The sequence below is a fragment of the Paraburkholderia sp. A3BS-1L genome, from assembly GCF_051125215.1.
Lineage (GTDB): Bacteria > Pseudomonadota > Gammaproteobacteria > Burkholderiales > Burkholderiaceae > Paraburkholderia.
On the sequence record NZ_CP120443.1, the window covers coordinates 1,598,559 to 1,829,244 of the forward strand.

Sequence of the window (230,686 nt, forward strand, 5' to 3'; positions counted from 1 at the left end):
TACGAAGACGCCGTGGCGGAAGCGAACCGCCTGCCCTACGGCCTCGCCGCGTATGCCTATACGCGCTCGAGCGCGACCTCGGCGGCGCTTTCGGAAGACATCGAGACGGGCATGCTGTCCATCAACCACCATGGGCTCGCCCTGCCCGAGGTGCCGTTCGGCGGCGTGAAGGACTCGGGCTATGGCTCGGAAGGCGGCACTGAAGCCATGGAAGCGTATCTCGTGACCAAGTTCGTCACCGAGCATCGGTGATAGACGAACGCGCCGCGCACGAGGATTTCGCGCGCGGCGCGCGGCAGTACATGAATGCGTTAGCGTGCTAGCGCATTAGTTCGCGCACCTAAACATGTGCATCGTGCCCCGCGATCGGCGGCACCGCCGGCCCCATGAATTCCTCGCGCAAGGCGTCTCGCGCACTCCTCCTGCGCACCCAGAGGGCCGTGAGAATGGGCACGAGTATTGCCGTGACCAGACACGCGGTAGCGACCATTGCCGTGGCCGCGGGCACGAGCGGCTTGAAGCGGGGAATCATTTCGCCGATGATCGCGGGATTCGCCACTGCGGCGCCTGCCGTGGACGACGCCGCGAGTCCCGCCGCCCCGTTGCCGCCCGCGATCCAGCGGTCGGCGAAAATCAGCGGAATGCCCGTCACGACGATCACGCCAAGCCCGAGCACCACGCCCGCAAAGCCACTCTTCACGATCACGTTGAGATCGATGCCGTTGCCGAGCGCGAAACCGAAAAACGGAATCAGCGGATGCACGCAACGGCCGAACAGGTCGCGCAACTCGTGATCGAGGTTGCCAAGCACGAAGCCCACGACGAATGGCAGCACCGCGCCCACGAAGAGCCTCGGTTCGAAGAACGCCACGCCCGTTGCGCCGAGAATGATCATGCTGACGAGCGGCCCCGATTCGATCGACATGAGCACGAACGCGCCCGCCTCTTCCTTGGTGCCGTACTGCTGCATGACGGCGGCATAAAGACCGCCGTTGGTCATATCCATCGAAGTCGTGATCGCGAGCACCGATAGCCCCGCGAAAAGACCGGCCTTGACGCCATCCACCGGAATGAAGCGCGCTGCAATCAGCGTGGCGACCCACGCCACTGCCATCTTCGTCACGAGCAGCGTGCCCGATTTGCGCAGCACTGTGCCGGTTGCGCGCAGGTCGATGGTCGCGCCCATGCAGAAGAACCAGACCGCGAGAATCGGCACGGTTCCCGCGATCAATCCATTGGTGAATGAACCAAAGTACTTGCCGGCGCCGGGCGCGAACGTGTGAACACAGGCGCCGAGCAGCAACGGCACCAGCATCAGGCCGCCCGGTATGCGATCGATGGCCTTCTTCAGCTTCATGCCTCCTCCTTGAACTTCACATCGCTTCGCCGGATCGGCACTCAAGTGCATGGCGTCCGGCTTGTGGTCGAGATGCTCCCTTCGAGAAAAGAATAGCAGCGTAAAAGGAACACCGTTCCGGTTTCTCATGCAGCTTTCGTCAACGTATACCCGCGTATTTATTGGATTTTCCCATTATCTGGGCTGCTTGCTTGCTCGCTATGGCAGCGAACAGTTTCGGACCGATGTTCCGAAAATTTAGATCTGCACTATAGTCAATCCAATCGGGCGCGAGCGCGCCTTTCCATTCAACGGAGAGCCTGCATGGAAGTGCGACAAAGCATCAACAGCGAATATGCAAGGACGCTGGACACCGAAGGACTGCGCAAGGCATTTCTCATCGAGCGGGTTTTCGAGCGCGACGCGTTGCGCCTCACCTACAGCCATGTCGATCGCATCATCGTTGGCGGAGCGTTTCCCGTCACACGCGCCGTGGAAGTGCCAGCGTCGCTCGGCCAGTCGATCGGTGTGGGCCATCTGCTGGAGCGGCGCGAACTGGGCGCGATCAATATCGGCGGGAATGGCTGGGTGGACGTGGACGGCGCGCGCCACGCCGTGCGCAACGAGGAAGCGATCTATATCGGCAAAGGCGCGCGGAATCTCGCCTTCGGCAGCGACGAAGCCGCGCGCCCGGCGAAGTTTTATCTGAACTGCGTGCCTGCGCACGAAACGCACCCCACCCGCACGATCACGCTTGCACAAGCGTCGCCGCAGATGCTGGGCGACCGCGCCACGAGCAACCGGCGCACGATCTACAAATTCCTCGTGCCGGAAGTTCTGTCCACATGCCAGCTCTCAATGGGCGTGACGAAGCTAGAACCCGGCAACCTCTGGAACACCATGCCGTGCCACACGCACGAGCGGCGCATGGAAGTGTATTTCTATTTCAACCTCGCCGACGACGCAGCTGTGTTTCACATGATGGGCGAGCCGCGTGAAACGCGGCACCTGATCGTGCACGACGAACAGGCCGTGATTTCGCCGAGCTGGTCGATTCACTCGGGTGTCGGCACGCGCGCCTATACGTTCATCTGGGGGATGGCCGGCGAAAACCAGGTATTCAGCGACATGGACCATATCGGCGTGCGCGATCTGCGCTGATCGCACGCACGCTTTCTCATCGGAAATCAGGAAAACTTTCGTCCGCCGCATCGTCTTTCGCAAGGCACCGAGCCCATGGTATTCAGCACCGTCAATCCATTCGACCTCAGCGGCAAGGTCGCGATCGTCACCGGCTGCAACGCCGGCCTCGGCGCCGGCATGGCCACCGCACTCGCACAGGCGGGTTGCGATATCGTCGGCGTGAGCCGGCGCGGGCCGGGAAACACGCCGGCGAGCGTGGCAGCAACCGGACGCCGCTTCATCGACGTGCGTGCCGACCTCGCCTCCATCGCGCCTGTCGAGGACATCGTGCGGGCCGCGCTCGAAGCCTGCGGGCGCATCGATGTGCTCGTGAACAACGCCGGCATCATCCGCCGCTGCGACGCACTGGAGTTCGCGCCAGACGACTGGGATGCCGTCATGGACGTCAACCTCAAGAGCGTGTTCTTCCTCGCCCAGGCCGCTGCACGTCAGTTCGTCAAGCAGCAAAGCGGCGGCAAGATCATCAACATCGCTTCCATGCTGTCGTTTCAGGGAGGCGTCCGCGTGGCTTCTTACACGGCCGCCAAGAGCGGCGTGCTCGGCCTCACGCGCCTGCTCGCGAACGAATGGGCGCCTCGCGGCATCAACGTGAACGCGATCGCGCCAGGCTACATGGCCACCGCCAACACCACGGCACTGCGCGAAGATGCTGAGCGCAACGAGGCAATCATCGGACGAATTCCGGCTGGCCGCTGGGGCACGAGCGCAGACCTCGCGGGGCCAGTGGTATTTCTCGCTTCGAACGCGTCGGACTACGTGCACGGACATACGCTCGCGGTGGACGGCGGTTGGCTGACCCGCTAGCGGGCGCGGGACGCGGTATGCTTGACGCACCACCCATCGACACGGACCAGGAACAATGGCAGCAACGGGCAAAGGCCGACGCAGCGAGCAAGGCGAGCGCGCCACGGCGCGTGCGCACAGCAATACGACGGGCGCAATGAACGAACTCGACGCCGGCGGCGAGAAAGGCGAATCGGCCTCGTCGATCGGTCGCGTCTTTGCCATTCTCGGCGCGCTCGGCGAACGCGGGCCGATCGGCATCAGCGAGCTTTCGCAACGGCTCGCGCTCTCGAAGACCACGGTGCACCGGGTGCTGCAAACCTTGAAGGCACTCGGCTATGTCGCCCAAGAGGTGGAAACGGACCGCTACCGCCTGACGATCCGCCTCTTCGAACTCGGCGCGCAGGCGCTGGAGAGCGTGGATCTCGTGCGCGAAGCGGACATCGAGATGCGCCGCATCGCGGCCATGACGCGCGAAGCCGTGCATTTGGGCGCGTTCGACGAGGACGCGATCATCTACATCCACAAGATCGATGCCGACTACGGGCTGCGCATGCAATCGCGCATCGGCCGGCGCAATCCGCTGCACAGCACCGCGATCGGCAAGGTGCTGCTCGCCTGGATGGACCCCAAGGAGGCAGCGGAAACCCTCTCGCACGTGGAATTCCGGAAGTCGACGCAGAAAACGCTTTCTTGTGCCGATGCGGTGCTGAGCATTCTTCCGCACGTGCGCGAGCAAGGCTTTGGTGAGGATAACGAAGAACAGGAGGAAGGCTTGCAGTGTCTCGCCGTGCCAGTGTTCGACCGGTTCGGGCGTGCCGCCGCAGGGCTGTCGATTTCGTTTCCGACCATGCGCTGCGGTGCCGATACGAAACCGCATTACGTCGCGCTGCTCAAACGCGCGGGCGCGGCGATCTCGGCGCGACTGGGCTATCACGAGCCGGCGGCGCGCGAACACACCGCCGCCGAGCCCGGCTGATTTCCGATGAGCGCCACCGCGCTCAGCTTGCGTTGCTGCGCCAGCCGAGCCCCAAGCTTTTCTGAAGCGAAACAAAATCCTTGAGCAACTGCGCCTGCCCCGCAATCACATCTTGCTGCGCGAGGAATTCGGCGCGCTGCGTGTCGAGCAGATCGACGAGCGTCGACGCCCCGGCACGATAGCGCGCGCGCATCAGCGTGGCCGAACGCTGCGCCGAGTTCTGCACCTTTTGCAGCGTCAGCAGATGCTCGCGCTGGTAGCCATAGCGCGAAAGCGCGCCGTTCGCGTCCTGCAGCGCGGCGAGCACGGCCTTTTCGTAGCGCGCCTCTGCTTCGTCGCGCGCGGCCTCGGCGCCATGCACTGCGCCCAGCGTGCGGCCGAAGTCGAACACATTCCACTGCAGATACGGCACCCCCGCCCAACTGAAGTTGTTCTTGCGCATCAGATGGCCCGGGTCGGCCGCCGTGAAGCCCAGACTGCCGAATAGCGTGAGTTTGGGCAAAAAGTCGGCCACGTGCTCGCCGATTTGCGCATTGCTCGATGCCAGCCGGCGCTCGGCCGCGCGGATATCGGGGCGCTGTGCGAGCATCGTCGTGGGGTCGCTCACGAGCACCGAAGCAGGCAGCGACGGCAGCGCACGCGGCGCGGCCAGTTCGGCATCGAGCGCGCCGGGCGCCTTGCCGGTGAGCACCGCCAACTGGTCGAGCGACATTTCCACCTGTGCCGCAAGCGGTGCGAGCGTCGAGCGCGTGGTCTCGACCTGGGTGGTCAATCGCTCGACATCCACCTCCGCCGCGGTTCCGCCCGCGCGCCGCTGCTCGGTCAACGTCAGCATCTGCTGCTGCAAATCCGCATTGCGCTGCGCAATCGCGAGGCGCTGCTGTTCGTCGCGCAGATCGACGTAAGCCTGAACCACTTCGGCCGCGAGCGAGACTTGCACATCGGCGAGATCGGCCTGCACCGCATCGGCTTCGTCGCTTGCCGCCTCGACGGCACGACGCGTGCCGCCGAACAGATCGATCTCCCACGATGCGTCGAAGCCGGCCGTGTAAAACTGCAGCGGGCCGCGCCCCGCCCCGGAGCTCCCGGGCTGCGGCGAGAATGCGTTGAGATTGGGTTCGCGCAAGCGCGGCGCGGCGGCGTTGGCCGAGATCTTGGGCAGCTCCGCAGCGCGCTGCTGCTGCAACTGCGCGCGCGATTGGCGCAGCCGCGCCTGGGCGGCGCGCAGATCGGGATTGTGCTCGAAGGCAGCGGCAACCAGCGCATTCAACTGAGGGTCGTCGAACGAGAGCCACCATTCACTAGGCGCGCGTTCGGGCGTCACGCCCCGCGCAGGCATGCGAACGAAGGTGGCGGCGCTGACCGCCTCCGGCTCGACCGCCGGAGCACCGCGATAGTCGGGGCCCACGGTGCAAGCTGCGAGCGCACACGCGGCAGCCAGCACCGTCAGTACCGTAAGCGGCGCGATTGCGGATCGGGAAGAGCGAATTGCCGTCATGAGTCAGAAGTTGAAGCGTCAGTGGCCGGCCGACGACGTATCCACGCCGGGCTGCGGTTTCTTGAGCAGAAGCGCCAGCGGGACGCATGCCGCCAGTGCGATGCCGAGCACCCAGAATGTTTCGGAAAACGTGATAACCAGCGCTTGCTGCTGGATCTGCAGGGCGATCTGACCGAGCGAGCGCATCTGCGAATAAGCCATGTCGCCCGTTTGCGTGAACCAGTTCGCCGCGCCCGCCGCCAGGCGCTCCTGTCCGATCAGCGAGTTGGCGCTGATCGACTCGCGCAGCACGGCGGTGTGATACGTCTCGCGGCGGTCGATGAGCGTGCCGATGATCGCAAGCCCCACCGACCCACCCAGATTGCGCGCCATGTTATAGAGCCCTGCCGCATCGCCCGAGTCTTCGCGCGAAACGGCGGCCATCGAGGCCTGATTGAGCGGCATCATCGCGAGCATCTGCGCCGTGCCGCGCACCAGTTGCGACCACACGAAATCGTGACCCACGCTCTGTGCGGTAAGCGAAATATCGAGCATGCAACTGAGCGTGAACAGCAACAGCCCGCTCACCACCAGCACGCGAAAATCCACCTTGCCCAGCAGGCGCGGCAACACGGGCATCATCGCGAACGCGGGCAAGCCGGAAAGCAGCATGATCGCGCCCGATTGCTCCGCGTTATAGCCCGCGACCAGCGAGAGAAACTGCGGCAGCAAATACGAAATGCCGTAGAGCCCCGCACCCACTGCAAACACGATCACGATCACACTCGCATAGCGCGGATTGCGCATGAGCGAAAGGCGCAGGATCGGCTTTTTGGCCATGAACTGCGAAAGCGCGATAAGCACCATGCCTGCAATCGTCACCCACGAGAGCGTGACGATCATGTTCGATTCGAACCAGCGCTCGCGCTGCCCCTCTTCGAGCACGACGGTGAGCGAACTCAGTCCCACCGCCAGCCCGGCGATGCCGAGCCAGTCAGCCTTGAAAAATGCTTCCCAATGCGGGCGATCGGGCTCGAGACCGACGATCAGCAGCGTGATGAGCGCGAGACACACGGGCAGGTTGATGAAGAAGCACCAGCTCCAGCTGATGTTTTCCGCAAGCCAGCCGCCCACGACCGGACCAAGCAGCGGCCCGAGCAGCACAATGAGGCCGAACACCGTCATGCCGATCGGCAACTGCGAGAGTGGCAGACGCGTGCGGATGATGGTCTGGCCGGTGGGAATCATCGCGCCGCCCGTGAAGCCCTGGCCGATGCGCCCTGCAATCATCAGACCGAGCGAGTTCGACCAGCCGCACATCATCGAAAAGCCGATAAAAAGCGCGGAATTGACGAGCAGAAAATTTCGCAGTCCGAAGACCCGCGTGAGCCACGCAGCAAGCGGAATCATCACGATCTCGGACATCAGGTAGCCCGTGGAGATCCACGTGCCCTCGGTGCCGGTCGCGCCAATCTCGCCTTGAATCTGCGGCAGCGCCGAGTTCGTAATGGAAATGTCGAGCGTCGCCATCAGCGCGCCAAGCGCGCCGGCCGCCACCGCGATCCAGTCGGCCACGCTCGCGCGCTCGCCGGGCGGATGCGCGGCGCCCGCCTGTCCAGTGGCGTGCTCAGCCACGATGGTTCTCGGCGTCGATGCGGCGGTCGTCCTCGCGAGCGGAACGGGTGTCGACGTCCACGGTCACGGACATGCCGGGCAGCAGCACGCCGCGCGTTTCGGGACCGGTCTCGACACGGATGCGCACCGGCACGCGCTGCACGATCTTGGTGAAATTGCCAGTGGCATTTTCTGGCGGCAGCAGCGCGAATTGCGCGCCGGTGCCCGGCGAAAAGCTGTCCACCACCCCATGCAGCGTATGGCCCGGCAGTGCGTCGACATGCATCTCCACAGGTTGGCCCACGCGCATGCGGCCAATCTGCGTTTCCTTGAAATTCGCGGTGAGGTAAGTCTGCTGCACAGGCACCACGGTGAGCATGCGCGTGCCGGGCTGCACATACTGGCCCACGCGAACCGTGCGGTCGCCCACGCGCCCCGCGAGCGCGCTCCTCACCACGGTGTTGTCCAGATCGAGTTGCGCCTGTGCAGCATTGGCGCGCGCCGCCTCGAGTTGCGCGCGGGCCTGTGCGATCTGTGCGGTGAGCGCGGCAATCTGTGAGCGCGCGGCTTCCACGGCGGCGGTGTCGGCGGCCAGCTTGGCCTGAGCCTGTTCGCGCTGGCTCTTGAGTTCCGCGAGACGATCGGCGGTTTCCGCGCCTATTGCGGTAAGGGGCGCATAGCGCGCGACTTCGTCTTGAGCGTGGTGCAGGCCCACGCGCGCCACTTCCTGCTGCGCTTGGGTCTGGGCAATGTTGGCATGCTGTTGCGCGAGTTGCGCCTCGGCATGCTGGATGTCCGCGTTGCGTGCGTCCACAGTCGCGTTCGCCTGATCGAGCGCGACCTGGTACTGGCGTGCGTCGAGTTTCACGAGCGGGTCGCCGGCCTTCACTCCCTGGTTGTCGGCCACATAAACATCCGTGACATAGCCGTTCACCTTCGGCGCGATTGTCACGCTATCGGCCTTCAGATAAGCGTCGTCGGTGCTCTCGATGAAGCGCCCGACGAGCCACCAGTGGCCGCCCCATGCCACCGAAGCAACGAGCGCCACGAGCCCGAGCCCCGCCAGCACGATGCGCCGGGTGCCACGCTTTTCAGCCGAAACGGCATCGCTCGACGCTTCGCGCCCCGATGCCCCCGCAGTCGTAGACATGTTTGCCTGAACCTTAAATGATCGGAATTATTCCAGTTGGCAAAATTATTCCATTCGGAAAAATTGTGTCAAGTGATATATTTCTGAAAACCTGGGTGCTAACCGGATGCTTATGAACGAACCGAAACGACTGCGCCGCCCGGCGGCGGGCGGCTATGCGCGCGGAGACGAAACGCGCCGCAAGATCATCGAAGCCGCCATCAGCCTGTTCGGGCAGCACGGCTTCGAGGGCGCCTCGACGCGGGACATCGCAGCGCGCGCCGGCGTCAACGCACCGGCGCTGCAGTACTACTTCGAGAACAAGGAAGGGCTTTACCGCGCGTGTGCCGAGTCACTCGCCGACGCTTCGTGGGAGGCCTTCGAGCCCGCCGTGCTGCGCGCCCGCACGGCGCTCGAGCGCTACGCCGACACCGCCGTGCTCATCGAAGCGTTTCTCGACATTCAGCGCAGCGTGGCCGACCGCACCTTCGTAAAGCACTGCGAGCCGGACCAGCGGCTTTTTTTCGCGCGCGAGCAAGGCGGCGGCGAGCCCGAAATCGGCACCGAGGTGCTGCGCGAGCGTGTGCGCATGCCGCTGAACGTAGTGAACTCGGCACTGCTGGCCCGCATCACGGGCCTCGCCGCCGATGATCCGCTCACCATCGTGCGCATGTTCAGTCTTTACGGGCAATTTCTGCTCTTCTACGTCGCGCGTCGCTCGACGCTCACGATGCTCGAATGGAAAGACATCGATGCCGCAAAAGCCGAGTTCCTCAAGGCGAACATCGGCGAACAAACGCGCGTGCTGCTCGAACACTGGAGCCGGGAGCGTGACGCGCACGGGGCTTGAAGCCTGCTTGACGCCGGCTTGAGGCTCGAAAGGCAGCGGACGCCCGCGTGAGTTTCCAATCCGGAACCAAACCAGCATTTGGATTCGCTTCGGAAACCCCGATCGGCATGGACACTTTGGCATTCGAACATCGCCAATTGGCTCGTGCGAAGCGTCTATGCGCGTGCTAGTGTTAAAAACTTATTCCGTGCTTTCGGCCCCGCCATGTCTCCCACTACTGCTGTCGTCAGCATTCTCGCCGCCGTCCTGCTCGGCGCAATGAGCCCCGGCCCCAGCTTCGTGATGGTCGCGCGCAACGCGATCGGCCTGTCGCGCCGGGACGGTGTCGCGACTGCTTTCGGCATGGGCATCGGCGCGATCTGCTTTGCCGGCGTTGCGCTGGCGGGTCTCTATACACTCCTCTCCAGCGTCAAGTGGCTCTACGCCGGACTCAAGATCGCTGGCGGCCTCTACCTCCTCTACATTGCCTCGCGCATCTGGCGCGGCGCGGGCCAGCCTGTGATCATGAGCAAGGGCGAAGCGCAGGGAGCCTGTCCGGGCAAATCGTTCTGGACCGGCCTGACGACCCAATTGAGCAACCCGAAAACGGCCGTGGCTTACGGCAGCATCTTCGTGGCGCTGCTCCCGCAGCATCCGCCGCTCTGGTGCTATTTCGCGCTGCCGCCGCTCGTGTTCGCGATCGAAACCGGCTGGTACACCGTAGTCGCGCTTTGCTTTTCGAGCCAGCGCCCGCGCGATATTTATCTGCGCGCGAAGCATTGGATCGACCGCATCGCGGCGGGCGCGATCGCCGCACTCGGCTTGCGGCTGATCCTCAGCGCGGGCCGGCGAGGGCTCTGAAGCACGGTTGATCCGCGGAGCAACAAGGAGCGAAGATGAGCGAAGGAAACAAAATTTCGTTTCCGCACTTGACAACCTATCTTCCAGTAGATAAATTCCAACCCATGGAAACGAAGTTGACAGTACGCGAGCAGGTGTTGGACCACGCCATCACGTTGATGATGCTGCGCGGCTACAACGGCTTCAGCTATCGCGACCTTTCGGAACTCGTGGGCGTGAAAACGTCCAGCATCCACTATTACTTTCCGTCGAAAGACGACCTGGTGCTCGAAGCGGTGAATCAGTACAGCGGCGAAGTCATGCGCGCCCTGCAGGCAGTAGACCCGGCGCTACCCGCGAACGAGAAGCTCACAAGGTACACGCGGATGTTCGGCAAGACGCTTGGCGACGGTGACCAGATCTGTCTGTGCGGCATGCTGGCCGCCGACATCGGCACACTGCCAGAGACGGTGCGCGAGGCCGTGCAAGCATTCTTCCGCGCCAACGAAGCGTGGCTGGCAAAAGTACTGGCGCAAGGCGTAAAGGAAGGCACGCTAGTTGCGCGCGGCAAGCCGGAAAGCGCGGCACGCACGTTGTTCGCGGCGCTGCAGGGCAGCGTGCTGGCGAGCCGCCTGTTTCATACGAAGGCGCGGCTCGAAGACGTGGAAGCAATGTGGAAAGCCGTTCCCTGATGGGACGATCGGAAATGTTTGAACGAAGGCGGCGTGCCGCCTTTTTATGGCAGTATTTATCTATCTATCAATAGATAGCGAGTAGGCGACTATGATCATGCGAACGCCACGAATGGTCGATATTGTCGCTGTAACGTTGTAGCGCAGTTCGTCGCGAAGACCGCCCTCGGTCTGGACGACTAATGATTCAGCCGATTCACACCCGCAGCGCCATTTGCTGCAAAGCTCACCAAGGAGAGTCAGCCATGTCGATCGAAAAAGTTCTCTACACTGCAGAAGCAACCGCCACCGGGGGCCGCGATGGCAGCGCAGTGGTGCCCGCAAGCCATCTCGAGTTCAAGCTCACCACGCCGCGCGAACTGGGCGGCGCGGGCGGCGATGGCGCCAACCCCGAACAACTGTTTGCCGCTGGCTATAGCGCCTGCTTCATCGGTGCGATGAAGTTCGTCGCTGCACGCGACAAGATCGCCATTCCGGCCGACGCCTCCATTACTGGCCGTGTGGGCATCGGCGCGATTCCCAACGGCTTCGGCATCGAAGTCGAACTGCGCATCTCCCTGCCCGGCATGGACCGTGCCGCTGCCCAGGCACTCGTCGACAAGGCCCATATCGTGTGCCCGTACTCGAACGCCACGCGCAACAACATCGACGTCACGCTGACGATCGTCTAACGACGCGCCGGTTATTTTCTCGATTTCCGATCGGACCGGTCGCGCCGCGCAGGCCTGCGCGGCTCGACCTTTTATTTTCCCGTTATCGGATGAGAAACTCCGGCCCGGCGATCCGGCGCTTCAGCTTCAGGCGGCCGCTACATTGTGGGCAAGACCCGCCATCAAGCCGCTCGCACGCTGAACCTTGGCCTGCACTGCGCGGTCGAGCACTGAACGCCCTTCGGGAAGCGCCAGTGTGAGAAACGCGCGCGCCCGGGTGATGCCGGTGTAGACGAGTTCGCGCGTGAGAATCGGACTGTAGGTATCGGGCAGCACGAGGGCTGCATGCGTAAACTCGGAGCCCTGCGACTTGTGGACGGTCAGCGCGAACACGGTTTCGACCCCCTGCAAGCGGCTCGGCGACACCCATTTCACGCCGCCCGTGCCGTCGCCGGCCGGAAATGCCACCCGCAACACTGGGGGCGTGCCGGCCGCCACCGGCAAATCCAGCGCGATGCCAATATCGCCATTCATCAAGCCCAGTTCGTAGTCGTTATGCGTGACGAGCACTGGCCGGCCTGCATACCAGTCGCCGAGCGGCTCGATCAGCCCCTCCTCCTGCAGAATCCGCGCGATGCGCCGGTTGAGCCCTTCCACGCCCCACGCCCCGCGCCGCAGCGCGCACAGCAGTTGGAACTCGGTGTGCGCCTTCAGCACCTCGGCCGCCCAGACGGACAAAGCCTCGGGCGATGCACCCGGCGCGGGACGCAAGACGCCCATGGTGAGCAGGTAATGCCGGTAGCCGCGCCGCTGTGCAGCGTTCTCGTGCCGCTCACGTGCACCTTCATCCAGTGTCTCGCTCACGATGCCATCGACGATCAGCGCGCGCAGCGGCGCATCGTCGTGCGCGGGGCAGATGAGCCGTGCAAGATCCGCGTACCCGTGTCGCCAGATCTTCGCCACGCCTGTGGCGTCGCCCACGTTGACGAGTTCGGCAAGCGCGCCGATCCCGCTTTGCGATGCGAAACGGTGGCTCTCGCGCAACATGGCCACCGCCTGATCGAGCGGCGTGCCGTGCGCGTCGAGCATCCCGGCATCGATTCGTTCGCCCGTCGCGGCTTCGAGCCACGCACGCGACGCTTGCGTGTAGTGGCCTTCACGCGCGCGGTTGCAAAGTTCGCCCAGCACCGCGCCGGCCTCCACCGAGGCCAGTTGGTCCTTGTCGCCGAGCAGCACGAGACGCGCCGTGGGCGGCAAGGCGTCGAGCACGGCCGCCATCATCTCGAGGTCGACCATGGAGGCCTCGTCGATCACGAGCACGTCCACGGGCAGCGGATTACCCGCATCGTGACGAAAGCGCCGGCTGCCCGGCCGCGTGCCGAGCACGCGATGCAAGGTGGTCACCGTGGTGGGGATTGTGCCGCGCAGCATGGCGGCGTCCATCTGATGCGAGCCAAGCTGCTGCGCGAGCGCCTCGAATGGCAACCGCGCGACGGCGCTGGCAATCGATTCGTTCAGCCGCGCCGCCGCCTTGCCGGTGGGGGCGGCGAGACGAATCCGCAGCGGCCGCCCGCCCTCTGCGGCCTGACCGAGCGCAAGCGTCTGCAATAGCGCGAGCAATTTCACAACTGTGGTGGTCTTGCCCGTGCCGGGACCACCGGTGATGATGCCGAAGGCGCTGCGCGCCGCGAGCGCACAGGCGAGTTTCTGCCAGTCCGCGCCTTTCGCATTGGCGCGGCGCGGCTCGAACAGGATGTCGAGCGCGTGGCGCGCGCGCGACGCCGGCAACCCGGCCTCGAGCCGTGTGCCCAGTGCAAGCCGCGCCTCGATGCCCGCGCGCACGTCCTGCTCGTACTGCCAGTAGCGCCGCAAATAGAGGCGCGTGCCGGCAAGCACGAGCGGCGTGGTGCCCTGCTCGCGTCCGGCCAGGTCGGGTACGTCGAGTGCGGCCAGCCACTGCGTGAGCGTCACGCCAGCCAGCACTTCGGCAGGCGGCAGCGGCGGCTCGTCGGCGGGCAACTGCGGACCGTCGGGTGGCAAGGACAGCGCGAACGCCGGATCGTCGAGCGTCGCCTGCAAGTCGAGACAAACATGTCCGCGTCCCAATTGATGACTCGCAAGCGCTGCCGCCAGCAACAAGAGCGGCGGCGCGCCGGGCGCTTCGTCGAGCAGAAAACGGGAAAAGGCGCCATCGAGCGTGCGCAGCCAGCCGCGCTCAACCCAACGGCCGAGCGTGCCGAGCATCCGCGCGGACGACTCATATGACGTTGCATGCGCAACCATATCGACCTGACCAGCGATTGGTGCCGGCTCATTCGCCCTCCCGTCCTGGCCGGCATCGAGTGGCTCGTCGAACTGCGCGAACAGATCCCCAGTCACGCCGATGCCGTCCTTCGGCCCGCGCGCCGCCGTGGTACGCCGCTTCGTCATGCTGCGCCCTCCAACATGCCGCGATGCGCGAACAACGCATCGAGTCGCTCGATCAGTTCGCGCGGCGGGCGTTCGCAATGCAGGCCCTGACTCGGCGAGTGGCCGCCGCGCAGGAACAGGTAGACCGCGCCGCCCACGTGGCGATCGTAATCGTACTCGGGCAGGCGCGATTTGAGCAGGCGGTGGAGCGCGAACAGGTACAGCACGTATTGCAATTCATAGCGCGAGTGGAGAATTTGCGAGCGCATTCTTGCAGGCGTATAGGAAGCGTCGTCGGGGCCGAGCCAGTTCGACTTGTAATCGGCCACGTAATAGCGGCCCTCGTGGATGAACACGAGGTCGATGAAACCCTTGAGCATGCCATTGAGCCGCGCCGCATCGAGTGGCGGACGGGCCGCGCCATCCAATGTCATTGCCGTGACGAGCGCATCGAGTTCCTGCGTGTCCACCTTGTGCACGGCGACCCAAAACTCCATTTCGGCCATATACGACGGCTTGTCGAGCGACGAAAGCTCGACGGGCGACACGGCCTCGCCGCCGATCGGCGGCAAATGCAAAGGCATGCTGATGAATTCCAGCATCCACAGCGTGAGCGTGTCGATCCAGCGATCCCAGCCGCGCACGCTGCAACGGCGCGCGATCATGTCGCGCAAACGCGCCGTGTCGCGGTCTTGCGCGATTTCCGCGAAGCCCTCGTTTGCGACCCACTCCATCAGTTCATGCAGGAAGCTGCCTGCATCCGCGCCGCGCTCGAAACCGTGCATCGGCGCGATTGCGGCGGCCTCGGGCACGACAAGCTCGGCATCTTCGTCAACGGGCGCGCTTGCGCCCAGCAGTTCGAGGAACACGTCTTCGCCACGCGTATCGGGGGCCGTGCGCGCATCCTCTTCCGCGCGCGCGGCGTAGGCATCCTGCGCGCCCTCCACCGTCTTCAGGCTCGAATAGCTCGCGATCCACCACGGCATGCGCGCGCGCCGCGGGAACACGCGAGCTTGTCCGCGCGCCTCGTCCGGCGCTTGCAAGGCGAATATTTCGTTGCCTGGCTTCGGTGCCTGCGTCACGGCAATGTCGGCGCACGATCCACGCAATGTCTCGAGCAGCGTCTCGCTCTGGTCCACCGGCAACGTCGCCCCGCCCCCGACGAGGTAGCCGAACGCGCTCGCCTCCACGCTTTGCACAGGTGCATAGCCGATCCACGTCGCGTAACGCGCGCGCGTGAGCGCGACGTACAGCTTGCGCAGGTCCTCGCCAAGCCGCTCACGGTCGGCCTGCACGAGCACGTGCGGGTCCGCTTCGAGCGTGACATGCAGATCGCCGTTCTCGTCGTGCCATTTGAGCGGCACGTCGTCGTCCTTCACGGCGCGATGGGCGCATGCGAAGGGCAGAAACACGAGCGGGTATTCAAGCCCCTTCGACTTGTGTATCGTCACCACCTGCACGAGCCCCGCATCGCTTTCGAGGCGCAGTTGGCGAGCGTCGCCTCCGCCGCCCGCGCTTTCGTCCTCGCGCTGCTCGTCGAGATAGCGAATCAGCGCATGCTCGCCATCGAGTTGCGTGCTGGCCTGCTGGAGCAGTTCGGCCAGATGCAGCAGATTTGTGAGCGCGCGTTCGCCGTTGAGACCCGAGGCCGCACTCTGCCTGAGCAAACGCTGCGGCACATGAAAGTCGTTGAGCAAACGCCTCAGCATCGGCAGGACGCCCTTCTTGCGCCACACCTCGCGATAGCCGCGGAACTGCAGCACGCGCGCCTCCCAGGCGATTTCGTCGCGACCGAGCGCATCGAGCTCGCCCCACGCGAGGCCCAGCGTTGCCGTTGCAAGCGCGCTGCGCACGAGGCGGCCGTCGTCGGGTTCCGCGCAAGCGCCCAGCCAGTAGCGCAACTCCTCCGCCTGCGGCGTCTGGTAAACGGAATCGCGATCGGACAGATAAACGCTGCGCACGCCACGCTGCGCAAGCGCCTCACGAATGGCCCGCGCCTCGTCGCGATTGTTCACGAGCACGGCCATATCAGCCGGCCGCAAGGGCTTCATGCCATGTTCACCATCGAAGCCCGCTGCCTGCGTCTGCCCCAGATTCAGCAGCCGCACCATTTCGCTCGCGCAACTCGCAGCCATGCTGGCGAAATATGCAGTCTTGCTCAACGGTTTGCCGTCTTCCGTGGCGGGCAGCCACCATATATTGAGCGCCGCGAGTGCGCGGTCGTCCGCAACCAGTTCGTCGGCGCGGCCATGCGCGTCCGCCGCGACAAACGGCAACGCGTTCGTCTTGCCTTGCCCGCCGCGAAACAAAAACGCACCACTGCCTTCCGGTCGCGACTCCGCGGCTTCGAAGCAACGATTAACCGCATCGACCATCGCTCGCGTGGAGCGGAAATTTTTCTTCAGCGTATAAAGACGCCCCGTGCACGCGCGCCGCGCACGCAGATAGGTATAAATGTCGGCGCCGCGAAACGCATAGATCGCTTGCTTGGGATCGCCGATCAAGACGATTGCCGTCTCGCTGCGATTCGCTTCGATGTCGTAGATGGAATCGAAGATCCGATACTGCACTGGATCGGTGTCCTGAAACTCGTCGATCAGCGCAACCGGATATTGCTTGCGAATGATCTCGGCAAGACGCGGTCCGTTGGGTTTCTTCAACGCAGCAAGCAAACGCGTGAGCAAGTCGTCGAAACCCATTTGCGAGCGGCGGGCTTCCTCCTGCTCGAAGCGCTGCGCGATCCAGCGCGCGGCGTGGCACAGAATGGGCAGCTTCGCCTCGGGGCGCGCGGCGAGCGCTTCGCGCAACGTCTCCATCGCGGAGAAACACGCGTGAGCGGGCGGCTCGCCGTCCTTCCAGATTTCGGCAAGCCCGGCTGGCGTGAGACGAGTCCACACTGCCGCGTCGTCCTTGAAGCCGGGATGCGTGCCCAACGGATCGTTTGCCCATTCGCGCAGCTTGTCGAACCACATTTCGCTGTGCCGCGTATTCAGCTTCTTCGCGTCGAACTGCTTCTTTGCGCGCGCGGCGGCGATCAGCGCCTGCGCTCCGTCGACGCCGGCCCGCCATGGTTCCTTGAGTGCTTCGAGCGCCTGCTGGGCCCGCTCGCGGGCATCGCGCAATGCCACCTCGGGCGCCGGCGCGTCGGGCAGCAGCTCCGTGTGCGCAAGCAAGCCGCGAATCGCGCCATGCAAGTCATCGGGGCTCGCGAACCATGCGCGCACTTCTCCAGCGCTCTGTGCATCGAGCGCAGCCATAAAGGTGCGCCAATAGTCTCGCACCACCTCGGCACGCAATTCGGTCTGGTCGGTTTCCAACGTCTGCGAGAAGAGGCTGTCGCTGTCGAACGCATGCTCACTGAGCATGCGATTGCACCAGCCGTGGATCGTCGAAACGGCGGCCTCGTCCATCCATTCGGCGGCAAGCTGCAAGCGTCGGGCGCATGCGGGCCACTGCTCTGGCGCGTACTCTTCCCGCAGATCATGCAACAGATCAGCACCGGGCGAACACCGCGCAATGTCTTCGGGCAGCGCGCGAAAATACTCGGCCGCTTCGATCAACCGCGCGCGAATGCGCTCGCGCAGTTCCTTCGTGGCGGCATCCGTGAAGGTCACCACGAGAATCTCGGGTGGCGTCAAAGGGCGCATCCCCTCGGGCGCGCTCATCGCTTCGTTCTGCTCGGCGTCCGCGTCTTGCCCGCCATGGCCGAGCACCAGCCGCACGTACAGCATCGCAATCGTGAACGTCTTGCCGGTGCCCGCGCTCGCCTCGATCAGGCGGCTGCCATGAAGCGGGAAGCGCAACGGCTCCAGCACGTCGGCGACCATGTCGTCCGGCGGGGTCGTGTGCGGGGTCATTCGGCTTCTCCAGCGGTATCGGCAACATCCGGCGCGACGCGCCCCGGCTTCGATGAAGCAAGCGGAGCGCGCTGTACCGGCAGCAACAATGACGTTGCCAGCGCAACGAATTCTCCGCCATCCACTAGCCGGTCGAAATCGGCAAACGCCCTGCGCAAATAGGGATTGGTATCGCGCTCGCCCGCCAGGCGCGCCGCGCCCTCATACGCCGTGCGCGCAGCGTCCCACGCTTGCGGCGGCACCATCGAGGACGCCGGATCGAAATCCACCGGCAGCTTGCGCAGCCAGGCAAACGCGGTCTTCACGGCAAGCGGCAATGGCCTGCGCCCACCTTCGTCCCACGCTGCAAGCAACGCGAGCAGCCACGGGCGCGCGATTTCCGGCGCGACGGGCGCGAACTCCACCACGCCCACCTTGCTCACGATCACCGTGGTCACGGCACCCGCCGCAAGTTGCGCGGCGATATGCGCGACCCAATAGGCGACGAGACGATCACCGCGATACTTGTTGTCCTTCACCAGCGTGCCGGCATCGAGAATGACGCGCCCCAGTGCGCCGCCTTCGCCTTCGCGCACGTCGTCGATCCAGTCCTGAAGCACTAACGCGCGGCCATCGATCTGCGCATCGAGACGAATTTCGTATTGGCGCGCGAGCGGCGTGCTCCAGCGCGCAAGCGCCTTGCGCCACGCGTCGAACAGGTCCTGCATCGGCGCGAGCAGTTCCTCGCCGATGACTTCGCCAAAGCCGCCAGCCGCCAAATCACCGCTGCGATGCATGCGATCGAGCCGCGCGCGCGCCACGGCATCGAGATTCTCCTCGCCGCGCTCCATGGCCGTCATCTGCGCGCGAATCAGTTCGCCCTGCAATTGCCACGCCTGCAAGGCATCCACTTCGAAGGGCTCGTGGTTCTCGCTCGCCTCGTCCTGCATTTCGAGTCCTACGCGCAGGCGTTGACGAAAGAAGCTGCGCACCGGATCGCGCAGGAATTCGCCGAGTTCGCGCACGGAAAGCGGCTCGTCGCGCTCGGACGGGGGCAATGGCGCATCCGCTTGCGCCGCACCGGCCAGCGGCGCGGGGCGGCTCCATTCATGCGCGTAGGTGTAGAGCGTTGCGCCGTTCTGGTCGGCGGGAAAATAGTCCGCGCTGAATGGCTGCAAACGATGCTCGATCGTCAGCGCATCGAGCAACGCCTGCGGTGCGCGATGCACATCGTTCTCGTCGTGTTCGAGGCGCCAGCCGGTCTTCAGATGGTCGCGCAACTGGCCGACGAGCACCGAGGGCGGACGCGGCGTGTTATCGGTCACGCTGCGGCCCACCCACGAAATATGCAGATGATCGCGCGCGGAAAGCAGCGCTTCGAGAAACAGATAACGGTCGTCTTCGCGGCGCGAGCGGTCTCCAGGCCGATAGTCGCGCCGCATCAGATCGAAATCGAGCGGCGTGCGGCTGCGCGGATAGTCGCCGTCGTTCATGCCGAGCAGACAGACGTGACGAAACGGAATCGCACGCATCGGCATAAGCGTCGCGAACGTCACCGCGCCCGCGAAAAAGCGCTGCGCAAGGCCGCCGCCGTCGAGTTGCCCGAGCCAGTTCTCCGCGACGATCGCGAGCGGCAGCGCATTCGCAAGCGCCGCCTCGCTGCACGCTTCGCGCCACGTTTCCAGGGCGTTGTCGAGGCGTTCGAGCGTATAGGCGTCCTCGCCTTCGCCCGCCGCAAAGAACGTCGTCTTCAATTCGCGCAGGCGCTCGCACCAGACGTCCACGGTGGCCGACTCGCGCAGCGAACGCCACGCGTGATCGAGTGCATCGACAAGACGCGTGAGTGGCCCGAGCAGCGCGGCGTCGAGCCCGCCGATTTCCGCATACGGCTCGATGCCGCGCCACGTGCCCGAGCGATCGCCCGCTGCATAGCCGAGCAGCATGCGCCGCAGCCCGAAGGCCCAGCTATTGGGCGCGCTCGCGTCTTCACCCTGCGGCAAGCCGAGGCTCGCGCGCTGCTCGCCATGCAGGCCCCAACGGATGTTCGCGCCATCGATCCAGTTGCGCAGCGTGGGCACGTCCTCGGCGTCGATGTCGAAGCGCGCACGCACGGCCGGCACTTCGAGCAGGTCGAGCACGTCGCTGACCGTCACGCGCGCGTGCGGCAGCGAAAGCAGCATCTCCAGTGCGCCGATCAGCGGGTCGAACGTACGCTGCGCGCGGTCCGCGATGCTGAAGGGGATATAGCGCGGGTCGTCGCTATCGACGAGCCCGAACACGGCCTGAATATGCGGCGTGTAGACCTCGATATCGGGCACCATGACGATCACGTCGCGCGGCCGCAAAGCGGGGTCCTCCGCAAACGCTGCAAGCAGCCGGTCGTGCAGGATTTCTACTTCGCGCTGGGCGCTGTGCGCGACATGGAAACGAATCGATTCGTCCATTTGCGGATCGACGGCGGGCCAGTGCTCGCGTGTCTCCGCCAGCGGCCGCAGATCGCGTATGTCGTCCTGCAATTGCTGAAGCAACGTGTGCGCGTCGCCGCCGTCGAACAAGTCGATGCGCTGGCCGATGCGCGTGAAATGCGGCGCGTAGGTCTCGCGCGCTTCGTCGCTGTCGTATTCGTCGAGCAGGCCGATGAAGTCGCGCCCCTGCTTGCCCCACGCCGCCAGCAAGGGCTGTGCGTGCAGATGCAGTTGCGACTCGTCGAGCACCACGGGCGTGCCCGCACGACGGCGCTGGCGCGCGTGCCGCGCGCGCAGCAGATCCTGGTCGGCGACGATATCGGCCCAGTAATGCATACACGGGTTGTGCACGCACAGCAGCACCTGACTCCAGCGCGCGAGCGCCGCGAGCACTTCGAGCGACTGGCGCGGCAGGCTCGAAATGCCGAACACGACGAGGCGGCGCGGCAGCCCGCGCGGGCGCCCATCGCCCTCCTGCCACGCCTGCGCGCGCTGCATGAAAAGCTCGTGCACGGCGGCGCGGCCCGTGAGCGCCGCCGCGCTGCCTTGCGGCGCATTCGCGCTCACGTCGTCGAGCAGCGCGCGCCAGAGCGCAGCCTGCCAGCGCGCGTCGTCAGTCAGCGGAATGCGGTTGTTGCGCGCGTCGATCACCACATCGTCGTGCGCGGCCCATGCGGCGAGCCAGTCGGCGCGATAAACCTGGTACTGGTCGAACAGATCGGCCACGCGCTGCGCGAGCTGGAAGCACTTGCGCTGCTCTTCGTCGCTCGCCATGAAACGTTTGAGCGGTTCATAGCCGGGCGTATCGAGCAACGCGGGCAACATACGCATGAGGCGCCAGACGAGGCGCGACTTGTCGAACGGCGAAACCGGCGGTACCGCGTCCTCGCCCAGCACGGCGCGGTAGACCGCCCAGAGAAAGCGCGACGGCAGCGACATTTCGAGCGCGGCCGCAATGCCGCAGCCACCGTCCTCGGGATCGGCCGCAAAGGCGAGCTTGAGCCATTGCGCAATGCCGTTGCTCTGCACCAGCAGCATTTCCTTTTCGAGCGGTGCGATCGGGTGCTGGCTGATCCATTGCACGATCAGGTCGCGAAGCCGCTCCGGCTCGTTGCCGTGGACGAGCATCAGCCCCGCGGGCAATTCGCGCGCGCTCAAACGCGGCCTCCGCGAGCCGTGGAGGAAATTGCAGCAGGAGACGAGCAGGGTCCGGGGCGGAGTCGAAGCGTGAGAAGCGTGAAAAATGCGGCCATGTCGCCTGATGGTGTTTGTTGCCGATAAGAAACACTGTGCAGGCCGGCTCTGTGAGCCGGCCCGAGGCAACATGTTACGACATTGGCATTTCAGTCGAAGCGCGCAATGCCAGCGGCTATGCCAGCGCCGCCGCCGCGAACTTGCCGAGGTCCGTGGCCGGATCCCGCAGCGCGCCCACGTCGAGCCGCTTGCCCGAACCCACGAGCTTCTTGCCGAACAGGAAATCCGGCATCGAGCTCACCGCGTCGACCGCCAGCAGCGCGCCGTTTTTCAGGTAGTAGACCGCGAAGCGGCGCGCAGCCGGGTCGCCGCGCACGACCGTCTCGTCATAGCCTTCGTTCAGGCCCACGGTCTGGAGCTTGAGGTCGTACTGATCGGACCAGAACCACGGCGCATCGCACGCGGGACGCGCCTTGCCGACGATGGCCGATGCGGCGAGCTTCGCCTGCTCGACCGCGTTGTGCACGCTCTCGAGACGCCCCGTGCGGCGGTAGTGTGCGAGCGGCCGGCTCGCGCAGTCGCCAACGGCGAACACGTCGGCGTCGGAGCTGCGCGCATCTTCATCGACCTGAATGCCGTTCACGCACGCAATGCCCGCCGCCTGCGCCAGCCCGACATTCGGCGTAATGCCGATGCCGATCAACGCGAGCGTGGCCGGCACGATTTCGCCACCTGCGAGCTTCACGCCCGTAAGCTTGCCCTGTTCGCCCACGAACGCCTCGATCTTCGCGTTCAGGCGCAGATCGACGCCTTGCGCACGATGCTCGTTCTCGTAGAAGGTGGAAACGGTCTCGCCGGTCACGCGCCCGAGTACGCGCGGCGCGGCCTCCAGCACGGTCACCTCGTGTCCGAGCTGGCGCGCCGCGGCGGCGGCCTCGAGACCAATATAGCCCGCGCCAATCACCACGAGCCGCTCGCCGGGCCTCACGCGCTCGCGCAGCACGTCGGCGTCGGCGAGCGAGCGCAGCGCCATGACACCCGCGAGCTCGTGCCCAGGCAGCGTCAACGCACGCGGCGTCGAGCCGGTTGCCAGAATGAGCTTGCTGTATTGCAGCGTCGTGCCGTCGCTGAGCGCGAGTGTGTGGTTCGCGCAGTCGAGCGACTGTGCGCTCGCGCCGAGCTTCAGCTCGATGCGCTGGTCGTCGTAAAACTGGCGCGGCTTGAGCCAAAGCCGCTCGAGCTCCGTTTCGCCCTTCAGGTAGGCCTTGCTCAGGGGTGGGCGATGATACGGCGGCACCGGCTCTTCGCCCACCAGCACGACGCGTCCCTCGAAACCATACTGCCGCAGCAGCGCTGCCGCGTTGCCGCCCGCATGCCCTGCCCCGACGATCACTACCGTGTTGCCTGCTTCCTGCATGTCCGCTCCCGTTCGTTGATTCGCCGCGCGCATGGGCCATGCTCATTGAGCACGGCGCCTTGCCAACCCGGGCTTGCGCCGCACACGGCCTGCGCGCCGGGACCGGAATCATCTCACGTCCGCGCGTCGAACGGCAAAGCCCCGTTCGCGCCTGCCCAACCACCAGCCGGCCCGCGCGGCTGCCACCCGTCAGTCGAACGCACGATCGTTAGGTGCCGCGTAGAGCGCGCGCAGCATGTCGCTCATCGGAAACCCGAAGTTCACGCCCTTGGGCGGCACCGGCTGGTTGAACCACTTGGTGTAGAGCGCATCGATCTCGCCGCTTTTCATGAGTGCGCTCATCGTGTCGTTCACGAGCCGCTGGAAAGCCGGATCGCCGTTGCGCAGCATGAATGCATAGGCTTCCCAGGATTGCGGCGTGCCGACGATTACCCAGTCAGATGGATGCGCGGTCAACGATCTCGTGCCCGCGAGCAGCACGTCGTCCATCATGTATGCGACCGCGCGGCCCGATTCGAGTATCGCGCGCCCTTCCCCGTAATCCTTCGCGCTGATCACCCGCATGTTCATATGCTTCTCGAGATTCGTGCGGCGCAGGATGCGCTCGGATGTCGTGCCCTGATTGGTGAGCACGGTCTTGCCGGCGAGGTCCGGGAAATCGCGAATGCCAGAATTCTTGTGCGTCAGGAGTCGCGTGCTGGCGACAAAGAACGTATCGGAAAACGTCACCTGACTGTGGCGCGCCCGGAGATTGGTGGTGACGCCGCATTCGAGATCGACGGTGCCGTTTTGCACGAGCGGAATGCGGTTCTGCGAAGTGACGGGAATGAAGCGCACCGCCAGATTCGGGCGATGTGTCCTCGCCTTCACGGCGTCGATGACACGGTTGCAGATGTCCTGCGAAAAACCAGTCACGTTGCCGTTCTCATCCACATACGAGAACGGCACGGAAGTCTCGCGATAGCCGATCGCCATCGCATTCGCCGCCTGGATTTTTTCGAGCGTGGGCTGCGCCACCTGGGCGCGAGCGGCTTGCGCCAGCAACAGCGGCAAAACGAGCGTTGCTGCACCGGCCAGACCGACGCACCACGCCGCCCCCCGCCATTGCGCCACACGCTTGAGCCGGTTCATGACTCGCTCCCCCATTGCCGATGTCCGTTCCAATGCGGTTTCGATGATAAACGAAGTGAAGCGCGGGGCACGGCGTGCGCGAGCCACATGTCCCGCCCCGGGTTCAGCCGTTGACGATCTCTTTCGGCTGCAGCAGCGAAAGCGCTGCGCCGAGGACCATCGCCGCCACCACGCAGTACATGCCCGCGTTGGTGCTATGCGTGACGTCCTTCATCCAGCCGATGATCGTCGGGCTCACGAAGCCCGCGAGATTGCCAATCGAATTGATCATGCCGATGGCCGCCGCAGCCGAGCCGCCCGCGAGTATCGCGCTCGGCCAGGTCCAGAACACCGGCATGGTCGCGAGCATGCCGGCAGCGCCAACCGACAGCGCGAGCATCGCAAGCGGCACGTTATGGCCGAATACGGTGCTGAAGTAAAGCCCGAGAGCGGACGCAAGCGAGGCGACCGCGAAATGCCAGCGGCGTTCGCCGTGACGGTCCGCGCTTTTGGCCACCCACAGCATGCTGACGACGGCGCACGCGTAGGGAATGGCGGTCAGCAAGCCCACGTCGAGCGCGTCCTTCACGCCGCTCGCTTTGATGAGCGTGGGCAAATAGAAGCTGATGCCGTAGAGGCCCATCATGCAGCAGAAATAAATCACCGACATGAGCCACACGCGGCCATTGCCGAACACCGAGGCAATCGACGCATGGCCCTTGCCCGCCTGGTCGCGCTCGATGTTTTCCTCCAGCACGGCGCGCTCTTCATTCGACAGCCACTTCGCCGCACGAATGCTGTTGGGCAAATAGAACAGCGTGATCACGCCCAGCACGAGCGAAGGCAGCGCTTCGATGAAAAACAGCCATTGCCAGTTCGCCCAGCCGCCCTTGCCGTCGAAGGCCGCGAGAATCCACCCGGAAAGCGGGCCGCCGAACACGCCGGCAACCGGAATGCCGATCATGAAGAGCGCGTTCATACGGCTGCGCCGCGCGGCGGGAAACCAGTAGGTGAGATAGAGCACGATGCCGGGGAAGAAGCCGGCTTCGGCCACGCCCAGCAGGAAGCGCACGATATAGAACTGGGTGGGCGTCTTCACGAGCAGCGAAGCCGCCGAGATGACCGCCCACGTGAGCATGATGCGCGCGATCCACCTGCGCGCTCCCACGCGGTGCATGAGGATATTGCTTGGGACTTCGAAGAAGAAATAGCCGATGAAAAAGATGCCCGCACCGAGACCGTAAACAGTCTCGCTGAATTGCAGGTCGCTCAGCATCTGCAGTTTGGCAAAGCCGACGTTGACGCGATCCAGATAAGCCGCAACGTAGCAAAGAAACAGAAAAGGCAACAGGCGCAGGGTGGCTTTTGCATAGGCCCGTGCTTCGATATTTTGTCGTTCGGCGCTCGCAAGGCCGCTGGTCGTCGCGCTGGTCGTTGTATTCATGGTCTCCACGTCATGGGTCTGGCGTGCTGGGGCGGTTCACACTCGTTCAAGCGGCACAGGCCAAAACGCTGCCCAAGGCGGGCCGACAAAAATCGGGCCTTATGCCGGTGGCCTTATGCCGGGCGTTTCCGGCTCGAACGTTATCGGTCACGCCTCCGCCATGCAACACCCGCAGGGCGCATAATCGTAGCGGCGCGCAATCGGCACTGTCAACTTTATGTAAGCATGACGAATCTGCGGTCGGGCCAGGCACCTGGCTAGAATCGTCAGTGAGTTTCGTATCGGACACATTGCATGGAGGAGCCATGACTCATGCCGCCTCGCCTCGTCGCCCGCGCGTCTATCTCGCCGGCTTCGACGTGTTTCGCACGGATGCGCTCGCGTATGGCGCCCATCTGGTCGCCACCTGCGGCGAATTCGGCTTCGAAGGCCTGTACCCGCTCGACGTTCACGTGCCCGAAAACCTCGACGGCCCGCGACAGGCCGCGTGGATTTATCGCGCCAATATCGACGCGATCCGCAGCGCGGACATCGTGATGGCGAATGTCAACGACTTTCGCGGCCCGGGCGAACCCGACTCTGGCACCGCATTCGAGATTGGCTTTGCCGCCGCTCTTGGCAAGGAAATCTGGGCCTACACAGCCGACACCGGCACGCTGATCGAGCGCGTGCCTTCGCAACCGGGCGCACAGGGCCGGCTATGCGAGCGCGGCTTTCTCGTCGAGGATTTCGGCCTGTCGAAGAACCTCATGATCGCGTGCGCGGCGCGCATCGTGCAGGGCGATGCGCGCGCATGCCTCTCGGCAATGGCGCGGGGGCGCGTGGACTAACCGCACGCCCCCGGCATCGCCGGTCAGTGGTGCATGGCGCTCATCGTGCTCATGCGCTGCAGCGCACGAATGCGCGCGATCGCCGGCTGGTCTGCCACCGCGCTCTGATAGAGCTTCGCAAGGTCGGCCTTGAGCGCCGTGCGTGAAGCGCCGTCGAGATACACCATGTGTCCCGAGGGATAAAACCGCGCGCTCAGGTTGTCGCGCACCTTCTGGTCCACTAGCGGCATCTTCTGCAGATCGATCACGGTCTGGTAGAACGGCGTGACAAAATCGTAATAACCATTCGCGGACAGCACGCGCAAATCCGGATTCAGCGCCATTACCGCAGCCAGATCGCCCGCCGTGTAGAGCACGATGTTGCCCTGTGCATCGACGCCCTTTTGCGCGCCCGTCGGGTCGATATGGCCGAAGTTCCAGTTCTTGAACGCCTGGTCGTTGAGGTCCGTGAACGACGAGTTGGTGCGGAACTTGAGTGTCTCGTTCAGATAGCTGTTCCACATGGCCGTGTACACGCCGCTCACCGCCGTCATGGTGGGGTCGTTGCCGCCCGCATTCGGGTCGATGTTGCCCGCAATGCCCGTGTCGATCGCGGTCACGCGGCCGTCGTACGCGCCGAGCGCCACGCCCTTGTCCTTGAGCAGCGTGGTGAGAAACAGCGAGTTGCCACGGCTGTCATAGGCGGCGATATCGAGATTCCATGCTTCGAGCGTCTGCGTATCGATGCCCGTGAATTGCGAAAGTTTCTTGAGCGCGGCAGGAATCGCCCGATTTTTCGGATCGGGGAAATGTTCCAGCGCCACGCGATAGTCCGTGCGTGCGAACTGCGCGACCTGGGCCACGAACGTCTGCAAGTCCCTGGGTGCGGGCTTCACGTCCAGCCGCTTGTGGTACCACGCGTCGGCCGCCGCCGTGGGCAGCGCGCCTACCGGATTGCCGCTTTGCGTGTAGTCCAGAATCGAGGACTGCAAGGTGATGCCGTTCAGATCCACGCCGTCCTCGTGAAGCCGATACGCGAGCACGCAACTGCGCGCCGTGCCATACGATTCTCCGAAAAGAAACTTCGGGGAATTCCAGCGGTCGTTCGCGCTCAGGTAGCGCTTGATGAACTGCTTGAGCGAGTCGGCGTCCTGGTCCACGCCCCAGAAGTCTCGGTTGTGATGCGGCGCGATGGCCGCCGAGTAGCCCGTCCCCACCGGATTGATGAACACCAGATCGCTCTTGTCGAGCAGGCTGTCGGGGTTGTCTTCGAGCGTGTACGGCGCGGGCGGCGTGAAGCCTGGCATGGAAGTCTTGATGCGCTTGGGCGCGAACGAGCCGAGCAGCACGAATACCGAGGAAGAACCCGGGCCGCCGTTATAAAAGAACGTTACGGCGCGGTCCTGCGCCTGCACGCCGTCCTTCGTGAACGCCACGTAGAAAATCTTCGCGTTGGGCTGCGAGCTGCTCGGGTCGACCGTGACGAGATGGCCCGCGGTTGCGGTATAGGCAATCGCCTCGCCGCCGATCTGAATTGCATGATGCGTGACCGCGGCGCTCTCGGTCATGTCGGTCACGAAGTCGTCTGGACCGTTGCCGTAGGCAGTGGGATCGAAACACGGCTGGTCGTTCGGGCTGCGGTGCTTGCCGTTGCCACCGTTGTTTTTTTTACCGCTTGCCGTCTTGCTTTTACCGCCGTTGGACTGAGCTTCGTCGTTCATATCGTCTCCTTGCCCGTGGTACGCCGATGCTACGCCGAGCCGAGCGCGGCCGCCACCCGGGTGCCCACGGGCGTGCCCAGCCCCGTGCATGCGTCCCAGCCAGGCCGCGCCGAGTAGTCGCCGTTGCTGCCGCTCGTGATGTCGTTGAATGCGCCAGGCTGCGCGTAGAGCTTCGCGTTGATGAAGCCAGCCGCCTTGGCGCCGCCTGCGCTGTTACCCGCGCTGTTACCCGCATTGATGCGCGCGATGAGCGCGGCCCAGAGCGGCGCGACGGCGCTCGTGCCGCCCACCACGGTATTCGTGCCGCCGATGCGCACCTCGTAGCCGGTGGAAGGATCGGCGTCGGCGGCCACGTCGGGCACGCCGCGCTGCGCGAGCGCGCGAGCCGCGCCGCCACCGCGCGATACTGTCAAGCCCTTCTGCCACGCCGGCAGCGCGAAGGCCGCGCTCACGCCGCCGCCGGTCGCGCCGTTCGTACCGGTGCCCCACACCGTCTCGCGCGTGATCTGGCCATTCGCGGCAGTGAGTTGCGTGCCGCCGCAGCCGAGCGCATACGGACTGGACGCGGGAAAGTCGACATGGTCGGCGCCATCTGCCACGCCGTCCGATGAGCCGCTGTCGCCCGACGCGCAGCATACCGTCACGCCCAGCGCCACGGCCGTTTGCAGCGCATCGTTGAGCGCGCCCAGGGTCTGCTGCGACCATACCGATTCGGGCGCGCCCCAGCTGATCGAAATGACCGATGCCTTGCGCTGGCTGTCGTGCAGGGCCGCGCTTACGGCATCGACGAAACCGGCTTCACTGTTCGGCGCGAAGTAGACGGCAATCAGCGCCCCTGGCGCGAGCGCGCCGGCGATCTCCACGTCGAGCGTGACCTCGGCATCGGGTCCATTGGGGTCGCCGCTCGGCGCATTGGTGGCCTGATCCACCGACACGGCCTCCACGCGCGGCGGCGTCACACCCAGCGCGCCGAAATAGGCGTCGAGATCGGATTGCGCATAGCCGCCGCCCATCTCGATCAGCGCGATGCATTGGCCCTTGCCGTTGCCGGGCGGAAAATCGTAGAGCTCAGCGAGTTGCAGCGGCGTGAACGAACGACTCACCGCGCGCGCGGCGCGGATCGGCGCATGCACGGCGCCATCGTCCGGTTGCAAGGCCTTCTCGGGGTTCGTCGCGGGCGGTTGGGAATCGATGCGAAAATGCGGCTGCACCTTGGCACGGCTGTCGAGACCGACCACGGCCGTGACCACCCCATGCAGGTCTTCGGGAAGATGCACGGGGCCGGTGGGCTGGCGAAAGTGCTGCTTGAGCGTGCCGACCTGATGCTCGAAGCGCTGCAAGTCCACGCCGAACGCCGCGTTGTACTGCTGCACAGTCCCGGAGAGCACGACGCGACGCGTATCGCGATCGGCCTTCACGACCGCGAGGCCATGCGTCTTTGCGAATGCCTCCACGCGCGCGACGTCGGCGGCATCGGCGCTGAAGCGCTGCTCGTATTGCTCGCGGGAAATCGGCTGCGCGCCGGGCGCACCCGTCGCGATCCGTTCGACCAGCTCGCGAAATGCACGCTCGGACTGGCGACGCACGATCACAACGACGTTGAAATGCTCCGTGGGATCACACGCACCCATGCATTGCGCGCCGGCGGGCACCGGATGTTCACTGCCTGCGCCGGAATCTGATACGGGATGCCTGGTCATGGACGGATCTCCTCGATGAACACGTAACCGTTCGCGTTCGGACACGCAATCGATTATGCGAGTTCCACGCGCGGCGTGCATCGCCGACCTCCATCCCATGGTTACCGATGCATCGAGCATCCTTTGCAGCGCGTCGAGCGCACATGCGGCACGCATGGGAAAGCACGCCGTCAAGCATGCCGCGTGCCCATGCCCGTCACTCGCGATTGGCTAGCCTTGACCAGACCATGCTCTTCAAATCGAATTTTATTAGCCTTCCTTACCGTCCAGGCGAGGACTCCAAAGCCAGCCAGCGTAGCGCCCGCAATACACGGCAAATGCGGCGATCCAGCAAGCACCCGAAACTTCGATCGCCAGCAGCATCTGCTGCGGCCACAGCGCCGGAACCAGCACGCGCAGGATCGCAGCAAGCACGAGCAAGCCGTAACACACGTGCTCGGCGTGTCCCGCTTTCAGCGGCCGGCCCGTATGGCCGCGCGCGGTGCGCGTGATCATCGCCACGATGGCGCAACCGACCGCGCCCACCGTGAACGCATGAATCGCTAGCGAATGACCGACCAGGTCCAGCGCCGCGAGCGCGAGCATCGCAAAGCCAAGCGGTATCCACGCGTAGGCGATATGCAGGATGGCAAGAATGGGACGATTGCCGACGCGCCACGAACGCCAGCCCAAAATGCGCGCGCCTTGCGCACACGCGGCGAGCGCGGCGGCGATAGCAATGGCAGGACCCGGCGCGCCGAACCCATCGAGCACGAACGCGAGCGCGGTCAACGGCAGCACGGCCGCTTCAACAAAACGCCAGCGGCGGAACGCATAACCGGGAACGGCGTTTACGGTAAAGGACGGAATGATGCGCCCGCCGATGATCGTGACGAACATCACGAGCAAGCCGACCGCGATATACGCGCCATGCAGGGCCCAGTCGGGGCGCTCCAGGATTGCGGCCAGATGAAAGACCAGGTTGGTCAGCGCAAGCAGCCCCAACGCAACGGGCAGAAAGATGTTGTGGCGGTTTTTCGCATGCACGAGCACGCGCAGCAACACGAGTGCGCAAATCGGCAAGAACGCCACGTCGACGGCCATGGCGACCGCCAGCGGCGCATACCCCACGGCCAGGCGCCCGGCGAGCCACAACAGCCACAACGCCGCGAGCGACTTGCCCTGCGCGGGCGTAATGGCGGTCCATGCGCGCACCGCGGTCAGCAGAAAACCCGCGACGATCGCGGCGGCGAAGCCGAAGATCATTTCATGGACATGCCAAAGCATGCCCGGTAAATACGGATGCAAACCCGGCAGCGGATGCCCGCCGAGTTCGGCCAGCCAGACCAGCATGGCCGCCGTGCCGAACAGCGCGCCGCCCAGATAGAACGGACGAAAACCGAGCGCCCACAATGCAAAGCCACGCGGCGCACGCGCGGGCGGCCCACCAATCCGGTACAGATCCATGTTCGCTCTCCGGCATAAAAGATGCATTTTATTTACATCTTATATGCGCCGAAGCGTTCGTGCTGATGCGACATTTCCTCGCAGCGGACCGGAAAGCGTGATAACTCGTACAAATATGCGCAAAAAAGCACGCTGCACTCCAACGTGCGCAGCGTGCCTTTTAAGGATAGCTAACGTTCAGCTACAGGTGACTCAGGCCGCTGCAGCCAATGCCTGCGGCAGATGGTTCTGCAAATAGGCTTCGAACTCGTCCTTCACCTCGGGGTGGCGCAGCGCGAATTCAACCGTGGCCTTTAGGTAGCCGATCTTGCTGCCGCAGTCGAAACGCGTGCCCATGTAGCGATACGCGAGAACCTGCTCTTCCGTGAGGAGCGATTGCAGCGCATCGGTGAGCTGGAGCTCACCGCCCGCGCCCGGCTTGAGCGAACGCAGGTGATTGAAGATCGTCGGCATCAGCACATAGCGGCCGACCACGCCCAGATTCGACGGCGCGACTTCCGGCGCGGGCTTTTCCACGATGCCCGAAAGCTTGAACACGTCTTCTTCCCACTCGCGGCCATCGACGATGCCGTACGAAGCGCTGTTTTCACGCGCGATCGCTTCCACGCCCACGATCGAGCTGTGATAGTGATTGAAGGTGTCGACGAGCTGCTTCATGACCGGCTTGGGGCTGTAAAGCAGGTCGTCGGCGAGAATCACGGCGAACGGCGCGCCGCCCACGAGCTTTTCGGCGCACATGACGGCGTGGCCGAGGCCCAGTGCTTCAGCCTGGCGCACGTAAAAGCAGTCCACGTTGGCCGGCTTGATGCTGCGCACCAGATCTAGCAGCTTCTGCTTGTTGCGCGCTTCGAGTTCGGCTTCGATCTCGTACGACTTGTCGAAATGATCCTCGATCGCGCGCTTGCTGCGGCCGGTCACGAAAATCATTTCGGTGATTCCCGCGGCAATCGCCTCTTCCACCGCGTATTGAATGAGCGGCTTGTCGACGATCGGCAGCATCTCCTTGGGGCTGGCCTTGGTGGCAGGCAAGAAGCGCGTACCGAGGCCCGCAACAGGAAATACCGCTTTGGTAACTTTGAGCATGATGTTCATTCCCACTTCGATCGTTTGAGTAACGGTCTCGCAGCAAGGCAAGCCGGCGTCCCCGAGGGTCTATGGGGCAGTTTTTATTTTCAAAAGGGTCGGGTCCGTCCAGCATGAAAAAAATCGGACGAAATTCCGCTTGCGAAAGTCAAACAGACTTGCGGAAATTATTGCCTGATTGATTACCATGCAGTCCGGATAATCGGCATGAATTTCCTGACCCGGTTGCCATTATTTCCATCTGCCAGGCAAGCAGATTCAAGCGATTTGCAATCATGGCGCTATATGAGCGACGCAATTCAGATATTGCATGGCCGCGCAGTCTACTCGACTTCGTCCGCGGGCGGCAAGCCGCCCGTTTGCGTGCGCGAACGTCTGATAGGCTCGTTGCGCAGCGCCTCGCGATACGCCGACACCGCGACGAGAATCAACAGCACGGCAATGCCGGCCAGCAAATGCAGGTTCATCGAAATCTCCATCGACCTAAGGCGATCCCCATCAAACTAGCATTTCAAATCACACAAATAAATCGCTTTCGCGTTACAAGATTTTATTTTTCGATTTCGGCGGGATTGCAGATTTTTTACGCCATTTCAGATAATTGCCCCGAATACTTTTTGAAAAAATTTCGCATAATTTCCCCCTTCGAAGCCCCTATGATCGCCAGGTAGCCTCCCACTATCACGCACGCCACGCCCCAATGAGCGATCCCGCACTCGAAACCGTCGTACCCCGAGCAACCGCCATGCCCGCCGCCGCGCGGCCAGCAGTGGCCAGCGCCGCCGCGAGCGACCACTTGATCGACGCGCTGCGCGGCTTTGCTGCCCTGCTGGTGGCGTATTTCCATTGCCGCCAGGTCACCTGGATTGGCATGGGCGCGTTCCACCAGACCCACGCGAGCCTGGCGAACCCCGGCACGATCGCCGCGTGGCTCACGCTTCCGGTCGCGTGGGGTTCGGCCGGCGTGCCGATTTTCTTCGTCATCAGCGGCTATTGCATTCACCGCAGCGGCGCGGCGCGCCTGCTGAAGAACCCCGACTTCCGGCTCGACGCCGGGCAATTCTGGCTGCGCCGTTTCGTGCGGATCTATCCCGTGTTGCTCGCCGCGCTCGTGCTCACCTCCGTGGCCGATTCGTTCAGTCTCACGATGACGCCCGTGAGCCACAAGATTCTCGACATCGGGCCGCGCGCGTTCCTCGTCAACCTGTTCTCGCTGCAAGGCGTAGCGGGCCCGACCTACGGCTCGAACGGCGCGCTCTGGACGCTTTCGCTCGAAGTGCAGTTCTACCTGCTCTATCCGCTGCTTTTCGCCGTGCGCCGGCGCGTCGGGCTCAATGCGGTGCTCATCGGCATTGCGGCGATCAACGTGGTTTCGGCACTCACGCTCGCGCCGCGTGAGATCGTTTTCTTCACGTCGTACTGGTTCTCGTGGATGCTCGGCGCGTGGATTGCCGAAGCGCGTTTGCGCGGTTCGGAGGGCTTTCGCTTTGCCTATGCGGCCTCGGCGCTGTTCGCGGTGGCGGGCTGCGTGGCGTTCCACTTCGGGCAATACGGCGCATTCCAGCTTTGGGCCTGCTCTTTCGCGTGCTACCTCGTGAAAGCGCTTGCGCGGCCGGGCGCGCCGGGCGGCGTGATCATGCAAGTGTTTTCGAAGCTCGGCGCATTCAGCTATTCGCTCTACCTGATTCACCTGCCGCTTTTCGTGCTGCTCGGCTCGCTGCTGTTCCGTTCGGCCCTGCAAACCTCAATCTGGGCTTCGTTCGGCTTCACGCTCGCCGTGCTGCCGGTTGCGTGGGTGTTTTATCGGCTCTTTGAGCTGCCGGCGCTGAATGTTGCTGCGCGCCTGCGCAAACGGGCTGCATGAGGAACGCAGAAAGCACGCTTTAGATCGCGCATAGCCATCTCGTGAATATTGGGCCGCTATACAAGCGGCCCGTTTTCTTTCACCCACGCCCGGAGCCACACTCAAAAAAATAGCGGGGCCACTTCCATGGCCCCGCTCTTGTCGTCGTTCTTCAACGGCGCTGCAGCGCTTTCGCGAAACCTATCGCGCGCGCGTCACAACCCCATCCAGCACGCGGCCGACCGCCTCCACATACTGCTCCTTACCGAAGCGCTCCCGCGCCACGGCAAGGCCATTTTGCGCAAGCCGCTCGCGCAGCGTCTCGTCATCGCGCAGCGCGGAAAGCGTGCGCGCAAGCTCTTGCGCGTCGCCCGGCGTGCAGAGCAAGCCGCTCTTGCCATGCTCGACGATCTCTTTCACGCCGCCATCGCGCGAGGCCACCACGGGCCGCTGCGCGAGCATGCCTTCCACCACGACGCGGCCAAACGGCTCCGGTGTGATCGAGGTATGCGCGATCACGTCCATCGCGCGCATGCAGGCCGCAATGTCGTGCCGGAAGCCCAGGAAGTGAACCCGGCCGGTGAGCCCGCGCGCGGCCACGAATTCGCGCAGTTCCTGCGCATAGGCGTCTTCGCCGAACAGCGGCGCGCCGACCAACACAGCATGTGCGCGCGGCTCGAGCAGCAGCGCTTCGAGCAGCACGTGCTGCCCCTTCCAGCGGGCAAGCCGGCTGAACGCCCCTACCAGAAACGCGTCTTCCGGCAAACCGATCTGCGCGCGCAACTGCGCCTGCGGCACCCGCGCGAGCGCGCGGAACGGCGACTCGTCCACGCCGTTGTGCACGACGTCGATGCGCCGCGAGTCGAAATGCGTGAGCTCCGAAAACACCTGAGCCGAAGCGTGGGAGTTCGCGATCACATGCGCGAGGCCCAGCTTCGCGCAGCCCTTGATGACCGCGCGCTGCACGCGCCCGAAGTGCTCGTCGCTCACGATATCGCGCAGATGCCAGACCACAGGCTTGCGCGCGAGCTTGCCCGCCAGCACGCCGATCACCATCGCGCGCTGTGTGTTGGCGTAGAGCACGTCGACGCCGCGTGCACGCCTGCGCGTCTCGCGCACGAGCGCGGCAATGCCCGCGAGCACGCCGAATTTCGGCACCGCGCCGCCGTCCCGGCGCACGTTGCGCAGCGCGCCGGAGTCGAGCACATCCACGCGCGCGCCAGCGGCGTCGAGCGCCTCGCGAAACGGCCCATCGTTGAACAGCAGCACTTCGATGCGCGCACGCAGCCCCTTCACCACTTCCAGCAGCGAAAGCTCCGCGCCGCCCAGCACGCCGCTCTGGTCGATCGCCAGGACGCGGGGCGCATTCTGAGCCGCGGGGTGTCCGCCTTCGTCATCGTCACCGCCCGAGCTGGACGTATCGGATGGATGTTGCGCATCGGAAACTTTCGGCGCGCCAGCGCGCGGCAGCCCAGCCTCGGCGATAGCCGGCACGGCCCGCGCCACGCGCGCGAAGAATTGCTCGCGGAAATGCGTCGCTGAAAAACGCTCGGCATTCCCGCGGCAATCCTCGGCGCGAAACTGCTTCGGATCGCGCTCGAACGACTCGACGGCCGCAATGATCGACTCGGCGCGCTGCTCCTCGAAGAACAGCCCCGTGGGGCGCGAACCCGAATCGCGCACGGTCTCGAGCGCGCCGCCCTTGCCGTAGGCGATCACGGGGGTGCCGCAGGCCTGCGCTTCCACGACCGAGATGCCGAAATCCTCCTCGGCCGCGAACACGAATGCCTTCGCGCGGCGCATGCGATCGTGCAGCACCGAGAACGGCTGATAGCCCATCACCTCGACGTTCGGGCCGGCTTTCGCACGCACCTTCTGCATGTCGGGACCATCGCCGATCACCACGAGGCGCTTGCCCGGCATACGCGAGAACGCCTCCACGATGAGGTCGATTTTCTTGTATGGCACGAGCCGCGACGCGGTCAGATAAAAATCTTCCTTGTGCGTCTCGAGTTCGAACGAATCGACGTCGACGGGCGGATACACCACCTCGGCCTCGCGCTGATACACCTTGTGAATGCGCCGCGCGATGAACGACGAGTTCGCCACGAACTGATCGACCGAATTGGCTGTGCGCACGTCCCAGTTGCGGATGTAGTGAAGAATCAGGCGCGCGAGCATCGACTTCGGCCCGCGCGTGAGATGCGATTCCTGCAAATACTGGTGCTGGAGATCCCACGCGTAGCGGATCGGCGAATGCACGTAGCTGATGTGAAACTGGTCGGGGCCGGTCAGCACGCCCTTGGCCACCGCATGCGAGCTCGAAATCACCACGTCGTAGTCCGACACGTCGAGCTGCTCGATGGCGAGCGGCATGAACGGCAGATATGCGCGGTACTTCGTGCGCGCCTTCGGCAGGCGCTGGATGAACGACGTGGTGGCGCGCTTGCCGCGCAGGAACTTGCGGTCCTTCTCCTCGACGAAATCGACGACCGAGAACAGGTCCGCGTCGGGGAAACAGTCGATGATCTGCTCGAGCACGCGCTCGGCGCCCGCGTAGGTGACCAGCCAGTCGTGCACGATGGCCACGCGCGGCTTGCGGGTCGCGGCCCGCACGGGACTTGCCTCGTGCCGCGGACGCCGCGCGCTCGCAGTAGATTCGCCACGGACATCAGCGTGGATATCGGTGTGGGCATTGCGCCGTTGAGCGGGCGCGGGGGCGCTTTCGGACGGCGCCACTTCGTCGATCAATTCGTGACTCATGCGCTTTTCCGTAGGTTCAGACGAAACAGGAGGGAACGGGCGTAGCCGCGCAGCAGCGGCGTGGTGGCCACCGACCACACGCAGTTGGCCAGCGCCAGCACGACGCCCGCGCCGATCGCATAGATCGCGTCGGGCAGCCACCATGCAATCGCGAGTGCGGCGGCCAGGAAGCTCAGGTGTGCGAACATGTCGACCACGATGGTGCGGCTGTGAATGCGCGAGAGCCACAGCAGCACGACGTAGTCGAACAAGGCGCGGAACAGCACCGCCGCCGCCGCGCCGGGCAGGCCGAAGCGCGAGATGCCCAGCCACAGCAGGCCGGCGTAAAGCGGCAGTTCGATGAGGCCCACGCGCGCGGCGGCGGCAGGATTGTTCTGCGACTGGATCAGGATGCGCGTGACGCCCGCCTGCCCGATCAGCCAGACGGCGACGATCAGGAAACGGCCGACCGGCGCGCCGTGCCCCGCGATCACGGGGCCGACCCACACGCGCAGGAAGGGCTCGAGCACCACGATTGCGCCGATCGCCACAGGCGTGAAGACCGCATTGAGAAACTGCAGCGACTGCGCCGCGATTTCATCGGCATGCTCGCGGTGCAGCGCCGAAAGACGCGGGAACAGCGTGCGCACGAGCGCGTTGGGCACCATGTTCAGGCGCGTCACGAGGTTCTGCGGCACCGTGTAATAGGTGACGAAGCGCGCGCCCATGCCCGCGCCCAGCATCATGCGGTCGAGCGAATCGGCAACCATCGTCGTGACGCTGGAGACCAGCATCCAGCCGCCGAAATTGAACAGTGCCTTCGAGGTGTCGAAGCGCGGCCCGCGCACATGCCTGATGCCGAGCACGCGCAGCGCCGAGCGGCCGAGCAGCAGGCCCGCGAACAGGCGCGCGAGCACGGCGGCGGCCAGCACGGTCTGCAGGTTCGGCCCGAGCGCCCACGCGGCCGCGAGCGGCAGCAGCTGGAACAGGAAGGTGCCCAGCGTCTGGTTGGTGTTGTAGATGCCGAAGCGCTCTGCACCGTTGATGGCGCCCGCGAACACCCATGAGACATTCGCAATGGGAATCGCCACTGCGAGCCACGGCAGCGCGAGATAGACCTCGTGGCGCAGTTCCGGCGTCACGTGCGTGAAGTAAGCGGTATAGAGCGCACCACCCGAGTAGATCAGCAGGCCGCCCACTGCGCCGGTAATGAAGTTGAGCCAGAACGCACTCCAGAACACGCGCTCGCAGGCGTCGGTGTCTTTCGATGCATAGGCCTTCGAAATATGGTTCTGCGCGGCCATGCTCATGCCCAGATCGAGCACGCTGAAATAGCCGATCAGCGTCCACACGAGCGCAATCACGCCGTAGCGATCGACGCCCAGCAGCTTGATGTATGTCGGCACCGTGACCAGCGACACGAAGGTCGGCAGCACGAGGCCAAACAGATTGATCGCGACGTTGCGCAGTATTCCTTTGTCCATATGTGTTCCGTAGCGTGCGGCGCGGCGTGCAATGGCCTGCCCGCGTGCGGCCTGTCGAGGCCTCTCCAGACCAATCAGGCCGGCTTCCAGCGGTACATCATCACTTTGCCGCGCGCATCTTCTTCAACGAAGATCAGGTATTCGCCATTGGGCTGACGGCTCGCGGTAATGCCGAAAGGCACGTCCACCCAGCCCGAGGTATTGCCGACTTCCGCGCCTGGACCGAACGTGCCGATCTCTTTCGCGCTGTCCTTGTCGAAAACGTGGACCTTGCCCGCGGGCTCGACCATGAATACGTACTGTCCTTCCACGGTGACGCCTGCCGGCGTGACCGGCGGCCTGGCCTTGGGATCCCAGGGCAGATGCAGCAGCCAGGCCTGCTGCGGGTTGCCGCTCGACCACTTGTCGTAGCGCACCAGCACGCGGCCCGCCTCCTTCACGAAGCCCGGGTCGTGCGGCGCGTCGGCGGTGTAGCCCGCCACATAAAGCGAATCGGTTTTCGGCTCGTAAATCGCGCGATGCACCTCGGTAAACGGCGCGGGCATCGGGTACTGATCGCTCTTGTCATACGAGTAGATCGGGTTGCCCTTCGCGTCGATGCCGCCGAAGCGAAAGCGCGTGATGCCCTTGTTGTCGCGCGCGCGCCAGATGTCGCCGCGCGTGTCGATCCACCAGCCCCAACCACCGGCGAGGTGGCCCGGGCCCGGATACCGCGTGAACTCGCCGGAGTCGAACGCCCCGTTGGCGTTGGCGTCGCGCCAGATCCAGTCGCCGCCTGGCGGGGCGTTCGGAACCTTCTGCACGGGCCGCGCGCGCCCTGCGATGAATCCCGAGGGAATCGCGGTCTCACCGTCGCGCTGCGGATCGAAGCGGTAGATCTTCAGGTGATCCGCATACATGTCGGTGAGATAGAGGAACGTGCGGCCGTTCAGCTGGCGCGCGGTCGGCAGGCCCGGCCACATGTCGCCGTTGAACACCGGGTCCTGCGGGTACTTGAAGCGATTGGAGAGGAACCCTACGTATTTCCAGTCCTGCCCTGGCGGCTTGGAAAGATCGAGCTCGAAGCGCTTGTTGCCGGTATAGACGCTATTGGGCCGCGACGGGTCCACCCACGCGCCGTCCACGAACAGCAAACCCTCCACGTTCCAGAGGCGCTTGCCGGCGGGCGTATAGCTTTCGAGCGTCGCGCCCAGTCCCGCGCCGATGGAGCCGTGGCGCGGGCCGATGCCGTTGGTCGACACGTAGATGTTGCCCTTCGCGTCGGTGCCCACGCCGGTCAGGCCATTGAAGCGGCTCGGCCCCGGCCGGCCCACATCGTTCGACGAGCCCGAGAAAATGCCGCCGCGCTCGCCGAGCGTACCGCTCGGCTTGTAGCCGCCACCCTCGCGCGAGTATATGAGGATCTGCTGGCGCGGGCCGTTGTCCGCCACCAGAATGCGCTGCGCAGGATCCACGGCCACATCCACGGGCACCGAATCGGCAGGCAGCTCGATCGTGTTCGGGAGCGGCTTGCCGTCGCCCGAATAGTGCGCGATGCGCGGCTTCGAACCGGTCACGCTGTCCGTGATCACCCACAGCGAGCCGTCGCCCGCGATCGCGATCTTGCCGGGCTCGTGCACCTCGAATTCCGACTTGCGCTGCATGGCGTTCGCGTCGTACATCTCAACGCGATTGGCCGTGGTGTGGCTCACGTAAAGCAGCGAGTCGGTGGCCGCGAGGCCGCCCACCTCGGCAGGCGCGCCGAGGTCGGGATGCGAGACGGCCGGCAGATCGGCAATCTTGAGGAAGGCGCCCGCGAGCTGCGCGTGCGGATTGACCGGATCGGGCGAGGGCTGGAAGGCCGCCGCGCGCTTCGGCTCGTCGATCGGACGGCGCGTGACGCCGTACCATTGGCGCCCCTTTTCCGGCCAGATACCGGGCCCGATCAGATGCCCGCGTTCGTTGCCCACGGCCACGGCTGCGTACAAAAAGCGGCTGTTCACTGCCACCGCGTTGCCGCCGTATCCGCCCCAGCCATGGGTGCCGCCAGCAAAGCCCAGCATCTTGCCGTCCTGATACGCGCTGATTTCAGCGCCACTCTCATCCCAGGGCGCGTCGGTGTAGACCTTGCCCTCGGGCGTCACGGCGATGGCGGTGATATTGATTTGCGTCCACGTACCCTGGCCGTTGCCAAACGTGTTGCCGATCCACGATGTCGTTACATTGAGTTGCGGCGCGGCGAGGGTCTGTACCGAAGAGGTGCAAACGAACGCACTGAGTGCTGCGAGCGCCAGCGTCCTGCGCATACGGCGGTCGGGAATCGGAAACGGCAAGGCAATTCCTCCGGTCGGGTGAATCCGACTGGATCATGCCGTACATTCATGAAGAAAAATCGCTCCACAAAAAGCGAAAATAATTCAAAAAAATTCAGTATTCGCCGGGCCTGCCTGTTCGGATGCGAAATAAATCGCCGCGCCGCGCGCCAAGGCCCGTGCGGCGGGCCTGGCGCGATCTCGTCCCGTTTCCCGAAAGGAAACCGCAATGTCGCCGCAACGAAATTGTCGCCACATCGTCGCTGCATTGTCGCAATAGCCCAGAACATATTCAACCAATCCAATTGCTTTCATTTTAAAAATCACCAGCCAATATATTTCGGCTTTTTGACCATTTAATTCTTTTTAAAATGAATCGGCCTGTGCATGCATGAAACAACCGGATAGCCGATGACCGTAAACAGCCTCGCCAGCCCGCCGCAACACTCCCACCGTATCGTCCAGCTCGATGGCCTGCGCGCCTTCGCCGTGCTCGCCGTGTTCGCGCAGCATGCATTGCGCGCGCCGCTCTGGATGGGTGTCGACCTGTTCTTCGTGCTGAGCGGCTTTCTCATCACCGGCATCCTGCTGGAGCGCAAGGCGCGCGGCCAGTCGTACTTCAGCTACTTCTACGCACGCCGCGTGCGCCGCATCCTGCCGCCGTACATCCTGCTGATGATTGTCTCGTCGCTGCTATTCGGTTTCGGCTGGGCGCACTATTGGCCGTGGTACGCGTTCTTCGCAACCAATATCGGTGACGCGCTGGGCCAAAGCGGCCACGACAGCCTCAACATTCTCTGGTCGCTCGCGGTCGAAGAGCAGTTCTACATCTTCTGGCCCTTCGTAGTGCTGCTGCTGCCGCAGCGCATGCTCGCCGTGGTGGCCGCCGCGCTCGTGCTGGCCGTGCCGGTGCTGCGCGCCATCGCGACGCCATGGTTCGACTCGTTCTGGCCCATTTATTACCTCACGCCGTTCCGCATGGACCTGCTCGCAATGGGCGCGCTGCTCGCCGTGCTCGTGCGGCGCGAGCGCAATGCGCTCGATCCCTTCAAAGTGCCGGCGGCCATTCTGTTCTTTGCCGCGCTCGCCGTGCTCGCGTGGCTGCATCTGCATTACCCGCGTTTTCGCGCCGCCAACACGCCGCTCTCGAACGCCCTGCTCTACAGCGTGTCGCTCGTGCTGTGCACGTCCACAGTCGTGTTCGCGCTGCAGTCCAAGGGCTTCGTCAAGCGCCTGCTCTGCAATCCGGTGCTGGTCTACATCGGGACCATCAGCTATACGATCTACCTGATTCACCTCACGATTCTCTATGCGGTGTGGCCGCTCCATTACAGCCGCCCCGTGAGCGCCGCCATCGCACTCGCCCTCACGCTCGCCTACGCGAGCGCCAGCTGGTTTCTCTTCGAAAAGCGTCTCACGCGCGGCCCGCGCCGCCGGCAATCGCACCAGGCCACCGTGGCCAGCGTGAGCGCTCCGACCTCGCAGTCCTGATTCCCGATCCGATAAACGATAAACGTGCTCCGAATCCACGTTCGCTATTTCAAAGGTACCGACACATGAACGAACGACGCAAAGCGATCATCACCGGCGTATCCGGCCAGGACGGCGCGTATCTGACCAAACTGCTGCTCGACAAGGGCTATCAGGTGGTCGGCACCTACCGGCGCACCAGTTCGGTCAACTTCTGGCGCATGAACGAACTCGGCGTCACGGATCATCCTTCGCTCGAACTCGTCGAGCACGATCTCACCGACGCGGGCTCGACGCTGCGCCTGCTCGAACGTGCCCAGGCGGGCGAAGTCTACAACCTCGCCGCGCAAAGCTTCGTGGGCGTGTCGTTCGACCAGCCGGTGACCACGGCCGAAGTGACCGGCGTCGGCGCATTGAACCTGCTCGAAGGCATTCGCGTGATCAACCCGAAAATGCGCTTCTACCAGGCTTCGACCTCCGAAATGTTCGGCAAGGTGCAGGCCGTGCCGCAGCGCGAAGACACCCCGTTCTACCCGCGCAGCCCGTATGGCATCGCCAAGCTGTTCGCGCACTGGTCCACGGTCAACTACCGCGAGTCCTATGACATCTTCGCGACCAGCGGCATTCTCTTCAATCACGAGTCGCCGCTGCGCGGCCGCGAGTTCGTGACGCGCAAGATCACCGACGCCGTCGCGAAGATCAAGCTCGGCAAACAAAACGTGCTCGAACTGGGCAACATGGACGCCAAGCGCGACTGGGGCTACGCCTCCGAATACGTGGAAGGCATGTGGCGCATGCTGCAAGCCGACGATCCGGACACCTACGTGCTCGCCACGGGCCGCACCGAAACCGTGCGCGACTTCGTGACGATGGCGTTCGCGGCAGCGGGCTTCCAGCTCGAATGGTCGGGCCGCGCCGAGCGCGAAATCGGCGTGGACATCGCCACGGGCCGCACGCTGGTGCGCGTGAGCCCGCGCTTCTACCGCCCCGCCGAAGTCGATCTGCTGATCGGCGACGCGAGCAAGGCGCGCAGCAAGCTCGGCTGGGAACCGCAAACCTCGCTCGAGCAACTGTGCCAGATGATGGTCACCGCCGATCTCACGCGCAACGAGCGACATGACACGTTCTAACGATCAACCTCGCGCGCGCCGTGCACTCATCACGGGCGTGGGCGGCTTCTCGGGCCGCTACATGGCCGCACGCCTGGCCGCGGACGGCTACCGCATCTGGGGCACCGTGCGGGCCGGGGAACCCGTCGACGCCACGGGCGTGACGGGCGGCATCACGCCGCTCGCCGCCGACCTGCTCGACCCCGAAGCGCTCGCGCACGCAGTGGAAACGGTGCAGCCCGACGCGGTCGTGCATCTCGCAGCCGTGGCGAACGTCGCCAATGGCGACGTTGCGCGCACCTATGTCGTCAATGTGGTGGGTACCCGCAATCTGCTCGACGCGCTCGCGCGCCAGCGTCATGTGCCGCGCGCCGTGCTGCTCGCGAGCAGTGCGAACGTCTATGGCAACGCCACGCCCGGCGTGATCGACGAAGCGGTGCCCCCGCAGCCAGCGAACGATTACGCCGTGAGCAAGCTCGCGATGGAATACGTCGCGAAGCGCTGGAACGCACAGTTGCCGCTGGTGATCGCGCGGCCGTTCAATTACACGGGCGTGGGCCAAAGCACCGACTTTCTGCTGCCCAAGATCGTCGAGCACTACGCACGCGGCGACCGGTCGATCTCGCTCGGCAACACCGAGGTCAGCCGCGACTTCTCCGACGTGCGCGACGTGGTGGATGCTTACGCGAAGCTCATTGCGGCGGCGCCTCGCGGCGAGACGGTCAATGTCTGCTCGGGCACCGGCTGGACGCTCGGCGAAGTGCTTGCGATGCTTTCACGTATCGCGGGTTATGCGATCGAGGTCAAGGTCGATCCGCGATTCGTGCGTGCGAATGAAGTTCGGCACCTGGTCGGGTCGAACGCGAAGCTGCGATCGATTGTGGGGGACGCGGCGCGTACGCCTATCGAGGGGACGTTGCGATGGATGTATGAGGAGGCGCGCAAGCGGTTGAATACGGCCTGATTCCGCCGATTCGCTTTACTCTTCTTCCCCCTGCACTGCTAATAACCGCCGCCCTTCCGGGCGGCGGTTTCATTTCTGCGCTTCAATGCACGCCATTGGCAGCTGCAATCGCCTCCGCATAAACATCAGCCACACGCCTGGCAATCACGGCGTTATCGAAATTCTCCCGCGCATAGGTCTTGCAAGCCTCTTCATCGGGCAGCTTGATGCGCCCAGAGAACGCAGCATCGATCCCTTCGGCAATCGCGGCGGCGCCAGTTTCCGGCAACACGAGATCCTGCGAGAGCCCGGCCACGGCTTCGGGCAAACCGCCCACCGGCGTAACCAGCACGGGGGTGCCAGCCGAAAGCGACTCCACTGTGATCAAGCCAAAACCTTCCAGTGCCACCGTAGGCACGACGCTCAAAGTCGCAGCGCGATAAAGCGAAGGCAACTGCGCATCGGGCACGAACCCCAGCAACCTGACGTTATCGGTCAACCCTGCCTCATCGATACGCTGTTGCAACTCCGCTTCCAGACGCCCGCGCCCGGCAATCAGCAACAGCACATCAGGATGACGCTGCTTCACCACCTTGATCGCGTCGATCAAATCCTCCAGCCCCATGCGTCGCACGAGACGGCGCACAGCCAGCACGATCGGGCGATTCTGCGGCAATTGCAGACGTAGACGCGCCTCGGCGCGCGTGCAGGCGGGATCGAACTGAGCAGTATCCACGCAACCCGGCACGATGCGCACGCGCTCGGGCGAAATCGCATAGCGCTTCGTGAGAATGTCGCCGAACGCCTTCGACAGCACAATAAGCCGCGACGATCGTTCGTACACCGATTGTTCCAGCGAATGCTTGATGCGCTGGCTCAGCGTGGCCGCGCCCTCGACAAAACTCTCATCGGCCCACGGCCCCTGAAAATGCGAGACTTGCGGAATACCGCGCGTCACATCGAGCCCCGGAAACGTATAAAGCGCGAAGTGCGAGGAAATCACATCGGGCCGATGGCTTTGAATCTCGCGACGCAGCGCGCGCCGCGCATCCATCAAGCGAAACGGCAGCGAACGCGCCGCCGAGCCGAATCCATTGATCGCTCCGTTGCTGTCCTCGGCCACCTTGGGGGAGCCGGCCACCACGCCGCGCACCCTCACGCCCGCGCCGGGCAGCGCCCCCACGAGCGAGTAATACATGCGGTCGAGCCCGCCCGCACGTTCCGGAAACCAGTGCATGCCGATCTGTAGCGATTGGATGGAATGTTTCGTCATCTTTTATCCTTGTTTCAGGGAGTCTCGGCACGTTGCAGCGTCTGGCCGCCATGCAGCGGCGCCCCCGCGAAGCCACGCTCGGTGCCCCGTGATTCGTTGCGCACAGTGGCGCCCGCGTCGCCCGCCAACTGGCGATAGAGCGCGATGTATTGCGCAGCCATGCGTGCCCAGCCGAATTCGCCCGCGAGCGTCGCGGCGGCCTCGCCCATGGCGAGGCGGCGCGGCGTGTCGGCGGCGAGTTGCAGGATGGCGCTCGCCAGCGCCGGCGCGTCATCCGGATCGTCCAGCACGATGCCGCAATCGGGCGTGATGATTTCCGCCCCGCCCGCCGTCTGCGCGGTGACCACGGGCAGGCCCGCCGCCATCGCTTCCAGCAGCGAGAGGCTCATTGCTTCGTAGCGCGAAGGAAATACATAGGCGTCGACACTGCGCATCAGCACCGGCATCTCGCGCACCAGCCCGAGAAAATGTACGCGAGAGGCAATGCCCAGCTCGCGCGCCATCTCCGGGTACGGGCTGCCTGGCAGGTAGCCCGCCACCGCCAGATGCACGCGCTCGGGCAGTTGCTTGAGCGCCTGCAGCACGGTGCCGAGATTCTTGCGCGGCGTGCGCAGATCGCCCACGAACAGCAGGAAGAATTTGTCTTCCGGCAGTTTGAACTTCTCGCGGTCGGCGCTGGCCGAGGCGAAGCCGCGCGTGTCCACGCCGTTGTAGATCACGTCGAGCCGCTCGACGGGGTTGCCGCCCGAGGCGACGATCTCGTCGGCGACCTTGCGCGACACGGCTGCAATCACGCGCGAGCGCCGGTAGGCCCAGCGCTCGAGCACCGCATTCGCACGCGTGTAGATGAACTGGTACGCCGACCATACCCCGCGCGTGAGCCCGAACGGGTAATACTTGCTGCGTCCCCAGCCGCCATGCACGAAGTGCGCGGTGTTGACGTCGGCATGGGCCCAGGTGATGAAGCCATTCACATGCAACACGTCGTATTCGCGGCGATGGCGGCGCAGCCACAGCGCGCTCTTGAGCGCGAACACCTGCTGGCGCAGCAGATTCGTGGGCCACAGGCGCGAAGGCTGCACCGGCACCCACTTCACTTTCGGATGCGCCGCCAGTTCCGGCGCGACATGCGAAGCCACTAGCGTGACCTCGAATCCTTCGTCGAGGGCCGCGCGCGCGATTTCATGATTGACGCGCCCCTGGCCGTCGTTGTGGCGCACCACATGCGTGACGATTGCGACTCTCAATCGGAGACCTCCATGTTGCGGGTCTGGAGGCGAGTCAGCTTGCTCCAGTGTCCCGCGCTGAGAATGGAAAACACACTCGAAAACAGCAGCAGACCGCCCGTGCCGACCAGCGAGTTAGTGAACACGAGCATCGCAAAGATCGACACCGTAAGGCTCAGGCACGCGCACACATAGCGGTCCTCGGGCATGCGCAGCGAGATGCGCACGGCGCGCACGATGAGCCACAGCACGCCGGACAGATACATCAGCGTGCCGGGCCAGCCGAGCACGAACGGTATGTTCATCACGCCGCTGTCGAAACTGCCGTACTGGCCGAGCTGGCCGTTGCTGCTGGAAAGCTTGGTCGATGCGCCGGTGGCGCCCAGGCCCTCGCCGGTCACGTCAGTGAAGGCCTTTTTCGCGAAGTCGGCGTAAAACTGGTTACGCGCTGCGTAGCTCTGGTCGTCCTTCAGGTTCACGAGCGTGTCGAGACGCTGCTGCATGCGCTCGGCCACCGGGCCGAAGGTGAGCAGCGGCACGCACACGCCCGCGAGCACGAGCGCGCTCACGATGATGCGGATGCGCACCTTGTTGTTCGACTTCGCCAACTGGATCACCATCGCGAGCGCCCAGCCGCCCCAGGTCGAGCGCACCAGCGACAGCGCGAACGAGAAGAAGCCGAACGCGGCAGCCACCCAGCGCACCCGATGCTTCGCGGCCATCACGAGCACCATTGCGCCCATCATCGCGAAGGCGAACGGGCCCGACGAATTCATCGTGCTGAACACGCGCACGCCGAGCGGCACCGGATCGCCCTGCGAGTTCATGTCCGAGCCGATCATCCACATGGCGTCCCACGGCGGCATGATGAAGAACTGCACGAGACCATAGGCGCCCATCACGAGCATGCCGTAAATGAAGGTGTTCACGATGGTCTCGCGGCACTCGGGATACTGGCGCGTGAGGACCATGATGTGAAAGCCGATCAGGATCGGATAGATCCAGTTCGCGAGGTCATAGACAGCGGCAGCCGGGCCGCTCGCGACCACGCCCACCACGAATGCATAGCCGATGCCGAGCAGCGTGAGCACGATCGGCAGTCCACGGCGCTGCGCGAGCACCGGGTAGTAGCGCAACAGCGACAGCCCGCTGATCATCGTGACCGCGAGCGGCGCGACCTGAATCAGGCTCGTGGGCGTGAAGCCGCCCTTGCCGAAGTCGGCGAGGCGGCGCACTTCGGGGCTCAGGAACCACAGCCACCACATGAAGCCGATATAACGGACCGGATTCACGAAGTAGAGCCAGAAGCCCACGGCAATGGCGAGCACCGGAAACGCGAGCGTGAGCACCGTGCCCTGGTGCGCGAGAATCAGCAATACGGTGAAGCCCCACAGCGCGACCACGGGCAGCGTGTCGCGGTCCATCGCGCGGCGCAGCGCCGAACGCTGGCGCGGCGCAGGCGCTGCAGGCGCCGCCTGCCTGAGCGGTGCGTTGACGCGCGGGACAGGCTGGCGTGGAGCCGGAGCGGGTGCGGGAGCAGCGGACGGAATACGCATGATTACACCCGGCCTGCGGTCTGCTTCACAGCCTGCCGTGCCGCCTGCCCCGCAGGCTGTCCCATCGGATGCTCGCCCGCATGCGCGTGCGCATGATGCGGCACGCGCGGATCGCGCTCGCGCATCATCTCGCGCGTGAGCTGCGCGTGCTGACGCGCGAAATTCTCGGTGGTGAGATCGCGCGTAGTGAGTTGCTCGCAAGCCTCGCGTGCCTGAGCGAGCGCACGCGCGGGATCGTCGACGAGTGCATTCACGGCATCGCGCAGCTGCTCCGTGTTGAACGGCTCGACGTAGAACGCGGCCTTTTCGTCGAAGTAATCTTCGAGCGCGCCCACCTTCGTCACGATCATCGGCTTGCCGAGCGCCGCCGCTTCGAGCATCACGGTGATGCCCGATGCGTGCGTATTGGGCCGCAGCGGCACGACGATGATGTCCGCCCACTCATACAGCGCGTGCTGCTGCTGGATGCCGGACACGCGCACGATCTCCACGTTCGACGCGCGCGCCGAAGCCGGCATGCGTCTGCGCGTGGCGATGCGCACCTGATAGCGCGCGTCGTTGCCGAGCGCGCCCACGAGCGTGGTCCAGTCGCGGTCGCGGTCGTTGCCGATGCCAGCCACGCGCACGGGCGTATTCGGCTTCCAGTGCGAAAGCGGACGCAGCGGGAAATCCCTGGTGTTCAGGCCATACAGCACGTGACGCGCTTGACGGCCGAAAAAGTCGCCGCACAGCGCAGCGTTCTCGCTCGCGAGCGTGGTCAGCAAGTCGGCACGCTTGAGCAGGCGCTGATACAGCGCGCGGCGCAGTGCGCCGTAACCGGGCCAGCGGTCGAGCAGCCACACGCTCTGCGCGAGCAGCAGCGGCCGCGCGCCGCCCTTCTTCGCGTGCATCAGCAGCACCAGCGCCACGGCCAGATGCTCCTGCTCCGTGTGCGTCCAGATCACGTCCGAATCGAGAATCGCACGGCGATTGCGCCATGCGTGAATAAAGTCGAAGCCGAGCGCCGCCTTCAGCGCGCGGCGCACGAGACGCACTGGCGCGCTTTCGCTCACGTCCCGTGCGTAGTTGAGTGCGAATTCCGCCGACTCGGCGTGGTGATAGCCGTAAAGGGAGCCAATGTTCTCACCCTTGCGGTAACGGCGCGGATCGGCGCCATAAAAGAGGTGAACGTGGACTTGCGTACCGCTCATTCGAGGTCCTCCGTTGAATCGATTACAAAGTGCGCCAGAAGCACCTCAGTTGCTTCAGGCGATTGCGCGGCGTGCCTCGCGTGCGCCGCCGCGCACGGCGCGCCAGCGCGCGAACGCGGCCGCGGGCGAGCCGGCGCGCAATGCGCCTAGGCCCGTATGCAGCAGGCCCGGATACACCCGGGTGCCGATGAGCGCCCACCACCACCATGCGGCCTCGCGATGCAGCGGCGAAAGATTGCCGCGCAGGATGAGGTGGAAGTTGTAGGCGGCGTTGCGGATCGAGGCGAGCGTCTGCGCATTGCGCGGATCTTCGCCGGGCCTCGGCGCCGGAAAATGGTCGACGGCCACGCGCGGGTCGTACACGAGCTTCCAGCCCGCGCGCTTCACGCCCATGCTGAACGCCATGTCGTTATGCGTCTGCGCGCCGGTGCCGCGCAGGCGGCGGTCGAAGCGCAGATCGCCAATCGCGGCGCGCCGGTAGCTCATGTTCGCGCCCTTGAGCAGGTCGACTTCGCGCGCTTCGCCCACGCCCAGATGATGATTGCCGACGATGCGGCCCGAGGGCTGCACGCGCCCCACGAGTTCGCGTTCGCCGTCGAGCACGCGGCCATCCTCATGCACCCAGTCGCGGCCGCCGAGCGCGCCCAGCGTCTCGTCGGCTTCGAAATGCGCGGCGATGCGCGCAACCCAGTCGGCGTGCGGCGCGGCATCGTCGTCGGTGATGGCGATCACATCGCCCGTCGCCGCTTCGATGCCGCGGTTGAGCGCGGCCACCTGCCCCGGCTCGTCCACGATCGCGACCTCCACGTTGAGCACGCGAGGCGTCACGTGCTCCGCGAGGCAGGCGTGCGTGGCTTCGTCTTCCGCGCGCGCCACCACCACGATCTGCTCGGGCGTGCGCTCCTGACGCAGCAGCGCGGAGAGGCAGCGCGCCAGATCTTCAGGACGCCGATACGTCGGCACGAGCACGGTCACTTTCATCGCGCTTTTCTCCGTTATTATCAGGCGCTCAGGATCAGGCGCTCAGGTATTCCTGCACGGCTGCGTAGCCGTAGGCGTACTTGCCGTGCGCGCGCGCCGACACCCCGTTGAAGACCCCGCCGGTCACGTGCACGCCCGCGTTGCGCAGACGCTTGAGCGTATCGGCGATCTCGGCTTCCGTGTGGATGCCCGAGCGCAGCACGAGGAACGTCGATCCCGCATGGCCGCTCAGGATCGCGGCATCGGTCACGGCCAGCACCGGCGGCGTGTCCACGAGCAGGATGTCGTAGCGCTTCGCGAGCCCTTCCAGATACTGGTTCAGGCGCGGCGACATCAGCAGCTCGGACGGATTCGGCGGACGGCGGCCGCACGAGATGAAGTGCAGGTTGTCCACTTCGGTCGCGCGAATTGCCTCGTCCAGCGAAATCTGGCCCGAGAGCAGCTCCGAGAAGCCATTGGCCTGCGAACCGCCCAAGTAACGCTCGAGCGCGCCGCGGCGCATGTCGCCGTCGATCATCAGCACACGCTTGCCCGAGTGGGCGAGCAGCACGGCCAGGTTCGCGGTGAGGAAGCTCTTGCCCACGCCCGGCACCGAACCGGTCAGGACAACGACGCGATTGCGCGCATCCGCCACGCTGAACTGCAGCGAGGTGCGCAGCGAACGCAGGCTCTCGACCGTGAGGTCCTTGGGCGCTGCATTCGCGAGCACTTCACGCAGACGCGTGCCGCCGCGCGTCGGGGCGCGCTTTTCGAGCGCGGCCTGCTCGGCCGAGAGCGGCACGAGGCCGTAGACGGGCAGATCGAAGGTACGCTCGATCTGGTCCGGATCGACGATGCCCTTGAACATGTTCCGGCGCATCAGCACGAAGCCGGTGCCGAGAATCAGGCCGAGCATCGTGGCCGCCGAGACGATGAGCAGCTTCTTCGGCTTCGAAGGCGCGCCCGGGCGCATCGCGGCGTCGACGATATGAACGTTGCCGCCCGTGCCCACGCGCTGCACCGAAAGCTCCTGAATGCGGTTGAGCAGCAGCACGTAGATGTCTTCCGCCACCTTCGCATCGCGCTGCAACTGCACGGCCTTCACTTCGGTGCCTGGCAGGTTGCGGAACTTGGCGTCGTACTTCGCGCGCTCGCCCTGCAATTGCGCGAGCTGCTGGCGCGCCGCGACGAGCACCGGGTGCTGGTCGCCGAAGCGCTGCTGGAGCGAGGCGATCTGCAATTGCAGCGCGGAGATCTGCTGCTCGTACTGCACGCTGCCGTCGAGGTAGATCTTGGCTTCGTCGCTCGCGTTGATCGAACCCGACTTGCTCTGATACGCGGTGAGCGCCGCTTCGGCGCGCTCGAGATCGGCCTTCAGGCGCGGCTGCTCGCTGCGCAGGAAGTCGAGCATCTTGCTTGCGTCGGCCTGCTTGCTCGCCACGTGCTCACGCATATACGACTGCGCAATCGCGTTGGCGATATCGGCGGCCGCCTGCGGATCTTTGCCTTCAAGCGAGATGTCGATCACGCCCGTCTGCTTGCCCTGCTCCTGCACCTTGACGGCGCTCTGGAACGCCGAGACCGCGTCCAGATCGTTCAGGCGCATGACCTTGAAGCGCTCGCCCGGACGCGCCTTCAGTTCGTTCACGAGCAGCGTGACACCGCCGCCCTGCACGCGCTGGCCCACCGTGCCTTCGAGCAGGCGGCCGCCGTCGGGACCGGAAATCACGTAGCGGTTGTCGTCAAGCGCGGTCAGCGTGAGCTTCTTGCTCTCGAGCTCGGGCGCCACCTGGATCGAGTCGATGTTGAGCACCTCGCCGCCCCACGCGTAGTCCTTGAGGCCGAACCACGGACGCGCGGGCGAACCCGGCGTCGCGAGACGCGCGGCGAAGCTGCCGATGACCGGCAGCGAAACCGGCGCGGCCGTGAAGTTCAGCTTGAACTGCTTGACGACCGGCTCGAGCACGCTGCGGCTCTGGATCATCTGGATTTCGGCGTCGGTCGGCAGGCTGCCCTGCTGGCCGCTCGTGACGTTCGCGCCGGACTGCGTCTGCGTGAGCGCCTGGGACGTGTAGTCCTGCTGCTCGACGCGGACCTGCGTGTCGGCCGTATAAACTGGCTTGGCCACGAAGCAGTAGAACACCGCAGCGCCGATCACCACTGCCGCGATCATGATGAGCCAGCCGATGTCGTCGAAAATGACGCGCAGCAACTGGCCGAGGACGACGTCCTCTTCCTCTGTGCGGGCCGCCGGGGCCGGCTGACTGATAGCTTGTTGCGTACTCACGTTTCGATCCCGTTTTGATTCATGTTGCAAGAAAAGACGGCTCTCGCGCGCTTAGCGCGTGAGCTGCTTCAGGTAGAAGAGCGTCTGGACGGTCGGCAGTACCTGCTGCAACACACGGTTGAAGGTGGTCGAGGCGGCAGTGCCGACGTACACGACATCCAGCGGCTTCAACTGGAATTGCGACGACAGCATGATCGCATCGGGCTTGGTCATATCGAGTCGGTAAATCTCCGGCTGGGTGGGGTTGTCCTTCATGCCGCGCATCACGAAGATCTGGCGCGGGTTCGCATCGGTGTCCAGAATGCCGCCGGCCGTCGTGAGCGCATCGGCAATGGTGAGCTTGCCGCGGATCAGCGTGGTCTGGGTCGGCGTCTTCACTTCGCCCATCACGAACACGCGGCTCTCGTTGCGGTCCGGCACATTGATGATGTCGCCGTCTTGCAGCACCACGTTCTGGCTCGTGTCGCCGCCGTCGAGCAAGGCGTTCGCGTCGAGCACGTAGAGCTTGCCGTTGCGCGTGAGGCGCACGCGGTTGATGTCGGCGCCATCGGTGGTGCCGCCCGAGCGCGTGATCGCGTCGACGAGCGTGAGCGGCACGTCGCTCATCGCGAGCGGGCCCGGCGTCTTCACGTCGCCGGTGACCTGCACCTTCTGGCTGCGGTACGAAAGCACGCGCACGTCAACCTGCGGGTTCTTGATGTACGGCCCGAGACCCGAGGCCAGCCGATCGCGCAGCTGGCCAGGCGTCTTGCCCGCCGCCACCACGCGGCCCACGAACGGGAAGTAGATCGTGCCGTCCTTCGCCACGGTCTGCCCGTACGGGTCGGCCTCGCCCGGCAGCGCGTTGGTGTACGGCTGCGTGAGCGCCTGACCCACCGTCTGTGTGGTATTGCCGCCCGACGAGAAGGTCGAGCCTTGCGGCGTCGAAATCTCGGGGTGATCGTAGACCGTCACGCCAAGAATGTCCTGCGGCGCGATGTGATACGTGTAGTCGGCCGTGCTCGCGTACTTGCTCGGCGGCAGCGCGGCGTTACGCGACGATACGGCGGCCTGCGCCTGCTGCATGACGAGCTGCGACGTGATCAGATGCACGTCGTACTGCTTCTGCGGCTCAGTGCTCTTCTCTTCCTTCAGGTTCGAGGTGTCGAGGTAGTTGCCGGGCGCCGTGGAGCACGCAGCAACGAAGGCGCTCAACGCAAGAGCAGTCATTAGATTGAGTTTTCTCATTGGCATATTCGGCTCAGCCATCCCTTAACCAGTCGATCCATCAACTCCAGACTCTCGCGATACGCGACCTCATCGAGGCCATGCGGATCAGCGACATCCGAGTTTTCCCAATTTCCGAGCGCGTACACCTTGCCGCGCGCGGACGGCTCAATTCGCTCGACGGCGCTCACCTGGTGGCGCTCCGTCACGAGCACGAGGTCGGCGCGGCGCACGAGGCGCGGCGTGAGGCGGCGCGAGCGATGCTCGCCCACCTGCACGCCGCGCTCGGCGAGCAGACGCTGCATCACCGGGTCCATGTCGTCGCCGTTGCGGGCGCGCAGGCCCGCCGAATGAAACGCGCCCGCGTGCTTCCCCGACTGTCCCGCGTGCTCGCGCATTTGTTCACGAAAGCGTGCGCGGAACAGTTGCTCCGCCGCAGGCGAGCGGCAGACATTGGCATGGCAGACGATCAATACGTCCTTGATCATGACCCGATGGCTCCTCGGTTTTGCTTATTGCTTCATCGAACGCGGGGCTCGATGCGGCTTATGCCGGAACGCGCGTCTGCGCAGCCGCTTCGGCGCGCGCGCGGCCTGATTGCGTGGCGCTCGCGCGGCCCACCGCGTGATATTCGATGCCGAGCTCCTGCATCGCGGGCGGATCGTAGAGATTGCGACCGTCGAACACGATCGGCGTCTTCAATTGCTGCTTGAGCGTCTCGAAGTCCGGCGCCTTGAACACCTTCCATTCGGTGGCGACCACCAGCGCGTCGGCGCCGCTCGCGACGTCCATCGCATCCTCCACGTAGACGAGGCGTTCGAGCTGCTCGGGCGTTTTCGCCAGATCGAGCGCGAGCACACGCTGGGCCTCTTCCATCGCGACCGGGTCGTAGGCCACCACACGCGCGCCGCGCGCGAGCAGTTCGGCGATCAGCGTTCGGCTCGGCGCTTCGCGCATGTCATCGGTATTCGGCTTGAATGCGAGGCCCCAGAGGCCGAATGTGCGGCCCGTGAGGTCGGAGCCAAAGCGCGTGACGACCTTCTGCGCGAGCACTTCCTTCTGGGCGTCATTCACGGCTTCCACGGCGCGCAGAATTTGCAGCGGCTCGCCGAAATCCTCTGCAGTGCGCATCAATGCCTTCACGTCCTTCGGAAAGCACGAGCCGCCATAGCCGCAGCCCGCATAGAGGAAGTCGTAGCCGATGCGCGGATCGGAGCCGATGCCGCGGCGCACCGCTTCGATATCCGCGCCCACGCGGTCAGCCAGATTCGCGAGTTCGTTCATGAACGAAATGCGCGTGGCGAGCATGGCGTTGGCCGCGTACTTCGTGAATTCGGCCGAATGCACGTCCATGTAGAGCGTGCGTTCGCGATTGCGGTTGAACGGCGCGTACAGGCGCTTCATCAGTTCGCGCGCACGCTCGCCGGGCACGTCTTCATCGCAGCCCAGCACGATGCGGTCGGGGCGCGCGAAGTCTTCCACGGCCGCGCCTTCCTTCAGGAACTCGGGGTTCGAGACCACCGAGAACATGTGATCCTCGCCGCGCTGGCGCAATTCGGAAGCAATCGCGTCGCGCACGAGCGCGGCGGTGCCCACGGGCACCGTCGACTTGTCGACGATCACCTTGAAGCCCTTCATGTGGCGCCCGATGTTGCGCGCGGCGGCCAGCACATATTGCAGATCGGCGGAGCCATCCTCGTCGGGGGGCGTTCCCACCGCAATGAACTGCACGTCGCCGTGCGCGACCGCGGCTTCCACGTCGGTCGAGAACGTGAGCCGGCGCGCGCGCCGGTTGCGCTCGATAATCTCCTGCAGGCCCGGCTCGTGAATCGGCACGACGCCTTGATTGAGCAAGTCGATCTTGCGCTGGTCGACGTCGAGACAGAACACGTCGTTGCCGATGTCGGCCAGACACGCGCCCGTTACGAGACCCACATAACCGCTGCCAATGATCGTCAGATTCATGCCCACCTCAAAAGTAATTGCCTGTTGGTGCCCATCCGGTCCGCACTACTCATGCGAAACGCATGAGCGCGGCATGCGCAGATTGCGCGCCCGGTCCACTTCAATATGCGTTCTGGCCGGCGAAGCCTTTCCACATGGTCATCGCCACGATCCGCAGATCGAGACCGAAGCTCCAGTGCTGCATGTAGTGCAGGTCGAAACGCACACGGTCGCGCATTTTCTCCACGCGGTCGGTTTCGCCGCGATAACCGTTGACCTGCGCCCAGCCGGTAATGCCGGGCTTGATGCGATAGCGCGCCATGTAGCCGCGCACGAGGTCCTTGTAGATGTCGTCGTGCGCAAGCGCGTGCGGGCGCGGACCCACCACTGACATCTCGCCCTTGAGCACGTTGATGAATTGCGGCAGTTCGTCGAGACTCGTGCGGCGCAGGAAAGCGCCCACGCGCGTGACACGCGGATCGTTGCGGCGCGCCTGGGTGACTTGCCCCGCCACCTCCGCATGGACCTTCATCGAGCGGAACTTGTAGATCTCGAACTCGTTGCCGTCGAGCCCCTTGCGGCGCTGCTTGAAAAACACCGGCCCGTGCGAGGTCAGCTTCACTGCAATCGAAATGGCCGCCAGCAACGGAGCGAGCGCCACCAGCACGGCGCCGGCAAAGGCAATGTCGAACACGCGCTTGGGCAGCACGCGCAGATCCGTGACCGGCGAAGCGGCCAGATTGATGGCCGGCACGCCAAGCAGATCGACCACGGGCTGACTGAAAAACGACAGGCTGCGCACGTCCGGAATGAAACGGATGTTCACGAAATCGTTGCGCAGCGCCGTGACGATGCGATGAATCGTGCGCTCCTTCGTGATCGGCAGCGCGAGCCACAGTTCGCGCACGCCGTGCTCACGCACGTATTCGAGCGTGGCTTGCAGGTCGCGCTCGACTTTCACGCCGTCGAGCTGCGCATCGCCATCGGCGTCGCTGTCCTCGTCGAACACGAGCGCGGGATGAAAGCCTGCCTCGGGATGGCTCTTCATCTGCTCGATCAGGAAACGCGAGCAGCGATGATCGCCAACCACGGCCACCGCCTTCTGGTTGTAGCCTTCGCGGCGCAGGCCGCGCAGCACCATGTGCACCATCGTCTTCGAAACGATCAGGAACGCCACCGATGCCACGACCCAGTACGCGAGCCAGATGCGGGAAAGCGAATCGGCGCGGTGCACGCTGAACGAAAGCAGAATGCCGGTGCACTCCACCGCGATCCACGCGGCGCACACGCGGGCCGCAAGCACGTAGAGCGACTTGCCGCGCCACGACTGGTAAATGCCGAATGCCGGAAACATCCAGATCGCGAGCACGCAGTTGAACGCGAGCGCCACGCTCTCCATATCGGAAAGCGCGGTGAATTTACCGTGGTGCAAGGCAGCGGCCACCAGGGCGCCAGCGGCGATGGCGGCAACATCGATGATTCTGGCTAGAACGCTCAGCATGTCCGGCACCTCGGTTTAGAAAAAATGAATCGCAGCCACGCGCGATGCATCATGGCCGCCGCTAACAGGAAATACAGAAGTCAGGGAAAGTTGCACCAGGCTCTCCCGGCGCAGACGAAGCGTATCCGAATAAACCCTAATAAAGCACGATAAAAATTGATAGCGCAACGCCCAAAAGTATCTCCAAATGTTTCGTTGCTAACTGTCTATTTTTTGTGTGATTTTTTCGGCAACGTTTGCCGGAAATCCCACCTGCCGGGCCGGCGGCATCGCGGCCTGAGCAGCAAAAATTGCCGCATTCATCGCACCGGACCCTGATTAATTTTTTAGCTTCCAGATCCGGCGCGAAGCCGCCGCGCCATTTTTATTCGATTTTTTATTGGCGCCGCATTGTGACGGATTGATTATTTTCCATTTGATTAGAATATTTTCCGTTTTCTTCTTTACGATTCTATTTATATCGATTTTAAGCGTGCTACAAATCTCGTAACCGAAACCCCTTTGGAGAATGAGATGACGGATACGGGTTCCGCAACGACATCGGCACGCGCAACCGACGCGCGCGCCGCATCGCGCAACGCGCTGCAAGTCTGCCCCGTGGTGCTTGCGGGCGGCGCGGGTTCGCGGCTGTGGCCACTGTCGCGCGAACAGTACCCGAAGCAGATGATCAACCTCGTGGGCGAGCATTCGCTGCTCGCGGATACGGCAGGCCGTCTCGACGCGCTCGCAGAACGCGTCACCCTCGCCGACAAGCTGATGATCGTCTGCAACGAGGAACACCGCTTCACCACCGCCGACCAGGTTCGCGCGGCAGGCAAGGAAGCGCGTCTCATTCTCGAACCGCTCGCGCGCGACACCGCGCCCGCGCTCACCCTCGCCGCGCTGTCCGTGGTCGCCGAACGTCAGGACGGCATTATGGTCGTGATGCCCGCGGACCACGCGCTCGCCGACCTCGAAGCCTTCCAGGCCGCCGTGGCCGATGGCGTGCGTCATGCGGCCAGCGGCCAGATCGTGACGATGGGCATCGTGCCCACGCGCCCCGAAACGGGCTATGGCTACATTCACGTGGGCGAGCCGCTTGCCGCTGGCGACGAGGCCGGCGCACGACGCCTGAACGGATTTGTCGAGAAGCCCTACTTCGAGCTCGCGCAGCAGTACGTCGCTTCGCAGCGCTACTGGTGGAACAGCGGCATCTTCATCATGCGCGCGAGCACGTGGCTCAAGGCGATTCGCCATTTCGAGCCGGCTATTTACGAAGCCTGCTCGGCCGCCGTCCAGAACGGCAAGGAAGACGGCGACTTCTTCCGTGTGGACAGCGAAGCATTCGCGCGCTCGCCGTCCAACTCGATCGACTACGCCGTGATGGAGCCGCTCTCCGGCGACACGACCGTGGCCGGCGGCGTGGTGGTGCCGCTCGCGGCGGGCTGGACCGATCTCGGTTCGTGGGACACCGTGTGGCAAGTCGCTTCGAAGGACGAAGCCGGCAACGTGGCCCAGGGCGAAGTCATGTTCGAAGGCGCGAACGATACCTTCGCGCACTCGGATGGACGCCTGATCGCCTGCCTCGGCACCGAGAATCTGGTGGTCGTCGAAACCGCCGACGCCGTGCTCGTGGCCGACCGCTCGCGCGCCCAGGACGTGAAGAAGATCGTGCAGCGCCTGAAGTCGCAACACCGCAGCGAAGCGGTCGCGCATCGTCTCGTGCATCGCCCGTGGGGCCACTACGACAGCGTCGACAGCGGCGAGCGCTTCCAGGTGAAACGCATCGTGGTGGAACCGGGCGCACGCCTGTCGCTGCAAATGCATCATCACCGCGCCGAGCACTGGGTCGTCGTGCGCGGCACGGCACTCGTCACGCGCGGCGACGAACGCTTCATCGTTTCGGAAAACGAATCGGCCTACATTCCGCTGGGCGTTTCGCACCGCCTCGAGAATCCCGGCAAGATGCCGCTCGAAATCATCGAGGTGCAATCGGGTTCGTATCTCGGCGAAGACGATATCGTGCGTCTGGACGATCAGTACGGCCGGCAGTAACGCAGGTCATGCGGTAAAGGCAAGTCAATGCAGGTCAAGGGGCGCCGCAGAGCGCCCCGCTGCACAAGCAGAAAATCGATGAGCAATGTGGACGGAGACAGCACGGACGGCCGTGGCGGCGATTGAAGACGCAGCCGCTACGGCCGTGAGTGCAAGCACGAGCAAGAGATGGTCATGCTAAACGTGGTCAATGCGCTGGCAACTGCGGCGAATAATGCGGCAATTAGTGCGGCAATTAATGCGCGCACGACGAACACGAAAACCGCTGCAAAAGCAGCGGCGAAATCGGCAATGAAGCGGGCAATGATGCGGGTGATGCGAGCGGACGCAGGCGCCGGCGAGCGCCGGCCCCTGCCCCTAGCCCAGATGCGTTCTGTAACGCGAGATGTAGTGGCGGCGTTCAGCGCCCGCACCGTTTGCCGCGGCCGGGTCGCGTGCCTCGCCACCGTTGCGCAGCACGGGGTTCGAGGCGTAGCGCTGCAGCGCTGCCAGGCGCACGTTGTTCGCCGCATTGGACGACACCGTGCTCACCACGTTGGCCGCGACCGCGGGCATGGCGCGCGTCACCACGCTGCTGGTTGCGTGATGCGTTGCGTGGTCAGGCGGCACGGCGAGAGCCGGACCATTCGCGCACGCGCTGGCGCTGCCAGCGGACGAAGCACCTGCGGACGCAGGCACTTCGCGCTCGATCCATTGGCACGCCCAGTCGAACGCGTAATGGCGTGCCGCTTCGCAATTCTCGAACGGCGGGCCGATCAGACCGGAGCGCTCGAGACGCTTGCCGTCCTTGAGAATTTCCACGGCCGCGCGATACATGTCGTTGCGCGCGAGCTCCACGCTCAGGTGGATCTCGCAGCCGCCCCATTCCACGACCTGCACGGCCGGCGGCGTGGCGCTCGTCCATGGCGCGGTGGCGTGCTCCGAGGGCTCGGCGGCGATCGGCGCGACCGTGCGGCTGACAACAGGCGCGCTCACGCTCGCATCGGCCGGGCGCGGCACAGCGCCCGAATGCGTCGGCTGCGAACGATGCGGCACTTGCTTGTGCGTTTGATGCATCGTGGGGAACGGCGCGCGGCCCTCATCGTCCTGGCTCACGAGTTGCCTGGTCATGCTCTCGATGGGGTCGGCCAGCGGCACATCGGCCACCGAAGCGGGCGCCTGCCATGCCTCGGGACTCTTCCAGTAGACCGCGGGCAAGCCGTCGTCCTCGACGACTTCTTCGGCCACCGACACTCCGGACGCCACGGCTGCAGCCACGGACTGCGAAGCCTGCGCGTGGTTCGCCGGCGCCTGGGCCTGCACGGGCTCCGGCACGTAGACGAAGCTGCGGCCACGCTCGACGAGCAGCTTGACCAGTTCGTTGAGCGTGCCGCTCATGTGCCATTCCTCGAAACGGCGCCGGCAGGTGGGACCGGACGGATAGCGCGCAGGCAGACGCGACCAGGACTCACCGGTCGTCAAGATCCACAGCACGGCGTTGGCCACGACACGTGGCTCCGCGCGCGGGCGACCGCGGCGGTTCAGGCGTATGGGCGGTTCATCGGATACGAGCGAGGACACTAGCACCCACTCGTCGTCGCTCAGTTCTTCGAAATTCATGCTGTTCTCCACGCAGCCGGACCGGGGCTGCTGTGACGGAGCCTTCGCTCGCGGGTCTTGCTGCCCGCGTTGGCGTGCTCGGTTGCACCATATGTTTATATGACAGGTTCATTGGCATCCCCGGCTGCACATTGACAGTGCGTATGTTCACGGAAATGACGCAAGGAACGTGGTCTCACTCGTGCAAGGGAGAATTTGTGCAGGAAGCATACCACCTGAGACCAGCCGATGAGGAGGGCCGTAATAAGTGTTACGGTTAGAAACAAAGTAACGCTTTTTGTGGCCCGATTTATGCCCATTGGCACTTGCAAAACGCGCCTTCGAGCCCCCTTCCCGACTGCGAAAACCCCTTGCAGCAAGGGCTTTTTCGCCCTCGCAAAGTCTTCGTGAGGTCTTTCTCCAAGTCCTTCATCTTCCTGCCCCATCCTTCGATGCCATGCAAATGCATCTCGAAGTGCCCGACCCCGTGACGACACCTTCGACTGACTGCATCATTAAGCATATTGCCCAGTGCAGCATCGACCCGTTCGATTTCCGAGGCCCCTATCCTCTTTCATCGACTCGTCGCGTTTCGTCTGCTACAGGAAACTCAGTTGTGCACGCAACAAATGACATGGGAATGAAATCCCGCTTCGTTGGCGCCTTCACCCTGCACTTCATGCCTCGCGCATGCGTATCTGTGGCGATGGACACACACATGAACACGACCGCGAACGCACCGCGGAAACCGACTTTTATGCCGCAGCCACGCAGCAAAGTCCGCGCGGCAATTGCGTTTATAGTACGAAAGCTTTAATCATCAAATCGCCAGTTATCCAGGAGATTCGTGTATGCATACTTCCGCATTGCGCAGCGCGCGCGCTCTGATCGCCGTGGCGGGTGTCGCCGCGGCTCTGCTCGCGCCGTGGAATGCCGCGCAAGCCCAGCTCGGCAACTTGCTCAACCAGGTGGGCAGCAGCGGCTCGACCTCGGCCGCCGGCGCAGCCGGCAGTCTGGGCAACCTCGGCAGCGCGCTCTCCGGTTCCTCGCTCACCTCGGGCGGCCTCGGCAACGTCACGGGCCTGATCCAGTACTGCGTCCAGAACAATTTCCTCAATGCCGATACCGCCAGCAGCGTGCAGAACTCGCTGCTCGGCAAGCTGCCCGGCGGCGCGTCGAGCACGGACCCCGGCTACAAGCAGGGCGCCAACGGCATCCTCCAGACCGGCAACGGCCAGCAGCTCGACCTTTCGAGCGCCGGCCTCCAGGAAGCCGCCAAGAAAAAGGTGTGCGACACGCTCCTGACTCAGGCGAGATCGATGCTTTAACGGAAGTTGCAAGACGGCCATGCGCGCGAGGTGGCCGTCTTGCTCACATCCATATTCGGCTTGAATGTGCGGCGCGGCGCAGAACTGCGCAATTTCCATGCCGCGCCCCTTGAACACCGACGGCATTTGGGTGTCGAATGTAATCAAGCGAAACGCAAGTGATTGTCCCGTCACTCATGAACCCGCGCCAAGTCACCGTAATGCCCTTGTTCATCGTGCTTTGCGCGCTGTGCGCGGGGCTCGCCGCTCTTGCCGTGCCGCGCGTCGCCAAGGCGCAATCGCAGGGCTCGGCACACGACCGGACGCACGACCAGCAGTTCGACTGCAAGTCGAACCCGCATGAGTTCATTTCGGCGCTGATCGAAGAAAAATCCATCGACCCGAAGCCGAGCCGGGTGGAAGCGAATTCGGTCAACGCCTTTCGCCCCGTGCACGGCAACCGCCTGAGCGCGTTCGGCTTTCCCATTTACGTCGTGCTCGGCTACGCGCACGACGACGCCCTCTTTCATCGCGGCGCGGGCAAGGAAATCGATGCCCCGCTTTATGGCGTGGTGGTTTCCGCGCCGGCGGAATCGGTCCGCACGCGCGTGCACGAGGCCAACAGCGACGCGACCGTGCAGTCGGTCGTGCCGCTGCTGCTCACGGCCATCGTCTGCGGCGGCTAAGCAGCGGGTAAGGGCCGGTAAACGGCACACCAGAACGGCCGCGCCACGCCCACGGCCCGCGCTACGCAAAGAACGCCAGAGCGCCCAGCACCACGCCCGTCACGCCCACACCCAGCGAAGCCCACATCAGCCACTTGCTCCGCGTGAGCAGCGTGATCGCCGTGAGCGCGATCGAAATCTGGATCAGCGTGGTCGCCTGCGCCCAGCGATGGTGGCCATGCAGCAGTTCCTCCGCGTGAGCATCGTCCTGTGCCACCTGCTTTTCCAGCGACTCCGCCTGGGTGCGAATCGGCTCCTTCTCCTTGCGATAGCGATCGGCTTCGGCAGTGAAGCGGCGCCGGGCTTCGGTCGAGCCAGGCGTGAGCGCCGCCAGCTCAGCGCCCAGTTCGGCGAGGTGCTGCTTCTCGCCCTTGGCCTGATACCAGGCCCATTGATTCGCCGCCTCGGTTTTGCGAATGGCCGCCTCGTTCTTATAGTAGAGCGCGAGATTTTCGCTGTTGCCGCTCTGGTAAGCGAGGATCGCGCCAATCGAGGCGAGAATCGCGGTCACGACCGCCATGCGCCCCGGAAACGGATCGCGCGCGTCATGGCCCGCGGCCGCATGCTCGACCGCATGATCGTGTGGGCCGTGCACTTCATAATCTTCAGACATCCAACCACTCCCCGGTGTGACTCGAATACCCCGCGCACTGCGCATGGCTCGTGCCGCCGCACGCAGGGGACGCTCAATTATCGTGAGCGCAGCCCGCTTGTCCAGCCTTCGTAACGCATGTTGCAATCAGAAAGAAATTCGCGGCCAATCGAAAATGAATTGAAAGTTTTTGGCAGGCACTGGAATGAAAACGGCCCGCGTAACCGCCGCACGATTGCGGTGGATTGCGCGGGCCGGAATGCCCGATGAGCTGAGAAGCCAAGTGACAGCCCGCGCGTTCAGTACGAACGCGCGGGCGCTTAGCCGCCCAAATAGGCGCGCTTGATATTGTCGTTCGCGAGCAGGTTCTCTGCGCTGTCGGCGAGCACCACGCGCCCCGTTTCGAGCACATAGCCGCGATCGGCCACGTGCAGCGCCTTGTTGGCGTTCTGCTCGACGAGGAACACCGTCACGCCTTCCTCGCGGATCGCACGGATGATGTCGAAAATCTGCGCAATCACGAGCGGCGCGAGGCCGAGTGTGGGCTCGTCGAGCAGCAGCAGGCGCGGCTTGCTCATCAGCGCGCGGCCGATCGCGAGCATCTGCTGCTCGCCGCCAGACATCGTGCCGGCACGCTGCTTCGCACGCTGATTCAGACGCGGAAACAGTTTGAAGACGTGCTCGATGCCCGCCTCGATCTCCTGCGGCGAGGCGAAGAAGCCGCCCATCTGCAGGTTTTCGAGCACGGTGAGGCTCGGAAACACGCGGCGTCCTTCGGGCGAAATCGCCATGCCCATGCGCATGATTTCGTGCGTGGACTTGCGCGTGATGTCCTGCCCTTCGAACGTCACGCGCCCCGACGAGGCGCGCGGCGTGCCGCACACCGTCATCATGAGCGTGGTCTTGCCGGCGCCGTTGCTGCCGATCAGCGTGACGATCTCGCCTTTGTTCACTTCGATCGACACGCCCGCCAGCGCTTCCACCGCGCCATAGTGGGTATGGACCTTTTCCAGCTTCAGCATCAGTCCTCTCCGAGATAGGCCTTGATCACGCGCGGGTCGTTGCGCACTTCGTCGGGCAGGCCGATCATGATCGGCTTGCCATGCTCCATCACGAGGATGCGGTCCGATACACCCATCACGAGACTCATGTCGTGCTCGATCAGGAGTACCGAGATTCCGAACTCGTTGCGCAAGCCGTCCACCATCTGCTGGAGCTCGATCTTCTCCTGCGGATTCAGGCCCGCGGCCGGTTCGTCGAGCATCAGCAGACGCGGATCGGTAATCATGCAGCGCGCGATTTCGAGGCGGCGCTGGTGACCATACGAAAGCGTGCCCGCCTCGCGGTTGGCCACCTGCTTCAAACCCACGCGATCGAGCCAGTACGCGGCGCGCTCGAGCGCGGCGCGTTCGGCGCGGCGGTATGCGGGCGTCGCGAACAGGCCGCTCAGCATGTTGCGGTTCACCTTCAGGTGCTGCGCAACCATGAGGTTTTCCAGCACCGTGAGCTGCTTGAACAGACGAATGTTCTGGAACGTGCGCACGAGGCCGCGGCGCGCGACCTGATGGCTCGGCTGCCCCGTGATGGCGTGGCCGTCGAGCACGATGTCGCCCGCGGTCGGCTTGTAGAAGCCGCCCACGCAATTGAACACCGTGGTCTTGCCTGCGCCGTTCGGCCCGATGATCGCGAACACCTCATTCGGACGCACATCGAAGTCGATGCCGTCTACGGCCAGCAGACCGCCGAAGCGCATCTGCAGGCCTGCTACTTTCAACAACGCTTGTGCGCTCATTGCGGCAACTCCACGTGCGGACGGCTTGCGGGCAACAGGCCCTGCGGACGCCACATCATCATCAGCACCATCACCAGACCGAAAATCAGCATGCGATATTCGGCAAAGCCGCGCGCGACTTCGGGCAGCACCGTGAGCAGCACCGCCGCGAGCACCACGCCCAGCTGCGAGCCCATGCCCCCCAGCACCACCACGGCCAGAATCAGCGCCGATTCGATGAAAGTGAACGACTCGGGCGTGACGAGCCCCTGGCGCGCCGCGAAGAACGCACCGGCAAGGCCCGCAAACGAAGCGCCCAGCGTGAACGCCGAAAGCTTGATGCGGGTGGGATTGAGGCCGAGCGAACGGCACGCGATTTCGTCTTCGCGCAGCGCTTCCCACGCGCGCCCCATCGGCATGCGCAGCAGACGGCTCGTGACGAACAGCGTGAACGCCACCAGCACCAGCGCGAGCAGGTACAGGAAGATCACCATGTGCACGCCGTTGTACTCGATGCCGATCAGCTCGTTGAACGTCTTCGCGCCTTCCACGCTCGCGTGGCGCGCGAGTTCGTAGCCGAACACAGTGGGCTTGGCGATGCCGGAGATGCCATCCGGGCCGCCCGTGATGCTCGTGAGGTTATTGAGCAGCAGGCGGATGATCTCGCCGAAACCGAGCGTCACGATCGCCAGGTAGTCGCCGCGCAGGCGCAGTACCGGAAAGCCGAGCAGGAAGCCGAACGTGGCCGAGGCAAGCGCCGCGAGCGGCAGGCATTCCCAGAACGTGAAGCCGAAATACTGGTTGAGCAGCGCATAGGTATAGCCGCCCACCGCGTAGAAGCCCACATAGCCGAGATCGAGCAGGCCCGCGAAGCCCACCACGATATTCAGGCCCAAGCCCAGAATCACGTAAATGAGCGCGAGCGTGGCCACGTCCACCGCGCCGCGCGAGCCCATGAACGGGAACACGGCGCCGAACGCGAGCAGCACCCAGATCGCCGCGCGCTGCTGGCGCGCGCCGAGCGCCGGCGCCTTGGGCAGACGCACCGAACTGGTTGCGCGCACAAACATCGGCTTCACGAGCTGGAACACGAACACCACGGCAGCGGCGATCCACACGGGACGCCAGTGCTGCTGCAGCACGACCTGGTAGCCGTCGAGCGTAAGCTGCAAACCCAGGATGGGCGCGGTGAGGATGATCGTCGCGACGGCCGCGGCGAGCGCGCCCTTCACGGTCTGCGACGACGACGGGCCTTCAGCGGCCATGCGAACCGAAACAGTCTGACTCATGGCGACCTCACACCTTTTCGACGTCCGGCTTGCCGAGCAGGCCGGTGGGACGGAACAGCAGCACGAGCACGAGCAGGCCGAACGCCACGACGTCCTTGTACTCGGACGGCATGTAGGCCGAAGCGAACGTTTCGGCGAGACCGAGCAGCACACCGCCGAGCATCGCGCCCGGAATGCTGCCGATGCCGCCGAGCACGGCGGCGGTGAACGCCTTGATGCCCGCGATGAAGCCGATATACGGATTGAGCTTGCCGATCGTGAGTCCGATCAGCACGCCGCCCACGGCGGCCAGCATCGCGCCGAGCACGAACGTGAACGAGATCACGCGGTTCGTGTCGATGCCGAGCAGATTGGCCATCTTCATGTCCTCGGCGCAGGCGCGGCAGGCGCGGCCCATGCGCGAGCGCGAGATGAAGAGCGTGAGCGCGATCATCAGCACGACCGTCACGCCGACGATCAGCATGCGCGCGTACGGAATCGTCACTTCGAAGTTGCCGCCCATGTTGAAGTCGAGCGCGCCGGAGATCAGCTGCGGCACGGACACGTCGCGCGCGCCCTGCCCGATCTGCACGTAGTTCTGCAGAAAGATCGACATGCCGATGGCGGAAATCAGCGGCACGAGACGCGGCCCGCCACGCAGCGGCCGATACGCCACGCGCTCGACCGCGAAACCGTAGAGCCCGGTGACGAGCACCGAGACGATGAGCGCCGCGCCCAGCACGAGCGGCAGCGGATAGCCCGCCGAAGTGCCGATCGCCGTGAGCGTGACGAGGCCCACATAGGCGCCGATCATGTAGATCTCGCCGTGAGCGAAGTTGATCATGCCGATGATGCCGTAGACCATCGTGTAGCCGATGGCGATCAGCGCATAGATTGCGCCCAGCGTGAGCCCGTTGACGAGCTGCTGGGTGAACTGCGGAAGAAAATCATTCATGCGTAAGCCCCGCGGCCGTGAAGCCGATGAGAGACCTTAAAGCGGTGTCGACCCGAGTTTTTGTATTTCGCCGCGCATGCGGGCGTTGCAAGAACGCCCCGCCCGCCATAGCGGAAAGCGGGAAGTTCGCGCCGCGCCCGCAGCGCAGCGCCAGGATCAGTTCGCGGCGGTCTTGGTGGCGTCCTTGTGCCACGTGTAGACGACGAAGCGGAACGACTTCAGGTCGCCCTGGGCGTCGTACTCCACCTTGCCGATCGGCGTGCTCATCGCGTTCTTGTGCATCCAGGCCGCGACCTTGGTCGGATCGGTGCTCTTGGCGCCCGCGATGCCGTCGGCGATCACTTCGACCGCAGCGTAGGACGGCATCTGGAACGGACCGTTCGCGTCGCGCTTGGCGTCGGCGAACGCCTTCACGAGCTTGCCGTTGGCCGGGTCCGAAGCGAAGTCGGCCGGCAGCGTGACGAGCATGCCTTCCGAAGCGGGGCCAGCAATGGCCGTCACGTCCTTGTTGCCCACGCCTTCCGGTCCCATGAACGTGGCCTTCACGCCCTGCTCACGCGACTGGCGCATCAGGAGGCCCATTTCCGGGTGATAGCCGCCGAAGTAGACGAAGTCCACACCCTGCGACTTGAGCTTGGTGACGACTGCCGAGTAGTCCGAATCGCCTGCGTTGATGCCTTCGAACACCACCACCGGGATGTGTGCCTTGTCGAGCGCGGCCTTGACCGAAGTGGCGATGCCCTGCCCGTACGACTGCTTGTCGTGCAGGATCGCGACCTTCTTCGGCTTGACTTTGTTGATGATGTACGCGGCAGCGGCGGGACCTTGCTGGTCGTCGCGGCCGATCGTGCGGAAGATGTACTGGCGCTTCTTGCCTTCGGTGAGCTGCGGCGCGGTTGCCGACGGCGTGACCATCACCACGCCTTCGTTCTCGTAAATGTCCGAAGCGGGAATCGTCGAGCCCGAGCACACGTGGCCGATCACATAGTGGATGTGCTGCGAAACGATCTTGTTCGCGACGGCGACGGCCTGCTTCGGCTCGCATGCGTCGTCCATCATGACGGCTTCGAGCTTGTTGCCGTTCGCGCCACCGGCGGCGTTGATCTGTTCGATCGCGGTCAGGGCGCCTGCCTTGACCATGTCGCCGTACTGGGCGACCGGGCCGCTGAACGGGCCGGCAATGGCGATCTTCACGGTTTCGGCGTTCGCGGCGGCGCCAAAGGCGAGCAGCGCGGCGGCCACGGAAAGGGAAGCAAGGCGGTTACGGTTAAAACAGGACAGCGGCGTCATCAGGAGCTCCTCGATTGTTTTCGGGTCAACCGGGCAAGCGGCATGACCTGCGCAAACGAACAGCACCCCGAGAATGTGGCCAGGGAGGACAACAAGGACGGGCCAGAAAGACAACAGACGCAACGGGGCCCGGCATGTATCGGCCGCCTGGTAGCGGCTTCAGTTCGGAGAGACCGTGAGTACGGCCCCTATTGCGCAAGCGATCCGCCTGCCCCGTTCGCTGCATTTCAAACCTGGAAGGTGATCCGGCCAAAATCAGCGACCCGCGGATGCTATCAATAAACCTACCCATTCCGCAACCGAGGGTTTTTTCGGATATCGATGGCTATATTGACGTAAGTCAATTGACGAAAACCACCCAGGATGTGCGGAAAACCCTTGAAATATCGGCGGCCCGGGGAGTTAGGCAGGGCTGAAGGCCGCCACAGGCCCGTCTGGCGGCGGTGTGGAGAAACGGATTTCCAATCAGAAAATCTGATTTTTTCTAAAAAATCGCTGCAGCACCTTATCTATTATATTTATTTGCGCCGATGATCATTTTAGATACTTACCTAACCACCCGATCAGCCACCTCGCGCAATAAGTAAAAACCCTAAATGTAAATACTCGCAACCTCTTGATTTTATTGCGAAAAATTACATTTTCATTTCAATGAAATGCCGTATCAAAAAAATATCAAACACATAACTCGCCAGTACACATCGAACCATTATTTCCAATTGGAATCCGGGAAAACTTCCGGCAACCCACCGATTTTTCCTGAAAATCGCCGGCATGGTTTACTACGCGCCGCCACGGCACCGTCGCATCCGGGCACCATCGGCCTTGCGCACGTTCCGGACACGCGCGGCGCAGTGGTATGCTCGCTGCCTCGCCGCACACACCCGTGCTGAATTGAAAGAACCGAGCATTCGGGGGAGATCAGAGACAATGAAAAGCTTCACGCAAGCCGCCAAGAACGCCACCCTTACCCTGATCGCCGGCGCTGCCGCGATCACGTTCGCCACCGGCGCGGCCCACGCGGCCGAAACCACCACCGTGGAAGTGCTGTCGATCGTCGAACACCCCGCCCTCGACGCAATCCGCGACGGCGTGCGCGACGAGCTCAAGGCCGCCGGCTACGACGCCGGCAAGAACCTCAAGTGGGAATACCAGAGCGCACAGGGCAACACCGGCACGGCCGCGCAGATCGCCCGCAAGTTCGTGGGCGACAACCCGAGCGCGATCGTCGCGATCGCCACGCCTTCGGCGCAGGCCGTTGTGGCCGCAACCAAGACGGTGCCGGTGGTCTACTCGGGCGTGACCGATCCGGTCGCCGCACAGCTCGTGAAGACCTGGGCGCCCAGCGGCACCAACGTGACCGGCGTGTCCGACAAGCTCCCGCTCGACAAGCAAATCGCGCTCATCAAGCGCGTGGTGCCGAATGCGAAGAACGTGGGCATGGTCTATAACCCCGGCGAAGCCAACTCGGTCGTGGTCGTGAAGCAGCTCAAGACCCTGCTTGCGCAGCAAGGCATGACGCTCAAGGAAGCGGCTGCGCCGCGCACCGTGGACATTGGCCCGGCGGCGAAGAGCCTGATCGGCAAGGTCGACGTGATCTACACGAACACCGACAACAACGTGGTCTCGGCCTACGAGGCGCTCGTGAAAGTGGCCAACGACGCGAAGATTCCGCTCGTTGCCGCCGACACGGACAGCGTGAAGCGCGGCGCCGTCGCGGCGCTCGGCATCGACTACAGCGACCTCGGCCATCAGACCGGCAAGGTGGTCGTGCGCATCCTGAAGGGCGAAAAACCCGGCGCGATCGCATCGGAAACCAGCAACAAGCTGCAGCTGTACGTGAACCCGGCCGCCGCGCAGAAGCAAGGCGTGAAGCTCTCCGACGATCTGCTCAAGGACGCCACCACGGTCGTGAAGTAACGCCCGCCACCGCGTCAAGCATCGCGCCCGCCCCGCGCGCGGGGCATTGCTGATCGGAAACAGCGCGCAAACCGGGCCGTTTCCGAACGGAAAGGCCGCGCGAAACCAGCGCGAACATGCCGCTGGGAAACGCCCAAAAGCAGCACGCAAAAGCCACACGCAACACCGCAGCCGAGCCGTAAAAAACTACTGGCCCAGAACGGGCCCCCGCGCCCGCAAGCGCGCCGCCTCACCCGGGCCGCGCGCTTGCGGCGAACGATCCGGCGCAGCAACCACCATCCGCGCGCCGCAGACCGCAACAGGATTTCCCCATGTCCCTCTATTCGCTACTGGGCGCGCTCGAGATCGGCCTGATCTTCAGCCTCGTCGCCCTCGGGGTGCTGATCTCGTTTCGCATCCTCAACTTCCCCGATCTCACCGTCGACGGCAGCTTTCCGCTAGGCGGCGCCGTCGCCGCGACGCTGATCGCGAGCGGCCACGATCCGTTTCTCGCCACCGTCTGCGCGATGATCGCCGGCGCGCTCGCGGGCTTCATCACCGGCTGGCTCAACGTGCGCCTGAAGATCATGGATTTGCTCGCGAGCATTCTCATGATGATCGCGCTCTATTCGATCAACCTGCGCGTGATGGGCGCGCCGAATGTGCCGCTCATCTCCGAGGCCACGGTCTTCACGAAGATTCAGCCCGCATGGCTGCCCGACTATGTGTTGCGCCCGCTCGCGCTGTTCGTCGTGGTGCTCGCAGCCAAGTTCGGCGTCGACTGGTTCTTCTCCTCGCAATACGGCCTCGCGCTGCGCGCGACCGGCGCGAACCCGCGCATGGCGCGCGCCCAGGGCATCGCCACGGGCCGCGCGACGCTCGCGGGCATGGCGCTCTCGAATGCGTTGGTGGCGCTCGCGGGCTCGCTGTTCGCGCAGACTCAGGGCGGCTCGGACATCTCGATGGGCATCGGCACCATCGTGATCGGGCTCGCGGCGGTCATCATCGGCGAAAGCATCCTGCCCGCTCGGCGCCTTGTGCTCACGACGCTCGCGGCCGTGCTCGGCGCGATTCTCTATCGCTTCTTCATTGCGCTCGCGCTCAATAGCGACTTCATCGGCCTGAAGGCGCAGGACCTGAATCTGGTCACCGCCGTGCTCGTGACGATCGCGCTCGTGCTGCCGGCCACGCGCAAGAAACTTTTCGCCCGCAAGAACGGGAGGGCCTAAGCGATGCTCAGCGCACAAGACCTCAGACTCACTTTCAATCCCGGCACGCCGATCGAAACGCGCGCGTTGCGCGGGCTCACGCTGGAAATCCCCACGGGCGAATTCGTGGCCGTGATCGGCTCGAACGGCGCGGGCAAGTCCACCTTCCTGAACGCCATCAGCGGCGACCAGATGGTCGATGGCGGCAAGATCACCATCGACGGCCAGGATGTCACGAAAAAGCAGGCGTGGGACCGCGCGCACCTCGTCGCGCGCGTGTTTCAGGACCCGATGGCAGGCACCTGCGAGGCACTCACGATCGAAGAGAACATGGCGCTCGCGATGGCGCGCGGCAAGCGCCGCGGCTTCGGCCCCGCGCTCAGGAAGCAGGACCGCGAACTGTTCCGCGACAAGCTGCGCCTCCTGAACCTCGGCCTCGAAAACCGCTTGACCGACCGCATTGGTTTGCTCTCGGGCGGCCAGCGCCAGGCAGTGAGCCTCCTGATGGCCTCGCTCCAGCCCTCGCGCATCTTGCTGCTCGACGAGCACACGGCCGCGCTCGATCCGAAGACAGCCGCGTTCGTGCTGGAACTGACCGCGCGCATCGTCGAAGAAGCGAAGCTCACGACCATGATGGTCACGCACAGCATGCGCCAGGCGCTCGACTACGGCCAGCGCACCGTGATGCTGCACCAGGGGCAAGTGGTGCTGGACGTGTCCGGCGACGAGCGCCGTGGGCTCGATGTGCCGGACCTGCTGCGCATGTTCGAGCAGACGCGCCACGAGAAGCTCGACGACGACGCGCTGCTGCTGGGTTGAAAGCGAGGCCAAACGAGCCAAACGCAGCGCACGCCTCGAACGCAAAAACCCGCCAGCCTTACGGTTGGCGGGTTTTTGCGCCTACGGCAATGAGAAAAGGAATCCGAACCAAATCCGGCGCCATGCCGAAACACAACGTCAAGCCGTCTTCGAATACTTGAACGTGCCCTGTGCGCTCGCGATCAGCAAGCGTTCATCCACCCACGCCTCGGCGCGTGCGAAAAACACCGACCGGCCGCCGCGCTCGAGAAAGCCCTTGGCCCGCACGAGCTGCCCGAGCCCCTTGTCCAGGTAATTGGTGGTGAGCGAGAGCGTAAAGCCATGTCTCGGCGGCTGCCCCTGCTCCGCGAACAGGCCCGCGTATCCTGCCGCCGCGTCGAGCAGCGTGGCGATCGCGCCGCCTTGCAACACGCCCTGACGGTTGAGCTTCGAAGCGTCGATCGGCATGAGCAGTTCCACATAGCCCTCGCGCCACTGCGCGATGCTTACGCCGAGCGTTTCGAGAAACGGGTTGTCGACGGCGAATTGCGGCATGCCGTGGTCTCCTTGATGATGTCGATGTGCGGTGCCGGTTTGGCCCGCGCCATTATAGGCCGCAGCCCCAGGGCTTTCCCCCGGACCCGGGCAGCGCCCGTGCACTGTTCAGAAAAAATCCGTGCAACTGTATATGGTTTTATAGGCAGCCACGGAAAACACTGTACTCTTTCCCACCGCGCGCACGCGCGCGTTTTCTCCCAGCACCGCAAAGGACCTCGACATGACCGACACCACGCGCCCCACCGACACCCTGACCCAGCAACAGGCAGCGGCGGCGGCCGCCGCGGCGCCGGTCCCCTGCCCGGGCGTCGATCCGCTCACCAGCATCCTGCCAGAAGAGCCGCTCCTCATGATGGGTGCGGGCCCCGTGCCCATTCCCGATGCGGTCGCGAAGGCCAACTCGGTCGTCATCAATCACCTCGGCGACACCATGGCGCGCGTAATCGACCAGGTGAAGTCGATGGCGCGCTACGTGTTCCAGACGCGCTCGAACTGGGTGCTCGGCGTGGCCGGCCCCGGCTCCGCGGCCATGGAAATGGCCGTGTCGAATCTCGCGTGGCCCGGCACGCGCGTACTCTCCATCGTGAATGGCTTTTTCAGCGGACGGATGGCGGAAATGGCGCGGCGCGTGGGCGCCGAAGTCACGACGCTCGAGGTGGCCGACCGCGAGATCGTCTCGCTCGACACGCTCGCGCAGGTCATCGAGCGCACGCGCCCCGAGGTCGTCACCGTGGTGCACGGCGAGACCTCCAACACGGTCTGGAACCGCCAGTTGCAGGACATCGTGCGCATCGCGAAGGCCTCGGGCGCGCTGGTCGTCGTCGACGCGGTCTGCACGCTGAGCACGATGCCGCTGGAGATGGACGCATGGGGCATCGACGTGGTCATCACCGGCGGACAGAAAGGGCTGTCGTCGATTCCCGGCGTTTCGCTGATCGCGTTCTCCGATGCGGCCTGGGAGCGCGTGCGCACGCGCACCGTGCCTAACACGCATTGGTGCCTCGATGCCATGCTCGCCGAAAACTTCTGGCACAACGCGGGCTATCACTACACCGCGCCGGTTTCGGGCGTGCTCGCGCTGCACGAAGCACTGCGGCTCGTCTGCACCGAGACGCTGGAAAAGCGCTTCGCGCGGCATCAGCGCTGCTCGCTCGCGCTGCAGAGCGGTGTGACGGCGCTCGGTCTCGAACTCTATACGCCCGAGGCGTGCCGCCTGAACTCCGTGGTCGGCATCGCGCTGCCCGCGAGCGTCACGCCGCGCGACGTGTGCAGCCATATCTCGCAGCAGTACCAGGTGGAGATCGCCGGATCGTTCGGACTCCCCATCGTGCGCATCGGGCAGATGGGCGAGCAATGTCGCGAGCACCATCTGTTTCGCACCGTCCATGCGCTCGGCCGCACGATGTGCGACCTGGGCGCGGCTGTCGATTTGCCTGCCGGCGTGGCCGCACTGGAAGAGTCGCTTTCGGCGGCTGGCCGCCGCTGAGCTGAACGCGGCCAGGCGCGCCGCTACGCGCGCCGCGCCCGCACACAGAGAAACGCGGGCGCGAGCGCCAGCTCCGCATGGAGCCGGGGCGCCACGGCCTTCATCTCCGGCTGCGGCTGTGGCTCGACCAGTTGCTCGATCGTCCAGCCGCTCGCGGTCAGCGCATTGACGATATCGGCAAGCGGTCTCCGATACGCCTCGACATAAGGCTTCGGTTCGCCGAAGCCGGCCCAGTGCAGACCAAAACGCGTGGTCTCGAAGTACGAGCGGCCACCGCGCGTGCGCGTGTCGATCCAGTCGCGCATCGGATGCGCCATCGAGAACACCAGCAGCGCGCCGGGCCGCGCTACACGCCGGAATTCTGCGAAGGCGGGCGCGAGGTCCTCCACATAGTCGAGTGCGAGCGAGCAGACGATGCGGTCGAACTGCTCGTCGTCGAGCCACGCGAGCGGCTGGCCCAGATCGCCTTGCGCGACCTCCACGGGCAGGCTCGCGCAATGCGACTGCGCGAGTTCGACCATCGCGGGCGTCACATCGAATGCGTGCACCCGCGCGCCCGCGCGCGCCAGTTCGGCGCTGACAATGCCGGGGCCGCAGCCTGCGTCGAGCACGCGAAGTCCCGCCACGTCACCGAGCAGCGCAGCCGTGGCCGGGCGCTCGTAGAGTGCGTTGTGCGGTTTCTCAGGGGCCATTTGCGCGTAGCGCTGCGCGAACTGCGTATAGCTCGCGCGGCCCGGGAGCTCCGGTGCTGCGTTCGCGTGGCGAGACGAATCGGCGTGAGCGCTGGGTATCGAAGGGTCGTTGGCGTGGGAATCGTTCTGCATGCTGGCGTGACGGCCGGGGTGCCGAGGTAGTGACGAAACAGGCAAAGGCGCTATTGTCGCGCGTTTTGCCCAGCACTGCGCACGCTCAGTTCGAGCCCGCGCTTCACGCGTGCGATGTCCACGCCGCCCGCGCCCGGTTGATCGGCGAGCGGCATGTAGCGCGCGGGCGTGTGCAGCAAATAGGCCTGCATTTCGTCGATCACGATGCGGTCCGACGGGTCGTAACCCATGCCCGCCAGTTCCCCGGTCAGCGCCTCGCGCTCGGTGTACGTCAACTGATGCCACCAGAAGGCGCGGCACGCATGGGCATAGGCGGCGTCGGAGAAAAAGCGCCAATGCCCGAGTTCGTGGCTCATGATCGCCGCACGCACTTCGGCGTCGATCACCTCGCCCGCCGGCCCCTTGCCCATACCGGGAATCGTCACGAGAAAATCGCGCGAGGACGCGGCGCGCCACGCCGTGCCGCCCTCACCGGCCTCTCGATGGATGAGCCCCCACTGCGTGAGCAGCGCCTGCAACGCACGCTCGCCTTCAGTCAGGCTCGCGCGCTGCCGCTGCGCCACCTCGAAGAACTGCGCAATCTGCGCCGCGCTGAAATTGTTGCCCGCCGTGAGCCCCGCGGGATCTTCGCCGAAGCGCCGCGCGTTCGCGGCGACGGCGCTCATCGACACCACACGGTCGTGCGGCATGTCGCGCCGCTCGATCAGTGCGACCACGCGCGAGAACATCGCGCCCTGCGCCGCGAGGCTCGGCGCATGCATCACATAGAGGCCGGGCTGGTCTGTGATGGCATAGAGCCGCAGCGTCGGGCCCGGCGGCAATGCGCCGGCAAGCTGCGCGAGCGGCAGGCGCACGACCTCGGGGTTCGGCGCGAACGCGCTGGCGAGCTCGGCGCTCAGCGTGGGCACTGCCGCCGGCGCGCTGGACACGCCCGAGGCAAACACGCCTGGCGAGGCGAAACCGGCGCACATACCCAATAACGTTGCGTACGCAACGTTAGCGATGCCGGCACGCGCCTGCGAACCCGCTCCCGGCAGGCAGCCGGAGATGCGCAAGAACGCCACGCCGTTCAATCGGTAACGGTCACGATCGTCACGCGGCGGTTTTCCGGCGCGGCTGGATTGCGCGTATTGAGCGGCTCGCCGGACCCCTTGCCTATCGCGGTCAAGCGCTCCGCTGCAATGCCATCCTGCTGCGTGAGGTAGTCCACCACGGCCTGGGCGCGGCCCTGCGACAGCGTCATGTTCGCGTCCGGATTGCCGCGCGGGTCGGCGTGGCCTTCCACGCGAAATTTGTACGCGGCGAGCTTGTCGGATTGCAGCGCGTGGGCGACCTTGTCGAGCGCCGCGCGCGCGGTGCTCGTCAGATCGGTCGAATTGGTGGCGAAGGTAATGAGCATTTGCGCCGATGGCGCTTTCGCGGGCCGCTTCGCCTTCGCCGACATCGCACCGGGCTGCTGGTTCGACAGCACGAAGCCGCGCGTGAGCACGTCGCCGGCGGTCTCGTTCGGCGTGAGCGCCCTGGTGACGGACTGCTCGGTGATGTCCTTCTCCTTCATCACCTGGGCATGGGCCGGGATTTGCATCGCGCCCGCGAGCACGACCGCGCAACAGGCCAGCGCGGCGGGCCACGCATGCCGCAGCCGCGCTTGCGAAACGTTCTTCACGTTAGCCAACATGTCATCTCTCCATTGAATGCAATCTTGTCCACGCGCGAGCGTCTGATGGCGCGCTTCAAACGCGCTGCAACGCGAGCGCCGCCTTCCACGGCGCTCGCGCCGCATCGAGCAAATCCGCGAAACGCGGCCCGTCGAGCAGCCCTGTGGCGACGCGCAGCGTGGGCTCCACCTCAGCTGATCCTTCGCTCCACCACAGGCTGTCGCCCGCGACCGCGTGCGCGGCCAGGAACTCGCCCAGCGCGAGGCCGTTTTCCTCGCCCTCGCACGCACAAGCATGATGCCAGGGCGTGCGCCCTTCTTCATCGAGTCCATCGAGCATGCGCACCTGATCGCCGAAACGCTCCAGATCGAAAGACGGTGCAAGCGTCGAGAGCGCGAGCGCCACCGCCATCTCGAACCATGGCTGCGCGCCGTGCAGCCAGTTCGCGAGCAGCCCGGGCGCCACCGGCCGCGCGAGCGTGAACGGGAAATAGCGGCCCACGCGGTCCACGCCCGGCATCAGCACGCCGGCCCAGGCCGACGCGCCGCACAGGGTCTCGCCGAGCGCGAAACACCATACCGGCGCGTTCAGATAGAGCGACAGCCACTGCGCGCCATAACGCGCCCGCGCCTCCAGCATGCCAGCTTGGACGCTGCGGTCCCACGGCTCGATAAACGCCGCCGGCAGCCGCCGCGCGACAAAGTCGCCATGCGTGCGCACCTTGCCGAAGAAACCCGTCTCGTTCATAGATGATCAGGGCACCGAAACTGATCGATCATGCCCCGCCGGAACGGATTCGTCACGCTGCTCGCGTCCAGTTCCAGCTGCACGTGGCGGCCGTCCGAAACGAAATCGATCTTGAAGCGGTCGGGCTGGCCCATCTGCTGCATCTGCGCCTTGTCCATCAGACGCAGCAGCGCCCACGGTCCGTCGGCACGCGGGGCGTCGCCGCCGCCGGGCGGCGCGAATTCCACGTGCGCCTGCCCCGTGCCTTTGCCGCTCGGCCACTGGAAGCCCATGCCCTCGTTCGCGCCCGGCTTGACGACCCACTGCTGACCGTCCACGTCGAGCGTGAACTGCGTGATGGACGGATCGATCGCGATCGGCTTGACCGTGAAGCGCACCGAGACATCGCGTCCGCCCGCGCGGAACAGCGCATCGCGAATCTGCGCGGCGCGCTGGAACTGCACGAGCACATCATCGGGAATGCCGGGCGATTCGGTTCCGGCCCGCCAGCGCCACGCCGGCCCCGACATGTCGACGAAATTCTGCAGATTCTTCTGGAAGAAGTCGTCGATCAGGCCGCCCGGCGCGAGCAGGCGGCCGAAGTCGTCGGGCGCGGCGTCGCGCGTGGAGGCGCGCACGAGCGGATAGCGCCCGTCGAGCGCCTGTTTGCACAACTGCCCGACGTTCGCCATCCAGAGGGCATTCAGGCGCGCACGCTCGCCGCCCGCCATCAGCGCGGTGGCGCCGTTCGAGACGTCGTTCACGACCGCCGCGAGCGGCGCGGGCGCGCCCTGCGAGGCGAGCTTGAGCTTGCCGATGGCGTCGCCGGGCGGCGGCGCGAGGCCCTGCCGGCGTGCGGTATCGGCCGCCTGGAGGTAAGTGGCCGCGTCCTTGAGCGCCGCGAGCTGGGTATCGAGCGGCGACGGCCCGGGTGCGCCGGGCTTGCCCACGAGGTCATGCAGCGGCTGAAAATGCGCATCGACGGGATTGACCTGCGCGGGCACGCTGTTGGCCGCGTCGTCGGGCGCGTTGCCGAGCGCGCTCTCCAGCTTCTTCTTCATCGCCTCGATCTTGCCGTTGATGAGCGCCCCAGCCTGCGCGCCAATCGATCCGCCCAGGCCGAGATTGCCAAGCGTGGTTTCGCGCGCCGCCGCCACCATCACCGCGCGCAGCGGCGAATCGGCATTGCCGAGCGCGTAGGCCACGCGCGCGCCCTTGTCCACGCCGTCGAACGGCACCACGGCGATATCGCCGAGCAGCGCATCCCACTGGCGAATATATTCGTCGTAGTAAAGCTGCGTCATCGCAGCCCTGAGGTCGCTGGCCGCCGGGGGCGTGAGCACTTGTTCGTCGCGGCCCAGCACCCAGTTATCGCGCGCCACGTCGAGCACCGCCGCATCGCGCGCCGCGAGGAACTTCGCATAGCCCGCGAGCGTGAACGCGCCCGGCACGCCGCGCGTGAGCGGCGCGCCGCTCTTGCGCACCAGCACGAGCGCGGCGTTCTGGCCGCCCGCGCCCGCCACGCTGAAATCGGGCAGATGCTGGGCGTCGAGATCGCGCCGCACGCTCTCGAACATGCGCTGCGCGAGCGGCATTTTCGCGAGGTTCATGCGCGCCTGCTGGATCAGGTTCTTGTCGAGCGGCAGCGAGGGATCGAAGAACGCCGGGTCGAACAGCGCCGCGAGATGGCCGTCGAGGTCGCTGCGTTGCGCATCGCTCGCATCGCGCAACGGGCCGCGCTGCCAGTCGACGTCGGCCCACAGGCGCACCGCATCGGCGTCGTAGTGCGAGGGGTCGCCGAGCATCAGGTACGCGCGCAGCACCGCGTACTGGAACTCGCCGTTGTTCGCATCGCCGCGCCGCAGCTCTTCCTCCATGCGCCGCACCACGAGCGGCAGCAGCGTTTGCGCGAGCAGCCGGCGGTAGCTCGCCTGCGCTTCGAGCCCGAGCTTGTCGCCTTGATAGAGGCCGAGACGCGAGAGCCACGGAACACTCGCGTTGCGCTGCGCATAGCCGCCGGGCAAGTCGCGCGCGGCGTTCAGCAGCGGCAGCAGGGCGAGCGGATTGTCGGTGGCCGGGGTGGCCTGCGCAAGCTGCTTGAGCGCGTCGACCTGCTGCGCCGCTTGGGCCACCCAGGCTTCATTGCGTTGATAGCTGATGAAGAACGCGCCGAGCGCCAGCACCGTGAGCAGCGCGATGGCACCGAGCGCGATGCGCTGAATCCACGCGCGCCGCCGCTCGAGCCCGCGATTGGTGCCCGCGAGCCCCGCCTCGTGAAAGATCACGTCGCGCATGAGCCGCGTGATGAAGTACGCGCGGCCCGCCGAGGCGTCCGGCAGCAGGACCTGCTGCTGCAGGCCGAGCGTGGCCGCCACCGCGCTCATGACACGGTCGATCGGCCGCCCTTCCTGGGTGCCGCTCGTGAAATAGACGCCGCGCAGCAGCACCGGCTTTTCATAGCGCGACGCGCTGAATGCGTCGTTGAGGAACGCCTGCAATACGCCTTCGAGCCCCGCGAACTGCTGCGGGAAACCGTAGACGAGCGCGCGCCGCCGCGTATCCGTCTCCTGCTGCATGCGATGCAGCACGCGCGCCTGCAAGCGCTGCGAGAGCGCGGCGAACTCGGCCGGGAATTGAGTCGAGATCTGCGCTGCGACATCGTTCGGATTGCCTGGTTTGTCCGGACTTCCTCCCTCGTCGAATGCGAACGTCATGCCCCAGACCTGCTCGCGTTCGTCGCGGCCCAGATCATCGAAGAACTCGGCGAAGCCGGCCAGCAGATCGCACTTCGTCACCAGCACATAGACCGGGAAATGCGTGCCGAGCCGCTCATAAAGCTCCTTCAGGCGCTCGTGCACGGCCTGAGCCTGCAACGCGCGCTGCGTGTCCGAGAGCTGCAGCAGGTCCTGCGCCGACACCGCGACGATCACGCCATTGAGCGGACGGCGCGGCCGGTATTTGCGCAGCAGTTGCAGGAAGCCGCCCCACGCGGCCTGATCGGCGGCAGCGAAGCTGTCCTGGGTCGTGAAGCGGCCCGCGGTATCCAGCAGCACCGCGTCGTCGGTGAACCACCAGTCGCAGTTGCGCGTGCCGCCCACGCCGCCCACGGCCCGACCGCCCAGTTGCGTCGAGAGCGGAAATTTCAGGCCCGAGTGCGTGAGCGCCGTGGTTTTGCCGGTGCCGGGCGCGCCCACGAACATGTACCACGGCAGCTGATACACGTACTGGTTGCTGAAGCGCCCTTTCACGCGCGACCTGCGCAGAATGGCCATGGCCTCTTCGAAGCGCTTGCGCAGCGCGTTCACGTCCGCGTCCGATTGCTCCTTACCGGGCGGCATTTCGCCCGCGCCTTCGGCCACCACGCGCGTGAACTTCACGTTCGCGAGGCGCGCGCGCAGCCAGCGCGCGAACCAGTAAAGCGCCCACAGCAGGAACAGCACCGCGATCACGATCCAGCGGCTCGCGCTCGTTTCGAGCGGCGCGCTGCCGGCCCACGCGAACAGCGGCCCTTCGATCCAGACGATCAGCGCGAGCGCAAGCACGCCGAGAAACGACAGCACGATCTTGCGCCGCAGCCAGTCCACCAGTTTCTTGATCATGGCGTGGCTCCCGGTGCGAGCACGGCAATGTCCACGCGGCGATTGCGCGCGCGGTTGGCCGCGCTGTCGTTCGGCGCGATGGGTTCGGTGTCGCCGCGCCCTTCGGAGGTGAAGCGCGCGGGCGCGCCGGTGCGCGCGATCAGCAGGTCCTTCACGGTTTCCGCACGCGCCTGCGAGAGGTGCCAGTTCGACGGAAAGCGCGCGGAAATGAGCCGTTGATTGTCGGTATGCCCGATGACCACGACGTTGCCGCGCACGTCCTTCAATGCGTCGCCGATGCGCTGGACGATCGGCAGATATGTCGATGTGAGCTCCGCGCTGCCCGAGGCGAACAGGCCGTCGCCGTTCACCTCGACAATCGTGCGGTCGGGCTGCTCGGTCACGCGCACGAGGCCCTGGGCGATCTCGGGCGCGAGGAACTTCGACAGCTTCGGCGCGGGCTTGGGCGCGGCTTCCATCTTCGCCGCCAGCACCGGCGGTGGCGCGACGCGCACGGCGTGCAGCGCCTGGAACACCGCATCCGATGCGTCGTTGAGCCGGAAGCTCAGCACCAGATGCGCGCCCACCAGCACGACGCACGCCACCGCCGCCGCCACCCACAGCGGCACGAGTTGCAGCAGCGGCTTGCGCTCCGCGTTCACGGGCTGCCAGTGCGCAGAGAGCTCGCGCTCGAGCGCGCCGCGCTGCGCGCGGATCATCTGTTCGAGCCGTTCGCGCACCTGATCGAGTTGCGTGCGCCCGCCGTCGATCAGGCGGTAGCGCCCTTCAAAGCCAAGGCCGAGTATCACGTACATGAGTTCGAGAATGTCCACGTTCGCGCCGGGATTTTGCGCGAGCCGCTGGAGAATCAGGAAGAAGCGCTCGCCGCCCGAGGCCTCGTTATGGAAGGTCACGAGCAGGCTGCGGCTCGCCCATGCGCCCGCGCCCCACGGCGTGCTGGAGATCGCCTCGTCGAGGAACGTGCACAGGCAGTAGCGCGAGGCGCCGAGCTTTTCGTCGTCGTAGCCGCTCGCGCGCCCTTGCGTCTCGAACCCGCGCATCATCTGAATCAGTTGCGTGCGCAACTGTTCGATGTCGGGGTGCGTGGGCAATTGGCGCAACGGCAGCGCGAGATCGATCAGCGGATTGGCCGCGCGCAGCAGCGGATTCAGGCCGCCCGCGCCGGCCGGAATCGGCGCGACCGAGGTGGCCGCCGCCACGAACGGCGCGCGCGCGCCGCCCGGCGTCGGAATCAGGATGGTGGCGCCGGGATCGGCGCTCATGGGTGAGTCGTCGGGTGACACGGTGCACGTCCTCCTCAATCGATGGCGCGGCGCCAGGCGCGGTTAGCGGCGGATCGCCCAGAATTCCATCGCGAGGCCGGGAAATTCACCCGCGACGTGCAATGCCATGCCCGCCGAGGCGGCGAACTGCTTCCACAGTTCGTTGCCGCGGTCGAGCTCGAAATACGTGAATCCCGCATGGAACGGCAACTGGCGCGGCGCCACCGGCAGCGCGCGCAAGCCGATGCCCGGCAATTGCAGATTCACGAGGTCGCGGATGCGCTCGATCGGCCCGATCTTCACTTGCGGCGCGAAGCCGGTGAGGATGGCTTCGGCCGGCATCTGCGCGCGCACGGCCAGCACGAAGGTGGCCGAGGCGAACAGGTTCTTGTCGGGCACCAGCGCAACGCGCAGGCCGAACTTGCGCTCTTCGAGCGGGATCGGCACCGCGTGCGGGTCCATCACCATGCTGAGCGCCGCGCGCAGATCGTCGATCACGGGCGCGAAGGTTTCGCGCAAGCGGTCATGCCGATAGACCGGATATGCGCTGGGGCGCTTGTTCTTCTGGCTGAACGTGGCCAATTCGCCCGCTAGCTGAACCACCATGCAATAGAGCGATTCGGGATGCAGGCCCGTCATCGTCGAGAAGTGCGCCGCGAGCGGCTCCGCGCGGTTGATGAGTTCGAGCAGCAGGAAGTCGGAGACCTCGGCCACGCCCGTCACGCCCGGTTGCACGAGGCGCGCGGCCAGTGCCTCGCCGCGTTGGTGCAGCAGGCCCACGAGGTCGTCGGCGAACGCACGCAGACGCGGCGCCACGCGATAGTCCATGCAGGGCGGGCTGTAGTCCGCTTCGAGCACGACGCGGTTGTCGGGCTGCCGCTCGATCACGCGCGCCACGCCTACCGTGGCGTAGGCATTCGCCACGTCGGGCTCCAGCGCGAGGCGCACGCGCAGCTTGCCGATTTCCACCAGCGCCGCGCTCGCGTTCGGGTCGTTGCTGTCGGCCACTTCGACTTCCGCGCGGCGATGGCGCGCGAAATTTTCTTCGCTATCCTCATTGCCGGTTTCCGGCACGCCGGGCCTGCGCACCGGCAACGCGAGCGTCACGAGCACGCCGCGCGTGCCTTCGGGAATGTCGAGCGGCTCGGGCAAATCGTCGTCGGCAGGCAGGTTGAACGGCGTGCCGTCGGGAAAGACGCCCGAGCACGACAGCAACGCGAACTTGCCGAGCTTGAGCAGCTGCTCGTCGATTTCCAGCGACGCGAAGCCCCATGCATAAGGGCGCAGGCCGCCCGCGCGCGTCTCGAGCTGGGCCTGCAAATAGCGGTCATGCTGCTGCAGATGATGCGGCTGCAGAAACATGCCTTCCGACCAGATGACTTTGCTGTTCCAGGACACGTTGTTCTCGTTGTCGTGTGTATCGTCTAGGTTTAAAGGGGCCGCCGCTTCAGGCGGATCGCGTTTCCGGTTTATCCGATTTGTCCGATTTGGCCGCGGCGTCCTCGCGCGCGCGTTGCAGCGCGTCCACCTGCGCCTCGTATGCGTCGTTGAACGCCTTGCCGAAAAGCTTCTGGAAGTCGTCCTCCGCTTCGCGCGCGATGCCCGCGCGCAATTCCACGAAGCGGTCCCAGAGCTTCGCCTTGCGGTTCGAGAGCACGCGGTCGAGCATGCCCTGCTCGCTCAACTGCGCCTCGAGCGTGGCCGGATCGAAGCGCGCGAGCACATGCGCAAGCGCCGCGCGCATGCCCACGAGCACGGCCAGTTCATGCGATTCGATGTCGACGAACGCCCGCGCGACCGCCTCGGCCGGCGGCAAGTAGCCTTGCGCGCGGCCCGTGAGCATTTGCGCGAGCGCGCTGTCCACGTCGGGGAAAAATTTGAGCGGGTTGTTGTCGCGCGCCACGATGAGCGTGGTGTCGAGCCGCGCTTCGCGCTTGGTCATCGAGCGCGCGCGCAGCACCGCCATGGTCCCGCGCAGCGAGTCGCGCAACATCGTGCCGACGAGCCGCGCGAGATCGGCGGCGGGCAGGTTCGGCGCCCGGCCCGGTTCGATGCCCAGGCCTTCGAGCAACGCGGCGAGCACGGCCTGGTCTTGCGGTGACGCGGGCGTGGCTGGCGCGGTGGGGGCTGGAGCCGGCGTGAGAGTTGGCGCAACGGCGGGCGCAACGGCGGGCGCGCCTTGTCGCTGCGGCTCCTGTTGCGGCGGCGAAGGCGGAGACAATGACGGCTCTTCGGCCCTGGCGGGCATGGGCAGCGGCAAATCGGGCTGCGCCGCCACGGCAGTTGCGGCTGGTGCGTCCGGCACAAAGATCTGCGTGACCGATGGCAGCATCTGATGCGCTTGCGGCTGCGCTTGCTCTTGTGGCGCGACGCTAGCCGGTACAGCGGCGTTAGCTGACGCAGCGGGGTTAGCTGACGCTGCGGGAACAGCCGGTGAAAAAAGATCGTCGAACGGCGTCGCACCGAGCGGCGCGGCGTCGCCAAGCAGGCTCACGGGCAGGCCGGTAGGCCCCTGCGCGCCAAGACCGAGCGGATCGGCTACGCCAGGCATGGCCGCGAACGCCTGCGCGGGCGCGGCGGGCATCGGCGGCGACACCGGCGTCATCGCAGGCGCGGCATGCTGGGAAAAAGCGCCGGGCGTCGCTACGCCGGGCGTCGCTACGCCGGGCGTCGACGCGCCATGCACATCGGCCAGCGGATCGTAGTCGTCGGGGATGCCGCCTGCCGCACCGAACGAAGCGGGCGCAAGCGCAGGCGGCGCGAGCGCCTGCGACTCGGGCGATACATGGTCGCTCTCCGATCCTGTGTAGCCGGGCCGCGCGGCCATGCGTCCGCCCGCCCCCAGTGCCTCGCCGAGCGCATCGAGACCGCCTGCCCCGATGCCACCCATGCCACCCATGCCACCCATGCCACCCATGCCACCCATCCCGCCGATGCTCCCCGCGTTGCCTGTAAAGCTGCGTGCCCCAGGCGCGAACGGATTTTCGGGCAACGCCGCCCCCTCAGCCAGCGGCGCGCCGCGCAACACCTGCACGCCCGCGAGCGGATCGCGCCCGAACGGCCTCGCCTCCTCCTGCGCCGTGGCCTCGGCCAGCGCCACCTCCAGCAAATACGCGCCGATCATCAGCTGATCGCCGTGCGCAAGCCGCGCCTCGCGCGTGCCGCCCAGCGCGCGCTGGTTCAGCACGCTCGGATTCGCACCGAGATCGCACAGCAGATACTCGCCGCCCCGGCACTCCACGCGCGCATGCACGCGCGAAATCGCGCGCTGCTGGTCGGGCAGCACGAGCGTGCAGGTGGTGGCGCGGCCGATCGTGCCGCCGTCCGGGCCGAAGCGCACCGCGATCGGCTCGGCAAGCGGCTCGTCGTTGTACTTCGCCACGCGCAGCGTGAGAATCGGATTGGTCAGTTGCATCGCATTACCCTGCGCATTACCCTTCCCCCCGTCATTTCATCAGGATTGCATATCTATCAACAACGCCACGAGACACCTCACGATTCCACTTTCTTCGTGCCATCGTCGGCGTCCTTGGGGTCGGTGGGCGCGGTGGGTGAGGAGCCGTCGCCCGAGCCCGCCGAGCCCCCCGAATTGAGCTGGATCGGCATGCCCGACACCGCGACCGAACTCGGCCCGATCACCACGAACGCGCCGCCCGCCTTCAAGGTGATGCTCATGCCCGCCTCGATCACCACGTTCATGCCCGCCTTGATATGAATGTTCTTGCCCGCGTCGATGGCGTAGTCGGTGCCGACCTTCTCCTGAAGCTTGCCGCCCACGTCGAGCGAAGCCGTGCCGTCAACCTTGGCGTTCTGCGCGCCGCTCACGTGGTCGTGGCGCTCGCCGCTCACCTGCACGTACTCGTTGCCGGTGACCTTCAGGTGGTGGTCGTTGCCCACGTTCATCAGCGCGTCGTTGACCACCCAGGTTTCGTGGTCCTTCTGCGCATGAAAGAACAATTGCTCGCCGCCAGCCTTGTCGAGAAAGCGCACCTCGTTGTTGCCCGAGGCATTGGGCGTGGAATTGCTCTTGATGGTGGCAAAGGCCGAATTGGCGGGCAGCTTGTACGGCGGCATCAGGCTCGCGTTGTAGACGCTGCCCGTGACGAGCGGATGATCGGGGTCGCCCTCGATAAACTCGACGATCACCTCCTGCCCCACGCGCGGCAGAAAGAACATGCCCCAGGTCTTGCCCGCCCAGCCCTGCGAGACGCGCGCCCAGCAGCGGTCGGTGACCTCGCTGCTTTCGTTCTCGTACAGTTGCTCCCAGTGGAACTGCACCTTGATGCGGCCGTATTCGTCGGTGCAGATCTCCGAGCCGGCGTCGCCCACCACCACTGCCGTTTGCAGGCCACCCACCACCGCGCGCGGCGTGAGCCGCTCCGCGCGGAACTGGTTGTCCTTGCGCAACGCGCTGAACGCGCAGTCGAAGAACGGCATCTTGCTCTGCCCTTGCGCCACGCGACTAGACACATAGGTATCCGAATTGATTTCGTATGTCGCACGAACGACCAGATACCCGTCGTTGCAGTCGTCGAGCGGATGCTCGCTCAGTTGCAGCAATCCGCCCGGCCAGATGCCGCGCATGGAAGCCCGGCCTTCGATGCTGTCGTTGCGCGTCTGGCGGATCTCCACGCCCACGCGCGCGTAGCGGTCGCCGTCGGCAGGCGCGGTATGGCCCGTGAGGTGCTCCTGCATCGTGTAGCTTGGCGCGTCGTAAGGCTGGGTGCGCGTGGCGCGCGAGCGCAAGCCGCCTTGCAGGCTCGACGAAGGCTTTTCGAAGTCGTAGTCGTTGGTTTCGTAGTAGCCGGTCTGAAGCTCGCCGCCCGAGAACCACTCGTAGACGCACTCCATGTCCTCGCGCGCGGCCGCGTCGCGGTCGCGATACGGCACGCCGCGGTAGTTCGGGATCGGCGCGTGCACGTCGCCCGCGTCGGCGAGCACCAGGGTCTGGCGGCCATTTGCGTGCTCGAAATAGTAGTAGATGCCCTCGTGCTCCATGAGTCGGCTCACGAAGTCGAAATCGGTCTCACGGTACTGCGCGCAGTGCTCGCGCGCTGGATACGTTGCCGTGCAGCGGTTGGTCACGTCCACGTTGTAGTCGTTGAGCACGCTCATCACGATCTCGGGCACGGTCTTCTGGTAGAAGAACCGGCAATGCGAGCCGCGCGTGAGCAGCCACAGGCGCGGGCGCACGATGGCCTGATAGCCGGCCATGCTGCCGTACTGCTGGTTGCCCGGCGAAGTCATGCGGAACACCGTCACGATGCCGTTGAACTGGCGCTCTCCGCCCGCGGGCAGCGCGAGCGCGATCGACAGGTCCTGGCCGAGCACCTGCGCGGGCGTGACGCTGTTCTGCTCGCACAGCAGGTCCACGCGGTATTCGCTCAGGCGGCCCAGTTCGTCGCTGCCGGTCATGCGCAGAAACAGCAGGTTCGCCCCGGTTCCCTTGCAACTCATTGTTACGTTGCGGTTCGTATCTTGCGAAGTCATCTCAAGCAATCAGTCAGGGAATCATCGTGTTGACGGTGGCCGGATTCACGATCGACACCACGCCGCCCCAGTTGCACATGCACTTCGAGACGTTATCGAGCGAGGGCTGGTTGCCGAGCAGCACGGTCGGCGCGCCGGGGGCCCACGGCGAGAAGGTCGCGGGAATGCACGGCATGGGCGTGAGCACGCCGAGCGCCGCCGCCGTGGCCGATGCCACCGTGGGATTGGCCATCGACGAGCACACGCCGAACGGCATGATGTTGACCATCGGTATGTGGTCCATGATGTTCGCGGCGGGCGGGCCTTCGCCCATCACCTGGTTGACGGGCAGCACTACGAGGCTCGACGGCGCGGCGCCGAACGAGCATTGCAGTGTGGCCCCCATGCTGACCTGTTGAGGCATGGCAATTCTCCCAGCGCCTGTTCAGTCGAACGTATAAACGAACTCGCCGTCGTGCGCGCCCACCTGCACCTTCGTCACGCTGCCGCCATTCATCATGCGCGTGAGGAACTCGGTGGACACGCGCGGCAGCAAAGTGTTGGTCAGGATCGCGTCGATCATGCGCCCGCCGCTCTCCAGCTCCGTGCAGCGGCTCGCGATGAGCTTGACCACGTCGTCGTCGTAGAGGAACGGCACCTTGTGCGATACGCGCAGCCGCTTCTCGATGCGCGAGAGTTGCAGGCGGATGATCGCGCCCAGCATCTCGTCGGAGAGCGGGTAATACGGAATCGTCACCACGCGCCCGAGCAGCGCGGGCGGGAACACCTTGAGCAGCGGCTCGCGCAGCGCCTTCGCGATGCCCTCTGGATCAGGCATCAGTTCGGGATCCTTGCAAAGGTTCGTGATGAGATCGGTACCCGCGTTGGTGGTCAGCAAGATGAGCGTGTTCTTGAAGTCGATCACGCGGCCCTCGCCGTCTTCCATCCAGCCCTTGTCGAACACCTGGAAGAAGATCTCGTGCACGTCGGGGTGGGCCTTTTCCACCTCGTCGAGCAGCACCACGCTATAGGGACGGCGCCGCACCGCCTCGGTGAGCACACCGCCCTCGCCGTAGCCCACGTAGCCCGGCGGCGCGCCCTTGAGCGACGAAACCGTGTGCGCCTCCTGGTACTCGCTCATGTTGATCGTGATGACGTTCTGCTCGCCGCCGTAGAGCACCTCGGCCAGCGCGAGCGCGGTCTCGGTCTTGCCCACGCCCGAGGTGCCCGCGAGCATGAACACGCCGATCGGCTTGTTCGGATTGTCGAGGCCCGCGCGCGAGGTCTGGATGCGCCGCGCGATCATCTCGGTGGCGTGGCCCTGGCCGATGATGCGCTTGTTGAGATTTTCGGCGAGCTTGAGCACGTTCTCGATCTCGTTGCGCACCATGCGGCCCACGGGAATGCCGGTCCAGTCCTGCACGACCGAGGCCACGGCCTGGCGGTCGACGGTGGGCAGGATCAGCGGATCGTCGCCCTGATGGCTCGCGAGCTGCGCCTGCAATTCGCGCAATTCGGCGCGCAGCGCTTCGGGGTCGATCTGCGCGGTGGCGGCGCCCGCGCCGTTCTCCGCGCTCGCTGCGCTCGCCGCGCTTTCCGCCGCATTTTCGACTGCCGGCGCGGCGGCTGCGCTCGCGGCATCCGCACCGTCTTCCACCTTGCCGGTTTTCTCACGAAGTTGCGCGCGCAACGAAAGAATGCGCTCGACCAGTGCCTTCTCCTTCTCCCAGCGCGCTTCGAGTTCCACGAGACGCTCGCGCTCCACCGCGAGCTTTTCGCCGGCCGCCGCTTCGCGCTCGCGCGTCTCGATGCCCACGGCTTTCTCGCGGCCGATGATCTCCAGCTCCGTCTCCAGCGCTGAAATACGCTTGCGCGCATCGTCCACGGAAGGCGGCGTAGCGTGCTGGCTCACGGCCACGCGCGCGCATGCGGTGTCGAGCAGGCTCACCGACTTGTCGGGCAACTGGCGCGCCGGAATGTACCGGTGCGAAAGCCGCACGGCGGCTTCCAGCGCCTCGTCGAGCACCTGCACCTTGTGGTGTTGCTCCATCGTGGAAGCCACGCCGCGCATCATGCGGATGGCTTTTTCCTCATCGGGCTCGCCCACCTGCACGACCTGGAAGCGCCGCGTGAGCGCGGGATCCTTTTCGATGTGCTTCTTGTATTCGGCCCACGTGGTGGCCGCCACGGTGCGCAGCGTGCCGCGCGCGAGCGCGGGCTTGAGCAGGTTGGCGGCGTCGCCGGTGCCGGCCGCGCCGCCCGCGCCCACCAGCGTATGGGCTTCGTCGATAAAGAGAATCACGGGCTTTTCCGAGGCCTGCACCTCTTCGATTACCTGGCGCAGCCGGTTCTCGAATTCGCCCTTCATGCTCGCGCCGGCCTGCAACAGGCCCACGTCGAGCGCGCGCAGTTCGACATCGCGCAGCGAAGGCGGCACGTCGCCCGCAACGATGCGCTGCGCAAAGCCCTCCACCACCGCCGTCTTGCCCACGCCGGCTTCGCCCGTGAGGATCGGGTTGTTCTGGCGGCGGCGCATGAGGATGTCCACCACCTGGCGGATTTCCTCGTCGCGGCCCACGATGGGATCGAGCTTGCCGCTGCGCGCCTGCTCGGTGAGATCGGTCGTGAAGCGGCGCAGCGCTTCCTGCTTGCCCATCGCCGCCGGGGGCATGCCTGCAGCATCCGCTCCAGCGCCCGCTCCCGCGCTGGCGTTCGCATTGAAGCCGTCGCTCGCGCCCATTGCCGCTTCGGGTGAATCGCGCAGCAGGCGGTCGAATTCCTCACACAGCGCATCGAGCTTGATCAACTCGAACTGCCGCGAGATGCCATAGAGGGTATTGCGCAGCGAAGGTGTCTTCAGGAGTCCAACCATTAGATGCCCGGTGCGCACCTGCGATTCGCCGAACATCAGCGAGCCGAACACCCAGCCGCGCTCGACGGCCTCTTCCACCTGCGAGGAAATGTCCGTGACCGACCCCGCGCCGCGCGGCAGCCGGTCGAGCGCCGCCGTGAGATCGCTTGCGAGCCGCGCGGGATCGATCCCGTAGTGGCGCGCGAGCCGGTGCAGGTCCGAGTCCTGCAACTGGAGAATCTGATGAAACCAGTGCACAAGCTCGATATACGGATTGCCGCGCAAACGGCAAAACATGTTCGCACTTTCGAGCGCGCGAAAGCCTAGCTGGTTGAGCTTGCCAAAGAGCGCTGCCCGCTTGATTTCGGCCATGTCTTCATTCTCCCGGGTGAAGGTCGAGCGCTGCGGCGTGTTCCGTCGCTCGTTGCACGTCTTCCTGCTTCCGCTCGCGCGCGGCAGCGCCGCTTGCGGGATTGAGTTTCAGCTGCTTCTGATCGCCTTGCGCCGCCCCGCTGAGCACCCAGCTCGTGAGCCCGAGCCGCGCGTGGCGGCCCAGCTTCAGGCGCGGCACCTCGGCCTCGCGCAATTGCAGGTTCACGTCCCAGTCGAGGCCGTCGCGCACATAGTTGCAAACCCAGTCGGCGAGCCGCTTGAGGCTGTCGCCGCCGGGCAGGAAACGCTCGTAATCGGCCATCGAAAGCGGGCCGATGACGATGCGAAACTTATGCTGGCAATCCCATACGCGCGCGCCGAGCAGCGTGGAAACCCCGAGCGCCGACGATCCGTCGCGCAAGCCCATGCGCGTGCGCGTCTCGGCGGGCAGCGGCATCCAGTGGCCCACCCATTCCTCGATCGACACGGGCAGCCGGAAAAAGCGCGCGAGAATCAGCGCGAAGCCCGCGGCGGGGCGCGTGCGCGAACCGAGCAGCCCCGCGAAATGGAGCTTCGCGAAATCGGGTACGGTATCGCGCCCGCGCAGCGCCTCCTCGCCCATGCCGAAAGTCGAGCCCACATACATCGCGAAGCGGTCGCGTCCCGGGCGCTCGAGGCTCACCGCCGGCTGGGCATTGGCCCACGCGCGGTAGAACAGGCTCGTCATGCGGTGATGGAACAAGTCCAGAAAGCGCGCGAAGGTGGGATCGTCGGCGTTGCGCTCGCGGTCGCGGATATATTCGGTCAGATGCGTGGGCAGCGCGCCATGCGGCCCGAGCAGGCCGAAGAAGTTCACGGCCAGGCGCGGCGCCATGCCCCCTTCCCCATGATCGTGCTGCGAGAACGCGGCCAGCGTGGTCGGATGAAACACGAGTTCGGGCCGCTGCGTGAAGCGCACGGCGTCGTCGCGCGGGCGCAGCGACTCGCCCACGCGCGGCTGCGCGGCCCACGCGTTTTCGATCAGGCGCACGGCCTGAAAGAAGTCGAAGCGGTACGCCTCGTCTTCGAGCAGCTTCAGCACGGTCAGAGCGTCACGCATTGTCCCGCCCTCGCAGGCCAGCGCATGATCTCGCCGCGTGCCGTGGTGCGCACCACCGTCTCGGTGAACGAATTCATCGAGACGTACAGTGAAAAATATCGCGCGAGCACCGCGCCCAGCACGAAGGCCCCCGAACCCTCGAAGGCGGTTTCGTCGAACGTCACGCTCACCTGCTGGCCGCGCCCGAACACGATCGGCCCCGGCACGGGCAGCCGGCGCGTGACCGGTTTGGCCTCGACCGAGCGCACGCCTTCGATCTGCCGCTGCGCGGCCGGATCGTCGACGGGGCAATAGAGGCTCAGCAAGTCGCGCAGCGCCCGCGCGCCTGTGGAGGCATTCGTATCGATCAGCGACTCGTAGTTCAACGATAAATGGCTCAGCAACCGCCAAGCCACCGCGCCGTGCGCGAACGACGGCAAGGGCCGGCTCGGCCCGCTCACGCAGCGCACGCTCTCCACGGGTGCTTCCACGCCGAGCGTGAAATCCGATGCGCCGGTGCCGGTGGCCAGCGTGAGCGGCAAATCGCGGTTGGTGCACAGCACCTTGAGGCCGAGCTGGCGCAGATCCGCGCGATACGGCGCATTGGCCGCATCGACGAGTGCGATGAAGGTTTCGCTGCCGAGGTAACTGGTGCGCTGGCCGCGCTCGCGCGCGCGCGAAGATTGCAAGCGCCGTTCGCGGCGCACCTGGTAGTACGCGCTGCCCTGCTCGGCCGCCGACAAATCGCGCGCGTGATAGAAGGGCTCGAAGCGTTGCTCGTCGTTCGAACCCGCGCCGTGTCCCGTGACTTCCTCGATGCGATAAATCTCGAAGTCGAGCGGCCGCGTGCGGTCCGCAATCACCTGATACTCGAATTGCGCGGGATCGAAGGCGATACGGTCGGCGCGGCGCGCGAACAGATTGATCGCTGGTGTGCAATGGAGCGAGAAGTGGCTCGCGTCGAGCGTCTGTTCGAGCAGCGGGTCGGCGCGGTCGAGCAGCACGATCACTTCCACTTCGCTTTCGGCGCACGCGCGCAGCGCGCTCTGCAAGCCGTCGATGGCAACGAACAAAAAGCGCTGCGGAAACGCAAAATATTCCTGCAGCAGACGGAATCCCTGAAATGACTGGCCGCTCACGGGCAGCAGCGCTTCGCTGTCGTCGAAGCCGACCGGCTTGACGGCGCTCTTCGGCAACAGCCGGTGCCATGGCGCGGGCCGCGCGACCGGCAGCACCGCCACGCCCACGGAACTGGCGAGCAGGCGCTCGTAAATTCGCGCAGGCAGCGAATCCGCGCCGCGCAAATAGAGCGTGAGCGTATCGAGCGCAAGCTGGCTGAACTTCACGCCGCCAGTGGTGCGCAAGCGCAGCCGCACGCCTGCCTTCACACCGGGCGGTAGCGCCATGTCGGCGCCGCCGAGCGCGCCGGTATGCGTGAAGAACTTCGCCTCGACGATCTCCACGGGCCACAGCGTGAGCGCATGCGCCGTGCGGTATTCGCAGCGCGTCGAACCGTTCTTGTCGAGCACCGCGTGCAGCGCGCTGCCGCGCTGCACGGTCACGCCGCCCGCAAGCGCCGGATGTGCGAGATCGGGCTGCATGCGCACCACTGTCATCGACGGCGTGGGCGCGAGGTAATGCGGATACACCAGCTCCATGAGATGCTGGGTGAAGCGCGGAAACTCGGCGTCGATTTTCAACTGCACGCGCGCCGCGAGAAAGCTGAAACCTTCGAGCAGGCGCTCGACATAGGGGTCGGCGCATTCGAGCCCTTCGAGACCGAGGCGCGCCGCAACCTTCGGAAACTCGCGCGCGAATTCGCTGCCCATCTCGCGCAAATGCGCGAGTTCCTGGTTGTAGTAGCGGATCAGGTCGGGGTTCATCGTCGCTTGTGCGTTGCTTGTGCGTGGTGGTTTTTCAGCGCGCCGCGCCCTGGTCGATCACGCGCACCTCGCCGCCCTCGAGATCGAGTTCGGTGCGAAAGTAAAGCCGCTCCGGATACGGCTGCGCCCACAAGTCCCCTTCGATCGCGAACACCACCGTGTTGTGGTGCCCGGTCGTTTCCTCCTTGAGCACTGCCGTCACCTTCACCGTGTCGCGCAGAATGCGCGGCTCGAACGCCACGATCACGTCGCGTATCTGCCGCTCGAGGCGCGCGAGGTTCATGCCCGATGCCGTCTTGCCCGCGATATCGGGAAAGCCGTAGTTGAGCACCGAGCGCTCGACGAGCGGCCATGCCGAGAGATCCTGCACGCTGCCGAGCCCGCTCGCATTGAGCAGCCACGCCAGATCGCGCTGCACGCCCAGACGCAGCGCGCGCATCGAGAGCACGCGGCGCTCGCGGCTCTCGACCTTCGTGCCGGGCTCGAGATCGGTCAGGCGGTCGAGCAGCGAGGGCTGCAGCCGGTCGCGTCCCGTCAGCTCAGCCATGGTCTTGCGCGCGGTCTTGCGTCGCTTCGCCCGCAGGCGCCTCTGCATCGAGCACGAGCGTGCGCACGTCGAACAGCGCGTAGTCGTTCTCGTCGGTCGTGAACATGCGCTGCCCGACCGGGCGCGCCTCGTCGAATTCCCCGCTGCCCGCGTCGGTCCATTCAGTTGCGCGAGCGAGCGCCAGTGCATTGGCATCGGACGCCGAGTGGGTCACATTCGCGGTCAAGGTGCCGGGATAGCGCGCCGGAATCAGTCCCGCCGCCTGGCCGTCGTTGGCCCACGTGAATACGGCCGGCATCCACACGCGGTCGCGCAGGTCGTCCGGCGCTTCGAGCTCGATATGGCGGATGCGCTCGAACGGCACCCAGTAATAGCGGCCGTTGAGAATCACTTCGAGCGTGGGGCCGAGGCGCGAATCGGCGTCGGCGATCCACGCGAACGGCACGCCGTTGAGCGTGCCCGTCGTGGGGCGCGCCTGCTCGAGTGCATTGGCGCGGCACGCGGCCGCCGCCCTGGAATCGCCCGAGCCCTCGAGACGCAACGCTTCGATCAGGAGTGCGAGCCATGCAGTGGGCTCGCCGAAAATGAGCGGCGCGCGCCGCCCGGCGAATACGTCCTCGCGCAGCGCCTCGCACTGGAGCGCATCGCGATAGAGCTGCACCATCGGCAGCGCGGCGGCGTCGAGATCGCCCACCACGTTGAGCTGCGTGAGCGCGCGCTCCCACGCGCCGCGCACGGCGAGCAGCTGAAACAGGAACACGCGGTACGACACGTTGGCCGGGTTGCCGCGCACCTGGTCCTGCAACTGCTTCAGGCACGCGTCGAGGTCACCGGCGCGCAAGCTCTCTTCTGCTGTCATTGTCGATTGGCTCCGTCAAGCCAGCATTCATGGGCGTCGGTCGGGGGCTGCAATACATGTGGCGGCGCACGCCCCTCGCGCGCGCCGCCACCGTCCCGCGGCTTACTCCACGACGTTCTTCGCGATGTCCCACTTGGTCTCGACCACGCCGCCTTCCTTCTCGCCCGTGGCGCTTTGCGGCTGGTACTCCACGTGGTACTTCTCGAAGTTCAGCGAGATGTTCTCCGTGAAGCGGTCCTCGCCGCCCGAGCCACCTTCACTGATCGACGAGATCAGCACCTTCGTGAAGGTGATCTTGAAGTATTCGAGCGGTGACTTGCCGCCGGCCTTGCGCACCGTGAGCACCGCGGTGGGATAGTGGCTGCCGCTCGCGCACGCGCCCATCAGCACCGGCGTGGCCTTGTCGACATACTTCGTGAACGAAAGATCCTGCACGGACACCTTGCCTGCGCCGCCGCCCGTGCCCAGGTGCATCGTGCCACTCTGCGACATGCCCCAGCTCCACGCGAGCACGTCGATTTCGCCCCCATGCGTCTTGTCCTGCGACTCGCCCGCCACGTCGCCAATCTTGATGAAAATATCAACGGCCATTTCTGTTCTCCACTTGGAAAGTTTGCGTCAGTTCGCGCCGGTACGCGGCCATGCACACGGACTTACGTTATGCCGCCTTGGCGGACGGCAACTTGGACACCAGCCGCAACGACACGGTGAGGCCCTCGAGCTGGTAATGCGGACGCAGGAAGAATTTGGACGTGTAATAGCCCGGATTGCCCTCGACTTCCTCGATCACGACTTCGGCTGCGGCAAGCGGGCGGCGCGATTTGGTTTCCTCACTCGAGTGCGCGGGGTCGCCGTCCACGTATTGCAAGATCCAGTTCTGCAGCCAGCGCTGCATGTCGTCTTTCTCCTTGAAGCTGCCGATCTTGTCGCGCACGATGCACTTGAGGTAGTGCGCGAAGCGGCTGCACGCGAACAGATACGGCAGGCGCGCCGCAAGATTGGCATTCGCGGTGGCGTCGGGGTCCTCGTACTCGGCCGGCTTGTGCAACGACTGTGCGCCGATGAACGCCGCGAAGTCAGAGTTCTTCTTGTGCACGAGCGGCATGAAGCCGTTCTTCGCGAGTTCGGCCTCGCGGCGGTCGCTGATGGCGATCTCGGTCGGGCACTTCATGTCCACGCCGCCATCGTCGGTCGGGAACGAATGCACGGGCAGGTTCTCGACCGCGCCGCCCGATTCGATACCGCGAATACGCGAGCACCAGCCGTACTGCTTGAACGAGCGGTTGATGTTGGTGGCCATCGCATAGGCGGCGTTGGCCCACGCATACTTCTTGCTGTCCGCGCCCGCGGTGTCTTCCTCGAAGGCGAACTCGTCGACCGGGTTGGTCTTCGCGCCATAGGGCGCGCGCGCAAGAAAACGCGGCATGGCGAGACCGATATAGCGCGAGTCTTCCGATTCGCGCAGCGAGCGCCACGCGGCGTGCTCGGGCGTCTGGAAGATCTTCGTGAGGTCGCGCGGATTGGCGAGCTCCTGCCACGATTCCATCAGCATGACCGAAGGATCGGCGCCCGTGATGAACGGCGCGTGCGAGGCGGCGGCGACCTTGGCGACCTGAGTGAGCAGGTCGACATCCGGACCGCTGTTGTCGAAGTAATAGTCGGCCACCAGCGCACCATACGGCTCGCCGCCGAACTGGCCGTACTCTTCTTCATAGAGCTTCTTGAACAGCGGGCTCTGGTCCCACGCGGTGCCCTTGTACTTCTTGAGCGTCTTGTGCAGCTCGTTCTTCGAGATGTTCATCACGCGGATCTTGAGCGTCTCGTCGGTCTCGGTGTTGTTCACCAGATAGTGCAGACCTCGCCAAGCGCTCTCCACCTTCTGAAACGCCTCGGTGTGGATGATCAGGTTCACCTGGTCAGTGAGCTTCTGGTCGATCTGCGCGATCAGCGACTCGATGGTCGCGAGCACGTCGCCCGACACGACGTTGGTGTCGCGCAGCGCCTGCTCGGCCAGCGTGCGCACGGCCGACTCGACGGCCTCCTTCGCCTTGTCGCTGCGGGGCTTGAATTCCTTTTCCAGCAGGCTCGCGAACTCGCTCGCCTCGAGTGCTTCGCCGCCCTGCCGGGCTTCCTGCTGTTGGGTACTGGGTTCGGCCATGTCAGACTCCCTCTCGACGGATGGCTAACTAGATAGTTAACAAATAGCCAACGATAGCTAACGGGTGGGTGCGCGCATCACCGCGCGCGGCGCTATTCCTGCGGCTTGGGCGCGGAGGCCAGCGCCTGCAGCAGTGCCGGATCGTTGAGCAGTTTCTGGATCAGATCCTCGGCGCCCGTCTTGCCGTCCATATAGGTCAAGAGGTTCTGCAACTGGCCGCGCGCCTCCAGCAGCTTCGCGAGCGAATCCACCTTGCGCGCGACGGCGGCCGGCGAGAAGTCGTCCATGCTCTCGAAGGTCATCTCCACCGCAAGATTGCCCTCGCCCGTGAGCATGTTCGGCACCTGCACGGCCACGCGCGGCTTCATCGATTTCAGGCGCTCATCGAAGTTGTCGACATCGATCTCGAGGAACTTGCGCTCGGCCACGGGCGCAAGCGGCTCGGCAGGCTGCCCGGACAGATCGGACATGACGCCCATCACGAACGGCAGATTGATCTTCTTTTCCGAGCCGTATACCTCTACGTCGTACTCGATCTGCACGCGCGGCGCCCGGTTGCGCGCGATGAACTTCTGGCTGCTTTCTTTAGCCACGGCCTTTCCCCTCGTCGATGCCGCGGCGGCGCGCATTGGGGCGCGCCGCGGGGCGGCGTTGCGGATAAACCAGCGCCTGCTCACACGAACAACAGGCCCTTAACGTCACTCCTCGCTCTGGACGCCGCCGATCTGGCGCGCCTGCGCAAGCCCGTCGGGCGCGAGATCTTCCAGAATCTCCATGAAATTCTTGTCGACGAGCCGACGCGCCCGCTTGAGCAGCAAGGGCACAGGGCTCCCCGGCTCATACGTTTCGTAGTACTTGCAGATGCGATCGAGGGCGCGCAGCACGTCCTCGCGCGACTCGACTTCGCCCGGCGCGCGCGCGGGCGCTGCGGCAACGGCCACGGCGGGCGCCCCGCCAGGCGCGCCGTCTTGCGCGAGCTCCGCTGGCGCGGATGCCTGCTCCTCGGGCACGCGCTCGCCAAGAAATGCCACGGCATGGCGCAGCTGCCGCGTGAGCGGGTCCATGTCGATCGCCTGCGCCGCGCCCACGTTGTTCATGATCACCGTCTCGATGCGCGTCGCAGCCTCGAGCGCACGCCGCAAGGCAGCGAGCGATTCGCGCGCGTTCTCGCCCGCATCGCTGATCGCGAGATCGATCGAGCTGAGCGTGGGCGCGGTCACGCCCGCCGGCACGGCAATCTCGCCGGTTGCGTATTCGACGTCGCGCAGCGTCACCTCGCCGTGCGCGCGCGAAATGGCGAGCGCCGCTTCGCGCACCTCGGCCAGCGTGGTGGTGGAGTCGACGAGACCCGCGAGCGCGTTCACGCGCGCGGTGGGATCGTTGTCGTCGTCGGGATCGAGCTGCGGATACAGATGCGCCCAGCGTTGTTCGAGCATGCCGGCGATCAGGTCGAGGCCTTCACTAAAGCCGCCAAAGCCGGTGCGATTGAGCAGCGCGCGCGCCAGATGCGCGGCCACGCGCAGATCGCGGCTTTTCTCCAGCAGGGACAGTGCGAGCGCCTGCGCCTCCTTCCAGTCGGGCGGAACGGCCTCGACCACAGTGCTGCCATACTGCACGTCGGGCTTGCCGTGCACGACGCGCTCGAGTTCGAGAAACGCCGGATCGTATTCGACGTCCTCGCCGCAAGGCAACGCGGAAGACACTTCCGCGAGCAGCGCCCCGGCATCTAGCATGGCCATGGTCCGTGGTCCGTGTGGAATTGGTTATGTTCTGGTTACTGCCCGGGCAAGCGTATTAAGGCGGATAAAAAATTGCATGGCGCGCGGCTGAACCTATTTCTGATATTTCCTGGTACAGCGGAGTCCGAATTCGCAAGCGCCATCGGTGCTCGAAGCTTAACGAGTCGCTATCAGAATAGCACGGCGGGTACAAAAGAAAAGCGCACCTCGATGCAAACCATGTTCCCGATTTTTCATAAATTCGCCACGCATTTAATCCAGTTGTCTTTCAAGTAGTCGTTGTGACATGCAGGCAATCGTCCAAACCTCGATCTCGCCTTGTCCGGCATGTCCGGGCGCGCGATCCAGACGCATCTTACTGCAGTGGAATCGCTCCCACACAGACGCTTTCAGCCCTTATTTTCCAAGGGTTAACCATCATGCAGGATGACTATAAAAGTGAGTCTCGCCTGGCGTCATCCCATGCCTTGAAGCACGTGACGTTCGCTAACGAAGGATACCGAACGATCGACTCTTCTCCGTCACATGTTCGATAACGCGCGTGCGCTTTATCGCCACGTAATCCGAATTCATTATTCTGATCGCGTAAACCACTAGAGCCGATCTTTTAGAATTTTTATTCACCGAACGGCTAGATGTTTTAAAACACGCCATTGCAGATTTTCACGCTTGTCATACGCACGGCCAGCTAATAGACTCGACGTGAACCCGCTACAGCCAATCCAACGATTCATGCATGCTGGATGCGCGCCACGCGAAGCGAGCCTAAAAACGCGATACGAGGGGAAAACGTGTCGAACATCGAAAGCGCAGCGCTCATGGAGGGCATGGACAATCCGTGCACGCTGCCCGATCTCTGGCAGCGGCGCACTGCTCTGAACCATGCAGAAATGGCTTCGCTCTATACCATCGTGCAGCGCGCACTGACCGGCTATCACCCGTTCGAGCTTCAAGCGCTGGCCGAAGACAAGGAAGAGCTCATTTCGCAGTTTCTCTTCAGCAAGGTCTTTCGCCTCGAAACGCCCGCAGCCGAATTAATGAGCTTTCCGGCGCATAGCGCGCCCTCGAACAACCACGCCGTGTGCAGCTATTTCCGCCGCTACCTGATCGACTGCCTGCGCAGCGCGAGCCATCGGCGCAACGTTTCGATCGACGAGAACGAGGTGCTGGCCGAACTCGATCAGCGCAGCGCCATGCACGCCGATCCGGTCAGCGCCGCGCTGTTCCAGTACGGCCTCGACGAGGACAGCGTGCGCGCCTCGGCCGTGCGCTTCATCAGCGGCCTCGACGAAGCCGCGCGACTGCTGCTCGCCGGCACGCTCGGCTGGCTCTCCGCCGAAAAGGGCGGGCTTGCGCAAATCGCCGCACGCTACGGCATCGCCTCGTATCACCATCGCGCGCGCAAGCTGGGCGTCACGCTGCGCAAAGGGGCGATGCCCGCCGACTTCGCGCGCACCGGCATTGGACGCTGGATCGAAGAAACGCTGGGCATCGAGATCGCGGTCGAGAACCGCATTGCGCTGCTCGCCGTGCTCGGCATTCTCGCGGAGCAATCGCAACTCGCGCAGGGCGCGCCGCGCGCGCGGCACGAGCACGGCGCGCGTGCGGCACCGGTGCCGGCCCCGGCGCAACAGTGCGCGCCGATGCATGACCCGCATTGCAACCACGAACTTCACGAGTGACCACGGGGAAGCCCGCAACGAGACGGGAGCGCAAGTGCAACTGGCCTTCGCAAGCCTGACCGATCCGGGCGGGCGGCAGCGCAACGAAGACTCGCTTGGCGACTGGTCGAGCGGGCGGCTGTTCTACTGCGTGGTCGCCGATGGCGCGGGCGGCCACGGCGGCGGCGACACCGCATCGGCCATCGTGGTCGACACAGTGCTCGCCGACCTGCGCTATCTCACGCTTGCCGAGTTGCCGCCCACGGGCGAGCGCCTCGCCAACGCGCTCGCGCATGCGAACGCCAACATCGTGGAAGAGCAGGCGCACGGCGGCACTGCGCTGCGCGACATGCGCTCCACGGCCACGCTGCTCGCGATCGACCGCGAACGGCGCACCGCGGCCTGGGCGCATTGCGGCGACACGCGGCTCTACTGCTTCCGCGCGGGCGAGATCGTCGCGCAGACGCGCGACCACAGCATGGTGCAGGACATGGTGGACGCGCGCCTCATCAGCGCCGCGGACGCGCGCCATCACCCGCGCCGCAACGTGCTGTTCTCGGCGCTCGGCACGCTCGAAGGGCTAAATATCGCGGCGCGGCCCGGCACGTTCGGGCTATGCGCACGCGACGCGTTCCTGATCTGCACCGATGGTCTTTGGGAGTACGTAGAAGAGGCCACCATGCTCGAGACGCTCGCGCAGGCCGCGAGCCCGCGCGCGTGGCTGGAGGCGCTGGCCGCGCATGTCCGCGCTCACGCGAGAGCGGGCAACGACAACTTCAGCGCGAGCGCGATCTGGGTAGAGGCCGATGAAACTGTCGACGTGCCGAACCCTAAGGATTCCGACGCAACCCTGTTGATCCCACCATCCTGAATATCGCAACAGCCCGTGCATTGAAAACCGATGTTGCGGCGGCCACGCCGGCGCGATGGTTGCTGCCATCCCATGGAGAATCAAGATGAAATCGCTGGAAGAGATTCGTGCAGAATTGAAAGTAGCCTTCGATGACAAGGACCTGAAGGTCGATGGCAAGCTGTTGAGCGAGTCGCCCCATTTCAACGATTATCTGCGGATGGGCTTCTATCTGTCCTGCGGCCTGCGAGGCAACCTCCGCGGTGAACCCGTCATTCGGAATGCCTTGATCGCGCTGGATGCGGACATGACGCAGCGGATAAACAAATACTATTCCGCCAAATCGCGGGCGATCGATTACTTCCAGAATCAGCAGGCGGCCTACAAGGCGAATAAGGCTCCGCCGAAGAAGGACAGCGACTTCTCCAAGCTTCTGACGGCCTCGCTGGACGAGTTCGAGCGCGCCCACGGATTCGTGGTTGTCGGCGACCGGCTCCCGAACTATGCCGGCTTCGTCTACGGGAATGTGTTCAAGGAGTCGCTGGCGCTGAAGCAGCACTGGAAGGATGTTGGCGCTGGAGAGAAGCACGGTGAATACAGCCACCGCCTGCAGTGGTACATCCTGATCCGGGCGGGCGCGTTCAAGACCGTGCCGGTGAACCAGGAAGCCACGGTATTCGCCAGCATCGCACCGTGGCAGAAGGGCAAGACCAATCTGTGGACCTTCCTCCTCGATCAACTGACCACGGACCCCTCGATCGGCAACGACAAGCTCGACTTTCGCTCCCCGGAAAATCTCAACATGTGGCTGGTTGGCGATGCGTCGCCGGAATTTTGCCCGGTCCTGCGAGCGTTTCTGCGCGCCCGCATGGCCAAGCGCGAATCCACGTACAACATGCGCGATTATCTCGTCAAGAAGCTGAGGAAATCGGAAGAGGAAGTGGACGAGATCATCACCTATATGCAAATGGAGAAGATGGAGAACCGCAATGCATCGGCGCGCATCGCCTTCCCGAAGGGGGCCAATCCCAAGTTCGATCCCTATGTGAGAACCTAGGGTCTGCTCACTTTAGAAATCCCCGCAGCCGTGCTGCCCGTTCAACAGCATGCAGCTATTCAAATTCGGTTGCGAGCGCACCCGTTTCCACTCGACAGCGAGCAGATCCTGATCGCTGCCGGGCGGGGCGGTCGTGAAGAGCGGCTGATTCGAGCCCACGCAGATATTGGTGCCCTGCAGGTTGTTCTCGTACACGAAGGTCTTCTCGCTCATGCCGAAGAACGACTGCATCGCGCTCACCGCTAGCGGCAGATCGAGCGGATACGGCAGCGTCACGGTCAGCGTGCCCGGCACGTTTTGCACGATATAGCCGACGCTCGACAGATACGCCGGATCGATCGCATATTGTCCCGGCAGCGAACCGCTCGTTGCGCCGGTCGAAAGCGTGCCGCTTAGCGACGAGGTCGTATCGCCGTTGACGAGACCCGCTGTGCTGTAGCCAAAGTTCGGATTCGGCGCGCCATAGATCTTTGTCGCGCCATTGGCGGTAACGATCACCGTGGGCCGCGCGACGTACACAAAATGATCGCCCGTGAGCGGTACGACACCGCCCCAGTTGCATCCCGCCCCAAAGGTGCAGCCGTAGAAGTTCGGCTGTGCCGTATTGGGCTGCACGTTGCCGCGCGTCTCGCCCACCCATGTCGAGGCCCAGATGCGCCAGTAATTGGCCGCGCTCAAGGTACCGGTGCCATTGTTGGTGAACACGCCGTTCTCCATCACGAGGTCGATCGTGCCGCCCGCGCTCAGGTTGGTGTTCTTGCCGCCGGTCGGGCCGTTCGCCGCCGCCGTGCCGCCGCCGAGCCCCACGCTGCCCGTCGCGGCCTGGGCGAGCAGGTTGCCGGTGAGACTGGAGTTGGTCGCATCGATCGTGGTGGCCGTGTTCGATGCCGCGTCGAACGAACGGCTCACGATCGGACCGATCACGAAGCTCGTTGAATTCAGGAAATTCACGTTGCCGGCGTCGAGCATGGCCAGCACGCCCACGTTGTTCTCGGGATCGTTGAGGGTGAAGGTGCCCGGCCCCGCGAGCAGCAGCCCGGCGGCCTGGATGCCGCCCGGGTCCGTGACCGCGCCCGCCGAGGCCAGCGTGAGCGTGTTGCTGCCGAGCGAGATGCCGTAGAGCAGTTGAATGCCGTGGCTGCCGCTGCCCATGTTCATCAGCGTGAGGCTCTGGTTCACGGCGGGCTTGACGAGCGACGTGCATGCACCTTGCGTGGGACACACGCCGCTCACGGTGATGAGGCCCGTCTGCGTGCTCGAACCGAGCGCGAGCGTGGCGAAGCCGGTGAACAGCGAATACGTGGCCGCGTCGATGCTCAAGCCCGCCGCGCCGGTGCCGAACAGCGTGATCGGCGTGCTGTCCGAAGCGACGAATGCAAAGGTCGTGGGGTCGACGCTCGCGGGCAGAATCGCGAGCGTGCCGCCCGCGGACGTGATGGGCGCGCCGCTGTCGGCGAGGCTCGTCGTCGTGCCGTCGTTGGCGGAGCGCAGCGCGACGGTGCCGTTGGGGCCTGCGTTCACCTGCACGGTTCCCGGCGCGTAGTTGAAGTTGGCCGGCACCGCCACCCTGCCGAAAGCCAGGCCCGCGTCCGACGTATTGGTCGAGCCCGCGATCGAAATCACGGTATTGGGCTGGGTAGCCGCGATCGTGCCGTTATACACAAGCGTTCCGTAGTCATACTGAATATTTGCGCCGCTCGCGCTGCTGGTCGGACTCGTCACCACGCCGCGGATGTCGATGGCGCCGCCGTTGGTCGAGACAATCTGCGCGCCGTCGGCCACGAGCACGCCCTGCGAGTTCGCGCCCGAGCCGCTGCCGCGGATCGAGAGCGTGCCGCTGCCGGTGGTGAGCGTCGTGGGCGGCGGCGTCGTCGAGAGGCTCACCAAGCCCACGGAACTGGAATCCGGGCTCGCGGCGCCGAGCACCACGCCCGTCGACGAAAGGCCCGCCGTGGGTGTGCCCGTGGTGAGGCCCGTGAGCGTGATCGAGCCGCTGGTCGAAGCGATGCTCGCGCCGGTCAGATCGACGCCGATGCTGCCGAAACTCGTGGCGGGAACGCTGCCGTTGATCGCGATCGCGCCGCTGCCGGTCTGGATCGTGGGCTGCACCGTGGTGCTGCCGTTCGCGGTATAGCCGCCGCCCAGGGACGTGCCGTATGAGGAGCCGGTCGCGCCAGTCGTCGTGCCGCTCAACGTCACATTGCCGCTGGTGGTCTGGATCGAGCTGCCGTAGGCCGAAATGCCATAGCCGCTCGTATAGGCCTGGCCCGGTGCGTCGTTCACCGTCCCCGCCACCTGCACGTTGCCGGCCCCCGTGCTGACCAGCGTGTTCGACAGCACGACGCCGCTCCCGTATGAGTTGGCGTTGGCGATGCCGGTCAGCGTGACGGCGCCGCCCGCCGTCGTCAGGGTCGACTGGCCGATGTCGACGCCGTATCCGTAGTTGCCCGTCGTCGTCCCAGCGATGCCGATCGCCCCATTGCCGCCGCTCGCGCTCAAGGTGCTGCCCGACATCGTGAAGCCAAAGCCGAGCCAGGCCGTCGCGGTGCCGCTCGTCTGGATGCCGCCCGCGCCGTTGAGCGTCGCCGAGTTGATCGACACGCCATAGGCAAACCCCACGGCGTTGCTCGACGTGCCGCTGATGCTGATCGCGCCGCTCCCCGTGTCGCTGAACGCCGCGCCGCCGCTCGTGCCGCCCTGGCTGGTCACATAATCGCCCTGCACCTGCACGCCAAAGTTCGCACCTTGCCCGGCCGCGCTCGACACGCCGTTCACGGCGATTGCGCCACCCGCCGCGTGAACGCCGCTTTGGGACAGCAGAACACCCGTGCCCGGGCCGGTTGCGGTTCCGTTGAGCGTGGTCGCTCCCGTGCCGTTGGCAATCAGCGAATAGCTCAGCGCGATGCCGCTGCTGCTGCCGTTGCCCGTGAGCGTCACGGCCCCGCCGGTGTTGCCGATGCTCGAGGTATTGAGCTGGATGCCGGTCGAAGCGGTCGATGCCGAATCCGTGCTGGTCAGCGCAACCGCGCCGCCGTTCGCGGCAATCGATGCATTCGTTAGCTCGACCCCGGTCCCCAGTCCGTTTCGCATCGTGCCCGTTAGCGTCACCGCGCCGCTGCCCGTCACGTCGATGGCGGGCGTGCCGCCCGGGCCCACGCCCGAGATCGAAACGCCGCTATAGGTGGACGACGGACCGATGAAGGTGGCGTCGCCGATGCCGCTCAACTGGATCGCGCCATTCGTACTCCCGACTGAACTCTGATTCAAGGTGATGCCGTTGCCGTCGTAGAGCGAGGTGCCCGAGATCGTCATGTTGCCGGCAGCCGAATTGATCGTGCTGTATCCGATGGTGACGCCATCGCCGAAACTGTTCGTCCCTGCGATGCTCACGGCGCCGCCCTCGGTGGCGAGGGTCGAGCTCTGGATGCTGACCTGGCTCGAACCTGTGTTGCCGATCGTGAAGGTGCCGCCATGGGTGTCGAGCGCGACCTGGTTGAGCCAGACGAGATTGTTGCCCGCCGTGCCGCCCATGTTGGCGTTGAATACGACGTTGAGGGGCCCGCCAGTCGAGCCGATGCTCATCGGCCCTTCCGTTGCCACATTGATATTGCCGCTGGTCTGGAGCGAAAACGTCGTATTGCTGCCGGAGGCAAGCACCGGGGAAACCAGATTGATATCGCCGCCGGTGGTGGACACGCTGACATTGCCGGCCGGCGTCAGCGCGCCGCTGCCGAGGGAGCCGAGCGAGCCCGTGCCAGTGTTGTAAACCAGCGCCGGCGCAGCTTCCAGCACGGTGCCGGTCGTGTTCACGAGCGAGACGTCGCCGGTGCCGTTGAGCGAAAGAAAGCTCACGAAATTGCCCGCGTTCGTGAGCGTGAACGCGCCCGGTCCGCCGAGCACGAGCCAGTCTGCATTGATCGCCGCGCCTTGCGTGACCGGCCCTGCCGAGACCAGCGTCAAGGTGTTTTCCCGCATGTAAATTCCGGACGGCAGCGAAATGCCCTGGCTGCCCGATCCGTTTGCCTCCAGCGTCAGATTGGTCGAGACCGTGGTACTGGGCGCGACGGAGATGAGGCCGGTTTGCGTCGAACTGCCGATCACCACATTGGAGAAGGCGGACAGCATGCCCATGGCGTAGGTGCCGATGCCGAAGCCCCCACCGCCGTCGTTCACGTTGATCGGCGTGGCATCGGCATTGGCGATGCTGAAGTCCGAATTGACGATGCCGGGCAGCATGACGAGCGTGCCGCCCGGCGACGAGACGTTAGGCGTCCCGTAGACGAGGAAACTGCCGGTGATGCCGTTGTTGGCCGCGCGTATCGTGACGGTGCCGTTCGCGCCGGTCTGGATGTTGGGGGCGGCGGTAAACGTCCCGCCCAGGTAGCTCGAAATCGAGACGCCCTGGCTCGTCGCGTTGCTGGACCCAGTGATGGCGATCTGGCCGCCCGCGCCCTGGGCGTACAGCGTCGCCCCGGTGGCGATCATCACGCCCTGGTCGCCGTAGTTGGTCTGATCCGTTCTTGCGCCCGACACCTGCCCGCGAATGTCGATCGAGCCGCCGTTAGTCTGGATGGTCGAGCCATCGTCGATGGCGACGCCCGAGACCTGGTAAGGCTCGTTGCCGAGCGAATCCGCGCCGATGCCGTAGATGCGCACCGAGCCGCTGCCAGCGGAGACAGTCGAGCCGCCCGTCGGCGCGGCGCCCGGCTGAGGCTGCACGGCCGAACTGATGTACACGCCGCCCACCGGCGTGTTGGTGCCGCTGCCCTGGTTACCTTCGATTTCGATGTCGCCCGTCGACGTCAAGATGCTCGAACTGTAGATGCCTACTGCGTCGAGATGGCTCTGCCCGCTGACCGCCACGGCGCCTGGGGCCTGGCCGTGGATCGTGACCGCGCCGCTCGCATTCGCCGCGGACTGGCTCACGCGCGCATCGATGTTCGTATCCGCGAGTAGCACCGCCGCGCCGTCGAAGGTGGACGGTTGGCCCGTCTTTGTGCCGATCGTGATGTCGCCGCCGTTCGATTGCAACGAGATCGCACCGAACGTGCCATCCATCGAAATGACGTTGCCGCTCGTCGACTGGCCCACGTTCGCGTCGAACACCATGCCGAGCCCGCCCGCCGTCGATGTGATGCTCACCGAGTAGCCAAGCGAGATCGACCCGCCCGCGCTCAGCGTGAGGGTAGCGTCGGCGCCGCCCGTCTTCGAAATGGTGACGAACGGGAACACGCTGATGTTGCCGTCCGGCGTGGCCACCTTCACCGACGTGCCGTTGCTCAGTTGTGCCGAGATATCCCCCTGGTAGAGGTAAGTGTCGCTGACAGGACCGCTGACCGGACCGAATACGACCGTGGCGCCGCTCGTGACGCTTGCCGCGCCCACGCATTCCGCGCAAATCACGATGTTGTCCGGGTCGAGCAGCCATTGCCCGCCCTTGCCATGCGCGGCGGACGCATCGATCGTCGCGCCTTTCACATCGAGCGCGGCGCCCGAGGTTTCCACCAGTCCGCCATCACCGCCCTGCGGTCCGCCGCGCGCGCTGAACTCGCCATAAAGGCGCGCCGCCGTGATGCCATACGCCACGATATGCCCGCCGCTGCCGTTGGTGGTTGCATCCGCATGGATCTGCGCGTTCGGATCCATCCACACCGCATCCGCATTGCGGATCGTCGGGTCCGCGCCCGCCGCGCCGCCGCCCACGCGCACGCTGCCACCGCCCGCCGCGCCGCTCGCGTTCAAATTCGCGCCCGCGAGCAGGCCCACGTTGTGGCCCGTCACGTCGATCTGCCCGCCCGCGAGCCCCGCGCCGCCCGAGGCGTCGAGCGTGCCCGACACAAAGGTCTGGCCGCTCGTGCCGCCGTCGAGCACGATATGTCCATCGCGCGCGGCGAGGCTTTGCGCGCGCACGATACCCTGCTGGTTGATGACCGTGGCCGCCAGCGCATCGGCGGTCTGCGCGCTCATGACCACGGTGCCGCCGTCGGCGGCGAGCGTGCCCGCGTTGCCGATCAGCGCGCCCGCCGTGCCTGCGTTGATCTTCAGCGTGGTGAGTCCGTCGCCCGCGAAGTCGAGCGTGATATCGCGGCCCGCGCCCAGCGCAACCGTGCCGAGCTTCGCGGCCACGGTGCCGGTATTGCTCACGGTGCCGCCGAGCAGCGCGATGGTGCCGCCGTCCTGTGCGGTGAGCGTGCCCGCGTTGCGCACCGCCGCCGGCGAGCTGCCGATGAAGTGATAGCGCCCGGCCAGAAAATCAGCATCACTAATGTTCAGCGTCGAAGCGACCAGCGATCCCACGTTCACCGACGACCCCGGCGCGAAGATGACGCCCGCCGGGTTGACCAGAAAGACGCGGCCGTTCGCGCTCAAGCGCCCGGCGATATCGCTCGGGTTGTTGCCGACCACGCGATTGAGCAGCGCCGACGAGACCGAGGGCTGGGCGATGTTCACCGCCTCGCCCGCGCCGATCGAGAACGTGTTCCAGTTCACGATGGCGTTCGGCGTGCTTTGCGTGATGTTCATCTGCGAGGCGCTAGGCGAGCTCACCGTCACGCCGCCGGCCACCACCTGCGCACCGGTGGGATTGGCGAGCAGCGAGGTGGCCCAGGTGGCCTCGAACAGCGCCGCAGTGATCTGCGCAATCGCGCTTGCGATGGCCCTCGCCTGGAGCGGGCGCGCGTTTGCCTTGCGTCCCTGACGCTCTGTAACCCGCCCTGAGACCCTGCCGGCTGCCCCGCCCTGCCGATTACCGCCCCGCTTGTTCATCGCACACCTCGCCGGCATCGTCTGGTCGACCGCGTCTGGCCGACTGCTTCAAAACGTCTTGCTCAATTGCATATAGAACGTCGGCAGCTTGTCGTTGCCGGTCGTGTCGGGCGACGTCGTGCGCCACGCCACGGTGCCCTGCCATGCGAATCCGTACGGCAGCGCGAGGTACGCACCCAGGCCCGCGCCGCTGCGCGTGATGTTGTTCGGCCCCTGGTTCGGACGCGGGTTCGCGTTGTACCAGCCAGTGCCGAAGTCGAAGAATGTGAACGCGGTGATCTTCGAGGTCACCGCGTAGCGCACTTCGGCGGTCGCCACGAAGCCTTCGTCGACCAGGCCTTCGGAGGGCGAATAGGCGCGCACCGCGTGCGGCCCGCCCAGCAGGAAGCGCGAGGAGTTGTCGAGGTTGGTCGCCGCCCATTGCCCCGAGAAACCGACGAACAGGCTCACCTTCCCGGTCACCGCGTTGAGCCGGTTCGCGAAGAAGGTCGCGCGCACTTCGTTGCCTGCGGTGTTGCGCCCGAACTGCGACTGGTCGATGGCGTAATTCGCGGCGTCCTTGAAGTGCAGGCTGCCGATCAGCAGTTCGACGTCGGCGCTATTGAAGCCGCCGCCGAACAGGGCGTCGCGGCTTTCGTAGGTGAGCCCCACGCTGCCTTCGACCATCGAGCGCCGGTTGTGGTCGTCGACGACGCCGATGTTGTCCGAGAGGTCGCGGAACTCCAGATTCGCGCGCGCGAGCAGATTCTGGTCGCGGGTGCGCAGCACCGGGTGCGTGACCGTGAGATCGGCCACGGTGGCGTCGCCGGTTGCGTCGAGCGCGGAATACTCCTTGCCGAGCGTGTAATTCAATCGCGCGAGGGCCACGCCCACGCGCGTGCCGTAGGCGTTCACCGGCGCTTCGTAGCCCACGCGGCCATACACGGTGTCGAGCCGCTCCGCGCCGAGGATGCGCAAGTCGAGGTTGTCGCCGATGCCGAACGGCGAGTTCAGCCGCGCGAGCCCGCCCAGCCGCCACGTGCCGCTGGTCGCCGCGCCGTAGTTGTCGAGATCGGCGGCGAAGGTCCAGCGCTTCGCGGGCGCGACGTTGATCGTGAGATCCACGGTGCCGGGCTCGCTGCCCGACTCGATGGCCGAGGTCACCGTGATGCCCGGCAGATCGGAGAGCAGCAGCATGGTGCGCTCGAGCACCTGCTGCTGGAGCGGCGCGCCCACCGGAATCTGCTCCACCCGCGCGCGCAACAGCGACTCCTTGACCGGCGTGCCGGCGGCCACGTCGAGGCGCACGTGGCCCACGCGCCCTTCGAGCACGCTCATCGTCACCTGGCCCGAGGTCACATCCTGCGGCGGGATCACCACTTGTGCCAGCACATAGCCGCGCGCGCGGTACACCTGGGTGATCTGCGCGGCGATCGCCTGCAGGCCGGCGAAGTTCACCTCGCTGCCGATCTTGCCCTGCACGGGCGCGAGCAATTCCCCGCTCGGGATCGTGTCGTTGCCCTTGAGCGTGATGCCCTTGAGCACGAAGCTGGCCGCGCCCGGTTGTGCGGTCGGCGCGCCCGGCGCGGGCGTCGCAGGCAGCGCGGGCGCGCCGTCCAGCGGCGCGGGGCGCGTGTCGCGCGGCTCGGTCTGCTGCAGGATGGTGCCCGAGTTCGGCAGCGCCTGGTTCAGCACGTTGCCCACGTCCGGCCTTGTCTGGATCGGGGGGATGCTGCCCGCGCCCGGTGGCACCTGCCCCCAGGCGAGCGCGCTGCCCGAGCAGGCGAGCGCGGCAATCGTTCGGATTCCTCTTTTCATGTCATGATCCGCGCGCGATGGAAAGACGCCAGCCGCCCATCAGGTCGAACGGCGCCCAGAAGAACGGGTGCGCGAAGCGCGGCTCCTTCATGACGGCGAGCTGCGCGGCGCGCATGGCGTCGATCGCTTCCTGGCCTTGCGAAAGCTGCGAATAGAACGTGCGCATGGTGATGGCGGTGGACTCGTCGGCGACCGGCCACATCGACACAATCAGGCTCGTGGCGCCCGCATAGAAAAACGCGCGCGTGAAGCCGAGGATTTCGTCGCCGCGCGCGATGCGTCCGAGCCCGGTTTCGCAGGCCGAGAGCGTGACGAGCGAGACGTCGTTGAGCTTGAGGTTGTAGACATCGAGCGCGAGCAGCGAGTCGGGGCCGTCGGCGGGCTGGGTCGCGGGCGCGAGCAGGATGCGCGAGTGCAGCGGGTCGATGGTGTCGGCCTGGGCGTGCGTGGCGACGTGCAGCACGCGCCCGGCTGGCGCGCTCTGGCGGAACTGCGCGCGCGTGGCGGCGCTTTGCAGGAACAGCTCCCTGGTCGCGAAGAGCGGCGCGATGCCCTCCACCTCGGCCTGCGCGCCGGGCAGCGCATACGCGGGCGCGATCTGCGGATTGCCGAACGCCACGAGGCTGCTCGCCACCTTCTGGCGGCGCGCCTCGAGCTGCAACGCCACGCTCGCCGAAGGCTCGAGCGCGACGGGGTGCTGCTCGATCAGGAAGCCGCCGGGGCCGTGCAGCGCCTGGAACGGCAGATAGTGCAGCGCGCCGTGCGGCACGATGATGAGCCGCTCGCCGGGCTGCAGCGCGAGCGGCGCGATCAGCAGCGCATAGAGCTTGTCGCCGTAGGTAATCGCGTTCTTGCTCCGGTGCACGATGGCGTTGCGCACGTCGGTCACGGCCGTGTCGATGTCGGCGCGCTTGAGCGGCAGCCGGTAGCCCATAAAGCCGCCCGACAAGCCGCTCTTGCGGATCACCCACACCACGAGCGTGTCCTTCAGGCTGTGGTACTCGACGATGGCCTCGTTGGGGCGCAGCGCGGCGCGCACCGCCTGGAGCGTCGGCACCGTGCCGTTCAGCTGCTGGTCGTCCACGCCCGCTTCGACGCGGTTGCGCACCACGTCGAGCAGCGCGCGCGCGCGGCTGCGCTCGGAAAGACTCCACGCGCCTTCGTAGTCGCCCGCATCGACGCTCAGCTTGATCGCCTCTTCGAACACCGACTGCGTGTCGCCGAAGAGGCCCGTCTTGAACTCGTCGCTGCGAAAGCGCGAGCGGATTTTTTCAGAGTCGTCCACGGCGGCGAGATAGGCTTCGCGCGCATGGTCCTTGTCGCCGAGCGCGAGATACGCGCGGCCCATGCCTTCGTGCACCCAGAGGTTGTCGTAGCTGGCTTCGCTCGCGCCGCCGCCGCCCGTGCCGGCGAGCTGCGCCTGGTAGACCTTGAGCGCTTCGGCGGGCTTGCCTTCGGCGAGCAGCAGCTTGCCTTCGATGCGGCCGCGCGCGGGCGCGAGCTCGCCGCTCACGTCGGTCGAGTCGAGCGTCTTGCGCGCGGCAGCCGTGTCGCCGGCGGCGATCTGCGCATTGGTGATGGAGAGCAGCACCAGCGGCTTGAAGCGCGGCGAGGCGGTCTGCAAGGCGTCGTCGTAAGCCTTGAGCGCGCCTTGCGCATCGCCGCGCCGCAGCGCCACGTCGCCGAGCACCTTGTTGGCCGGCGCGAACACCTGCTCGGGCTGCTTCGGCTGGGAAGCGAGCGCTTCGCGCGCGTATTTGTCGGCGTCGTCGAGGTCGCCCGCGTAGCTGTAGGCAATCGCGAGATCGCGCTTGGAGAGCGCGACGAGGTCGGCGTTATCGGTGCGCTGAGCCACCACCAGCGCGCGCGCCGCCGCGTTGATGCTGTCACGGAAATCGCCCCGCTCCGCCGCCGCCACCGACATGCTGCAATAGTCGTAGGCCGGCAGCGCGACGCGGTCGCGCGAGAGCAGCAGGCGGCCTTCGTCGGTGAGCGACTTGAGCGTTTCGGCGTCGCGCTCGCGCTCGGCGGCCTCGCGAAAGCCCCGGGACTCGGGCGCGAGGCCCGCGGCCGGAGCGTCCACGGCGGACTTCGCGGCGGATTTTGCGGCGGACTTCGCGGCACCGGCCGGCGCAGCCGCGACGGGCTTGGCGGCGCTGCTTGCCGCATTGCCCGCCGCGTGTGCGGCAGACGGCGCGGCAACGCCGAGCAACCACGCGCACAGCAGCGCGCCCAGCGGCCCACGTAGCGGCGCACACAGCGGCGCCTTCGTCCGGGCGAGCGGCGCGCCAGCCTGCCCGGAGCCCAACCGATGTTCGAGTTCGTTCACTTCGCTTTCCTGCAGGAAAGAAACATCACGCGACCGGGCCCCGGAGCGCGCAGCCGGAGCAGCGTCCGGCGGGCCAATTCCTATGTCTTAAGACGAAACGGGACGAGGATTTTTGAAAGCGCTCATGAAAATTCCGTCTGAGCTAACGTACACAGGCCAGCGCGCAGCACGCCCCGCACCAGCGCGAGCCATCGCGAACCATCGCGAAACAACGCGACGCGTTCAAAATCGGCCATGCCGATTCGTCTAGGTGTTGGATGGGCGTGCGTCCAGCCTCGCCCGACACGGAACTCCGCTAGATGAGCAGCATGAGCAGCAGCCCCGACGACAAGACGGTCATCGTGTCCCCGGCCACCGGACAGGACGCGCCACGCTCGGATAACGCAACGACGATTCAGGACGCATCGGCGCACGCGCCGCCGGCCAGCGCAGCAGCGGCCACAGAGGTACAAACGCTGATGCCGACGCAGATGCAACCGCCGTTGCCACCTCAACCGCAGGCGGCTCAAGCGCAGCCGGCAGAGCCAAGCCCGAACGACCCGGCGAGCGCAACGCCGGCCACGTCCGCCGCGCCCGAAGCCACCCACCAGGCGCTGCCGATCAACACGCGCATCGCCGAGTTCGAGATCGCCGGGCTGATCGGCGAAGGCGGCTTCGGCATCGTCTATCTCGCCTGGGACACGCTGCTGCGCCGCCACGTGGCGCTCAAGGAATACATCCCGGCCGCGCTCGCCGCGCGCGTGGCCGGCAGCGCCGATGTCACGGTGCGCTCGCAGCGCCACGAGGACACCTTCCGTGCGGGTTTGAAGAGCTTCATCAACGAGGCGCAGCTGCTCGCGCAGTTCGACCATCACTCGCTCGTCAAGGTCTACCGCTTCTGGGAAGCCAACGGCACCGCCTATATGGTGATGCCGTACTACGAAGGCGTGACGCTCAAGGAGACGCTGCGCCAGATCGGCATGCCGCCCACCGAGGCCTGGCTGCGCGGGCTGCTCGCGCCGCTCATCGACGCGCTCGCGGTGCTGCACGACGCGCAGTGCTTCCATCGCGACATCGCGCCCGACAACATCATGCTGCTCAAGGGCAGCCAGCGTCCGCTGCTGCTCGACTTCGGCGCGGCGCGGCGCGTGATCGGCGACATGACCCAGGCGCTCACGGTGATCCTCAAGCCGGGCTATGCGCCGGTCGAGCAGTATGCCGAGGTGCCGTCGATGAAGCAGGGCCCGTGGACCGACATCTACGCGCTCGCGGCCGTGGTCTATTACGCCATCGAGGGCAAGACGCCGCCCGCCTCCGTGGGCCGGCTGATGGGCGACACCTACGCGCCGCTCGCCACCACGGCGGCGGGCCGTTATGGCGACGCATTCCTGCGCGCCATGGACCACGCGCTCGCGGTGCGGCCCGAGGAGCGCCCGCAGGACGTGCGCGCGCTCGCAGCGGAGCTGGGCATCATGGCAGGCGGCGATGCCACTGCCGGGCACGCGGGCGCGGGGCAGGAGTTCGCACAGCCTTATACGTTGCGCGAAAGGGAAAGCGCGTTGCCGTTGCCGGGGGCGGCGGGAGCTGGACCGGCATCGGCGGCTTCGGCGGCGGCAGCGCCGCCTGCCGTGGTGCGAGCCGCTGCGTTCACGACGCCCGCTACGCCCACGACAGCCACGACTTCCACGGCAGCGCCCGCTCGCCGCAAACGCACCGTGCCGCTGGCGATCGGCGCGGGGGTGGTCATCGTCGCTGCCGTGGGCGCGTGGGTCGCGCTGCAGCGATCCGAACAGATGCCGCGCATAACGCTGCATATCACGCCGGCTGGCAAGGCGCGGGCTGATAAAGCGCCGGCCCCGGCGAGCGCGCCCGCCGCCGTCGCGCTTGCCACGGCGAGCGCCGCCGCCACCCTGCCGCCGGTGCCGCCGCCCTCCGCAGCCACCACGGCCGCCGCGCTTCCGCAGACAAGCGTCAGCACCGCCACTGCAGCGCTGTCGGCCGCCACGCTTGCCCCCTACACGCCGGTCAGCGAGTTCGAGCGCATCGTTGCACTCGCGGATCCCTCGATCGACGTGCGCACGACCCTGCGCAGCACGACCGCGCGCATCAAGAAAGACTTTCTGCAATTCCAGGTGACGAGCAGCCGCGCGGGCCGCGTCTACGCCTTCATGGTCGACCCCGAGGGCAACTATCTGATGCTGCTGCCCAACGGCCGCGACAAGGCCAACACGATCGCCGCCGGGCAGACGCTCACGCTGCCGCGCGCGAGCTGGCCGATGCTCGCCGACGCGCCCGCCGGGCCGATCCATTTTCTCGTGATCGTATCGCCCGAGCCGCGCGATTTCTCGAGCGCCGGACTGCATGCGGGCGACGTGTTCGCCGATTTCCCCGCGAGCGCCCAGCAGGCCGCCGCCGCGCAGCGCACGGCGAGCGCGTCGCCGTTCGCGGGCGAGGCGCGCTGCGCCAAAGCGGCCACGAGTTGCAGCAACGCCTTCGGCGCGGCGACGTTCAAGATCGACGTGGTCGGCGGCAGCGGCCAGGCACCGCGCTCGTAGCGCCGCAGGCCACAGGCCATAGGAGACCGTCATGGACAGACCGCTCTTTCTGCTCGCGGCGGCAGCAGCGGCAACCGCCCTCGCTGGCTGCGCGAGCAACAATCCGGCTAGCTCGGTGATCATCGGGTCGCCCACGCAAGCGCAGGCCGGCAAGGCGCAGGCGACGGCGGCCGCGGCCGCGCCCTCCCAGGCAAGGGCGACTGCCGCGAATGCAGCGCCATCGGCGCCAACGACGCCCACGAATCTGGCCGCAAGTCCGGCACCGGCTACGGCAGCCGCTGCCGCCGCGCCGGCCACTTCCGCCACTTCCGCCACTTCCGCCACTTCCGCCGCTCAGGCCACGGCCGCCTCCGCTGCCCCGCCCTCGCCTGGCGCACCGGTTGCCGCGTTCTCCACGCGCCATGCGTGGTACCAGACCGCGCGCTTCGTCGACCTGCCCGGCTGGAGCGCCGACGATCTGGGCGGCTCGCTCGACGCCTTCAAGCGCAGTTGCGGCGTGCTCGGCTCGCGCAACGGCTGGAGCGCGCCGTGTGCCGCCGCGCGCGGCGTCGACGCGGCCAGCGCCGCCGCGATCCGCCGCTTCTTCGAGACGTACTTCGACGTCTACCAGATCCGCTACACCGACCGCAGCCGCGACGGCACCATGACCGGCTACTACGAGCCGCTCCTGAACGGCAGCCGCCAGCCCGGCGGCGCTTACGTCTACGCGGTCTACGGCGTGCCCGAGGACCTGCTTTACCTCGACGCGCGCCGGCTCGGCGGCGCGGCGCGCGGCAACATCACGGCGGCGCGCATCGAAGGACGCACCGTGATCCCGCTGCCGGGCGCGCAGCCAGACAGCGCGAAGGGCGTCTACACCCTCGACCTGCGCGACAGCGTCCCCGATATCCGCGACAAGAAACTGCGCCTGCGCCTGGACGGCACGCGCATCGTGCCGTACTACACGCGCGCCGAGATCGAGCGCGGCGCGGCGCGCGCGCCGGTGCTTGCGTGGGTGGACGATCCCGTGCTGCTTTATTCGATGCAGCTGCAGGGCTCGGGCAAGATCCGCATGCGTGACGGCACCATCCGCCGCGTGGCCTATGCCGAGCAGAACGGCCGGCCCTTCGAGCCGCCCGTCGCGCGCGCGGGCGCGAGCGGACGCAAGCTCAAGGTGCGCGGCATCGAGATGGAAATCGACGTCGCCGACGACAGCGGCGGAGGTGCCGATAGCAGTGGCCCCGAACTGCTCGCCAGCGCCAACGGCCCGCAAGGCTCGCGGGACGGCGGCGCATCGTCGACGGGCGCGAACGACAGCGACGACGACCAGCCCACTTCGCCGCTGTTGCGCGGCTTCAAGCTCGCCAGCGCCGGTCCGTCGGCGAGCGGCGCGGCGCGGCCCGCCGTGGCGAGTGCTCAGCAAGCGGCGGCGAAGAACGCTAGCACAAACGCGGGCGCGGGCGCGAACCTCGCCACCGTGCCTGGCGCGAACACGCAGCCCAAGCACGCGTTCGCGATCTCCGACCCGAGCTATGTGTTTTTCCGGCCCATCCCCGACTCGCCGAACGGACCGATCGGCGCGCTGGGCGTGCCGCTTTCGGCGGGCCGCTCAATAGCCGTGGATCCACGCACGACGCCGCTCGGCTCGCCGGTGTTCGTCGCCACGCGCGACGACCCGCAAACGCCCGGCGCGGTGAATCGGCTAATGATGGCGCAGGACTCGGGCGGCGCGATCCAGGGCGCAGTGCGCGCCGATTACTTCTATGGCTTCGGCCAGTCCGCGCAGGCCGAGGCGAGCCGCACCAAGGAACGACTGCGCATGTGGCTGCTGTTGCCCAAGGGACTGCACGTGGCCGCCCAGGAATCGGCGACGAAGACGCGCGGGATGGCGGTGCAGTCGAACGAGGATTGCCTCGTGGCCGACCCGCAGTTGTGCGTGGACGACGATGCGGGGAACTAGCGGGCCGGACAGCGGCGAAATCCGCCACCGGCCCGCGTGCCGTCAGAAGGTGTGACGCAGCCCCGTCGAGACGGCCACCTGATCCTGCGTGGACGAAGCCCCGCTCAGCCCGTTCAGATGCGCGCCGAAGCCATACGGATTCGAACTCACGTGCTGCCAGTCGCCTTGCAGATACACACTGGTGCGCTTGGACATGGCGTACTGAGCCTGGAGGTTGACCTGGCTGTAGTTGGGATTCTCGCCCGCGCCAAAATTCGTGCGCGTATAGGTATAAGAGCCGGCCAGCGTCACCATGGGCGTGAGCGAGTAGCGCACATTGCCTTCGATGTTTTGCAGCCGTGCGCTGTTCGTCTGGAGGCGGACCGGCACCGCCGTACCCGCCTGCGCCGCGCCGATGCTGCCGCCGAGCGCATTGCTCAAATTGGTCTGCGTATAGACGATGCCCGCCGTCACCGGGCCCAGCGTATAGCCGACACCCCCGCCGAACGTGCGCTGCGTGCCCGCAGTGAAGGGCGCGCTGCCGGTAACCGCGCCGGTGCTACTGGTCGAGATCGCCAGATTGTTGATGTCGTTGTTCAGTTGCAGGTAGCCCACCGCGACGGTCAAGCCACCAAAGCGATAACTGCCGCCGGCACTATACGCACGGTTGTTGGCGAATTCGCCCGCCGTATTGGAAAAGCCATACAGCGCGCCGAACTTCAGACCGCCATAATTCGCGCTCGTGTATTTGACCGAATTGTTAATACGGATCGTGTTGTTCAGGTTGTCGTTGTCGAACGGATGCGCTGTAATCGTGCCGCCGTAGGGCGAAGCCACGAGCGAAATCGGCGCGACGAAGTCGATGAGGCTGTCGTACTGGCGGCCGAGCGTGACCGCGCCGAACTGGTCGCTCGCCAGGCCGACGAATGCCTGGCGGCCGAACAAGCGGTTGTTCTGCCCGGCGGCGCCGTTGTTAATGGAGAAGCCGTTTTCCAGCGTGAAAACGGCCTTGAGTCCGCCGCCCAGGTCCTCGCCGCCGCGCAGGCCCCAGCGGCTGCCGTTGACCGTGCCGCTCGTCTGCTGCCAGGCGCTGTGGCCAGCCTGGTTGTTGGTGTAAGTCACGCCTGCGTCGATAAGCCCGTATAAAGTGACGCTGCTCTGCGCCTGTGCAGCCGTCGCGAATACGCCGGCCAAAGCGGCGGCCATCATGGTCTTTTTCATTTTCTAACCCCGGTTTAATGCGCCTGCTTCGAACTGGTTGAATCCAGTGGCGAAAAGCGAAGCGCTATTTGCTTTTACAGAACGTTTACATCCGCAACAGAATGCAGGCCGCCTGCGATCTCGAAAGGCCGCTGTTGTGGTGACAAGACGCGAAGCATTGGCGCGCGTCAAACACCCGACCCGCGCGGCGTTATCGCGGCGATATCGCGGCGTAGCGCTCAACGCGAAAGCCGACCTGCTCGCGAGCCCGACGCCTCCACCCCATCCCGGTTATCATCGCGCTCCGAGCCGCCCGCCCCCGATGCCCCATCAAGCCATGCCTCACTCCTCCTTCGATGCCGTGCTCTTCGACTGCGACGGCGTACTCGTCGACTCCGAACGCATCACGCATGTCGTGCTGGTCCAGATGCTGGGCGAGCTCGGCTGGACGCTCTCCGTGGACGAGGCGATGCGCCTTTTCGTCGGCAAAATGGTGAAGGACGAGGCGGAGCGCATCGAGCAGCACACCGGCTTTCGCATCACGGAGGCCTGGCTCGAACACTTTCGCGCGCGCCGCAACGCGGCGCTCGAACGCGACCTCGAGGAGATCCCGGGCGCGCCGGCCGCCGTGCGCGCCGTGCACGCGGTCTACGACGGGCGCATCGCGGTCGCCTCGGGCGCGGACCGCCACAAGGTCGAGTTGCAATTGCGCAAGGTGGATCTGCTCGACTGCTTCGCGGGGCGCATCTTCAGCGGCCACGAAACACCGCGCAGCAAGCCCCATCCCGACGTCTACCTCGCAGCCGCCGCGGGCCTCGGTGCCGCGCCGCAGCGCTGCGCCGTGATCGAGGACACGGTGACGGGCGCGCGCGCCGGTCTCGCGGCCGGCGCCACCGTGTTCGGCTACAGCCCTGGCACGCCGGGCCACAGCGGCGCACAGGCGCTGCGCGACGCGGGCGTCGCGCAGGTGTTCACGGACATGGCGCAACTGCCGGTTCTGCTCGCGGGCTGGCGCGCTCAGTAAACCTCGCGCCGCAGGGGCTAGCCGCGAAAGACGGCACCTGGAACGGCAGCTGAGACGGCACCTGGGGCGGCACCCAGAATGCACGCCTGCATCCATTCCACTACCATCCGGAAAGGTCTGCCCGGGCGCGCCGCAACGGAGCCTGAAAGTCCTGTCTGAAAGCCCGGCGACAGCCAGCCGAAAAACGATAGTTTGCTACCAAATAGTTTTCCGCTATCATCGCGCCGATGTCGAATCTTCATACTTTACGTCTTGCCGTCAGCAGCACGCTCGTCGTGGCGGCGCGCAAATGGCGGCGCACGAGTCACGGCGCGCTCGCCGCCTATAACGTCTCCGAGGCCTGCGCTGCGCCGCTGCTCACCGCCGGGCGTCTTGGCGAGGCGGTGCGCCAGGTCACGCTCGCCGAGCACGTGGGCATCGAAGGCCCCTCGCTCGTGCGCCTGCTCGATCAGCTCTGCGCGGCGGGCCTCGTGCGCCGCGACGAAGACCCCGACGACCGCCGCGCCAAAACCATCTCGCTGACCCACGAAGGCCATGCCGTCACCGCGCAAATGGAGGAAGACCTGCGTGCGCTGCGCGCGCGCGTGCTCAAGGGCGTGAGCCGCGCCGATCTGGAAACCACGCTGCGCGTGCTCAACGCCTTCAACGCGCCGGACCCGGCCGACGCGTCCCTTCACGACCGATAGCGGCACGCGGCTCATGACCTATCCCTCCTGGCGCGACTGGCTTTTCTCGGTCAAGACCTTCGCCGCTTCGATGCTCGCGCTCTATATCGCGCTGATATTCCAGTTGCCGCGCCCGTACTGGGCCATGGCAAGCGTCTATATCGTCTCGAACCCGTTCGTGGGCGCCACGCGCTCGAAGGCGCTCTACCGGGCGCTCGGCACCATGCTGGGTGCGTCCGCGGCCGTCGCGCTGGTGCCGCCGTTCGTCGAAATGCCGCTGGTGTTCAGCGTGATCGTGGCGCTCTGGACCGGCACGATGCTCTATCTGGCGATTTCGGACCGCACCGCGCGCAGCTACGTGTTCATGCTCGCGGGCTACACCATGCCGCTCATCGCGCTGCCCACCGTGACCGCACCCAACACCGTGTTCGACGTGGCCATCGCACGCACCCAGGAGATCACGCTCGGCATCATCTGCGCGAGCGTGGTGGGCAGCGCCGTCCTGCCAAGCCGGCTCGCGCCCACGCTGATCGAGCGCGCCGACGCGTGGTTCCGCGACGCCGCCTTCTATGGCCGCGAAACGCTCTCCGGGAAGATCGCGGGCAAGGCGCTCTCGGCCTGCCGGCAGCGCCTCGCCTCCACCGTGAACCAGCTCGAATTCCTGCTGAGCCAGTTGAGCTACGACCACACGCATCCCGAGATCCTCGCGCGCGCGCAAAACCTGCGCGGGCGCATGCAGTTGTTCCTGCCGATGATTTCCGCGCTCGCCGACCCGCTCATCGCGTTGCGGCGCGATCTGCACACGTGGCCCGAAGGCCTCGACGCGCTGCTCGCCGACGCGGCCAAATGGTTCGACGCCCCACTGCCCACGCGCGCCGCCCAGATCCACGACGACGAAGGCGACCCCGTCGCGGAGCGCCTGCGCGCGCGCGTGGCCGCGCTGCAGCCCCCGCACGACGCGCTCACGAGCTGGGAGGGCGCGCTGCTCTCGAACGCGCTGTGGCGCCTCGGCCAGGTAATCGACGTGTGGCAGGACTGCCGGACCCTGCGCGCGCTGATCGCGCACGAAACCGGCACGTGGCGGCCGCGCTACCGGCACTGGCGCCTCGGCGGCACCGAGCGCTTCTACGACCGCGGCCTCATGCTGTTCTCGTGCCTCGTGCCGGTGAGCGCGATTCTGGTGGCGTGCTGGCTGTGGGTCAGCTCGGGCTGGCACGACGGCGCGGGCGCGGTGACGCTCGCGGCGGTGGCCTGCTGCTTCTTCGCCGCGCTCGACGAGCCCGCGCCGCTGGTGTTCCGTTTTTTCGTGGCGACGGCCGCGAGCGCGGTGATCGCGGGGCTCTATCTGTTCGTGGTGCTGCCCGAGGTGCACGACTTCGCCATGCTCGTGCTGCTGTTCGCGGGGCCGTTCATCCTGATCGGCACGCTCATTCCGCGTCCGCAGTTCAATATGGTCACGATGCTCGTGGCCGTGAACACGGCCACCTTCATCAGCATCCAGGGCGCCTACGAGGCCGATTTCTTCGTTTTCCTGAACAGCAACATCGCGGGCGTCTCCGGCCTGTTGTTCGCCTATCTGTGGACGCGCATGACGCGCCCGTTCGGCGCGGAGCTAGCGGCGAAGCGCCTGCTGCGCTCGAGCTGGAGCGACGTGGCGCTCTCCGCCAGCACCGAACGCATCGCCGACCAGCGCGATCTGGCCTCGCGCATGGTCGACCGCCTGATGCAGCTGATTCCGCGCCTTGGGGCCTCGGACGAGCATCGTCATCCTTCGATCGAGAGCTTCCGGGACCTGCGCATCGCCCTCAACGCGCTGGACCTGCGCCGCTCGCGCCGCAAGCTCGACGGCGACATGCCCGCCGCCATCGACCGCGTGCTCGCGGGCGTGAGCGATCACTACACGCGCTGCGCGCAGACGAGCGAGCGCCACAGCGCCCCGCCCGCGCTGCTCGCCAGCATCGACGACGCGCTGCATCGCGTGGCCGCGCGAGGTCTTGCGCAAGAAGCCGCCGATGCCGACGCAGCGGGCCCGGCCGGCGAAGCCGCGCAAACACCGCCGCGCGCGCACTTCACGCAGCGCTGGCTGCGCGACACGCAGCACGCGCTCGTGGGCCTGCGCCTCTCGCTCTACCCCACGCTGGTCGGCCAGCGTCCGGGCACCGGGCCGGGCGGAATCCAGGGAGCCAATAGGTGAGCGCGCAACCTTTTTTCCTCACTTCAGGATCAGCGCCATGATCGGCGAAATCGATATCTTCGGCGTGTTCGTGCCCGCCGTGCTCGTGCTGATGCTGATCGCGTATCTCATCAACGTCGTGATCGGCAAGGTGCTCACGCGTGTCGGCTTCTACCGGCTCGTGTGGCATCGTTCCATTTTCGACCTCGGCATCTATGTCTTCGTGCTGGCTGCCGTCATCATCGTGTCGCATCGCTTACTACCGTGAAAAAAACCTGGTTCTCGGCAGGACAGATCCTGCTCACGCTCATTGTCGTCGTCGTGGCTGCGGTCGTGCTATGGCGCATCGTCGATTACTACATGTACTCGCCGTGGACGCGCGACGGCCGCGTGCGCGCCGACGTGATCCAGGTCGCGCCCGACGTGGGCGGCCTCATCACGCACGTCGAGGTGGTCGACAACCAGCCGGTCAAGAAAGGCCAGGTGCTGTTCGTGATCGACCAGGCGCGCTACACGCTCGCGCTGCGTCTTGCCGAGGCCGCGCTGCAAAATCGCCAGGCCACGCTCGCGCAGGCCAGACGCGAATACGCGCGCAACCGCGCGCTCGGCAATCTGGTCGCCAGCGAAACGCTCGAGGAAAGCCGCACCAAAGTCGATCAGGGCGAAGCCGCCGTGGCCGACGCCCAAGTGCAGGTGGATACCGCGAAGCTGAACCTGCAGCGCACGACCATCGTGAGCCCCGTGGACGGCTATCTGAACGACCGCGCCCCGCGCGCGGGCGAGTACGTCACGGCGGGGCGCGCCGAGCTCTCGGTGGTGGACATGCATTCGTTCCGCGTGGATGGCTACTTCGAGGAAACGCGCCTGCGCGGCATTCGTCTCGGCCAGCCCGTCGAGATCACCGTAATGGGCGAGCCGCGCCCGCTGCGCGGCCACGTGCAGAGCATCGTCGCCGCCATCGAGGACCGCGACCGCCAGCCAAGCCCCAACCTGCTGCCGAACGTGAACCCCGCGTTCAGCTGGGTGCGCCTCGCGCAGCGCGTGCCGGTGCGCGTCGCACTTGACGAAGTGCCGGACGACTTCCGCATGATCGCGGGCCGCACGGCCACCGTCGCGGTGCGCACCGAAGCCAGCGAAAAGCAGACGAGCAAGGCCGGCGCGGCAGCGCGCGCCACGCGTGAGAGCAGCGCCAGCGGCACAGTGACTGCTTCGGATGCCGAAGCGAATGCGAGCGCGAACTCGAGCGCCGCGCCGGCAACGGCGAGCGGAGCTTCGCAATGACGCGTCATGGACTTCGGCGCGCCTTCGCGCTCGCGCCGCTCGTGCTTGCGCTGGGCGCATGCATGAACCTCGGCCCCGACTACAAAGTGCCGAACGACGCGCTCGTGAACGCGCCGCTCGCGCAGGGGCCGATCGACGGCGCGAGCAAAGCGCCGGTTTCGCAGGGCGAGGTGCCCAACGACTGGTGGCGTCTCTACGACGACCCCACGCTCGACCAGCTCGTCCAGCAAGCGCTGCAATCGAACACCAGCCTGCGCGTGGCCGCCGCGAATCTCGCACGCTCGCGCGCCGCGCTCGAAGTGGCCGCGGCGCAAGGCGGCTTCTCGGGCAGCGCGAGCGCCGCATTCCAGCGCGCCCAGGTCTCGGCCGAGCAATATCTGCTGTTCAGCAAGGTGCCGGTGGGAAACCTCGGCGATCTCGGCATCAACGTGTCGTATGAAATCGACCTGTTCGGCAAGCTGCGGCGCGGCGTGGAAGCCGCCAGCGCCGAAGACGAAGCCGTGCTCGCCGCCGCCGATCTCGCGCGCATCACCGTGGTCGCCGATGTCGCGCAGGCCTATGTCGCATCGTGCTCGGCCGGCGAAGAACTGGCCATCGCGCAGGAATCGCTCAAGCTGCAACAGCAGCGCGTGGCGCTCACCCAGCGCCTGCGCGACGCGGGCCGCGGCAACCAGACCGACGTCACGCGCGGCCAGACCCAGGTTCAAACGCTCGCCGCCGACATTCCGCGCTTCGAGGGCCGCCGCCGCGTCGCGCAGTATCAACTCGCGATGCTGCTCGCGCGCCCGCCGTCCGACCTGCCGCCAGCGGTGCTCGCCTGCAACCGCCTGCCCAAACTCAAGCAGCCGATCCCGGTCGGCGACGGCGCGGCGCTGCTGCGCCGCCGCCCCGACGTGCGCGCGGCCGAGCGCCAGCTCGCGTCGGCCACGGCGCGCATCGGCGTGGAGACGGCGGCGATGTATCCGTCGATCAGCATCGGTGCGGGCGTGGGCACGATCGGCCTCACGGACGACCTGTTCTCTTCGAAGACCAATGCGTGGTCATTCGGCCCCCTGATCAGCTGGACCTTCCCGCTGAACGGCCAGCGCGCCCGCGTGCGCGGCGCGGAGGCTGCTACGGCGGGCGCGCTCGCGCACTTCGACGGCGTGGTGCTCAACGCGCTGCGCGAAACACAGACGAGCCTCGCCACCTACGCCGCCGACGACCAGCGCGCCGAGGCGCTGCGCACGGCCTACGCGTCGGCAAAGCAATCCGCCGATCAAACCCACCGCCTCTACGCAGCGGGCCGCGAACCGTTCCTCTCTGACCTCGACGCCACGCGCACGCTCACGAGCGCGCACGCGCAGGTGGCGGCGGCCGAAGGCCAGGTGGCGCTCGATCAGGTGAAGCTGTTCCTCGCGCTGGGCGGCGGGTGGGAGCCTGACCAGGAGAAGCCGGCGTCGGGGCAGGCGGAGCAGTCTGTCCAGCCGTCTCAGGCCAATCAGCCGACGCCGGCTCAATAAGCACCCGACGCCCCCTGCCGCGTCGATGCGGTATGCGGCCAGCCACGCAAAAACGCCGCACGAACGTTCCCATTCGTACGGCGCCATGCACTCGAATACATCCCGGGAACGCGCAATGGCCCCCTCGCCGCCCCTTCGAGGCGGGTGCTGCAACGCTCCTCCAACCTCAACGCATCATGCGCACCGGCGGCGAGTAGCTGCTGGCCGTGCCGCTTTCCGACGTGCCGTCCGTCGCCGGCCCATAGCCGCTATCGCCCCGCGCTTGCAAACGCGCCTGGGCTGCCTGGTAGTCCCCAGGATAGAACGGCGACACCACGTTCGGCCGCCAGCCCACCGATTCGAGCGCCTTGAGTTCGTTGCGGACCTGCTCACGCGTGAGGGGGCCGTTTTCAGGTTGCGACTGGGCGAAAGAAACGGCCGGAACCGCGAGCACCGCAGCAAGCGCGACCGCCTTGATAAGCGACTTCATGACAACACCTCCGGTAACTTGAACGATCGGTCCGGCACAAGCGGCGAACCGTTGGATGTAGTCTAGAAAGTCCCGAGCACCGGATAAATGGCGACGCGACGAATTCACTGTTTTCGCAGTATGGATAATCGCGCGCCTCATAACGGCCGCGCATATCTATCTTCCCGCGCGGAATAAGGCCGCGGGCAATGCAGACGAAACGGCACGCAGCCTGCAAACGCGCGCACACCGGTGCAAGATAGGCGCTTCCGAAACCTCTACAAGGAGAGGTCGCGATGGCGACATGGAAACCGGATCCGAGCTTCTACCCCTCCGCGCGCCTGGCAGCCGCGGCCACGCCGGAAACGCTCGCATGGGTGGCGAGTTTCGACCCTACTTGCCGCGTGCCCGACTCGCTCGACGTCGTCGACCTCGATCCCGCCTCGCCCGAGTACGGCCGGATCGTCCATCGCCTCGCGATGCCGCACACCGGCGACGAGCTCCATCATTTCGGCTGGAACGCATGCAGTTCGTGCCTGTGCCCGAACGCGCCACACGCCCATACCGAGCGTCGTTATTTGATCGTGCCGGGCCTGCGCTCATCGCGCATTCATATTGTCGATACGAAGCCCGACGCGCGCCGCCCGAAGATCGTGCGCGTCCACGAGCCCGAAAGCGTCGCGCAACGCGCCGGCTATACCCGCCCCCATACGGTGCACTGCGGGCCGGACGGCATCTACGTGACAGCGCTCGCCAATGCCGAGGGCGAAGCGCCCGGCGGCATCTTCCTGATGGATCACGAGAGCTTCGACATCCTCGGCCAATGGGAAATCGAGCGTGGCCCGCAGCAGCTTGCCTACGATGGCTGGTGGCATCTCGGCTACGACACGCTCGTGACGAGCGAATGGGGCCTGCCCGCCACCTTCGAGAACGGCCTCGTGCCCGAGGTGCTGCTCGGCGGCCAGTACGGCCATCGGCTGCACTTCTGGGACCTGCATACGCGCCGCCACAAACAGGTGCTCGACTTCGGCGCGGAGAACCAGCTGGTGTTCGAACTGCGGCCCGCGCACGACCCCACGAAGCCATATGGTTTCGTGAATTCCGTCATCAGCCTGAAGGATCTCTCGGCGTCGATCTGGCAGTGGTACCGCGACGGCGATCAGTGGGCCGCGCGCAAGATCATCGAGATTCCCGCCGAACCCGCCGACCCGGAATTGCTCCCGCCCATGCTCAAAGGCTTCGCCGCCGTGCCGCCGCTCGTCACCGACATCGCACTCTCGCTCGACGACCGCTTTCTCTACGCAGCCTGCTGGGGCACGGGCGACCTGCGCCAATACGATGTTTCGGATCCCGAACATCCTGTGCTGACGGGCAGCGTGCGCATCGGCGGGATCGTCTCTCGCGCCACGCATCCGCGCGCGCAAGGCCGTGCGCTCAATGGCGGTCCGCAGATGGTGGAGGTGAGCCGCGACGGGCGGCGGGTGTATTTCACGAATTCGCTGTATGGCGCCATCGACGCGCAGTTCTACCCCAATGGCATCGACGGCTGGATGGTGAAGCTCGATGCCGCGCCCGAAGGCGGACTCCGCTTCGACGAACGCTTCTTCGTGGAATGGCCGAAGACGCATCGCCCGCATCAGATCCGGCTCGAAGGCGGCGACTGTTCATCCGATTCGTATTGCTATCCCTGAGCATGGCACGCATGGCATGAGTGAGCTGTTCCGAACATTCGACACGCACTGGGCCGCCTGGGGCGCGGTGGCAGCCAGCGGCGTGTTTCACGGCGCGAATCCGGCGATGGGCTGGCTCTTCGCCACCGCGCTCGGGCTGCAGCGCCGCAGCCGCACGGCGTTGCTGCTGGCGCTGCCGCCTATCGCGCTGGGCCACGCCGCATCGATTCTGCTATTCACGAGCTCGATCGCCGCACTGGGCGCGTGGCGGCCCGTGCTCATGCACAGCGGCCTGCACTGGGTGCTTGGCGCGCTGCTGATCGGCTGGGCTGCTTGGCAGCACGCGCGGGGGCACCGCCATCGGGTGCGCGCGGGGATGACGGCCGGCTTTCTCGGTCTCACGGCATGGTCCGCGCTGATGGCCACGCTGCACGGCGCGGGCCTCATGCTCATGCCGGCGTTGCTGCCGGTCTGCGGAGATACCGCGGCCCATGGCGGCGCCGGCGGGCTGCTCGCGATATCCGCCGCGTTCACCGCGCTGCACACGGTGGTGACGCTGGCCACGACCGCTGCCATCGCAATCGTCGCCTATGAATATGTGGGACTCGGCGTGCTGCGGCGCGGCTGGATCAACTTCGACTGGCTCTGGCGCGGCGCGCTGGTGGCCACCGGCACGCTGATGATCGCGACCGCGTGAATGGCGCTGCCGCGCCCAGCGCCTGCCGCGCGAGCCGTGTACCATACTGCGCTCTATCGAAGAAGCAACGCGGAAGGAGCAACGCAGATGAAAATCGCCATCATGGGCGCCGGCGCGGTGGGCTGCTTTTACGGCGGGATGCTCGCGCGCGCGGGCCACGACGTCGTCCTGATCGGCCGCGCGCAGCATGTCGAAGCCATCGAGCGCGACGGCCTGCGCCTCGAAGCGCTGAGCTTCGACGAGCGCATCGGCCGCCCGCATCTCACCGCGAGCACCGAGGCGGCCGCCGTGGCCGGCGCCGATCTCGTGCTGTTCTGTGTGAAGTCGACCGACACCGAAAGCGCCGGCGCCTCGATCGCGCCGCATCTGCGCGCCGATACGCTCGTGCTCACGCTGCAAAACGGCGTGGACAACGCCGAACGCCTGCGCACCGTGATTCCGCAAGACGTCGCAGCCGCTGTCGTGTACGTGGCCACGGAGATGGCCGGCCCCGGCCACGTGCGCCACCACGGGCGCGGCGAACTGGTGATCGAGCCTGCGCGCGGCAGCCTGGCCGCCGCGCAGGCCCTGATCGATGCGGGCGTGCCCACCGAAATTTCCGCGAACGTGCGCGGCGCGCTCTGGGCCAAGCTCATCGTGAACTGCGCGTACAACGCGCTCTCGGCGATTTCGCAGTTGCCTTATGGGCGTCTCGTGGAAGGCGCTGGCGTGCGCGATGCGATGCAGGACGTGCTGGCCGAATGCGTGGCCGTGGCGCACGCCGACGGCGTGACGCTGCCGCCCGACGTGGACACCAGCGTGCAGCGCATTGCGCAAACCATGCCGGGGCAATACTCGTCGACCGCGCAGGATCTCGCGCGCGGCAAGCGCAGCGAAATCGATCATCTGAACGGTTTCGTGGTGTGGCGCGGCGCGGCGCTGGGCGTGGCCACGCCGGCCAACCGCCTGCTTCATGCACTCGTGAAGCTCATCGAGGACAAGGCGCACGGGACGATCTGAGGCGTGCGCTTTAGTGCGTTTTAATGCGTTTTAATGCGGTTTAGTACAGTTTAGTGCACTTTCGCGAGAGCGTTGCCAGCGCCCCGCTGCAGGTGCGGGGCGCGGGGCGCGGCGCATGCCTCATGCGCCCGGCGCCTCGCGCTCGAACACGAGCAGCGTCGAGGTCGCCGAAGCATAGAGCTTGCCGGCGGCGTCCGTGATCGTCGCCTCCGTGAAGGCAGCACGGCGGCCGATGCTCAATACGCGGCCTTCGGCGCGCACCGGTCCGGTGCTTGCGGTCATGGGGCGGTGATAGGCCACTTTCAGTTCAAGCGTCGTGTAGCCCTGGTGCGGCGCGAGACGCGAATGCGCCGCGCAACCGCAGGCAGAATCGAGCAGCGTGGCCGCATAGCCGCCATGCACGGTGCCGATGGGGTTGTACGCATGCAGCCCGGGCACGCTTTCGAAGACCACGCGGCCTTCCTCCACCTCCGCGAGCTTGAAGCCAAGCGTTTCGCCGATAGGCGCGCTGCGGCCGCTCGCGAGCATGCGCTGCAGTTGTTCGAGGCCGGTGAGGCCGGCGGGCAATTCAGCAACGAGGTTCATATGAAACGTCTCTCCATCGAGTGAGTCCCGGCATGGTAACGTTTTTAGAACGATCGTGCTTAAACCCTGTCGACTGAAACTGCACTTTCCTGCATTTGATGGCCCGGTTCGGCTTCAGTACGTTTCGAGGTGCAGCCGCCCTTCCCGCTTGAGCCGCTCCCACAGCGCATCCCACCCCATGCCGTGCGCCTGCGCGATCTCGCCGAGCACCTGCAGCACGCCGTCTTCCATGCCCTTGAGTCCGCACACGTAGATGTGGGTATTGCCGTCCTTGAGCAGTTGCGCCACATCGACGGCGCGCTCGCGCATCGCGTCCTGCACGTAGCGTTTGGGCTGGCCCGGCGTGCGCGAAAACGCCAGATTCGTGTCGATGAAATCCTTCGGCAGATTCATGAGCGGTCCGAAATATGGCAGCTCCTGGTGCGTGCGCGCGCCGAAGAACAACATCAGCTTGCCCGTTGCGCCCTTGAGCCTGCGGCGGCGCCGGTACTCGGTCATCGCACGCATGGGCGCGGAGCCCGTGCCGGTGCAGATCATCAGCAGATGCGAGTTCGGATGGTTCGGCATCAGGAAGGTGCTGCCGAACGGGCCGATCACGCTCACCACGTCGCCCTTTTTCAGGTCGCACAGGTAATTCGAGCACACGCCGTCCGTGGCGTTGCCGCTGTAATCGCGCATCACACGCTTCACGGTGAGCGAGACATTGTTGTAGCCGGGCCGCTCGCCGTCGCGCGGGCTCGCGACCGAGTACTGGCGCGCGTGATGCGCCCGGCCATCGGCGCTCTTGCCGGGCGGCAGAATGCCGATCGACTGCCCCTCGAGCACCGGAAACGGCATCGTGCCGAAATCGAGCACGATGTGATGGATATCGCTTTCCGTGGCGGCGTCCGTGAGCCGATAGTTGCCCACCACGGTTGCGGTGGTAGGCGCCTTGTGCGTGTACAGGTGCACATAGGGCCGCGCCGCCGACCACGGCGGCACGGTCGCGCCGCGCACCATGTCCGGGCCGGAGCCCGGCGCGCCGTCGCCGTCGTTCTGCGTGGCAGCGGCTTGCGGTGCGTCCGCGCCGGCCGATGACGTAGAGGCAGCCGCAACATCGGGCGCACTCACCGTGGGATTTTGCGTGGGGAGTTCGTCCCAGCCGAACTGTTCGTCGATGCCATACGCCTCGGCCTTGAGCACATTGCGCCAGTTGTCGATCGCGCCAGTCGGGCACGGCGGCACGCAGGCCATGCATGCGTTGCAGACGTCCGCCTTCACCACGTAGTTGACGCCGTCGTGCGTGATGGCATCGATCGGACACGTCTCTTCGCAGGTATTGCAGCGAATGCAGATCTCGGGATCGATCAGGTGCTGCCTGAGGATCTCCACGGAAATTGGAGCGTTCATGATGGTCTCGCCAGGCTCTATTCACCTGCCGTTCAATTGAAGCGCACGTATTCGAAATCGACCGGCTGCCGGTTAATGCCCATCGCCGGCGGCGCGATCCAGTTAGCGAACTTGCCCGGTTGCGCCACGCGGCCCATGAGCGACGCGACATACGCGCGGTCTTCGGGCGTGGGCAGCCACTTCGCCTCGTTCGCGGCCCATTGCGCCTCGTCGATCACACGGCCGTCCGGCGCGACGCGCACGCCCGCGAAAGTGCCGATCTGGCGATTGAACGCCTTGTGCGGCACGCTTAGGCGAAAGTCGATGCCCGCCTTCTCCAGCACCTTGTTCCAGCGGTTCACGCCCGCCACCGAGTCCTTGATGTAGTCGTCGCGCAGCACTTCGTTCATGGCGTTGAGCATCGGCACGTCGCGCTCGACGAGTTTGTCGCCTTCCACGTCGAGCAGGCGATAAGTCATGCCCTCGAGCTTATGGTCGTCGTCACGCTTCGTTTCCTCGTAACGCCCCTTCAGTCCCGAACTATAGAACGTGGCCGCGTTCGACGAATGATCCGCGCCGAACAGGTCGATCGTCACCGAGTAGTGAAAATTCAGGTAGCGCTGGATCGTTTCGAGGTCGATCACCCCTGCGGCGCGCAAGCGGCTGAGGTCGTCGGTCTTGAGTTCGTTCATGACCTGCGCGGTGCGCTGCACCACGCGCGAGACACCCGACTCGCCGACGAACATGTGATGCGCCTCTTCGGTCAGCATGAATTTCGTGGTGCGAGCGAGCGGATCGAAGCCCGATTCGGCCAGCGCCGAAAGCTGGAACTTTCCGTCGCGGTCGGTAAAGTAGGTGAACATGAAGAACGCGAGCCAGTCCGGCGTTCTTTCGTTGAAAGCGCCGAGAATGCGCGGGTTGTCGTCGTCGCCCGAGCGGCGCTCGAGCAATGCTTCGGCTTCCTCACGACCGTCCCGGCCGAAATAGCGATGCAGCAGATAGACCATCGCCCATAGGTGACGCCCCTCCTCCACGTTCACCTGGAACAGGTTGCGCAGGTCGTAGAGCGACGGCGCCGTCAGGCCCAGGTGCCGCTGCTGCTCGACCGAGGCGGGCTCGGTGTCGCCCTGCGTGACGATGATGCGGCGCAGATTCGCGCGGTGCTCGCCAGGCACCTCCTGCCACGCGGACTCGCCCTTGTGCGCGCCGAAATGGATCTTGCGCTCCGCTTCGCCGGGCGCGAGAAAAATCCCCCAACGATAATCGGGCATCTTCACGTGATCGAAATGCGCCCAGCCACCCGCATCCACGCTCACCGCCGTGCGCAGATACACGTCGAAGCCATGCGAGCCCTCGGGCCCCATGTCACCCCACCACGAGAGAAAATTCGGCTGCCACTGCTCCAGTGCGCGCTGCAACGCGCGGTCGTCGGCGAGATTGACGTTGTTGGGGATCTTTTCGCTGTAGTTGATCGTGGACATATCGGTTCCTTGGGCCGGAGCGGCTATAAGGGATCGGGATGAAAGCGAGGCTTGCAGCCTTGCCCGCGACTACACGCGTGCAAGATCGAACTGCGCCTTGCTGCCCTTGCCGTACACCTTGAGCGCGCCCTTTTCGCCTACCGCGTTGGGGCGATTGAAGATCCAGTTCTGCCATGCCGAGAGGCGGCCGAAAATACGCGTCTCCATGGTTTCGACGCCGTTGAAGCGCAGATTCGCTTCCAGACCCGTGAGCGCATCGGGTGACATGGCCGCGCGCTCTTCCAGTGCGATGCGGATCTCGTCGGCCCAGTCGATGTCGTCGGGCGCGGCGGTCACGAGCCCGAGGCGCTCCGCCTCGGCCGGCTTCACCGGCTGGCCGATCCGCGCACGCGCGGCGTCGAGCGGCTCGGCCTCTTCATAGAAGCGCCGCGCGAGACGCGACTGCTGCGTGATCATCGGATAGATCCCGAAATTTGCTTCGGATAACGTAATAACTGGCTCTTCGTCTTCGCTCGAAGGCAGCGCCGCCATATAGCTGCGGTCGGCGGCGAACGCGAGTTCCGCGAATGTGCCGGCAAAGCACGAGCCCGGCTCGATCAGCGCGAACAGCGAACGCGACGAGACATCTATGCGCGCAAGCGTGCGGCGCAGCATGCCGATGGTCTCACGCACGAACCAGTGGCCGCGGTGCTCGAGCAGCGCGGCGTCGGCGGCCAGCACGCCGCGGGCGTCGCCTTCTGCTTTGAAGATCCACGTGCCGATGTCGAGCTCGTTGGTGCGCATCGCGAGGATCGCATCGTCCAGTTCGCGGGCAAACTGCAGCGGCCACCAGGCGGCGCCGGCCGCGACGATAGCCTCGATGCCTTCGGGCAGCGGCGCTTGTGCGAGGTCGGGCGCTTTCACGGTGAAGGTGGCCGTGCGCTTCGCGCGATCGATCACCACATCGACGTTTGCATAGCTCAGACCGTTCTCGTGCTCGACGCGCTCGATTCGCGTAAGCGCGACGCCCTGCGCGCCCTGCCCCGGTTCGGGCCGGTCGCTCGACGCGGCCAGTTCGAGCGCGCGCACCTGCACCGCCTGGCCGAAGCGGTTGGGCTTGATCACGTCGTCCACGAGACGCCACGCTTTCGCGCGCTCGCCGCGAATGCCCTCGGCCACGGTGCAGAAGATATCGGCACGGTCGTGACGGACTTTGCGCTTGTCGGTGAGGCGGGTGAGGCCGCCCGTGCCGGGCAGCACGCCCAGCAGCGGCACCTCGGGCAGCGCCACCGTGGACGACCGGTCGTCCACCAGCAGGATCTCGTCGCAGGCGAGCGCCAGTTCATAGCCGCCGCCGGCGCACGCGCCGTTCACGGCGGCAATGAATTTCAGGCCCGAATGCCGCGACGAATCCTCGATGCCGTTGCGTGTTTCGTTGGTGAACTTGCAGAAGTTGACCTTCCACGCGTGGCTGGAGAGGCCCAGCATGAAGATATTGGCGCCGGAGCAGAACACCCGGTCCTTGAGGCTCGTGACCACCACGGTTCGCACCTCGGGGTGCTCGAAGCGGATGCGCTGGAGTGCATCGTACAGTTCGATGTCCACGCCGAGGTCATATGAATTGAGCTTCAGCTTGTAGCCTTCGCGAATGCCACCGTCTTCGGCGATGTCGATGCCAAGCGTCGCGACGGCGCCCTCGAAGCTGAGCTTCCAGTGCCGGTACTGCGAGGGGTCGGTGCGGTAGTCGACTCGCGAAGCGGCCGGTTGGGCAACTGGCTGGGCGGCCGGCTGTGCGACGGCGGTATCTGCTGCGGTCATGGGGCGTCTCCTGTCGACCGGGGCGCACGCAAAGCGCTGACTCCGGTCTCATGCAAGCTAGAAGGTGTGCACTTCGTTTCAATGAACGATAGTGCAACACATACCCCATGTAAAGCATTTTAGTGCATATTTCCGGCGCCGGCGGGTAAACCACGAAATGTATTGGATTGCATTTGACGGCCCCGGCAGCCCACGCCAGCCTTCCTCAGTCGATGCGCGCCGGCTCCGCGCCAAGCCGGGCCGCGATGCGGTCGCGCAGTTGCAGATAGGCGTCGGCAAGCGTCTTTTCGCTGGTGTCGAAGCGCATGTCCGCGCGACCGTAGAATTCGCTGCGGCCCGCCAGAATGCGCTTGAGGTCGTCCATCGCTTCGCGGTTGCCCGACATGGGGCGCAGGTCGCCCTGCGCCACCACCCGGCGCATGTGCTCCTCGGGCGCGGCCTGGAGCCAGACCGTGAAGCAGTGCGCGAGCAGCGTGTTGAAGGTAGCCGGCTCGGACACGAGGCCGCCCGGCGACGCAATCACGGCACGCGGATGCTCGGCGATCACGGCCTCCAGCGCGCGCTGCTCATAGCGGCGGTACGCGCTTGCGCCGTAGAGCGAGTGAATCTCCGAGGGCGGGCAGCCCGCCAGTTGCTCGATCACGCGCGTGAGCTCGACGAACGGCACCTTGAGCTCCTGCGCGAGCATGCGACCGAGCGTGGACTTGCCCGCGCCCCGCAGGCCGATGAGCGCGATGCGCTCGTTGCGGTGGGGGTCGGCGGGCGCCTGCGAGAACATTTCGGCGAGCGCGATACGCGCGCGCTGCAATGAGGCCGGATCGCGCCCCTGCAGCAGCTCGCGGATCAGCAGCCATTCTGCCGAAGCCGTGGTGACATCGCCGATCACTTCCGCGAGCGGGCAATTGAGCGTGGCCGCGATCTGGCGCAGCACCAGCACGGAGGCATTGCCCACACCCGACTCCAGATTCGCGAGGTGGCGCTCGGACAGCCCGGTTTCCGCCGCCAGCGTCTTGCGCGTCATGCCGCGGCGCGCGCGCAGCATGCGCACGCGCTCGCCCATCGCGGTCAGGAACGGGTCACGCTCGCTGCGCCCCGCATCGGCCGCTTCATGAGCGTTCGCGGGCTCTTCCGGCTGCGCTTCGGCAACGTAAGTTTGCTTCATCTTGAGAGACCTCCCAACCTTATTTTATGTACTATAGTGCTTGACATGCATTTTTCTAAACGCTAATTTTCGCCAAAAGCTCGTCCCACGACAAACACAGACGCCGCACGGCAACTCGCATAGCATGGGACCGCAATGAGCGCATTGCACGGGGCGGAGTCGGTGCTAAAGGACTCACTCCGCCCGACAGCCAAAGCGCCAGGTGCGGCCGACAGGAGACCCGCATGTCCCCGCAAGACTTCGAGCGCCTGATCGCAGGCGTCACGAAACAAATTGCCGGCCGTCCGCTGGATGATGCACTCGACACGTGGCTCAACGCCACCTGGCCGAACGGCAGTCCGACCTTCGCGGCGCTCGAAAACGCTTGCCGCGAAGGCATCGCGCAAGGCTCGATGTGCCAGCGCGAGGCCGGGGGGCTGCGCTATGGGCGTGTCCTCAAGCCGCTGCCCGCCACGCATGGATTTTCTGTCGACGTCGTGCAGATGCAGGATCTTGCCGGCCCGCACCATACCCACCCGCACGGGGAAATCGATCTCATCATGCCCACCACGCCCGGCGCGACGTTCGACGGCCGGCCTGCGGGCTGGTGTGTCTACGGCCCAGGCAGTGCGCATCGCCCTACCGTCGCGCATGGCGAAGCACTCGTGCTCTATCTGCTGCCGCAAGGTGCAATAGCGTTCACCCCGGCCTTCACCCCGGCGCCAACGTAAGCGGCGGCACTGGCCGGCGCGCGAATCGCCGCCCCGCCAGGCCAGCGGCATGAGCCGCGGCCGAATATCGAATTACCAGGCAGTCCGGATTGACCGGCAAAGCAGCTTCATAACGACCGACGATCGAAGGGGCCGCGCATACGCGTGGCCATAGCCCGCAAGGCCGCGCGATCGAGGCAGACAGAGCGGAGACAGCATCGTGGATACCCAAGCAGCGTCGCCGGCCCCTACCGCGACCTCGGCAGCCGCCGCGGCCCCGCGGACATCGAGCGCGCCAGCCAGTGTGCCGCCGCCCGCGCAACTGAACTTCGCGGCACACCTGTTCGCGCTGAATGCCGCGCGCGCCAGCAAGCCCGCCTATATCGACGACACCGGCACGCTTGCTTACGGCGAACTCGAAACTCGCGCGCGTCGCTTTAGCGCCGCGCTGCACGCGCTGGGCGTGCGCGCCGAAGAGCGCATCCTGCTCGTGATGCTCGACACCGTCGAGCTGCCCGTGGTCTTTCTCGGCGCGCTATATGCGGGCGTCGTGCCCGTGATCGTCAACACGCTGCTCACCTCCGCCGACTACGCCTATATGCTCGCGCATAGCCGCGCACGGCTCGTGATTGCATCGGGTGCGGTGCTGCCCGCCGTGAGCGACGCGCTCGAGGAGGTCCATGCCCAATCCGTCGCCAACGGCGAAACCGGTCGCGAGCATTGCGCGCTGGTCGTTTCCGCGCCGCTCGCCGACGCGCTTCACGACACGCAGGGCACAAAGACTCTCCATGACCTGATCGACCGCGCCCAGGCCGCCGCGCACGCAGCGCAAACGAGCGGCGACGACATCGCCTTCTGGCTCTATTCGTCGGGATCGACGGGCAAGCCCAAGGGCACGGTGCATACCCACGCCAATCTCTACTGGACCGTGGAAACCTATGCCAAATCCGTGCTCGGCATCCGCGAAAGCGACGTGGTGTTTTCCGCGGCCAAGCTGTTCTTTGCCTACGGGCTCGGCAATGCGCTGTCGTTTCCGCTCTCGGTGGGCGCGACCACGGTGCTGATGGCCGAGCGCCCCACCGCCAACGCCGTGTTCGCGCGCCTCGTCAAGCATCGCCCCACGGTCTTCTACGGCGTGCCCACGCTGTATGCCAGCATGCTGGCTTCGCCCAATCTGCCCGAGCGCGCGGATGTCGCGCTGCGCATTTGCACCTCGGCGGGCGAGGCGCTGCCGCGCGAGACCGGAGAGCGCTTTAAGCGCCATTTCGGCAGCGACATTCTCGACGGCATCGGCTCAACGGAAATGCTGCACATTTTTCTTTCGAACCGTCCTGGCGAGGTCGAATACGGCACCACGGGGCGCCCCGTGCCCGGCTACGACATCGCGCTGCGCGACGAGTCGGAGCGGCCCGTGCCCGATGGAGAAATTGGCGACCTCTATATTCGCGGCCCGAGCGCGGCCTTGATGTACTGGAACAACCGCGAGAAGTCGCGCACGACATTCCAGGGCGAGTGGGTCAAGAGCGGCGACAAATATCGGCGCCTGCCCAACGGCTGCTACGTCTATGCGGGCCGCAGCGACGACATGCTCAAGGTGAGCGGCCAGTACGTCTCACCCATCGAAGTGGAGATGGTGCTCGTGCAGCACGAGGCGGTGCTCGAAGCGGCCGTGATCGGCGCGGATCAGGACGGGCTCGTGAAGACCTGTGCTTTCGTCGTGCTCAAGCAGGAAGCGCAAGCAGACGCCGCGCAAGACGGCCACGCGGCGCTCGCCGCTGCGCTGAAGGCCTTCGTCAAGGCGCGGCTGGCCCCGCACAAGTATCCGCGCGAGATTGTTTTCGTCGACGATTTACCGAAGACCGCGACCGGCAAGATCCAGCGCTTTCGTCTGCGCGAACAATTCCAGTCTCGCGCGTAAAACCAGCGCCCCGCCCTTCTTCCGGGCGCCCCGCCTGCGCGGGGCGCGCCGCGGTCATCGCCCGGCTCCGCCGTTCGGCGTGTATTCCCCGCCTCATTCCCCCCTCGCTTTCCTCGCCCGGCCGCATGTGACGCTCGCGGCCCTTGCCGGCTGCATCGGCGCGGCACAATGATGGTATTGTCATCACCAGGGTCTTTTCACATTGGAAACAGACCCTGGCTACGGGAACCGGAACGTGCGTGTCCTGGGACCGCTTCGCACCCGGGCCTCGTACGAGCCTGGAGACATATGCGCAGTCAAGGCCGGCAGCGAATCCGGCATCGAACAATGAGCGATTCCACCCTGATGAACGTATCGAGAATCACGACGCGCGCGCGCCGCGGTTGGGCGGCGCTCAAGCCGCGCATGGTGCGGGCATTCGCGCCCGCCATGCGCAACCTCCAGTACGTGAAGCGCCGCATGCGGCCGCTCGCCGTGGTCGCGGCCATTGGCTTCCCGCTTTACTACTATGTCTGGAAAAACCTCTTCCCGCAGCCTTATGAAAATCTCACGCTGCGCCTGATCGGCTCCGCGCTGTTTGTGCCGATCCTCGCTTTCGAGCGCTGGCCCGCCGCGGTCAAAAAACTGCTGCCCTGGTACTGGTACATCGCCACGCTCTATGCGCTGCCGTTCTTCTTCACCTTCATGCTGCTCAAGAACAACGGCAACGAAGTCTGGGTCGAGAGCGCGCTGATCGCCGCCTTCGTCATGGTGCTGCTGCTCGACTGGCTCATGCTGGTGCTGCAGTTTCTCGTGGGCATCGGGCTAGCGCTGATCGCCTATGTGCTCACCACCGAGCCCATCGCGCTCGATTCCACCTATCTGACCCACCTCGCGATTTTCTCGTTCGCGGTGGCCATCGGCGCATTGGCGAACTACGATCAGGACCGCATCCAGATCGAGCAGGAGCGCGCCATGCTGGCGACGGCGGGCAGCGTCGCGCATGAACTGCGCACGCCGCTCGTCGCGATTCGCGTGGGGGCGGCCGGCCTCATGCGCTACTTGCCCGCGCTGCTCGACACCTATGCGCTCGCCCAGCGCAACCGCCTGCCGGTGCCAAAAATACGCAGTGCGCATTTGTATTCGATGCACGGCGTAGTGAGCCGCATCGAACAGGAAGCGCTTCATTCGAACGCGATCATCGACATGCTGCTCGCTACCGCGCGCTTCTCGGGCACGACCATGCAAAACGCAACAACGTGCTCGATTGCGCATTGCGTGGAAACCGCACTTGCGCGCTATCCATTTCGCGAAGGCGACCGTGCGCGCGTGCATTGCAATTTGCGCCCCGATTTCGAATTCAACGGTTCCGAAATGCTCACCGTGCACGTGCTGTTCAATCTGCTCAAAAATGCGTTTCGGCACATGGGCAGCATCGACGGCGCGCATATTTCCATCCGGCTCGAGCCGGCCAATCGCGACAACCGTGCGAATCGCCTGATTTTCAGCGATACCGGGTCCGGTATTTCGTCTGAAGTCTTGCCGCACATCTTTACCCGCTTTTATACTTCATCCACCACCACCGATGACGTGTCGCTCGGAGCAGGAATCGGGCTGGCTTTTTGCCACGATGTCATGCAAGCGATGGGGGGAGCAATTGCCTGCTCTTCGGTGAAAGGCAAGTACACCGAGTTTGTTTTGACATTCCCAGCGCCATGACGAAAGCCACTCCGAAAGCCATTCAGCCGTTTTTCTGGCCGACCACCGCTGCGTTTGTCGACGACAGCGCGGCGTTTCTATCGAATCTGAGCCTGCAGCTCGATCCCGAACTCGCGTTCCGGCTGTTCAGTTCGCCCACGGAAGCCCTGAAGTTCCTGAACGACCGCGCGGCACAGGACCGGCCGGCCTCGCCCATTTTCAGCCCCTATCTCGACCGCACCGAAGAAAACGATGCGCATCAGGTCATTGCCATGCGCGTGGACGCCATCCGCTCGCTCGTGCACCGGCCGGAGCGCTTCGAATCGGTCTCGGTCGTGGTGATCGACTACGACATGCCCGAGCTCAACGGCATCGAGTTCTGCCGCCGCCTCACCAATCCGGCGCTTAAGAAAATCGTGCTCACCGGCAAAGCCGACGAGCACGTGGCCGTCAAGAGCTTCAACGAAGGGCTGATCGACCGCTTCATTCGCAAGCACGAAGTCGATGCGGTAGAAACCCTGAATCAGGCCATTCGCGACATGCAGGCCGCGTATTTCGACAAGGCCAGTGGTTCGGTGCTCGACGCACTCGCCGTTTCCGAATACGCGTTCCTCAACGATCGCGCACTCGCCGCGCACGTGCAGGGCATTTGCGAATCGCTCGGCATCGTCGAACGCTATCTCTCGTATCAGCCGCACGGCCTGCTCATGTTCGATGCGCAGGGCACCGCGTATCTGCTCATCATCCACACCGAGGAGTCGCTGCGCGGCGTGCACGAGATCGCGGTCGAGCAAGGCGCGCCCGCGTCGTTTCACGCCGAGCTCGACAGCCATCGCAGCCTGCCCTATTTCTGGCGCACCGAAGGCTACTATCCGACGCAATGCGAGCAATGGGAGCCGTATATGCATCCGGCATCCGAATTCGTCGGCGAGCGCCGCTATATCTATTCCGTCGTCAAGGAGCCTGAGGGACTCACGCTCGACAACGTGCTGCCCTACGATACCTGGCTGCAGCAGCTCGACCGCGAAGTCCACGCGGCGTGGGATTCTCGCTGAATGCACCGAATGCACTGTGTCGCGCTGAATCGCGCACGCCGCTTGCCTGTCGCCCTCGCGCTGCTTTCATGCAAGCCTCACGCCGTCGTCACGCGGCCACCTGCAGGTCGGCGAGCGGGCGCGGCTGGCGCATGCGCGTGGCGCCGCGCTCCATGAGACGGCGCGTCGAGGGCCAGTTCCACATTTGCACTTCATCGCGGATGGCTTCGCAGACCTCCACGATCCGTTCGAGCTCCGGCTCGCTGAGCATCGCATTGATCGACAAACGCACGAGCGAACGATTCTGCGCGGTCGCGGGCGCGCAGAACACCGACCCGAAAATGCCGCGCGCCTCGAGCGCATCGCGCAGCGCGATGGTTTGTGGCTCCGGCCCGGCCTCGAGCGCAATGATCTGCGTTTCGCTGCCATTAAGGTTGTAGCCGAGCTCCGCGAGGCTCATGCGCAGGTAGCGCGCGTTCGCTGCCACCCGCATGCGGCGCCAGTCGTCGCGCTCGATCACGTCGAGCGTGGCCGCAAGGCCTGCGGTTTCGTGCGGCAGCAGCGTCGAGCTGAAGATCGCCGGCAAGGCCTCGCACTTGAAATACTCCTGGAAGCGCCGCGAGCAACTGATGATGCCCGCGCGGCCCGCAAACGCCTTCGCGAGGCTCGCGGTGCGAAAGTGCACGCGGTCGGTGAGCCCCAGCTCGGCGACGAGCCCCGCGCCATGCGGACCGTGCGTGCCGAGCGAATGCGACTCGTCCACCACGAACACGCAATCGTGTTCGGCGCACACCTCCGCAAAAGCCTGCAGCGGGCAGACGCTGCCATTCGTGCTGTACACCGAATCGACGATCACGATGCCCGGCCCGTAGCGCTGGATGCGTTGTTCCAGATGCTCGACGTCATTGTGGAAAAAGCTGATGGCCTTCGCTCCGGCAGCGCGGATGCCCTCCCAGAGCGACATGTGCGCCATCATGTCCACATACACGGGCGTCTGCGCGTTCGCGATCGACTGGATCAACCCCGTATTGGCCGCGAACCCCGACTGGCACAGCACGCTCGCCTCTGCGCCCATGAAGCGCGCGAAACGGTCTTCTAGATTCAGTTGCGGGCAATCGTCCCCATGGAGGAACACCCCCGACATCAGAAGGCCGTTTCCTTCGGAGCGGATGCTCATGCACATGGCATCGAGAATCTCGGGGTGACGAGCAATCGACAAATAGTCGTTGCTCGAAAGATGCAAAGCGTCGGCATCCGGAACACGTCCCTTCATGATGTGGCCTCCCGCCCAACTCTGCTGCACGCGTTCGGTGTAATAGCGGTCGACGCGCGCGGCCAGAAAGGCCGGCAGTGCCGCGTCATTGTTGTGTGCATTCCGCCAATTGTTATTGCCAACTTTCATCTCGGGCTCCCTATGGTTAATGGCAGCCGCCCCGAATTTAAAAGCGATTTCCCCCCGGAAATCTCCTGAGGTGGCTGGCCGGTGATCGGCCCGTGCCGGAACGCCACGCGCAAAGCGGTATGGGAATTCCGTTAGCGGGCCTATGAATGCGATTACGAATACGGGTGGATCGAAGCCTGGCGGGCGCGCGCAGGGTGTACCCGGCGCACGGGGCAAGGCCTGGGGCAAGACCAGATGCAAGACGAGGGGCAACGCGCAGACGGCGCGAACGCGCACCGGGTTGCCCGCGTCTTGCGATGCGAACCCGGCGGCACGACCCCGTATCGATGCGTCTGCCATGTGCTTGCCCGTGCAAAAGGGGCAGCGGATTCGAAGGCGGATGAAGGCGCATGGCGCCGTGAGCGGGCGCCTCGACATCCGCACAATTCCCGCCTGGCGTGATCGCCACTGTTTACCAAGGAAGAAACGCCTGCCCGAAGAAAGCCGTGTCTATTCCGGCGGCGCGCGCAAAGCGCAGCTGGGCCGGCGGGAATGAACGTCATATTGAACGTCTCCCTTCTGGGAGTGATTATCCTTTAAAAACATCGATGTGGCTTATCCGAATTGCATCGGAATGCGTTATGCATGTCGAAATGATTGCAATTGGGCGACCTGTCTCAAGGAATAGTTTCGCGGATATTCAATTCGCATAATCCCATGAAAAGAAACAGGATGACGCATTAAATCCCCGTGCAAAGAATGGAAACATCGCGGCTCGAAAGTTGCAGGCTTGATCGAAGAGCCCGTTGGAGCGGGGACGCGAGCGATCCGAATGCCCACGAATGGCCACGCATTGGCCGACATTGCCTGGCACTATTTGAATTTTTCATGACATCGCCTACGCGCGAAAACGCACCTTTGCCCCCGGGAACGCCAACTGCTGATTCATTTGCTGCGTCATTCGAGTGATTCCCGTGCGCCATGCCTCCAGTCGAGGTCACGGTGCGCCGCCTCGGGCACGGAAAATGCGCGTTCGTCTGCAAAACTCCGACCTACGCAGGGCAAGCGCGGGAATACGCCAACCCGGGCAGTGTCCGGGGAGCGGGAAACCGCGAAAACACGGGTGCACGGTGTCATAACCGTGCGAACATCAGCGAGTGCGCGTCGCACAGGCAAACCAAGCATGGCTACCGTATTACTCGTAGACGACGACATTAATGCCCTGAACGCGCTCAAGGAGCTAGTCGGTCAGGAAGGCTATCGGGTCAGGACTGCCGGGGATGGGACGGATGCGCTCAAGACCGCGCTCGCCGATCCGCCCGATGTCGTGATTTCGGATTGCATGATGCCGCATATGGACGGCCTCGCATTAATGCGGGAAATGCGCCGCAACAGCGCGCTAGCAAGCGTGCCGATGGTACTCGTCTCCGCGCTCGTCACGCCGCCCGCCGACGCGGACCTGATCGGCTTCCTGCGCAAGCCTTTTGCCGTCTCGCAGTTGCTCGACATCCTGCATCGCGTCGCCATGCCTTGAATCGTCCAACGTGTCATGCTCGCGGGTGCAAGCCCCTCATAAAGCCCGGAGCAACGTTGGCCCCATGACCTCGAAGGACCACCGCCGCTTTTTGCGCAGCGCCACCGCAAGCGCCATGCTCAGCCTCTTTGCGCAGGCCATCCGGCGCGCGCTCGCGATACCGGCGAGCAACGCCACCGGCACGATCCGGGACGTCCAGCATGTCGTGATCTTCATGCAGGAAAACCGCGCGTTCGACCACTATCTCGGCACGCTGCCCGGCGTGCGCGGCTTCGGCGACCGCATCACGATCCCGCAACGGTGCTCGGGCCCAACGGTTTTCATCGCCGCTTCACTGGCAACGTGAGTGCCGCATCGCGCGCGCCCGCCATCGAAATGCGCCTGGCCTACGACGAGGCCGCCAACACCCTCGTGCTCACAGTCACCAATAGCGGACCCGCGCAGGCCGGGTGCACGGTGAGCGCAAACGCCTATCGCGCCGACGGTCCATGGACGCTCACCGTCCCCGCACGGGGCCGTGCCGGGCAACGCTGGCTGCTCGATGCGTCGGGCGGCTGGTACGACTTCACGCTGAGTGCGTTGAACGGCGCGGACGAAATCACGCGCCGCTTCGCGGGGCGCATGGAAACCGGCAGGGACAGCATCAGCGACCCCGAAATGGGCATCGCGCGCCGACCAGCATGCGCGAAGCGAGCAGTGAGCCCATGCCCGCAGTACACTGCCGGTTCCGCTCACGCCGGCCATCCCTCTGAGTGAGGGCGCAGTGACGGCGCGTTTCACCCACGCTTTGCAAGAGACAGGAGCAACGATGAAAATCGATTTGTCAGGAAAGCTCGCGCTGGTCACCGGGTCGGCAGCGGGCATTGGGCTCGCCACAGCCAAAGGGCTTGCCGGCACCGGCGCCGGGGTGATCGTGAGCAGCCGTCACGAAGCCCACGTGCGCGACGCAGAAGCCGCCGTGCGTAAAGCCGTGCCGGGCGCGCAGGTGCGGGGTTTCGTCGGCGACCTCTCGAACGACGCGGGCTGCGAAGCGCTCGTGAAAGCGCATCCGCGGGTGGACATTCTCGTGAACAATCTCGGCGTCTTCGCGCAGGAAGACTTCTTCGCCATTCCCGACAGCGAATGGCTGCGCTTTTTCGAAACCAACGTGATGTCGGGCGTGCGGCTCTCGCGTGCCTATGCGGGCGACATGGTCGAGCAGGGCTGGGGGCGCATCGTGTTCATTTCGTCGGAGTCGGGCCTGAATATTCCCGCGGACATGATCCATTACGGCATGACCAAGACCGCGCAGATCGCGGTAGCGCGCGGCCTCGCCAAGCGGCTCGCCGGCACCGGCGTGACGGTGAATTCGGTGCTGCCGGGCCCGACACTTTCGGAAGGCGTGGCAGCGATGCTCAAGGACGAAGTCGCGAAAACGGGCCAATCCATCGAGGAAGTCGCCGCGGCTTTCGTGCAGCAGCACCGCGCCTCGTCCATCATCCGCCGCGCGGCGAGCGTGGACGAAGTGGCGAACATGGTCGTCTACGCATGCTCGCAGCAGGCTTCCGCCACCACCGGTGCGGCCTTGCGCGTGGACGGCGGCGTAGTCGACACCATCGCCTGAGATTGCTATGGGATCCTGATCGAGATCGCGGCGCACCGGACCGGACCGGGACGTCTGCTCGACGACGACGCCTCCAGCACGAAATGCCCGCAATGTCCCAGGCGCCTGAAACGCGATGCCCCTGCCCCGCCCTCAACGCACGCGGGCCAGAATCCGGCTCTCCTCGTCGACCTCGAGCAAAACGGCCTCGCCTTCGCTCGCCGCTGCTTCGAGCCTTGCGATCACGACCGGCCCGGCATCGGTGCGCACGCTCGCGAGATGCACGGTGCCCGGCTCGCTCGCCCCAACGCGGTGGCTCACCGTGGTTGCGGCAAGCACCGTGCCACCCGACACCACCGGCTTCGTCCATCGAGCGCCGCCACACGCCGGGCACAGATAGCGTGCGGGAAAAAGCGTCGCGCCGCACGCGGTGCAGCGAAACACTTCGAGCTTCGTGGTCTGTTTCATTGCGAATGTCCTGCCGCTTCGAGCACCACGGCGTTCGCGCACATGCCGTAGCGGTATTCGACCATGCCGTAGCCGCTCACCAGCGCGAGCCGCGCGTGCTCGACCTGGCGCTCGCCCGCTGCGCCGCGCAATTGCATGACGGCTTCCACGAGGCCGTGCATGCCGCCCGCAGCGCCTGCCTGTCCCGCCGATAGTTGGCCGCCCGAGGTATTCACCGGCAGCGTGCGCGACGCGATGCGCGCAATCAGCGCGCGTAGATCGCCGTCGGGCGCGAAGCCCAGGTCCGCGAGCTGCACGAGCGCCATGACCGGATAGTCGTCGTAGACCGAGACCACGTCCATGCGGGCCGGCGTCGCCTGCGCCTCGCGCCAGAGCTCCGGGGCGAGTGCCGCCAGCGAAGTTTGCAGGCCGTCGCCCAGCTGGTGATCGGCGTTGTAGCGGCATTGCAGCGCGCGTACGCGCACATGCCGGCCTGGCTTGACGAGGTCCGCGCGCGCCACCACGAGCGCATTCGCGCCGCACACCACGGGCACGCAATCGTAACGGCCCAGCGGAGCGGCCACGAGCGGCGCGTCCAGATAATCGTCGAGCGTGAGCGGTGTGCGATAGACCGCGAGCGGGTTGAGCGCGGCCCACGCGCGCTGCGCCACGCATAGTGCGCCGTAGTCGGCGCGCGTCAGTCCGAAGCGCTTTGCATGTTGTTGCGTGAGCATCGCGAACAATGCGTTCGGGCCGCCGCTTTCGAGCGGACGCAGCCAGGTCCGGGTGGTGAGGTTGTAGTGATCGACGAGGCGTCTGAAATCGGCGGGCTCGAAACTGTCGCCCGACACCAGCACGATGACGTTCGCGTCCCCGCACTGGATCGCGCGAATCGCGTGTTGCAGCAGATTGATCGCGCTTGCGCCTCCGTGGCAATCGTCCATGCACCAGCGTGGCGAGAGGCCCAGGCGCCATGCAAGATCGATCGCGTGGTCGGGTCCCAGGGTGAACGAGGCCACGCCCAGCCCGTCGATCTCGCGCGCGGCGAAGCCCGATTGCGCGAGCGCCGCCGAGAATGCCTGCGCGAGCAGGTCTCCCGTCGAGAAGCCGCTCGCCTGACGGCGATACGGCACCTCCACACCCGCGCTCAGCAAGACGCCGTCATATCCGCGTGATGGCATTGATTCGTGTTCCTTATCGTGCGTTGTCGTATGGGCCATTGCGTGTGGCGCCGCGCACCGTTTCCCGCGTGCACATGAGAGCAATCACCGTAATGGCGCCCATCGCCATCAGCATCAGCGCGACGGGCCACGCCGCGTGATACTTCGCGAGCAGCGCGGTGGCGACGAGCGGCGAAAGCCCGCCCGCAAACACCGAGGCAATCTCGTGGCCCAGCGCCATGCCCGAATAGCGCACCTCCGTGCTGAAAAGCTCGCCCATCAGGCTCGGCTGCGTACCGATCATCGCGCCGTGGCACACCGCGTTGCCGAGCAGCAGCGCGAACCAGATGAGCGCGGGCGCCTTGGTGTCGAGCAGCCAGAAGAACGGAAACGCCACGACGATGAGCCCCACCGCGCCAATCAGATACACGGGCTTGCGGCCGATGCGGTCCGAGAGCCGGCCCCAGAGCAGCATCGTCGCGAGTTCCACCGTCATCGAGATCATCACGCCCGCGAGCATGACCGCGCCCGGCACGCCGATGAACTTGCCGTAGACGAGCGAGAACGCGAGGAAGATATACGAGCCGCCGTTCTCTGCCACGCGCAACCCCATGGCGACGAGAATCGCGCGCGGATGTTTGCGGATCGCGTCGAGCACCGGCATATGCGAAGTCTTGCCCGCCGCCTCGGACTTCGCGAATTCGGTGCTCTCCGGCAGCGTCGAGCGAATATAGACGCCTACTCCGAAGATGACGATGGAGAGCAGGAAAGGCACGCGCCAGCCCCAGCTCATGAAGCTCTCGCGCGGCAGCATCTGCACGGCGAAGAACACCGCCGCCGAGAGCACGAATCCGCCGCCCACGCCGATCTGGCTCCACGACGCGTAAAAGCCGCGCTTCTCCGGCGGCGCGGACTCGCTGATCATCAGCACGCCGCCGCCCCACTCGCCGCCCGATGCAATGCCCTGCACCACGCGCAGCAGCACGAGCAGCGCGGGCGCCCACAGGCCCACTTGACCGTAGGTGGGCAAAAGGCCGATGAGGAAAGTCGCGCCGCCCATCAGCGAGAGGGTCCAGACCAGCGCGCCCTTGCGCCCGTAGCGGTCGCCGATATGGCCGAACAGCACGCCGCCGAACGGGCGGGCCGCGAAACCCACGGCAAAGCCCGCAAATGCCGCGAGCGTGCCGATGAGCGGATCGGTGCCGCGCGGAAAGAACAGCTCGCCGAAAACAAGCGCCGCCGCCGTGCTGTAGAGAAAGAAGTCGTACCATTCGAGCGCGTTGCCCGCGACCGACGCCATGACGATGCGGCGCAAGGCGCGCGGATCGAGTGCATGCGCACGCGTGCGCGCGTCTGCGTGCGACGCGTCGGTTGCACCGGCGGAACAGGTTTGGGTATTTGCCATGCTGCTGCCTCCTCGTGCCTCTGATGGGCTATCGTGACTCGCTGGTGCCGCCGTGTCTCATGGGCGGCGTTGGGGATGCTGCGCTCGTGCGCTGCGGCTAGGTCCGCCCGAGCCGGTAGCCCGACGTCTCCAGGTCCCACGCCGTGGCCGTAATGCCGGCCTCGCGCAGCTTGTACTTCTGGATCTTGCCGTTTTCCGTGCGCGGCAGATCGGCCACGAAGTCGAGATAGCGCGGTACCGCGAAATATGGCAGACGCGGCTCGCAATAGCGGATCAGGGCGAGCGCGTCGAGCGCCGCGCCTTCGCGCAGCACCAGCGCGGCCATGACTTCGTCCTCCGCGAACTCCGACTTCACCGCATATACCGCGGCCGTCTCAACCGCCGGGTGACTCAACAGCACCTGCTCTACTTCGTATGACGAAATATTTTCTCCGCGGCGCCGGATGGCATCCTTGAGACGATCGACGAAACGATAGTAGCCGCTCGCCTCGCGCACCACCCGGTCGCCCGTGTGAAACCATAGGTTGCGCCATGCCTCCACGGTTTTCTCGGGCATGCCGAAATAGCCGCTCGCGAAGGCGAACGGCGTATCGGCGCGCAGAATCAACTCGCCCGCCTCGCCATCGGGCACTTCGCGGTCGTTCTCATCCACCACGCGCGCATCGAAACCCGGCACGAGCTTGCCCATATAGCCCGCGCGCTGATCGGCAATGCCGCCGCCGAGCACGAAGTTCGTCTCGGTCGAACCATAACCGTCGAGCAGTGCGATGCCGCAGCGCTCGGTGAATTCCAGCTGAAAATGCCCCGGCACGCCTGGCGCCAGCGCGATGCGCACATGGTGCGCCCGCTCCTGAGCGGACGCGGGGCGGCCCAGCAGAATCGGCACCATCGCGCCGAGCACGTACGTCACGGTAGCGCCGGTTTCGATGAGCGAGGCGAAGAAGCCGCTCGCCGAAAAGCGCCGATCCGCGACCAGTTGCGCATCGGACACCAGTGCCTGGAAAAACGCGTTGAGCGCGTTCGTATGAAAAAGCGGCAGGCACGTATAGAGCACGTCGCCGGGCACCACGCCCAGATGCCCCGCCGTAAGGCACGCCCACCAGTAGAACTGGGCGTGCGGGCAGATCACCCCCTTCGAGAGGCCCGAGGTGCCCGAGGTGTAGAGAATCGCAAACGCTTCGCCGTCGCCGATGCGCGGCGCGGGGAGCGGCTCGCCCAGCGGCGGCAGCGGCTGCACCACGATTTCGCGCGTCGCGGAGATACCGGCCGCCGGAGCGCCGCTGCCGTTGTGCGTTTCAGCGCTCTCGCCGCTCCTGGTGCTTTCAATCAGCCAGATCGATTCGAGCGCATGCGTTTGCGCATCGATGGCGTGCACCGCGCCCACGAGATGCGTTTCGGCCACCATGAGGCGCGCGCCCGAATTGCGCAGGATGTGTTCGAGTTGCATGCCGCGCGAAGCGGTGTTGATGGGCACGACCACGGCGCCCAGCCACCCGCAGCCCAGCACGATCTCCATGAACTCGCTGCGGTTCGTGCACAGCAGCGCGACGCGGTCGCCGCGCCGGATGCCGTGCGCCGCCAGCGCACCCGCCCGCCGTGCCGCGATCTCGAGTGCCTGTGCGCCGCTCCAGCTTGTCCTGCGGTCCGAGAACAGCGCAGCATCGCCGTTGCGTGCGGCGCGCGCCGCCAGCAAGGCCGGCAATGCAAGCGATTGCGCCTGCGCCGTCTCGCCGGCAAGCCCGGCGCCCGGGTTCATGCAGCCCATAAATCAGCCTCCTCGCAGTCTCACCAAAATCGATGAGCCCAGTCTAGGTTTGGGCTAAGATATCTGTCAAATTCATCAATATTATCAACATCATAAACATGGCTGATTTCAACGAAGCCGACCTGAATCTGGTGCGCGTGTTCCAGGCGATCCTCGAAGAACGCAGTCTCACGCGCGCGGGCCAGCGCCTGGGCCTTTCTCAGCCGGCCATCAGCTATGCCCTCGGCCGGCTGCGCGTGATGTTCGACGACCCGCTTTTCGTTCGCTCTCCTGATGGCATGCTGCCCACGCCCACGGCGCAGCAACTCGCGCTGCCGCTCGGTCGCGCGATTGCGTCGATACGCGAGGCGCTGCGCCACGGCGAGCCGTTCGACCCCGCCACGAGCTCGCGCGAGTTCCATCTTTCGATGACCGACGCCGGCGAGCAGTTCTTCCTGCCACCGCTGTGCGAAATGCTTCAGCGCGTGGCCCCGCATGTGAAGCTGGAGGCGCGCCAGGCACCGGTGGCCGAGGTGACCGAGCAGCTGCGCCTTGGGCAGCTCGATCTGGCCATCGGCAATCTGCCGGCGCTCAAGCCGCACACGCACAGCGCCCTGCTTTTCGACGAACCCTATGTATGCATGACGCGCCGGCGCGCGGGCCTACCCGCGAGGCGCATGTCGCGCGAGCGCTTCCTGGATATGCAGCACATCATGGTGGTATCGAGCGAGAGCAGCCATCGCACCATCAACGACTCACTGCGCGCGGCGGGACTCGACCGCAAGATCGCGCTGCGCGTGCCGCATTTTTCGGTGGTGCCGCAAATTCTGCGGCGCACCGACTGGATGGTGGCCTTGCCGCGCCGCGTCGCGCGCTTCTTCAACGAGTACGATCAGTTCGTCATCTACGATTTGCCGGTGGCAATGCCGAGCGTGGAGGTCACCGTGCACTGGCACGAAACCTTCGAGAATGACGAAGGCAACCGCTGGTTTCGCGAACTGACGATCGAGACGCTGCGCAAGGTGTGAGGCGGGAAGCTAGTGAACGGATGCCGCGTCGCCCGCGGGCAGCGCAACTTCGCCTCAGCCCTCGCCCTGCACGGCCGGCGCGACCGGGACTTCGAGCCCCACCTTCACGCGGCTCATGCTCACGAGCGTCTTGAAGCGCTTCACATTGTTGTTCGAGAAAAATAGCTGGCGCGTAAGTTCGGTGTATTGGTCCATATTGCGCACCGCGAGAATCAGCACGAAATCCCATTCGCCCGCTACGTAATAGCACTGCTGAATCTGCGGACACTGCGCAAAGGTGCGCTTCATGGCGTCGAGCAAATCGATCTGCTCGCTCTCGACCTCGATGGTCGCGACAATCGTGATCGGATGATCGACTTTTTCGGGCGCCACGATGGCCGCGTAGTGGTCGATCACGCCTTCGTCGGCGAGTCGCCGCAACCGGCGGTTGACCGCAGCGGTCGAGAGATTCACGCGCGCACCCAATTCGTTCTGCGGAATCTGCGCGTCGCGCTGCACCTCCATCAGCAATTTGCAATCGAAAGCGTCGAGATTTGTCGCCATTTCACCATTGACCCGAGGTTCGTTTTCGCCTGGAAAATCGATATTTTTTTGCGTATACGGTCGCGATTATGAGACTTTTTCGCATGGCATGCGCAATATCATTTCCTGGTCGACGGCGTTCGCGCCGTGAATTCAAATCGTCGAGGCCACTTTGGCCCAGGAGCCCCCGTCACATGCCGCTCGCCCATTCCCGCGCCGACCGCAGCCCTTACCCCGAGACGCTTCGCGCAATCCTGAACGTGAAATCGGCCGATCAAAGCCGCGCCTGGCTCGCCCATTGGGATTTGATCAGCCCGGAGCCGACGCCGCTCTGGGACCTGCCCCACGCCGCCGCGCAACTCGGCATCGCGCGGCTCGCCGTAAAGGACGAATCGCTGCGCTCGCCGCTGTGCAGCTTCAAGGCGCTCGGCGCGCCTATTGCGTTGATGCGGCTGATCGTGCGCCTCTGGCCCACCCACGACATCGATCCGCAAGCGCTGATCGCCGGCCGACATCGCGAACTCGTGCCGAACTTCACCGTCATCAGCGCGACCGACGGCAACCACGGCAAAGCGCTTGCCGCAGCGGCGCAATCGATCGGATGCCACTGCGTGATCGTCCTGCACGCGAACGTCAGCGCGGAGCGCGAGCAAGCCATTGCGGCCTACGGCGCGCGCATCGTGCGCATTGCGGGCAATTACGACGAATCGGTGGAGCATGCGGCACAACTCGCCAAGGACAACGGCTGGCACGTCGTGTCCGACACCTCCTATGAAGGATACGAAGCCATTCCGCGCGACGTCATGCAGGGATACGGCACGATCGCGGCGGAAGTCATCGAGCAATCGAGCACAACCTCGGGCGAACCGGCCTTCACGCACGTCTTCCTGCAAGGCGGCGTAGGCGGGCTCGCAGCGGGCGTAGCCAGCTACCTGTGGGAGCACTACGGCGCGAATCGCCCGCGCTTCGTCGTGGTCGAGCCGCGCCAGGCCGATTGCCTCTATCAAAGCGCGCTCGCGGGACACGCCGCGAAAGCCACGGGTTCGGTCGACTCCGTCATGGCCGGCCTCGCGTGCGGAGAGACCTCGCCGCTCGCGTGGAAGATCCTTCAAGCGTGCATCGACGACTTCATGCTCATCGAGGACGACGACGCGGTAGCGGCCATGCGCGCGCTCGCCGCCGGGTCGGATGACGACGTGCCCATCGTTTCCGGCGAATCGGGCGCCGCCGGCCTCGCCGGTCTCGCGAAGCTGCTGCACGATCCCGCTCTCGCTCATGCGGTGGAACTCAATGCGCAATCGCGCGTGTTGCTGATCAGCACCGAAGGCGCAACGGCTCCCGGCGTGTATGCGGAACTCGTTGGCGAAAGCGCCGACACGGTGGCCGCACGCCGCGACGAACGGACCGCACAATCGAACTCGCAACCGGCGCGCTAACCCTGAACCGGCATCGACAAGGACGCATCCATGGAAAGCACCCTGCAAGGACAATTGAAAAGTTGGCGCCGGTATCTGCACCAACGCCCGGAAACCGGCTTCGAGGAAGTCGACACGTCCGACTACATCGCCGGCATCCTGAAGACGTTGGGCCTCGAGGTCCATCGCCGCATCGGCGGCACGGGGCTGGTGGCGAACCTCACGGTCGGCAGCGGCAAGCGCGCAATCGGCCTGCGCGCCGACATGGATGCGCTGAATATCGCCGAATGCGCGCCGGGCCGCGAACATGCCTCGCTCAATGCAGGAAAGATGCATGCGTGCGGGCACGACGGCCATATGTCGATAATCCTCGGCGCTGCCCGCCTGCTCGCCGAACGTCGCGATTTCGACGGCACCGTGCGCTTTATCTTTCAACCCGCCGAAGAGCATGGCCGTGGCGCGAAAGCGATGATGGCCGACGGCCTGTTCGAGCGCTTTCCCGTGGACGCGATTTTCGGCGCGCACAACATGCCCGGCATGCGCGCCGGCACCTTTGCGACGCGCGCGGGCGGCATCATGGCGAGCGAAGATAATTTCGTTATCCACATCAAAGGACGAGGCACGCACGCAGCGCGCCCGCACATGGGCGTGGACCCTATCGTCATCGCCTCGCAAATCGTGCTCGCCTTGCAGACGATCGTTTCGCGCAATCTCGATCCGGGCCTGCAAGCCGTGATTTCATGCACGGAATTCATCACGGATGGTATCCGCAATGTCATTCCGTCGAATGTGATCATCAAAGGCGATACACGGAGTTATTCAAAAGAAGTGCAAACGCTGCTCGAAACGCGCATGCGGGAAATCAGCGTGGGCCTGTGCGCGACGCATGGCGTGGAATGCAGCTTCGAATACACGCATGAGTTCGCGCCCACGGTCAACTCGCCCGAATATCTCGATGTCGCCGTCAACGCCGCGCGCAACGTCGCCGGTGAAGCGGCCGTCGACGCGAACGTCCAGCCGATGATGATCTCAGAGGATTTCGGGGCGTTTCTTCAGGCCGTGCCCGGCAATTTCGTCTTCATCGGCAACGGCGATGTGCCCGAGCGCGGCGGCACGCCGCTCCACAACGCGCGCTATGATTTCAACGATGACATTCTGATGACCGGCGCGCGCTATTTCGCGGAGCTCGCGCGGCTCGAATTGCCGGTTCGCTGACGCGCGAGTCGAATCGACATCAGACTTGCCGCGCGGGCGCGTGCCACCCGTTATGCCTGAACGAGGTGGCAAAGAATAAGACCTGATAGCGAATGGCATTCGACCAGTACGGCCACGTATGCCCGCCTGGGCGCTCGGCGTAATCGTGCGGCACGCCCAGCGCAATGAGCCTGTCGTGCAGCGCGCGGTTCGACTGCACAAAATAATCGCTCACGCCGCAATCGATGGTGAGCGCGATATGCGCATGCTCGAAACCGCCCGCGTCCTCCACGATGGCATTGCGGGTCCAGAAGTCGGCATGGAGCGCCGGATTGCCGAATACGCGGTCGATGCCGGGTTCGTCCTCGCAATTGCGCGGATCGACCGCGCCGCTGATGCTGCCGGCCGCGCCAAACGTCTCGCGATGATCGAGCGCGATGCGCAGCGCGCCAAAGCCGCCCATGCTCAGACCCGTGATTGCGCGCGTCTCGCGCGAGGCGAGCGTGCGGAAATGCGCGTCGATATACGACACCACCTCGGTGCCCACATAGGTTTCGTAGCGGCTCGCGGGATCGAACGGGCTGTCGATGTACCAGCTTTCACGGCCGCCGTCGGGCATCACGAGTATCACGTGATAGCGGTCCGCCAGCTTGCCGATACGCGTATTCGAGGTCCAGTCCGCATGATTGCCGCCCGAACCGTGCAGCACGTAAATCACCGGATAGCGCGCCGTGCCGTTGCCGCGCGCGTAGTCGCCGGGCAACACCACGGTGGCGCCGAATGCGCGATTCATCGCCGCGCTGGGGATCGAGACGATTCTCGTCTGGAAGGCCCAGCCAGGCGCGCTCAGGCCCAGCGCGAAAAGCGAGGCCAGAAGTAGCGCGAGAGACTTGATGGGCCGAAACGCGCGGGCTGTATGCATGAAGTGGTCGATCTGGTTCGAACTGCCACGGAAGGCACGACACCTGCAGCGACTCTAGCAGCGGGCACTTACAGCCAAATTTCTGCGAACCCTACAACTCCATTCACACAGGGCGCTTATTCCAGCGCTTTCATCAGAGCAATACCGACCCCAGTTTCAATCCGATTATTTTGATGCGTGCAATGGCCCGCGATTGCATTACGAAAGCCGCGATTATTTTGTTACACGTCTTACCCCACGAACCCACGCTTGTTACAGAGACCTTTCATGTTGGTCGCTATACTCAGCACCGTCTTAAAACAAGTGGGTTAACCATGTCGAAAAAATTCATCCCGATGGTTGCGATTGCGGCGCTGGCCGCTGCGGTTTCGTTGCCCGCCACGGCTGGCGACATGAACAACGCGCTGGGTGGCGGGCTGGGCGGTCTGGCCGGCGCGGCAATCGGCGGCGCAGTAGGCGGCCCCACGGGCTCCGTGATCGGCGGCGCGGTGGGCGGCGGCGCAGGCGGCGCAGTCACGTCGAACCGCCGCGAGCGCACGGGCGCCATCATCGGCGGCGCGCTGGGCGGCGGCGCGGGCACGGCAGCGGGCAACGCCATGGGCGGACGCAGCGGCGGCCTCGTTGGCGCGGCGTTGGGCGGCGGCGCCGGTGCCGCGCTCGGCGGCAATATCTCGCGCTCCAACTCTTATTCCAACGATTACCGCTATGGCGGCCACCATCGCCATGGCAAGCATCATCATTGGGACTAAGCCCTGATTGGGGACTAAGCCATCATTGGAGTCCGTGGGTTAATCTCCGGTTCGGCTTGAAAGGCTCGCGACTCACGCGAGCCTGAACACCCCTACCGCCTCACGCAATTCCACCGCCTGTTCGGCGAGCGCATGCGCTGCCGCGGAGGCCTCCTCGACGAGCGCCGCATTGTGCTGCGTGGTCTCGTCCATCTGCGTGACAGCCACGTTCACCTGCTCGATGCCGGTGCTCTGCTCCCGCGAAGCCGTGGCGATTTCGCCGACGATTGCCGTCACGCGCTCGACCGCGCCAACCATTTCCCCGATCACGTTGCCCGCATCGTTCACGAGCGCCGAGCCCGCATCGACGCGTTGCGCGGAAGCCTCGATCAGCGCCTTGATTTCCTTCGCCGCCGCGCCGCTGCGCTGCGCGAGCGAACGCACTTCAGCGGCCACCACGGCAAAGCCGCGCCCCTCCTCGCCGGCACGCGCGGCCTCGACCGCTGCGTTCAACGCCAGCATATTCGTCTGAAACGCAATGCCATCGATCACGGCGATGATATCGACGATCTCGCCCGAGCTCGACGCAATCCCGCGCATGGTGTCGACTACCTCGGTCATCAACTGCTTGCTGCGCGCCGCCGTCTGTGCCGCGTCGCCGGCCAGCCGCGCTGCCTGTTGCGCGTTTTGCGCATTCTGGCGCACGGTGGCCGTGATCTCTTCCATGCTCGCCGCCGTTTCTTCGAGCGAAGCGGCCTGCTCTTCCGTACGCGATGAAAGCCCGTGGTTGCCCGCCGCGATTTGACCGCTCGCCGAGGCCACGCCCTCGGCATGACCGCGCACCTTGCTCACCACGCCCGCAAGGCTGCGCTGCATGCTCTTGAGCGCCGCGAGCAGCATTGCGGTTTCGTCGCGGCCGCCCGTTTGAACTTCGAAGGCGAGATCGCCGTTGGCCACCGCGCGCGTGCAGTCGAGCGCGCGAGCGAGCGGCCGCGTCACGGTGCGGCTGAAGAGCCAGCTGCCCGTCATGGAAACGATCAAGGCAGCCACCATCAACACGGCGCTGATCGCCGTCGCGCGACGCGCATCGCTAGCCGCATCGGCCGATACCTGGGCGGCCTGCGCCGCGATCCGGCGCGCCGCTTCGCCGAGCAACGCGGCGGGCGCGCGATCGACGCCGGCCACTGCATGATCGCCAGCGGCGGCATCGAAGCCCGCTGCCTTGAAGGCCGCGAACCCCACGCGATAACCTTGCCCCATCGCCGTGTGCGCAGCGGCAAACCGCTCGACCAGGTCGCGGCTCTCGCCTGCGGGCAAATTCGTTCTCAATTGTGCGGCGAGCGCGTCCACTTCGCGCTCACGCGCCTCGAACGCGGACCAGTGCTTCTCCAGCAGCGCCGGATCCTTGCCGCGCAGCAGCGTGTCCTTCCATTCCTGCACCTGCACCTTGAAGACGACCAGCATAGCCGTCGCCGCACGCTCGTTGGCTACGCTGTTCTGCACCGTCGTGCCGTAAACATTGAGCGACTGATTCAGCGAATAGATTCCGTAGAGCGCGCCGGCGAACATCAAGACGAGGGCCGCCGCGAACGCAAGCGGAATCTTCAGGGTCAACTTCATCTTTGTTTCCTTGCCGCTTCATTCATGTTTCATTTTCGATTGCCTTTCGTGACGCATTCGCGCCACGCCGGTGGTATCGGCATTCGCATGAAAAACTGAAGGGGGGCGAAGAAAAGCCGGATTTGCTGCATCCAATGCGCGCTAATGAACAGTCGCCTCCTCCTGGCAGATATGACAATATCGCGACACTACCGATGCATCGACGAAAAACGACTCAAAGCATCGTGTGCGTACTTCGACAAAACGGTAATCGAACGCCGTCGAAACGGCGCGGGAGTCTGGGATGCAGACAATCTCTTTCGGGGAATGCGTCGCTGGGGCATGGCGCGACGCCGGGAACATGGTGCTGCAGCGGCCGCTGTTCATTGCCGCATGCACCACCGCCATTTTTTCACACGCTTCATTCAGGTCTCGCTGGGTGACCTTCCCGCACCGCATTCCATGCAGGTGATGCTCGCGATCGGCGCATTGTGGCTGGTAAAGCTCCTGCTCACGAATGCCGTTGTCGTACAGGCGATGCGCTACGTGGTGCTCGGCGATGACGCCATCGCCATCGACACCTTGGTTGGCCGCGATTACTGGCGCTATTTGGGGCTGACGTATGGCCTGACGGTGGTCATGATCGTCGCGGTGGTGGCCGGCGCCCTGCTCGTTGCAACGGCGTCGCGCTTCCTTGGCATCCACGGGCATGTGCGTGCGCTCTCCATGACAAGCGCATGCGCCATGGCGTTAGCCGCAATCTGGGTGAATGTGAGGCTATGCCTCCTGTCGAGTCACGTCGCGATCGGCAGGCCGCTAAGCTGGCGCGCCGCCTGGCGTGACACTCACGAGCACGCCATGACCATCATCGGCACCTGGCTCACGATCGCCCTGACGATATGTATTGCCGCGGTCCTGATCATGGGAATCGCCGCATTAATCTCCCACGCTCTTCGCGACGGCCGCCACGGCCCCGTGCTCCAGTTCGCGCAGATTCTGGTTCTGGTCGCCGCGTTGAGCATCTCCGGTGCCGGTTCGGGCTGGATCTACCGGCGCTACGCAACGGGTTTTATCACCCCACCCCGAGGTCTGTGAACCGGACCGCGTATCGCAATCGGGCAATCGGGCAATCGGGCAATCGGGCAATCGGGCAATCGGGCAATCGGGCAATCGGGCAATCGGCACCCAAGCAAAAAAGGCAGTAGTCCTTGCGGACCACTGCCTTTCTTCATCGATCGTGCCTGATCAGACGCGATTCAGACACGACTCATACGCAACTCAGTCGCGATTGGCCTGAAGCACCGTCAACGCCGTCATATTGATGATGCGTCGCACCGTCGAGCTCGACGTGAGCACGTTCACCGGTGCATTCACGCCGAGCAGGAACGGCCCCACCGCCACGTTGCTGCCCGCGCCGGTCTTGAGCAGGTTGTACGCGATGTTCCCCGAGTCCACGTTCGGGCACACCAGCAGATTCGCCGCGCCCTTGAGCTTCGAATGCGGGAGGATTCGCTGGCGCAGCGCTTCGTCGAGCGCGCAGTCGCCGTGCATCTCGCCGTCCACTTCCAGATCGGGGTTCTGCTCGGTCACGAGCTTGAGCACTTCGCGCATCTTCGCGCCCGATGCCGAGCTGCCCGAGCCGAAGTTCGAGCGCGAGAGCAGCGCGACCTTCGGTGCGAGATTGAGCCATTCCATCTGGCGCGCCGCCGCGAGCGTGAACTCGGCGATCTGCTCGGCGTTCGGGTTGTCGTTCACGTGTGTGTCCACGATGGCGACCGTGCGCTTGTCGAGCAGCAGGATGTTCATCGCTGCGTAGGTCCTCGCGCCACGGCGCATGCCGATCGCTTCGTCGACGAAGCGCAGGTGATCGTGATACGCGCCCACGGTGCCGCAAATCATGCCGTCCGCGTCGCCCAGGCGCACCATCATCGCACCAATCAGCGTGAGGCGGCGGCGCATTTCCACGCGCGCCATTTCCTTCGAGATGCCGTCGCGGCAACGCAGTTCCCAATACGTGGTCCAGTATTGATGGAAGCGTTCGTCATACTCAGGATTCGTCACTTCCACATCTTCGCCGAGCTTCAGGCGCAAGCCGAACTTCTCGATGCGCGCAAGCAGCACTTCGGGACGGCCGATCAGGATCGGACGCGCGAGCTTCTCGTCGACGATCACCTGCACCGCGCGCAGCACGCGCTCTTCCTCGCCTTCCGCGAACACGATGCGCGCCTTCGCGCCATCGCGCACGAATTGCTTGGCCGCCGCGAAGATCGGCTTCATGAACGCGCCCGAGTGATACACGAACTGCTGGAGCTCGTTCGTGTAGGCGCCGAAGTCGTCGATCGGACGCGTCGCCACGCCGTCTTCCATCGCGGCCTTCGCCACCGCCGGCGCGATGCGCACGATGAGGCGCGAGTCGAAGGGACGCGGAATCAGGTACTTCGGACCGAAGCGCAGATCGTAAGCGCCGTAGGCCGCGGCCACCGAGTCATTGACCTCTTCTTCGGCGAGCTTCGCGATCGCGTGCACCGCCGCGATTTCCATGTTGCGCGTGATGGTCGTTGCGCCCACATCGAGTGCGCCGCGGAAAATGTACGGGAAGCACAGAACGTTGTTGACCTGGTTCGGGAAGTCCGAGCGGCCCGTGGCGATCACCGCGTCCGGGCGCGCTTCGAGCGCGACCTCGGGGAAGATTTCCGGCGTGGGGTTGGCAAGCGCGAGAATGAACGGCTGGTCCGCCATCTTCTTGACCATTTCCGGCTTGAGCACGCCGCCGGCGGAGAGGCCGAGGAACACGTCCGCGCCTTCGATCACTTCGGCAAGCGAGCGCGCAGAGGTGTCCTGCGCGAAGCGCTCCTTGTCCGGGTCCATCAGTTCGGTGCGGCCCTGATAGACCACGCCCGCGAGGTCGGTCACCCAGATGTTCTTGAGCGGCAGGCCCAGATCCACCATCAGGTCCAGACACGCGAGCGCCGCTGCGCCCGCGCCCGAGGCCACGACCTTGACCTTCGAAATGTCCTTGCCCACCACTTTCAGGCCGTTCAGGAACGCGGCCGAAACGGTAATGGCGGTGCCGTGCTGATCGTCGTGGAAGACTGGAATCTTCATGCGCTCGCGCAGCTTGCGCTCGACCGTGAAGCAGTCCGGCGCCTTGATGTCTTCCAGATTGATGCCGCCAAAGGTGGCTTCGAGGCTCGCGACGATGTCCACGAGCTTGTCGGGATCGCTTTCGGTGATTTCGATGTCGAACACGTCGATGCCGGCGAACTTCTTGAACAGCACCGCCTTGCCTTCCATGACCGGCTTGGAAGCGAGCGCGCCGATATTGCCGAGGCCCAGCACGGCCGTGCCGTTCGTGATCACGCCCACCAGATTGCCGCGCGCCGTGTAGCGGAACGAGTTCTGCGGGTCGGTGACAATTTCCTCGCAGGCCACCGCCACGCCGGGCGTATAGGCGAGCGCGAGATCGCGCTGGGTGACCAGCGGCTTGCTGGCCGTGACCGAAATCTTGCCCGGGGTGGGGAATTCGTGGTACTCGAGGGCGGCCTGACGTTCGGTCTTATTCATGTTCCTCACTCCAATATGGTGCCGGCCGCCATGGCGGCGCACCGGTTGTGTTCGAATGAGGGCCATTCTAGAGAGCCGGCATAACGACCCCATTTTGATTTAGTATGGGGCCATTATTTTTTCCTGATACCCCTCCTGGGGCTTGCCGGCCGTGTCATTCAGTACCGAAGAAGTCACGAGGCGCCTGAACGCGCGCCTGAAAATGCGCCATCTGGTGCTGCTGCTGCAGATCCGCCAGCACGGCTCGCTCACGCGGGTGGCCGAGTACATGGCCACCAGCCAGCCGGCGGTGACCAACGCGCTGGCCGAGATGGAGAGCCTGTTCGGCGCGCCGCTGTTCGATCGCTCGCCGCGCGGCATGACGCCCACGGCGCTCGGCAATGTCGTGCTGGCCCGCGCGCAGGCCATGTTGCACGACCTCGACCACCTCGCGCGCGACATCGAAGCGGTGCATGCGGGCCATGCCACGCGCATGCACGTGGGCGTGATTCCGTTCATTTCGGGGCGCACGCTTGCCGCGGCGATCCGGCTCGCGCAGTCGCGCCTGCCACAGCGCGTGACCATGACGATTCACGAAGGCACGACCGACACGCTGCTGCCGCGCCTGCGCGACCACACGCTCGACCTCGTGATCGGGCGCGCATCGTCGACCGCCGACGTGAACCAGGTGCGTTTCGACGTGCTGTACCAGCAGACGCCGCGCTTGATCGCGAGCCGACGCCTCGCCGCGCGGCTCGGCCGCGCCAAGTCGAGCTGGCAGAAACTCGCGGAACTGGAATGGATTTTGGGCGCGCCGAACACGCCCATGCGCGAGCAGATTTCCGACCTCTTCCTGCACGCGGGCGTGGCGCCGCCGGTGCCGATCATGGAGAGCTATACGTCGCGGCTGATCGGCGAAATGATCGCGACGAACGAGAATGCGGTGTCGATCGTGCCCGCCGATATCGCCGAGGAACTCGTGCATATCGCGGGCGTGGCGATCGTGCCCTACACCTTCGACTGGACGCTGCCGCCCATTGCGCTCTTCACGCGCGCGGGCGTGCAGCGCGAAGCGGATACCGTGTTCGGGCAGGCGTTGCGCGAGCTTTATCTGGAAGGGGAGGCGGGGCGGCGGTGATACCAGGGCGCGCGTTGCGCCCCGCCTCGTGCGTCAAACCCGCTGCGCCACCGCGCTGCACTCGGGCATCGCCTGCTGGCTGTGCATGCGCGACACCAGCATCAGCGCGCATACCAGCGTGATGATCACGTGCACGATGCCGAGCGCGACCACCGAAAGAATGCTGCCCGTGGCGCCCAGCAGGAACTGGCCGAGAATCGGCGTCGTGCCCGCGAACACCATGCCGCAAATCTGGTACGAGAGCGAGATGCCCGTGTAGCGCACCTGCGCCGGAAAGGCCTTTGCGAGCATGCCAGCCATGGCCGCGTAGTACAGCGAATGCGGAATCGAGGCCAGCGCCATGCCGAACATCGCGAGCTTGGTCGACCCCGTGGCGATCATCATGAACATGATCGGCAACGCCACGATCTCGGGCACCAGCATGTAGATGATCGCCTTCCGGAGATCTAGCTTCGTGGCCAGCACGGCGCCGAACGGCTGCACGATCAGTTGCACGACGATGGCGAACGTGATGACGCTCAGGAATTGCGTGCGGTCGAACCCGATCGAAGTCACGGCCCACGACAGCGCGAACGTAGTCTTGAAGTAAGTGGCCGAAAGCGCGATCACGCACGCACCCACGCCCATCGCCACGAGCGACTTGTGGTGGCGCAGCACTTCGCCGATCGGCAGCTTCACCACCTTGTTCTTCGCCTGCAGCTCCTTCATGGCCGGCGATTCGTCCACGCTCATGCGGATGAACATGCCCACCATCACCAGCAGCGCCGACATCAGGAACGGCACGCGCCAGCCCCACGTCATGAACTGATGGTCAGGCAGCATCGAGATCACGAGAAACGCCACCGTCGCGAGCAGGTTGCCCGCGGGCGAGCCCTGTTGCGCGAAGGCCGAATAGAGAATCTCCTTGCCCTTGGGCGCGTGCTCGGATGACAGCACCACCGCGCCGCCCCACTCGCCGCCCATCGCAATGCCCTGCAGCAGCCGCAGGAAGATGAGCAGCACCGGCGCCATCACGCCCGCCTGCGCATAGGTGGGCAAAAAGCCCATGGCCGTGGTGCAAAAGCCCATCAGCATGAGCGTGATGATGAGGGTCTTCTTGCGGCCTACCTTGTCGCCCAGGTGACCGAACACGATTCCGCCGATCGGGCGCGCGAGAAAACCCACCCAGAACGACGCGAACGCCGCGAGCGTGCCGACCATCTGCGAGCTCGAAGGGAAAAACAGCTTGCCGAGCACGAGCGCCGCGGCCGTGCTGTATGCGTAGAAGTCGTACCACTCGATCGTCGTGCCGACGAACGAGGCAATGCCAGCCTTGCGGGCCTGGCGGGCCTGGTGATGCGGGTTGTCGAGAGAGGAAGCTGCCACGTTACGTCTCCAGAAATCGATTTCAGCCGCCGCGTTTCCGATATGAAACACGCGGAACCCAGGTCCTTTCCGATGCGAAACACGCCGCTTCGAGGCAGGTGGCAGGCACATCGTCGCCGTTCGATTGACGAACACGCTTTCATTTATCGAACAGTTGCCGGGCGGTGCGGACTATGAAGCGCTCGCTTTATAGCGTCAACCAAGGGATAACCCGAATCGGCTCCGTTCCCAGTCTGGGCCCCAAGCCGCGCGATTTAGGTGTTTACCCGTAAGCATATTGTCAGCGCATTATCGATATGTCGATAATGCTCTCATGGATGTGAAAACTGCAGTGCGCGTCTTCGACGTGATCAACCTCTTTGCCGAAGTCCGGCAACCGATGATCTACAGCGAGATTGCGCGTCGAACCGAGATCCCGCTATCGAGCTGCCACGCGCTGTTGCAGACGATGGTGGCCAAGGGCTATCTCTACGCTCCGGGCGTGAAGGCCGGCTATTACCCCACGCAGCGCCTCCTGCATGTCGCGCGCGACATCTGCAGCGAGGACCCGCTGACGCTGATGTTCCAGCCGCTGCTCGCCGCGCTGCGCGACACCACCGGCGAGACCGCCGCGCTCGCCACGCTCGCGGGCAACCGCGTCGTCTATCTCGACGTGATGGAGTCGCGCCAGAAGATCCGCTACAGCGACGAGCCCGGCGGCTTCATGTCGGTCACGAGCGCGGCTGGCAAGGCGCTGCTCGGTGCGCTTGCGCCCACGGCGCGGCGCAAGCTGCTCGACAGTTGCGAGCCGTTGACGGTGGCGCCAGGCGGTTCGTTCGTTGATCGCGCAACCTTCGAGCACGAGATCGAGCAAGGCGTGGCGGACGGCTGGCATCGCTCGACGGGCGAAAGCATCGAGGACGTGGCCGGCCTCGCGCGCGGCTTTCTGATTCACGGCGAAGCGTTCGCGCTCGTCATCGGCGCGCCCAAGGCGCGTCTTCTAAGCAACGAGCAGCACGCCGTGCAGGCGCTGCTCGAGGTATTCGCGCAAATCCCGCCGTCGCTGCTGGCCGCCTGAAGGCCCGGCGCCGGCGGCAGTCATGGCGCAACCGTCCGGCAAGGACGGAGAGGAACAGAGCATGCGTTGGAAGAACCGGCCGGAAGGCTCGAACTGGGGCGATTTCGGCCCTGATGATCAATTGGGCCGCCCCAATCTCATTGGTGCGGAGCAGGTGCTCAAGGGCGCGCGCGAAATTCGCGCAGGGCTTAGTTTCACGCTCTCGCTGCCGCTCGACTTTCCCGGCGAGAGCAAGCTCAACGTGCGCCGCCATCCGCCCGTGCTGCGGCCGACCTTCCGCGACGGCCTGCCCTACGTGAATTTCCCGTTCGCGCGCGACCAGCCCGGCGCCACCGATGTCGTGAGCGACGACCAGGTGCTGCTCTCGCTGCAGTATTCGACGCAATGGGACGCGCTCGCGCACGTGGGCGCGCGTTTCGACGCCGATGGTGACGGCGTGGCCGAAAGCGTCTATTACAACGGCTATCGCGCGAACCGCGATATCGTCGGCCCGATGGAATACCGCGCGGAAAGCGGCTTCGCGCCGCACGCCTGCGGCGGCGCGCACAGCCATGCCGATGTGCTCGGCATCGAGAACCTCGCGGTGAAGGGCATGCAGGGCCGCGGCGTGCTGATCGATCTAGCCGCGCATTTCGGGCGCGAATGCCGCACGGTCGGCTACGACGACCTCATGCGCGTGATCCAGGCGGACCGCATCGAAGTGGAGCGCGGCGACATGCTCGTGCTGCGCACCGGCTTCGCCGAAATGGTGATGGAGATGAACCGCCAGCCCGACGAAGCCGTGCTCGCGAGCCATTGCAGCGCGCTCGACGGCCGCGACGCGCGACTGTTGCGGTGGATCACCGACTCGGGCATTGCAGCGCTCGCCGCCGACAACTACGCAGTCGAGCGCTACCCCGCGCGCGAGCCCGCGACGCCGGGCGAGCACCCGCTCATGCCGCTGCACCACCATTGTCTCTTCAAGCTGGGGCTGCCGCTCGGCGAGCTGTGGTATTTGCGCGATCTCGCCGCGTGGCTGCGCGAGCACCAGCGCTCGCGCTTCATGCTCACCGCGCCGCCGCTGCGGCTGCCGGGCGCGATGGGCTCGCCGGTCACGCCGGTCGCCACCGTTTGAGTTCATTCGCATTCCGAAACTATCTCGATTCGCATTCCCGATATGGCTAAAGAACGAGTTTTGATCACTGGCGGCGCCGCCGGCATTGGCGCCGCATGCGCCGCCCGCTGCGAGGCAGACGGCTACGAAGCGGTCGTGATCGACCGCGTGGGCGACGGCATCATCGCCGACCTTTCCGACATCGAGGCCACGGCGCACGCACTCACGCGTGCGCTCGCGGACGGCCCGATCACGCGCCTCATCAACAACGTGGGCATCGTGGTCCCGGCGGACGCCGAACACCAGACGCTCGAAGAGCTCGAACGCGCGTGGGCGCTCAATGTGCGCTGCGCGCAGCAGTGCATGCAGGCGCTGCTGCCGGGCATGAAAGCCGCGGGCTTCGGGCGCATCGTGAACATGTCGTCGCGCGCGGCGCTCGGCAAGGAGTTGCGCACCGCGTACTCGGCCACCAAGGCGGCGCTCATCGGCATGACGCGCGTCTGGGCGCTGGAGCTGGGCGCGTTCGGCATTACCGCCAACGCCATCGGCCCGGGCCCGATCCGCACCGAGCTGTTCGATCGCGCCAACCCGCCTGGCGCGCCGCGCACGCAAGCCATCGTCAACGCCGTGCCGGTGAAGCGCGTGGGCACGCCCGACGACGTCGCACACGCCGCCTCGTATCTGCTCGACGCGCGCAGCGGCTTCGTCACAGGCCAGGTGCTCTATGTGTGCGGCGGCATGACGGTCGGCGTCGCGGGAGTCTGACGATGCAATCCGCCGACCACCTCGAAGCGCACAGCGGCGCGGCTGCGACGGTCCCCGGCACGCGGCGCGCGGGCATCGTCGGTGCGGGCAGCATCGGCGTGGCGTTCGCGCTCCAGTTCGCGCGCGCGGGCTGGCGCGTGCGCCTCTTCGATCCCGACGCAGCGCGGCGCGCCGCGGCGCCTGCCGAACTCGCCGCGCGTCTCGCGGACCTCTCGCGCTTCGTGTTGATCGACGAAAGCGCGGCTCGAATCGCCGCGCGCGTGGAGGTGGTCGACACGCTCGAAGCCGCGGCCGCCGACGCCGATCTCGTGCAGGAATGCGCGCCGGAGCGCGCCGAGCTCAAACGCGAACTCTTCGCACAGATCGATCGCGCCGCGCCGGAGCATGCGATTCTCGCGAGTGCCTCGTCGTTTCTCGCGGCGTCGAAATTCGTCGATGAAACCTTGCCGGGCCGTGCGCGCTGCCTCGTCGCGCATCCCGGCAATCCGCCCTATCTCGTGCCAGTGGTCGAGATCGTGCCGGCGCCGTTCACATCGCCGGCCGCCACCATGCGCGCCATCGCGCTCTATACCGAAGCGGGCCTGCTGCCCGTGCGCGTGAAAAAAGAAGTGGCCGGCTTCATCTTCAACCGGCTGCAAGGCGCGCTGCTGCGCGAGGCGTATTGCCTCGTGCGCGATGGCGTGGCCTCCGTCGACGACATCGACACGGTGGTGCGCGAAGGACTCGCGCCGCGCTGGTCCGTGATCGGCCCGTTCGAGACCGCCGACCTGAACACGCGCGGCGGCATCGCCTCGCATGCGCTGAAGATGGGACCGTCCTATGAACGGATGGGCGCCGAGCGCGGCCAGCACGATCCGTGGACGCCCGAACTCGTCGCGCAGGTGGAGGCCGCGCGGCGCGCGGCGCTGCCGCTCGATCAATGGGAGGCGCGCGTGGCGTGGCGCGACCGCCAACTCATGCGGCTCGCGAAACACCGCAAAAGCACGCCGCCCGAGAAGGATTGAGGTGAACGATCGCGCGAACGCGACGTCACCGCAAGAGAGACCACACGACTATTACGACTGAAAAGAGACATACCCATGCAAAGAATCACCGCGTTTTTCACCGAGCTGATGCGCCGGTGCTTGCCCGATCCCTTTGTCTTTGCGATCGGCCTCACCTTGCTCACGATGGTGCTGGCCGTGACCGTGCAAGGCCAGGCCATCACCGCGCTCACGGCAAGCTGGGGCAAGGGCTTCTGGGCACTGCTCGCCTTCACGACGCAGATGGCCGTGATTCTCGCGATGGGCTACGTGCTCGCCACCGCCCCGCTCACCGACCGGTTTCTCGACCGGCTCGTCTCGCAGGTGAACTCGCCGCGCACGGCGATTATCGTGGCGACGCTGGTGGGGGGCATCGGCAGTTGGCTCAACTGGGGCTTCGGCCTCGTGGTAGGCGGCATCGTGGCGCGCAAGCTCGCACTGCGCGTGAAGGGCGTGCACTATCCGCTCATCATCGCGTCGGCATACAGCGGCTTCACGCTCTACGGCCTCGGCCTTTCCGCCAGCATTCCCGTGCTGATCTCGACCAAGGGCCATCCGCTCGAAGCACAGATGGGCATCATTCCGCTCTCTGAAACGATTTTCTCGCCCGCCATGCTGATCACGAGCCTCGTGACCATCGTGACGCTGCCGCTCCTGAACGCGTGGCTGCATCCGAAAGCGGGCCAGCCGGTAAAGGAGATCGATCGCGCGCTGGACGCGGCGCCCAAGGCCGCCGCTCCCGTGCTCGACACCGACGAGAACGGCACTCTCGCCCATCGCCTGAACAACAGCCGCCTGTTGAGCCTGGTGATCGGCGCAATCGGCATGGGCTATGTGGCGCTGCACTTCGTCCAGGGCGGCTCGATCGATCTGAACCTCATCAACTTCTTTATTCTGTTCCTCGGCATCGTGCTGCTGGGCACGCCCATCCGCTATGTCGAGAAACTCAATGAAGGCATTCGCACGATCAGCGGCATCATTCTTCAATACCCGTTCTACGCGGGCATCATGGCGATCATGGCGTCCTCGGGGCTCGTCGACACACTCTCCGCGGCCTTCGTCAAGGTCGCTACGCCCAGCACGCTGCCGTTCTGGGGCTTGATCAGCTCGTTCGTCATCAACTTCTTCGCGCCCTCCGGCGGCGGCCACTGGGTCATCCAGGGCCCGTTCATGATCGAGGCCGCAAAGACGATCGGCGCATCCGTGGGTCACACCTCCGTTGCCGTGATGCTCGGCAACGCCTGGAACGATCTGGTGCAACCGTTCTGGATCCTGCCGGCGCTCGCGCTCTCGCGACTCAAGCTCAAGGACATCATGGGCTATACGGTCATCATGATGTTCTGGATCGGCATTGTCTATTCGGTGGCGATTCTCGTCTGGGGCTGATCCCGGAACGTTTAAAACCCCACTCGCTATTCACAGGAGACCGAACGTGCTCTATCTCGTGCACATGCAAGTGCAAATTCCGCACGGCACCGACGCCGGCTACGCCGATGCATTGAAGGCAGAAGAAAAGGCGTTCTCGCAGAATCTGCAACGCGAAGGCAAGTGGCGTCACTTGTGGCGCGTCGCGGGTGAGTACGCAAACTACAGCGTTTTCGATGTGGAGTCGAACGACGAACTGCATACGCTGCTTGCCGCGCTGCCGCTCTTCCCGTTCATGAAAATCGCGGTAACGCCGCTGGCCCAGCATCCCTCGGCCATCACGCCGAATTGAACCGGCGCAGCCAGTCCGGGAAAAACAACCGGCCCGCCGGCGAGATGCACCTCGTGAGCGCATTTCGCATAGCGGGCCGAATTCCGATCGGATAATTGGACGATCGAGCCTCGATTAGAAGCGGTGACGCAGACCCACCGTTGCGGCGACCTGGTTCGGCGTGGTCGAAGGCGACAGCGTGTTGATCATGGCAACGTTCGAAACGCCGTTCAACTGGCCCGAAGCGTGCTGATAGACACCCTCGACATAAACGTCGGTGCGCTTCGAGAGCGAGTAGTCGGCTTGCAGCGAAACTGTGTGCCACTTCGGATCAGCCGAACCCACGTTGCTCGTGAGCTTGCCGTCGGTGTACGTGTACGAGGCGTCGAGGCTCAGTGCCGGCGTCAGCGCATAGCGGCCGTTCAGCTCGAAGTTGTCGAGGCGCAGGCCCGTGTTCGGTTGCGTAAACACGATTTGCGTATTGCCGCCCTGGCCACCCGACATCAGCCCCTGGTATTGCGTGTGGGTCCACACGAAGCCCACCGTTGCGGGGCCATACGTGTAGTTCAGGCCCGCACCGAAGGCGCGCTGCGTTTCCGCCGCCAGGTTGAAGTTATTGCCATTGCCCGGCGAGTTCGCGCCATTCGCATTGCTGTTCGTGCGCGAATTGTTCATCTGCAGGTAAGCCGCCGCGAAGTTCAGCGGGCCGTTGCCATACGATGCGCCAAGGCTCCATGCGCGGTTGTTCGCGAACTGGCCCGCATCGTTGCTGAAGCCGTACAGGCCGCCGAACTTGAAGCCCGCATAGTTGGCGCTCGAGTACTTGACCGAGTTCTTGATCGAGAACGAGTGATCGAGGTTGTCGTTGTCGAACGGGTGAGCCGCCATGTTGTTGCCGAAGCCCGAACCGGCTTCCGAGAGCGGCGACAGGTAATCGACCATCGAATCGTACTGGCGGCCCAGCGTCAGCGCGCCATATTGGTCGCTTTGCAGACCAACCCAAGCCTGGCGGTTGAACATCGTGCCGGCTTCCGTGTCGCGGCCGTTGTTCAGGTTGAAGCCGTTTTCCAGCCTGAAGATGGCATGCACGCCGCCGCCCAGGTCCTCGCTACCCTTCAGGCCGAAGTACGTATCGGACAGTGCACCGCTGCCCTGATTCCACGCGGCGTGGCCGCCCGCGTTGTTCGCATAGACGATACCCGCGTCCAGCGCGCCATACAGCGTGACGCTGCTTTGCGCGTGAGCCGAAACTGCGAATGCGCTGAGGACGCCCGCAATAATCAAAGTGTGCTTCATGACTTTCCTTTGTGACATTCAGACCGAGCTGAAGTGGTCCGGGTACTGGAGCCACCCCGTCAATCCTGGAGCGAAGTTTAAGTGCGCATGCTCGGGGAACAGCGTGTCCTCACGCTGGAACAGTCAATTGCAGAATATGGAAATATCGGAATTCCCCTGCTTAAAACTTTGTGCGGAAAGGAAAATTCGAAGCTCGCACTGTCACCGGCATGTCATGGGCGTGTGGCAATCGCGCGACGTTGCGGTCGAATCGGTGAATTAGATTATTGTGGAAATCGATTCCCTTTCTTTCAATTGCCTGTACGGCGCGATGCTTTTTTGTTCTGCCTCGAAAAACGTGTTGACGCGCCGCAGGTCCGCTACCTAGAATTTAAAAATCTTCACAAAAGGGGCTAACGCCTTGGACACCTGCAGTAGTCGATCTTCGAACTGTTTCGCTGCCTGACCGGCACGACGTCCGCGCTCCCTTTTCACAGCCGCCGTCCTGCCAGCAGGCAGACGGTGCGCGCCGCAGCAACACTCCCCGTGCACCCCACCATTTAGCGCCGTATGGGCAGCGCTTTCGCGCGTCCGCACGGCAGGCGTTGCGAGCCTGCGCTCGCAACTGCGTTCGCGCGCGCCCTTTCGCCGGGTTCTGCCTGTGTCGCGAAAGGGCCATGCACGAGCGCGTGGATCAACACGCGCGTACTCCATGTACGCGCCTCACGCATGAGGGAGCCGCCATGCCGGATAGCGACAGTCATCCCATACGTCCGACGATTTTGAATTTTCTATTTCTGAACACGGAAAGCGAGTAGATATCCGCACCCTGCGCTCCGCGCGCATGGCCAACCGGGCCTGCTGGTTTTCCGCCGAACGCGTCGAGCCAGACGCCCGGAGCAACATCATGTCATACGCACTCCTGCTTTCCCGCCTGCCCCAAGTCGAACTGGCGCGCGACCATTACACCAGCATGCTCGCGCTGCACGAGACCGCGCCAAGCCTGCGCGCACGCCTCTGGCAACGCCTCAAGCATCTCCGTTCGTAAGCGGCACACCCTCGCCATTCACACAGACAACTCAAAAGACGGGATCGCCATGTCCACTCCAACCCACTTCACGCAAGCGAACGTATCGCCGCCACGCAGCGCGGTGCTCGACGAAGCCCACCTCGGCGATATCCAAGGTGCGCTCGGCACCATCTCCCATTACGACCTCGCCCCGCGCTCGGGGTGGTGGGCGCGCCTGCGCACGCTGCTCGCCATTATCGGCCCCGGCCTCATCGTGATGGTGGGCGACAACGATGCGGGCGCCTTCGGTACCTATACGCAAGCCGGCCAGAATTACGGCACGACCCTGCTCTGGACGCTGCTGCTGCTCGTTCCGGTGCTCTACGTGAACCAGGAAATGGTGCTGCGCCTTGGCGCGGTCACGGGCGTCGGCCACGCACGCCTGATCTTCGAGCGCTTCGGCAAGTTCTGGGGCGCGTTTAGCGTGATCGACCTGTTCATCCTCAATGCGCTCACGATCGTGACCGAGTTCATCGGCATTACCTTCGTGCTCAATTTCTTCGGTATCCCGAAGATTCTGGGCGTGTGCATTGCCGCTGCGCTGACCATGGCGGCCGTCGGCACAGGCGATTTCCGACGCTTCGAGCGCTTTGCGGTCGTGCTGTGCCTGCTGAGCCTGCTGCTCGTGCCCGTGCTCGTGACAATTCATCCGCCCATTGTGCAAATGGCGCGCGACTTCTTTATCCCTGGCTGGCCCGCCCACTCGAAGCTTTCGGACGTGATGCTGCTCGTGATCGGCATCGTCGGCACTACGGTTGCGCCGTGGCAGTTGTTCTTTCAGCAAAGCTATGTGATCGACAAGCGCATCACGCCGCATTTCATGAAGTACGAGAAAGCCGATTTGTGGATCGGCATCTTCTTCGTGCTGATTGGCGCCGTGGCCATGATCGCATTCTGCTCGCAGCTCTTTGCCGGCAAGCCCGAGGTCGGCAGCTTCACCGACGCGGGCGGCGTGATCGCCGGCCTCGAAAAGTATGCGGGACACACCTCGGCCGTGCTGTTCGCGATCGCGCTGTTCGATGCGGCCATTATTGGCGCGGCGGCGGTGTCGCTTTCGACGGCCTACGCGATCGGCGACGTGTTCAAGATCCGCCATTCGCTGCATCGCGGCGTGTCCGACGCGAAGGGCTTTTACCTAGTCTATTTCGGCATCATTGCTGCCGCAGCGGCCATTGTGCTGATTCCGGGCAGCCCGCTGGGCCTCCTGACCGAAGCCGTGCAGACCCTTGCGGGCGTGCTGCTGCCGAGCGCGACCGTGTTTCTGCTGCTGTTGTGCAACGACCGGGCGGTGCTCGGCCCATGGGTCAATTCGAAGGCGCTCAATCTGTTCACGGGCGCGGTCGTCTGGGTGCTGGTGATGCTTTCGATCGTCCTCACCGCTTCGGTCATGTACCCCGACATGAGCGGCGAAACCATCATCGACATCCTCGCGGCCGGCACGCTGCTGGCCGTGGCCGGCCATGCCGCCATGCTTGCGTGGCGCTGGCTGCGCGGTGAAAGCGCGCCCGCGGCCCAGAGCTGGCCCGAGGGCGCGCGCGATATGTGGCGCATGCCGCCGCTTGTCGAGTTGCCGCCGCCTAATCTCACGTTGGCCAAGCGCGTGTGGATGGGCGTGCTGCGCGGCTATTTACTTATCGCTGTGATTCTGGTGATTGTGAAGGTTGTGCAGATGATGCTGATGCACTGAGCGCGGCTGACCGGCAGTGACTCGAGCCTGACGATCAGGTCGCCGACATTTACTTTCAGCGCTTCCGTATGCACTTTGCAGATCTGGCTGCATAGGCATCCGCGCGTCAAGCTCAATTGGGGTTCGTTGTGGGGAGTGCTTCGAGACGCACTCGCATTGACTTGAGTATGCATGCTGCATCCGGACCACACGCGTCTCGGTGCTTGATCCACTGACGCTGACTGCGGCTGAGCGTGACTGTCTGTGTTCCCGATGTTTTTGCCTGCACCATCGCGCGTCCGTAGGCTTCCCCAATGCCCTGATTGAAAGCGGCCAACTGGTACGAATTGCAAATCGCGTGCTCGGTTGCTGTGGACGCCTTATCACATCGAAACGAAACTTCGATCGGCGCGTTGTTTGGGATCTTCCTGAGCACGAGAATGGTCTCGTCGTGCCAGCGCAGGTACATCTTTTCGCGAACATTTTGGACAATCCAGGCGCCCGGCACGGCTTCCTTTCCGAGTGCGGCATAGGACACGCCGAGGCCGCCTTGCCACACGCCTTTCGAACGCATCAGATCATTCAACGATGTTCCGATGTAACGCACCTCGGGGTTCACGCAACGGTCCGGGAAGTCGTCGGTGTCGTCAGTAACATCGCTCCGCTTGAACTTGAATATGCGCCCTGTCAGGCGTGGATCGTTCCATGTGTACTGGGTGGTACGTCCGAATTCCGTATTAAGGTGAATCTCCTTGACCTGCCATGTGCCAGTGAGGAAGTCTGGCAGCGTCGCACCAAACGAATTGAATATGTAAAGAAAAATACAAGAGCGCTGAAGACGTAGCGTCCCTCGAAGCGCATGGTTGGCGAGCCTGTTTCTACTTTGCCGCCGTGGGTGGTTTTGTCGTTGATGCGGATTAGGTTGATCATGAGTTGCGTGTGGAACTAGTATTTGCTTTGTAGATCTGACTGCATAAATATCAATCCGCGCGCCAAGCTTAATTGGAGCCCGTTGTGGAGAGCGCTTCAAGGCGCGCTTGCATTGACTTGAGTATGCACGCTGCATCCGGGCCACACGCATCTCGATGCTTGATCCACTGGCGCTGACTGCGGCTGAGCGTGACTGTCTGTGTTTCCGATGTTTTTGCCTGCATCATCGCGCGTCCGTAGGCTTGCGCAATACTCTGGTCAAAGGCGGCCAACTGGTACGAATTGCAAATCGCGTGCTCGGTTGCGTTGGACGTCCTGTCACATCGGAACGAAGCTTCGATCGAAGCGTTGTGTGGGACCTTTCTGAGCACGAGGATGGTTTCGTCGCGCCAGCGCAGGTACATCTCTTCGCGACTAATTGGGACGGCCCAGGCGCCTGGCACAGTTGCCTTTCCGAGTTCGCCATAGGACACGCCGAGGTCGCCTTGCCACACGCTTTTCGCGCATGTGAGACTTAACGCGCGGACTTGCGTTGTACCGCTGGTTTCAAGCTTGTAGTCACGTGCAGGGTCGAGACTTGCCACCGGCGGATAACCGTAGCCACCGACACTGCGCAGCATCAGATCATTCAACGATGTTTCGATGTAGCGCACCTCGGGATTCACGCAATGATCCGGGGAGTCATAGGCATCGTGAGTGACATCGTTGCGCGTGAAATTGAAGATACGCCCCGTTAGGCGTGGATCGTTCCATGTGTACTCGGTGGTACGTCCCAATTGTGTATTAAGGTGAACCTCCTTAACCTGCCATATGCCTGTAAGGGTATCCGGCAGCGTCGCACCAAACGAGTTGAATATGCCAAGAAAAAATACAAGCGGGCTGAAGAGGTGGCGCATTTTCTAAATTGCCGTCATGTTGAGATTTTGTTTCTATGGTTTGATCAATTTCGCGGTGGCAAGGGGCGGCCGTGATATTCGTAACGCCCACTAGTGTAGAGCGTGATTTCATCTTTGCGGCGCTTCACGAGACCGTCGAAAATCGAGCCGCCCGAGTAAACATATTTGCTGATTTCATCCATCGCCGAGGAGATCTGACCTCGATTAATCATATCGGTTACCTTGGTCCATCCGCCGCCGGGGTTATATGCATAACTGACGAGGGCATCGAATTCGTTCTTCATTAAGTTGACCTTCACTGAGGTATTTACCATGCGAATATATGCGGGAACGGTTTTGTGTAGCAGTTCGATCTGCTTTTCATCGCTTAGATTGACGATATGGGTGTGTTGCGCACAGAAATTCCGCGCTGAATGACCCTGAAGACCCGCGCCAGCGGAAATGGCACGCGCTGTTGCAGCGTCAAGTCCAATGGACTTCATGTCGATCACGATGCTTTGGGGTGCGCGTGCTTTCATGTCGTAGCCCGCGCCTAGCGTCACGCCGCTTGCGCCGCCCGGCCAATGCAGCTTGTTGGTTGTGCCGGCGAGATGTTCCTGCATGAAGATGAAATAGATGCCTTTGTCGGAGAGGGTCTTCGCAGGGCTGCCGCCGGAAGCAAAATTCCCCACCACCCCCACCGGATGAAAATGCCACGGCGTCGGCTCTTGCGGAAATCCCTCGACGGAAGTCACCTGCTCCCACCACTGCAGATTCCCGATCCGCTCTATCTCGGACTGCCACAGCCACAGCAGATTCTTCATCAGCGGCGACATCTCTTCCCACTTGCCCATCCCGCCGCCCCATTCGGTTTCCGAGCGCACCACCAGATGCGTGATCGCCTCGGCCATCCACGGGGTTTCCCGCGCCTGCTGCAACTCGTACGCCGTCACCTTGCCGTCGTGGTTCGCATCGATCGCCTTCTCCAGCTTGACGATCAGATCGCCGGCATTCACCTTCAGCGCGCTCGGCTCGAACACCGTCTTGTCCTCGTCGGCCAGATACTGGTCCGTGACATGCAGGTGGCCGTCTTGCAGGCTCTCGGGATGGTTGGCATACGGCGCTGTCCATTTCGTGCGGGACGTTCGCAGTTGATATGAGGCGGTCAGATCAGGCTTGATATCAGGTGGCATCCGCAGGTTGCCCGGTGGCCGTGGCGGGCGATCGGAATGCCACCGTCAGTCATTGACGGGTCGCCTTCTTCGATTAACGTTTGGTGATACGTCTGGATGTTGGGGGCAGGAGACGCGGTCGCCTTTGCGCGCGACGTGGCGTCCTTCGAAGCGCATGGTTGGCGAGCCGGTTTCTACTTTGCCGCCGTGGGTAGTTTTGTCGTTGATGCGGATTAGGTTGATCATGAGTAAAATAAATTACACAACGCTCGTCGGAAACCATTCAGAGAGTGCGTGGCTATTTACACGCGGACAAATCTTCGCACTTAATCCATTTTAAAATGATGCCGTGTCTTTTTGATGGATATCTCACGAAATACCAAAAACCGTTCGAGCTGTTGAATTCGATAAGCTGAACATTATCTCCCCTGACCAAGTACATTTTCGTCTTGGCTGAATCAAGATGATCTGTGTATAACCATGCTTTTTCGGTGATTATGGACGTTGTGACTGGTAGTCGTAGCGAATAGATTTTTTGATTGGTAACCAGAAATTTTTCTGTCAGATGGCCGCCCTTGTAAACCGAGCGCGTTATCTGATCACACCCAACACAGCTATCGCTCAAGGCAAGTTGATAGGTGCCATTTTCAACTCGTAGATATCTTCATACTGTTTTGCGCCGAGCTTGTATGAGCTAATCAAGTTATTCTCGAAAATTTTATAATTGCATATATCTCTATGTGAAAAATTGAGAGGAGAAAATTTAAAAGTTTTTTCGTCAAATGAGAAAAATTTTGAACATTCGTTGATGCCGCCACTTGTCGCTACAATCTCTCGATTGCCATCATTGTAGAGATCTGCTATGGATATGTGCTCATAGCCATTATCGATAACCTTTTTCAATTCACCAGTCGGAACGATGCGTTTGCAATTAAAATTTTCGCTGCAAAGCTGGATTTCCCCTGCGGCGTCGACCGAGAGTGGGCTATTCTTGGCTTCTGCGATAGAAGTCGCGATCGCCATTATGGCGACTGTATAAGCTATGCTTTGGCTTAGCAGTAGTTTGATTTCATGAGCTTTCACTTCAACCCCCATTCTTTTTTGATTTTATCAAAAAGCACTTGACGCTCGTTTAATCCGTTGCTTCCACCATTTACGGCTAAAGTAATCAGGGTGACATTATTTTTCTCATGCTCGATAAGAACATTAATGTCGCCCTTGGCACTGTATTTTTTCTCGATCCCTCCTTTTCGACGCCAGAACCAGCAAGACGCATCAATTGCGTTTTCCATGTCCAAAGCTATCAGGTCAGGGTTAGAAACAAAATCTACTCCTCTATGCTCTGAGTACGCCTTATATGTGTTTTTCCATGTCAATTGAATTAGTCCCTTTCCTTTGTACTTTGGTCCATCGCCCATGACTGTATTGCCATTTTTAATGGCATCCCTGTGCATTCCCGGATTGTAGCCTTCCCCAGAGGCAAACTCTATTGTTGTTTCGAATCTTGCGGATTCGTGAAAACATTGTGCAAGAAAGTGAGCCCTTTGATAGCATTCGACGATACCGTATGATTTCATTTTTTCATTGAGTAGTGAAACAAATTCATATTTATCAAATTTGTAGATATTCGGATATTTTTCTGAAAAATGAAGCACAAAGGATGGCGAGCCTCCTTTTCCTGTAAACCAGTCTCCAGATTTTTCCAGCACTTTTTCCAAGAGGTCGACCGTAATTGCACAGCAATCGGAGGTTATAAAATTCCCCACCACCCCCACCGGATGAAAATGCCACGGCGCTGGCTCCTTCGGAAATCCCTCGACGGAAGTCACCTGCTCCCACCACTGCAGTTTCCCGATCCGCTCTATCTCGGACTGCCACAGCCACAGCAGATTCTTCATCAGCGGCGACATCTCTTCCCACTTGCCCATCCCGCCGCCCCATTCGGTTTCCGAGCGCACCACCAGATGCGTGATCGCCTCGGCCATCCACGGGGTTTCCCGCGCCTGCTGCAACTCGTACGCCGTCACCTTGCCGTCGTGGTTCGCATCGATCGCCTTCTCCAGCTTGACGATCAGATCGCCGGCATTCACCTTCAGCGCGCTCGGCTCGAACACCGTCTTGTCCTCGTCGGCCAGATACTGGTCCGTGACATGGAGGTGCCGTTTGAACAGGTCGACCGGTCTGAAGCTGATGTTGTCGACGAGTTCGAACCCCGGCCAGTCCCACGGGCCACACAGGCGCGCGAGCGGATGATGTGCCTCGCACACCCAGCCTTGCAGGGTTGAGCCATCCTTCGTCCCGATCGTGATGTTCCACCAGTGCAGCCCCTTGTCGTCGACGGCGACATTACCTGCGCCCAGCCGGTCCAGATCGGTGCGCCGGAATACGTCGCGGAAGTCCGCGCCCGGGCCTTTCGCATTGGAGATATTCAGCGGGAAATCCGACCATCCCTTTACGACACCGGTTGCCGTTGTGTTCGCGAGTTGGGCTTCCACCCACACCGGGGAACCGGCGTTCGTCAGCGTCGGGGTTGGGCGCTGGCCACGGTGTCCTCCACGTGCGGGCATCGTCACCGTCTTCGGCTGGACCCTGACCCAGCGCGAACCCGCCGCCTTGCCCACCGGCACGAGCTTCAGGCCACCTGCGCTCTGGGGCAGCGTCCGGTCCGGCCCGGGGATCTCCATGACGAGTCGCGCACCGGGCGAAATCTCCAGAAACGTCTTCACCGCCGGCAACGCTTTTGCGCGTGCGCGGCTCTTTTCGATGAACGCCGGCAATTCCGGGCCCGCGAATACCTCGAGATGCAGCAGCGGCCGGGTCGGCTTCGGGGGCAGCAGCTTCGCTTCCGTGTAACGCACGTAGTGGCCCATCTGGCCCACCACGTCGCCGGCCTTCACGGGATACGGCTGTTTCAGCACCACCACCGTATCGAGTGGTTTCGGATCGAGAACCGCATCGAGTTCCTTCGCATACACCCAGCTCCACCGTGCATGCTCCGATACCCGCTGGCCGGCAATCGGGGCGACCGGCTCGCCGCTTCTGAGCGCCTTGATCTTTCGCCAGCCGGGATGTCTCGGGTCCGATTCGGACAGCAGGAGTTCAGCGCCACGGGGCAGGATGCCGATGATTCTGCCATTCGCCAGGTCGCGAAGTGGATGCCCTTCACGGGCGCGGGGGGCGGCGTGTTGTCAACCGGCTGGACTACGGGCGGCTGGGGTGGAACGACGAAATCCGCATCGATGAATTCGCCAAGCAGGTCCCGGTTCGCGATGTCCACCGGCACGGGCTGCGGCGGCTTTGGCTTCGGCAGCGTTTGCATGTCGTTCGACCTGTCGCCCACGCGGTAGTAGCGCTCGCCTTCCCAGAACGGCATCGGCTCCAGGTGCGGTGTGGCCGGATCAGGTTGTTTCTTCGCGGCCTGATAGCTGTTCCAGTCCATCAGGTGCATGTACAGGCTGAAGAACGTCAGCGTTTCGTCCGACGCGGGCTTGCCCGTGGCACCAGACGCCGGCGGCAGCGGCAGCCTGTGACGGATCAGCACAAAGCCCGTCGAGTAGAGTGCCTTGCGATTGTCGCGCCAGATCTGTTCGGAATACTTACTGTCTAGCCGGTAGGCCACGATCTCGCCGTCGGCGATGGCGCGCACGCCTTCATCCTGCTTGAGCATCGCGGCGGTGTTGCGGTCGAAGTGCACGCCGCCGTGCCATATTCCGCTGACGCCAAGCGGATAGAAACCGTCCTCGGCCTTCGCCAGCGCCTTCATGTACGTCAACGGGTCGGTGGCGCCACCATTGCCGGACGGCGTGAATGGAAAGGCCCAGTTCAGCGGCGTATAGGCGGGTGCTGGCGATGCTGTGGGTAGAGGAGGAACGCGCGTGCTCATGGACTTTGAACCTTGGGCTGTCTCTGCTGTGCGTACCAGGAGCAAGCAGAACGTTTTGCGGCTTACCCGAGAACAGCGAGCCGCGATTAACCAGGTTCAACATCGTAATCGGGTCCATGTACCCGAATATTGACGAGCCTCTACCTCATCGTGAATGAGCGTGAACTACTGAACGACTCCATTGCGGTACGCACGCGGGTACGTAGCCAAGGAAAACCGGCGACCAAAACCAGGATTCGGCCACCGCCCTTACCCTACGCCGCCCGCGAGCAATGATCCGGCATCCGCAGCGCCGCCTCGTCGGCCATGAGCGCCTGCGGAATGAACTCCTTGAGAAAGTCGACGAAAGTTCTGATCTTCGCGTCGAGATATTGCCGCGATGCATACATCGCATACACCGTGAGCTTCTGCAGCAGATAATCGGGCAATACCCGCAGCAAAGAACCACTGCGCAGCGCAGGCACCGCGCTCGACATGGGCAACGACCCAATCCCCGCGCCCTCGCGCAATGCGCCGGCGAGCGCGTCCGCAACATTCACCTGAAACGTCGAGGGCGGCAATTCAAATGTTTCCGCGCCGTCCGGCCCTTCGAGATGCCAGCGATCGCGCGGGAAAACCGGCGTGATCAACTGAAGACATGCATGGTCCGCCAGCTCGGCGACACTGTGCGGCGCGCCGCGCGCGCCCAGATAGCCGGGCGAAGCGCACAGCACGCTATGCACCCAGCCTAGCGTCTGCGAAACGAGCGCCGAGTCGGGCAGTTCCGCCGAACTCAGTTGAAGCGTCACGTCATACCCTTCGTCGAGCAAATCGGGAACGTGCTGCGAGAGCGTGAGTTCCACCGCTACCGAGGGATAGCGCTTCTGGTACTCCATGATGGCGGGCACCAGATAAGCCTGCCCGAAGCTCGTAGTGGCATGAACCCGCAGCCTGCCGGACGGCAGCGCTTGCGCGTCGCCCGCCTCGGCTTCGGCCTGATCGATGTACGCGAGAATCTGCTCGCAGCGCCGCAAATAGCGCTCGCCGGCTTCGGTGAGCGCGACGCGGCGTGTGCTGCGATTGAGCAGGCGCGCTTGCAGATGCGTTTCGAGGCTCGCCACCGCGCGCGACGCAAATGCGGTCGTGATGTCGAGGCGGTGGGCGGCAGCCGTAAAGCCGCCTTCTTCGGCAACGCGGACGAAGATCCGCATGCAGTTGAGCGTATCCATCTGATGAAAGAAACAGGGTGGGCGTGGGGGCCGGATTTTCCAGACCCCGGCGATTTGACACCGGCAAGCTTACCATTCATGCCCGCACGGCGGGCCGGATCGCGCCGTGCCTCACCGCCGCCGCACGCGCTCCGGAGTATACGACTCAATACGCGCGATAATTCGCCTTCGTCGTTTTTTGTCCGATCCGGGTATGTCCAAACCTGAACTGGCGCCCGCCGAACACGCCTGGTGGGGTGTGGTGGCATTGGCGCTTTCCGCCTTTATTTTCAATACCACCGAATTCGTGCCCGTCGCGCTGCTCAGCGCGATTGGCGACAGCCTTCACATGCAGGCCACCAACGTCGGCCTCATGCTGACGATTTATGCGTGGACGGTGGCCGTGGTGTCACTTCCGCTGACCGTGCTCACGCGCGCCGTCGAGCGCCGCAAGCTGCTGACCGGCGTGTTCGTGCTGTTCATCGTCAGTCACATCGTCACTTCGATCGCCTGGAACTTTCCCGCGCTGATAGCGGGCCGATTGGGCATTGCCTGCGCGCACGCGATCTTCTGGTCGATCTCGGTCTCGCTCGTGGTGAGGATCGCGCCGCCATCGAGGAAAGGCCAGGCGCTCGGCCTGCTCGCCATGGGCACCTCGATTGCCATGGTGGCCGGCATCCCGCTCGGACGCGTCATTGGCGAGACGCTGGGCTGGCGCGTCACGTTCCTCGCGATTGCGGGCGCGGCGGCCATTGTCTTGCTGATGCTGCGCGCCACCGTGCCCCAGCTTCATAGCCTGCAATCGGGTTCGCTCAGGAACCTGCCCACGCTATTCAGAAAGCCGACGCTCGCCCTGCTCTACCTGATCACGATTCTGGTCGTCTCCGCGCACTTTACGTCGTACACGTATATCGAGCCCTTCGTGCAGGCCGTCAATCACGCGAGCGAAAGCCGCATTACCTATATTCTGGTGTTGTTCGGCAGCGCCGGCATTCCCGCTGCGATTTGCTTCAACCGCATTTTCCCAAGGTATCCGAAACAATTTTTGCTGGCGTCGATCGTCACGCTAGCCTCGTGCCTGCTGGTCCTGTTTCCGTGCGCGCTCGGCATCGTCACGCTCTCCGTGCATACCGTGGTCTGGGGCGGCGCGATCGTGTGTTTCGGTCTGGCGATGCAGGCCTGGATCCTGAAGCTCGCGCCCGAAGCAACGGATCTCGCTGTGTCGATCTATTCAGGTTTGTATAACGTGGGCATTGGCGCCGGCGCGCTGCTTGGCAACCATATCGCCCACGATTTCGGGCTGCCGTGGACCGGCACGTTTGGCGGCCTCGTGGGCGGGCTGGGCGTGGGAGTCTGCTGGCTGGCGTTGCGCTTCAAGCACCAGGAAGCGTCGAGAAGCGCCAGCCAGCCAGCCCAGTAAGGAAGGGTGAAATACGCCCGAATTACACGACGAACTACACGACGTTCTTTTCGACGATGGGACGATTCTCCAGCACACGGTCCCAGCTCAGGGAAGACAGATCGAGGCTCGCGTACTTGCCGCCGATAATGAGCTCGCTCACGCCGCGCCCCGTCGCCGGCCCCTGCTGCAAGCCGTGGCCGCTATAGCCATTGGCGAACACGCAGTTTTCGATCGCCGGGTGATAGCCGATGATCGCGTTGTGGTCGAACACGTTGTATTCGTAGTAGCCGGACCAGCAATGCTCGACGCGCAGCGCCTCGAATTCCGGCACCCGGTGCGCGAGCGTCGGCCAGATGACTTCGTCGAACAGATTGTGATCGACTTCGTCGAGCGGCAGATCGTTCGGGTCGTTCTCTTCGCCCGGCGAGGTCCCGGTGATGTACGTCATGCCTTCGGGTCGGAAGTAAACGCCGGTGGGATCGATCAGCAGCGGGCTATTCGCAAGACGCGCCGGCGACGACACATTGAAAATACTGCGCCGCCGCGCATACACCGGAATGTCGATGCCCATCATTTCGGCGATGCGGCGCGCCCATGCACCCGCGGCATTCACGAGCGTATCGCAGGCATAACGCTCGCCGTTGCTCGCCAGCACGTGCGTGACCTTGCGGCCATCGAGCTCGAGACCATGCACATCCGCCGCCACGTAGCGCGCGCCCAGCGACTGCGCCTTCTTGCGCAGCGCCTGCACGAGCCCATAGCCGTCGAACCAGCCTTCGCCGCTCACGCCATAGGCGCCGGCGGCAATATCGTCCACGTTCAGCCACGGAAACTTTTGCTTGAGCGCGTCCGGCGAGAGCAGCGCGATATCCGCGCCCAGGCGCGTTTGCAGCGCGTGGTTCTCGCGCAGCGTGGCCTCGCCCGAGGGCGTGGCCAGAAACAGATAGCCGCCCTCGTGCAGGTCGATGGACGGCTTGTGGCCGTCCACCGCGAGACGCTCGCCGATATCGCGAAGAAATTCGATGCCGTACAGCGACATCTGAATCGACAGCGGCGTGGAGAACTGCTGCCGGATCGAGGCCGCCGACAACGCCGACGACGACCTCGCATAGCTCGGATCCCGCTCGATCACCGTCACGCCTATCGTCGGGTCCGTTGCGCGCAAGAAGTACGCAATAGAGCTACCGATCACCCCGCCGCCAACGATTACGACTTTTGCGCTCACGACTCGCTCCAGATTGCGTTTTTTAGTCGATGTTGAAGTCGATGCCTTGTGCGAGCGGCAGCGCCGACGAGAAGTTCACGGTGTTCGTCGCGCGCCGCATATAGGCCTTCCACGCGTCCGAGCCCGACTCGCGGCCGCCGCCGGTTTCCTTCTCGCCGCCGAATGCACCGCCGATTTCCGCGCCGCTCGGGCCAATGTTCACATTGGCAATGCCGCAATCGCTGCCCGATGCCGAAAGGAAACGCTCGCTTTCGCGCAGATCGGTCGTGAACACGCACGACGACAGGCCGTGATGCGCGGCGTTGTTGGCTTCGATGGCGTCCTCGAAACGGCTGTACTTGAGCACGTAAAGAATGGGCGCGAAGGTCTCGGTGAGCACGACCTCGGTTTGCGCGGGCATCTCGACGATGGCCGGGCGCACGTAGAAGCCCTTCTCGTTGCCCGCGACCACGTGGCGCTCGCCGCCGAAGACCTTGCCGCCTTCGCTGCGGGCCTTTTCCAGCGCCGCCTGCATGCGATTGAACGATTGCTCGTCGATGAGCGGCCCCATCAGCGTGCCCTGCTCCAGCGGATTGCCGATCGAAACCTTGCCGTAGAACGTCTTCAGGCGCTCCACGGTCTGCTCATAAACGCTTTCGTGAACGAACAGGCGGCGCAGCGACGTGCAGCGCTGGCCCGCGGTGCCGACCGCCGAGAACAGGATGCCGCGCAGCGCGAGCTCCATGTCGGCGGTGCCCGAAACGATGCCCGCGTTATTGCCGCCGAGCTCCAGAATCGTGCGGCCAAAGCGGCGCGCGACTTCCACGCCCACCGCGCGGCCCATTTCGGTGCTGCCCGTGGCGCTCACGATATTCGAGCGCGGGTCGGCCACCAGCTTCGCGCCTACGTCGCGCCCGCCGGTCACGAGGCTCGTAAGCCCCTCGGGCGCGCCGCCGAATTCCTTGAGCGCGTCCTGCAGAATCTTGTCGACGGCCAGTGCGGTCAGCGGCGTCTTTTCCGAAGGCTTCCAGATCACCGCGTTGCCGCACACCAGCGCGAGCGCGGCATTCCAAGACCACACGGCTGCCGGAAAATTGAACGCCGAGATCACCGTGCACACCCCCATCGGATGCCAGCTTTCGGCCATGCGGTGGCCGGGGCGCTCCGAAGCGATGGTCAAGCCGTACAGTTGACGCGACAGGCCCACAGCGAAGTCGCAGATGTCGATCATCTCCTGCACTTCGCCCAGCCCTTCCTGAAGGATCTTGCCGGTTTCGAGCGTGATGATGGCGCCCAGCGCGGCCTTGCGCTCGCGCAGCTTGTTGCCGAGCACGCGCACCAGTTCCCCGCGTCGCGGCGCCGGCACGTTGCGCCAGGTCTTGAATGCCTCGTGCGCCTTCGCCAGCGCGGCGTCGGCTTGAGCGACGGACTGGCTCGCCACGCGGCCAATCAGTTCGCCATTGATGGGTGAATGCACGGCGATGTCGCCGGCCTCGGCGAGATGGGAAATGCCAAGTTCCGAAAGGATGGTGGATGCGTTCACTGGGAGACCTCGTCGATGTTTCCGATAGGAAATATTGTTGCTGAAACAGACTATACACGCAGACCGAAGCCCCGGCAATGCTCCAGGCAAGCCAAGCCGCGGCCGCGGTTTGCAAGAAAATTTCGCATCGGAAACTGATGTGTTTTGAAGATGCAGTGGCATTGTCGGCAGCCACCGGACCGGTATCAACCGATATCTATGCACGACCTGATGCGCTTTAGTCATCAAGCCCGGGGAAGTGGGGAATTCAACGAGGTGTTGCGAGGCGGGCGAGGTATCGGGAGATACCCCATTGGCGGAGCGGGGGACGAATTGGGGCCGACGGGGGCCGATCGGGGCGGGCAGTCGCCGCCCCCTCGCTCAGAACTGAGCGATGCGCTGATACTGATTGGCGTTGCTAGTGGCCTGCATGGCCGTGCGGTATTCCGCGCTCAAGGACTCCTGGGCAGCTTGCGCGGCTTGTGCGATGCGCAGGTCGATCGCCTGGATTTCCCGCAGCATGGCGAGCGCATCGGCTGACTGCTGCGCGGAAAGCGCCATCAGCAGCGGCGAGCGCTCGCCCGCGAGCTGCGCGGCGCGCTCCCACTCGCCCACGGCGGCCGCCTGCTCGATGTCTTTCGTGAACCGCTGGATGCGTTCGATCTGGGCCAGTGCTTGCATGACCGGTGACCTCGTCAGTTCTTGTTGGTGGCCATCGCGCCCGCGCTGTTCTGGCCGCCGAATAGCTGGGTGAGATATTGCTGGTTGTTGCTCATCGTCGCCATCAGCGTATTGAGCGCCGTGAATTGCGCGGTGTACATGCTGGTGAGCTGTGACTGATACGTCGCTAGCGACGACTGCTGCGACGAGAGATTCGTGAGGTCCGTATTGAGCGCCTTGGTGCGCGTCTGGATCGCGCCGCTGCTCGACAGATAGCTCGTGATATTGGTGTTCAGTTGCGCGGCCACGCCATTGGTCGAGCTGAACAGCTTGGCCAACGTGGCCTGGTTGTTCTGCAGCGCGCTGCTCAGCGTGCTGCTGTCGACCGCGAGCGAACCGTCGGCGTTCAGCGTCACACCGATCGTCGCGAGACTCGTGGTCGTGTTGCCGTTCTTCACGCCGGTTGCGACGATCGAGGCCAACTGGTTGCGCACGAGGTTCAGCGTCGAGTCGCCGAGCAGCACGCCCTGCGAAGTCGCGGTCGAGCTGTACGCGGTAAGCGTGCCCATGGTCGTCACGAGCGTGTTGTAGAGCGTGACGAAATTGTTGATCGCATTCGACTGCGAGCTCGTGTCCTGCGCGATCGTGAGCGTTTGCGGCGATGTACCCGTGGTGTCCACCGATGCTGCGCTCAGGCTCAGCGTGACGCCCGCAAGCGCGGTAGTCACCGAGTTCGTCGCGTTGGTCACGCCGGTGCCGTCGAGCGTGAAGTACGCATCCTGCGCGGCGGTGGTCTGGCTCCAGTTGGGCGTGGCCGGCGAGCCGGAAGTCTGCACGTTGCTGAGCGTCGACTGGTTGGCCGTGAGCTGCGCACTGGTCGCGCTCGCGTTGCCGCTAAGCGACGTGCCGGCGTTGCCGGTAACCGCCAGGCCGTTCAGCGGGTCGCCCGTGGCCGTATCGCTGACCTGAATGCTGATGGCGTTCTGCGATCCGGTGGCATTCGCGTGCAGCACGAGGTGCGCGCCATCGGCGCCGTTCACGACCGTGGCCGTCACGCCGGGATTGTTGCTCGCGCTGTTGATCGCCGCCGCAATGCCGGAAACCGTGCTGTTGCTGCTGTCCAGTGAAATCGTGGTGCTCGCGCCGCCGATCGAGAGCGTCATCGTGCTCGGCACCGAAGCGAGCGGCTGGCTTGCGCCGTAGCCCCTCGACGTGAGGACCTGCGCGGTCGCGATCTGCGCGACGTCGATCGAATACGTCCCCGCCACCGCTCCGCTGGCCGCCGTGGCCGCGATGCCCGTGCCGCTCGTGCTCGCCTTGAAGGCGTTGACGGTCGTGCCGTCCGAGAGCGAAGTGAGGCCCGCCTGCAGCGCCGAAAGCGCAGCCGAGAGCGTGCCGTATGCGGAGATCTGCGTGTTGTCCAGTTGAGCCTGCGAAGACAGTGTCGCCGCCTGGCCCGCGATCTTGCTATTGACGAGCGCCGTGACGAGCGAGCTCACGTCCATCGACGAATTGCCGGTCGAGCCGCTGATGACCGACTGCGCGGCTTGCTGCAGCGCGCTATTGGCCGACGCTGCGGCGCTGGAGGCCAGATTCGCGTTCGAGATACCGGATACGGTGGACATGAAGGGGCTCCGTGCGTCGGCGATGCCGGGTGGATCGGTTCAAGTACGGTTCAGGTTTAAAAACGCCAAACGGGAGGTTGTCCTCCCGGTTGGCAAGCGCCGCGCGCCCCGGGTATGGCGGGCGGAGCGCGCGGCGCGTACTGCTTGACTCACATGAAGCGCTTGTTACTGCAGGAGCTTCAGGATCTGCTGCGGCTGCGAGTTTGCTTGCGCGAGCACCGAGATGCCGGCTTGCTGGAGCACTTGGGCCTTGCTCAGGGCGGCCGTTTCTGCCGCGAAGTTGGCGTCCTGGATCGACGATTGTGCTTGCGACAGGTCGGTCGACTGGGCTTGCTGCGCCGTGCTGATCGCCGTGAAGCGGTTTTGTGCGGCGCCAAGCGTTGCCTGAATGTTGTTGACCGTGTTCAGCGCGTCGTCGATCGACTGAATGGCCTTGTTCGCGCCCTGGACCGTGCTGACGTCGACCTTGTCGACGGTTTGCGTCGTGGCGGACGACGCGACCGAGAACTTCGTATTGCCGGCAGTCGGCGTGCCGAGTTTTGCAGCGGCCGGAGTCGCCGGATTATAAGCTGTAGCGCTAGTGAATTCCTTCGTAACGACATTGCCGGACGCGCTGAGCTGGTTGCCGTTCTGATCCCAGAACGTATAACCGTAGTTACCGTCCGACTTCACCGTAATCGACGTGACGTCGCTCGACTGCGGACTGGCCGAGCTATCGAGACCCGTCGATGCATTAAGATCGAAGCCCGACAGCGTACCGAGCGTCGTGCCGTTAGCAAGGGGGCTGCCTGCGGTCAGCGCCTGAGCGTTCACCTTGTCGATTTCAGTGGCCACGGTTGCCGGATCGATGTTCGAAGCAGCCTTGATCTTGATCTGGCCAGGCGTCGTCGTCGTGTCGAACATACCCGAGGTTGAGAACGACACGGCCTGCCCGTTCTGATCGGTCACCGAGAAGCTGCCCTTGCCGTCCGAAACGAGGTTCAACTGCGTAACTTCCGTACCCTTCGATGCAGCGTTGGTGCCATCGCTCGCGGCTTGCCAGACGTTGCCGTTCGAGTCGAGCGAAACCGCGAGCGAGGCGATCGTGTCACCCGCCTTCACAACGCCGCCGCCGAGCGACGATGCCGCAACGCCCTGCGAGAGGTTCAGGCTGATCGTCTGGCCGACGTTCGCGCCCACCTGGAATGACACTGCGCCGAGCGAACCGTTCAGCACGTTCATGCCGTTGTACGTCGTTTGCGACGCAATACGGTTGATTTCCGAAACCTGCTGCGACACTTCCTGCTGCAGCGCCTGACGGTCCGTATCGGTCATGCCGCCGTTCGTCGCTTGCACGGCCAACTGCCGAATCCGCTGCAGACTATTCGTCAGCGACGACAAACCGCTCGATGCCGTTTGCACCATCGACACGCCGTCGTTCGAGTTCGACACGCCCTGGTTCAGACCGTTGATCTGGGTCTGCATGATGTTCGAGATCGCAAGACCCGCTGCATCGTCCGCTGCGCTGTTGATGCGCTTGCCCGACGAGAGGCGCGTGATCGCTTGCGACAGCGCGCTGCCCGAGCCGGTCAGGTTTTGTTGCGCGACGAGCGAGTTGATATTGCTGTTGATTCCGAGCATGGAAATTCTCCTGATTGGGACTGAGCCCGTTTGCGCCACGGCTGCCGTGGCGTCGGCGGACTGTCAAACGCGTTGTTTCGACCGCCATGTTTGGGGTAACGACCGCCCACCAGGGAACTTTAGAGGGACATATGCAAAAAATCTGATCTTATGCTCAATCAGGGACATGACAGACACGCGGGAAATGGCCGCCGAATAGCCGAAAACAAATGCCAAATAGTTGATTTTTTTGGAATAATCAATCCGGCGTTTCAGTCCATGCCCTTCAAGCCATCGTTGGCGCGCGCGAATCCGCGCGCCCTGAAAGGGTCGCGCGGATCCGGCGCAATTGACTAGTCGAGCGATTTACGGCGCTGGCGCTACAAAGACATCGGTGGGATTGCTTGCATTCCCGGTCGTTTGCACGAAGAACGGCACGAACTCCGTATCGGTTGCACCCAACCCTTCATAATCCCCGATAAAGTACCCTTCGGCATAAGGCGCGGTTTTCATATCGAAGGACCCCGCGATATGCAATTCATTGCCGAAATTCTGGCCCCCGCGCGGCGAGGTGATGCGCCAGTAATCCGTCGGCAGCGTGGTGTCCGTGGACTTGAGCGTGCGGAAGTCATAGTACGTGACGGCCACCACGCCCGCAGGGTTGACCCGCACGGCAGGATTGAATGCGGGTCGGCCCGAAGGCGTATTCACCCGCATGGGCGCGCTCCATGTCTTGCCACCATCAGCGGACGTCGATAGCGCCACCTCGTCGTACTTCCCGCCATTGAAGCGCGAATCCTGCCAGACGACATAAAGCCGCCCCGTCGCCGGATCGATCGCCGGTTCGGGAATGATGTCCCCGGTGCGTATCGGCGTGCCGGAATTGGGATCAAAAACCGAAACCGTTTGCAGCGTCGAAATGATCTGAGGTTGGGTCCACGTGGCGCCATCGTCGGTGGATTTGATGAACGCTACCCTGCCTGCCCCCTGGTTGAATGGCGGCGTGATCAGATCGAAAAAGTCGTAGAGCGTCCCGTCCTGCTGATTGACCACGATCTGATTGCCGATCGTCTGCTGCCGCGAGGGCACCTTCACGATTTCCGCGGCGGTACTCCAGGTCTTGCCGCCATCCACGGTCTTCGAGAACAATGTCGGGCCGCGGTAAGCGGCCGTATGGAGATTCGCGTAGGGGTTGCCGTTCGGCAGTTCGAGCCGGTCCCATACCGCATACGCCACGCCGGCCTTGATCGGATTCGCAGTCACCGATTCCTTGTCGTTGAAGTACTGCAAGGTAGGCTCGTTGTTGGCGATGATCACGCTGAGGTTTCCCCAGGTCTGACCGCCATCGCTGGAAACCGCTGCGGCCACGGCATTGCTGTTGTTGGAGTTGTTGAACGAGATGGAGACGGCATAGGCGGTGCCGTCGGGGCCGATGGACACCCATGGGTCAGAGGCGCGCTCGTATCCGAGCCCGTTCGCACATGCGCTAAAGGGCAAGGACGTTTGCCCCCAGGTGTGACCGCCGTCGAAGGAGAAGCCGGCAACGAGGCCATGAGAGCCGCCGTCCGACCAGCGGTCCTGCTGCCACGCGCCGATGAGGTTGGACGAGTTTTTCGGGTTGACGGCCACCCACGGCTCGACCTCGCTATTCACAAAGACAGTGCTGCTCGATGATCCGCCAATGGTGCACGTGGCAAAGGGGCTTGGACCCGAAACCAGTGTGGGACTGGCCGAGGCCGGTGCGCTAACCATGAGCGTGGCAGCCGCCGAAACGCCGAGCAGCACGGCGCAAGACTTGTTGCGATGCATGAAAGGACTCCTTATTTCTATGCGGCCCGCAACAGCCATGGGCCGTCAGCACGGGTATCGCCAGCGCGACGGTCACGCAATTGCACCACCTGCTATCAGCCTTTTCCCGCTGGCTACCTAGGTCACACCCATTCGATAACGCCGTACTTCGGCTCCATCGATCTGCAGGAAGTGCATTTGAATTTAGATCACACGAAAGCGGTTAGACTGAAATTTTTTGTAACAAATCGGATCAGTCGCTCCTCATGCAACGTTTGGGAACGTAGCGGCCCGGGCACTTTTACTCCGGCAGGAACAGTGAATTGAGGCGCAGGGCATTTATTACCTCACCGTCCAATCCTAAGCTTCACTCAACGACCGCCAGACAGGCCGGTCGCTTCGCTCCATGTTCCCGAGGTAGTCGAAATGAAAACCCTGATTCAAGCCATCGCTGTCGCATCGGCTCTCGCCGTGCCGGCACTCAGTTTCGCCGCGCAAACCCAGCCGCTGACCCGCGCGCAGGTTCGCAACGAGTATGTCCAGCTCAAGCAAGCCGGATACGAAGCGACCGACTACAACTACGAGGCCAGCATGCGGGCCGCAGAAGCGAAACTCGCGCATCAATCGGAAGCACCGGCACATTGAGGCTCCCTTTTCACGCTTCGCGCTCCCCGTGAAGCGCGTCAAAACCGATGAATGATCCCGGGGCCGACAGCAAATCTCGTCGATCCATGAATTATTTCGAATAACTAATTTACTAGTACAGATGCGTTACGCCGCCGCGATCCGGCGCACATCGCGGCGGGAAATACCGTGACGCTTCGCGATCAACGCGCCAACCGGAACACCCGGACGAAAAGCCGATCCTGCCGGCGCACAGGATCGCCGCGCGCAACGCGGCTTCGGAACCAGCAAGGGAAAACCCTGCTCATCAATGTAACGATCAATCGAATAAAGGTATGGCGCGGCTCGGCGCGTTCTCCCGCATGCCTGGAAAGGCCGTCCGACAAGGCTCATGGCTCGCCGCCAGCCCCCGCTCACGCGGTCGCCGCGCCTTACCCCGCAGACATGCCAATAAATAAAATCGATACCTGGATAAGCACGCCGCAAGCCTGCCCGTCGGCGTTCCGGTAAAGTCGACGGCCATGGAACACCGCTGACATGGACAACAACGACCTTCCTAATCTCGCGTGTCTGTATGCGGTATTGCGCGTGGCCGAGATGGGCAGCGTGAGCCGCGCCGCCACCGCCCTCTTTCGCGCCCAGTCGGCCATTACGCGGGCCGTGCAGCAGATCGAAACCGCGCTGGGCGCGCCGCTGTTCGAGCGCAAGCCATCCGGCATGCTCGCGACGCCCGTGGGGCGAGCGGTGCTCGAGCGCAGCGAGCGGGTGTTCGCCGAACTCAACGAACTGGCGAGCTGGTGTGCGATGCGCCAATCGCGCAAGCGCGCAACGCGGGCAGGCGGCTTGCCGGCCTACCTGCTCAACACCCGCCGGCTGCAGTTGTTTTCAACGCTTGCGCGCTACCGGCACATGCCCAGTGCGGCGCGTGCGTTGAACGTCACGCAACCCGCGGTCAGCAGCGCGGTGCGGATTCTCGAAATCGGCGCGGGATTTCCGCTGTTCCATCGGCATCCGCGCGGACTGCTCCTGACGGCCGACGGCGAAACCTTCCTGCTGCACGTGCGCCGCGCGTTGAACGAATTGCGCCACGTCGCCGACGACGTCGCCGCGCTGCATGGCAGCGTCCAGGGCATCGTCACCGTGGGCGCGCTGCCGCTCGGCCGCACGCTGATCCTGCCGGAAGCCGTGGCGCGCGTCGTCACGCGCTTTCCGAAGGTGCGCGTGATCACCGACGAGAGCGCCTATGAAGCGCTGGTCGCGGGCGTGCACGCGGGCGACATCGATTTCATCCTGGGTGCGCTGCGGGTGAACGATGCCACCAGCGGCCTGGAAAACGAAAAGCTGATGTCGGAGAATTTGGTCATCCTCGCGCGGCACGACCATCCACTCGCCAAGGTGAAGGACCTCCCCCTCAAGAATCTTGGCGATGCCCAGTGGGTACTGCCGCGCAGCGACTCGCCCACGCGGCGGCTGTTCGAGACGCTGTTTCGCCGCGCGAAAATCAGGCCGCCGATGCCGACGGTCGAAACGGCGGACCTCGCCATCATTCGGGGGCTGCTGCTGCATACCGACATGATTGCCGTGCTCTCGGCGCAGCAGCTACACTACGAGTGCGCTTCAGGAATGCTGGCCGTGCTCGATGTGCCCATGCGCGACACGACCCGCGATATTGGCCTGACCACGCGCACCGGCAGCCCGCCCTCGCCGGCCGCGCACGAGCTCATCAACGCGATTCGCCTCGTCTCGGCCGAGATCGCCCGCGCCCGCAATAAGTAACGGGCATTGCGCGAATGACTCGTCAAGCGGCACCTCGAGTCGTTGCGCTTTCTTCCCGTCCCCCGTTCAGCGCGTGCTAACCCCCGGCACGAGATGAATCCGCTTTTCCGTCTCCGCTTCCACCGCCGCACGCGTGTAGAGCAACGGGAAATAGCGGCCATCGAGCCACATCTGCGCCAGGTCCCGATAATGCGGACTATCCGGGTCGCCCGATTCGCCGGGCAGGTTCATCGCGCGCGAGTTGTCCCAGTTGCCCACGTCCACGATCACGCGAAACGACGGCCCGTTGGTCTGCCGGAAATCGCGCTCGCGGTAAGTGGACTGGTTCGGCGTGTACGCGCTGCCGCCCTTCGGCAGCGGCCCGACGTTCAGCTTCGCGCGCATGTCGTCGTCGACGAGACCCGCGAACGGATGCGCGTTGAGGTTCGTCTGCAGCTTTCCCCACGCCCATGCATGCGCGTCCGCGCCCTGCAACGTGACCATCTCGTCGTAGGCGTCGCGCAGGCTCGCGAGCAATAGCGCGTCGCGTTTCGCGGGCGGGTCATCGCCGAAACGCGCATCCGGATGTTCGAGCATGTCGAGCATGACCGCGGTGTCCGGCGCGCCGAACGCTTGCGCCGCATCTTTCGGCAGCACGGCTTCCTTGAACACGCGCCTGAGGTGGCGGCTCAGCCATGCCTCTTCGAGCGCGGCCTGCGCCGAGTCGGCGCCCATTTGCGCATCCCAGCCATGCAATAGCGCAAGCGCCGCGCGCGTGTGCGGATCGTCGCTGTTGAGCGGCGCGAGCAGCGCAACGAGCCGGCGCGCCGGAATCGACACGATGTCGTTCTGCAAGCGCTCGCTGTCTTCGATCGACACCTTCGGCAACGACTTCAGCACTTCGTCGATGCGTTGATGACGCGACCCGTTGGTCCACTCGAAGCCAAGCTTGCGCTGCGCATAGGGATAACCGCCGGGCAGATTCATTTCATTCGACGTCGTGAAATAGCCGCTCGACGGATCGTAGCCCGCCGGCAGATCGTCGCGTCGCCAGAAGCCGGCCCATTCGTAACGGCCGTCGCCGGGCACGGGCAGGAGTCCGTCCCAGTTCGGCCGCTTCGGTGCGAGCCCGCTCGGCAGCCAGCCGATGTTGCCCTGCGCGTCCGCATAGACCTGATTAACGGTCGGCGCGCCCCACGTCGCGAGCGCGCGGCGGAATTCTGCAAAATTCTTCGCGCGCATATAGCGGATCGAATCGTAGTACGGCGACATCCCGGGTTCGAGCCATGCCGTGCGCACCGCGAATGCGCGATGCTTCGCGGGTTCGGTGTAGATCACAGGACCATGGCGCGTAAACGCGAGTTCGGCGTCGACAGTCTTGCCGCCGTGCACCGCGATGGGCTCGTGAACGATGCGCATCGGCTCCCAGCGTCCCTTGTATCGATACTCGTGCGGGTTCGCCGGATTCAGTTGATAGACGTACAAGTCTTCCTGATCGATGTTGAAGATCGTCAGCCCATACGCGATGTGCCCGTTATGGCCAATCGAAATGCCCGGCGCGGACGGCTCGCCGCCGCCGATGATGTCCAGCGTGGGCGTGCTGACCTGCTGGATGTAGCGCAGACTCGGCGCCGCATAGGCGCGATGCGGGTCGTTCGCCATGATCGCGCGGCCCGTTGCGGATTTGTCCGGCGCGATCACCCAGTTGTTGCTGCCTTCAGTCACTTCCTCGGGATTGTCCGTGGCGGCGATCACCGTGGTCGATGCGTCGGCGCTCTTCAGCGATTCGCGCGTCACGTGCACGCTTTGCGTGGCGAGTTCGAACACCTTCAGCACGTCGTCCGGCAGGCACGGATCGAGCCCGTCAGGCATCGTCGCGTGCCACCGCGGCTGCAGGCCGAAGCGGATCGTGTCGGCGGCCAGCGTGCTCTTGCACGCCACCTTCGCGCGCGCGACCTCGCTGGTCACGTTGCGCGTGAGGCCGTGGCTGCGAATGCGCACGACGTCGTCCGCCGACCACCGCGCGGGCCAGTAGCCGACCTTGCGGAACTCATACGGCATGTGCTCCGGATGCGCGGCGAGCCAGTCGATGTACGCGTTCACACCGGCTGCGTAGCGCGTCGCAATCTGCTTTGCATCGGGGCCGTAGCGCTGCCATTCGGCGGCCATGTCGCCGCGATAAAGAAATAAACGCGTGGCCTTGTCCTGCTCGACATAGGCCGGGCCGAACACTTCGGCAAGCTGGCCGAGGCCGCGCCGCCGCCACAGATCGATCTGGAACAGCCGGTCGCGCGCGGCGTTGAATCCCTGCACGAAGAAGGCATCGCTTTCGTTGTCCGCGAAAATATGCGGCACGCCCCAATGATCGATCAGAATATCGACCGGGTGCGCGAGGCCTTCGAGCGTGATCGTTTCCACCGGCGCATCGGTTGCGTGCGCAACGACACTGCTGAATGCGGCCACTGCGGCACACGTGACGGAGATGGCGAGTCTGCGATATCGGCGTGTTGGGCGCACGGTGTGTCTCCTCCGGGGTTTTCACTGCGTGGTGATACCGGGCGGCGCACCGGGGCCGTGAGGCCCGGTGCAAGTGGAGACATTAAGCGATTACTTTCATTCGGGCAAGCGCGGCACGCCCGAGCAAACCGTTAGCGGAAAACGCTCACGGCTTCGACCAGGCGCGCGGCTTGCTGCTTGAGACTATCCGACGCCGCGGTGCTCTGCTCGACCAGCGCGGCGTTTTGCTGGGTGATCGTATCGAGATCGCTCACTGCGCGGTCTACCTGCGTAACGCCGCTGCTTTGCTCCTCGGTAGCGAAGCGGATTTCGGCAATCAGATCGGACACGCGCTTGACCTGCGCGACGATGTCGTCCATCGTTCGCGCGGCCTCGTCGACCATTTTTGAACCGGCTTCGACTTTTCCGACGCTTTCGCCGATGAGATTCTTGATCTCCCTGGCCGCATTCGAGCTGCGCTGTGCGAGCGCGCGAACTTCCCCCGCGACGACCGCGAATCCCCGTCCCTGCTCGCCCGCGCGCGCGGCCTCCACGGCCGCGTTCAAGGCCAGGATATTGGTTTGAAATGCAATCCCGTCGATTACGCCGATGATATCGGCGATCTTTTTCGAGCTGTCGGTGATCTCGTTCATCGTCGTGATCACATGCGATACGGCCTCTCCTCCCTTCGCAGCGGCATCGCTGGCCGATGACGACAAGTTGTTGGCTTGCAGGGTCGTCTCGGCATTGCTCTTGACGGTTGCCGTCATCTGCGTCATCGAGGTCGCGGTCTGTTGAACATTGGCAGCCGCCTGCTCGGTGCGCTTGCTCAGGTCGTCGGTGCCCTGGGCAATTTCGTTGATGGCCTGCTGCACATTGATGACCTGTTCGCTGACGTCGTCGATCAACCAGCGGAACATCAGCCCAAGCTGGCTGACCGTGCGCAGCGTCATGCCGATTTCATCGGCGCGATCCATGTGGACGGCCTTCTGGCTTTCCCCCGATGCAACACGCAACGCTTGCTCGAGCACCTTCTCGAGCGGGCGCGAAATCTGGCTTTCCAGCCACAATGCCACCACCAGCGAAGCCAGCAAGGCCGCCCCCGTGATGCCGCCGAGCGCATATGTGCGCAAACCGAGCAGCCAGGCCGCCAGTCCCATCAACGGCACGAGCGTCAGCAAGGCAAACCGGATACGCCAGCGCACGCGCATGGTCTTGAATGCGCTCGTCCAGCCCATGAGGCCACCGCGCACGATAAGTCCCTTGTGAAAGCGGCGGCTGCCGGCCTTGCCTTCCCTGAACTCGCGATAAAGCGCTTCGGCCGAGGCGATCTCTTCACGCGACGCCTTGGTGCGCACCGACATGTAACCCACCGGCTGACCGTTGCGCACCACAGGTGTCGCGTTCGCCCGCACCCAGTAATGATCACCATTCTTGCGTCGGTTCTTGACCAGCGCGCTCCAGGGCTCACCGCCTTTGAGCGTCGCCCACATGTCCGCAAAGGCTTCCTTCGGCATGTCGGGGTGCCGCACCAGATTATGCGGATGGCCCTGAATTTCCGCATGCGAAAAGCCGCTGACCTGGATGAAAGCCGCATTGGCATATGTGACGTAACTTTGAGTGTCGGTCGTCGACATCAACGTTGCGTCGTCCGGAAATTCGTATTCGTTTTGGGTGACAGGCTGGTTGTTGCGCATGGACCTTCCTCGCGATGCAAGATGAATATTCGCAGTGCAATCCATGCGGTCGGCCGCAATCTCGAAGTGGCATTGCGACAGCGCACGACACTGCAAGCACGACCGGCACAACACGCACTATGTCGGCAATTTCGGGCCAAATCTTTAGCGCCATCGCTTGCCTCGCGAATGCATCCCGGCCATTGCATCTCCGTGCAATAGATGAAAGCCCCTCTAAAGAAGTCATGCGTCGCGCCGTAATACCTCGCGATATGACTCGTTCGTTACAGCCAGGCTGTTGCCCGAAGTATTGACATGAAAGCGCAAACGTTTGCGCCAACCCAGGAGGTGCATGTGGACATCGTGAAAACAGAGATCCGGCAACTGGAAAACACCCTGGACGCCCTGATTCGCCGCCCCCGGCTGATCCGCCGCGACTACTGGATATCGCAGATCGAGAATCTGCTCGAAAAGCCCAGACTGTCGCCGCTGGATCGGCAGCGGCTGCACGCGCTGCGCGACCTGCTCGGGGAGTCCCCGGCGGACAGCAGTTACGCCTGATCCGCTTGGTACGCGCCGCAATCTTTTGACGTGGAAGGCGTAGCGCACGAAGCCATCGCTGACGGTAAAGAAGCCGCCCTGTGAGCGCCTTCGAATTCGTCGACGAGGGCTAGCAAACCTTCCATGAGCCGCGAGTTCCGCTCGCTTGGCGCCTGATTCCAGAGATGGTCGAGCCACGCTGCGGCCAGTCTGTACGTTTCATGCGTGGGCGCACCGGCGCGCACGACTTCGGGCGTGCTCGCGATGCCGGACGTCCCGAATGTTTCATGAGACGGCGGATTCCGCCGCAAACGCCTTTCCGATGGGCGGCTCAATCGCGTTCCGAAAATTGGCACGGTGCGTGATCCTGTGATGCCGGCTTGCGCGTCACGAACCGAGCCGGGTGATTTTCTGGCCCTGCACGCCCATGCCCGCCATGAGTCCGGTTTGTCCGAAGATGAACGCATAAACATCCGGGCGCAGGGTCGTAGTGGAAACGTCCCGCCCCATGCCCGTGTCCGCGAGAACCACGCTCGGGCCGCCGCCAATCGACCAGCCAGCGCTGCTGTCGAGGTAGCGCATGGCGGCAGCCCTGGTGAGGAACATGGCTTCGGAAAAGCTCTGTGCGCCGGCCTGAAGCCCATAGGAGAGCGCGCTCGTGTTGTAGTAGCCGAGCACCTTTCCTGCGTGCGAGAACAACACGCCATTGCCGCCCGAACCGCCGAACATCAGCCCTGCTTTCAGGATGTCCGGAAAGACCAGAATTGCAACGGAATGGGCGCCCAACTCTCTGGCGCGAGGCGTGCTCGCATACAGCCGCGCCAGCGCCGCGCGCGCATCCTGCTCGAGTTTCGCGTGAGACGCGTCACTGGCCGAAGAGAACGAAGCAGCCTGCGCTCCCAGACTGGAACAACCCCCAACGAACAGGCCCGAGAGCACAGCGGCCAGGCGCACGATTTTAAAAGACATCTTTGATTCCGACTTCGATGATCAAGGTAATGAGTGGCACTCGTTGCATGCCGAACAATGCGGCAGGCAACGCCTTCGAACTCAATTTACCGGCATGCGGCATTACAAGCTGCTCAAAACTTGTTTCAACGCATGTCAGAATCGCGCGCCGCGGCTTGTGATTCGGCTCACGCTCTATTTGATTTGCAATGCAGAATAATGAGGAGAACGCGCTGCGCACAGCGCCGCTGCGTCAAGTGTTCAGCACACCGGCAAGCGCACGCGCGCCACGAGACCATGCGGCTGGTTCGGCAACAGATCGAGCGCACCGTCGTGCTGCGTCGCAATCCGGTCCGCAATCGCCAGACCGAGTCCCGAGCCGCCGCGCTGATCGCTCTGCGGCCCCCGCCTGAACGGCTGCTTCATCAACGGCAACAGTTCCGCCGGCACGCCGGGGCCCTGATCCTCGACGTCGATCGTCACATACCCGCCCGCCATCCGGGTCCTGACCGCGAGCCCGACGCGGCCATGCACGGCCGCGTTATGCATCAGGTTCATCAATAGCCGCTGCATGCCCGTGGGCCGGAACGAGAACTCGGGCAGCGCCTCCAGCGACAGATCGAATACGTACTCGAGCCCGACGTAGTCGGCTGCAAGGCGCTCGATCAACGCGTTGAGGTCGCCGCGCCTTGCGGGTTCGCTGTCCCAGCCGCGCGCGAAATCGATGAACTGCTGCACGATCATGTCGATTTCCTCGACGAACCGTTCGGCGCTGTCCAGCGGCGCTTCGACGGACTCCGGCGCCAGCAGCACCATGCGCAGCTTCGTGAGCGGCGTGCGGATGTCGTGCGAGATGCCCGCCAGCATTTGCGCGCGAGTCGTCTCCAGATCCTGGAGCGACGCAGCCATGCGATTGAATGCGTCCGCAACCATCGCCAGCTCGTGTGCGCCTTCGACGGGCACTGCCGCGGGCCACGCCCCCTGCTCGATCGTGTCGGCTGCGCGTGCGAGACGCATCAGCAGCCGTTCGACCGGACGGTGTATCAGGAACGCCACCAGTGGCGGCACCGTGGCGATACACAGCAGCAGACTGATCAACGTCCACGGCAGGCCCGGAATCGCATGCGGCGCGCCCGCGAGCAGCATCCAGTAATACGCGTCCTCCACGCGCACGCGGACCCAGACACGTTGCGCGCCGCCGTGCTCGAAGCGCATCTGCTCGCCCGCGCCCAGTTCGCTCGACATCCGCGCAACGAAATACCGGGCGGCCATGCCTTGCGGCTGCGCGTCGGTGGCGCTCGCGGGAGGCACCTCGCTTTGCGCTACGCCATTGATGGCCAGAAGCTGCTGCTCCCGCACCGCGGGCGGCAGCGTGGCAAGCAGCCGGCTCACCGTGCGGATTTGCGTCGCGACGAGCGAAGCCGCCTCGTCGATGCGCGGGCGCTGAACGAAGAACACATACACGGTGCCCGCAAAGATCTGGCTGGCCAGCACCAACACGATCAGCGCCAGCACGTTACGCACCAGTAACGAGCGATACCAGCCGAACATGGCCCTCCCCAATGAATGCCAGGTAGTGAACTGAGGCCCGATGCAACGATGCGAGCGGGCTCGTGGATTTACCCGGAGTGATACAACGACAACGCAGCAAAGCCATTATCCATGGCGCGCATGCCATTCGCGTCGATCATGCCGGCAGCCATTGCAACCGTCATTGCATCGCTCGCTCAAGCCCAATGGCGTGCAACGAGTCATGTCATCCGGTTACAACGCGCATCGCCCCGTACCGGTCGATCTTCAGCGCCGCTGCGCCCATCGCGCGGATTGCAACTTCGTGACACAAGTTTCCAACAGATCGTCATGCAATGGCCCGTTAGAGTGCGATGCATGTTTCGCCGGCCTTGCGTGCGTCGTTCGCCGCGCCGGCCGCCTGAAACCGTCGAACCGAATCGAACCGTATCGAACCGAATCGAACCGTATCGAACCGTATCGAACCGGATCGAACCGGATCGAACCGGATTGAAACCATACCCCCTTTGAAATCGTGACTCGTCAGATCTCCCGTGCGATGGCAATCGCTGCTGCTGCCGCCATGCTGGCCGGCTGCGCGCCGCCGCAAGCCCCCTGGTCCATCGCCGCGATGCCCTCGCCCTTGCTCGCACCCGCGCTGCCTGCGCCGACTGAAGCGCTGCCGCCGCAATGCGCTCCCACCTATGCGGGTCTGCTGGATCTTGCCCTGCTCGCAAAACGATATGGCCGGTCGTCCGGCATCTTCATCGACGCATTGGGCAATATGGCCGATCAGTTGGGCGCATGCCTCGACACCTATCCGCCCCGCCATGCGGCCTTCCTGCGCGCGACCGAACAGATCCGAGCGCACTCGCCCCGAGTGGGCGAGCCATCCGCAGGTCAGGCCTCGAGCTTCGCAACGAGCATATAGCCGACGCCCCACACCGTGCGGATATGGCGAGGCGAAGAAGCATCCGCCTCGATGATCTTGCGCAGCCGCAGCACCTGCACGTCGATGCTGCGCGCGTTCGCTTCGTAGTGACGCCCGTGTGCACGCTCGATCAGATTCTCGCGGCTGACCGGCCGGTTCGGCGTTTCGGCCAACGCGCACAGCAGCCGCATTTCCGCCGCGCCGACTTCGACCTGCGCGTCCGCCAGCATCAACTCCTGAATTTGAGGCTTGAGCAGATAGTCCCCTATGCGCAGCACGGGCATTTCATCGTCGCCGGCCACACTGCCCAGCGCGCCATGCTGACGCGCAAAGACCTGCTGGCGGCGCAGCATCGCACGCACGCGTGCGACCAGCTCGCTCGGCAAGAACGGCTTGCCGAGATAATCGTCGGCGCCCATTTCCAGACCGACGACGCGGTCGATCGGGTCGCCGCGCGCGGTCAGCATCAGAATGGGGATCATCTGCCCCTGGCTGCGCAGGCGTCTGCAGATGGATAGTCCGTCTTCGCCCGGCATCATGATGTCGAGAATCACGAGGTCGAACGAATGCCGCTCCAAAAACGTATCGAACTGGTTGCTGTCTCTCGCCGCGCGCACCTCGAAACCCTGCGCGGTCAAAAAGCGCTGCAGCATATTGCGAATCTCGAGATCGTCGTCGAGCACGAGAATGCGGCCTCGCGGCGCCTGATTCAGCGCCGGATTCCGCGCATCGTTGTCGGACGGGTTGAGGGGTGGCATGGCTGGTCGGGACGCTCTCAAGGTCGGGAATAAATACGAGTGTAGATCTCGACGCCGCGCGGCGGCACGTGCGAATCGCAATCGGCGCGCGCGGGGTGCGCCACGACGGCGATCGGTTCAGTTCAATAAGGAGCGTAATAATACGGGGCCGGCGCATAAACGACGGGGGCCACGGCAGGCGCGAGCGCTACCGCACGCGGCGCTCCGGGCGTCGCGATGGTGTTTCCCTTCGCGATGATGCACTGCGCGTACGCGTTATCGTATTGACGCTGCAGCGCGGCCTCGCTGCCCCAACGCTGGTTCCGGCCCGCCGCGCTACCGAGCAACAGGCCCGCGCCCGCGCCGATCGCCGCGCCCGCGCCGGCATTGCCCGCACCCGCGCCAATCAGCGCCCCGGCCGCCGCGCCGCCTGCCGCGCCCAGCGCCGGCGCGGCCAGCCCGGCATTCGCCATCGTGGGCGACGCCGCAACCGGATTGACGATCTGCGCCGCGTAGGTGCGGCACGCGTAATCGTCTTGCTGGAACGCCGCAATCGGCTTGCCCTTCGCGGGCAGCGCCATCACGGTCGGATAGCTGGGCGGCACGACGGCGCAGCCGCCCAGGCACGCCAACGCCAAAGCAGCGGCCACTGCCGACTGATACTTGAATCCCTTCATGACACCCTCTGCTCCATTTCAACGCGTGGCCGGCAAACATGCACGCATGTGGATGCACGGCCATGCGATATCGATTCGATCAGGCTTCGCACGTGCAATGCACCGCTGCGCCGCCTGACACGCCTGCGCATTGACGCTGCCGCGACGCTATCGAACCACTACGACGCCGCGGCCCACATAGCCATAGCCGCCACGGACCACGACGGCCGGCGGTCTCGGGACATAGACGGGCGCGGCAACGACCGGAGGCGCCATTACGAGTGGCGCCGCAACGACGGCGGCAGGCGCGGCGACGACCGGAGCAATGACCGGCCCAACGATCGGCCCAACAACCGGAGCAACAACCGGCCCAACAACCGGCCCAACAACCGGCCCAACAACGGGCCCCAAAGCCGGCGCGGGCACGGCAACGACCGGCCGCGGCGCCAGCGGAATGCTGATGCCCACCGCGACGCTGGTAGCCGACGCGCTGGACGTCATGCCGGCGCAGACGAGACCGGCTACGAGGGGAGCGAAGGGAACGATGAATCGAAATTTCATAAGACATCCTGAATAAATGGACACGGCTTGCGAGCCTCGGATGAGACAGGTGTCACATTAGAGAGGCGGCATGTTCCAGACTATTCAAAAGTTATGTCGACGTGTGTCGACGGTCCGTGGCATCGCCGATTTCCGGACCGGGGTGAACGCGGGGAGCAACATCGGGACTGGGTGCGGGAAGGCGGCGACAAGACTGGCCTGCCGCGCCACGCACCGCTTCGGATCTGCAAAGCCAGATTGAACTGAGCGCTGAATGAACGAATTTATTGCCGGTGCCTGGCCGCGAATTGTGCGATCTCGTCGAACGTCACATACCCCTTGTGGGCCGTATCGATCTGATCGAAATTCCTCGCGACAAGCGGCATGCCGGCCTGCGCCTCGGCGGGTGTGAGCTTGCCATCGTGATTCGTATCGGCCGCTTCGAAGCGGGACTGCGCCTGCAGCGTCCTGGCGTCCTGCGCAAACGCGGAGGACGCCATCAGTGCGGCGGCCAACATCAGACAAATGCGTTTCATTTTTTCTCCACGATTGACGAGGCCATGATTCACGGCTCGTCGGGAACGCAAGTGTAGGCGCTGTCTCCGGCTGGCAGATTACGGAATCGTTAGAAATCGATGTCAAGTTATGTCACGTCAGAACGGTAACGCCTGCATCCGCTCGATGCTCTGTCGCGTTTCACGCTCCAGCTGCGCGAATAGTTCGGCGGCCGGCAGCGAGCGTGCGAGCGCCGCGGCCTGCCCCGCCCATTGCGCGCCGAAGCCAAACTCGCCTTGCGCCTTGGCGGCCGCGTGCAGCGCCTTGCCGGCGTCGTACGTGACCGGATACGCGGGCGTTTGCGGCGCGCGCGGATCGTCGCCGAGCGCGGTGAATTTATTGGCCATCGCCCGCGCGGGCCGTCCGGAAATTGCAGCGGTGAACGTCGTGTGACGCGAGGCTTCGCCAAGCAGCGCACGACGGTAACCGTCGTCGATCGACGTCTCCGGGCACGCGACAAACGCGGTCCCGAGTTGCGCGGCCTGCGCGCCGAGTGCGAGCGCCGCCGCAATGCCCGCGCCGTCCATGATCCCGCCCGCCGCGATGACCGGCAGCCGCCCTTCGCTGGCGATGAGACGCGTGAGCGCGAACGTGCCGAGACGCGCATCGCCGGCATCGGGATCGAACACGCCGCGATGCCCGCCCGCCTCGATCCCCTGCGCCACGATCGCATCGACGCCGGCGTCCGCGACCTGGGCCGCTTCCTTGAGATTCGTGGCGCTCGCGAGCAGCGTGATGCCGGCACGCTTCAGGTCGGAGATGACTTCCGCCGCCGGCAGCCCGAAATGGAAACTGACGACCGCCGGCTTTTCTTCGGCGAGCATCTGCTGCATGGCTTCGTCGACGACGAAGCTCGTATAGATCTCCGAGAGCGTTTCGGGCGGCGTCGCGCCGTACTGCGCGAACACCGGCGCGAGCCAGTCGAGCCACGCGCGCTCGACCGCTGCGTTCGCAACGGCTGGCCGATGGCAAAACACATTGATGTTGAACGGCTTGCCGGTCAGCGCGCGCGTGTCCCGGATCATCTTGCGCGCGCCGCCGGCATTGGTCGCGCCGACGCCCAGCGAGCCAAGCCCGCCCGCATTCGACACGGCGGCCGCCAGTGCGGGCGTGCTGACGCCGGCCATCGGCGCCTGGATGATCGGCGTGCGTATGCCCAGCAAGCGCAGTAATGCGCGATTGTCCGATTGAGTGTTCATGTCGTTTTCCTCCAGCGTGGAGGCCCTCCGGTCGGCAGCGAAACAGCGCTCATGCTACGCGAAGTACCGCAAAAGCGCCGGCCGCGATGCAGCCAGGCCCCACGCGGTCAAGGCCGAAAGATGCGTTTCAGGCATTCCGTGTAATGGCTACAACCGGCACAACCGAAGTCCATCGACCGGGATTCGGGTGATCGAGGCACGGCCGATGCGGCCACATTGAATGACCCGGCGAACGATCCAGCCGGAATCCGCGAGGAAGCGCCATGGCCACGACCCACTCATTCCATCTGCCGACGACCGACCCGGTGAACGACCCCGAACGCACGCCCCCGCCGCCGCCGCCGCGCCCGGACGACGAACCGCCGCCGCTGCCCGAAGGCGACCCGCCCTCGAAGGCGCCGCCCGAGCGCGCCGCACCGGCGATGCGCCTTCACACCGGCTGATGCCACTCGACCATGACGACAACCTTGCCGTGTGGATGCCCGCGCTCGACGCGCTCGAACGCATCGCGCGCGTCGCCGAAATTGAAGCGCGACACGACCTCCACCTTGATGATCCCCTGATCGAACAGCGCAACGATATGCTCGAGCTGCGCGCCATCGGGGCGCGCCGTAAACCGCGTGGCGCACACGTCGCGCACCGCGGCTTCGTTCTGCGACGGCTCGTCGAGCGCCGACACCATCGTGCCGCCGCGCCTCAAAACGCTCCACGAGCGCGCCTGCACGACCCCGCCCACGAGATCGAGCACGAGGTCGACCTCGCCCGCGCGGTCCTCGAATTCGTCGTGCCGGTAGTCGATCGTCTCGGCCGCGCCCAATGCACGCAACGCGCCATGCGTAGGCGCCGATGCCGTCACAATCACATGCGCGCCGCAGTGCCGCGCGAACTGCACCGCGAAGCGCCCCACCGCGCCGCTCGCGCCGTGGATCAGCACGCGCTCGCCGCGCTGCAGCTTGCCGTAATCGAAGAGCCCTTGCCACGCCGTGAGCGCAGCGAGCGGCAAAGCCGCCGCCGTATCGACAGCGCCCGCGCACGGCGCATTCGCAAGCGCGCTTGCGCTAACCGCCACGTAGTCGGCCAGTGCGCCCGGCCCCTGCCCCACGAATGCGCACACGCGCGTGCCGGGCTCCCACCCTGCCGCGCGCCGCGAGCCCTGCGCAATCACGCCGGCCACGTCGCGTCCCAGCGTAAACGGCAAATCGTGCTGCGCGACGGCCGGGTAGCGCCCGTGCAGCGTCTTCAGGTCCACGGGGTTCAGCGCGGCGGCCTGCACTTCGACCAGCACTTCGTCGCCGTATAGCAGCGGCACCGATGTGCTCTCGCATGCGAGCGCGTCGAGCCCGCCAAAGCGCGTGGCGCGCCACGCGCGCATCGTTTCGGGCAACACGTTTCGCAGCGGTTCCATGGCTCCTCCAGACGTGCGGATAGCGGCCAACGCACAGCGTGCGTGCATCACGCAAGGGTTCCGCAAAACCCGACGAGTCGGCGCATGTGGTCGCGGCCGCATCGGGCATGCCCGTTCCTGCGGGACGCGCCCAATGCCGGGTACACGCGATGCGGCCTCTAAACCTACGACAACACCCCCCCATGGAGGCAGCTATGAGTGAATACGCCGGACGCTCGCAGGACGAACGCGTGGCCATACGCAAGCGCACCAGACAGCGTGCCCAGGAACCACCCGGCGGCGAGATGGCCGTGCCCGATACCGAACCGGACCGCACCCACAGCAGCGGGGAACTCTCCCAGCGCGGCAAGGAAGTCTGGCGCAAGGGCGCGGGGTTGGATGGCGGAGGAAAATCGCGCTAAGCCGAGGCGCGCATTGCCGCACTATTCCGAGTAAGCCGCCATCACGATCCACAAGTCGTTTTCGCCATTGCTCACTTCGGCGGCCAGCGCATAGGGATCCTCGGGCCGGCATGCCCGCTGCAACGCTTTGCGCGCCTGCTCGGCATCTTCGTAGCGTTGTTTCGACAGCATGTGAACTTCGTCCCTTCCCGCGAACATCGTTTGTCCCGGTCGATAGACGAGCGGTTCATGCTTCCACTCGAGAAAGCGTTCGCAGACGTGCTGGAAATCGCCTCGACAGATGTTGACCTGGTAATGCGGCTGGGAGCCCATGGCAGATCTCCTCTTCCCGTAGATGGTGTCGGTATGTATGAGGGTCGTGCGCACGGCTCGTGCCGAACGGACTGGATGCTGGGGCCGGGCACGCGATTCGCGCATGAAGCGGCGAATACCGGAAGCGGAGAAACGTATGAGCACGCTCCTTGCCCGGCGATGGGCTGCAATCATTCTGGTGTTGCTGGGCACATCGGCTTTTTCCCCACTGACGCGGGCGCAGACCGCCGATCAGCGACCGGCCGCATCGATGGCGAAACCGCCCGCGGCCGCGTCGGGCGCCGCGAGCACGACCAACCCCGACCATATGCCGATTAAAAAGCCCGAGCAGCCCACGCACGACAACATGTCCCGTGATGTGCCCGCGAGCGCGGCGAAGGCCAAATAAAGTCGCTGCGCAGGCCAGCTTTTCCTGAACGCTGATAATCCGCCATCAGCGTTTCCGGAGCGTTCATGCCCGGCATAAACGTTGCGCTCACCAGGGTAGATGCATTGACTTAGGAGAGCGACCATGCCCGAACGGAAAACCATCGAGCGAGCGCAGGCTGACAAGCGCGCCGGCAAATCTCCCAGCACTCAGGCGGGTGAATTCGTCAAGGAAGAAGTCGACCGCGTGCGCGCCGGCAAGCATGGCGTGCGCTCCGCGAAGCAGGCGATTGCGATCGGCTTGTCCAAGGCGCGGCGAGCCGGCGTCGATCTGCCGCCGCCGGCAAAAGGCAAGGCGAGCGAACCAACACGCAAGAAGGCCAAACAGGACGCCGCCCACGCGAAAAACAAAATGACCAGTGCCAGCACCGAATCGAAAGCGCGGCGCTCGCGTACCGCGACGGCCGTGTTGCAGAAAGAGAGCAGCGAGGGTGCGTCGCCGCAAGCCATGTCGACGCAGTCGAGGAACGCGGCGTCCCGACGCTCGCCAGCGAGCCGGGCGGAAGCCGCCCGCAAGGCCGCCCGGACAAAAGGCTCCCGGAATCGCTCGGAGGCCGCAAAGAAGGCGGCGCAAACGAAGGGCGCAGCGGGGCGCTCGGCAGCGGCCAGAAAAGCGGCGCAAACACGCGCGGCGCGGGCGCGTCACACACAACGCTAGCGCGTCCGGTGCGCGGGCGCGGCCATCTCGCCCTCTCGAGCATCACGCGGATGCGGCACTTTCGGCGCTCATGCCAGCACGCTCATGCCAGCAGTTTCATCGCCGCGCGACGGCGTCGCTTGCGCAATTTTCCAAGCGACGCCAGTGCGGCATCCGCGCCGGCGTCCGCGTCGAAGATCTCGCGATGGCAGGCGAGCAGGTGTTCGGCGCTCACGACATCGTTAAGGTTACCGAACCGATCCTGAATCTTCTTCAACCGCTTCATGCGCTTGCCCCGACGGCGCGGCAGGTGGGGGCCGAAGAATTCGAGCAGGTAGCGCAGCCGCTTTGCGCGCTTGCGCACGTCGTGCAAGGCGGCGTAATCGCGCCGCCCGGCTTTTTTCGCGCGGCGCATGCGTTTGTCCAGCGCGCGTTCAGCCGACGCCACGCGTGCGCGCGCGAAGCGCTTCATGGGAGCACGGCGCGGCGACGCATTCAGCATCCGGTTCGCGCGCCGCACCGTTTCAAGCAGGGTGCGCCTGAAGGCGCGCCCTGCCAGGACCCGGCGCGCCGCATCGCGCGCCTCGCCGCGCGACGCCGCAAGGCGGTTGGCGATCCTCTCCTCGCCCTGCTGCGCAAGCAGGCCCGCGGCGATATCCCAATTGCGCGCGTCGCCCGCTGCGGCTGCCATGCGCTTGAGCGAGGCGCGCCCGGGTTCGTCGAGGTCGCGCCCGAACAGCGGCCGCCACGCCCACAACAAGGTGCGAAGCCGGCGCAATGCAACCCGCAGCTTGTGATAGTCGTCCTCGTGCCCGTCCAGCCGGGCCGCGCGCGTGAGCGCCTCGCTGACGAGCGGCTTCGCGTATCCCGCGAATCGCGCCTGTGCGGCGTCGAGGACTTTCCCTCTATGGCGTTTGCCTGTCATCGTCCCTTCCCATGCGTGCTTCCTGACTGAACCGGCGCGGCCTGGGCAGCCGTCGCGGCACGTCGCGACTTTGCGCTGCCGGCCCGTCAGGCTGCCCGGCGGCCGCGCCTGGCGGGCGGCTTGCCCGGCTTCGCGCCGGCGCTGCTCGCGCCGGTGCGCTTGCCCAGGCTGCGCTTGAGCAGGTCGGCAAGATCCACGACATCGGCGCCGCGCCGCTCGGGCTCCGGCGCCTCGATATGCGTGAGCTCGCGTGACTTCCCTTCGCTTGCCTTGAGTCGGGCCAGTTCGACAAGCGCGCCGCGAAACGTATCGCGATAGCTATCCGGCTGCCACTCGGCGCTCATATCGTCGATGAGCTTGCGCGCCATCTCCAGCTCGCCCGCGCTCACGCCCGCGCTTTTCGCGCTCGCCGGAAACGAATGCGACGCATCGAGCTCGCGGACCTCCGTGGACCAGCGCAAGGTCTCCAATGCCAGGGCCGGCCCCGCCGCCACGACGGCGGCAAGATGCTGCCGGCTGTGCATCACCACGCTGGCAATGCCGAGCTTGCCGCTCTCGGCCAGCGCATCGCGCAGCAGTGCGTAGCTTTTTTCCGCGCGCCGCTCGGGCATCAGCCAATAAGGCGTATCCAGATAGACGAACGACAGCTTGCCGGCATCGACGAAGGCCAGAATGTCCACCGTCTGCGTCGCTTCCGGCTTCGCTGCGCGAATCTCCTCGTCCGACATCACGACATAGGAGCCCTTCTCGTACTCGTAGCCGCGCACGATATGCTCGCGCCCGATCGGTTTTCCCGTGCGCTTGTTGATCTGCTGATAGCCCACCGGGTCGAAGGTGCGGCGGTCGAGCAGGTTGAATTCGGTATGCTCGCTCTGGGTAGCCGGGTAGAGCTCCACCGGAATGTAAACCAGCCCGAAGCTGATGGCGCCCTTCCATATCGCACGCGGCATGATCGCCTCTCCCTCGAATCCGGTGTCCTGCGTTTGCTTCGCAATCGGGATGCCCACCGGGATGCCCACGCGCCTCGATGCACGCCGCGGGCATGATGCCTGCGCGCCCGCCCTGCAGCGAGAGACAGGACACCAGCCATGACCACGAAACCGCATTCCTCCACCCGAACCCACAATCGCAAACCCGCGCGCCAGCGGCACGCGCACGCAAGCGCCGCGAAGAAAACGGCCGGCACTGCGCGCGGCTCGGGCCGGCGCTGGTCGCATCGCGTCGCCGAAACGAGCGATGCCATGGACCTCGATTCGGGCGTCTTCAAACTCGACGATCCCGCCGCGATCGCGCGCTCGCTGAAGCAATCGTCCGAGCGTAGCCGCCGGCGCAAGGGCACGCCGTTTCAATCGGCAATGTCGATGCTGAACTTCTACATCAATCGCGCCGGCAAGAATCTGCCGAAGTCGCGCCGCGAAACCCTGCAACAGGCGAAAGCCAAGCTGCGCGAGGCGTTCGGGCGCAAGCCGTGAAAAGTCGAAAACGAAGGGGCCGCGCCGAATCGCTCGCCCATGCGCGCCCCCACTGCTGCCACCGCCGCGCGCACGGGCATGAGGACTGCTGTTCAATGGCGTCACCGGCACCCTCAGGAGCACGATCATGACAAGGACACACGCAAGCGACGCCGTTCATGAAGCGGCTGGCGAAGCGCAGGCGCTCGCCGGCGACCTGCTCGGCGACACCGACATGCAGACCGCCGGCCGCATCAAGGCACTGTGCGGGAAGTCGCAGCGGCTCGCGAGCAACGCGACGCTCGCCACCCGCGAGACCATCGTCGAAAATCCGCTCGCGGCACTGGGCGTGGCCGTTGGTCTCGGCATCGCATGCGGTGCCTGGTGGGCCGCAAGGCGCGAGTGAGTGCCTGATGCACGGCTTCAGGAATCGCGCGTCGCAGCGCGGATGCGTTCGATCAGCGCGCCGAGTTGAGATGCGGTAAACGGCTTGCGCAGGGCCGCGCACTCGAAGCCGGTTTCGTCCGCGGCAGGCGCTTCGTTACCCGAAGCAAATATCACGTTCAGCCATGGATACCGCTGCAGCGCGCCCCTTGCGAGGTCGACGCCCGAACCGCCCGGCAGGGCGATGTCGGTGATGAGCACCTGCACCGCCTGCTCTTCCAGGGCGCGCCGCGCCTCTTGCTCGTCGCCCGCCTGGCGCGCGTCGTAGCCCATTTGCGAAAGCAGTTCGCTCATGGCTTCACGAGAAGCGGCGTCGTCGTCGACCACCAGCACCGATAATGGCGCTGATGCCGGCGCTGATGAGGACGCCGATGTGGGCGCCGATGTGGGCGCCGATAAGGGCGCCGCGCCGGCGGACGCCTCCCCGCGCGCGGCGGCAGGCGCTTGCGCATCGCGCCGGCCCCCCAGCACACGCCGGATCTTGCCCGCGAGCTGCGCGCGGCCATACGGCTTGCTCAGCAGATTCACGCCCTCGTCGAGACGGCCGCCGTGGACGATGGCGTTTTCCACGTACCCGGAGGTGAAGAGCACCTCGAGGCCCGGCACCTCGCGCACCGCGATGCTGGCCAGCTCCGTGCTGCGCATCGGGCCCGGCATCACGACATCGGAAAACAGCAGATCGATTTTCGCGCCGCTCTTCACGATCGCCATGGCGCTTTGCGCATCGCCCGCCGTGAGCACGGTATAGCCGAGGTCGCCGAGCATCTCCGCAACGGCCGAGCGGATGCACTCGTCGTCCTCGACCACGAGGATGGTTTCCGTCCCGCCTTCGATGCGCGCGGGCGCCAGGGTCTCGATGTCCGCCACGTGCCCGCTCGACTTCGGCAGCCAGACCTTGACCGTCGTCCCGTGCCCGGACTCGCTGTAGATGCGCATGTCGCCGCCGCTTTGCTTGATGAAGCCGTAGGCCATGCTCAAGCCGAGTCCCGTGCCTTCGCCTTCGGCCTTGGTGCTGAAGTACGGCTCGAGCGCGCGATCGAGCACGGCGCGCGGCATGCCGGTGCCGGTATCGGTGATCGCAAGCAGCACGTAGCGGCCTTCGGCAAGATCGGCAGCGAATGCGCTGTCGTGGGCGTCGATCGTCGCGTTGGAGAGCGCCATCGTCAGCTTGCCGCCTTCAGGCATGGCGTCGCGCGCGTTGATGGCGAGATTGAGCACGACGCTCTCCAGTTGATTGGGATCGACGAGCGTATTCCAGAGATTGCCGGCGACGCTGATCCGCACTTCGATCAATTCCCCCAACGCTTGCCGCAGCATGTCCTCCATCTTGCCCAGCATGGCCGAGAGGTTCACCACGCGAGGCTGGAGCGGCTGGCGGCGGCCGAACGCGAGCAATTGCGAGGAGAGCAGCGCGCCGTGCTCCACGGCGTCGATGGCTCGCGAGAGCCGCTCGCGCGCCACGGGATCGTGCCCGTGGCGCCGTTCGAGCAATTCCAGATTCGCGCGCAGCACCTGCAGGACGTTGTTGAAATTGTGAGCCACGCCGCCGGTGAGCTTGCCGAGCGCCTCCATCTTCTGCGCTTGCAGCAGCGCGGCGCGCGCGTGCTCGAGCTGCTCCTGGGCGGCCTTGCGCTCGCTGACGTCGCGCGTGATCTTCGCATAGCCCACGAGCTGGCCGCACTCGTCGCGAATCGCGTCGATCACGACATTGGCCCAGAAGCGGCTGCCGTCCTTGCGCACGCGCCAGCCCTCGGTCTCGAAGCGCCCTTCCTGCGCGGCAATCCGCAAGCCGCGCTCCGGCAATCCCCGCTCGATATCCTCGGGCGTGTAAAAACGCCGAAAATGCGTGCCAATGACTTCGCTCGCCTCGTAGCCCTTGATCCGCGCCGCGCCCAGGTTCCAGTTCGTCACTTCGCCCCCGGGCGAGAGCATGAAGATCGAATAGTCCGTGACGCCCTGCACGAGCAGCCGGAACTTGCGCTCGTTCTCGCGCAGCGCATCGTAGGCGAGCCGCTTGGCGGTCTCGTCGCGCACGATCTTGGCGAATCCCGCGAAGGTGCCGTCCCGCGCATGCAATGGCGTAATCAGAATACTGGCCCAGAAGCGCGCGCCGTTCTGGCGGATGCGCCACGCCTCGGTGGCGAACTGGCCTTGGTCGCGCGCCCTTTGCAACGCCGCGGCGGGCAAGCCCGCCTCGCGATCTTCGCGCGGATAGAAAACCGAAAAGTGCTGCCCGAGGATTTCGGCCGCGCTATAGCCATTGATGCGCTCGGCCCCCGCGTTCCAGCTCGCGACTTCGCCGGTTTCCGTCAAGCGAAAAATCGCATACTCGCCGACGCGCGAAACCAGCTCTTTTTCCCAGCCGTCGTCCTGCCCGGGCCATACCTGATCCATGCGATCCTCCTGAATGAAGAGGCCTGAGCAATTGCCGTTCCACGCCCTCCCGCGCCGCGCCGCCGCCGCCGAAGGCTATCGCGCCTGCCCGGCGCGGCTGTGGCGCTGCGCTGCCGAACGTTGCGCGATCTCCTTGCGGCGCAGATAGCGGCCCAGCGCATAGCCCGCCGTGGAGCCATGCAGGATCACCGAAATCACGATCGCATCGAGCGCGGCGGGCAGCACCGCGCGCAGCGCATCGCCGGCCTGGCCGATCCCCCACAGCGCGTAGTAGAAGGCGCCTACGCCGCGTATGCCCATCCATGCCATGAGACGACGCTGCTGGCCGTCCGCGTGCGCGCCGGTCATGGCGAGAAGCACGGCCACCGGCCGCGCGACGAACACGAGCGCGAGCGCGCAGAGCACCGCATGCGGCGCGAGCATCGCGCGCCAGTGCGCAGACACCACGCAGCCGATGATCAGCAGAACGGAGCACTCGGCAAAGTGCTCGATCTCCCGCGTGAAGTCGGTCATGCCGGTGGCGAGCCAGGCGTGCGCGCGGCCGGGATCTTTCGCGACCTCGGTGCGCTCGCGCAGCTGCACGTTTTCGAGCGCCTGCGCGGGACGCTGCGCGCCGGTGGCGCGCAACTCCTCGTGACGCAGCGCGACGCCCGCGGCGAACACCGCCACGAAGGCGTAGGCGTGGAGCAGCAGCGCTACGCCATAGACCACCGACATGAGGCCGATCGCGATGAAGCCGTCGAGCCCCAGCGCCTCGCCGTATTGGGTCCGCAGATGCAGCACGAGCCGCACGCACAGCATGGCGAGGGCGACGCCGCTCAGCAGCGCGCCGGCCACGCCCCACACGAGCGAGCCGGCAAACGCCAAGGCGCTTTGGGTGCCGCTCGCCGGCACGCCGCACAACGCGAGGCCGAGCATGGCAAACGGCATGGCTGCGCCGTCGTTCAGGCCGCCCTCGCCCGACAGCGCGAAGCGCACGGGCTCGGCGTCGCCGGCTTCGTGCACGCGCAGTTCGTTGGCCAGCACCGGATCGGTGGGCGCGAGCACGGCGGCGAGGAACAGCGCGACGCCTGGCGGCAGGCCGGTGGCCCAGCCAAACGCGAACATCAGCGCCACCGTGAGCACCATGGCCGGCACGCCCAGCCGCAGCGGCAAACGCCATAGCGGGTCGCGCAGCGGCACGCGCAGATGCATCCCCACCGAGAACAGCGAAATGACGAGCCCGGCCTCGGCGATCACGGCGATCACGACGAGCGTGTGCGCGTCCCGCACGAGGTCGGCATGCACGAGGCCGAGGCAGCCCGGCCCCACGACCACGCCCACCGCGAGATAGATCATGGCGCCCGTGAGCGGCAGCCGTCCAATCGGGCCGCGCGCGAGCGCCACGAACATCAGCAGCACTCCGACGAGCAAGAACCACAGTGCTTGATCCGTCATCGGGCGGCGCCGGCCCCGCCTGGCTTGCCGGCTGGCGCGCCGGGGGCGGAACCGTCATGCAGGCGCGCCCGGGTCCAGCCGGGCGCGCCGCCGTGCACGAGATGGGTGTGCTTCATCAACGCCGCAAAGCGCCGAACAGCAGACTGACGATAAACAGGACAACGAAGACAAGGAACAGGATCTTGGCGATGCTCGCCGCGCCAGCAGCGATGCCGCCAAACCCGAAGATAGCCGCGATCACGGCAATGATGAAAAACACGACGGCGTAATAAAGCATTGTCGGCTCCTGAATGGCGCGTCACCCGGCGCGCTGGACGGCAACAAACGCCGCCAGGACGCACGAGCCCGCGCTCGACACGGTCACGCCTGCTCTCATGCAATGCCCGTGCCGGCCGCTGCCCGAAGACTCGCGCCGCTGCGCCAGCGCAGTCCCGCGCGCCACGCGCCGCACCGTGCCCGGCACGCCCGCAAGGCGCGTTTCAAGCATTACGCGTAATGGCTACAAATGGGGTCCGGCGCTTGCCTGCGTGCCGATTCTGGCCGGACGACGCGGATCCGCGTGCGCGCCGGCGTGGCATCGCTGTTGCTGCTCTGCGTCCGGGCCGAGACCACGAGGAGGAGTCCGCCATGAGCATGACGAACACGAAGCGCCGTCTGGGCAACTGGATGCCGCAAGAGGAGCAAGCTGCTGCACGAGCGCGCCTGCAAATCGCCGCCGCCGCGCGCGAACGCTCGCGCAGCGCACCGGCGGCCCCAGTCGTTCGCCAGCTTGCGGAACTCGTTCAGCGCGATGCCGTGCTGCGCATGAATCTCTCGCGAGCGATCGACGAAGCGCTGGCCAGGGGGTACGAGCTCGGCTACACCAATATCGACGAGTTGATGACCATCGTCGATTATCTGGCGAGCTATGCACCGCCCTTCGATGCGCAAGTGCCTTTGGCAACACCGCTGAACCTCTTGCTCGACTGGCCGATGTGCATGCCTTCCGGCTACGCCGTGTTTCGCGACCCCGCGTTCAACGCGCAGTTGCGGCACGTGCTCGAATGCTGGTGCGGCTTTCTTTCCGGGCCGCATTCGCGCACGCACCTCACGACCGACGCGCCGCACGGCTGGTTCTGCGACGCCGCGCAGCGCAAGATCGGCCTCGCCGACTACCGTTGCGACCGCTCCGAGCCCCATTGGGGATTCGCCTCGTGGAACGACTTCTTCACGCGCCGGCTGCGCGCGGGCGCGCGGCCCGTGGAGGAGCCCGCGAATCCGGCAGTGATCGTCAACGCGTGCGAAGCGTCGCCCTACGACGTGCGCGACAACTGCCGGCTGCGCGAGCGCTTCTGGATCAAGACGCAGCCGTATTCGCTGCGCGACATGCTCGCCGGCAGCGCAACGGAGATCGTGCAGCGCTTTTCGGAGGCTTGCGTGTATCAGGGCTATTTGAGCGCCTTCAACTATCACCGCTGGCACGCGCCGGTCTCCGGAACGATCGTGCAGGCCGGCAACGTGAGCGGCACCTACTACTCCGCGCTGGAAGCCGAAGGCGCCGATGCGCGCGGCCTCAACGATTCGCAGGGCTATACGACCGCCGTGGCGGCGCGCGCCGTGATCGTGATCGAAGCGGACGAGCCCGCCATCGGCATGGTCGCCTGCGTCTTCGTGGGCATGGCGGAGGTATCGTCGTGCCGCATCGTCGCCTCGACCGGACAGCATGTCGCCAAGGGCGACGAGCTCGGGTTCTTTCAATACGGCGGAAGTACTTACTGTCTGATCTTCCAGCCCGATGTGATTCGGGAGTTTTCGGTCAAGCCGCCGTACCGGGACGATGTCGCGCCCCTCAAAGTCAACGCGAGACTCGCGCTAGCCGGAGTCTGAGTCCGGCTAGCGCCGCATGTTCGTGCGCGGTGCATGAGGGCGTGTTGCGCGGCGTGTGTTGCGCAACGTTCGCGGCACGGCCCATGCAACCGCCTTGAACAACCCAACCCAATCCGCGAGGAAGCGCCATGTCCGAGAACCGCCCCACCCCGCCACTGCCCGGCCAGCAGCAAGACCGCACGCCGGGACGCACCGCCCCCATGCATCCGCAACCCGATCACGGCGAAAAGAGCTATCGCGGCTCGGACCGTCTCGCCGGCAAGGTCGCGCTCGTCACGGGCGGCGACAGCGGCATCGGCCGGGCAGTCTGCATTGCCTTTGCGCGCGAAGGCGCCGATGTCGCCATTGCCTATCTCGACGAACACGACGACGCCCAGGAAACCGCACGCTGGGTCGAGGACGCCGGACGGCGCTCGCTGCTGCTGCCCGGCGACGTGCGCGAGCGCGCCTGGTGCCGCGAGCTCGTGCGCACGACCGTGAGCACCTTCGGCAAGCTCGATGTGCTCGTGAACAACGCGGCGTACCAGATGACGCACGAATCGCCCGAATCGATCAGCGACGACGAATGGGACCGCACCTTCGATATCAACATCGGCGCGATGTTCCGCATTTCGCGCGAAGCGCTCGGGCACATGAAGGCCGGCGGCTCGATCATCAACACCGCCTCGATCAACGCCGACAAACCCAAGCCCACGCTGCTCGCCTACGCGGCCACCAAGGGTGCGATCCAGAATTTCACGGGCGGCCTCGCGCAGCTCGTGGCCGAACGCGGCGTTCGCGTGAACTGCGTGGCGCCAGGACCGATCTGGACGCCGCTGATTCCCTCGACCATGCCGCCGGAACAGGTGGGCGAATTCGGCGCGGCCACGCCGATGAAGCGCCCCGGACAGCCCGCCGAACTCGCGGGCGCCTATGTGCTGCTGGCCTCGTGCGAAGGCAGCTACATCTCGGGCGCGACGCTGGCCGTGACGGGCGGCACGCCGTTGATTTGAACGTTGATGCACGCGAGGCAAAAGGAGAACCGCATGAAGGAGCAAAAGATCACCCGGGTCCATGAAGTCATGTCGCGCCACGTCGTGAGCGTCGAACCCGAGACCACCATCCAGCGCGCCGCCGAGCTGATGGCGCAGCACGACATCGGCGCTCTGCCGGTCTGCAACGCGAAGCGCATCGTCGGCATGGTGACGGACCGCGACCTCGCCTTGCGCGCGCTCGGCGAAGGCCGCGCGCCCTTGGAGCCCATCGCGGGCGTGGCGACCTCGGGCGTCGAGTGGTGCTACGACGACGAGAATATCGACATCGTGCAGCGGCGCATGGCCGAAGCGCAGGTCCGGCGTCTGCCCGTCGTGAATCACGAGCGCGAGCTGGTGGGCGCGCTGTCGCTCGGCGACATCGCCACGCGCTGCGACGGCGCGCAGCGCGAGCGTCTTGCCAATACGCTCGAAGACATCTCGCAGCGGCGCATCGGCTATGACGGCGTCGATGCCGGGCCGGACGGCACCGATATCGCATAACGCACGTGATGAGGCGCGGGGTCGAGTGTCAAGCTCGCGCCCGCCTCGCGCAACAGCGCTTCGAGGTGCGCGAGCGCGGCGTCGTCGAGCGGCGCGGGCCGCGCGCCGCCCTCCACGCATAGCAGCACGGCGCCGTCGCGACGCCGCGCGCCGAGCTGCGTGACATGCGCGCCATGCGCCTCGCGCGCCTCGTTCGTCGCGAGCAGGGCGAGCGCCTGGTACAGGGCATCGCCGCTCACGGGGCTCACCGAGAAACCCGGCTGCGGCTGCGGCGCAAGCGCCACCGAGGTGCCCGCTTCGGACTCGCGTACGCGCGCTGCGACCCGCTCGAGCAGCGCCGTCACATCGAGCGGCGCCGCCGCGACGCGGCGCTCCGCCTGCTCGAGGTCGTCCTGCTGCCATTGCATCGCCCACATCTTCGCGTAGACGCCCTCGCGCGCGAGCAGCGCGTCGTGGCGGCCGCGCTCGACGATGCGGCCGTGCTCCATCACGAGAATCACGTCGGCATCGACGATGGTCGAGAGCCGGTGCGCGACCACGATGGTCGTGCGGCCGCGCGCAAGCCGCTTGAGTTCGTCCTGGATCGCGCGCTCGGAACGCGTGTCGAGCGCCGAGGTGGCCTCGTCGAATACCATCACGCGCGGGTTCTTGAGGATGGCGCGCGCAATCGCGATGCGCTGGCGCTCGCCGCCGGAAAGGCGCACGCCGCGCTCGCCCACGCGCGTGTCGTAGTGATCGGGCAGGCGCTCGATCAGCTCGTCGAGCTGGGCGGCCCGCGCGGCGCGCACGACATCGGCGCGCGTCGCATCGGGCCGGCCATAGGCGATGTTGTAGGCAATGGTTTCGTTGAACAGCACGGTGTCCTGCGGCACGATGCCGATGACCGCGTGCAGGCTCGCCAGCGTGCCATTCGCGATGTCCTGGCCGTCGAGCGTGATGGTGCCGCGCTGGGGCCGGTAAAAACGGAATAGCAGCTTGATCAAGGTCGATTTTCCCGACCCGCTGCCGCCCACCACGGCCACCTTCTGCCCCGGCGCCGCCGTGAACGCGAGGTCGTGCAGCACCGGGCGGCCGTCCTCGTAGCCGAAATCGACATGATGCAAGGCCAGCTCTCCCTCGCGCACCACGAGCGCACGCGCGCCCGGCAGGTCTTCGTCCTCGCCGGGCGTGCCGCGAACACTGAGGATCGCAAACAGCCGCTCGACGTCGACCAGCGCGTCGTTAGCCTCGCGAAAGACAAAGCCCAGCGTATTGAGCGGCGCACAGACCTGAATGATGTAGGCGTTCACGAGGATGAGATCGCCGATCGTCATGGTTGCCGTCGCCACGTGAAGGACCGAGATCAGCATGACGGCCCCGATGCCCGCCGCCACCACGCCGCTTTGGGCCACGTGCAGCGCGGTCAGCGCGCGCTGGTTCGCGAGCCGCGCCTGCACCCATTCGTCGAGCGCGCTCGCGAGCCGCGCCACCTCGTGCTGCCCGGTCGAAAAATATTTCACGGTGTCGTGATTGAGCAGGCTGTCCACGAGGCGGCCGTCCACGCGCGCCTCGAGCACGTTCACGGCACGCTGGAACAAGAGGCGCTTGCGCGTAAAGATTGCCGTGCAAAGCGCATAGCAGGCAAAAGTGCCGGCAATGGCGAGCAGGAATGCCCGGTCGTAATGACCGGCGACGATCGCCACCACGACGGCGATTTCGAAGAACGTCGGCAGCACCGAAAAAAGCGCGGTGCCTAACAGAAAGCCGACACCGTCCGCGCCCTTTTGCACGTCGCGCACGATTGCGCCGGTTTCGCGCTGCGCATGAAAGCGCGCGCCCAGCCGGTGCAAATGCGCGAACGTGCGCTCGCGCAGCGACGCCACCGCACGCTGCACCACGATGCTGAAGGCCACGTCGCGCGCCTCGCCGAGCGCGTCCGACACGAAACGCAGCAGTGCATAGGCGAGCGCGAGCAGCACCGGCGCCATCGCGAGCGAGCGTGCCTCCCCGAGCTGGTCGATCAGCTGCTTGAGGACGAGCGGCACCGCTACCGCGCCAAGCCGCGCCAGAATCATCAGGGCCGTCGCGGCCGCCGTCGCGCGCCGGTGCCGCCACAGCGCCGCGCCGAGCATGCGCGCGATACGCATGCGCACGGCGCGCCGGCCCGATGGTGGCTCGTTCATCGCTCACCTCCGTTCGCTTTTCACTCGCCTCTGGCTCATCGCGGCGTGCAAACCGCGGACCCGCATGCCACCGCGCGTCGATGCGGCGCACTTACATGCGCTTGTAAAACTCGCCATGCTTCGCGGCGCCGTGATGTCCCCAGCGGGCGAGACCCACCGCCATACGCCTGAACGTCGCGCAAACGCGCCCCGCCCCCGATATTTCGCACTCGAAACGTTGGCACAGCACGTGCATAGCGTGTTGCATCCGCTGCAACATTCGCGGCGCCGATCGACAGCGCGTCGTTCGCCCACTCCTAACGAAGGATGACTAATGAAAATCGCACTGGTCAGTGAACACGCGTCGCCTCTCGCGCTCGCAGGCGGCGTGGATGCCGGCGGACAGAACATTTACGTGGCGCATGTCGCGCGGCAGCTGCTGCGCGCCGGCCATCAGGTCGACGTGTTCACGCGACGCGACCGCGCGCTCCTGCCGCCCATCTCGCAGATGGACGGCGGGCGCGTCATTCATGTGCCAGTCGGACCCGCCATGCAGTTGCCCAAGGAAAAGCTGTTGCCTCACATGCCGGCGTTCGCGGCGTTTCTCCTCGATTTTTGCCGCAAGGAGCGCCAATGCTACGACGTCATTCACGCGAACTTCTTCATGTCGGGACTCGCCGCCCTGGCGGTCAAGGACGCGTTGAAGGTGCCGCTCGTGATGACCTTCCACGCGCTCGGGCGCGTGCGCCGTCTGCATCAGGGCGCGAGCGACGGCTTTCCCGACGCGCGTTTCGCCATCGAGGACGAACTCGTGCGCCGCGCCGACTGCGTGGTGGCGGAGTGCCCGGCGGACCGCGACGATCTCATCGAGCACTATCGCGCCGACCCGGCCCGCATCGCGGTCATCGCCTGCGGGTTCGATCCCGGCGAGTTTTCGCCGCTCGACCCCGCCGAGGCGCGCCGGCGCCTCGGCTGGACGCCCGACGAATTCGCCGTGCTGCAGCTCGGCCGCCTCGTCGAGCGCAAGGGCATCGACAACGTCGTGCAGGGCGTGGCCGCGCTCGAAGCGCGCCATGGCGTGCGCGCACAGCTCTACGTGGTGGGCGGCGATGCGCAAACGCCCAACGAAATCGCCACGCCCGAGATCGCGCGGCTACGCGACGTGGCGCGCCGCTGCGGCATCGAAGAGCGCGTGCGCTTCGTCGGCCGGCGCGAGCACGCGCAACTGCGCGACTTCTATTGCGCCGCCGACGTGTTCGTCACCACGCCCTGGTACGAGCCCTTCGGCATCACCCCGGTGGAAGCGATGGCCTGTGCGACGCCGGTGATCGGCGCGGAGGTGGGCGGCATCCGTCACACCGTGCGCCACGGCGAGACCGGCTGGCTCGTGCCGCCGCGCGATCCCGTGGCGCTCGCCGCGCGGCTGCGCGATATCCATGCCGATCCGGCCCAGGCGCGCACCATGGGCGAAGCGGGTCGCGCGCGCCCAGGCGCATTTCACGTGGCGGCGAATCGGCCAGCAGCTCGAGGCGCTTTACGCCCGGCTGGCCGGCGCGCCCGCGCAAGGCGAGCACGAGCGAATGGTTGCGAACGCGCGCGCGGCGAGCCTGCGCGCGTTCGGCTGAACGCCGGCTCGAACGTCAGGAGGAGACGCCCATGCAAGCCCGCTCACGTCATCCGCTGCGGCCCGCCGTCTTTCTCGACAAGGACGGCCCGCTGCTCGAAAACGTGCCTTACAACGTCGATCCGAAACAGATGCGCTTCGCACCCGGCGCGGCCGAGGCGCTCGCCCTCTTCGGCCGCACGCGCTTGCGCCTGATCGTCGTGAGCAACCAGCGCGGGGTCGCGCTCGGGCATTTCCCGCGTGCGGCGCTGCTGCGCGTGGAAACGCATCTGCGCCGCATGTTCGCCAGCTGCGGGGCGGTGCTGGACGCCGCCTATTGGTGCCCGCACGATCCGGCGGGCAGCGTCGCGCCTTACGCGTGCCGCTGCGATTGCCACAAGCCCGAGCCCGGACTGCTGCTGCGCGCGAGCAGCGAGTACCGTATCGACCTCGAACGCAGCTGGATGATCGGCGACATTCTCGACGACGTGGAAGCGGGAAACCGCGCCGGCTGCCGCGCCATCCTCGCCGATTGCGGCAACGAGACCCAATGGCTGAGTGCGCCCGAGCGGCAGCCCTTCGCGATCGTCAAGAACCTGCACGAGGCGGCGCGGATCATCGTCGAGCGCCATGTCCGCGAAACCGGCTACGCGCGCGACCCGCAACCGGCGGCTCAGCCATGAACGGCGCCGCTTTCGCCATTGCGCCGCGCGAAGCCCACGCCCGCGCCCCGCGCGCGCGCTCCACCTGCGCGCCGTGGCTCGACGAGGTCAAGCGCATTCTCGCCGTGCGGCTCGATCATCTCGGCGACGTACTGATGACCACGCCCGCGCTGCGCGCATTGCGCGACAGCGCCAGCGCGCGGCACATCACGCTGCTTGCGTCGCCGGCGGGCGCCGCCATCGCGCGCCATCTGCCCGACGTGGACGAGGTGATCGAATACGACGCGCCGTGGACGAACGGTGAACGCATCACGACCGGGGCCGGCGCCATCGACGACGCCCTGCTCGCGCGGCTGCGCGCGGGCCGCTTCGACGCGGCGGCCATCTTCACGGTCTACAGCCAGAATCCACTGCCGGCCGCGACCCTGTGCTTTCTCGCCGGCATCGAGCGCCGCCTTGCACACTGCCGCGAGAATCCCTACGCGCTGCTGACCCACTGGCTGCCCGAGCGCGAGCCGCACGCCGGCGTGCGCCACGAGGTCGAGCGCCAGCTCGCGCTGGTGCGCAGCGTGGGCGCCGAAAGCGACGACGCGCGCATGCGCGTGCGCGTGGATGCCGGCGCGCGCGCCACGCTCGCCCGCAAGCTGCGCGAGCGCGGCGTGGATCCGGCGCGGCGCTGGATCGTCGTGCATCCGGGCGCGAGCGCTGCATCGCGCCGCTATCCCGCCGCGCTGCATGCCGAGGCGATCGACCTGCTCGCGCCGTTCATTAGCGATCCTGTTTTGTTGACCGGCAGCGCGGCAGACGCGGCACTGACGCGCGACGTCGCCAGCTTCGTGCAACCCGCGGCGCAGCTGCGGCTCGTGGATCTCGCGGGCGCGCTCACGCTCGGCGAGTTCATTGCGCTGCTCGACTCGGCGTCGCTGCTGATCGCCAACAACAGCGGGCCCGTGCATCTGGCCGCCGCGCTCGGCAAGCCAGTCGTCGATCTCTACGCGCTCACGAATCCGCAGCACACACCGTGGATGACGCCTCACCGCGTGCTCTATCACGACGTGCCGTGCCGCTGGTGCTATCGCGGCGACTGCCCCGAGGGCCATCACGCGTGCCTGCGCGGCGTGCCGCCGTGCGAGGTCGCACAGGCCGCGCGCGAGCTGCTCGGGCACGCGGCGGCCGCGCCGCCTGGGCCACCCCAACCGCTTGCACCGATCATGCCGATCATGCCGATCACGCCGAGCTAGCCGAGCTAGCCAACCCGCCGATTCCGCCAAGGGAGCCCCTCATGTACACACTGGGAATCAACGCCGTCTATCACGACAGCGCCGCCGCTCTGGTGCGCGATGGCGTCGTGATTGCCGCCGCCGAGGACGAGCGCTTCACGCACGTCAAGCATGCCAAGCGCCCGGTGCCGTTCTCGACATGGCAACTGCCGTTCGACGCCATCGACGCGTGCCTGAAAGAGGCCGGCATCCTGCTCGCCGACGTCGATCACGTGGCGTACTCGTACGACCCCGCATGCTTTCCGGACATGTCCGGAAATCGGCCCCAGCCCGACACCCGTCCCGACACCATCGCGCTGCCGCTCGACCCGGCGCGCGCGCGCGTCGGGCCGCACGCCTCGCCCTGGGACCCGCTCCTGTTCGCCTACGTGGTGAACGCCAAAGCGCAGCTGCTCGACGGCGCGCCCCATCATCTGCGCAAGCGTTTTGCCGGCGTGGACCGCGAGCACGGCTTCGCCTGGCACAATGTCGAGCACCATCTCGCCCACGAGGCCAGCGCCTTTCTCGCGTGCCCCTTCGACGACACCGCGGTGCTCACCATGGACGGCCGCGGCGAACGCGTGACCACCAGCCTCGGCGAATTCCGCAACGGCGTCTACAAGCGCCTGAGCCAGGTCGAGCTGCCGCATTCGCTCGGCTTGCTCTACGAAGCGGTCACGGGCTGGCTGGGCTTTCTGCACTCCTCGGACGAGTACAAGGTCATGGCGCTCGCTTCGTTCGGCGAGCCGCGCTATCTCGACGACTTCCGCGAAATCCTCCAGTACTGCGGCGGCGGCCGCTACACAGTGGCCGAGCCGCGCCTCGTCGAGCGCTTCGGCGCGCCGCGCGAGCGCGGCGGCCCGCTGGAGCCGCGCCATTTCGACATTGCGGCGTCGCTGCAGCGCGCGCTCGAGGAGACCGTGCTGAAGATGGCGCAATGGCTGCGCAGCGCGACCGAGCTTCCCGCGCTCTCGATGGCGGGCGGCGTGGCGCTCAATTGCGTGATGAATTCGGTGCTGCGCGATCGCGGCCCGTTCGACGATGTCTGGGTGCAGCCCGCCGCCGGCGACGCGGGCACCGCCCTCGGCGCGGCGCTATGGACCGACTACCGGCTGCGCAGCGAAGCCTCGCAGGCCGCGGGCGGCCCGCCCGCCGAACGGCGCTGGCAAATGGACCATGCGTATCTGGGCCCATCGTTCGACGACCGAAGCATCGAGGACTTCCTGCGCTGGTCGAAAGCGCCCTACCGGCGCCTCGAAAACGTCGCCGAGGAAGCCGCCGAACTGCTCGCCGACGGCAAGGTGATCGGCTGGTACCAGGGCCGCTCGGAATTCGGCCCGCGCGCGCTGGGCGCGCGCTCGATTCTGGCCTCGCCGGTGGACGCCGCCATGCAGGCGAAGCTCAACGAGATCAAGGACCGCGAGGACTTCCGGCCGGTGGCGCCGGTCGTGCTCGAAGAATGCGCCGGCCAGTGGTTCGTGGGCGCGCGGCGCGCGCCGTTCATGCTGTTCATCTTCGACGTGCAGCCCGACAAGGCGTGGCGTATTCCCGCCGTGCGTCACGTGGACGGCACCGCGCGCGTGCAGACCGTGAACCGCGATCAACACGCGCTCTATTACGACCTGATCGCGGCCTTCGGCAAACGCACCGGCGTGCCGGTGCTCGTCAATACCTCGTTCAACACGCGCGGCGAGCCGATGGTGAACACCCCGCGCGATGCGCTCGAATCGTTCTGGACTTCGCCGCTCGACGCGCTCGTGATCGGGCCGTTTCTCGTGCTCAAGGACGATGGCCGCACCGGGACGCTTGCCGGTTCGGAAACGGCGGCGCGGGGCGATTCGCAAACGGCGGCACGAACGGCAGGGCAAACCGACTCGCATGCCGCGACGCATGCCGCTTCACAAAACGCTTCACAAACCGCACAACAGCCCGCGGCGCAAACCGGGGACCGGCCATGAAGCCCGACGATATCGAGTTGCGCGAATCGCGCAGCATCGGTGCGCCGGAGCCGGGGTTCGGCGGCTATCCCGGCGCGCTGCTCGCGCATGTGCGCATCTCGGTGGTGGTGCCGACGTACCGCCGCCCGGAGCTGCTCGAACGGTGCCTCGGCGCGCTGTGCGCCCAGGACCTCGAGCCCGCCGACTACGAGATCATCGTCTGCGACGATGGCCCCGAAGCGGCCACGCGCGCATCGGTCGAGCGCACCGCCGCGCTCCATGCGCGGCGCGGCCTCGCGATCCGCTACGTGCCCGTGCATGAAACCCAAGGTCCGGCCGCCGCGCGCAATGCGGGATGGCGCGCGGCGCGTGCGCCCTGCCTCGCCTTCACCGACGACGACACGCTGCCCCAGCCGTGCTGGCTGCGCGCCGGTCTTGCCGCGCTAGAACATGCACCGGCGGCGGCGGGCCGCATCGTCGTGCCGCTCGACGCCGCGCCCAGCGACTACGAGCGCGACGCGAGCGGCCTCGCGCAGGCCGAATTCGCGACCGCCAACGCATTCGTGCGGCACGAGGCGCTGGCCGCGCTCGGCGGCTTCGACGAACGCTTCACGAGCGCGTGGCGCGAAGACTCCGACCTGCACTTCGCGCTGCTGCGCGCCGGCGCGCGGATCGCGCGCGCCGAAGACGCCGTGGTCGTGCATCCCGTGCGCCCCGCGCGCTGGGGCGCGAGTCTCGCGCAACAGCGCAAGAGCCGCTTCGAGGCGCTGCTGTTCCGCAAGCATCCCGCGCTCTATCGCGAGCGCATCGGCGCGTGGCCCCCGTTGCTGTACTACGCGGTGCTGGCTTGCGTACTCGCGCTGCTGGCCTCGCTCGCAGCGGGCGCGCACCATGCCGCGCTCGCCAGCCTGGCCGCGTGGCTCGGGCTCACCGGTGCGTTTTGCGCGCGCCGCCTGCGCACGACGCGCCGCGACCCGGGACATGTGCTGGAAATGATCTGGACGTCGTTATGGATTCCTTTCTTTTCCATCTACTGGCGGCTCCACGGGGCCGTCCGCTACCGCACATGGTTTCTCTGATGGCGAACTTCATCGATACGCTGCGCCCCCGCCGCATTGTCGTCTTTCGCGCCTTGCAGCTTGGCGACATGCTCTGCTGCGTGCCCGCGCTGCGTGCCTTGCGCGCGGCCTGTCCGCATGCGCACATCGCACTGGTCGGCTTGCCCTGGGCGCAGACGTTCGTCGCGCGCTATCCGATGCTGATCGACGAGTTCATCGCCTTTCCGGGGGCGCGCGGCTTTCCCGAGCAGTCCGAAGAAGAACGCGAGCTGCCGGCGTTCTGTGATGCCATGGGGGCGCGCAATGCCGATCTGGCAATCCAGCTGCATGGCAGCGGCGGCGTGGCGAACGCGCTCGTGCGCGCCTTCGGCGCCCGCGCGCTGGCCGGCTTCAGCCAACCCGGCGAAACCCCGCCGCCGGGCTGCTTTCTGCCCTGGCCGGACGTCCTGCCCGAGCCGCAGCGCTATCTCGCGCTGCTGCATGCAGCGGGCGTGAGGGGACCTGCGTTGCGCGACGACACGCTCTGGTTCCCCCTCCGCAGCGAAGACCACGACGCCTGTGCCGCCATCATGAGCCGCTACCGGCTCGATCCCGCGCGCCTCGTGCTCGTTCATCCCGGTGCGCAGCTGCCTTCGCGGCGCTGGCCCGCCGAACGCTTCGCCGAGGTAGCCGATGCACTCGCGCTCGAAGGCTGGCAGATCGCCGTGACCGGCACCCAGCGCGAGCGCCCGCTCACCGCGAGCGTGCTGGGCGCGATGACGCAAACCGCGCAGCATCTCGCCGGCGAGACCACGCTCGGCGCGCTCGCCGCGCTCGTGGGTCTCGCGCGGCTGGTGGTATGCAACGACACCGGCATCTCGCACGTGGCAGCGGCCATGCGCACGCCCAGCGTGGTGATCGCGTCGGGCAGCGACACGCGGCGCTGGGCGCCGCTCGACCACGCGCTTCACCGCGTGATCGCCGACTGGCCCGCCTGCCGGCCCTGCATGTTCCATAGCTGCCCCTACGGCCACCCCTGCGCGCTCAATGTCGCGAGCAGCGAGGTCACGGCCATCGCATTCGCGCAACTGAGCATGCCGGCGCGCGATCCCGTGGACGCTGCTGCGCAACGCGTGGGCGAATGCGGCAGCCCGCGCAGTGCGAACGCCCGCGCGAATGCGAATGCGAGCGAGAGCGCGAGTTCAGCCAGCGGCGCGAACGCGCCACCGCGCCAGGCTGCAAGGCCGCTGCGCGAGAGGAGCGCCCCGTCATGCTGATGCATCGAACGAAACCGCTGCGCGTGCTCACGTGGCACGTGCATGGCAATTACCTCTACTACCTCACGCAGGCGCCCCACGAATTCCACGTGGTCACGAAGCCCGGCCGGCCGCCGGGCTACGCAGGCCGCTCGGGCGTGCTGCCGTGGGGCAACAATGTCCGCGAAGTGAGCGCCGAAGACGTGGCCTCGAGCGAATTCGACGTGATCGTCTACCAGCAGCGCAGCCACTGGGAGACGGATCGCCTGAACCTGCTCAGCGAGGCGCAGCGGCGCTTGCCGCAGGTCTATATCGAGCACGATCCGCCGCAGGAAGCGCCGTTCGCGCAACGCCACTGGGTGGACGATCCCAACGCGCTGCTCGTGCACGTGACCGCGTTCAACCAGCTGATGTGGGACAGCGGCGCGACACCCACGCGCGTGATCGAGCACGGCGTGCTCGTGCCGGAGCACGCGCGCTACACGGGCGGGACGCCGCGCGGCATCGTGGTCGTCAACCATCTGCGCGAGCGCGGCCGGCGCCTCGGCGCGGACATCTTCGACACGGTGCGCCGCGAAGTTCCCCTCGACCTGGCCGGCATGGATGCGCGCAGCCTCGGCGGCCTCGGCGAAATCGCCAATCCGGAGTTGCCCGGCTTCATGGCGCGCTACCGCTTCTTTTTCAACCCGATCCGCTGGACCAGTCTCGGGCTCGCGATCGTCGAGGCCATGACGGTGGGACTGCCCATCGTCGGACTCGCCACGACGGAGCTGGCAAGCGTGATCCGCGACGGCGAGAACGGCTTCGTCGACACCCGCACGGCGCGCCTCGTCCAGTGCATGCGGACCCTCATCGACGACCCCGCGCTGGCCCGCCAACTGGGCGACGCCGCGCGCCGCACCGCGCGCGAGCGCTTTGGCATCGCGCGCTTCGCCCGCGACTGGGATCTGGCGCTGCGCGAAGTCGCGGCATGAAGCACGCGCGCCGGCAAACCGGCAAACCGTCAAAGGAGCCGACATGGCAAAGGAACTGAGCAGCAAACGCATTCTGGTGACCGGCGGCGCGGGCTTTCTGGGCTCGCATCTATGCGAGCGTCTGGTTGCCCAGGGGCACGACGTGCTGTGCGTCGACAACTTCTACACCGGTTCGAAGCGCAACGTCGCCCATCTGCTCGACAACGCGAACTTCGAAGTCATGCGCCACGACGTGACGTTTCCGCTCTACGTGGAAGTGGATGAAATCTACAACCT

General features: G+C 65.2%; 182 protein-coding genes and 6 pseudogenes (2 of these 188 only partly in view). 78 read left to right on the forward strand and 110 right to left on the reverse strand.

Going from position 1 to position 230,686, the window contains the following annotated elements:
- Positions 1-252 carry the 3' end of an NAD-dependent succinate-semialdehyde dehydrogenase gene (locus P5W99_RS22370; protein ID WP_421025579.1) on the forward strand. 1,191 nt of this gene lie to the left of the window's left edge, so the window shows 252 of its 1,443 coding nt (coding positions 1,192-1,443); its start codon lies off the left edge, out of view; its stop codon occupies positions 250-252.
- Positions 253-340: 88 nt separating this feature from the next.
- On the opposite strand, the gene kdgT is transcribed toward P5W99_RS22370, so the two are convergent.
- A complete protein-coding gene (kdgT, locus tag P5W99_RS22375; RefSeq protein ID WP_434663004.1) occupies positions 341-1,357 on the reverse strand; it encodes a 2-keto-3-deoxygluconate transporter in 1,017 nt (338 codons plus the stop codon).
- A gap of 303 nt (positions 1,358-1,660) precedes the next feature.
- Between kdgT and kduI the strand changes: the two genes are divergently transcribed.
- The 3 genes from kduI to kdgR all read left to right on the forward strand — a co-directional run bounded on the left by kduI (position 1,661) and on the right by kdgR (position 4,301).
- Positions 1,661-2,497 (forward strand): 5-dehydro-4-deoxy-D-glucuronate isomerase, encoded by an 837-nt coding sequence (gene kduI, locus P5W99_RS22380; protein WP_421025581.1) that lies wholly within the window; start codon positions 1,661-1,663, stop codon positions 2,495-2,497.
- 75 nt (positions 2,498-2,572) lie between these two features.
- Positions 2,573-3,343: a 2-dehydro-3-deoxy-D-gluconate 5-dehydrogenase KduD gene (gene kduD, locus P5W99_RS22385; RefSeq protein WP_434663007.1), complete on the forward strand. Its 771-nt coding sequence runs from the start codon at positions 2,573-2,575 to the stop codon at positions 3,341-3,343.
- Between the two features lie 55 nt (positions 3,344-3,398).
- Positions 3,399-4,301: a DNA-binding transcriptional regulator KdgR gene (gene kdgR, locus P5W99_RS22390; protein ID WP_421025583.1), complete on the forward strand. Its 903-nt coding sequence runs from the start codon at positions 3,399-3,401 to the stop codon at positions 4,299-4,301.
- Between the two features lie 22 nt (positions 4,302-4,323).
- Here kdgR and P5W99_RS22395 read toward each other — a convergent pair whose 3' ends face one another.
- Genes P5W99_RS22395 through P5W99_RS22405 form a run of 3 tightly spaced genes read right to left on the reverse strand, consistent with a single transcriptional unit; the run spans position 4,324 to position 8,542 of the window.
- Entirely contained in the window at positions 4,324-5,799 is a 1,476-nt protein-coding gene (locus tag P5W99_RS22395; protein ID WP_421025584.1) for an efflux transporter outer membrane subunit, read from the reverse strand.
- Positions 5,800-5,817: 18 nt separating this feature from the next.
- Positions 5,818-7,413 (reverse strand): MDR family MFS transporter, encoded by a 1,596-nt coding sequence (locus P5W99_RS22400; protein ID WP_421025585.1) that lies wholly within the window; start codon positions 7,411-7,413, stop codon positions 5,818-5,820.
- Positions 7,406-8,542 carry an HlyD family secretion protein gene (locus tag P5W99_RS22405; protein WP_421025586.1) on the reverse strand — a complete coding sequence of 379 codons (1,137 nt, stop codon included), beginning with the start codon at positions 8,540-8,542 and terminating at the stop codon, positions 7,406-7,408. The genes P5W99_RS22400 and P5W99_RS22405 overlap by 8 nt, the downstream gene beginning before the upstream one ends.
- Before the next feature lie 112 nt (positions 8,543-8,654).
- Here P5W99_RS22405 and P5W99_RS22410 point away from each other — a divergent pair, with 112 nt between their 5' ends.
- The 4 genes from P5W99_RS22410 (at position 8,655) to P5W99_RS22425 (ending at position 11,553) form a co-directional block, all read left to right on the forward strand.
- Positions 8,655-9,371, forward strand: coding sequence for a CerR family C-terminal domain-containing protein (locus tag P5W99_RS22410; RefSeq protein ID WP_421025587.1), 717 nt, complete (start codon positions 8,655-8,657; stop codon positions 9,369-9,371).
- A 204-nt stretch (positions 9,372-9,575) separates the two neighbouring features.
- Positions 9,576-10,211 (forward strand): LysE family translocator, encoded by a 636-nt coding sequence (locus P5W99_RS22415; protein WP_434663010.1) that lies wholly within the window; start codon positions 9,576-9,578, stop codon positions 10,209-10,211.
- A 104-nt stretch (positions 10,212-10,315) separates the two neighbouring features.
- Positions 10,316-10,882, forward strand: coding sequence for a TetR/AcrR family transcriptional regulator (locus P5W99_RS22420; protein WP_421025589.1), 567 nt, complete (start codon positions 10,316-10,318; stop codon positions 10,880-10,882).
- A 245-nt stretch (positions 10,883-11,127) separates the two neighbouring features.
- Positions 11,128-11,553 (forward strand): organic hydroperoxide resistance protein, encoded by a 426-nt coding sequence (locus tag P5W99_RS22425; RefSeq protein ID WP_421025590.1) that lies wholly within the window; start codon positions 11,128-11,130, stop codon positions 11,551-11,553.
- A gap of 126 nt (positions 11,554-11,679) precedes the next feature.
- Here the strand turns inward: P5W99_RS22425 and recD are convergent, their stop codons facing one another.
- From recD to P5W99_RS22455, 6 genes are all read right to left on the reverse strand, one after another.
- Positions 11,680-13,962, reverse strand: a complete 2,283-nt coding sequence (gene recD / locus P5W99_RS22430; RefSeq protein ID WP_434663013.1) for an exodeoxyribonuclease V subunit alpha — start codon at positions 13,960-13,962, stop codon at positions 11,680-11,682.
- The gene (gene recB, locus P5W99_RS22435; protein ID WP_434663016.1) at positions 13,959-17,798 is read right to left on the reverse strand and encodes an exodeoxyribonuclease V subunit beta; all 3,840 of its coding nucleotides are present in this window, start codon (positions 17,796-17,798) and stop codon (positions 13,959-13,961) included. Before recB ends, recD begins: the two co-directional genes overlap by 4 nt.
- Positions 17,795-21,400, reverse strand: coding sequence for an exodeoxyribonuclease V subunit gamma (gene recC / locus P5W99_RS22440; RefSeq protein WP_434663017.1), 3,606 nt, complete (start codon positions 21,398-21,400; stop codon positions 17,795-17,797). Before recC ends, recB begins: the two co-directional genes overlap by 4 nt.
- 211 nt (positions 21,401-21,611) lie before the next feature.
- On the reverse strand, positions 21,612-22,853 hold the full coding sequence (locus tag P5W99_RS22445) for an NAD(P)/FAD-dependent oxidoreductase (protein ID WP_434663019.1): 1,242 nt from the start codon (positions 22,851-22,853) through the stop codon (positions 21,612-21,614).
- 189 nt (positions 22,854-23,042) lie between these two features.
- Complete coding sequence (locus P5W99_RS22450; protein ID WP_434663021.1) at positions 23,043-23,984, reverse strand: transporter substrate-binding domain-containing protein; 942 nt, start codon at positions 23,982-23,984, stop codon at positions 23,043-23,045.
- 103 nt (positions 23,985-24,087) lie between these two features.
- Entirely contained in the window at positions 24,088-25,407 is a 1,320-nt protein-coding gene (locus P5W99_RS22455) for an MFS transporter (RefSeq protein ID WP_421025596.1), read from the reverse strand.
- A 305-nt stretch (positions 25,408-25,712) separates the two neighbouring features.
- On the opposite strand from P5W99_RS22455, the gene P5W99_RS22460 reads away from it, so the two are divergent.
- Positions 25,713-26,237: a nucleoside 2-deoxyribosyltransferase gene (locus P5W99_RS22460; RefSeq protein ID WP_421025597.1), complete on the forward strand. Its 525-nt coding sequence runs from the start codon at positions 25,713-25,715 to the stop codon at positions 26,235-26,237.
- Positions 26,238-26,260: 23 nt separating this feature from the next.
- Here P5W99_RS22460 and P5W99_RS22465 read toward each other — a convergent pair whose 3' ends face one another.
- The 5 genes from P5W99_RS22465 to P5W99_RS22485 all read right to left on the reverse strand — a co-directional run bounded on the left by P5W99_RS22465 (position 26,261) and on the right by P5W99_RS22485 (position 32,633).
- Complete coding sequence (locus tag P5W99_RS22465; RefSeq protein ID WP_421025598.1) at positions 26,261-27,937, reverse strand: S10 family peptidase; 1,677 nt, start codon at positions 27,935-27,937, stop codon at positions 26,261-26,263.
- A gap of 29 nt (positions 27,938-27,966) precedes the next feature.
- The gene (locus P5W99_RS22470; protein ID WP_421025599.1) at positions 27,967-29,637 is read right to left on the reverse strand and encodes a S53 family peptidase; all 1,671 of its coding nucleotides are present in this window, start codon (positions 29,635-29,637) and stop codon (positions 27,967-27,969) included.
- 249 nt (positions 29,638-29,886) lie between these two features.
- The gene (locus P5W99_RS22475) at positions 29,887-31,083 is read right to left on the reverse strand and encodes an NnrS family protein (RefSeq protein WP_434663025.1); all 1,197 of its coding nucleotides are present in this window, start codon (positions 31,081-31,083) and stop codon (positions 29,887-29,889) included.
- A 192-nt stretch (positions 31,084-31,275) separates the two neighbouring features.
- A complete protein-coding gene (gene galU / locus P5W99_RS22480; protein WP_421025601.1) occupies positions 31,276-32,166 on the reverse strand; it encodes a UTP--glucose-1-phosphate uridylyltransferase GalU in 891 nt (296 codons plus the stop codon).
- 323 nt (positions 32,167-32,489) lie between these two features.
- On the reverse strand, positions 32,490-32,633 hold the full coding sequence (locus tag P5W99_RS22485; RefSeq protein ID WP_165976468.1) for a hypothetical protein: 144 nt from the start codon (positions 32,631-32,633) through the stop codon (positions 32,490-32,492).
- A gap of 233 nt (positions 32,634-32,866) precedes the next feature.
- Between P5W99_RS22485 and P5W99_RS22490 the strand changes: the two genes are divergently transcribed.
- Positions 32,867-34,030, forward strand: a complete 1,164-nt coding sequence (locus tag P5W99_RS22490; protein WP_434663028.1) for an acyltransferase family protein — start codon at positions 32,867-32,869, stop codon at positions 34,028-34,030.
- A 180-nt stretch (positions 34,031-34,210) separates the two neighbouring features.
- Here P5W99_RS22490 and P5W99_RS22495 read toward each other — a convergent pair whose 3' ends face one another.
- From P5W99_RS22495 to P5W99_RS22510, 4 genes are all read right to left on the reverse strand, one after another.
- Positions 34,211-36,772 carry a glycosyltransferase family 4 protein gene (locus P5W99_RS22495; RefSeq protein WP_421025603.1) on the reverse strand — a complete coding sequence of 854 codons (2,562 nt, stop codon included), beginning with the start codon at positions 36,770-36,772 and terminating at the stop codon, positions 34,211-34,213.
- Positions 36,769-38,235 (reverse strand): flippase, encoded by a 1,467-nt coding sequence (locus tag P5W99_RS22500; protein WP_421025604.1) that lies wholly within the window; start codon positions 38,233-38,235, stop codon positions 36,769-36,771. Before P5W99_RS22500 ends, P5W99_RS22495 begins: the two co-directional genes overlap by 4 nt.
- A 74-nt stretch (positions 38,236-38,309) precedes the next feature.
- The gene (locus P5W99_RS22505) at positions 38,310-40,520 is read right to left on the reverse strand and encodes a hypothetical protein (protein WP_421027015.1); all 2,211 of its coding nucleotides are present in this window, start codon (positions 40,518-40,520) and stop codon (positions 38,310-38,312) included.
- Positions 40,521-40,631: 111 nt separating this feature from the next.
- Entirely contained in the window at positions 40,632-40,841 is a 210-nt protein-coding gene (locus P5W99_RS22510; protein ID WP_434663032.1) for a hypothetical protein, read from the reverse strand.
- 96 nt (positions 40,842-40,937) lie between these two features.
- Between P5W99_RS22510 and P5W99_RS22515 the strand changes: the two genes are divergently transcribed.
- From P5W99_RS22515 to P5W99_RS22525, 3 genes are all read left to right on the forward strand, one after another.
- Positions 40,938-42,017 carry an acyltransferase family protein gene (locus tag P5W99_RS22515; protein ID WP_421025606.1) on the forward strand — a complete coding sequence of 360 codons (1,080 nt, stop codon included), beginning with the start codon at positions 40,938-40,940 and terminating at the stop codon, positions 42,015-42,017.
- A 65-nt stretch (positions 42,018-42,082) separates the two neighbouring features.
- Positions 42,083-43,126 (forward strand): GDP-mannose 4,6-dehydratase, encoded by a 1,044-nt coding sequence (gene gmd, locus P5W99_RS22520; protein ID WP_421025607.1) that lies wholly within the window; start codon positions 42,083-42,085, stop codon positions 43,124-43,126.
- Positions 43,113-44,069 (forward strand): NAD-dependent epimerase/dehydratase family protein, encoded by a 957-nt coding sequence (locus tag P5W99_RS22525; RefSeq protein WP_434663035.1) that lies wholly within the window; start codon positions 43,113-43,115, stop codon positions 44,067-44,069. Before gmd ends, P5W99_RS22525 begins: the two co-directional genes overlap by 14 nt.
- Before the next feature lie 82 nt (positions 44,070-44,151).
- On the opposite strand, the gene P5W99_RS22530 is transcribed toward P5W99_RS22525, so the two are convergent.
- The 10 genes from P5W99_RS22530 to P5W99_RS22575 form a co-directional block, all read right to left on the reverse strand.
- On the reverse strand, positions 44,152-45,321 hold the full coding sequence (locus P5W99_RS22530; protein ID WP_421025609.1) for a glycosyltransferase family 4 protein: 1,170 nt from the start codon (positions 45,319-45,321) through the stop codon (positions 44,152-44,154).
- Positions 45,322-45,335: 14 nt separating this feature from the next.
- The gene (locus P5W99_RS22535; protein ID WP_421025610.1) at positions 45,336-46,568 is read right to left on the reverse strand and encodes a glycosyltransferase family 4 protein; all 1,233 of its coding nucleotides are present in this window, start codon (positions 46,566-46,568) and stop codon (positions 45,336-45,338) included.
- Complete coding sequence (locus P5W99_RS22540; RefSeq protein WP_421027016.1) at positions 46,565-47,971, reverse strand: glucose-6-phosphate isomerase; 1,407 nt, start codon at positions 47,969-47,971, stop codon at positions 46,565-46,567. Before P5W99_RS22540 ends, P5W99_RS22535 begins: the two co-directional genes overlap by 4 nt.
- 134 nt (positions 47,972-48,105) lie before the next feature.
- A complete protein-coding gene (locus tag P5W99_RS22545; RefSeq protein WP_421025611.1) occupies positions 48,106-49,293 on the reverse strand; it encodes a glycosyltransferase in 1,188 nt (395 codons plus the stop codon).
- A 54-nt stretch (positions 49,294-49,347) separates the two neighbouring features.
- Positions 49,348-50,274: a glycosyltransferase family 2 protein gene (locus P5W99_RS22550; protein ID WP_434663040.1), complete on the reverse strand. Its 927-nt coding sequence runs from the start codon at positions 50,272-50,274 to the stop codon at positions 49,348-49,350.
- A 34-nt stretch (positions 50,275-50,308) separates the two neighbouring features.
- A complete protein-coding gene (locus P5W99_RS22555; protein WP_421025613.1) occupies positions 50,309-52,540 on the reverse strand; it encodes a polysaccharide biosynthesis tyrosine autokinase in 2,232 nt (743 codons plus the stop codon).
- 51 nt (positions 52,541-52,591) lie between these two features.
- Complete coding sequence (locus P5W99_RS22560) at positions 52,592-53,767, reverse strand: polysaccharide biosynthesis/export family protein (RefSeq protein ID WP_421025614.1); 1,176 nt, start codon at positions 53,765-53,767, stop codon at positions 52,592-52,594.
- Positions 53,764-54,234, reverse strand: coding sequence for a low molecular weight phosphotyrosine protein phosphatase (locus tag P5W99_RS22565; protein WP_421025615.1), 471 nt, complete (start codon positions 54,232-54,234; stop codon positions 53,764-53,766). Before P5W99_RS22565 ends, P5W99_RS22560 begins: the two co-directional genes overlap by 4 nt.
- Before the next feature lie 58 nt (positions 54,235-54,292).
- Complete coding sequence (locus tag P5W99_RS22570) at positions 54,293-55,711, reverse strand: UDP-glucose dehydrogenase family protein (protein ID WP_434663045.1); 1,419 nt, start codon at positions 55,709-55,711, stop codon at positions 54,293-54,295.
- 100 nt (positions 55,712-55,811) lie between these two features.
- Positions 55,812-57,191 carry an undecaprenyl-phosphate glucose phosphotransferase gene (locus P5W99_RS22575; RefSeq protein WP_421025617.1) on the reverse strand — a complete coding sequence of 460 codons (1,380 nt, stop codon included), beginning with the start codon at positions 57,189-57,191 and terminating at the stop codon, positions 55,812-55,814.
- Positions 57,192-57,704: 513 nt separating this feature from the next.
- On the opposite strand from P5W99_RS22575, the gene P5W99_RS22580 reads away from it, so the two are divergent.
- Positions 57,705-59,225, forward strand: coding sequence for a mannose-1-phosphate guanylyltransferase/mannose-6-phosphate isomerase (locus P5W99_RS22580; protein ID WP_421025618.1), 1,521 nt, complete (start codon positions 57,705-57,707; stop codon positions 59,223-59,225).
- Positions 59,226-59,582: 357 nt separating this feature from the next.
- Here P5W99_RS22580 and P5W99_RS22585 read toward each other — a convergent pair whose 3' ends face one another.
- Complete coding sequence (locus P5W99_RS22585; protein ID WP_421025619.1) at positions 59,583-60,824, reverse strand: transposase; 1,242 nt, start codon at positions 60,822-60,824, stop codon at positions 59,583-59,585.
- Positions 60,825-61,654: 830 nt separating this feature from the next.
- Here P5W99_RS22585 and P5W99_RS22590 point away from each other — a divergent pair.
- Positions 61,655-62,131, forward strand: a complete 477-nt coding sequence (locus P5W99_RS22590; RefSeq protein WP_421025620.1) for a DUF2501 domain-containing protein — start codon at positions 61,655-61,657, stop codon at positions 62,129-62,131.
- Between the two features lie 176 nt (positions 62,132-62,307).
- Entirely contained in the window at positions 62,308-62,796 is a 489-nt protein-coding gene (locus P5W99_RS22595) for a hypothetical protein (RefSeq protein WP_421025621.1), read from the forward strand.
- A 61-nt stretch (positions 62,797-62,857) separates the two neighbouring features.
- On the opposite strand, the gene P5W99_RS22600 is transcribed toward P5W99_RS22595, so the two are convergent.
- From P5W99_RS22600 to P5W99_RS22625, 6 genes are all read right to left on the reverse strand, one after another.
- Complete coding sequence (locus P5W99_RS22600) at positions 62,858-63,448, reverse strand: DUF4337 domain-containing protein (protein WP_421025622.1); 591 nt, start codon at positions 63,446-63,448, stop codon at positions 62,858-62,860.
- Positions 63,449-63,747: 299 nt separating this feature from the next.
- Entirely contained in the window at positions 63,748-64,449 is a 702-nt protein-coding gene (locus tag P5W99_RS22605) for an ABC transporter ATP-binding protein (RefSeq protein ID WP_421025623.1), read from the reverse strand.
- Complete coding sequence (gene livG / locus P5W99_RS22610; protein WP_035521223.1) at positions 64,449-65,219, reverse strand: high-affinity branched-chain amino acid ABC transporter ATP-binding protein LivG; 771 nt, start codon at positions 65,217-65,219, stop codon at positions 64,449-64,451. Before livG ends, P5W99_RS22605 begins: the two co-directional genes overlap by 1 nt.
- Positions 65,216-66,487: a high-affinity branched-chain amino acid ABC transporter permease LivM gene (locus tag P5W99_RS22615; protein WP_421025624.1), complete on the reverse strand. Its 1,272-nt coding sequence runs from the start codon at positions 66,485-66,487 to the stop codon at positions 65,216-65,218. The genes livG and P5W99_RS22615 overlap by 4 nt, the downstream gene beginning before the upstream one ends.
- A 7-nt stretch (positions 66,488-66,494) precedes the next feature.
- Entirely contained in the window at positions 66,495-67,421 is a 927-nt protein-coding gene (livH, locus tag P5W99_RS22620) for a high-affinity branched-chain amino acid ABC transporter permease LivH (RefSeq protein WP_175195655.1), read from the reverse strand.
- A gap of 156 nt (positions 67,422-67,577) precedes the next feature.
- On the reverse strand, positions 67,578-68,711 hold the full coding sequence (locus P5W99_RS22625) for a branched-chain amino acid ABC transporter substrate-binding protein (RefSeq protein WP_421025625.1): 1,134 nt from the start codon (positions 68,709-68,711) through the stop codon (positions 67,578-67,580).
- Positions 68,712-69,641: 930 nt separating this feature from the next.
- Between P5W99_RS22625 and P5W99_RS22630 the strand changes: the two genes are divergently transcribed.
- The 3 genes from P5W99_RS22630 to P5W99_RS22640 all read left to right on the forward strand — a co-directional run bounded on the left by P5W99_RS22630 (position 69,642) and on the right by P5W99_RS22640 (position 72,637).
- Positions 69,642-70,631, forward strand: coding sequence for an ABC transporter substrate-binding protein (locus P5W99_RS22630; RefSeq protein ID WP_434663052.1), 990 nt, complete (start codon positions 69,642-69,644; stop codon positions 70,629-70,631).
- Between the two features lie 311 nt (positions 70,632-70,942).
- Entirely contained in the window at positions 70,943-71,839 is an 897-nt protein-coding gene (locus tag P5W99_RS22635; RefSeq protein ID WP_213302438.1) for an ABC transporter permease, read from the forward strand.
- 3 nt (positions 71,840-71,842) lie between these two features.
- Positions 71,843-72,637 carry an ABC transporter ATP-binding protein gene (locus P5W99_RS22640; protein WP_421025627.1) on the forward strand — a complete coding sequence of 265 codons (795 nt, stop codon included), beginning with the start codon at positions 71,843-71,845 and terminating at the stop codon, positions 72,635-72,637.
- Positions 72,638-72,775: 138 nt separating this feature from the next.
- Here the strand turns inward: P5W99_RS22640 and P5W99_RS22645 are convergent, their stop codons facing one another.
- Complete coding sequence (locus tag P5W99_RS22645; RefSeq protein WP_421025628.1) at positions 72,776-73,171, reverse strand: PaaI family thioesterase; 396 nt, start codon at positions 73,169-73,171, stop codon at positions 72,776-72,778.
- A 352-nt stretch (positions 73,172-73,523) separates the two neighbouring features.
- On the opposite strand from P5W99_RS22645, the gene P5W99_RS22650 reads away from it, so the two are divergent.
- Positions 73,524-74,660: a pyridoxal-phosphate-dependent aminotransferase family protein gene (locus P5W99_RS22650; RefSeq protein WP_434664472.1), complete on the forward strand. Its 1,137-nt coding sequence runs from the start codon at positions 73,524-73,526 to the stop codon at positions 74,658-74,660.
- A 23-nt stretch (positions 74,661-74,683) separates the two neighbouring features.
- Here the strand turns inward: P5W99_RS22650 and P5W99_RS22655 are convergent, their stop codons facing one another.
- The 19 genes from P5W99_RS22655 to tssA form a co-directional block, all read right to left on the reverse strand.
- Positions 74,684-75,484, reverse strand: coding sequence for a class I SAM-dependent methyltransferase (locus tag P5W99_RS22655; protein ID WP_434663055.1), 801 nt, complete (start codon positions 75,482-75,484; stop codon positions 74,684-74,686).
- Between the two features lie 50 nt (positions 75,485-75,534).
- Positions 75,535-76,455: a hypothetical protein gene (locus tag P5W99_RS22660; RefSeq protein ID WP_434663057.1), complete on the reverse strand. Its 921-nt coding sequence runs from the start codon at positions 76,453-76,455 to the stop codon at positions 75,535-75,537.
- Between the two features lie 98 nt (positions 76,456-76,553).
- Entirely contained in the window at positions 76,554-77,162 is a 609-nt protein-coding gene (locus tag P5W99_RS22665; RefSeq protein ID WP_434663058.1) for an OmpA family protein, read from the reverse strand.
- 55 nt (positions 77,163-77,217) lie between these two features.
- A complete protein-coding gene (gene tagF, locus P5W99_RS22670; protein WP_421025632.1) occupies positions 77,218-77,889 on the reverse strand; it encodes a type VI secretion system-associated protein TagF in 672 nt (223 codons plus the stop codon).
- Entirely contained in the window at positions 77,886-81,467 is a 3,582-nt protein-coding gene (tssM, locus tag P5W99_RS22675) for a type VI secretion system membrane subunit TssM (protein WP_434663061.1), read from the reverse strand. Before tssM ends, tagF begins: the two co-directional genes overlap by 4 nt.
- Positions 81,464-82,729, reverse strand: a complete 1,266-nt coding sequence (gene tssL, locus P5W99_RS22680; protein ID WP_421025634.1) for a type VI secretion system protein TssL, long form — start codon at positions 82,727-82,729, stop codon at positions 81,464-81,466. Before tssL ends, tssM begins: the two co-directional genes overlap by 4 nt.
- A gap of 63 nt (positions 82,730-82,792) precedes the next feature.
- Positions 82,793-84,127, reverse strand: a complete 1,335-nt coding sequence (gene tssK / locus P5W99_RS22685) for a type VI secretion system baseplate subunit TssK (protein WP_434663063.1) — start codon at positions 84,125-84,127, stop codon at positions 82,793-82,795.
- A gap of 49 nt (positions 84,128-84,176) precedes the next feature.
- Positions 84,177-86,144 (reverse strand): type VI secretion system-associated FHA domain protein TagH, encoded by a 1,968-nt coding sequence (gene tagH, locus P5W99_RS22690; protein ID WP_434663066.1) that lies wholly within the window; start codon positions 86,142-86,144, stop codon positions 84,177-84,179.
- A 77-nt stretch (positions 86,145-86,221) separates the two neighbouring features.
- Positions 86,222-88,186: a type VI secretion system Vgr family protein gene (locus tag P5W99_RS22695; protein ID WP_421025637.1), complete on the reverse strand. Its 1,965-nt coding sequence runs from the start codon at positions 88,184-88,186 to the stop codon at positions 86,222-86,224.
- A gap of 46 nt (positions 88,187-88,232) precedes the next feature.
- Positions 88,233-88,622, reverse strand: a complete 390-nt coding sequence (locus P5W99_RS22700; protein ID WP_421025638.1) for a DUF4280 domain-containing protein — start codon at positions 88,620-88,622, stop codon at positions 88,233-88,235.
- A gap of 21 nt (positions 88,623-88,643) precedes the next feature.
- The gene (gene tssH, locus P5W99_RS22705; RefSeq protein ID WP_434663070.1) at positions 88,644-91,421 is read right to left on the reverse strand and encodes a type VI secretion system ATPase TssH; all 2,778 of its coding nucleotides are present in this window, start codon (positions 91,419-91,421) and stop codon (positions 88,644-88,646) included.
- 4 nt (positions 91,422-91,425) lie between these two features.
- Complete coding sequence (gene tssG / locus P5W99_RS22710) at positions 91,426-92,520, reverse strand: type VI secretion system baseplate subunit TssG (RefSeq protein ID WP_421025640.1); 1,095 nt, start codon at positions 92,518-92,520, stop codon at positions 91,426-91,428.
- Positions 92,505-94,382 carry a type VI secretion system baseplate subunit TssF gene (tssF, locus tag P5W99_RS22715; RefSeq protein WP_421025641.1) on the reverse strand — a complete coding sequence of 626 codons (1,878 nt, stop codon included), beginning with the start codon at positions 94,380-94,382 and terminating at the stop codon, positions 92,505-92,507. The genes tssG and tssF overlap by 16 nt, the downstream gene beginning before the upstream one ends.
- Before the next feature lie 34 nt (positions 94,383-94,416).
- Complete coding sequence (gene tssE / locus P5W99_RS22720) at positions 94,417-94,929, reverse strand: type VI secretion system baseplate subunit TssE (RefSeq protein WP_421025642.1); 513 nt, start codon at positions 94,927-94,929, stop codon at positions 94,417-94,419.
- Positions 94,922-95,788: a type VI secretion system accessory protein TagJ gene (locus P5W99_RS22725; protein ID WP_421025643.1), complete on the reverse strand. Its 867-nt coding sequence runs from the start codon at positions 95,786-95,788 to the stop codon at positions 94,922-94,924. The genes tssE and P5W99_RS22725 overlap by 8 nt, the downstream gene beginning before the upstream one ends.
- A 102-nt stretch (positions 95,789-95,890) precedes the next feature.
- Positions 95,891-96,379, reverse strand: coding sequence for an Hcp family type VI secretion system effector (locus P5W99_RS22730; protein WP_434663074.1), 489 nt, complete (start codon positions 96,377-96,379; stop codon positions 95,891-95,893).
- Between the two features lie 67 nt (positions 96,380-96,446).
- Positions 96,447-97,946, reverse strand: coding sequence for a type VI secretion system contractile sheath large subunit (tssC, locus tag P5W99_RS22735; RefSeq protein WP_421025645.1), 1,500 nt, complete (start codon positions 97,944-97,946; stop codon positions 96,447-96,449).
- Between the two features lie 92 nt (positions 97,947-98,038).
- Positions 98,039-98,539: a type VI secretion system contractile sheath small subunit gene (gene tssB, locus P5W99_RS22740; RefSeq protein ID WP_035521266.1), complete on the reverse strand. Its 501-nt coding sequence runs from the start codon at positions 98,537-98,539 to the stop codon at positions 98,039-98,041.
- A gap of 105 nt (positions 98,540-98,644) precedes the next feature.
- On the reverse strand, positions 98,645-99,685 hold the full coding sequence (tssA, locus tag P5W99_RS22745) for a type VI secretion system protein TssA (protein ID WP_421025646.1): 1,041 nt from the start codon (positions 99,683-99,685) through the stop codon (positions 98,645-98,647).
- A gap of 791 nt (positions 99,686-100,476) precedes the next feature.
- On the opposite strand from tssA, the gene P5W99_RS22750 reads away from it, so the two are divergent.
- From P5W99_RS22750 to P5W99_RS22760, 3 genes are all read left to right on the forward strand, one after another.
- Entirely contained in the window at positions 100,477-101,367 is an 891-nt protein-coding gene (locus tag P5W99_RS22750; protein WP_421025647.1) for a hypothetical protein, read from the forward strand.
- The gene (locus P5W99_RS22755) at positions 101,333-102,217 is read left to right on the forward strand and encodes a PP2C family protein-serine/threonine phosphatase (RefSeq protein WP_421025648.1); all 885 of its coding nucleotides are present in this window, start codon (positions 101,333-101,335) and stop codon (positions 102,215-102,217) included. Before P5W99_RS22750 ends, P5W99_RS22755 begins: the two co-directional genes overlap by 35 nt.
- Positions 102,218-102,302: 85 nt before the next feature.
- Entirely contained in the window at positions 102,303-103,253 is a 951-nt protein-coding gene (locus tag P5W99_RS22760; RefSeq protein WP_421025649.1) for a LirA/MavJ family T4SS effector, read from the forward strand.
- Between the two features lie 12 nt (positions 103,254-103,265).
- Here the strand turns inward: P5W99_RS22760 and P5W99_RS22765 are convergent, their stop codons facing one another.
- From P5W99_RS22765 to P5W99_RS22775, 3 genes are read right to left on the reverse strand one after another with little or no spacing between them, the layout of a single operon-like run.
- Entirely contained in the window at positions 103,266-110,018 is a 6,753-nt protein-coding gene (locus P5W99_RS22765) for a filamentous hemagglutinin N-terminal domain-containing protein (protein ID WP_434663080.1), read from the reverse strand.
- A 48-nt stretch (positions 110,019-110,066) separates the two neighbouring features.
- Positions 110,067-111,815, reverse strand: a complete 1,749-nt coding sequence (locus P5W99_RS22770; protein WP_421025651.1) for a ShlB/FhaC/HecB family hemolysin secretion/activation protein — start codon at positions 111,813-111,815, stop codon at positions 110,067-110,069.
- 1 nt (position 111,816) lies between these two features.
- Positions 111,817-114,144, reverse strand: a complete 2,328-nt coding sequence (locus P5W99_RS22775) for a CHAT domain-containing protein (RefSeq protein WP_434663083.1) — start codon at positions 114,142-114,144, stop codon at positions 111,817-111,819.
- 299 nt (positions 114,145-114,443) lie between these two features.
- Here P5W99_RS22775 and P5W99_RS22780 point away from each other — a divergent pair, with 299 nt between their 5' ends.
- Positions 114,444-116,678, forward strand: a complete 2,235-nt coding sequence (locus P5W99_RS22780; RefSeq protein WP_434663085.1) for a serine/threonine-protein kinase — start codon at positions 114,444-114,446, stop codon at positions 116,676-116,678.
- A 31-nt stretch (positions 116,679-116,709) separates the two neighbouring features.
- A complete protein-coding gene (gene mltA / locus P5W99_RS22785) occupies positions 116,710-118,617 on the forward strand; it encodes a murein transglycosylase A (RefSeq protein WP_434663087.1) in 1,908 nt (635 codons plus the stop codon).
- Positions 118,618-118,659: 42 nt separating this feature from the next.
- On the opposite strand, the gene P5W99_RS22790 is transcribed toward mltA, so the two are convergent.
- Entirely contained in the window at positions 118,660-119,817 is a 1,158-nt protein-coding gene (locus P5W99_RS22790) for a porin (protein ID WP_434663088.1), read from the reverse strand.
- 316 nt (positions 119,818-120,133) lie between these two features.
- On the opposite strand from P5W99_RS22790, the gene P5W99_RS22795 reads away from it, so the two are divergent.
- The 6 genes from P5W99_RS22795 to P5W99_RS22820 all read left to right on the forward strand — a co-directional run bounded on the left by P5W99_RS22795 (position 120,134) and on the right by P5W99_RS22820 (position 126,441).
- Positions 120,134-120,820 carry an HAD family hydrolase gene (locus P5W99_RS22795; protein ID WP_434663091.1) on the forward strand — a complete coding sequence of 229 codons (687 nt, stop codon included), beginning with the start codon at positions 120,134-120,136 and terminating at the stop codon, positions 120,818-120,820.
- 227 nt (positions 120,821-121,047) lie between these two features.
- Positions 121,048-121,506, forward strand: coding sequence for a MarR family winged helix-turn-helix transcriptional regulator (locus P5W99_RS22800; RefSeq protein ID WP_421025657.1), 459 nt, complete (start codon positions 121,048-121,050; stop codon positions 121,504-121,506).
- Positions 121,507-121,519: 13 nt separating this feature from the next.
- A complete protein-coding gene (locus tag P5W99_RS22805) occupies positions 121,520-123,679 on the forward strand; it encodes an FUSC family protein (RefSeq protein ID WP_421047929.1) in 2,160 nt (719 codons plus the stop codon).
- A gap of 37 nt (positions 123,680-123,716) precedes the next feature.
- Positions 123,717-123,926, forward strand: coding sequence for a DUF1656 domain-containing protein (locus P5W99_RS22810; protein WP_175194798.1), 210 nt, complete (start codon positions 123,717-123,719; stop codon positions 123,924-123,926).
- A complete protein-coding gene (locus tag P5W99_RS22815; RefSeq protein ID WP_421025659.1) occupies positions 123,923-124,939 on the forward strand; it encodes an efflux RND transporter periplasmic adaptor subunit in 1,017 nt (338 codons plus the stop codon). The genes P5W99_RS22810 and P5W99_RS22815 overlap by 4 nt, the downstream gene beginning before the upstream one ends.
- Positions 124,936-126,441 carry an efflux transporter outer membrane subunit gene (locus P5W99_RS22820; protein ID WP_421025660.1) on the forward strand — a complete coding sequence of 502 codons (1,506 nt, stop codon included), beginning with the start codon at positions 124,936-124,938 and terminating at the stop codon, positions 126,439-126,441. The genes P5W99_RS22815 and P5W99_RS22820 overlap by 4 nt, the downstream gene beginning before the upstream one ends.
- A gap of 166 nt (positions 126,442-126,607) precedes the next feature.
- On the opposite strand, the gene P5W99_RS22825 is transcribed toward P5W99_RS22820, so the two are convergent.
- On the reverse strand, positions 126,608-126,910 hold the full coding sequence (locus P5W99_RS22825; RefSeq protein ID WP_421025661.1) for a DUF4148 domain-containing protein: 303 nt from the start codon (positions 126,908-126,910) through the stop codon (positions 126,608-126,610).
- A gap of 275 nt (positions 126,911-127,185) precedes the next feature.
- Here P5W99_RS22825 and P5W99_RS22830 point away from each other — a divergent pair, with 275 nt between their 5' ends.
- The 3 genes from P5W99_RS22830 (at position 127,186) to P5W99_RS22840 (ending at position 130,255) form a co-directional block, all read left to right on the forward strand.
- Positions 127,186-128,580 carry a selenium-binding family protein gene (locus P5W99_RS22830; protein ID WP_421025662.1) on the forward strand — a complete coding sequence of 465 codons (1,395 nt, stop codon included), beginning with the start codon at positions 127,186-127,188 and terminating at the stop codon, positions 128,578-128,580.
- Between the two features lie 16 nt (positions 128,581-128,596).
- Complete coding sequence (locus tag P5W99_RS22835) at positions 128,597-129,256, forward strand: hypothetical protein (protein ID WP_421025663.1); 660 nt, start codon at positions 128,597-128,599, stop codon at positions 129,254-129,256.
- Positions 129,257-129,343: 87 nt separating this feature from the next.
- Positions 129,344-130,255 (forward strand): ketopantoate reductase family protein, encoded by a 912-nt coding sequence (locus P5W99_RS22840; RefSeq protein WP_421025664.1) that lies wholly within the window; start codon positions 129,344-129,346, stop codon positions 130,253-130,255.
- Between the two features lie 120 nt (positions 130,256-130,375).
- Here the strand turns inward: P5W99_RS22840 and P5W99_RS22845 are convergent, their stop codons facing one another.
- From P5W99_RS22845 to P5W99_RS22865, 5 genes are all read right to left on the reverse strand, one after another.
- Complete coding sequence (locus P5W99_RS22845) at positions 130,376-130,840, reverse strand: PaaI family thioesterase (protein WP_421025665.1); 465 nt, start codon at positions 130,838-130,840, stop codon at positions 130,376-130,378.
- Positions 130,841-130,954: 114 nt separating this feature from the next.
- The gene (boxA, locus tag P5W99_RS22850; RefSeq protein ID WP_421025666.1) at positions 130,955-132,229 is read right to left on the reverse strand and encodes a benzoyl-CoA 2,3-epoxidase subunit BoxA; all 1,275 of its coding nucleotides are present in this window, start codon (positions 132,227-132,229) and stop codon (positions 130,955-130,957) included.
- A gap of 32 nt (positions 132,230-132,261) precedes the next feature.
- Entirely contained in the window at positions 132,262-133,689 is a 1,428-nt protein-coding gene (boxB, locus tag P5W99_RS22855) for a benzoyl-CoA 2,3-epoxidase subunit BoxB (RefSeq protein WP_434663099.1), read from the reverse strand.
- A gap of 69 nt (positions 133,690-133,758) precedes the next feature.
- Complete coding sequence (gene boxC / locus P5W99_RS22860; protein WP_421025668.1) at positions 133,759-135,486, reverse strand: 2,3-epoxybenzoyl-CoA dihydrolase; 1,728 nt, start codon at positions 135,484-135,486, stop codon at positions 133,759-133,761.
- A gap of 205 nt (positions 135,487-135,691) precedes the next feature.
- Positions 135,692-136,648 carry a helix-turn-helix transcriptional regulator gene (locus P5W99_RS22865; protein ID WP_421025669.1) on the reverse strand — a complete coding sequence of 319 codons (957 nt, stop codon included), beginning with the start codon at positions 136,646-136,648 and terminating at the stop codon, positions 135,692-135,694.
- A 224-nt stretch (positions 136,649-136,872) separates the two neighbouring features.
- Here P5W99_RS22865 and P5W99_RS22870 point away from each other — a divergent pair, with 224 nt between their 5' ends.
- The 4 genes from P5W99_RS22870 (at position 136,873) to P5W99_RS22885 (ending at position 141,987) form a co-directional block, all read left to right on the forward strand.
- The gene (locus tag P5W99_RS22870) at positions 136,873-137,358 is read left to right on the forward strand and encodes a DUF4863 family protein (protein WP_421025670.1); all 486 of its coding nucleotides are present in this window, start codon (positions 136,873-136,875) and stop codon (positions 137,356-137,358) included.
- 283 nt (positions 137,359-137,641) lie between these two features.
- On the forward strand, positions 137,642-139,255 hold the full coding sequence (locus P5W99_RS22875) for a benzoate-CoA ligase family protein (protein ID WP_421027018.1): 1,614 nt from the start codon (positions 137,642-137,644) through the stop codon (positions 139,253-139,255).
- Between the two features lie 327 nt (positions 139,256-139,582).
- Entirely contained in the window at positions 139,583-140,953 is a 1,371-nt protein-coding gene (locus P5W99_RS22880; RefSeq protein WP_421025671.1) for a sensor histidine kinase, read from the forward strand.
- A complete protein-coding gene (locus tag P5W99_RS22885) occupies positions 140,950-141,987 on the forward strand; it encodes a response regulator (RefSeq protein ID WP_421025672.1) in 1,038 nt (345 codons plus the stop codon). Before P5W99_RS22880 ends, P5W99_RS22885 begins: the two co-directional genes overlap by 4 nt.
- An 88-nt stretch (positions 141,988-142,075) precedes the next feature.
- Here P5W99_RS22885 and cqsA read toward each other — a convergent pair whose 3' ends face one another.
- Positions 142,076-143,368, reverse strand: coding sequence for an alpha-hydroxyketone-type quorum-sensing autoinducer synthase (gene cqsA / locus P5W99_RS22890; protein WP_434663106.1), 1,293 nt, complete (start codon positions 143,366-143,368; stop codon positions 142,076-142,078).
- A 1,162-nt stretch (positions 143,369-144,530) separates the two neighbouring features.
- Here cqsA and P5W99_RS22895 point away from each other — a divergent pair.
- The 4 genes and pseudogenes from P5W99_RS22895 to P5W99_RS22910 all read left to right on the forward strand — a co-directional run bounded on the left by P5W99_RS22895 (position 144,531) and on the right by P5W99_RS22910 (position 146,484).
- The gene (locus P5W99_RS22895; RefSeq protein WP_421025674.1) at positions 144,531-144,881 is read left to right on the forward strand and encodes a response regulator; all 351 of its coding nucleotides are present in this window, start codon (positions 144,531-144,533) and stop codon (positions 144,879-144,881) included.
- A gap of 64 nt (positions 144,882-144,945) precedes the next feature.
- Positions 144,946-145,176 (forward strand): annotated as a pseudogene (locus P5W99_RS22900) (alkaline phosphatase family protein); the annotation flags it as partial.
- 47 nt (positions 145,177-145,223) lie between these two features.
- On the forward strand, positions 145,224-145,637 hold the full coding sequence (locus tag P5W99_RS22905; protein WP_421025675.1) for a phospholipase domain-containing protein: 414 nt from the start codon (positions 145,224-145,226) through the stop codon (positions 145,635-145,637).
- Positions 145,638-145,689: 52 nt separating this feature from the next.
- The gene (locus P5W99_RS22910; protein ID WP_421025676.1) at positions 145,690-146,484 is read left to right on the forward strand and encodes an SDR family NAD(P)-dependent oxidoreductase; all 795 of its coding nucleotides are present in this window, start codon (positions 145,690-145,692) and stop codon (positions 146,482-146,484) included.
- A 132-nt stretch (positions 146,485-146,616) separates the two neighbouring features.
- On the opposite strand, the gene P5W99_RS22915 is transcribed toward P5W99_RS22910, so the two are convergent.
- The 4 genes from P5W99_RS22915 to P5W99_RS22930 all read right to left on the reverse strand — a co-directional run bounded on the left by P5W99_RS22915 (position 146,617) and on the right by P5W99_RS22930 (position 151,231).
- Complete coding sequence (locus P5W99_RS22915) at positions 146,617-146,931, reverse strand: Zn-ribbon domain-containing OB-fold protein (protein ID WP_421025677.1); 315 nt, start codon at positions 146,929-146,931, stop codon at positions 146,617-146,619.
- The gene (locus P5W99_RS22920) at positions 146,928-148,091 is read right to left on the reverse strand and encodes a thiolase family protein (RefSeq protein WP_421025678.1); all 1,164 of its coding nucleotides are present in this window, start codon (positions 148,089-148,091) and stop codon (positions 146,928-146,930) included. Before P5W99_RS22920 ends, P5W99_RS22915 begins: the two co-directional genes overlap by 4 nt.
- A gap of 13 nt (positions 148,092-148,104) precedes the next feature.
- Positions 148,105-149,475 (reverse strand): MFS transporter, encoded by a 1,371-nt coding sequence (locus tag P5W99_RS22925; protein WP_421025679.1) that lies wholly within the window; start codon positions 149,473-149,475, stop codon positions 148,105-148,107.
- A gap of 97 nt (positions 149,476-149,572) precedes the next feature.
- Positions 149,573-151,231 (reverse strand): ATP-dependent acyl-CoA ligase, encoded by a 1,659-nt coding sequence (locus tag P5W99_RS22930; protein WP_421027019.1) that lies wholly within the window; start codon positions 151,229-151,231, stop codon positions 149,573-149,575.
- A 107-nt stretch (positions 151,232-151,338) separates the two neighbouring features.
- Between P5W99_RS22930 and P5W99_RS22935 the strand changes: the two genes are divergently transcribed.
- Positions 151,339-152,247: a LysR family transcriptional regulator gene (locus P5W99_RS22935; RefSeq protein ID WP_421025680.1), complete on the forward strand. Its 909-nt coding sequence runs from the start codon at positions 151,339-151,341 to the stop codon at positions 152,245-152,247.
- 54 nt (positions 152,248-152,301) lie between these two features.
- Here the strand turns inward: P5W99_RS22935 and P5W99_RS22940 are convergent, their stop codons facing one another.
- Positions 152,302-152,790 carry an Lrp/AsnC family transcriptional regulator gene (locus P5W99_RS22940; protein ID WP_421025681.1) on the reverse strand — a complete coding sequence of 163 codons (489 nt, stop codon included), beginning with the start codon at positions 152,788-152,790 and terminating at the stop codon, positions 152,302-152,304.
- Between the two features lie 173 nt (positions 152,791-152,963).
- Between P5W99_RS22940 and P5W99_RS22945 the strand changes: the two genes are divergently transcribed.
- Together P5W99_RS22945 and P5W99_RS22950 are read left to right on the forward strand one after the other, a co-directional pair.
- Complete coding sequence (locus P5W99_RS22945; protein ID WP_421025682.1) at positions 152,964-154,205, forward strand: diaminopropionate ammonia-lyase; 1,242 nt, start codon at positions 152,964-152,966, stop codon at positions 154,203-154,205.
- Positions 154,206-154,235: 30 nt separating this feature from the next.
- Positions 154,236-155,399 carry a M20 aminoacylase family protein gene (locus P5W99_RS22950; RefSeq protein ID WP_421025683.1) on the forward strand — a complete coding sequence of 388 codons (1,164 nt, stop codon included), beginning with the start codon at positions 154,236-154,238 and terminating at the stop codon, positions 155,397-155,399.
- 19 nt (positions 155,400-155,418) lie between these two features.
- Here P5W99_RS22950 and P5W99_RS22955 read toward each other — a convergent pair whose 3' ends face one another.
- Complete coding sequence (locus P5W99_RS22955) at positions 155,419-156,300, reverse strand: alpha/beta hydrolase (protein WP_421025684.1); 882 nt, start codon at positions 156,298-156,300, stop codon at positions 155,419-155,421.
- A gap of 314 nt (positions 156,301-156,614) precedes the next feature.
- Between P5W99_RS22955 and P5W99_RS22960 the strand changes: the two genes are divergently transcribed.
- The gene (locus tag P5W99_RS22960) at positions 156,615-157,049 is read left to right on the forward strand and encodes a hypothetical protein (protein WP_421025685.1); all 435 of its coding nucleotides are present in this window, start codon (positions 156,615-156,617) and stop codon (positions 157,047-157,049) included.
- A 72-nt stretch (positions 157,050-157,121) separates the two neighbouring features.
- On the opposite strand, the gene P5W99_RS22965 is transcribed toward P5W99_RS22960, so the two are convergent.
- Complete coding sequence (locus P5W99_RS22965; RefSeq protein ID WP_434663118.1) at positions 157,122-158,648, reverse strand: methyl-accepting chemotaxis protein; 1,527 nt, start codon at positions 158,646-158,648, stop codon at positions 157,122-157,124.
- 144 nt (positions 158,649-158,792) lie between these two features.
- Between P5W99_RS22965 and P5W99_RS22970 the strand changes: the two genes are divergently transcribed.
- On the forward strand, positions 158,793-159,722 hold the full coding sequence (locus P5W99_RS22970) for a hypothetical protein (protein ID WP_421025687.1): 930 nt from the start codon (positions 158,793-158,795) through the stop codon (positions 159,720-159,722).
- Positions 159,723-159,905: 183 nt separating this feature from the next.
- Here the strand turns inward: P5W99_RS22970 and P5W99_RS22975 are convergent, their stop codons facing one another.
- Complete coding sequence (locus P5W99_RS22975; RefSeq protein WP_421025688.1) at positions 159,906-162,191, reverse strand: NADP-dependent malic enzyme; 2,286 nt, start codon at positions 162,189-162,191, stop codon at positions 159,906-159,908.
- Positions 162,192-162,342: 151 nt separating this feature from the next.
- On the opposite strand from P5W99_RS22975, the gene P5W99_RS22980 reads away from it, so the two are divergent.
- Positions 162,343-163,308: a LysR family transcriptional regulator gene (locus P5W99_RS22980; RefSeq protein WP_421025689.1), complete on the forward strand. Its 966-nt coding sequence runs from the start codon at positions 162,343-162,345 to the stop codon at positions 163,306-163,308.
- A gap of 33 nt (positions 163,309-163,341) precedes the next feature.
- Here the strand turns inward: P5W99_RS22980 and P5W99_RS22985 are convergent, their stop codons facing one another.
- Positions 163,342-164,673, reverse strand: a complete 1,332-nt coding sequence (locus P5W99_RS22985) for an MFS transporter (RefSeq protein WP_421025690.1) — start codon at positions 164,671-164,673, stop codon at positions 163,342-163,344.
- Positions 164,674-164,986: 313 nt separating this feature from the next.
- Between P5W99_RS22985 and P5W99_RS22990 the strand changes: the two genes are divergently transcribed.
- From P5W99_RS22990 to catC, 6 genes are all read left to right on the forward strand, one after another.
- Positions 164,987-165,730, forward strand: a complete 744-nt coding sequence (locus P5W99_RS22990) for an IclR family transcriptional regulator (protein WP_421025691.1) — start codon at positions 164,987-164,989, stop codon at positions 165,728-165,730.
- A gap of 61 nt (positions 165,731-165,791) precedes the next feature.
- Positions 165,792-166,844 carry a cyclase family protein gene (locus P5W99_RS22995; RefSeq protein ID WP_421027020.1) on the forward strand — a complete coding sequence of 351 codons (1,053 nt, stop codon included), beginning with the start codon at positions 165,792-165,794 and terminating at the stop codon, positions 166,842-166,844.
- Positions 166,845-166,886: 42 nt separating this feature from the next.
- Entirely contained in the window at positions 166,887-167,588 is a 702-nt protein-coding gene (locus tag P5W99_RS23000; RefSeq protein ID WP_421025692.1) for an SDR family oxidoreductase, read from the forward strand.
- Positions 167,589-167,590: 2 nt separating this feature from the next.
- Complete coding sequence (locus P5W99_RS23005) at positions 167,591-168,592, forward strand: 3-hydroxyacyl-CoA dehydrogenase (protein WP_421025693.1); 1,002 nt, start codon at positions 167,591-167,593, stop codon at positions 168,590-168,592.
- A gap of 75 nt (positions 168,593-168,667) precedes the next feature.
- Complete coding sequence (locus P5W99_RS23010; protein ID WP_421025694.1) at positions 168,668-169,996, forward strand: short-chain fatty acid transporter; 1,329 nt, start codon at positions 168,668-168,670, stop codon at positions 169,994-169,996.
- Positions 169,997-170,042: 46 nt separating this feature from the next.
- Complete coding sequence (gene catC, locus P5W99_RS23015) at positions 170,043-170,327, forward strand: muconolactone Delta-isomerase (RefSeq protein WP_421025695.1); 285 nt, start codon at positions 170,043-170,045, stop codon at positions 170,325-170,327.
- Positions 170,328-170,441: 114 nt separating this feature from the next.
- Here catC and P5W99_RS23020 read toward each other — a convergent pair whose 3' ends face one another.
- Positions 170,442-171,602, reverse strand: a complete 1,161-nt coding sequence (locus tag P5W99_RS23020; protein WP_421025696.1) for a porin — start codon at positions 171,600-171,602, stop codon at positions 170,442-170,444.
- An 886-nt stretch (positions 171,603-172,488) separates the two neighbouring features.
- On the opposite strand from P5W99_RS23020, the gene P5W99_RS23025 reads away from it, so the two are divergent.
- Together P5W99_RS23025 and P5W99_RS23030 are read left to right on the forward strand one after the other, a co-directional pair.
- Entirely contained in the window at positions 172,489-172,629 is a 141-nt protein-coding gene (locus P5W99_RS23025; protein ID WP_421025697.1) for a hypothetical protein, read from the forward strand.
- Between the two features lie 49 nt (positions 172,630-172,678).
- Complete coding sequence (locus P5W99_RS23030; protein ID WP_434663127.1) at positions 172,679-174,337, forward strand: NRAMP family divalent metal transporter; 1,659 nt, start codon at positions 172,679-172,681, stop codon at positions 174,335-174,337.
- Positions 174,338-174,449: 112 nt separating this feature from the next.
- On the opposite strand, the gene P5W99_RS23035 is transcribed toward P5W99_RS23030, so the two are convergent.
- From P5W99_RS23035 to P5W99_RS23075, 9 genes and pseudogenes are all read right to left on the reverse strand, one after another.
- Positions 174,450-174,935: a lysozyme inhibitor LprI family protein gene (locus P5W99_RS23035; RefSeq protein ID WP_421025699.1), complete on the reverse strand. Its 486-nt coding sequence runs from the start codon at positions 174,933-174,935 to the stop codon at positions 174,450-174,452.
- A 218-nt stretch (positions 174,936-175,153) separates the two neighbouring features.
- A pseudogene (locus tag P5W99_RS23040) lies at positions 175,154-175,246 on the reverse strand (PAAR domain-containing protein); the annotation flags it as partial.
- A gap of 68 nt (positions 175,247-175,314) precedes the next feature.
- Positions 175,315-176,142, reverse strand: a complete 828-nt coding sequence (locus P5W99_RS23045) for a lysozyme inhibitor LprI family protein (protein ID WP_421025700.1) — start codon at positions 176,140-176,142, stop codon at positions 175,315-175,317.
- Positions 176,143-176,186: 44 nt separating this feature from the next.
- A pseudogene (locus tag P5W99_RS23050) lies at positions 176,187-177,203 on the reverse strand (glycoside hydrolase family protein); the annotation flags it as partial.
- Between the two features lie 83 nt (positions 177,204-177,286).
- Positions 177,287-177,539 (reverse strand): annotated as a pseudogene (locus P5W99_RS23055) (PAAR domain-containing protein).
- Between the two features lie 375 nt (positions 177,540-177,914).
- The gene (locus P5W99_RS23060) at positions 177,915-178,376 is read right to left on the reverse strand and encodes a hypothetical protein (protein WP_421025701.1); all 462 of its coding nucleotides are present in this window, start codon (positions 178,374-178,376) and stop codon (positions 177,915-177,917) included.
- Entirely contained in the window at positions 178,373-178,870 is a 498-nt protein-coding gene (locus tag P5W99_RS23065; protein ID WP_421027021.1) for a glycoside hydrolase family 19 protein, read from the reverse strand. Before P5W99_RS23065 ends, P5W99_RS23060 begins: the two co-directional genes overlap by 4 nt.
- 78 nt (positions 178,871-178,948) lie before the next feature.
- A pseudogene (locus tag P5W99_RS23070) lies at positions 178,949-181,176 on the reverse strand (hypothetical protein); the annotation flags it as partial.
- A gap of 254 nt (positions 181,177-181,430) precedes the next feature.
- Positions 181,431-182,384 (reverse strand): LysR family transcriptional regulator, encoded by a 954-nt coding sequence (locus tag P5W99_RS23075; protein ID WP_421025702.1) that lies wholly within the window; start codon positions 182,382-182,384, stop codon positions 181,431-181,433.
- A gap of 193 nt (positions 182,385-182,577) precedes the next feature.
- On the opposite strand from P5W99_RS23075, the gene P5W99_RS23080 reads away from it, so the two are divergent.
- A complete protein-coding gene (locus tag P5W99_RS23080; protein ID WP_434663132.1) occupies positions 182,578-183,783 on the forward strand; it encodes a sugar transporter in 1,206 nt (401 codons plus the stop codon).
- 34 nt (positions 183,784-183,817) lie between these two features.
- On the opposite strand, the gene P5W99_RS23085 is transcribed toward P5W99_RS23080, so the two are convergent.
- The 6 genes from P5W99_RS23085 to P5W99_RS23110 form a co-directional block, all read right to left on the reverse strand.
- The gene (locus P5W99_RS23085; RefSeq protein ID WP_434663135.1) at positions 183,818-184,990 is read right to left on the reverse strand and encodes an NAD(P)/FAD-dependent oxidoreductase; all 1,173 of its coding nucleotides are present in this window, start codon (positions 184,988-184,990) and stop codon (positions 183,818-183,820) included.
- Positions 184,991-185,012: 22 nt separating this feature from the next.
- Entirely contained in the window at positions 185,013-186,512 is a 1,500-nt protein-coding gene (gene amaB, locus P5W99_RS23090) for an L-piperidine-6-carboxylate dehydrogenase (protein ID WP_421025705.1), read from the reverse strand.
- A gap of 360 nt (positions 186,513-186,872) precedes the next feature.
- On the reverse strand, positions 186,873-187,172 hold the full coding sequence (gene fliT / locus P5W99_RS23095; RefSeq protein WP_421025706.1) for a flagellar protein FliT: 300 nt from the start codon (positions 187,170-187,172) through the stop codon (positions 186,873-186,875).
- A gap of 14 nt (positions 187,173-187,186) precedes the next feature.
- Entirely contained in the window at positions 187,187-188,776 is a 1,590-nt protein-coding gene (gene fliD / locus P5W99_RS23100) for a flagellar filament capping protein FliD (protein WP_421025707.1), read from the reverse strand.
- A gap of 165 nt (positions 188,777-188,941) precedes the next feature.
- Positions 188,942-190,396, reverse strand: coding sequence for a flagellin (locus P5W99_RS23105; protein ID WP_421025708.1), 1,455 nt, complete (start codon positions 190,394-190,396; stop codon positions 188,942-188,944).
- Between the two features lie 345 nt (positions 190,397-190,741).
- Entirely contained in the window at positions 190,742-192,127 is a 1,386-nt protein-coding gene (locus P5W99_RS23110; protein WP_421027022.1) for a sialidase family protein, read from the reverse strand.
- Positions 192,128-192,589: 462 nt separating this feature from the next.
- On the opposite strand from P5W99_RS23110, the gene P5W99_RS23115 reads away from it, so the two are divergent.
- A complete protein-coding gene (locus tag P5W99_RS23115; RefSeq protein WP_421025709.1) occupies positions 192,590-192,808 on the forward strand; it encodes a DUF4148 domain-containing protein in 219 nt (72 codons plus the stop codon).
- Between the two features lie 516 nt (positions 192,809-193,324).
- Positions 193,325-194,563, forward strand: coding sequence for a LysR family transcriptional regulator (locus P5W99_RS23120; protein WP_421025710.1), 1,239 nt, complete (start codon positions 193,325-193,327; stop codon positions 194,561-194,563).
- 66 nt (positions 194,564-194,629) lie between these two features.
- On the opposite strand, the gene P5W99_RS23125 is transcribed toward P5W99_RS23120, so the two are convergent.
- Together P5W99_RS23125 and P5W99_RS23130 are read right to left on the reverse strand one after the other, a co-directional pair.
- A complete protein-coding gene (locus P5W99_RS23125) occupies positions 194,630-197,059 on the reverse strand; it encodes a penicillin acylase family protein (RefSeq protein ID WP_434663143.1) in 2,430 nt (809 codons plus the stop codon).
- A gap of 131 nt (positions 197,060-197,190) precedes the next feature.
- Positions 197,191-198,735 carry a methyl-accepting chemotaxis protein gene (locus P5W99_RS23130; RefSeq protein ID WP_421025712.1) on the reverse strand — a complete coding sequence of 515 codons (1,545 nt, stop codon included), beginning with the start codon at positions 198,733-198,735 and terminating at the stop codon, positions 197,191-197,193.
- 294 nt (positions 198,736-199,029) lie between these two features.
- Here P5W99_RS23130 and P5W99_RS23135 point away from each other — a divergent pair, with 294 nt between their 5' ends.
- Positions 199,030-199,275, forward strand: a complete 246-nt coding sequence (locus P5W99_RS23135) for a hypothetical protein (protein WP_421025713.1) — start codon at positions 199,030-199,032, stop codon at positions 199,273-199,275.
- 366 nt (positions 199,276-199,641) lie between these two features.
- On the opposite strand, the gene P5W99_RS23140 is transcribed toward P5W99_RS23135, so the two are convergent.
- Positions 199,642-200,223: a YSC84-related protein gene (locus P5W99_RS23140; RefSeq protein WP_421025714.1), complete on the reverse strand. Its 582-nt coding sequence runs from the start codon at positions 200,221-200,223 to the stop codon at positions 199,642-199,644.
- Between the two features lie 240 nt (positions 200,224-200,463).
- Complete coding sequence (locus tag P5W99_RS23145) at positions 200,464-201,753, reverse strand: ATP-binding protein (RefSeq protein ID WP_421025715.1); 1,290 nt, start codon at positions 201,751-201,753, stop codon at positions 200,464-200,466.
- 517 nt (positions 201,754-202,270) lie between these two features.
- On the opposite strand from P5W99_RS23145, the gene P5W99_RS23150 reads away from it, so the two are divergent.
- Positions 202,271-202,642: a hypothetical protein gene (locus P5W99_RS23150; RefSeq protein ID WP_421025716.1), complete on the forward strand. Its 372-nt coding sequence runs from the start codon at positions 202,271-202,273 to the stop codon at positions 202,640-202,642.
- On the opposite strand, the gene P5W99_RS23155 is transcribed toward P5W99_RS23150, so the two are convergent.
- The 5 genes from P5W99_RS23155 to P5W99_RS23175 form a co-directional block, all read right to left on the reverse strand.
- A complete protein-coding gene (locus tag P5W99_RS23155; protein ID WP_421027023.1) occupies positions 202,612-203,295 on the reverse strand; it encodes a response regulator in 684 nt (227 codons plus the stop codon). The genes P5W99_RS23150 and P5W99_RS23155 overlap by 31 nt on opposite strands.
- A gap of 227 nt (positions 203,296-203,522) precedes the next feature.
- Positions 203,523-204,056: a glycine zipper domain-containing protein gene (locus P5W99_RS23160; protein WP_421042728.1), complete on the reverse strand. Its 534-nt coding sequence runs from the start codon at positions 204,054-204,056 to the stop codon at positions 203,523-203,525.
- A 147-nt stretch (positions 204,057-204,203) separates the two neighbouring features.
- Positions 204,204-204,596: a hypothetical protein gene (locus tag P5W99_RS23165; RefSeq protein WP_421025718.1), complete on the reverse strand. Its 393-nt coding sequence runs from the start codon at positions 204,594-204,596 to the stop codon at positions 204,204-204,206.
- Between the two features lie 263 nt (positions 204,597-204,859).
- Entirely contained in the window at positions 204,860-205,111 is a 252-nt protein-coding gene (locus tag P5W99_RS23170; RefSeq protein WP_421025719.1) for an EF-hand domain-containing protein, read from the reverse strand.
- 117 nt (positions 205,112-205,228) lie between these two features.
- The gene (locus tag P5W99_RS23175; protein ID WP_421025720.1) at positions 205,229-206,329 is read right to left on the reverse strand and encodes an NAD(P)H-dependent flavin oxidoreductase; all 1,101 of its coding nucleotides are present in this window, start codon (positions 206,327-206,329) and stop codon (positions 205,229-205,231) included.
- Positions 206,330-206,592: 263 nt separating this feature from the next.
- Here P5W99_RS23175 and P5W99_RS23180 point away from each other — a divergent pair, with 263 nt between their 5' ends.
- Positions 206,593-206,772 (forward strand): hypothetical protein, encoded by a 180-nt coding sequence (locus P5W99_RS23180; RefSeq protein WP_421025721.1) that lies wholly within the window; start codon positions 206,593-206,595, stop codon positions 206,770-206,772.
- On the opposite strand, the gene P5W99_RS23185 is transcribed toward P5W99_RS23180, so the two are convergent.
- Positions 206,760-207,734, reverse strand: coding sequence for an NADP-dependent oxidoreductase (locus tag P5W99_RS23185; RefSeq protein ID WP_421025722.1), 975 nt, complete (start codon positions 207,732-207,734; stop codon positions 206,760-206,762). The two genes, P5W99_RS23180 and P5W99_RS23185, sit on opposite strands and share 13 nt — an antisense overlap.
- Positions 207,735-207,928: 194 nt before the next feature.
- On the opposite strand from P5W99_RS23185, the gene P5W99_RS23190 reads away from it, so the two are divergent.
- Complete coding sequence (locus P5W99_RS23190; protein ID WP_421025723.1) at positions 207,929-208,135, forward strand: hypothetical protein; 207 nt, start codon at positions 207,929-207,931, stop codon at positions 208,133-208,135.
- 21 nt (positions 208,136-208,156) lie between these two features.
- Here the strand turns inward: P5W99_RS23190 and P5W99_RS23195 are convergent, their stop codons facing one another.
- Positions 208,157-208,447: a hypothetical protein gene (locus P5W99_RS23195; protein ID WP_421025724.1), complete on the reverse strand. Its 291-nt coding sequence runs from the start codon at positions 208,445-208,447 to the stop codon at positions 208,157-208,159.
- Between the two features lie 136 nt (positions 208,448-208,583).
- On the opposite strand from P5W99_RS23195, the gene P5W99_RS23200 reads away from it, so the two are divergent.
- Together P5W99_RS23200 and P5W99_RS23205 are read left to right on the forward strand one after the other, a co-directional pair.
- Positions 208,584-208,835 (forward strand): hypothetical protein, encoded by a 252-nt coding sequence (locus P5W99_RS23200; RefSeq protein ID WP_421025725.1) that lies wholly within the window; start codon positions 208,584-208,586, stop codon positions 208,833-208,835.
- A 123-nt stretch (positions 208,836-208,958) separates the two neighbouring features.
- Positions 208,959-209,531, forward strand: a complete 573-nt coding sequence (locus P5W99_RS23205; RefSeq protein ID WP_421025726.1) for a DUF6496 domain-containing protein — start codon at positions 208,959-208,961, stop codon at positions 209,529-209,531.
- Positions 209,532-209,613: 82 nt separating this feature from the next.
- On the opposite strand, the gene P5W99_RS23210 is transcribed toward P5W99_RS23205, so the two are convergent.
- Both P5W99_RS23210 and P5W99_RS23215 read right to left on the reverse strand, forming a co-directional pair.
- On the reverse strand, positions 209,614-210,435 hold the full coding sequence (locus tag P5W99_RS23210; RefSeq protein WP_434663153.1) for a CHAD domain-containing protein: 822 nt from the start codon (positions 210,433-210,435) through the stop codon (positions 209,614-209,616).
- An 86-nt stretch (positions 210,436-210,521) separates the two neighbouring features.
- Positions 210,522-211,454 (reverse strand): Ku protein, encoded by a 933-nt coding sequence (locus P5W99_RS23215; protein WP_421042727.1) that lies wholly within the window; start codon positions 211,452-211,454, stop codon positions 210,522-210,524.
- Positions 211,455-211,523: 69 nt separating this feature from the next.
- Here P5W99_RS23215 and P5W99_RS23220 point away from each other — a divergent pair, with 69 nt between their 5' ends.
- Positions 211,524-211,907 carry a DUF3175 domain-containing protein gene (locus P5W99_RS23220; RefSeq protein WP_421025729.1) on the forward strand — a complete coding sequence of 128 codons (384 nt, stop codon included), beginning with the start codon at positions 211,524-211,526 and terminating at the stop codon, positions 211,905-211,907.
- A 127-nt stretch (positions 211,908-212,034) separates the two neighbouring features.
- Positions 212,035-212,292, forward strand: a complete 258-nt coding sequence (locus P5W99_RS23225; RefSeq protein ID WP_421025730.1) for a CsbD family protein — start codon at positions 212,035-212,037, stop codon at positions 212,290-212,292.
- Between the two features lie 17 nt (positions 212,293-212,309).
- Here the strand turns inward: P5W99_RS23225 and P5W99_RS23230 are convergent, their stop codons facing one another.
- From P5W99_RS23230 to P5W99_RS23245, 4 genes are all read right to left on the reverse strand, one after another.
- The gene (locus tag P5W99_RS23230) at positions 212,310-214,724 is read right to left on the reverse strand and encodes a PAS domain S-box protein (RefSeq protein ID WP_421025731.1); all 2,415 of its coding nucleotides are present in this window, start codon (positions 214,722-214,724) and stop codon (positions 212,310-212,312) included.
- Positions 214,725-214,799: 75 nt separating this feature from the next.
- A complete protein-coding gene (locus P5W99_RS23235) occupies positions 214,800-216,161 on the reverse strand; it encodes a cation:proton antiporter (RefSeq protein ID WP_421025732.1) in 1,362 nt (453 codons plus the stop codon).
- A 115-nt stretch (positions 216,162-216,276) separates the two neighbouring features.
- The gene (locus P5W99_RS23240) at positions 216,277-216,438 is read right to left on the reverse strand and encodes a DUF1328 family protein (protein ID WP_421025733.1); all 162 of its coding nucleotides are present in this window, start codon (positions 216,436-216,438) and stop codon (positions 216,277-216,279) included.
- A gap of 21 nt (positions 216,439-216,459) precedes the next feature.
- Entirely contained in the window at positions 216,460-216,648 is a 189-nt protein-coding gene (locus tag P5W99_RS23245) for a hypothetical protein (RefSeq protein WP_421079605.1), read from the reverse strand.
- Positions 216,649-216,788: 140 nt separating this feature from the next.
- Here P5W99_RS23245 and P5W99_RS23250 point away from each other — a divergent pair, with 140 nt between their 5' ends.
- The 3 genes from P5W99_RS23250 to P5W99_RS23260 all read left to right on the forward strand — a co-directional run bounded on the left by P5W99_RS23250 (position 216,789) and on the right by P5W99_RS23260 (position 219,541).
- Positions 216,789-218,027: a phosphatidylserine decarboxylase family protein gene (locus P5W99_RS23250; protein ID WP_421025734.1), complete on the forward strand. Its 1,239-nt coding sequence runs from the start codon at positions 216,789-216,791 to the stop codon at positions 218,025-218,027.
- 128 nt (positions 218,028-218,155) lie between these two features.
- Positions 218,156-219,019 carry an SDR family oxidoreductase gene (locus tag P5W99_RS23255; RefSeq protein ID WP_421025735.1) on the forward strand — a complete coding sequence of 288 codons (864 nt, stop codon included), beginning with the start codon at positions 218,156-218,158 and terminating at the stop codon, positions 219,017-219,019.
- Between the two features lie 33 nt (positions 219,020-219,052).
- A complete protein-coding gene (locus tag P5W99_RS23260) occupies positions 219,053-219,541 on the forward strand; it encodes a CBS domain-containing protein (protein ID WP_421025736.1) in 489 nt (162 codons plus the stop codon).
- Here P5W99_RS23260 and P5W99_RS23265 read toward each other — a convergent pair.
- The gene (locus P5W99_RS23265) at positions 219,496-221,703 is read right to left on the reverse strand and encodes an ABCB family ABC transporter ATP-binding protein/permease (protein ID WP_434663161.1); all 2,208 of its coding nucleotides are present in this window, start codon (positions 221,701-221,703) and stop codon (positions 219,496-219,498) included. The two genes, P5W99_RS23260 and P5W99_RS23265, sit on opposite strands and share 46 nt — an antisense overlap.
- 313 nt (positions 221,704-222,016) lie before the next feature.
- Here P5W99_RS23265 and P5W99_RS23270 point away from each other — a divergent pair.
- The 8 genes and pseudogenes from P5W99_RS23270 to P5W99_RS23305 all read left to right on the forward strand — a co-directional run.
- Positions 222,017-223,307, forward strand: a pseudogene (locus P5W99_RS23270) (glycosyltransferase).
- A 31-nt stretch (positions 223,308-223,338) separates the two neighbouring features.
- Positions 223,339-223,968, forward strand: coding sequence for a D-glycero-alpha-D-manno-heptose-1,7-bisphosphate 7-phosphatase (locus P5W99_RS23275; protein WP_421025739.1), 630 nt, complete (start codon positions 223,339-223,341; stop codon positions 223,966-223,968).
- Positions 223,965-225,188 carry a glycosyltransferase family 9 protein gene (locus tag P5W99_RS23280; RefSeq protein WP_434663164.1) on the forward strand — a complete coding sequence of 408 codons (1,224 nt, stop codon included), beginning with the start codon at positions 223,965-223,967 and terminating at the stop codon, positions 225,186-225,188. Before P5W99_RS23275 ends, P5W99_RS23280 begins: the two co-directional genes overlap by 4 nt.
- 41 nt (positions 225,189-225,229) lie before the next feature.
- The gene (locus P5W99_RS23285) at positions 225,230-227,164 is read left to right on the forward strand and encodes a carbamoyltransferase family protein (protein WP_434663166.1); all 1,935 of its coding nucleotides are present in this window, start codon (positions 225,230-225,232) and stop codon (positions 227,162-227,164) included.
- Positions 227,161-228,222, forward strand: a complete 1,062-nt coding sequence (locus tag P5W99_RS23290; protein WP_421025742.1) for a glycosyltransferase family 2 protein — start codon at positions 227,161-227,163, stop codon at positions 228,220-228,222. Before P5W99_RS23285 ends, P5W99_RS23290 begins: the two co-directional genes overlap by 4 nt.
- On the forward strand, positions 228,222-229,457 hold the full coding sequence (locus P5W99_RS23295; RefSeq protein ID WP_421025743.1) for a glycosyltransferase family 9 protein: 1,236 nt from the start codon (positions 228,222-228,224) through the stop codon (positions 229,455-229,457). The genes P5W99_RS23290 and P5W99_RS23295 overlap by 1 nt, the downstream gene beginning before the upstream one ends.
- A complete protein-coding gene (locus P5W99_RS23300) occupies positions 229,454-230,410 on the forward strand; it encodes a glycosyltransferase family 4 protein (RefSeq protein ID WP_434664476.1) in 957 nt (318 codons plus the stop codon). Before P5W99_RS23295 ends, P5W99_RS23300 begins: the two co-directional genes overlap by 4 nt.
- A gap of 43 nt (positions 230,411-230,453) precedes the next feature.
- Positions 230,454-230,686: the 5' portion of a UDP-glucuronic acid decarboxylase family protein gene (locus tag P5W99_RS23305; protein ID WP_421025744.1), read on the forward strand. It continues 826 nt past the right edge of the window; 233 of the gene's 1,059 nt are visible here — the first part of the coding sequence; its start codon is at positions 230,454-230,456; the stop codon falls past the right edge of the window.

What these genes read in the sequence shown, in the direction of transcription:
- kduD (WP_434663007.1), top strand. Translation starts at nt 2,573, where the DNA reads ATGGTATTCAGCACCGTCAATCCATTCGACCTCAGCGGCAAGGTCGCG.
- P5W99_RS22725 (WP_421025643.1), bottom strand. Translation starts at nt 95,788, where the DNA reads ATGACAGCAGAAGAGAGCTTGCGCGCCGGTGACCTCGACGCGTGCCTG.
- P5W99_RS22595 (WP_421025621.1), top strand. Translation starts at nt 62,308, where the DNA reads ATGAACCCGCGCCAAGTCACCGTAATGCCCTTGTTCATCGTGCTTTGC.
- P5W99_RS22910 (WP_421025676.1), top strand. Translation starts at nt 145,690, where the DNA reads ATGAAAATCGATTTGTCAGGAAAGCTCGCGCTGGTCACCGGGTCGGCA.
- recD (WP_434663013.1), bottom strand. Translation starts at nt 13,962, where the DNA reads ATGACGAAGCGGCGTACCACGGCGGCGCGCGGGCCGAAGGACGGCATC.
- P5W99_RS22700 (WP_421025638.1), bottom strand. Translation starts at nt 88,622, where the DNA reads ATGCCTCAACAGGTCAGCATGGGGGCCACACTGCAATGCTCGTTCGGC.
- P5W99_RS22760 (WP_421025649.1), top strand. Translation starts at nt 102,303, where the DNA reads ATGAAATCGCTGGAAGAGATTCGTGCAGAATTGAAAGTAGCCTTCGAT.
- P5W99_RS22540 (WP_421027016.1), bottom strand. Translation starts at nt 47,971, where the DNA reads ATGGACCGCGACACGCTGCCCGTGGTCGCGCTGTGGGGCTTCACCGTA.
- P5W99_RS22880 (WP_421025671.1), top strand. Translation starts at nt 139,583, where the DNA reads ATGAGCGATTCCACCCTGATGAACGTATCGAGAATCACGACGCGCGCG.
- P5W99_RS22405 (WP_421025586.1), bottom strand. Translation starts at nt 8,542, where the DNA reads ATGTCTACGACTGCGGGGGCATCGGGGCGCGAAGCGTCGAGCGATGCC.
- P5W99_RS22530 (WP_421025609.1), bottom strand. Translation starts at nt 45,321, where the DNA reads ATGACGAAACATTCCATCCAATCGCTACAGATCGGCATGCACTGGTTT.
- P5W99_RS22580 (WP_421025618.1), top strand. Translation starts at nt 57,705, where the DNA reads ATGACGGATACGGGTTCCGCAACGACATCGGCACGCGCAACCGACGCG.
- P5W99_RS22505 (WP_421027015.1), bottom strand. Translation starts at nt 40,520, where the DNA reads ATGCGCAGGACGCTGGCGCTCGCAGCACTCAGTGCGTTCGTTTGCACC.
- P5W99_RS23190 (WP_421025723.1), top strand. Translation starts at nt 207,929, where the DNA reads ATGAGTGAATACGCCGGACGCTCGCAGGACGAACGCGTGGCCATACGC.
- P5W99_RS22485 (WP_165976468.1), bottom strand. Translation starts at nt 32,633, where the DNA reads ATGAACCTGCATTTGCTGGCCGGCATTGCCGTGCTGTTGATTCTCGTC.
- P5W99_RS23285 (WP_434663166.1), top strand. Translation starts at nt 225,230, where the DNA reads ATGTACACACTGGGAATCAACGCCGTCTATCACGACAGCGCCGCCGCT.
- P5W99_RS23005 (WP_421025693.1), top strand. Translation starts at nt 167,591, where the DNA reads ATGCAATCCGCCGACCACCTCGAAGCGCACAGCGGCGCGGCTGCGACG.
- P5W99_RS23025 (WP_421025697.1), top strand. Translation starts at nt 172,489, where the DNA reads ATGTCATACGCACTCCTGCTTTCCCGCCTGCCCCAAGTCGAACTGGCG.
- P5W99_RS22605 (WP_421025623.1), bottom strand. Translation starts at nt 64,449, where the DNA reads ATGCTGAAGCTGGAAAAGGTCCATACCCACTATGGCGCGGTGGAAGCG.
- P5W99_RS23260 (WP_421025736.1), top strand. Translation starts at nt 219,053, where the DNA reads ATGAAGGAGCAAAAGATCACCCGGGTCCATGAAGTCATGTCGCGCCAC.
- P5W99_RS22975 (WP_421025688.1), bottom strand. Translation starts at nt 162,191, where the DNA reads ATGAATAAGACCGAACGTCAGGCCGCCCTCGAGTACCACGAATTCCCC.
- P5W99_RS23180 (WP_421025721.1), top strand. Translation starts at nt 206,593, where the DNA reads ATGGCCACGACCCACTCATTCCATCTGCCGACGACCGACCCGGTGAAC.
- P5W99_RS22965 (WP_434663118.1), bottom strand. Translation starts at nt 158,648, where the DNA reads ATGAAGTTGACCCTGAAGATTCCGCTTGCGTTCGCGGCGGCCCTCGTC.
- P5W99_RS23230 (WP_421025731.1), bottom strand. Translation starts at nt 214,724, where the DNA reads ATGGATCAGGTATGGCCCGGGCAGGACGACGGCTGGGAAAAAGAGCTG.
- P5W99_RS22830 (WP_421025662.1), top strand. Translation starts at nt 127,186, where the DNA reads ATGGCGACATGGAAACCGGATCCGAGCTTCTACCCCTCCGCGCGCCTG.
- P5W99_RS22655 (WP_434663055.1), bottom strand. Translation starts at nt 75,484, where the DNA reads ATGCAGAACGATTCCCACGCCAACGACCCTTCGATACCCAGCGCTCAC.
- P5W99_RS22885 (WP_421025672.1), top strand. Translation starts at nt 140,950, where the DNA reads ATGACGAAAGCCACTCCGAAAGCCATTCAGCCGTTTTTCTGGCCGACC.
- P5W99_RS22635 (WP_213302438.1), top strand. Translation starts at nt 70,943, where the DNA reads ATGTCCCTCTATTCGCTACTGGGCGCGCTCGAGATCGGCCTGATCTTC.
- P5W99_RS23235 (WP_421025732.1), bottom strand. Translation starts at nt 216,161, where the DNA reads ATGACGGATCAAGCACTGTGGTTCTTGCTCGTCGGAGTGCTGCTGATG.
- tssH (WP_434663070.1), bottom strand. Translation starts at nt 91,421, where the DNA reads ATGGCCGAAATCAAGCGGGCAGCGCTCTTTGGCAAGCTCAACCAGCTA.
- P5W99_RS22915 (WP_421025677.1), bottom strand. Translation starts at nt 146,931, where the DNA reads ATGAAACAGACCACGAAGCTCGAAGTGTTTCGCTGCACCGCGTGCGGC.
- galU (WP_421025601.1), bottom strand. Translation starts at nt 32,166, where the DNA reads ATGCTCAAAGTTACCAAAGCGGTATTTCCTGTTGCGGGCCTCGGTACG.
- P5W99_RS22420 (WP_421025589.1), top strand. Translation starts at nt 10,316, where the DNA reads ATGGAAACGAAGTTGACAGTACGCGAGCAGGTGTTGGACCACGCCATC.
- P5W99_RS22565 (WP_421025615.1), bottom strand. Translation starts at nt 54,234, where the DNA reads ATGATCAAGGACGTATTGATCGTCTGCCATGCCAATGTCTGCCGCTCG.
- P5W99_RS23165 (WP_421025718.1), bottom strand. Translation starts at nt 204,596, where the DNA reads ATGAAATTTCGATTCATCGTTCCCTTCGCTCCCCTCGTAGCCGGTCTC.
- tssM (WP_434663061.1), bottom strand. Translation starts at nt 81,467, where the DNA reads ATGATCAAGAAACTGGTGGACTGGCTGCGGCGCAAGATCGTGCTGTCG.
- P5W99_RS23140 (WP_421025714.1), bottom strand. Translation starts at nt 200,223, where the DNA reads ATGTCTTTTAAAATCGTGCGCCTGGCCGCTGTGCTCTCGGGCCTGTTC.
- P5W99_RS22810 (WP_175194798.1), top strand. Translation starts at nt 123,717, where the DNA reads ATGATCGGCGAAATCGATATCTTCGGCGTGTTCGTGCCCGCCGTGCTC.
- P5W99_RS22645 (WP_421025628.1), bottom strand. Translation starts at nt 73,171, where the DNA reads ATGCCGCAATTCGCCGTCGACAACCCGTTTCTCGAAACGCTCGGCGTA.
- P5W99_RS23030 (WP_434663127.1), top strand. Translation starts at nt 172,679, where the DNA reads ATGTCCACTCCAACCCACTTCACGCAAGCGAACGTATCGCCGCCACGC.
- P5W99_RS23110 (WP_421027022.1), bottom strand. Translation starts at nt 192,127, where the DNA reads ATGGTTAGCGCACCGGCCTCGGCCAGTCCCACACTGGTTTCGGGTCCA.
- P5W99_RS22590 (WP_421025620.1), top strand. Translation starts at nt 61,655, where the DNA reads ATGCATACTTCCGCATTGCGCAGCGCGCGCGCTCTGATCGCCGTGGCG.
- P5W99_RS22510 (WP_434663032.1), bottom strand. Translation starts at nt 40,841, where the DNA reads ATGAAAGCAATTGGATTGGTTGAATATGTTCTGGGCTATTGCGACAAT.
- tagF (WP_421025632.1), bottom strand. Translation starts at nt 77,889, where the DNA reads ATGAACGAGACGGGTTTCTTCGGCAAGGTGCGCACGCATGGCGACTTT.
- P5W99_RS22930 (WP_421027019.1), bottom strand. Translation starts at nt 151,231, where the DNA reads ATGAACCCGGGCGCCGGGCTTGCCGGCGAGACGGCGCAGGCGCAATCG.
- P5W99_RS22925 (WP_421025679.1), bottom strand. Translation starts at nt 149,475, where the DNA reads ATGGCAAATACCCAAACCTGTTCCGCCGGTGCAACCGACGCGTCGCAC.
- P5W99_RS23295 (WP_421025743.1), top strand. Translation starts at nt 228,222, where the DNA reads ATGGCGAACTTCATCGATACGCTGCGCCCCCGCCGCATTGTCGTCTTT.
- P5W99_RS23185 (WP_421025722.1), bottom strand. Translation starts at nt 207,734, where the DNA reads ATGGAACCGCTGCGAAACGTGTTGCCCGAAACGATGCGCGCGTGGCGC.
- boxC (WP_421025668.1), bottom strand. Translation starts at nt 135,486, where the DNA reads ATGACCGCAGCAGATACCGCCGTCGCACAGCCGGCCGCCCAGCCAGTT.
- P5W99_RS23225 (WP_421025730.1), top strand. Translation starts at nt 212,035, where the DNA reads ATGACAAGGACACACGCAAGCGACGCCGTTCATGAAGCGGCTGGCGAA.
- tssE (WP_421025642.1), bottom strand. Translation starts at nt 94,929, where the DNA reads ATGGCTGAGCTGACGGGACGCGACCGGCTGCAGCCCTCGCTGCTCGAC.
- P5W99_RS23195 (WP_421025724.1), bottom strand. Translation starts at nt 208,447, where the DNA reads ATGGGCTCCCAGCCGCATTACCAGGTCAACATCTGTCGAGGCGATTTC.
- P5W99_RS23200 (WP_421025725.1), top strand. Translation starts at nt 208,584, where the DNA reads ATGAGCACGCTCCTTGCCCGGCGATGGGCTGCAATCATTCTGGTGTTG.
- P5W99_RS22945 (WP_421025682.1), top strand. Translation starts at nt 152,964, where the DNA reads ATGCCGCTCGCCCATTCCCGCGCCGACCGCAGCCCTTACCCCGAGACG.
- P5W99_RS22960 (WP_421025685.1), top strand. Translation starts at nt 156,615, where the DNA reads ATGTCGAAAAAATTCATCCCGATGGTTGCGATTGCGGCGCTGGCCGCT.
- P5W99_RS23160 (WP_421042728.1), bottom strand. Translation starts at nt 204,056, where the DNA reads ATGAAGGGATTCAAGTATCAGTCGGCAGTGGCCGCTGCTTTGGCGTTG.
- tssL (WP_421025634.1), bottom strand. Translation starts at nt 82,729, where the DNA reads ATGAGCGCCGATCCCGGCGCCACCATCCTGATTCCGACGCCGGGCGGC.
- P5W99_RS22800 (WP_421025657.1), top strand. Translation starts at nt 121,048, where the DNA reads ATGTCGAATCTTCATACTTTACGTCTTGCCGTCAGCAGCACGCTCGTC.
- P5W99_RS22765 (WP_434663080.1), bottom strand. Translation starts at nt 110,018, where the DNA reads ATGAACAAGCGGGGCGGTAATCGGCAGGGCGGGGCAGCCGGCAGGGTC.
- P5W99_RS22490 (WP_434663028.1), top strand. Translation starts at nt 32,867, where the DNA reads ATGAGCGATCCCGCACTCGAAACCGTCGTACCCCGAGCAACCGCCATG.
- P5W99_RS22820 (WP_421025660.1), top strand. Translation starts at nt 124,936, where the DNA reads ATGACGCGTCATGGACTTCGGCGCGCCTTCGCGCTCGCGCCGCTCGTG.
- P5W99_RS22840 (WP_421025664.1), top strand. Translation starts at nt 129,344, where the DNA reads ATGAAAATCGCCATCATGGGCGCCGGCGCGGTGGGCTGCTTTTACGGC.
- P5W99_RS22470 (WP_421025599.1), bottom strand. Translation starts at nt 29,637, where the DNA reads ATGACCAGGCATCCCGTATCAGATTCCGGCGCAGGCAGTGAACATCCG.
- P5W99_RS22445 (WP_434663019.1), bottom strand. Translation starts at nt 22,853, where the DNA reads ATGCAGGAAGCAGGCAACACGGTAGTGATCGTCGGGGCAGGGCATGCG.
- P5W99_RS22475 (WP_434663025.1), bottom strand. Translation starts at nt 31,083, where the DNA reads ATGGATCTGTACCGGATTGGTGGGCCGCCCGCGCGTGCGCCGCGTGGC.
- P5W99_RS22455 (WP_421025596.1), bottom strand. Translation starts at nt 25,407, where the DNA reads ATGAATACAACGACCAGCGCGACGACCAGCGGCCTTGCGAGCGCCGAA.
- livH (WP_175195655.1), bottom strand. Translation starts at nt 67,421, where the DNA reads ATGAATGATTTTCTTCCGCAGTTCACCCAGCAGCTCGTCAACGGGCTC.
- P5W99_RS22995 (WP_421027020.1), top strand. Translation starts at nt 165,792, where the DNA reads ATGCGTTGGAAGAACCGGCCGGAAGGCTCGAACTGGGGCGATTTCGGC.
- P5W99_RS23075 (WP_421025702.1), bottom strand. Translation starts at nt 182,384, where the DNA reads ATGGATACGCTCAACTGCATGCGGATCTTCGTCCGCGTTGCCGAAGAA.
- P5W99_RS23045 (WP_421025700.1), bottom strand. Translation starts at nt 176,142, where the DNA reads ATGCGCCACCTCTTCAGCCCGCTTGTATTTTTTCTTGGCATATTCAAC.
- P5W99_RS23280 (WP_434663164.1), top strand. Translation starts at nt 223,965, where the DNA reads ATGAACGGCGCCGCTTTCGCCATTGCGCCGCGCGAAGCCCACGCCCGC.
- P5W99_RS23105 (WP_421025708.1), bottom strand. Translation starts at nt 190,396, where the DNA reads ATGCTCGGAATCAACAGCAATATCAACTCGCTCGTCGCGCAACAAAAC.
- tssC (WP_421025645.1), bottom strand. Translation starts at nt 97,946, where the DNA reads ATGGCCGAACCCAGTACCCAACAGCAGGAAGCCCGGCAGGGCGGCGAA.
- tssA (WP_421025646.1), bottom strand. Translation starts at nt 99,685, where the DNA reads ATGGCCATGCTAGATGCCGGGGCGCTGCTCGCGGAAGTGTCTTCCGCG.
- P5W99_RS22970 (WP_421025687.1), top strand. Translation starts at nt 158,793, where the DNA reads ATGAACAGTCGCCTCCTCCTGGCAGATATGACAATATCGCGACACTAC.
- P5W99_RS23150 (WP_421025716.1), top strand. Translation starts at nt 202,271, where the DNA reads ATGGCAATCGCTGCTGCTGCCGCCATGCTGGCCGGCTGCGCGCCGCCG.
- P5W99_RS23080 (WP_434663132.1), top strand. Translation starts at nt 182,578, where the DNA reads ATGTCCAAACCTGAACTGGCGCCCGCCGAACACGCCTGGTGGGGTGTG.
- P5W99_RS23115 (WP_421025709.1), top strand. Translation starts at nt 192,590, where the DNA reads ATGAAAACCCTGATTCAAGCCATCGCTGTCGCATCGGCTCTCGCCGTG.
- fliT (WP_421025706.1), bottom strand. Translation starts at nt 187,172, where the DNA reads ATGCAAGCACTGGCCCAGATCGAACGCATCCAGCGGTTCACGAAAGAC.
- P5W99_RS23290 (WP_421025742.1), top strand. Translation starts at nt 227,161, where the DNA reads ATGAAGCCCGACGATATCGAGTTGCGCGAATCGCGCAGCATCGGTGCG.
- P5W99_RS23000 (WP_421025692.1), top strand. Translation starts at nt 166,887, where the DNA reads ATGGCTAAAGAACGAGTTTTGATCACTGGCGGCGCCGCCGGCATTGGC.
- P5W99_RS22495 (WP_421025603.1), bottom strand. Translation starts at nt 36,772, where the DNA reads ATGAGTCACGAATTGATCGACGAAGTGGCGCCGTCCGAAAGCGCCCCC.
- P5W99_RS23205 (WP_421025726.1), top strand. Translation starts at nt 208,959, where the DNA reads ATGCCCGAACGGAAAACCATCGAGCGAGCGCAGGCTGACAAGCGCGCC.
- P5W99_RS22570 (WP_434663045.1), bottom strand. Translation starts at nt 55,711, where the DNA reads ATGAATCTGACGATCATTGGCAGCGGTTATGTGGGTCTCGTAACGGGC.
- P5W99_RS22870 (WP_421025670.1), top strand. Translation starts at nt 136,873, where the DNA reads ATGTCCCCGCAAGACTTCGAGCGCCTGATCGCAGGCGTCACGAAACAA.
- kdgT (WP_434663004.1), bottom strand. Translation starts at nt 1,357, where the DNA reads ATGAAGCTGAAGAAGGCCATCGATCGCATACCGGGCGGCCTGATGCTG.
- P5W99_RS22895 (WP_421025674.1), top strand. Translation starts at nt 144,531, where the DNA reads ATGGCTACCGTATTACTCGTAGACGACGACATTAATGCCCTGAACGCG.
- P5W99_RS22395 (WP_421025584.1), bottom strand. Translation starts at nt 5,799, where the DNA reads ATGACGGCAATTCGCTCTTCCCGATCCGCAATCGCGCCGCTTACGGTA.
- P5W99_RS23120 (WP_421025710.1), top strand. Translation starts at nt 193,325, where the DNA reads ATGGACAACAACGACCTTCCTAATCTCGCGTGTCTGTATGCGGTATTG.
- P5W99_RS22835 (WP_421025663.1), top strand. Translation starts at nt 128,597, where the DNA reads ATGAGTGAGCTGTTCCGAACATTCGACACGCACTGGGCCGCCTGGGGC.
- P5W99_RS22780 (WP_434663085.1), top strand. Translation starts at nt 114,444, where the DNA reads ATGAGCAGCATGAGCAGCAGCCCCGACGACAAGACGGTCATCGTGTCC.
- recB (WP_434663016.1), bottom strand. Translation starts at nt 17,798, where the DNA reads ATGACCCCGCACACGACCCCGCCGGACGACATGGTCGCCGACGTGCTG.
- P5W99_RS23170 (WP_421025719.1), bottom strand. Translation starts at nt 205,111, where the DNA reads ATGAAACGCATTTGTCTGATGTTGGCCGCCGCACTGATGGCGTCCTCC.
- P5W99_RS22500 (WP_421025604.1), bottom strand. Translation starts at nt 38,235, where the DNA reads ATGGACAAAGGAATACTGCGCAACGTCGCGATCAATCTGTTTGGCCTC.
- P5W99_RS22575 (WP_421025617.1), bottom strand. Translation starts at nt 57,191, where the DNA reads ATGCTGAGCGTTCTAGCCAGAATCATCGATGTTGCCGCCATCGCCGCT.
- tssF (WP_421025641.1), bottom strand. Translation starts at nt 94,382, where the DNA reads ATGAACCCCGACCTGATCCGCTACTACAACCAGGAACTCGCGCATTTG.
- P5W99_RS23250 (WP_421025734.1), top strand. Translation starts at nt 216,789, where the DNA reads ATGAGCATGACGAACACGAAGCGCCGTCTGGGCAACTGGATGCCGCAA.
- tagH (WP_434663066.1), bottom strand. Translation starts at nt 86,144, where the DNA reads ATGCAACTGACCAATCCGATTCTCACGCTGCGCGTGGCGAAGTACAAC.
- P5W99_RS23135 (WP_421025713.1), top strand. Translation starts at nt 199,030, where the DNA reads ATGAAAGCGCAAACGTTTGCGCCAACCCAGGAGGTGCATGTGGACATC.
- P5W99_RS22770 (WP_421025651.1), bottom strand. Translation starts at nt 111,815, where the DNA reads ATGAAAAGAGGAATCCGAACGATTGCCGCGCTCGCCTGCTCGGGCAGC.
- P5W99_RS22585 (WP_421025619.1), bottom strand. Translation starts at nt 60,824, where the DNA reads ATGAATTTCGAAGAACTGAGCGACGACGAGTGGGTGCTAGTGTCCTCG.
- P5W99_RS22425 (WP_421025590.1), top strand. Translation starts at nt 11,128, where the DNA reads ATGTCGATCGAAAAAGTTCTCTACACTGCAGAAGCAACCGCCACCGGG.
- P5W99_RS22795 (WP_434663091.1), top strand. Translation starts at nt 120,134, where the DNA reads ATGCCTCACTCCTCCTTCGATGCCGTGCTCTTCGACTGCGACGGCGTA.
- P5W99_RS23020 (WP_421025696.1), bottom strand. Translation starts at nt 171,602, where the DNA reads ATGAAGCACACTTTGATTATTGCGGGCGTCCTCAGCGCATTCGCAGTT.
- P5W99_RS23265 (WP_434663161.1), bottom strand. Translation starts at nt 221,703, where the DNA reads ATGAACGAGCCACCATCGGGCCGGCGCGCCGTGCGCATGCGTATCGCG.
- P5W99_RS23240 (WP_421025733.1), bottom strand. Translation starts at nt 216,438, where the DNA reads ATGCTTTATTACGCCGTCGTGTTTTTCATCATTGCCGTGATCGCGGCT.
- P5W99_RS23065 (WP_421027021.1), bottom strand. Translation starts at nt 178,870, where the DNA reads ATGAAATCATACGGTATCGTCGAATGCTATCAAAGGGCTCACTTTCTT.
- P5W99_RS22955 (WP_421025684.1), bottom strand. Translation starts at nt 156,300, where the DNA reads ATGCATACAGCCCGCGCGTTTCGGCCCATCAAGTCTCTCGCGCTACTT.
- P5W99_RS22640 (WP_421025627.1), top strand. Translation starts at nt 71,843, where the DNA reads ATGCTCAGCGCACAAGACCTCAGACTCACTTTCAATCCCGGCACGCCG.
- P5W99_RS22730 (WP_434663074.1), bottom strand. Translation starts at nt 96,379, where the DNA reads ATGGCCGTTGATATTTTCATCAAGATTGGCGACGTGGCGGGCGAGTCG.
- P5W99_RS23175 (WP_421025720.1), bottom strand. Translation starts at nt 206,329, where the DNA reads ATGAACACTCAATCGGACAATCGCGCATTACTGCGCTTGCTGGGCATA.
- P5W99_RS22450 (WP_434663021.1), bottom strand. Translation starts at nt 23,984, where the DNA reads ATGAACCGGCTCAAGCGTGTGGCGCAATGGCGGGGGGCGGCGTGGTGC.
- P5W99_RS22525 (WP_434663035.1), top strand. Translation starts at nt 43,113, where the DNA reads ATGACACGTTCTAACGATCAACCTCGCGCGCGCCGTGCACTCATCACG.
- P5W99_RS22845 (WP_421025665.1), bottom strand. Translation starts at nt 130,840, where the DNA reads ATGAACCTCGTTGCTGAATTGCCCGCCGGCCTCACCGGCCTCGAACAA.
- P5W99_RS23255 (WP_421025735.1), top strand. Translation starts at nt 218,156, where the DNA reads ATGTCCGAGAACCGCCCCACCCCGCCACTGCCCGGCCAGCAGCAAGAC.
- cqsA (WP_434663106.1), bottom strand. Translation starts at nt 143,368, where the DNA reads ATGAAAGTTGGCAATAACAATTGGCGGAATGCACACAACAATGACGCG.
- kdgR (WP_421025583.1), top strand. Translation starts at nt 3,399, where the DNA reads ATGGCAGCAACGGGCAAAGGCCGACGCAGCGAGCAAGGCGAGCGCGCC.
- P5W99_RS22665 (WP_434663058.1), bottom strand. Translation starts at nt 77,162, where the DNA reads ATGTTGGCTAACGTGAAGAACGTTTCGCAAGCGCGGCTGCGGCATGCG.
- gmd (WP_421025607.1), top strand. Translation starts at nt 42,083, where the DNA reads ATGAACGAACGACGCAAAGCGATCATCACCGGCGTATCCGGCCAGGAC.
- P5W99_RS23145 (WP_421025715.1), bottom strand. Translation starts at nt 201,753, where the DNA reads ATGTTCGGCTGGTATCGCTCGTTACTGGTGCGTAACGTGCTGGCGCTG.
- P5W99_RS23275 (WP_421025739.1), top strand. Translation starts at nt 223,339, where the DNA reads ATGCAAGCCCGCTCACGTCATCCGCTGCGGCCCGCCGTCTTTCTCGAC.
- P5W99_RS22465 (WP_421025598.1), bottom strand. Translation starts at nt 27,937, where the DNA reads ATGAACGACGAAGCTCAGTCCAACGGCGGTAAAAGCAAGACGGCAAGC.
- P5W99_RS22865 (WP_421025669.1), bottom strand. Translation starts at nt 136,648, where the DNA reads ATGAAGCAAACTTACGTTGCCGAAGCGCAGCCGGAAGAGCCCGCGAAC.
- mltA (WP_434663087.1), top strand. Translation starts at nt 116,710, where the DNA reads ATGGACAGACCGCTCTTTCTGCTCGCGGCGGCAGCAGCGGCAACCGCC.
- P5W99_RS22600 (WP_421025622.1), bottom strand. Translation starts at nt 63,448, where the DNA reads ATGTCTGAAGATTATGAAGTGCACGGCCCACACGATCATGCGGTCGAG.
- P5W99_RS23130 (WP_421025712.1), bottom strand. Translation starts at nt 198,735, where the DNA reads ATGCGCAACAACCAGCCTGTCACCCAAAACGAATACGAATTTCCGGAC.
- P5W99_RS22990 (WP_421025691.1), top strand. Translation starts at nt 164,987, where the DNA reads ATGGATGTGAAAACTGCAGTGCGCGTCTTCGACGTGATCAACCTCTTT.
- P5W99_RS22410 (WP_421025587.1), top strand. Translation starts at nt 8,655, where the DNA reads ATGAACGAACCGAAACGACTGCGCCGCCCGGCGGCGGGCGGCTATGCG.
- tssG (WP_421025640.1), bottom strand. Translation starts at nt 92,520, where the DNA reads ATGCGTGACGCTCTGACCGTGCTGAAGCTGCTCGAAGACGAGGCGTAC.
- kduI (WP_421025581.1), top strand. Translation starts at nt 1,661, where the DNA reads ATGGAAGTGCGACAAAGCATCAACAGCGAATATGCAAGGACGCTGGAC.
- P5W99_RS22615 (WP_421025624.1), bottom strand. Translation starts at nt 66,487, where the DNA reads ATGAGTCAGACTGTTTCGGTTCGCATGGCCGCTGAAGGCCCGTCGTCG.
- livG (WP_035521223.1), bottom strand. Translation starts at nt 65,219, where the DNA reads ATGAGCGCACAAGCGTTGTTGAAAGTAGCAGGCCTGCAGATGCGCTTC.
- P5W99_RS22940 (WP_421025681.1), bottom strand. Translation starts at nt 152,790, where the DNA reads ATGGCGACAAATCTCGACGCTTTCGATTGCAAATTGCTGATGGAGGTG.
- P5W99_RS22625 (WP_421025625.1), bottom strand. Translation starts at nt 68,711, where the DNA reads ATGACGCCGCTGTCCTGTTTTAACCGTAACCGCCTTGCTTCCCTTTCC.
- P5W99_RS22460 (WP_421025597.1), top strand. Translation starts at nt 25,713, where the DNA reads ATGACTCATGCCGCCTCGCCTCGTCGCCCGCGCGTCTATCTCGCCGGC.
- P5W99_RS22515 (WP_421025606.1), top strand. Translation starts at nt 40,938, where the DNA reads ATGACCGTAAACAGCCTCGCCAGCCCGCCGCAACACTCCCACCGTATC.
- P5W99_RS22790 (WP_434663088.1), bottom strand. Translation starts at nt 119,817, where the DNA reads ATGAAAAAGACCATGATGGCCGCCGCTTTGGCCGGCGTATTCGCGACG.
- P5W99_RS23010 (WP_421025694.1), top strand. Translation starts at nt 168,668, where the DNA reads ATGCAAAGAATCACCGCGTTTTTCACCGAGCTGATGCGCCGGTGCTTG.
- P5W99_RS22935 (WP_421025680.1), top strand. Translation starts at nt 151,339, where the DNA reads ATGGCTGATTTCAACGAAGCCGACCTGAATCTGGTGCGCGTGTTCCAG.
- P5W99_RS22950 (WP_421025683.1), top strand. Translation starts at nt 154,236, where the DNA reads ATGGAAAGCACCCTGCAAGGACAATTGAAAAGTTGGCGCCGGTATCTG.
- P5W99_RS22630 (WP_434663052.1), top strand. Translation starts at nt 69,642, where the DNA reads ATGAAAAGCTTCACGCAAGCCGCCAAGAACGCCACCCTTACCCTGATC.
- P5W99_RS22545 (WP_421025611.1), bottom strand. Translation starts at nt 49,293, where the DNA reads ATGAGCGGTACGCAAGTCCACGTTCACCTCTTTTATGGCGCCGATCCG.
- P5W99_RS22560 (WP_421025614.1), bottom strand. Translation starts at nt 53,767, where the DNA reads ATGAGAAAACTCAATCTAATGACTGCTCTTGCGTTGAGCGCCTTCGTT.
- P5W99_RS23220 (WP_421025729.1), top strand. Translation starts at nt 211,524, where the DNA reads ATGACCACGAAACCGCATTCCTCCACCCGAACCCACAATCGCAAACCC.
- fliD (WP_421025707.1), bottom strand. Translation starts at nt 188,776, where the DNA reads ATGTCCACCGTATCCGGTATCTCGAACGCGAATCTGGCCTCCAGCGCC.
- P5W99_RS23245 (WP_421079605.1), bottom strand. Translation starts at nt 216,648, where the DNA reads ATGCTTGAAACGCGCCTTGCGGGCGTGCCGGGCACGGTGCGGCGCGTG.
- P5W99_RS22415 (WP_434663010.1), top strand. Translation starts at nt 9,576, where the DNA reads ATGTCTCCCACTACTGCTGTCGTCAGCATTCTCGCCGCCGTCCTGCTC.
- P5W99_RS22650 (WP_434664472.1), top strand. Translation starts at nt 73,524, where the DNA reads ATGATGGGTGCGGGCCCCGTGCCCATTCCCGATGCGGTCGCGAAGGCC.
- boxB (WP_434663099.1), bottom strand. Translation starts at nt 133,689, where the DNA reads ATGTCCACGATCAACTACAGCGAAAAGATCCCCAACAACGTCAATCTC.
- P5W99_RS22660 (WP_434663057.1), bottom strand. Translation starts at nt 76,455, where the DNA reads ATGTGCGCCGGTTTCGCCTCGCCAGGCGTGTTTGCCTCGGGCGTGTCC.
- P5W99_RS23155 (WP_421027023.1), bottom strand. Translation starts at nt 203,295, where the DNA reads ATGCTGCAGCGCTTTTTGACCGCGCAGGGTTTCGAGGTGCGCGCGGCG.
- P5W99_RS22805 (WP_421047929.1), top strand. Translation starts at nt 121,520, where the DNA reads ATGACCTATCCCTCCTGGCGCGACTGGCTTTTCTCGGTCAAGACCTTC.
- P5W99_RS22550 (WP_434663040.1), bottom strand. Translation starts at nt 50,274, where the DNA reads ATGAAAGTGACCGTGCTCGTGCCGACGTATCGGCGTCCTGAAGATCTG.
- P5W99_RS22695 (WP_421025637.1), bottom strand. Translation starts at nt 88,186, where the DNA reads ATGAGTTGCAAGGGAACCGGGGCGAACCTGCTGTTTCTGCGCATGACC.
- P5W99_RS23210 (WP_434663153.1), bottom strand. Translation starts at nt 210,435, where the DNA reads ATGACAGGCAAACGCCATAGAGGGAAAGTCCTCGACGCCGCACAGGCG.
- boxA (WP_421025666.1), bottom strand. Translation starts at nt 132,229, where the DNA reads ATGAACGCTCCAATTTCCGTGGAGATCCTCAGGCAGCACCTGATCGAT.
- P5W99_RS22755 (WP_421025648.1), top strand. Translation starts at nt 101,333, where the DNA reads ATGACCCGCATTGCAACCACGAACTTCACGAGTGACCACGGGGAAGCC.
- P5W99_RS22825 (WP_421025661.1), bottom strand. Translation starts at nt 126,910, where the DNA reads ATGAAGTCGCTTATCAAGGCGGTCGCGCTTGCTGCGGTGCTCGCGGTT.
- P5W99_RS22920 (WP_421025678.1), bottom strand. Translation starts at nt 148,091, where the DNA reads ATGCCATCACGCGGATATGACGGCGTCTTGCTGAGCGCGGGTGTGGAG.